At 64.3% G+C, this 172,609-nt stretch carries 167 protein-coding genes, 3 tRNA genes and 1 other RNA gene (1 of these 171 only partly in view); 64 read left to right on the top strand and 107 right to left on the bottom strand.

The genetic code is table 11. The annotated features are described in order from the left end of the window. The 5 genes in view from lepB to recO are tightly spaced (at most 15 nt apart) and all read left to right on the top strand, a layout consistent with a single transcriptional unit that may run on beyond the window. Positions 1 to 414, top strand: the 3' end of a protein-coding gene (lepB, locus tag BM125_RS03280; protein ID WP_092404850.1) for a signal peptidase I. The gene continues 483 nt to the left of window position 1, outside the view; 414 of the gene's 897 nt are visible here — the last part of the coding sequence; the start codon falls outside the window, past its left edge; its stop codon occupies positions 412 to 414. Positions 415 to 429: 15 nt separating this feature from the next. After that, positions 430 to 816: a DUF4845 domain-containing protein gene (locus BM125_RS03285; protein ID WP_092404852.1), complete on the top strand. Its 387-nt coding sequence runs from the start codon at positions 430 to 432 to the stop codon at positions 814 to 816. Further along, positions 809 to 1,501, top strand: coding sequence for a ribonuclease III (rnc, locus tag BM125_RS03290; protein ID WP_092405174.1), 693 nt, complete (start codon positions 809 to 811; stop codon positions 1,499 to 1,501). Before BM125_RS03285 ends, rnc begins: the two co-directional genes overlap by 8 nt. A gap of 2 nt (positions 1,502 to 1,503) precedes the next feature. Further along, positions 1,504 to 2,403: a GTPase Era gene (gene era / locus BM125_RS03295; protein WP_092404854.1), complete on the top strand. Its 900-nt coding sequence runs from the start codon at positions 1,504 to 1,506 to the stop codon at positions 2,401 to 2,403. Between the two features lie 12 nt (positions 2,404 to 2,415). After that, a complete protein-coding gene (recO, locus tag BM125_RS03300) occupies positions 2,416 to 3,135 on the top strand; it encodes a DNA repair protein RecO (protein ID WP_092404856.1) in 720 nt (239 codons plus the stop codon). A gap of 140 nt (positions 3,136 to 3,275) precedes the next feature. Here recO and BM125_RS03305 read toward each other — a convergent pair whose 3' ends face one another. Further along, positions 3,276 to 3,974 carry a response regulator gene (locus tag BM125_RS03305; RefSeq protein WP_092404858.1) on the bottom strand — a complete coding sequence of 233 codons (699 nt, stop codon included), beginning with the start codon at positions 3,972 to 3,974 and terminating at the stop codon, positions 3,276 to 3,278. A 161-nt stretch (positions 3,975 to 4,135) separates the two neighbouring features. Between BM125_RS03305 and rlmD the strand changes: the two genes are divergently transcribed. The 4 genes from rlmD to BM125_RS03325 all read left to right on the top strand — a co-directional run bounded on the left by rlmD (position 4,136) and on the right by BM125_RS03325 (position 7,843). Continuing rightward, entirely contained in the window at positions 4,136 to 5,431 is a 1,296-nt protein-coding gene (gene rlmD, locus BM125_RS03310) for a 23S rRNA (uracil(1939)-C(5))-methyltransferase RlmD (protein WP_092404860.1), read from the top strand. A gap of 105 nt (positions 5,432 to 5,536) precedes the next feature. Then, positions 5,537 to 6,556 carry a beta-N-acetylhexosaminidase gene (gene nagZ / locus BM125_RS03315; protein ID WP_092404862.1) on the top strand — a complete coding sequence of 340 codons (1,020 nt, stop codon included), beginning with the start codon at positions 5,537 to 5,539 and terminating at the stop codon, positions 6,554 to 6,556. Further along, positions 6,553 to 7,092: a hypoxanthine-guanine phosphoribosyltransferase gene (locus BM125_RS03320; protein ID WP_092404864.1), complete on the top strand. Its 540-nt coding sequence runs from the start codon at positions 6,553 to 6,555 to the stop codon at positions 7,090 to 7,092. Before nagZ ends, BM125_RS03320 begins: the two co-directional genes overlap by 4 nt. A gap of 7 nt (positions 7,093 to 7,099) precedes the next feature. Beyond that, positions 7,100 to 7,843 (top strand): S-methyl-5'-thioinosine phosphorylase, encoded by a 744-nt coding sequence (locus BM125_RS03325; protein WP_092404866.1) that lies wholly within the window; start codon positions 7,100 to 7,102, stop codon positions 7,841 to 7,843. 51 nt (positions 7,844 to 7,894) lie between these two features. Here the strand turns inward: BM125_RS03325 and BM125_RS03330 are convergent, their stop codons facing one another. From BM125_RS03330 to BM125_RS03350, 5 genes are all read right to left on the bottom strand, one after another. Further along, on the bottom strand, positions 7,895 to 9,658 hold the full coding sequence (locus BM125_RS03330) for an ABC transporter transmembrane domain-containing protein (protein WP_092404868.1): 1,764 nt from the start codon (positions 9,656 to 9,658) through the stop codon (positions 7,895 to 7,897). A gap of 133 nt (positions 9,659 to 9,791) precedes the next feature. After that, complete coding sequence (locus tag BM125_RS03335; protein WP_092404870.1) at positions 9,792 to 10,376, bottom strand: IMPACT family protein; 585 nt, start codon at positions 10,374 to 10,376, stop codon at positions 9,792 to 9,794. 2 nt (positions 10,377 to 10,378) lie between these two features. After that, positions 10,379 to 11,284, bottom strand: a complete 906-nt coding sequence (locus tag BM125_RS03340) for a hypothetical protein (protein ID WP_092404872.1) — start codon at positions 11,282 to 11,284, stop codon at positions 10,379 to 10,381. Further along, complete coding sequence (locus tag BM125_RS03345; protein ID WP_175497901.1) at positions 11,281 to 11,832, bottom strand: RNA polymerase sigma factor; 552 nt, start codon at positions 11,830 to 11,832, stop codon at positions 11,281 to 11,283. The genes BM125_RS03340 and BM125_RS03345 overlap by 4 nt, the downstream gene beginning before the upstream one ends. 239 nt (positions 11,833 to 12,071) lie before the next feature. Beyond that, a complete protein-coding gene (locus tag BM125_RS03350) occupies positions 12,072 to 12,914 on the bottom strand; it encodes a tetratricopeptide repeat protein (protein WP_092404876.1) in 843 nt (280 codons plus the stop codon). A gap of 128 nt (positions 12,915 to 13,042) precedes the next feature. On the opposite strand from BM125_RS03350, the gene ligA reads away from it, so the two are divergent. Continuing rightward, a complete protein-coding gene (gene ligA, locus BM125_RS03355; protein WP_175497887.1) occupies positions 13,043 to 15,409 on the top strand; it encodes an NAD-dependent DNA ligase LigA in 2,367 nt (788 codons plus the stop codon). A 20-nt stretch (positions 15,410 to 15,429) separates the two neighbouring features. After that, positions 15,430 to 16,368: an EF-P lysine aminoacylase EpmA gene (gene epmA / locus BM125_RS03360; RefSeq protein WP_175497888.1), complete on the top strand. Its 939-nt coding sequence runs from the start codon at positions 15,430 to 15,432 to the stop codon at positions 16,366 to 16,368. A gap of 11 nt (positions 16,369 to 16,379) precedes the next feature. On the opposite strand, the gene BM125_RS03365 is transcribed toward epmA, so the two are convergent. The 3 genes from BM125_RS03365 to sbcB are packed head-to-tail and all read right to left on the bottom strand — an operon-like array spanning position 16,380 to position 19,735. Continuing rightward, entirely contained in the window at positions 16,380 to 17,564 is a 1,185-nt protein-coding gene (locus BM125_RS03365; RefSeq protein ID WP_245778777.1) for an MFS transporter, read from the bottom strand. Between the two features lies 1 nt (position 17,565). Continuing rightward, complete coding sequence (locus BM125_RS03370; protein ID WP_092404880.1) at positions 17,566 to 18,252, bottom strand: DUF2461 domain-containing protein; 687 nt, start codon at positions 18,250 to 18,252, stop codon at positions 17,566 to 17,568. 43 nt (positions 18,253 to 18,295) lie between these two features. Further along, positions 18,296 to 19,735 (bottom strand): exodeoxyribonuclease I, encoded by a 1,440-nt coding sequence (gene sbcB / locus BM125_RS03375; RefSeq protein WP_092404882.1) that lies wholly within the window; start codon positions 19,733 to 19,735, stop codon positions 18,296 to 18,298. Positions 19,736 to 19,857: 122 nt separating this feature from the next. Here sbcB and orn point away from each other — a divergent pair, with 122 nt between their 5' ends. The 3 genes from orn to BM125_RS03390 all read left to right on the top strand — a co-directional run bounded on the left by orn (position 19,858) and on the right by BM125_RS03390 (position 24,060). Next, complete coding sequence (gene orn / locus BM125_RS03380; protein WP_092404884.1) at positions 19,858 to 20,433, top strand: oligoribonuclease; 576 nt, start codon at positions 19,858 to 19,860, stop codon at positions 20,431 to 20,433. A gap of 66 nt (positions 20,434 to 20,499) precedes the next feature. Beyond that, positions 20,500 to 22,071 (top strand): SDR family NAD(P)-dependent oxidoreductase, encoded by a 1,572-nt coding sequence (locus tag BM125_RS03385; RefSeq protein WP_092404886.1) that lies wholly within the window; start codon positions 20,500 to 20,502, stop codon positions 22,069 to 22,071. Between the two features lie 141 nt (positions 22,072 to 22,212). Beyond that, positions 22,213 to 24,060 carry a putative bifunctional diguanylate cyclase/phosphodiesterase gene (locus tag BM125_RS03390; protein WP_175497889.1) on the top strand — a complete coding sequence of 616 codons (1,848 nt, stop codon included), beginning with the start codon at positions 22,213 to 22,215 and terminating at the stop codon, positions 24,058 to 24,060. A gap of 255 nt (positions 24,061 to 24,315) precedes the next feature. On the opposite strand, the gene BM125_RS03395 is transcribed toward BM125_RS03390, so the two are convergent. The 6 genes from BM125_RS03395 to BM125_RS19675 all read right to left on the bottom strand — a co-directional run bounded on the left by BM125_RS03395 (position 24,316) and on the right by BM125_RS19675 (position 31,102). After that, positions 24,316 to 24,744: a helix-turn-helix domain-containing protein gene (locus BM125_RS03395; protein ID WP_092404890.1), complete on the bottom strand. Its 429-nt coding sequence runs from the start codon at positions 24,742 to 24,744 to the stop codon at positions 24,316 to 24,318. Positions 24,745 to 25,006: 262 nt separating this feature from the next. Further along, a complete protein-coding gene (locus BM125_RS03400) occupies positions 25,007 to 25,444 on the bottom strand; it encodes a universal stress protein (RefSeq protein WP_092405180.1) in 438 nt (145 codons plus the stop codon). A gap of 1,068 nt (positions 25,445 to 26,512) precedes the next feature. Further along, entirely contained in the window at positions 26,513 to 27,499 is a 987-nt protein-coding gene (locus BM125_RS03405) for a c-type cytochrome (RefSeq protein WP_092404892.1), read from the bottom strand. Between the two features lie 3 nt (positions 27,500 to 27,502). Continuing rightward, positions 27,503 to 28,924: a multicopper oxidase family protein gene (locus BM125_RS03410; protein ID WP_217647794.1), complete on the bottom strand. Its 1,422-nt coding sequence runs from the start codon at positions 28,922 to 28,924 to the stop codon at positions 27,503 to 27,505. Continuing rightward, positions 28,921 to 30,600, bottom strand: a complete 1,680-nt coding sequence (locus BM125_RS03415) for a TolC family protein (protein ID WP_175497890.1) — start codon at positions 30,598 to 30,600, stop codon at positions 28,921 to 28,923. Before BM125_RS03415 ends, BM125_RS03410 begins: the two co-directional genes overlap by 4 nt. A 121-nt stretch (positions 30,601 to 30,721) precedes the next feature. Next, a complete protein-coding gene (locus BM125_RS19675; RefSeq protein ID WP_139224840.1) occupies positions 30,722 to 31,102 on the bottom strand; it encodes a CopL family metal-binding regulatory protein in 381 nt (126 codons plus the stop codon). A 166-nt stretch (positions 31,103 to 31,268) separates the two neighbouring features. On the opposite strand from BM125_RS19675, the gene BM125_RS03420 reads away from it, so the two are divergent. The 3 genes from BM125_RS03420 to BM125_RS03430 are packed head-to-tail and all read left to right on the top strand — an operon-like array spanning position 31,269 to position 34,662. Then, a complete protein-coding gene (locus BM125_RS03420) occupies positions 31,269 to 31,826 on the top strand; it encodes a YaeQ family protein (protein WP_092404896.1) in 558 nt (185 codons plus the stop codon). A 55-nt stretch (positions 31,827 to 31,881) separates the two neighbouring features. Beyond that, entirely contained in the window at positions 31,882 to 33,012 is a 1,131-nt protein-coding gene (locus BM125_RS03425; protein WP_425429593.1) for a BaiN/RdsA family NAD(P)/FAD-dependent oxidoreductase, read from the top strand. Between the two features lie 24 nt (positions 33,013 to 33,036). Continuing rightward, positions 33,037 to 34,662, top strand: a complete 1,626-nt coding sequence (locus BM125_RS03430) for an NAD(P)/FAD-dependent oxidoreductase (protein WP_092404900.1) — start codon at positions 33,037 to 33,039, stop codon at positions 34,660 to 34,662. A gap of 60 nt (positions 34,663 to 34,722) precedes the next feature. Here the strand turns inward: BM125_RS03430 and BM125_RS03435 are convergent, their stop codons facing one another. Then, on the bottom strand, positions 34,723 to 35,169 hold the full coding sequence (locus tag BM125_RS03435; protein ID WP_092404902.1) for a hypothetical protein: 447 nt from the start codon (positions 35,167 to 35,169) through the stop codon (positions 34,723 to 34,725). A 214-nt stretch (positions 35,170 to 35,383) separates the two neighbouring features. Between BM125_RS03435 and BM125_RS03440 the strand changes: the two genes are divergently transcribed. The 5 genes from BM125_RS03440 (at position 35,384) to BM125_RS03460 (ending at position 42,615) form a co-directional block, all read left to right on the top strand. Beyond that, a complete protein-coding gene (locus tag BM125_RS03440; protein ID WP_092404904.1) occupies positions 35,384 to 36,586 on the top strand; it encodes an AI-2E family transporter in 1,203 nt (400 codons plus the stop codon). Between the two features lie 175 nt (positions 36,587 to 36,761). Further along, positions 36,762 to 37,235: a hypothetical protein gene (locus BM125_RS03445; RefSeq protein ID WP_092404906.1), complete on the top strand. Its 474-nt coding sequence runs from the start codon at positions 36,762 to 36,764 to the stop codon at positions 37,233 to 37,235. A 94-nt stretch (positions 37,236 to 37,329) separates the two neighbouring features. Beyond that, entirely contained in the window at positions 37,330 to 38,790 is a 1,461-nt protein-coding gene (locus BM125_RS03450; RefSeq protein WP_092404908.1) for a Y-family DNA polymerase, read from the top strand. After that, positions 38,778 to 42,164, top strand: coding sequence for an error-prone DNA polymerase (locus tag BM125_RS03455; protein ID WP_092404910.1), 3,387 nt, complete (start codon positions 38,778 to 38,780; stop codon positions 42,162 to 42,164). Before BM125_RS03450 ends, BM125_RS03455 begins: the two co-directional genes overlap by 13 nt. Positions 42,165 to 42,336: 172 nt before the next feature. Further along, complete coding sequence (locus BM125_RS03460) at positions 42,337 to 42,615, top strand: DUF1161 domain-containing protein (RefSeq protein ID WP_092404912.1); 279 nt, start codon at positions 42,337 to 42,339, stop codon at positions 42,613 to 42,615. A 55-nt stretch (positions 42,616 to 42,670) separates the two neighbouring features. Here BM125_RS03460 and BM125_RS03465 read toward each other — a convergent pair whose 3' ends face one another. The 16 genes from BM125_RS03465 to serC form a co-directional block, all read right to left on the bottom strand. Next, positions 42,671 to 43,795 (bottom strand): pyridoxal-phosphate-dependent aminotransferase family protein, encoded by a 1,125-nt coding sequence (locus tag BM125_RS03465; RefSeq protein WP_092404914.1) that lies wholly within the window; start codon positions 43,793 to 43,795, stop codon positions 42,671 to 42,673. Next, positions 43,773 to 45,095: an FAD-dependent oxidoreductase gene (locus BM125_RS03470; RefSeq protein ID WP_092404916.1), complete on the bottom strand. Its 1,323-nt coding sequence runs from the start codon at positions 45,093 to 45,095 to the stop codon at positions 43,773 to 43,775. Before BM125_RS03470 ends, BM125_RS03465 begins: the two co-directional genes overlap by 23 nt. A 30-nt stretch (positions 45,096 to 45,125) precedes the next feature. Beyond that, a complete protein-coding gene (locus BM125_RS03475; protein WP_092404918.1) occupies positions 45,126 to 46,292 on the bottom strand; it encodes a trans-sulfuration enzyme family protein in 1,167 nt (388 codons plus the stop codon). Next, entirely contained in the window at positions 46,282 to 46,797 is a 516-nt protein-coding gene (locus BM125_RS03480; RefSeq protein WP_092404920.1) for a hypothetical protein, read from the bottom strand. The genes BM125_RS03475 and BM125_RS03480 overlap by 11 nt, the downstream gene beginning before the upstream one ends. After that, positions 46,794 to 47,687, bottom strand: a complete 894-nt coding sequence (gene galU, locus BM125_RS03485) for a UTP--glucose-1-phosphate uridylyltransferase GalU (RefSeq protein WP_092404922.1) — start codon at positions 47,685 to 47,687, stop codon at positions 46,794 to 46,796. The genes BM125_RS03480 and galU overlap by 4 nt, the downstream gene beginning before the upstream one ends. A 21-nt stretch (positions 47,688 to 47,708) precedes the next feature. Continuing rightward, complete coding sequence (locus tag BM125_RS03490; protein WP_092404924.1) at positions 47,709 to 49,595, bottom strand: nucleoside-diphosphate sugar epimerase/dehydratase; 1,887 nt, start codon at positions 49,593 to 49,595, stop codon at positions 47,709 to 47,711. Beyond that, positions 49,592 to 50,701 (bottom strand): MraY family glycosyltransferase, encoded by a 1,110-nt coding sequence (locus tag BM125_RS03495; RefSeq protein ID WP_092404926.1) that lies wholly within the window; start codon positions 50,699 to 50,701, stop codon positions 49,592 to 49,594. The genes BM125_RS03490 and BM125_RS03495 overlap by 4 nt, the downstream gene beginning before the upstream one ends. Positions 50,702 to 50,708: 7 nt before the next feature. Then, positions 50,709 to 51,881: a lipopolysaccharide assembly protein LapB gene (lapB, locus tag BM125_RS03500; RefSeq protein WP_092404928.1), complete on the bottom strand. Its 1,173-nt coding sequence runs from the start codon at positions 51,879 to 51,881 to the stop codon at positions 50,709 to 50,711. Further along, a complete protein-coding gene (locus tag BM125_RS03505; RefSeq protein WP_092404930.1) occupies positions 51,878 to 52,174 on the bottom strand; it encodes a lipopolysaccharide assembly protein LapA domain-containing protein in 297 nt (98 codons plus the stop codon). Before BM125_RS03505 ends, lapB begins: the two co-directional genes overlap by 4 nt. Positions 52,175 to 52,221: 47 nt before the next feature. Next, positions 52,222 to 52,533: an integration host factor subunit beta gene (locus tag BM125_RS03510; RefSeq protein WP_092404932.1), complete on the bottom strand. Its 312-nt coding sequence runs from the start codon at positions 52,531 to 52,533 to the stop codon at positions 52,222 to 52,224. A 100-nt stretch (positions 52,534 to 52,633) separates the two neighbouring features. Next, the gene (gene rpsA / locus BM125_RS03515; protein ID WP_281243922.1) at positions 52,634 to 54,328 is read right to left on the bottom strand and encodes a 30S ribosomal protein S1; all 1,695 of its coding nucleotides are present in this window, start codon (positions 54,326 to 54,328) and stop codon (positions 52,634 to 52,636) included. Between the two features lie 151 nt (positions 54,329 to 54,479). Continuing rightward, complete coding sequence (gene cmk, locus BM125_RS03520) at positions 54,480 to 55,157, bottom strand: (d)CMP kinase (protein ID WP_092404934.1); 678 nt, start codon at positions 55,155 to 55,157, stop codon at positions 54,480 to 54,482. 64 nt (positions 55,158 to 55,221) lie between these two features. Further along, positions 55,222 to 56,544: a 3-phosphoshikimate 1-carboxyvinyltransferase gene (gene aroA, locus BM125_RS03525; protein ID WP_092404936.1), complete on the bottom strand. Its 1,323-nt coding sequence runs from the start codon at positions 56,542 to 56,544 to the stop codon at positions 55,222 to 55,224. Continuing rightward, positions 56,541 to 57,647 carry a histidinol-phosphate transaminase gene (gene hisC, locus BM125_RS03530; protein WP_092404938.1) on the bottom strand — a complete coding sequence of 369 codons (1,107 nt, stop codon included), beginning with the start codon at positions 57,645 to 57,647 and terminating at the stop codon, positions 56,541 to 56,543. The genes aroA and hisC overlap by 4 nt, the downstream gene beginning before the upstream one ends. Then, positions 57,644 to 58,753 (bottom strand): prephenate dehydratase, encoded by a 1,110-nt coding sequence (gene pheA / locus BM125_RS03535; protein WP_092404940.1) that lies wholly within the window; start codon positions 58,751 to 58,753, stop codon positions 57,644 to 57,646. Before pheA ends, hisC begins: the two co-directional genes overlap by 4 nt. Before the next feature lie 87 nt (positions 58,754 to 58,840). Continuing rightward, complete coding sequence (gene serC / locus BM125_RS03540; RefSeq protein ID WP_092404942.1) at positions 58,841 to 59,923, bottom strand: 3-phosphoserine/phosphohydroxythreonine transaminase; 1,083 nt, start codon at positions 59,921 to 59,923, stop codon at positions 58,841 to 58,843. Between the two features lie 206 nt (positions 59,924 to 60,129). On the opposite strand from serC, the gene msrP reads away from it, so the two are divergent. Together msrP and BM125_RS03550 are read left to right on the top strand one after the other, a co-directional pair. Continuing rightward, the gene (msrP, locus tag BM125_RS03545) at positions 60,130 to 61,116 is read left to right on the top strand and encodes a protein-methionine-sulfoxide reductase catalytic subunit MsrP (RefSeq protein WP_092404944.1); all 987 of its coding nucleotides are present in this window, start codon (positions 60,130 to 60,132) and stop codon (positions 61,114 to 61,116) included. Then, the gene (locus BM125_RS03550) at positions 61,116 to 61,778 is read left to right on the top strand and encodes a protein-methionine-sulfoxide reductase heme-binding subunit MsrQ (protein ID WP_092404946.1); all 663 of its coding nucleotides are present in this window, start codon (positions 61,116 to 61,118) and stop codon (positions 61,776 to 61,778) included. The genes msrP and BM125_RS03550 overlap by 1 nt, the downstream gene beginning before the upstream one ends. Here the strand turns inward: BM125_RS03550 and BM125_RS03555 are convergent. Continuing rightward, complete coding sequence (locus BM125_RS03555) at positions 61,772 to 62,599, bottom strand: FHA domain-containing protein (RefSeq protein WP_092404948.1); 828 nt, start codon at positions 62,597 to 62,599, stop codon at positions 61,772 to 61,774. The genes BM125_RS03550 and BM125_RS03555 overlap by 7 nt on opposite strands. A gap of 201 nt (positions 62,600 to 62,800) precedes the next feature. Between BM125_RS03555 and BM125_RS03560 the strand changes: the two genes are divergently transcribed. The 3 genes from BM125_RS03560 (at position 62,801) to BM125_RS03570 (ending at position 65,124) form a co-directional block, all read left to right on the top strand. Next, entirely contained in the window at positions 62,801 to 63,076 is a 276-nt protein-coding gene (locus tag BM125_RS03560) for a polyhydroxyalkanoic acid system family protein (RefSeq protein WP_092404950.1), read from the top strand. After that, on the top strand, positions 63,076 to 64,383 hold the full coding sequence (locus tag BM125_RS03565; protein WP_092404952.1) for a patatin-like phospholipase family protein: 1,308 nt from the start codon (positions 63,076 to 63,078) through the stop codon (positions 64,381 to 64,383). The genes BM125_RS03560 and BM125_RS03565 overlap by 1 nt, the downstream gene beginning before the upstream one ends. Before the next feature lie 102 nt (positions 64,384 to 64,485). Continuing rightward, entirely contained in the window at positions 64,486 to 65,124 is a 639-nt protein-coding gene (locus BM125_RS03570; protein WP_092404954.1) for a phasin family protein, read from the top strand. An 86-nt stretch (positions 65,125 to 65,210) separates the two neighbouring features. On the opposite strand, the gene BM125_RS03575 is transcribed toward BM125_RS03570, so the two are convergent. After that, positions 65,211 to 67,205 carry an SDR family oxidoreductase gene (locus tag BM125_RS03575; RefSeq protein ID WP_092404956.1) on the bottom strand — a complete coding sequence of 665 codons (1,995 nt, stop codon included), beginning with the start codon at positions 67,203 to 67,205 and terminating at the stop codon, positions 65,211 to 65,213. A gap of 188 nt (positions 67,206 to 67,393) precedes the next feature. Here BM125_RS03575 and BM125_RS03580 point away from each other — a divergent pair, with 188 nt between their 5' ends. Further along, positions 67,394 to 67,651, top strand: a complete 258-nt coding sequence (locus tag BM125_RS03580; protein WP_092404958.1) for an acyl-CoA-binding protein — start codon at positions 67,394 to 67,396, stop codon at positions 67,649 to 67,651. A gap of 28 nt (positions 67,652 to 67,679) precedes the next feature. Next, complete coding sequence (locus BM125_RS03585) at positions 67,680 to 68,312, top strand: TetR/AcrR family transcriptional regulator (RefSeq protein ID WP_092404960.1); 633 nt, start codon at positions 67,680 to 67,682, stop codon at positions 68,310 to 68,312. A 74-nt stretch (positions 68,313 to 68,386) separates the two neighbouring features. Here the strand turns inward: BM125_RS03585 and BM125_RS03590 are convergent, their stop codons facing one another. From BM125_RS03590 to BM125_RS03615, 6 genes are all read right to left on the bottom strand, one after another. Then, positions 68,387 to 68,785 carry a phasin family protein gene (locus BM125_RS03590; RefSeq protein WP_175497891.1) on the bottom strand — a complete coding sequence of 133 codons (399 nt, stop codon included), beginning with the start codon at positions 68,783 to 68,785 and terminating at the stop codon, positions 68,387 to 68,389. 168 nt (positions 68,786 to 68,953) lie between these two features. Further along, positions 68,954 to 69,730: a cell division protein ZipA gene (zipA, locus tag BM125_RS03595; protein ID WP_092404964.1), complete on the bottom strand. Its 777-nt coding sequence runs from the start codon at positions 69,728 to 69,730 to the stop codon at positions 68,954 to 68,956. Between the two features lie 16 nt (positions 69,731 to 69,746). Next, positions 69,747 to 73,250 carry a chromosome segregation protein SMC gene (smc, locus tag BM125_RS03600; protein ID WP_092404966.1) on the bottom strand — a complete coding sequence of 1,168 codons (3,504 nt, stop codon included), beginning with the start codon at positions 73,248 to 73,250 and terminating at the stop codon, positions 69,747 to 69,749. 24 nt (positions 73,251 to 73,274) lie between these two features. Then, positions 73,275 to 74,147, bottom strand: a complete 873-nt coding sequence (locus BM125_RS03605) for a peptidylprolyl isomerase (protein ID WP_092404968.1) — start codon at positions 74,145 to 74,147, stop codon at positions 73,275 to 73,277. Beyond that, the gene (locus BM125_RS03610) at positions 74,144 to 74,413 is read right to left on the bottom strand and encodes a BolA family protein (RefSeq protein ID WP_092405186.1); all 270 of its coding nucleotides are present in this window, start codon (positions 74,411 to 74,413) and stop codon (positions 74,144 to 74,146) included. Before BM125_RS03610 ends, BM125_RS03605 begins: the two co-directional genes overlap by 4 nt. Continuing rightward, on the bottom strand, positions 74,413 to 74,712 hold the full coding sequence (locus BM125_RS03615) for a YciI family protein (protein WP_092404970.1): 300 nt from the start codon (positions 74,710 to 74,712) through the stop codon (positions 74,413 to 74,415). Before BM125_RS03615 ends, BM125_RS03610 begins: the two co-directional genes overlap by 1 nt. Before the next feature lie 624 nt (positions 74,713 to 75,336). On the opposite strand from BM125_RS03615, the gene BM125_RS03620 reads away from it, so the two are divergent. From BM125_RS03620 to rluB, 3 genes are read left to right on the top strand one after another with little or no spacing between them, the layout of a single operon-like run. Further along, the gene (locus BM125_RS03620) at positions 75,337 to 76,194 is read left to right on the top strand and encodes a segregation and condensation protein A (RefSeq protein WP_092404972.1); all 858 of its coding nucleotides are present in this window, start codon (positions 75,337 to 75,339) and stop codon (positions 76,192 to 76,194) included. Positions 76,195 to 76,204: 10 nt separating this feature from the next. Further along, complete coding sequence (scpB, locus tag BM125_RS03625) at positions 76,205 to 76,978, top strand: SMC-Scp complex subunit ScpB (protein ID WP_425429590.1); 774 nt, start codon at positions 76,205 to 76,207, stop codon at positions 76,976 to 76,978. Then, positions 76,975 to 78,546 carry a 23S rRNA pseudouridine(2605) synthase RluB gene (gene rluB / locus BM125_RS03630; RefSeq protein WP_092404974.1) on the top strand — a complete coding sequence of 524 codons (1,572 nt, stop codon included), beginning with the start codon at positions 76,975 to 76,977 and terminating at the stop codon, positions 78,544 to 78,546. The genes scpB and rluB overlap by 4 nt, the downstream gene beginning before the upstream one ends. Before the next feature lie 172 nt (positions 78,547 to 78,718). On the opposite strand, the gene BM125_RS03635 is transcribed toward rluB, so the two are convergent. Next, on the bottom strand, positions 78,719 to 79,435 hold the full coding sequence (locus tag BM125_RS03635; RefSeq protein WP_092404976.1) for a CsgG/HfaB family protein: 717 nt from the start codon (positions 79,433 to 79,435) through the stop codon (positions 78,719 to 78,721). A 342-nt stretch (positions 79,436 to 79,777) separates the two neighbouring features. Here BM125_RS03635 and BM125_RS03640 point away from each other — a divergent pair, with 342 nt between their 5' ends. From BM125_RS03640 to BM125_RS03650, 3 genes are all read left to right on the top strand, one after another. Further along, positions 79,778 to 79,990 carry a hypothetical protein gene (locus tag BM125_RS03640; RefSeq protein WP_092404978.1) on the top strand — a complete coding sequence of 71 codons (213 nt, stop codon included), beginning with the start codon at positions 79,778 to 79,780 and terminating at the stop codon, positions 79,988 to 79,990. Between the two features lie 109 nt (positions 79,991 to 80,099). Next, positions 80,100 to 80,450 (top strand): arsenate reductase (glutaredoxin), encoded by a 351-nt coding sequence (gene arsC, locus BM125_RS03645; protein WP_092404980.1) that lies wholly within the window; start codon positions 80,100 to 80,102, stop codon positions 80,448 to 80,450. Next, complete coding sequence (locus BM125_RS03650; RefSeq protein ID WP_092404982.1) at positions 80,450 to 81,388, top strand: LysR family transcriptional regulator; 939 nt, start codon at positions 80,450 to 80,452, stop codon at positions 81,386 to 81,388. The genes arsC and BM125_RS03650 overlap by 1 nt, the downstream gene beginning before the upstream one ends. Here the strand turns inward: BM125_RS03650 and BM125_RS03655 are convergent. The 9 genes from BM125_RS03655 to ffh all read right to left on the bottom strand — a co-directional run bounded on the left by BM125_RS03655 (position 81,372) and on the right by ffh (position 90,212). After that, the gene (locus BM125_RS03655; RefSeq protein WP_092404984.1) at positions 81,372 to 82,184 is read right to left on the bottom strand and encodes an amidohydrolase; all 813 of its coding nucleotides are present in this window, start codon (positions 82,182 to 82,184) and stop codon (positions 81,372 to 81,374) included. The genes BM125_RS03650 and BM125_RS03655 overlap by 17 nt on opposite strands. 2 nt (positions 82,185 to 82,186) lie before the next feature. Further along, positions 82,187 to 83,335: a pyridoxal phosphate-dependent aminotransferase gene (locus BM125_RS03660; protein WP_092404986.1), complete on the bottom strand. Its 1,149-nt coding sequence runs from the start codon at positions 83,333 to 83,335 to the stop codon at positions 82,187 to 82,189. A 129-nt stretch (positions 83,336 to 83,464) separates the two neighbouring features. After that, positions 83,465 to 85,345 (bottom strand): molecular chaperone HtpG, encoded by a 1,881-nt coding sequence (htpG, locus tag BM125_RS03665; protein WP_092404988.1) that lies wholly within the window; start codon positions 85,343 to 85,345, stop codon positions 83,465 to 83,467. A gap of 189 nt (positions 85,346 to 85,534) precedes the next feature. After that, the gene (rplS, locus tag BM125_RS03670) at positions 85,535 to 85,900 is read right to left on the bottom strand and encodes a 50S ribosomal protein L19 (protein WP_092404990.1); all 366 of its coding nucleotides are present in this window, start codon (positions 85,898 to 85,900) and stop codon (positions 85,535 to 85,537) included. 54 nt (positions 85,901 to 85,954) lie between these two features. Continuing rightward, entirely contained in the window at positions 85,955 to 86,704 is a 750-nt protein-coding gene (trmD, locus tag BM125_RS03675) for a tRNA (guanosine(37)-N1)-methyltransferase TrmD (RefSeq protein ID WP_092404992.1), read from the bottom strand. 26 nt (positions 86,705 to 86,730) lie between these two features. Next, positions 86,731 to 87,246, bottom strand: a complete 516-nt coding sequence (gene rimM, locus BM125_RS03680) for a ribosome maturation factor RimM (protein ID WP_092404994.1) — start codon at positions 87,244 to 87,246, stop codon at positions 86,731 to 86,733. After that, positions 87,243 to 87,503 (bottom strand): 30S ribosomal protein S16, encoded by a 261-nt coding sequence (gene rpsP, locus BM125_RS03685; protein WP_092404996.1) that lies wholly within the window; start codon positions 87,501 to 87,503, stop codon positions 87,243 to 87,245. The genes rimM and rpsP overlap by 4 nt, the downstream gene beginning before the upstream one ends. Positions 87,504 to 87,797: 294 nt before the next feature. Further along, positions 87,798 to 88,400, bottom strand: a complete 603-nt coding sequence (locus BM125_RS03690) for a hypothetical protein (protein ID WP_139224841.1) — start codon at positions 88,398 to 88,400, stop codon at positions 87,798 to 87,800. A gap of 438 nt (positions 88,401 to 88,838) precedes the next feature. Next, on the bottom strand, positions 88,839 to 90,212 hold the full coding sequence (ffh, locus tag BM125_RS03695) for a signal recognition particle protein (RefSeq protein ID WP_092405000.1): 1,374 nt from the start codon (positions 90,210 to 90,212) through the stop codon (positions 88,839 to 88,841). 141 nt (positions 90,213 to 90,353) lie between these two features. On the opposite strand from ffh, the gene BM125_RS03700 reads away from it, so the two are divergent. Then, a complete protein-coding gene (locus tag BM125_RS03700; RefSeq protein WP_092405002.1) occupies positions 90,354 to 91,154 on the top strand; it encodes a cytochrome C assembly family protein in 801 nt (266 codons plus the stop codon). A 17-nt stretch (positions 91,155 to 91,171) separates the two neighbouring features. Here the strand turns inward: BM125_RS03700 and radA are convergent, their stop codons facing one another. The 7 genes from radA to BM125_RS03735 form a co-directional block, all read right to left on the bottom strand. Then, positions 91,172 to 92,557: a DNA repair protein RadA gene (radA, locus tag BM125_RS03705; RefSeq protein ID WP_092405004.1), complete on the bottom strand. Its 1,386-nt coding sequence runs from the start codon at positions 92,555 to 92,557 to the stop codon at positions 91,172 to 91,174. 1 nt (position 92,558) lies between these two features. Continuing rightward, entirely contained in the window at positions 92,559 to 93,641 is a 1,083-nt protein-coding gene (gene alr, locus BM125_RS03710; RefSeq protein WP_092405006.1) for an alanine racemase, read from the bottom strand. Next, on the bottom strand, positions 93,638 to 95,026 hold the full coding sequence (locus tag BM125_RS03715; RefSeq protein ID WP_092405008.1) for a replicative DNA helicase: 1,389 nt from the start codon (positions 95,024 to 95,026) through the stop codon (positions 93,638 to 93,640). The genes alr and BM125_RS03715 overlap by 4 nt, the downstream gene beginning before the upstream one ends. A gap of 159 nt (positions 95,027 to 95,185) precedes the next feature. Continuing rightward, positions 95,186 to 95,638, bottom strand: a complete 453-nt coding sequence (rplI, locus tag BM125_RS03720; RefSeq protein ID WP_092405010.1) for a 50S ribosomal protein L9 — start codon at positions 95,636 to 95,638, stop codon at positions 95,186 to 95,188. A gap of 85 nt (positions 95,639 to 95,723) precedes the next feature. Continuing rightward, on the bottom strand, positions 95,724 to 95,948 hold the full coding sequence (gene rpsR / locus BM125_RS03725) for a 30S ribosomal protein S18 (protein WP_092405012.1): 225 nt from the start codon (positions 95,946 to 95,948) through the stop codon (positions 95,724 to 95,726). 26 nt (positions 95,949 to 95,974) lie between these two features. Next, positions 95,975 to 96,439 carry a 30S ribosomal protein S6 gene (gene rpsF / locus BM125_RS03730; protein ID WP_092405014.1) on the bottom strand — a complete coding sequence of 155 codons (465 nt, stop codon included), beginning with the start codon at positions 96,437 to 96,439 and terminating at the stop codon, positions 95,975 to 95,977. 142 nt (positions 96,440 to 96,581) lie between these two features. Next, the gene (locus BM125_RS03735) at positions 96,582 to 97,754 is read right to left on the bottom strand and encodes a DUF4124 domain-containing protein (protein ID WP_092405016.1); all 1,173 of its coding nucleotides are present in this window, start codon (positions 97,752 to 97,754) and stop codon (positions 96,582 to 96,584) included. Between the two features lie 291 nt (positions 97,755 to 98,045). Between BM125_RS03735 and BM125_RS03740 the strand changes: the two genes are divergently transcribed. After that, complete coding sequence (locus BM125_RS03740; RefSeq protein ID WP_092405018.1) at positions 98,046 to 98,906, top strand: mechanosensitive ion channel family protein; 861 nt, start codon at positions 98,046 to 98,048, stop codon at positions 98,904 to 98,906. 84 nt (positions 98,907 to 98,990) lie between these two features. On the opposite strand, the gene BM125_RS03745 is transcribed toward BM125_RS03740, so the two are convergent. The 9 genes from BM125_RS03745 to fur all read right to left on the bottom strand — a co-directional run bounded on the left by BM125_RS03745 (position 98,991) and on the right by fur (position 109,042). Further along, entirely contained in the window at positions 98,991 to 99,356 is a 366-nt protein-coding gene (locus tag BM125_RS03745) for a hypothetical protein (RefSeq protein ID WP_092405020.1), read from the bottom strand. Positions 99,357 to 99,525: 169 nt separating this feature from the next. Further along, positions 99,526 to 100,722: a DesA family fatty acid desaturase gene (locus BM125_RS03750; protein ID WP_092405022.1), complete on the bottom strand. Its 1,197-nt coding sequence runs from the start codon at positions 100,720 to 100,722 to the stop codon at positions 99,526 to 99,528. A 193-nt stretch (positions 100,723 to 100,915) separates the two neighbouring features. Next, complete coding sequence (locus BM125_RS03755) at positions 100,916 to 102,232, bottom strand: metal-dependent hydrolase family protein (RefSeq protein WP_217647796.1); 1,317 nt, start codon at positions 102,230 to 102,232, stop codon at positions 100,916 to 100,918. A 236-nt stretch (positions 102,233 to 102,468) separates the two neighbouring features. Further along, positions 102,469 to 104,007, bottom strand: a complete 1,539-nt coding sequence (locus BM125_RS03760; protein ID WP_092405024.1) for a right-handed parallel beta-helix repeat-containing protein — start codon at positions 104,005 to 104,007, stop codon at positions 102,469 to 102,471. Between the two features lie 283 nt (positions 104,008 to 104,290). Beyond that, entirely contained in the window at positions 104,291 to 105,268 is a 978-nt protein-coding gene (locus BM125_RS03765) for a universal stress protein (RefSeq protein WP_092405026.1), read from the bottom strand. A 68-nt stretch (positions 105,269 to 105,336) separates the two neighbouring features. Continuing rightward, entirely contained in the window at positions 105,337 to 107,040 is a 1,704-nt protein-coding gene (locus BM125_RS03770; protein ID WP_092405028.1) for a cation:proton antiporter, read from the bottom strand. Between the two features lie 222 nt (positions 107,041 to 107,262). Beyond that, positions 107,263 to 107,877 (bottom strand): nucleoside diphosphate kinase regulator, encoded by a 615-nt coding sequence (rnk, locus tag BM125_RS03775; protein ID WP_245778778.1) that lies wholly within the window; start codon positions 107,875 to 107,877, stop codon positions 107,263 to 107,265. A gap of 504 nt (positions 107,878 to 108,381) precedes the next feature. After that, positions 108,382 to 108,458, bottom strand: a tRNA-Arg gene (locus BM125_RS03780). Positions 108,459 to 108,634: 176 nt separating this feature from the next. After that, on the bottom strand, positions 108,635 to 109,042 hold the full coding sequence (gene fur, locus BM125_RS03785) for a ferric iron uptake transcriptional regulator (protein WP_092405032.1): 408 nt from the start codon (positions 109,040 to 109,042) through the stop codon (positions 108,635 to 108,637). 95 nt (positions 109,043 to 109,137) lie between these two features. Between fur and BM125_RS03790 the strand changes: the two genes are divergently transcribed. Further along, positions 109,138 to 109,554: an outer membrane protein assembly factor BamE gene (locus BM125_RS03790; protein ID WP_092405192.1), complete on the top strand. Its 417-nt coding sequence runs from the start codon at positions 109,138 to 109,140 to the stop codon at positions 109,552 to 109,554. A 6-nt stretch (positions 109,555 to 109,560) separates the two neighbouring features. Here the strand turns inward: BM125_RS03790 and BM125_RS03795 are convergent, their stop codons facing one another. Together BM125_RS03795 and BM125_RS03800 are read right to left on the bottom strand one after the other, a co-directional pair. Further along, complete coding sequence (locus tag BM125_RS03795) at positions 109,561 to 109,848, bottom strand: RnfH family protein (RefSeq protein WP_092405034.1); 288 nt, start codon at positions 109,846 to 109,848, stop codon at positions 109,561 to 109,563. Further along, entirely contained in the window at positions 109,841 to 110,272 is a 432-nt protein-coding gene (locus BM125_RS03800) for a type II toxin-antitoxin system RatA family toxin (protein ID WP_092405036.1), read from the bottom strand. The genes BM125_RS03795 and BM125_RS03800 overlap by 8 nt, the downstream gene beginning before the upstream one ends. A gap of 107 nt (positions 110,273 to 110,379) precedes the next feature. Between BM125_RS03800 and smpB the strand changes: the two genes are divergently transcribed. The 4 genes from smpB to BM125_RS03820 all read left to right on the top strand — a co-directional run bounded on the left by smpB (position 110,380) and on the right by BM125_RS03820 (position 113,476). Continuing rightward, positions 110,380 to 110,871 (top strand): SsrA-binding protein SmpB, encoded by a 492-nt coding sequence (smpB, locus tag BM125_RS03805; protein WP_092405038.1) that lies wholly within the window; start codon positions 110,380 to 110,382, stop codon positions 110,869 to 110,871. Positions 110,872 to 111,156: 285 nt separating this feature from the next. Beyond that, positions 111,157 to 111,510, top strand: a transfer-messenger RNA (tmRNA) gene (gene ssrA, locus BM125_RS03810). Between the two features lie 348 nt (positions 111,511 to 111,858). Next, entirely contained in the window at positions 111,859 to 112,479 is a 621-nt protein-coding gene (locus BM125_RS03815) for a DUF6088 family protein (RefSeq protein ID WP_092405040.1), read from the top strand. Then, positions 112,472 to 113,476 (top strand): nucleotidyl transferase AbiEii/AbiGii toxin family protein, encoded by a 1,005-nt coding sequence (locus BM125_RS03820; protein ID WP_092405042.1) that lies wholly within the window; start codon positions 112,472 to 112,474, stop codon positions 113,474 to 113,476. Before BM125_RS03815 ends, BM125_RS03820 begins: the two co-directional genes overlap by 8 nt. Here BM125_RS03820 and BM125_RS03825 read toward each other — a convergent pair. After that, positions 113,470 to 113,682, bottom strand: coding sequence for a hypothetical protein (locus tag BM125_RS03825; protein WP_217647797.1), 213 nt, complete (start codon positions 113,680 to 113,682; stop codon positions 113,470 to 113,472). The two genes, BM125_RS03820 and BM125_RS03825, sit on opposite strands and share 7 nt — an antisense overlap. A 344-nt stretch (positions 113,683 to 114,026) precedes the next feature. Then, positions 114,027 to 114,347 carry a hypothetical protein gene (locus BM125_RS03830; protein WP_139224842.1) on the bottom strand — a complete coding sequence of 107 codons (321 nt, stop codon included), beginning with the start codon at positions 114,345 to 114,347 and terminating at the stop codon, positions 114,027 to 114,029. 864 nt (positions 114,348 to 115,211) lie between these two features. Between BM125_RS03830 and hsdR the strand changes: the two genes are divergently transcribed. The 4 genes from hsdR to dsr1 are packed head-to-tail and all read left to right on the top strand — an operon-like array spanning position 115,212 to position 124,356. Next, entirely contained in the window at positions 115,212 to 117,617 is a 2,406-nt protein-coding gene (gene hsdR / locus BM125_RS03835) for an EcoAI/FtnUII family type I restriction enzme subunit R (RefSeq protein ID WP_092405046.1), read from the top strand. Between the two features lie 14 nt (positions 117,618 to 117,631). Continuing rightward, on the top strand, positions 117,632 to 119,428 hold the full coding sequence (locus BM125_RS03840; RefSeq protein ID WP_092405048.1) for a type I restriction-modification system subunit M: 1,797 nt from the start codon (positions 117,632 to 117,634) through the stop codon (positions 119,426 to 119,428). Beyond that, the gene (locus BM125_RS03845; protein WP_092405050.1) at positions 119,425 to 120,573 is read left to right on the top strand and encodes a restriction endonuclease subunit S; all 1,149 of its coding nucleotides are present in this window, start codon (positions 119,425 to 119,427) and stop codon (positions 120,571 to 120,573) included. The genes BM125_RS03840 and BM125_RS03845 overlap by 4 nt, the downstream gene beginning before the upstream one ends. Then, positions 120,574 to 124,356 (top strand): anti-phage defense-associated sirtuin Dsr1, encoded by a 3,783-nt coding sequence (dsr1, locus tag BM125_RS03850; protein ID WP_092405052.1) that lies wholly within the window; start codon positions 120,574 to 120,576, stop codon positions 124,354 to 124,356. Positions 124,357 to 124,583: 227 nt separating this feature from the next. Here dsr1 and BM125_RS03855 read toward each other — a convergent pair whose 3' ends face one another. Then, positions 124,584 to 125,474: a DMT family transporter gene (locus BM125_RS03855; protein ID WP_245778779.1), complete on the bottom strand. Its 891-nt coding sequence runs from the start codon at positions 125,472 to 125,474 to the stop codon at positions 124,584 to 124,586. Positions 125,475 to 125,567: 93 nt separating this feature from the next. Here BM125_RS03855 and BM125_RS03860 point away from each other — a divergent pair, with 93 nt between their 5' ends. Further along, positions 125,568 to 126,311 carry a PDZ domain-containing protein gene (locus BM125_RS03860; RefSeq protein WP_092405054.1) on the top strand — a complete coding sequence of 248 codons (744 nt, stop codon included), beginning with the start codon at positions 125,568 to 125,570 and terminating at the stop codon, positions 126,309 to 126,311. Positions 126,312 to 126,319: 8 nt separating this feature from the next. Here the strand turns inward: BM125_RS03860 and ilvN are convergent, their stop codons facing one another. From ilvN to BM125_RS03980, 24 genes are all read right to left on the bottom strand, one after another. Beyond that, complete coding sequence (gene ilvN / locus BM125_RS03865) at positions 126,320 to 126,835, bottom strand: acetolactate synthase small subunit (protein ID WP_092405056.1); 516 nt, start codon at positions 126,833 to 126,835, stop codon at positions 126,320 to 126,322. After that, positions 126,835 to 128,712 carry a biosynthetic-type acetolactate synthase large subunit gene (gene ilvB, locus BM125_RS03870; RefSeq protein WP_092405058.1) on the bottom strand — a complete coding sequence of 626 codons (1,878 nt, stop codon included), beginning with the start codon at positions 128,710 to 128,712 and terminating at the stop codon, positions 126,835 to 126,837. The genes ilvN and ilvB overlap by 1 nt, the downstream gene beginning before the upstream one ends. A gap of 64 nt (positions 128,713 to 128,776) precedes the next feature. Further along, positions 128,777 to 129,760, bottom strand: a complete 984-nt coding sequence (gene ilvC / locus BM125_RS03875; RefSeq protein WP_092405060.1) for a ketol-acid reductoisomerase — start codon at positions 129,758 to 129,760, stop codon at positions 128,777 to 128,779. 41 nt (positions 129,761 to 129,801) lie between these two features. Then, positions 129,802 to 131,451, bottom strand: a complete 1,650-nt coding sequence (gene ilvD / locus BM125_RS03880) for a dihydroxy-acid dehydratase (protein ID WP_092405196.1) — start codon at positions 131,449 to 131,451, stop codon at positions 129,802 to 129,804. 32 nt (positions 131,452 to 131,483) lie between these two features. Beyond that, positions 131,484 to 132,551 carry a 3-isopropylmalate dehydrogenase gene (leuB, locus tag BM125_RS03885; RefSeq protein WP_092405062.1) on the bottom strand — a complete coding sequence of 356 codons (1,068 nt, stop codon included), beginning with the start codon at positions 132,549 to 132,551 and terminating at the stop codon, positions 131,484 to 131,486. After that, positions 132,548 to 133,153, bottom strand: a complete 606-nt coding sequence (leuD, locus tag BM125_RS03890) for a 3-isopropylmalate dehydratase small subunit (protein WP_092405064.1) — start codon at positions 133,151 to 133,153, stop codon at positions 132,548 to 132,550. The genes leuB and leuD overlap by 4 nt, the downstream gene beginning before the upstream one ends. After that, a complete protein-coding gene (gene leuC / locus BM125_RS03895) occupies positions 133,150 to 134,559 on the bottom strand; it encodes a 3-isopropylmalate dehydratase large subunit (RefSeq protein WP_092405066.1) in 1,410 nt (469 codons plus the stop codon). Before leuC ends, leuD begins: the two co-directional genes overlap by 4 nt. Further along, positions 134,556 to 135,572 carry a branched-chain amino acid transaminase gene (locus tag BM125_RS03900; protein WP_092405068.1) on the bottom strand — a complete coding sequence of 339 codons (1,017 nt, stop codon included), beginning with the start codon at positions 135,570 to 135,572 and terminating at the stop codon, positions 134,556 to 134,558. The genes leuC and BM125_RS03900 overlap by 4 nt, the downstream gene beginning before the upstream one ends. Positions 135,573 to 135,582: 10 nt before the next feature. Continuing rightward, positions 135,583 to 137,184, bottom strand: coding sequence for a 2-isopropylmalate synthase (locus BM125_RS03905; RefSeq protein ID WP_092405070.1), 1,602 nt, complete (start codon positions 137,182 to 137,184; stop codon positions 135,583 to 135,585). 344 nt (positions 137,185 to 137,528) lie between these two features. Beyond that, positions 137,529 to 138,530: a tetraacyldisaccharide 4'-kinase gene (lpxK, locus tag BM125_RS03910; RefSeq protein ID WP_092405072.1), complete on the bottom strand. Its 1,002-nt coding sequence runs from the start codon at positions 138,528 to 138,530 to the stop codon at positions 137,529 to 137,531. After that, positions 138,527 to 140,290, bottom strand: coding sequence for a lipid A export permease/ATP-binding protein MsbA (gene msbA / locus BM125_RS03915; RefSeq protein ID WP_245778780.1), 1,764 nt, complete (start codon positions 140,288 to 140,290; stop codon positions 138,527 to 138,529). Before msbA ends, lpxK begins: the two co-directional genes overlap by 4 nt. Before the next feature lie 37 nt (positions 140,291 to 140,327). After that, positions 140,328 to 140,759, bottom strand: coding sequence for an ExbD/TolR family protein (locus BM125_RS03920; RefSeq protein WP_092405076.1), 432 nt, complete (start codon positions 140,757 to 140,759; stop codon positions 140,328 to 140,330). A 6-nt stretch (positions 140,760 to 140,765) separates the two neighbouring features. Then, a complete protein-coding gene (locus BM125_RS03925) occupies positions 140,766 to 141,398 on the bottom strand; it encodes a MotA/TolQ/ExbB proton channel family protein (protein WP_175497893.1) in 633 nt (210 codons plus the stop codon). 82 nt (positions 141,399 to 141,480) lie between these two features. After that, positions 141,481 to 143,829: a DNA internalization-related competence protein ComEC/Rec2 gene (locus BM125_RS03930; RefSeq protein ID WP_175497894.1), complete on the bottom strand. Its 2,349-nt coding sequence runs from the start codon at positions 143,827 to 143,829 to the stop codon at positions 141,481 to 141,483. Between the two features lie 91 nt (positions 143,830 to 143,920). Beyond that, complete coding sequence (gene lolD / locus BM125_RS03935; RefSeq protein ID WP_245778781.1) at positions 143,921 to 144,640, bottom strand: lipoprotein-releasing ABC transporter ATP-binding protein LolD; 720 nt, start codon at positions 144,638 to 144,640, stop codon at positions 143,921 to 143,923. 7 nt (positions 144,641 to 144,647) lie between these two features. Further along, positions 144,648 to 145,889 (bottom strand): lipoprotein-releasing ABC transporter permease subunit, encoded by a 1,242-nt coding sequence (locus BM125_RS03940; protein WP_092405082.1) that lies wholly within the window; start codon positions 145,887 to 145,889, stop codon positions 144,648 to 144,650. A gap of 1,212 nt (positions 145,890 to 147,101) precedes the next feature. Beyond that, positions 147,102 to 147,509 (bottom strand): hypothetical protein, encoded by a 408-nt coding sequence (locus tag BM125_RS03945; RefSeq protein ID WP_092405084.1) that lies wholly within the window; start codon positions 147,507 to 147,509, stop codon positions 147,102 to 147,104. Next, positions 147,481 to 147,726 (bottom strand): FAD assembly factor SdhE, encoded by a 246-nt coding sequence (locus BM125_RS03950; RefSeq protein WP_092405086.1) that lies wholly within the window; start codon positions 147,724 to 147,726, stop codon positions 147,481 to 147,483. Before BM125_RS03950 ends, BM125_RS03945 begins: the two co-directional genes overlap by 29 nt. Positions 147,727 to 147,746: 20 nt before the next feature. Then, positions 147,747 to 148,529 (bottom strand): succinate dehydrogenase iron-sulfur subunit, encoded by a 783-nt coding sequence (locus BM125_RS03955; RefSeq protein ID WP_092405088.1) that lies wholly within the window; start codon positions 148,527 to 148,529, stop codon positions 147,747 to 147,749. Next, a complete protein-coding gene (locus BM125_RS19680; RefSeq protein WP_139224843.1) occupies positions 148,522 to 148,746 on the bottom strand; it encodes a hypothetical protein in 225 nt (74 codons plus the stop codon). The genes BM125_RS03955 and BM125_RS19680 overlap by 8 nt, the downstream gene beginning before the upstream one ends. Positions 148,747 to 148,937: 191 nt before the next feature. Further along, a complete protein-coding gene (sdhA, locus tag BM125_RS03965) occupies positions 148,938 to 150,728 on the bottom strand; it encodes a succinate dehydrogenase flavoprotein subunit (protein WP_092405092.1) in 1,791 nt (596 codons plus the stop codon). Positions 150,729 to 150,731: 3 nt separating this feature from the next. Then, positions 150,732 to 151,124: a succinate dehydrogenase, hydrophobic membrane anchor protein gene (sdhD, locus tag BM125_RS03970; RefSeq protein WP_092405094.1), complete on the bottom strand. Its 393-nt coding sequence runs from the start codon at positions 151,122 to 151,124 to the stop codon at positions 150,732 to 150,734. Beyond that, entirely contained in the window at positions 151,121 to 151,516 is a 396-nt protein-coding gene (sdhC, locus tag BM125_RS03975; protein ID WP_092405096.1) for a succinate dehydrogenase, cytochrome b556 subunit, read from the bottom strand. The genes sdhD and sdhC overlap by 4 nt, the downstream gene beginning before the upstream one ends. Before the next feature lie 58 nt (positions 151,517 to 151,574). Next, a complete protein-coding gene (locus BM125_RS03980) occupies positions 151,575 to 151,745 on the bottom strand; it encodes a DUF1674 domain-containing protein (RefSeq protein ID WP_092405200.1) in 171 nt (56 codons plus the stop codon). A gap of 88 nt (positions 151,746 to 151,833) precedes the next feature. Here BM125_RS03980 and ygfZ point away from each other — a divergent pair, with 88 nt between their 5' ends. From ygfZ to BM125_RS03995, 3 genes are all read left to right on the top strand, one after another. Continuing rightward, on the top strand, positions 151,834 to 152,727 hold the full coding sequence (ygfZ, locus tag BM125_RS03985) for a CAF17-like 4Fe-4S cluster assembly/insertion protein YgfZ (protein WP_175497895.1): 894 nt from the start codon (positions 151,834 to 151,836) through the stop codon (positions 152,725 to 152,727). Positions 152,728 to 152,789: 62 nt separating this feature from the next. Next, positions 152,790 to 153,623 carry a phosphate/phosphite/phosphonate ABC transporter substrate-binding protein gene (locus BM125_RS03990; protein WP_175497896.1) on the top strand — a complete coding sequence of 278 codons (834 nt, stop codon included), beginning with the start codon at positions 152,790 to 152,792 and terminating at the stop codon, positions 153,621 to 153,623. A 533-nt stretch (positions 153,624 to 154,156) separates the two neighbouring features. Further along, positions 154,157 to 154,594 (top strand): cell wall hydrolase, encoded by a 438-nt coding sequence (locus BM125_RS03995; protein ID WP_092405102.1) that lies wholly within the window; start codon positions 154,157 to 154,159, stop codon positions 154,592 to 154,594. A 100-nt stretch (positions 154,595 to 154,694) separates the two neighbouring features. Here BM125_RS03995 and BM125_RS04000 read toward each other — a convergent pair whose 3' ends face one another. After that, the gene (locus BM125_RS04000) at positions 154,695 to 155,135 is read right to left on the bottom strand and encodes an outer membrane lipoprotein (RefSeq protein ID WP_175497897.1); all 441 of its coding nucleotides are present in this window, start codon (positions 155,133 to 155,135) and stop codon (positions 154,695 to 154,697) included. A gap of 220 nt (positions 155,136 to 155,355) precedes the next feature. Between BM125_RS04000 and BM125_RS04005 the strand changes: the two genes are divergently transcribed. After that, complete coding sequence (locus tag BM125_RS04005) at positions 155,356 to 156,558, top strand: magnesium transporter (RefSeq protein ID WP_092405106.1); 1,203 nt, start codon at positions 155,356 to 155,358, stop codon at positions 156,556 to 156,558. Between the two features lie 16 nt (positions 156,559 to 156,574). Then, entirely contained in the window at positions 156,575 to 157,378 is an 804-nt protein-coding gene (locus BM125_RS04010; RefSeq protein WP_092405108.1) for a TatD family hydrolase, read from the top strand. A 508-nt stretch (positions 157,379 to 157,886) separates the two neighbouring features. Here the strand turns inward: BM125_RS04010 and BM125_RS04015 are convergent. Continuing rightward, positions 157,887 to 158,705: a tRNA threonylcarbamoyladenosine dehydratase gene (locus BM125_RS04015; protein WP_092405110.1), complete on the bottom strand. Its 819-nt coding sequence runs from the start codon at positions 158,703 to 158,705 to the stop codon at positions 157,887 to 157,889. Between the two features lie 120 nt (positions 158,706 to 158,825). On the opposite strand from BM125_RS04015, the gene BM125_RS04020 reads away from it, so the two are divergent. The 5 genes from BM125_RS04020 (at position 158,826) to BM125_RS04040 (ending at position 161,525) form a co-directional block, all read left to right on the top strand. After that, positions 158,826 to 159,212, top strand: coding sequence for a hypothetical protein (locus tag BM125_RS04020; protein ID WP_092405112.1), 387 nt, complete (start codon positions 158,826 to 158,828; stop codon positions 159,210 to 159,212). Positions 159,213 to 159,344: 132 nt separating this feature from the next. After that, complete coding sequence (locus BM125_RS04025; RefSeq protein WP_092405114.1) at positions 159,345 to 159,788, top strand: SRPBCC family protein; 444 nt, start codon at positions 159,345 to 159,347, stop codon at positions 159,786 to 159,788. Further along, positions 159,778 to 160,125, top strand: coding sequence for an ArsR/SmtB family transcription factor (locus BM125_RS04030; protein WP_092405116.1), 348 nt, complete (start codon positions 159,778 to 159,780; stop codon positions 160,123 to 160,125). Before BM125_RS04025 ends, BM125_RS04030 begins: the two co-directional genes overlap by 11 nt. A 183-nt stretch (positions 160,126 to 160,308) precedes the next feature. Then, positions 160,309 to 160,638, top strand: coding sequence for a hypothetical protein (locus BM125_RS04035; protein ID WP_092405118.1), 330 nt, complete (start codon positions 160,309 to 160,311; stop codon positions 160,636 to 160,638). Next, positions 160,638 to 161,525 (top strand): hypothetical protein, encoded by an 888-nt coding sequence (locus BM125_RS04040; RefSeq protein ID WP_092405120.1) that lies wholly within the window; start codon positions 160,638 to 160,640, stop codon positions 161,523 to 161,525. Before BM125_RS04035 ends, BM125_RS04040 begins: the two co-directional genes overlap by 1 nt. 97 nt (positions 161,526 to 161,622) lie before the next feature. Here BM125_RS04040 and BM125_RS04045 read toward each other — a convergent pair whose 3' ends face one another. The 4 genes from BM125_RS04045 to BM125_RS04060 all read right to left on the bottom strand — a co-directional run bounded on the left by BM125_RS04045 (position 161,623) and on the right by BM125_RS04060 (position 164,046). After that, the gene (locus tag BM125_RS04045) at positions 161,623 to 162,252 is read right to left on the bottom strand and encodes an OmpW/AlkL family protein (protein WP_092405122.1); all 630 of its coding nucleotides are present in this window, start codon (positions 162,250 to 162,252) and stop codon (positions 161,623 to 161,625) included. A gap of 159 nt (positions 162,253 to 162,411) precedes the next feature. Beyond that, positions 162,412 to 163,020 carry a GNAT family N-acetyltransferase gene (locus BM125_RS04050; RefSeq protein ID WP_092405124.1) on the bottom strand — a complete coding sequence of 203 codons (609 nt, stop codon included), beginning with the start codon at positions 163,018 to 163,020 and terminating at the stop codon, positions 162,412 to 162,414. Between the two features lies 1 nt (position 163,021). Further along, a complete protein-coding gene (locus BM125_RS04055) occupies positions 163,022 to 163,435 on the bottom strand; it encodes a ketosteroid isomerase-related protein (RefSeq protein WP_425429594.1) in 414 nt (137 codons plus the stop codon). 95 nt (positions 163,436 to 163,530) lie between these two features. Next, positions 163,531 to 164,046 (bottom strand): STM3941 family protein, encoded by a 516-nt coding sequence (locus BM125_RS04060; protein ID WP_092405128.1) that lies wholly within the window; start codon positions 164,044 to 164,046, stop codon positions 163,531 to 163,533. A gap of 104 nt (positions 164,047 to 164,150) precedes the next feature. Between BM125_RS04060 and BM125_RS04065 the strand changes: the two genes are divergently transcribed. From BM125_RS04065 to BM125_RS04080, 4 genes are all read left to right on the top strand, one after another. Next, the gene (locus BM125_RS04065) at positions 164,151 to 164,651 is read left to right on the top strand and encodes a DUF3592 domain-containing protein (protein ID WP_092405130.1); all 501 of its coding nucleotides are present in this window, start codon (positions 164,151 to 164,153) and stop codon (positions 164,649 to 164,651) included. Positions 164,652 to 164,758: 107 nt separating this feature from the next. Then, entirely contained in the window at positions 164,759 to 165,721 is a 963-nt protein-coding gene (locus tag BM125_RS04070) for a DUF4238 domain-containing protein (RefSeq protein WP_092405132.1), read from the top strand. A gap of 473 nt (positions 165,722 to 166,194) precedes the next feature. After that, positions 166,195 to 166,536 (top strand): hypothetical protein, encoded by a 342-nt coding sequence (locus tag BM125_RS04075; RefSeq protein WP_092405134.1) that lies wholly within the window; start codon positions 166,195 to 166,197, stop codon positions 166,534 to 166,536. 156 nt (positions 166,537 to 166,692) lie between these two features. Beyond that, positions 166,693 to 167,355 carry a hypothetical protein gene (locus BM125_RS04080; RefSeq protein WP_092405136.1) on the top strand — a complete coding sequence of 221 codons (663 nt, stop codon included), beginning with the start codon at positions 166,693 to 166,695 and terminating at the stop codon, positions 167,353 to 167,355. Between the two features lie 726 nt (positions 167,356 to 168,081). On the opposite strand, the gene BM125_RS04090 is transcribed toward BM125_RS04080, so the two are convergent. After that, a tRNA-Leu gene (locus BM125_RS04090) sits at positions 168,082 to 168,168 on the bottom strand. 100 nt (positions 168,169 to 168,268) lie between these two features. On the opposite strand from BM125_RS04090, the gene BM125_RS20130 reads away from it, so the two are divergent. The 3 genes from BM125_RS20130 to BM125_RS04100 all read left to right on the top strand — a co-directional run bounded on the left by BM125_RS20130 (position 168,269) and on the right by BM125_RS04100 (position 169,318). Further along, a complete protein-coding gene (locus BM125_RS20130) occupies positions 168,269 to 168,418 on the top strand; it encodes a hypothetical protein (protein ID WP_175497898.1) in 150 nt (49 codons plus the stop codon). A 230-nt stretch (positions 168,419 to 168,648) separates the two neighbouring features. Beyond that, the gene (locus BM125_RS04095; protein ID WP_092405202.1) at positions 168,649 to 169,032 is read left to right on the top strand and encodes a type II toxin-antitoxin system RelE/ParE family toxin; all 384 of its coding nucleotides are present in this window, start codon (positions 168,649 to 168,651) and stop codon (positions 169,030 to 169,032) included. Then, positions 169,016 to 169,318 (top strand): helix-turn-helix domain-containing protein, encoded by a 303-nt coding sequence (locus BM125_RS04100; protein WP_092405140.1) that lies wholly within the window; start codon positions 169,016 to 169,018, stop codon positions 169,316 to 169,318. Before BM125_RS04095 ends, BM125_RS04100 begins: the two co-directional genes overlap by 17 nt. A 176-nt stretch (positions 169,319 to 169,494) precedes the next feature. Here the strand turns inward: BM125_RS04100 and BM125_RS04105 are convergent. The 5 genes from BM125_RS04105 to BM125_RS04130 form a co-directional block, all read right to left on the bottom strand. Then, a tRNA-Leu gene (locus BM125_RS04105) sits at positions 169,495 to 169,581 on the bottom strand. A 129-nt stretch (positions 169,582 to 169,710) separates the two neighbouring features. Continuing rightward, positions 169,711 to 169,983 (bottom strand): hypothetical protein, encoded by a 273-nt coding sequence (locus BM125_RS04110; protein WP_092405142.1) that lies wholly within the window; start codon positions 169,981 to 169,983, stop codon positions 169,711 to 169,713. Positions 169,984 to 170,427: 444 nt separating this feature from the next. Beyond that, the gene (locus BM125_RS04120) at positions 170,428 to 171,228 is read right to left on the bottom strand and encodes a DUF2971 domain-containing protein (protein ID WP_092405144.1); all 801 of its coding nucleotides are present in this window, start codon (positions 171,226 to 171,228) and stop codon (positions 170,428 to 170,430) included. Between the two features lie 170 nt (positions 171,229 to 171,398). Next, the gene (locus BM125_RS04125) at positions 171,399 to 172,157 is read right to left on the bottom strand and encodes a DUF2971 domain-containing protein (RefSeq protein WP_175497899.1); all 759 of its coding nucleotides are present in this window, start codon (positions 172,155 to 172,157) and stop codon (positions 171,399 to 171,401) included. Positions 172,158 to 172,306: 149 nt separating this feature from the next. Further along, a partial coding sequence (locus tag BM125_RS04130; RefSeq protein ID WP_175497900.1) for an IS3 family transposase occupies positions 172,307 to 172,609 on the bottom strand: 303 nt, incomplete at its 5' end.

Consider the following 172,609-nt stretch of genomic DNA (forward strand, 5'->3'; position numbering starts at 1 on the left):
CCGGTACCGAAACAGGACTACATCAAGCGCGTCGTCGGCCTTCCCGGCGACGAAATCACCTATCGCGACAAGCTCATCTACGTCAACGGCGTGCAAGTTCCGCAGACCTACGTCGGCCCCTATGTTGGCCCGGCCGAATCGGGACGAAGCCTGGCCGAGGCGCAGGTCAAGGACGAGGACCTTTCGGGGACCACGCACAGGATGATGGTGCTTCCGCAGAATTCGGGTCGGGAAGGGACCTGGCGCGTTCCGCCGGCCAGCTATTTCGTCATGGGTGACAATCGCGACAGTAGCGCGGATAGTCGCTATTGGGGTTTTGTGCCGGAGGACAACCTTGTCGGTCGGGCAATCGTGATATGGATGAACTGGGACGACAGCATCGACTACCGGCGCATCGGCACCGTCATCAAATAGAAGGGGAGTAGCAGCATGTCCATTCGTAACCGTTCTCGTGGCATCACCTTCATCGGATTTCTGGTCGTACTCGTGGTCGTCGGCTTTTTTGTCTACCTCGGCATGCGCCTCGTGCCGATGTATATCGAGTACATGGGGGTGGTCAAATCCATGGAGCAGGTCCGCTCCGAGCCCGGTGCGGGCAACATGTCCCCCGAGCAGGTGCGCCGCTCGCTGCAGTTCAAGTTCGATGCCCAGTACGTCGAAAGTGGCGCCATTCCGCCGGAGGCCATCCAGGTGATCCGCCAGGGCAATGCGCAGACGCTGCGCATCCGCTACGAGCGTCGCGTGCCGTTCATCCACAATCTCGAGATCCTTGGCACCTTCGACAAGTCGGTCAACCTGTCCGGTGCCGATGACTAGCCGCACAACTGCCCTCGGGCATTCGTTCTCGGATGCCTCGTTGCTTGAACAGGCGCTGACGCATCGCAGCGCCGGTCGACGCAACAACGAACGGCTGGAGTTCCTCGGTGACGCGCTGCTCAACCTGATCGTCGCCGAATTCGTCTACGAGCAATATCCGCGCGCAAGCGAAGGCGACATGACCCGCCTGCGCGCGGCCCTGGTCAATGGAGCCGCGCTGGCCGAACTGGCTCGGGAGGAGGAGCTTGGCGAGAGCCTGGTGCTCGGCCCGGGCGAGTTGAAGACCGGAGGTTTTCGCCGTGAATCCATCCTTGCGGACACCTTCGAGGCGTTGATTGCGGCGGTTTACCTGGATTCCGACTGGTTCACCTGCCGGACGCTGGTGCGGCGGCTGTTTGCCAGCCGGGTACTCGAGGCGGAAGGCAAGGTGGCCAAGGATCCAAAGACGACCCTGCAGGAGCTGATGCAGGCGAACGCCCTGGCTTTGCCGGTCTATGACCTGGTCGCGACACAGGGTGACGATCATGAGAAGGTATTCGATGTGCTTTGTTGCATCGAAGCATTGGGTTTGAAGATGCAGGGGCGCGGCGGCAGCCGGCGCGCCGCGGAACAGTCGGCTGCCGAGGGCATACTCGGCGAAGCGCGCGCGGCACTTGCCGAGCGCAGGAAGAAGCGCAAGGCCTGAACATGCCAACCCAAGTCAGTCACCGATTCGGCCAGGTCGCCCTGATGGGCCGGCCGAATGTCGGCAAGTCGACCCTGCTCAATGCCCTGATCGGCACCGAGCTGAGCATCGTTTCGCCGAAGCCGCAGACGACCCGCCACCGGATCCTCGGCATTGCCACCCACGAGAATGCCCAGATCGCCTTTCTCGACACGCCCGGCCTGCACCTAGGCGGCAAGCGCGCGATCAACCGCCAGTTGAACCGGGTCGCGCGCCAGGTGCCCGAGGAGGCGGATCTCATCGTGCACGTGATCGCCGCGCCGCGCTGGACCGAGGAAGACCAGCAGGTCTGGGAACTGATCTCGCGACACGACGTGCCGCGCCTGCTTGCCGTCAACAAGATCGACCGTGTAACCGAGAAGGCGCAGTTGCTGCCGTTCGTCGCGGCGATCAGCGAAACGAGGCGCTACGATGCGGTGCATTACATCCAGGCGACCCACGGCAAGGGCCTCAAGGCGCTGCTGGCCGACCTCGTGCGCCTGCTGCCCGAGGCGCCGGCGAATTATGCGGAGGACGAACTGACCGATCGCAGCGAGCGCTTCCTCGCCGCCGAAATGATTCGAGAGCAGCTGATGCTGCGCTTGTCCGAGGAGCTTCCCTACGCCACCACGGTGGAAATCGAACATTTCGAGCAGGTCGGTGGCCTGTCGCGCATCGCGGCGGCGATCTGGGTCGAGCGGGAAGGGCAGAAGGGTATCGTCATAGGCGCCTCTGGCGCGCAGCTCAAAGCGATCGGCAGCCAGGCTCGCCGGCGCATGGAAAAACTGTTCGGCGGCAAGGTCTTCCTCGAACTCTGGGTCAAGGTTCGCGAAAACTGGTCCGACGACGATGCATCTCTGAAGCAGTTCGGGTACACCGGCTGATCGATCGCCGGCATGCGCGTTGAAGCCCAGCCCGCGCTGGTTCTGCACGCTCGCTCCTATCGCGAGACTTCGCTGTTGCTCGAATGCCTGAGCCGGGACCATGGCCGCATCGGTCTGGTCGCACGTGGCGTACGCAGGGAAAAATCGCGCCTGCCACGTGGATTGCTGCAACCGCTGCAGCCCCTGAATCTGGGCTGGGTGGGCAATGGCGAATTGGTTACCCTGACCAGCGCAGAGGCGAGCGCAGGGCCGTTGCCCCTGCGCGGCGAGCGCCTGTATTCGGCGATGTATCTCAACGAGCTTGTGCTGCGCCTGTGCGCGCGCGGCGACCCGCATGGCGACCTCTTCGGCCATTACCTGTTGTGCCTGCAACGACTGGCGGATGGCGAGCCGGAAGGATGGACCTTGCGGCGCTTCGAGCGTGACCTGATGGACTTGCTGGGCTACGGCATTGTCCTGGATCGCGAGTGCCGGTCAGGAGCAGACCTCGATGCGGATGCCGAGTACGTCTACGTGCCGGATGCGGGTCCGCAGGTCTGGCGCGGTGAGAACGGCGTCTTCCGAATCAGCGGCGCAGCCTTGCGGGCCCTGCACGCGGACGTCATGCCGAGTGCCGCGCATTGCGCCGAATTGCGTCGTCTGATGCGCATGCTGCTGCAGCATCAACTGGGCGGCGCTTACCTGAATGCGTGGGCGTTGAGCACACCGTCGATGGCGCGGTCCGAGCGCTAGGGAGGGTTCCCTGACTCCCGCGCCGCGTCGTTCCGGCCCCGATCGCTCGGCCGGTCGATGCCCGGATTGCTGCAGGCCCGATGGCGATTGTCGGGAGCATGCGAAATCCGCACGGCTTCATCATCGGTCCATCGTGGCCCTCAGTCGAGGGCGCTGCGGGTCCTTGCGCTGACCTTCATCAGCTCCGAAACGGCCGAATCGGGCCAGCCGGAATGCTGATCGAGTCGCGCGCGAAGCTTGCCGACGGCCAGGGCCAGGGCCGATGCCCCGCAGAATCCCGCGGACGCCTCGAGGCGATGCAGTCGATCACGAAGCGCCCCGGTATCGGCATGGCGTTCGAACCGCCGCACTTCTGCAGGCAACGCATCGAGTTCACCGGCCAGCAATTTTCGCAATGCGCTCACGATGGCCACGTCACCGCCGGTTTTCTGCGCGGCCATGGCGTCGTCGAGCACGGCATCGGGCGCTGGCGTTGTCGACCCGAGATAGTGCTCGAGCATCGCGTGCAGGGCGTCCAATGCAATCGGCTTGACCAGCACATCGTCGAAGCCGGCGTCGGACAGCATGGCGCGGCTGATGCCGGCGTCGGCGCTGGTTGCCAGCGCCGGCGCCCGGTGCGACGGCCCCGCCGCCGCGCGAATCCTGCGCAGGGCCTCCGGTCCATCGACGATCGGCATGCGCGTGTCGAGAAGGATCAGTTCGAATCGTTGCGTCGTGGCAAGCGCGACGGCTTCGGCGCCATCCGCGGCCGGGGCGACCTCATGCCCGGCCAGGGCGATCGCTTCGCGAAAGAAACCGAGACTCAATGGATTGTCGTCTGCGACCAACACGCGGCTCACTCATGGAACTCCGTCTCCAGCGATAGGTTCAGCATCAACGCATTGCCTGCCCAGGTCAACGCGAATTGCGCAGCGAGGGCGCGGTTGGCCCCGGCATTCGCTCAATCGCTGCTACCATTCGCGGCCCTTGTCGACACCTTGATACCGGTCCGGATGCGGTCATGCAGAGCTTCGAAGTCGAGATAGACAGCCTCACCCACGATGGACGCGGCGTGGCGCGCGTCGAGGGCAAGGCCCTGTTTGTCGCCGGCGCATTGCCGGGCGAGCGTGCGCTCGTGCGCTACGCGGGACGTCATCGGCACTATGACGAAGCGCGCGTGGTCGAGTTGCTGTCGCAGTCCCCCGATCGTGTCGATCCGCACTGTCCGCACTTCGGCCAATGCGGCGGTTGCGCCCTGCAGCATTTGTCCGCGCCCCGGCAGATCGAGGCCAAGCAACGAGTCCTCGCCGAGAACTTCGAGCGCATCGGCAAGGTTTCGCCCGCGCAATGGCTGCCGCCACTGACCGACCAGTCGTGGGGTTACCGCCGCAAGGGCAGGCTGTCGGTCAAATGGGTCGACAAGAAGGGCAAGGCGCTGGTCGGCTTTCGCGAGGACAACCCGAGGTTCGTCGCCGATCTTTCGGTCTGCCACACCCTGTTGCCGGAAGTCGGGCAACGCATCGAGGCTCTGTCGGCCCTGATCGGGTCGCTCGATGCCCGTCGCGAGATCGCGCAGATCGAGATTGCCGCCGGCGACGATACCGTGGCCCTGGTCTTTCGCCATCTGTCGCCGCTGAACGAGGCTGATCTCGGCAAGCTCGCAGCATTCGGCCGGGCCCATGGGCTTGCGATCCTGCTGCAACCGAAGGGGCCCGACAGTGTCCAAGCGCTGTGGCCGGACCGCATCGAGCTGCATTTCCGGATCCATGATGCCGACGTGGACCTCGCGTTCGAACCTCTCGATTTCATCCAGGTCAACGCGGGAATGAACCAGCGCATGGTGGCCAGAACGCTCGACCTGCTCGACGCTCGGGACGGGGACACGGTGCTCGATCTGTATTGCGGACTCGGCAACTTCACGCTTCCCATCGCGCGCCGGGTGCGCTTGATCGTCGGCGTCGAGGGCGACGTCCGCCTGGTCGAACGTGCAGCGGCCAACGCGGTGCGAAATGGCATTGCCAATGCGGACTTCCATGCCGCTGACCTTTCGATCAGCCATGCGCAGAGCAACTGGGCCAGGGCGGGATACGACAAACTCCTGCTCGATCCACCGCGTTCAGGTGCGGCCGAGGTTCTCGAATACCTGCCGCGCAAGGGCACCGATCGCGTGGTATACGTTTCGTGCCACCCCGGATCCCTGGCCCGCGATGCGGGCACGCTGGTCACGCGGCATGGCTTCACGTTGACACGGGCCGGCGTTATGGACATGTTTCCGCATACCGCCCATGTCGAATCAATAGCGTTGTTCGAGCGCTGAGCGACCGGTACGATGTAGTGGCTCTATCGTCGGGACTTCCTGCAATCCGAATCCGTTGAAGCAGATACGGCACATGACGACACACACTCGCGAGGCAGATGACGCATGTTGATCATCGGCATCCCCGGCAAGACCCTGAGCGACGAGGATCGAGTCTGGCTATCGGCGCCGCAGGTCAGCGGCGTGATCCTGTTCACGCGCAATTTTTCCAACCGGGACCAGGTGACGTCGCTGATCGACGATATCCGCATGGAGCGGCCCGACGATCCCTTCCTGATCTGCGTCGATCAGGAGGGAGGGCCGGTCCAGCGCTTCCGCGAGGGCTTCACGAGGCTGCCGGCCCTGTCCCGGCTCGGCGAGCTCTACGCTCGCGATGCAAAGCGTGCCTTGGCCCTGGCCGAGGACCATGGCTGGCTCATGGCCAGCGAAATGCGGGCCATCGACATCGACCTGAGTTTCGCGCCGGTGGCCGATCTCGCTTGCGGAAACCTGGCGATCGGTGACCGTGCATTCCATGCCGATCCCGCCATTGCTTCCGATCTCGTGCAGGCCTATGCACGCGGCATGCATCTGGCCGGCATGGCCGTGACCCTCAAGCACTTCCCCGGACACGGCTCGGTCGTTGCCGATACGCATTTCGACGTGGCCGCCGATGCGCGCATCCTGGACGATCTTCGCAGCAGGGATCTGGTCCCGTTCATCGATGGCATCGCCGCAGGTGCCGAAGCGGTGATGATGGCGCATGTCACCTACCCCGAGATCGACACCTTCGCGGCCGGCTATTCGAGAATCTGGATCGGCGAGATCCTGCGCAAGGAAATCGGCTTTGCGGGCATCGTCATCGGCGATGACATCGGCATGGCCGCAGCCGAGTCCATTGGTGGCATTCCAGAGCGCATCGAAGCGCATCTGGCCGCCGGCTGCGATCTCGTGCTTGCGTGCAGCCCCTCGATCGTCGATGAGGCGGTCACCGCAAGCACCCATCTGCCGGTTTGCGACCCGGCCCGCGTGGAAAGCCTGAGAGGCGCCGTGGCGCCGACCTGGGAGGCGCTCGTCGACAACCCCAAGCGCGACAAGGTCATGGCCCGCCTGGCCGAACTGTGTCCTGAGCCGAGCAGCAAATGAGCCGACCCGAACTGGCCACCGCCTTGCGCGATGGCGATGTGATCCACGACCATGCAACGCTGCAGGCGGCCATCTCGACGATCGGTGCCGACATCGGTCGTGCACTCGAGGGCAAGTCCGCGGTCTTTCTCACCATCATGCAGGGCGGTCTGGTCTTCGCCGGCCAGCTGGCCACGGAGATCGACGCCGCGCTGGAGTTCGACTATGTACACGCCACGCGCTTCCGCGGCGGCACCGAGGGAGGCGCCCTGCAGTGGTTGCGGCGCCCGGCGACGCCATTGGCCGGGCGAATCGTCCTGCTGGTCGACGATATTCTCGATGAAGGCCACACGCTGAAGGCCATTCGGGATTGGTGTCTGCAGCAGGGGGCCGAGCGGGTCCTGCTTGCGGTGCTCTGCGAGAAGCGTCATGGGCGCACCGTGCCCGGACTGAGCGCCGACTTCGTGGGAGTCGAGGTTCCCGATCGTTACGTCTTCGGTTACGGCATGGATTTCCATGAGCAGGGCCGCAACCTGCCCGCCATCCATGCCCTCTAAGTCGTCCATGGACATCGATCTTGCCGTGATTGGCGGAACGGGCCTGTACCGGTTTCCCGGTCTCGAGAGGGTCGAGGAGTGCGCCGTTGAAACGCGCTGGGGCGCGCCTTCCGACGGCATCGTCGTCGGCTGGCTCGGCACGAAGCGGGTCGCGTTCCTGGCTCGGCATGGACGGCAGCACGATATCGCCCCGCACGAGGTGAATTACCGGGCCAACCTGCAGGCACTGCACTCGCTCGGCGCCAAGCGCGTCATCGGCATCAATGCCGTCGGTGGCATTCGCGAAGACATGGGTCCGCGCGTTCTGGTCGTTCCGGACCAGCTCATCGACTATACGCACGGGCGCGTCACCAGTTTCGGCGAGGGGCGCGGCGAGCCGGTCCGGCATATCGATTTCAGCGAGCCGTACACCGCCAGTTTGCGCGCCGACCTGCTTGCGGCAGCAGCGGCTGCCGGGATCGGTGTGGTCGACGGGGGTTGCTACGGCGCTACCCAGGGGCCGCGTCTGGAAACGCGCGCCGAGATCGCCCGCATGCGTCGCGATGGCTGCGACCTGGTCGGCATGACCGGCATGCCCGAAGCCGCCCTGGCGCGCGAGCTGGAACTCGAATACGCCTGCCTGGCCCTGGTCGCCAACTGGGCTGCCGGCTGCGGCGACGAGGCGGAAATCAGCCTCGAGGAAATCTTCGCCCATCTCGAACATGCCACGGCCAGGGTTCCCGCGCTGATCGCCGCCTTGCTCAAGCCCTGAGCCGGTACAAAGCCCGCGGGCCAGGCCATCGAATCGGCGGATCCAGCCCTGTCAGGCGGCGAACTGGAGACGCGCCAGTTCCGCATAGAGCCCGCCCTCGCGCATCAGCTCGGCATGCGAACCCTGGGCGACGATGCGCCCGGCATCGAGGACGACGATCCGATCCGCTTTTTGCACGGTGGCCAGACGGTGGGCGATGACCAGGGTGGTCCGGTTGGCCATCAACCGGTCGAGGGCCTGCTGGACGAGGCGTTCGGACTGCGCGTCGAGACTCGACGTGGCCTCGTCGAGCAGCAGGATCGGCGCATCGCGCAGCAGCGCCCGGGCGATCGCGACACGTTGTTGCTGGCCGCCCGAGAGGCGCACGCCGCGCTCGCCGAGGTAGGTTTCATAGCGCTCGGGCAGGGCACTCAGGAACTCGTGACACTCAGCTGCCCGGGCTGCGGCTTCGACCATCGCATCATCGGCTTCGAGGCGCCCGAAGCGGATGTTGTCCGCTGCACTCGCGCCGAACAGCACCGGATCCTGGGGCACCAGGGCGTAGCAGCCACGCAATTCGGGCAGTTGCACGTTGCGCAGGTCGCGACCGTCGAGGGTAATGCGACCCGCCTGCGGATCGTGGAAGCGCTGCAGCAGCTGGAACAGCGTGGTCTTGCCCGCTCCCGACGGTCCGACCAGGGCCACCGTTTCACCGGGCTCGATGGTCAGCGAGAGATCGTGGATAGCGGCGTGGTCGGGACGTGATGGATAGCGGAACTCGACATGCTCGAAGCGCAGTGCGCCCCTGACCGGGCGGCTCAGCGGTTGCGCACCATCCACGCTCCTGATTTCCGAATCGGTGTCGAGCAGTTCCGCGATCCGGCCCAACGCGCCGGCGCAGCGCAGCAACTCGCCCCAGACTTCGGTCAGTCCGCCGACCGAGCCGGCCGCCACCACGGCGTAGAGGACGAACTGGGCCAGCACGCCGGCATTCATCTGGCCGGCAATGACCTGGTGGGCACCGGCCCAGAGGACCAGGGTGATGGCACCGAAGCTGAGCAGGATGACCAGGGCGGTCAGCAGTGCGGTCGTGCCGATGCGCTTGCGCGCCGTGGCCAGGGCGAGCTGGACGGCCTGTGTGTAACGATCGCGCTCGCGCGGCTCGCGCGTGTAGGCCTGCACGGTGTGGATGGCATTGAGCGACTCCGAGGCGATCGCCGCGGAATCGGCGATGCGGTCCTGGCTTTGCCGCGACAATCGCTCGACCCGGCGGCCCAGGATCACGATCGGCAGGATGACGGCCGGAATGACCAGCGCGGTCAGGCCAGCCAGGCGCGGACTGGTGATGACGAGCATGGTCGTCGAGCCGACCAGCATGACTACGCTGCGCAGCGACAGCGACAGCGTCGAGCCGACCACGGTCTGCACGAGTTCCGTGTCGGCGGCGAGTCGCGAGACCAGTTCGCCGGAGCGCGTGCGTTCGAAAAAGGCCTGATCCAGGGTCAGCAGGTGCGCGTACAGGCGGCTGCGCAGGTTCGCCGCCACGCGTTCGCCGAGCAGGGTCACGCAGAAATACCGGGAAGCACCGGCAATCGCCATGATCACGGCGACGCCGAACAGGCCGATGAAGCCCGCATTGAGCTGGGCAGGGTCGGTCTGGCCAAAGCCGCGGTCGATCATGAAGCGGGCCGCGGCCGGCAGGGCCAGGGTGGCCGTCGAGGAGATGGCCAGGAAGACCAGCCAACCGGCAATCAGGGCACGTTGTTCGCGCAGGTAGGGGACAAGGCGTCGGTAGGCACCGAGTCGCCGCGTTGTGCCTTGATCGGGAGTGGCCATGGATTCGAATCGCCGGGAATATCCGACGAATGGGTGCCTGCCGGAGTCTTTTCAAGCACGCGCTTGCTCCAGCTCCAGCGCAACGGGACGAATTCCGGATCGATCGCGCAGAGTACGGTCGAGGCTGTGCGCCTCAATCCGAACGCAGCCGCGATTGGCCACGGCTCAGGTCACGTACGAGGTCGGCAAGCGCGGACACGCATTCGCGCGGCAGGCGCAGGCGCAAATCGGCGCCGAACGCATCGAATCGTTCGGCAATCTGTATGGCGGAATATTCGCCCAGGCGCGTGCGCAGGACTTCGAGCCAGGCAAAGTCGCAGAAGACCTGGACATCGACCTGATCGACCACCGCCACGCGATCCGCCAGGCGAAGGCATTCCGCAGCGCTGCCGCCATAGGCGCGGGCCAGACCACCTGCGCCGAGCTTGATGCCGCCGTACCAGCGCGTGACGAGAACCGCGACACGATCGAATCCCTGTCCATCGATGGCCTGCAGGATCGGCCGGCCGGCCGTGCCACCCGGTTCGCCGTCGTCGGAAAAGCGGTATTGCTGGCCGATCCGGTAGGCCCAGCAATTGTGCGTCGCCTGGGCATCGCTCGCCTCGGCAATAAAGGCAAGGGCCTGCTCCGGGTCGCCGATGGGCGAGGCCAGAGCGATGAAGCGGCTCCTGCGGATTTCCTGCTGCAACCGGGCTGGACCCTGCAGCGTGTGCAGCATGCTCACCGGGACAGGCGCAGCAACTCGTCGGAGAGCTTCCAGTCCGGATGCATGCGCCGGAACAGACGCAGGTTCTCGATGGCCTGCTGACGGTGGCCCTCGCGCTTCAGACGCACGATTTCAGCCAGCCATTCTTCGGGCGGCAGGCGCATGTTCTGGCGAAGCTGGACCGAACTGGTCGGCGCCGGTGCCCGCGACTGCATGGGCTCCGGTGAAGCGAGCGACTTGGCCTGGGCCGCACCCGCCGCCTCGTCGGCCTGCTCCCTTCGGTCGCTCTTGCCGAGCTCGTCCATCGCACCGGGCGTACCCTGAGCTTGGGGCAAATCCTTGGCGGGCGGGAACGGTTCAGCCTCCGCATCGGCAGCCATGGTGTTGGCGCGCTCGGCCTGCGACTGAATCTGCGTCACTTCGGGTGGTGCGACGGCGGGCCGGGGGGCAGGCGCAGGTGGTGGTGGACGGGCGGCTTTCTGGCGGCTTGCGCCCACCGGCTTGCGCTCCTCGACCGATGTTGCCGCGGCCGGTCCCGACTGATCGCTCATGGCACTGTCGCTTTCGGCTTTTGGCGGTGCGGCCGGCTCGTTGATCGGCTGCACCGCGATCACCGACGGATGGCTGCGCTCGAGGCTCCCGCCCGACGCCGCGTCACGGGATTCGAGCTGCTTGCCGACCTGCCAGGCGATGCCCGCGGCCAGCACGACTCCGGCGGCCGAGCCGATTCCGAGCATCCAGCGCTGGGCGGGCGGGGCGCGGTCGGCGTGCACGGCACGCGCGGCGTTGGCGAGGACAACACGATCGAGACGTCGCGGAGGCTCGGGGCGGCTCAGGCGTCGATAAATGGCGCCATACTCGCCGCCATCCTCATCGAGCAGGCGCTGCAGCTCGCGATCGGGGTCGCGGCTTGGGCTCATGTCTCGAACCTCGCCCTGATCCGGGCCAATGCGTAGCGCAGGCGCGACTTCACGGTCTCGCGGCCTGCGCCAGTGACCTCGGCGATCTCTTCGAGGCCAAGGCCATTTTCCATACGTAACAGGAACGTTACACGCTGTTCTTCAGGTAAATCCTCAAGGGCGATCTGCAGCCGCCGGCGTTGCTCGAATTCACTCAGGACGCGGTCGGGCTGCTCGCCCTCGGGCGCGTCGAGCTGGGTGAAGACGAGTTCGGCTTCCTCGGCCGAAGCCTGAGGTCGGGCCCGACGGAAGCGGTCGATGACCAGGTTGTGGGCGATCTGCAGCAACCAGGTCGTGAACTTGGCCTCGACCCGATAACGTTCGCGCGCAGCCACGGCACGGCTCCAGGTTTCCTGGAACAGTTCATCGGCATCGGCGCGCTGGCGCAGGGATCGCAGGAGAAAGCGGTACAGGGTGCCGCGGTGGCGCCGATAGAGCATCTCGAAGGCGAGCATGTCGCCTCCGGCATACGCAAGCATCAGTTCTTCGTCCGTTCGTTCCGACCCCATGGGTGCGAGGTTAAGGCAATCCATGGGGTCCGTCATCAACATGGTTGCGTCGTTCAACGCATCAAGGGCCGAGACGGGGTCGAACGGCCTGGAAGCGGGATTCAGGACTCAGGACCGGGGGTCCCGGACAGCCCTCCAAGGCCGGGTTTGAGGGTCGCCGGCCTGCACGCGCGGCATCGGCCGGGCGGGTCCGGGATCTACCCCTGCGAATCTCCAATCCAAATGCCGCGCAGCAGAACCTATTCGATCTGTGCCTTGGCCCAGGCCATGTCGAGCGCTTCCATGGCGTCTTTCGGCTTTATCCTGGCGGCCTTGTCGTAAGCCTCGGCGACCTCGTCTTCACATTTGTCGCCGTGCAGGAGCAGCAGGCCGTTGCCGTATTCTATCCAGGCGATCGGCGAATCGGGGGTCAGCTTGAGCGCGGCCTTGAGGTGCTTCTCGGCATCGGCCGCGTTGGCGCCATAGGTCAACTTGGCCAGCATGCCGCCGACCTTGTCGACGATTTCGGCGTGATAGAGGCCCAACGCGGTCATGGCCTCGGCATGTTTCGGAGCCATCTTCAGGGTCGTCACCAGCGATTCGCGGACCTTGCCGGCCAGGCCCTGGGCCAGTGCCTTGGCGATGGAAATCGACTGGCTCAGTCGCCCCATCGCATAGGCGCGCCGGTAGTGGCTATTGACCTCGCCTGGCAGCGCAACCAGCGCTTCATCGGCGAGCCGCACAAGGTCTTCATAGCGCGCGGTCCGTGCCGCCTCGTCGTCCAGCAGATGGGTGGCATGGATGCCTGCGGCCTTGATCGCCACCGATGCACCCAGGGCCTTCAGGGCGACTCCGCTTTCATAGGCCTGCTGGAAATCGCCGCGGTGGAAGCAACGCCATGCTTCCTGCAACTGCGCGGCGATGGCCGCCGCATCCTTGCCGAGCTTCGGGTGGGTTTCGAGCAGGGCGGTGATGTGGGCCTGGTCGGGAAACGGTTCCTGGTCGCCCGCGTGCAGTTTCGGCCAGGCCTTGGCCAGCTTGTCGCCCGCAAGGTCGAAAGCCTTGTCCTTGTGCGGGAAAACCGCCCAGTTCTTCTTCGCCATGGCTGGATCCTCGAGTCGTCGGACTGCATCGTGCCTTGCCGGCATGGGCGCGGGCAAGCCGCTAAACTTGGATGGCCTCGACAGCGTCCAGGTCCGAGGCAGCCCCGACCCTGAAAACCGTCCGTTCGATGAAAACGACCGAATCCACCGCCAACGATCCAGCCCGGCGTGCCGCCGCCCTGCGCGAGCGCATCCAGGACGCCAACTACCGCTATCACGTGCTCGACGACGCGCCGATGCCCGATGCCGACTACGACCGCCTGATGCGTGAACTCGAGACGCTCGAAAGCGAGCATCCGGAACTGGCGACCGAGGATTCGCCGACCCGCCGCGTCGGCGCTGCACCCTCGCGCGAATTCGCCGAGGTTCGCCACGCCTTGCCGATGCTCTCGCTGGCCAACGCGTTCAGTGACGAAGAGGTGGAGGAATTCGTGAGACGCATCGAAGCACGCCTCGACCTCGCCGACCCGCTGTTCTCGGTCGAACCCAAATTCGACGGCCTTGCCATCAGCCTTCGCTACGAGAACGGCCGGTTCGTCCAGGGCGCCACGCGCGGCGATGGTGAGACCGGCGAGGACGTGACTGCCAACCTGCGCACGGTGAAATCGATTCCGCTGCGCCTGCGCGGCACGGGCTGGCCGTCCGTGCTCGAGGTCCGGGGCGAGGTCTATATGCCTCGGCAGGCGTTCGAGGCCTACAACGCCCACGCCCGCGAACACGGTGGCAAGGTGCTGGCCAATCCGCGCAACGGCGCAGCCGGCTCCCTGCGCCAGCTCGACCCTTCGGTCACCGCCTCGCGGCCGCTGGCATTCTTCGCCTACGCGCCGGGAGCCGTGGAGCACGGCAGCCTGCCGACCACGCACTCGGCCATGATGGAACGCTTCCGCGAATGGGGCTTTCCGGTCAGCCATCTGGTCGAACAGGCGCGCGGCGCTGCCGGCTGCCTCGACTATTTCCGGCGCATCGGCGAACAGCGCGACAGCCTGCCGTTCGACATCGACGGTGTCGTCTACAAGCTCGACGATCTCGCCGCGCAGCGCGAACTGGGCTTCGTCGGACGTACACCGCGCTGGGCCATCGCGCACAAGTTCCCGGCCCAGGAGCAGAGCACGCGCGTGCTGGCGATCGACATCAACATCGGCCGCACCGGCGCGGCCACGCCGATCGCCCGGCTCGAGCCGGTCCAGGTAGCCGGCGTCGTGGTCACCAACGCGACCCTGCACAATGCCGATCAGATCGAACGGCTCGACGTGCGCGTCGGTGACACGGTGATCGTGCGTCGCGCCGGCGACGTGATTCCGGAGGTGGTCCGGGTCATGCCCGACCTGCGTCCGGCCGATGCGCAGGCATGGCGAATGCCGCTGCACTGTCCGATCTGCGGCTCCGATCTGGTCCGCGAGGAAGGCCAGGTGGTCTGGCGCTGCTCGGGCGAACTGATCTGTCCGGCCCAGCGCAAGGAAGCCATCATCCATTTCGCGTCGCGCCGTGCGATGGACATCGATGGACTCGGTTCGCGCCTGATCGAGGACTTGTGCGATCTCGGCTTCGTGACGTCCGTGGCGGATCTCTACAAGCTGACGCTCGAGGATTTCGTCGAGATGAAACGTCGCGCCGACGAGCGCGACGGGACCGTGCCGGAGACGGTCAAGGCAGGCAAGATCGCGACCCGATGGGCCGAGAATCTGATCGAGGCGATCGACAACAGCAAGCGGGCGACGCTCGAGCGCTTCCTGTTCGCACTCGGCATCGAGCATGTCGGCGAGAGCACGGCCAAGACGCTGTCGACCTGGTTCGGCCGCCTCGAACTGATCCGGCACCTGCCTTGGCCGCTGCTCAAGTTCGTGCCCGACATCGGCGGCGAGGTGGCGCGCTCGATCGACCGGTTCTTCGAGCAGGACGGAAACCAGACCGCGATCGATGCTCTGCTGGCCCGCGGCGTGCAGCTGTCCGACGAGCACGATGTCTCGCCGAAACTGCGACCCGCGCTTGCCCCCGCGTCGGTGCTCGCCTCGCTCGAAATCCCCAGAATGACCGACAAGCGCGCGACCCAGCTCGAGTCGACGTTCGAGGATCCGGCGGAGTTGCTCAAGGTACCCGAACACCATCTCGTCAGCGCCGGACTGCCGGCCGAAACCGCGGCGGCCTTCATGCTCTGGCGTGAGGTGGAAGCGAATGCGCAGCTGTTTGCGCGCACGATTTCATGCTGGAGACGACTCAGGGCAGCCGTCGAGACCAGTGCCGAGTCGATCGAGTCGTTGCCGCTGGATGGCCAGACCGTCGTCTTGACCGGCTCGCTGTCGTCGATGACGCGCGACGAGGCGGGCGCCCGGCTCGAAGCGCTCGGGGCCAAGGTCGCAGGCAGCGTGTCGAAGAAGACCAGCTTTGTCGTCGCGGGCGAGGCGGCTGGCTCCAAGCTCGACAAAGCGCAGGCGCTAGGGGTCGCGATCTGGGACGAGGAGGCGCTGCTGAAGTTTCTCGCCGGACAACCATCTTGAGGCGGCCCGGGCTCGCACGAATGCTTGAACTGCGCGCGCAGGTCTATGCACTGATCCGGCAGTTCTTCGCCGAACGCGGCGTTCTCGAGGTCGAAACGCCGATGCTTTCGGTGGCGGCCAACACCGAACCGAATATCGAGAGCTTCAGTACCCGCTTCAGCGGTCGCTCCGATGCCGGCGCGAGCGAACGCTGGCTGCGGACTTCGGCCGAATTTCCACTCAAGCGCCTGCTCGCCGAAGGCGTCGGTGACTGCTACGAACTGGGTCGGGTCTTCCGCAATGGCGAAGCCGGGCGTCGGCACAATCCCGAGTTCAGCATGCTCGAGTGGTACCGGATCGGCTGGGATCACCGACAGCTGATTGGCGAGACCATCGAACTCGTGAAAGCGGCGGCAGCATCGGTCGGTCGAACCCTCGACGCAGTCTCGATGACTTATCGAGAATGGTTTCTTGATGGTCTGCAGATCGATCCATTCAGCGCGACGATGGATGCCCTGCGCGATCCGCTGCGGGATTTCCGTATCGACGGCACCAATCTTCAGCGCGACGACTGGCTCGACCTCCTGATCACCCATCTCCTGCAGCCGCAGCTGCCGACGGACCGGATCACGGTGGTCAGCGACTGGCCGGCCAGCCAGTGCGCCCTGGCCCGGATCCGACCCGGCGATCCTCCCGTCGCCGAGCGCTTCGAGCTCTACCTCGGACCGTATGAACTGGCCAATGGCTATCACGAACTTTGCGACGCTGCGGAACAGCGCGCGCGATTCGAAAACGACAATCGGCGCCGCCAGGCACGCGGACAGCGCGAACTGCCGATCGACGTGCAGCTCCTCGACGCGCTGGAGCGCGGGGTGCCGGATTGCGCGGGTGTCGCGCTCGGCATCGAACGCCTGCTGATGTGCCTCGGCGACTGCGACGACATCCGCGATGTGCTTGCTTTCGCCTTCGACGAAGCCTGACCGGTATCGACTCAGGCTACGCGCCGGGCGTGGCGTGGACGGATCCAGACCCAGGCGATGACGGTCGCCGCGAGCGAGAAGACGGATGCCAGCAGGAAGGCCGATTCGCCCCCGGCGAGCTTCCAGGCCTGGCCCGAGAGCAGGGCGCCGAGCACGCCACCGACGCCGGATGAAAACCCGTAGAAGATGCCCTGCGCATGGCCGTTCTGGCGACCCGGAAAGTACGCGACCAGGAACTGCATGCTGGCGGCGAAGAAGGCGGCGAAGCTCAGCGCGTGCAGGGACTGGGCGGCGGCCATCAGCAGGGCATTGTCCGGCCACAGGGCGATCATGGCCCAGCGCACGCTGGCCGCCACGAGCGAAACGATCAGCACGGTCGCCGCGCTCCACTGGCGGAATATCCAGCTCGAAAACGTGAACACGGCAATTTCGAGGACCACGCCGATCGACCAGTAGATGCCGAGCGCCGAGGTGCTGTAGCCGTGCTCGTCGAGGAAGATCGAATAGAACGTGTAGTACGGCCCGAACGAGACCTGCATGAGCAGGGCGACGGCGAAGAAGGCGATCACTTCGGGGCGCCGCAGCCGGGCGCCGAAAGGAGTGCCTTCGGCGTGTACAGCGGCGGCGACCGGCTTGCCGTACTCGTTGACGAAGGCGGAGGCGACCATCCCGGCAAACAGCGGCAGCATCAGCCACGGCAATAGGTCGACAGCCAGGTGATCGAGCACGACGCCATACAGGGCGACGATGGCGACGAAGCCGATCGAGCCCCAGACCCGGATGCGTCCGTAGCGTTCGCTGCGGCCAACCAGATGCGACAGCGTGATCGACTCGAACTGCGGCATCACCGCGTTGTACATGAAACAGAACACGCACATCGCGGCGAACAGGGCAGGGAAGCCCAGCGGCACGGTGAACACCGCGAAGCTGGCCAGGGTCAACAGGGAACCGGCGCGCAGCCAGCGGACCGGATGGCTCGAGCGCCCTGCCAGGGTGCTCCAGGTGCTCGGCGCGATGATGCGGGTGGCGTACCAGAGGCTCATCAGGATGCTGATCGCGGCGACGTCCTGGCCACGTGCCTTCAGGTACAGGCTCCAGTACGGATTGAACGCGCCAAGCGCCGCGTAGTAGGCAAAGTAGAAGCTCGATAGCCGGAACGTGGGAATCCTGGCGCATGCGGGATCCGTTCCGGTCACGTCAGAATTCCAGGTCGAGGCCGGCGCACAGGTAGTCGACCATCGGTGCGACGCGCTTGAAGCGGTCGACCAGCAGGGCCTTGAGTTCGCTCGACGTGGCGATCGCGTCGCTGAACGGAGCCGAAGCAACGAAATCCTTGCGCTTGATGTCCTCGATCAACTCATGTCCGGCATCGAACCCTCGCGGTGGCCGGGTCAGACAGGCGCCGCCCAGCGCGAAATGCGCGGCGAACGCCTTCGAGCGTGTGGCCTTCTTCCAGGCGGCCGGATTGTCGGCGAGGAATTCACGGATGCGCCTGAGCGTTTCCGACTGCGGATGCCAGATGCCGCCGCCGCAGAAGCAATCGCCCTGCTGGAAATGCATGTAGAACACCGGCGCCTCGAGCTGGCGCGAGCGTTCGTGGAAAAGACGTGCACCCGACCAGGTCTTGTAGGGGGTCTTGTCGTTGGCGAAGCGCGTGTCGCGGTGGATTCGGAACATCGAGCCGCCCTGGCTGCGCGGATCGGCGACGAAATGCGGCGAAATCTTCGCCAGTGGCGCCTGCAGGTCGGCGATCAGCTGCAGGAAGGGCTGGCGCAAGTTCTCTTCGTAGCGGGTCTTGTTGGCACTGAACCAGGGACGGCTGTTGTTGGCCTTGAGATCGCGAAGAAACTTGAAGGTCGCCGGGGTGAAGTAGCGGGTTGCCATAGGGCAGGGGATTCCATTGGATGCGGTGGGTATTCGCTTGCAGTCAGGCGAGTTCGAGGGCCCGCTCCCGGCCCCAGGCTTCGAGCGCGTCGAGCAGGGGCCATCGATCGGCGTCGACTTCTGCACGCTTGTCGGCGATCGTGGCGAAGTACTGGTCGAAAGTCAGTGTGGTGAACGGCGTTTCGCTACCCAATGTGCGCCGACGCCACTCCTGCCAGCGCACGGACTCGCCCTCGTCCAGCGACTGCGGCCAGTTGCGCGCCCGATAGCGGAACAGCAGTTCCGCCAGGCGCGGATCGCGAAACGGGAAGTTCCGTTCGCCGAGGCCTTCGCCTGCGCAGCGGCGAACCTCGCGCAGCAGGGGTTTGTCGGCATCGGGCAGGAAACCCGAATACAGGGCCAGTTCGGGGTCCGGCGATACGTCCGGCGACGTTGGCGTGGAAAAGACCGCCTGCACCCTGGCGCCAAGATCGGGATCGCGGTTGAGTCGATCGAGATGGCGCAGCGCGCGCTCGCTGTCGAGCCCGATCCGGTGGGTATCGACACCCTTGAGCACGCTCATTGGAGCGAGCGCCGGCGAACGGTTGGCGTGGACGAGCTTGAGTGGAATGCGCTCGATCTCGTCGGGCAGGTCCTCGCGCGAAACAAAGACACGATCGGCGATTTCGTCGGCGGCCAGAGCGAGCAGCGGTGCCGGGTCGACGTCGAGGTCATAGACGATGACCCCGTTCGGCTGCTGCGGATGCATGGCCAACGGCGCCACGATGGCCAGGCAGCCGCGACTGGCCGGATAGCGGGAGGAAACGTGGACCACGGGCGTGCGGTGGGCGACGTCGAGGTACTGGAATGCGCGCTGCTTCTTACGCAGTTCAAGGTGGAAGTCGAACAGGCGAGGTTGCCGGCCCCTGATCAGGCGGGCCAGTCCGATCAGCGCCTCGACGTCGGAAAGCGCGTCGTGGGCCCGATCTTGTTGAAGCCGGTTGGCCGTGGCCAGATCCTCGAGCCGGAAGCTCGGCGTGCCATCCTCGCGCAACGGCCATTCGATGCCTTGCGGTCGCAGCGCGTAGCACATGCGCGCCAGGTCGATCAGGTCCCAGCGTGAATTGCCATTCCGCCACTCGCGCTCATAGGGGTCGTAAAAATTCCGGTAGAGCAGGTGCCGGGTGAATTCGTCATCGAAACGAAGCGAGTTGTAGCCGACTCCGCAGGTACCCGGGGCGGCCAGCTCGTCGTGCACGATCGCGGCGAATTCGGCCTCGATGCGACCCTCGCGGTCGGCTCGCTGCGGCGTGATGCCGGTGACCAGGCAAGCTTCGGGGTGTGGCAGGACATCCGCTGCCGGCTTGCAGTAGAGCATGACCGGATCGCCGACCACCTCGAGCTCGAGGTTGGTCCGGATGCCGGCGAACTGGGCCGGTCGATCGCGGCGCGGGTCGGTTCCGGTCGTCTCGTAGTCGTGCCAGAAGAAGGTGGTCTGCGGCATCTCGCGAAATGCGTTCGGGGGCCGCTACATGCTAACCCGTCGCCGGCACTTCGACGCCGGAATCTGGCCTTGCGCGTGCAAGCCGGCAATAATCGGGGCCAGCCCTTGAAGCGGAGATCCGCATGTCGCCATCGCTAGCCCACGAGGACAACCTGATCTGGATCGACCTGGAGATGACCGGGCTCGATACCGACAACGATTCGATCCTCGAGATCGCGACGGTGGTGACCGACCGCAACCTCAACCTGCTCGCCGAAGGCCCGGAATTCGCCATCCACCACGATGAGGCACGCCTGCTCGGCATGGACGACTGGAATCGCAACCAGCACCGCAAGTCCGGTCTCTGGCAACGCGTGCTCGATTCCACGGTGACCATGGCCCTGGCCGAGATCCGCACGGTCGAATTCCTCGTCCAGTGGGTGCCACCCGGAAAATCCCCGATGTGCGGCAATTCGATCTGCCAGGACCGGCGTTTCCTGCATCGCCTGATGCCACGCCTCGAGCAGTTCTTCCACTATCGAAACCTCGACGTGTCGACCCTCAAGGAACTGGCACGGCGCTGGGCGCCGGAGGTGGCGCGCGGCTTCAGCAAGGAAGCCGCGCATACCGCGCTCAGCGATGTCCGCGATTCGATCGCCGAACTGGCCTACTACCGGCCCCTGCTTGGACGACTGGCCGAGCCACCCGCCACGCCCTAGCCAGGGCCTGCTGGTCGACCCGTCACGTGCGATCATGTGCGGCCCGCTACCTGCAATGCGCCCGACGTGAACTGCCGATCATCCGAATCCGCCGATGTCGCTGAAGCGACCGATCTGGTCGAGCGCCTGCGTGCCGCCACCGCGGTATTGCAAGCGGTCGCCGAAGACTGGAGCCTGCTCGACCGCCTGCCTGCGGAGGACCGCCGGCGTCTGCATCAGGCCGTCGCCGGCGTCTACCACCCGGATCCAGTGTCGCGGCGCCAGCGCATGAAGGCGGCCGAGCGCGAGCGAGTCCAGTCGCATATCGATCGTGACGAAGCCCTGCTCAATTCGACCGGCATCCGGCAGTTGCGAGCAAAGCCGGTATTTACGACCCCGAACGTCTTTCCGCCCGAGGGTTTCGTGGCCCGCGACAGCGACGAGACCGACCCGCCACGTGAATCGATCGCGGCGCAGCATTGCTATGTCTGCAAGCAGAAGTATTCGCTGATCCATCACTTCTACGATCAGCTTTGTCCAGACTGCGCCGCTTTCAACCATGCCAAGCGCAGCGAACTCGCCGATCTGCGAGGGCGGGTCGCCCTGCTCACGGGCGGGCGCGTCAAGATCGGCTACCAGGCCGGCCTGAAACTGCTTCGCGCGGGAGCCGAACTGATCGTCACGACGCGCTTTCCGCGTGATTCGGCTGCGCGCTACGCGAACGAACCCGATTTCGCCGACTGGGGCCACCGTCTCGAGATCTTCGGCCTCGATCTGCGCCACACGCCGAGCGTCGAGGCATTCTGCAACGAGCTGCTGAAAACGCGGCCGCGACTCGATTTCATCATCAACAACGCCTGCCAGACCGTGCGCCGCCCGCCCGAATTCTATGCCCACATGATGGAAGGGGAGAACGCCGTGCCGGGCGACCTGCCGGAGCCGGTGCGCAGGCTGATTGGCAGATATGAAGGTCTGCGCAGCGCCGGAATGCTCGAAGCCGATGCGGGGCAGGGCTTGCGGGTTGCCTCGCGGTCCGGCGATGCGGCACCGGGACTGACGCGCGCTGCCGAACTCTCGCAACTGAAGCTGCTGCCCGAAGAGCTGCTTGCCCAGCAGCACCTCTTCCCCGAGGGCCGCCTCGACCAGGATCTGCAGCAGGTCGATCTTCGCGGGCGCAATTCCTGGCGCCTGCAGATGGCCGAAGTACCGTCCATCGAACTGCTCGAGGTGCAACTGGTCAATGCGATCGCACCGTTCATCATCAATGCGCGGCTGAAGCCGCTGATGCTGCGAACGCCCGGGCGCGACAAGCACATCGTCAACGTGTCGGCCGTGGAGGGGCAGTTCTACCGGAATTTCAAGACCACCAAGCACCCGCATACGAACATGGCCAAGGCCGCGCTGAACATGATGACGCGCACGGCGGCCGCCGATTACCACAACGACGGCATCCACATGAACAGCGTGGATACGGGCTGGGTCACCGACGAGGACCCGGTCGAGATCGCTGCGCGCAAGGTGGTCGAGGAGCGCTTCCATCCGCCACTCGACATCGTCGATGGCGCCGCCCGCATCGTCGATCCGATCATCCACGGCATCAACACCGGTGAACACATCTGGGGCAAATTCCTCAAGGACTACAAGCCGACCGACTGGTAGGGATCGAGGGCACGCCGGCGGGTGGCAACAGGCTTGCCGGATCGCCTCTCGTCGTAAACAGCCAGCTCCTGTCCGGGCGCAGCCATTCGCAGGATGTCGGCGTACACTTCAGCTTCCCGGAACATCCGACAACGACCGACAATGAGTCAGGGAAACGTGGTCCAGATCAGTGCCGATGTCGTCTCAATGGATACCGATCCGCATTGGATGCGCCTGCGCGACGCCCTGCTTACCCTGGCTTGCACGCCATTCCACGATGCCGAAGCGGTCCGCAAACGCCTGTTGATCACTGCCGCGGAGGCGCTTGAGGTCGATCGCGTCAGTCTCTGGCTGTTCGAGCCCGGCCTGTCCACAATCGTTTGCGTCGCGATCTATGAAAGCGGGAAGGGGGTCAGCCATCCCGGGACACGCCTGTCCGCCGTAGCCGCACCGGACTATTTCCAGTCATTGCAGGGTCTGCTGACCCTGGCTGCAGCGGATGCTCTGGTGGATCCGCGGACCCGACAGCTTTCGGATGACTATCTGAAACCGCTCGGCATCGGCGCCATGCTCGATGTGCCCGTGCGCCAGTTCGGCGAGTTGATAGGGATTCTGTGCCACGAGCACACCGGCTCGCCGCGGGAGTGGCTCGTGACCGAGCGCGTCTTCGCCGCCGCAATCGGTGCGTTGTGCTCCCAGGTCATGGAGTTCGAGAAGCTGCGCAGGTCGGAGCGCGAGCGCCAGCATGCGCTCTTCCACGATCAGCTCACGGGTTTGGCCAATCGCGCGCTTTTCCTCGAACGCCTGGATTCGGCCCGCAAGGATGGGGATGCCGCGCTTCTGGTCCTCGACGTCGACGGATTCGGTGAATTCGCCAAGGCGTTCGGCCCGGCATTCGGCGATCAATTGCTGCGCGAAACGGCGCTGCGCCTCGAACAGGGCGTCCGGCGAGGAGAACTGGCTGGGCGCATGGGCAACGACGAGTTTGCCTTGCTGCTGGTCGGTGAAAGAGGCGTGATGGACGCCGTGCAGCGCGCGACCGACCTGCGGGCAAAGATGCAGGCCGGCATGATCATCGACGGGCAGGATGTCCGCGTTCGATTCAGCATCGGCCTGGTGCCTTCCATTCGCCACTATGAGTCGGCGCAGGACATCCTGCGCGACGCTGAAATCGCGCAGAACTCGGCGGCGCGGGCAGGGCGCGATTTCGTGCAGATCTTCGAGTCCGGAATGGAAGAGCCGATCCGTCGGCGGCTTGAGCTCGAAGCGGACATTCGACGCGCCATCGAAGCATCCGAATTCGTCTTCCACCTGCAACCGATCTTTTCCCGTGACGGCAAGCTGGACGGAGCCGAGGCCCTGATTCGCTGGGAGCACCCCCGGCGTGGCCTGCTGTTGCCATCGGATTTTCTCCAGGTCGCCGAAGATTCCGGTCTACTTTCCCTCGTGCAGTGGCCCTTGCTCGGCGACTTGTTCGGGCAGGTCGCCAGGTGGCGGTCGGCGAAGTGTCCGCGTTTCGCAATTGCCATCAACTTCTCTTCGGTCCAGTTCACCCTTGCCGGATTTCCCGATCAGCTTCTCGCGGTCGCATTGCGGGCAGGTTTGCCTGCCGATGCAATTTCGGTGGAGGTTACGGAAAACTCCCTGCTGACCAACCAGGAGCGCGATCTGTCGGTGATCCATCGTCTCGCGTCCGCCGGCATAGGCCTGTCCCTCGATGACTTCGGGACGGGCTATGCATCGATCACCCACCTGGCCCAACTGCCGCTATCCACCGTCAAGATCGATCGTTCGTTCGTGAGTCGGGCCGTCGACGATCCGCGCTATGGCGCCATCATCGAGACCTTGATCAGACTGGCGCACAACCTGTCGCTCGGGGTGGTGGCCGAAGGAATCGAGACTCCCGCGCAATTGCGGATGTTGAGCGATGGGGAATGCGACCAGATGCAAGGTTTCCATCTCGGTCGTCCGGTTTCGATCGCCGAATTCGAGTCTTGTTGGCTGCGCTAGATCGCGACGCGGATCGAATGATCGGTAGAGCGGGCTTCGCTGAATCGCCGGGGCATGCAAACCTTGACGCCAAAGACGGGCTCAAGGGGTCAAAACGTATTTGACATAATATGCATTGTGCATACAAACAGCAGCCGCCATGGACACTCCGGGTCGACCCAATCCCTGTAGATCCAACGCGCCTCCAACGATTGCTTCGCGCAGCCGCAACCGCCCCGCGCCGCGCTGCGGCACGGCCAACTGCCAGGAACAGGCCTACTCGCTCGATTCGAGCATCTGGCGCGCCTCACGCTTGCCGATCGAACGAACCGCAGCGAGCTTCTCAAGCTGGGCCCGCCGTGGCACGGTCTTTCCTGCCTGCCAGTTGTAGATGCTCTGCGGGCTTACGCCCAGCAGCGTTGCGAATTCCTCGATCGAGACGCCCAGGCGCTTGCGTAGCGAACCCAGTCCCTTGGCGACGAACCGCAGCTTCGGCCCATTGTCCATGGGCTCCTCTTCGCTCGGAGCTGTTCCCTTGCGCAACCGGGCATTTTCCCGCTCCAGTTGGGCAAGCCGACGCTTCAGGTCGGCGATGTCACGGCGGTGGGTGGCCGAAGCGCTCCGGATCGGCTCAAGTTGAACGCGCAATTCCTTGCGGCAAAGGCGCGTGATCTCGTCTTTCAGAACTGAGGCAATGTTTGGCAAGCATTCGCTCCTTGGCAGGGTTCGAGCCGAGTTTAGCAACGATGCGGGTCAGTTCCACCCAGCAAGTCCCGAACTGGAACGTCCTGTATGGGACGCGGCATGGCGGCGCACCCGAATTATCGACCGCGGAACACGTCGCCTTTGACGTTCGGAGGCCTTCACTTGGACCTTCGCCCGCCACCCAGGGTCATGGCAAATGCTAACGCTGCAATTGCCGCAAGTGTTTGATATCCAGTTGATTCCGGCGGACACCGGACGCTTCCTAGCGATACACGAGCACCGGAATCTTGCTGTGGGTAAGAACTTTCTGGGTTTCGCTGCCGAGCAGCAGCCCCTGAATGCCCTTGCGGCCATGGGAAGCCATGAGGATGAGATCACAGCCATTTCGTTCGGCTGCGTCGATGATTCCGCGGTACGGATGCTCATTGGCGCTGGATTCAACATGGCACTCGACACCCGCAAGTTTCGCCCGGTGGCGCACTTCGTCGAGCGCCTTGGTGGTGCGAAGTCTCGCCTGGGCCGCGTAGTGCTCACGAGTCACTTCGAGCATTTCGGCGCGATGGGCGATCGCGGCGAAATCCTGTGTCGCGTGGTAGCCGGTGATCCTGGCTCCAATCTCGCCGGCCAGCTTGATCCCGTTTTCGATGGCCTGGAGGGAACGCTCCGATCCGTCGGTAGGCAAGAGGATGTGTCTGAACATGTGCACAGACTCCAGGAAAACGGCGGATTCCGTCGAGACCAGTCTATTGATCGGAGCATCGCGCGCCTTGATGGAGATCAATCGTTTCGTCAGACCCTCCCCGGCATGGCAACTGGAATCTGCTGCCAGAATCGAAAGACTGGGCGGGCTGTTCGGAATTCCAACGGGCATTCCGCGGACGAATTCTCATCGCCGCGAAGCGGGATTGCGATTCTGTGACGCAGTTGGCATGGATCTGGCATTATCCGCATGCGAGGCCCACGGCCAATCTCGTCTGCAGGAAGGTCACTGGGGACTTCCTGAGGAAAGAGACGCCCCGCCATGGGCTCACCGATTCGAAACGACTGTCTGGCGATGGATTCGCTGCACGGGGGACCAAGATGACGGCCGGAGTGCCGGCGTCTTGGGTGTCTTCCAGCGATATGTATGCGCCGAGTGTCGGAATTGCGCATGAAGCGTCAGTCCATTTCGTCAACGCAGAGAGAAACCACGTCACGCGTAGCTTTTTGCCGTTCGCGGCACGCGCCTCGGTGCCTCGCTTGTCATTGCCGCCGGCGGCTTGCTCGGCGCAAATTTCGCCAGGGAGGGTCTGAACAACGGGCACAACCTTCACGACACCTGCCTGCTTGCAGATCGCGGCGCGCCGACGCAGACAGGCCGGCCGTCTTTCAAGGCGGCGCAACAAGGAACTGCGCGCAGGCCGGCGCCGCCCAAGCAATTGATTCAATCGACCAAGGGTGGCGTTCAGAAGGCTCGCCACACGCACCGCACGGCTCGTCAAGGCAACCAGCCTTCACGTCGCCACGCAGCACCTGTGGCGAGCCTTCTGAACGCCATGACGATTGCGCCAGTTGGTCAGTCTCTCCCTAGCACCCAGAATACGATGGTCGACCTCGATGTCGGTCCCAGTCCGATTGCCCTGCCCTACCATTTTCTGGTAACTGCGCGGCGCGGTGGCGTGGGGCTCAACTTCGATCTGCGCAATGCAACTGCGGCCGGCCTCTGTTCATCCAGCGCGGCCGGGCGTCCGCCCCGGCAGGCGCTGGCCGGATCAGTCCACCTGACCGCTCATTCGTTGCCTGCGGACTGGCCGATTGGCTGGGATGACCAGTGGATGTGCACGATGCGCCAACCGGATTCGCCCTTCCTGAGCACCATGGTTTCGGTGCTGGCCAACTCGATCGGCTTCGCTGCGTCCATGGCACTGATCCGGGACTCGCTGCCGACCCAGGCGAGATCACCCACGGCGTCGCCCGACCGCGACAACAACTTGATGCTGGCCTGGCCAAGGAACTCCGCATCGGCGCCAAGATGATGTGCGGCATATTGCTCGCGTGAACGTTCCACGCCGCCGCTCTCGAAGATCTTCACGTCCGGATCGAGCAGGGCCACCGCCTCGTCCGTCTGGCCACTCGTCAAGGCCTTCTGGAACTGTTCGACGATCGCGGCCGGCTCGGTTCCGGCCATGTCATCCGCACCGGAATCCGGTTGCGCGGCGCTCGTCGACGCGCCATGTTCGTGCTCGTGGTGGTGACTGCTTTCGCCCGATGTCATCGCGGCATACTCGGCCGGATCGATGTTCGGCAGCTTCCCCAGGAAAGCCACGATCGACCAGATGACCTCATCGTCGTGGCTCAGCCCCCAGGCCGGCATCGCCGAAGCCTTGATGCCGTGCTTGATGACCCAGAAGCGTTCTGCCGCCGCGGCCACAGGATCCGCGTGTCCCCCGCGGGCCAGGGACAGGTTCGGTGGCTGCGGGTACAGGCCCTTGCGCAGCTCGGTATCGTCCAGACCGGGCTTCAGGTGGCAGCCCGAACACATCTCCTCGTACTCGGCACCGCCACGCGCAATCATCGCCGGATCATCGAGCGGCGGCACCGCAATGCGCGCACTGGCCTGCTCGATGGATCGCTCGCGCAGCGTCTCGAGCAACAGGGCGGTAATCCGGGCATGCGGAACATCGGCACCGATCGGGTAGATTCCCGAATAGATGAACCCGAGCAGCGCGAGGGCCGCGATGATGGCCAGGGCGAACAGGATCCTGATGGTTTTCATCGGCTACTTTCCCGGTTTCATTCCGTGCTGCGAATGGTCCATCGGATCCGCCGGCCGGGTATCGTCAGCCCCCGGCAAATCCAGGCTGAAACCCGGATTGCGCCGATGCGGCTGGCCGAAGCCAGGATCCGTGCTGACTCGACGGGCCCGCTTGTCTTCCGGGTAACGGTACCAGCCCGGGTCGCGATAGTCGCCGGGGGCGAGATCGTCGCGGACCTTCAGCACCGTGAACATGCCGCCCATCTCGATGTTTCCGAACGGCCCCTGGCCGCTCATCATCGGCAAGGTATTGGCCGGGCCGGACATGCCCATGGCGACATGGTCGGCGTGCTCCGACATGCCGTTCCTGCCCATCGCCATATAGCCCGGCAGCAGCTTTCTGATCTCCGCTTCGACGCCGGACTGGTCGACGCCGGTGGGATTCGGAACGCCGTGCCCCATCGGGCCCATCGTGTGATGCGCCATGTGGCAATGCAGGGCCCAGTCGCCCGGTTCCGAGGCGACGAACTCGAAGTCGCGCATCTGGCCGACCCCGACGATCTCGGTGACTTCGCGTCGCCACTGCGAACGCGGCCAGCGTCCGCCATCCGAACCGGTCACCCAGAACGGATTGCTGTGCAGGTGGATCGGATGGTTCCACATCGACAGGTTGCCGATGCGAATGCGCAGGCGCTCACCGGTGCGCATGACGAGGTGCTCGATGGCCGGAAAGGTCTTCGAATTGAAGGTCCACAGGTCGAAGTCAACCATGATGCTCGGATCGGGCCGGTAGGTGCCCGGGTGCAGTGCCCAGTTGTGCAGCAGGAAGCAGTAGTCGCGATCGATCGGCACCTCCTCGCCGTCTTTCGGATGGATGATGAACATGCCCATCATGCCGAAAGCCATCTGCGTCATCTCGTCGGCATGCGGGTGGTACATGTGCGTGCCGTGCTGCTTCAGGGTGAATTCGTAGACATAGGTCTCGCCCGGTTCGATCGCCGGCTGGTTCAGTCCGCTGATGCCATCGAAACCGTTCGGCAGGTCGATGCCGTGCCAGTGCACCGAGGTGGCCTCGGGGAGGTGATTGGTCACGAAGATCCGCACGCGGTCGCCTTCGACGGCTTCCAGCGTCGGGCCCGGCGTGGTGCCGTTGTAGCCCCAGCACTTCGCCCGCGAACCAGGCGCGAACTCATGGACGATTTCTTCGGCCACCAGATGGAACTCCTTGACCCCGCCGTTCATGTGGTGCGGAAGGGTCCACCCATTGAGCGTGCGTACCGGACGATAGCCCTGCCCGGCGGTCCGTGCGGAGTGCGATCCGGTCGAGGGGCCGGTATCGATGGCCTGGTTCGGAAGCCGGGCGAGTGCGGGCCGGGCCGCGCCGGCGGCGAGCAGGCCGGCACCGCCGATGCCCATGAGCTGCAGGAGATTTCGTCGCGTCGTCATTTCGAGCCCTCATATCCATCGTGCATTGCGTCGCTGGTGTCCTGTGCTTTTTCGTGACGCTCCTTTGCGCCATGCGTGCCGGTCGGCGCAGGTCCGATCGGCGGCGAGCCATGGCCGGAATGATCCATGGTCCTGCCCTCGCCGCCTGCCGGTGCCTGATCGTCCGCGGGCCCGGCTTCCATCGCCGGCACGCCATGTCCCGAGTGATCCATGCCCGGCATGGCGTCCGCCGAACCGCCATGGTGCATGTGCTCCGGGGCGGAAACTTCGGTCGGCGCGAGCAGCGCCTCGACGTCTATCACGCGGGTACTGATCGAGGCGTCACTCGGCAGGACCGTGCCGACCGCACGGCCGAGCTCGGTGCGGGCCACCCAGTAGTCACGCACGGCATCGAGGTAGGCTGCATAGGCATCGAATTCCTGCTGCCGGGACAGCAACAGGTCGAATGCGCCAGAGAGCATGAAGTCGGTTCGTTCCTGCTGTCGCGCGACGATGGCTTCGCGCTGCGGGACCAGGGCGGACCGGTAGTCCTCGACAATGCTGCGCATGGCCGCCACGCGATCGCGTCCGAGCACCACGTCGTTGTCGATCTGCAATTCGAGCCGGGCCAGGTTGGCCCGGCCGATCTCGAGCTGCGCTTGGGCGCGCGCAATCGCCGCCTGTCCCTGGTTGAACAGCGGAATGGCCAGGGCCAGGCTGGGTCCGCTCAACTTGCCGCCATCTGGCTCGCGCTCGCGTTCGACGCCGAGGTCGATGTTGCCGATCAGGCGCCAGCGTCGGACCACGCCGAGGGCCTCGCCAAGCTGGTCCACTTCGCGGCGCGCGGCAAGCAGGTCGAGACGATTCTCGCGAGCCAGCGCACGCAGCGTTTCGAGCTCATCTTCAGTCTCGGCGGGCGCCGCCAGCGGGACATCGAGCTGCCAGCGGCCAGCCATGTCCCCGTTGAGGCCCATTCGGGCATTCAGTGCCAGCCGCGCACGCGTGGACTCCGCTCTGGCCATGCTTGCTGCGATACGCGCCTGGCTAGCCGAGGCCTGTTCCAGCTTCAGGGCCAGCGCACTGATGTTGCCCGCTTCGTAGTAGCGCTGGGCCAGATCGGAAGAGGCCGCGGCCGCTCTCGAAACCGCATCGCGCATGGCCGCCACCTGTCGTGCCCCCGCCGCCTCGTACCAGGCCCGCGCGACATCGGCGCAGAGCGTGACGATTTCCGCGGCGATCAACTGCTGGGCCCGCTCATACTCGCCTTCGGCGAAGCGGCGCTTCGACGACAGCAAGAGCAGGTCGGACAATGGCAGGCTCAGGCCCATCGTGATCTTCGAAGGCCCGCCGTCGCGCAAGGCCGAAGCCGAAAAGCCGGGATTGCCGATCCTGCTTGCCTCGACGACGTCGGCCTGGGCGATTCCCAGCTTGGCGAAGCTGGCGGCGAGGTCAGGGTTCTTGAGCAACGCGACCTTTTGCGCGGAGACCGGCGTCAGAGGGGCCGCGAGCAGCTCGTTCACGCGTGATTCGATGGCCGCGGGGACTTGCGGCGCTTGCGACCAGAAACCGGCATCCGGCACGCGTTGTCCGACCAGGGCCTGGACCCGATCGGCGCCTTCGCGCCGCGACACCGAAGCGCAAGCCGCCAGCATGGTCATGAGGACCACCCCAAGCAGCCTCAGAAGGACTCGTTTCATTTCATTTTCCGCTGACAGGCACGACTCGCGGACACGCGGATGTCGGCGTTCGAGATCGCGCAGTTGGAAGATGCGAGCCGCCAGGCTCGCGACACGGACGACAGCCGTCGTCGGACGGGAATCAGCGGATGGGAGGGCGCTGCAGCACGCTGGAACGGGCAAGTGGGAAGCCCGGCTCATCGGCAGCCAGTCTGCGCACGGACAGCGTGTGCATGGCCGGTGCCAGCAGCGGCACGTCGAATACCGCCGAGACGATGCAGCCACAAAAGCACTGACCCTTTGCACAGCAAGCGCTGCGCTCGTCGTGGGTTCCAGCCGGCCGGCCAGCCTCCGGCTCGTCGGCCACGGAGCGCTCCGACATGTCTTCGTGGCAAGGTGAAACGGCGCCGGCCGCTGCTGCTGCACCGCCCGGCACGCCGGCGTGCGCCATCGCCGAACGCATGCCGGAGCCATTCAGGCAAAGCATCAGGGCCAGAAGGCAATTGAGGGCGGTACGTGGCAAGGTCAATCCGGACGGTCTCTGCGCTGAAATAGACTGCTCGTTGAAGCAAAAGTTTTCAAGGGAGGGTCTGATCTGGCAGCCCGCTATCGACGCCAGGCCCGGCCGCGCTCCGCTATTCTTGATGGCCAGCGCCTACAATGGCGGCTTTGTCCGACCAGGCCGAGCCATGGCGCCCAATGCCACCATCTACAAGATCGAGCTGCAGCTCAGCGACATGGACCGCCATTACTATGCGACCCATGCATTGACCCTGGCCCGGCACCCCTCCGAGACCGATGAACGCATGATGGTGCGTCTGCTTGCCTTCGCCCTGTATGCCGACGAGCGCCTCGAGTTCGGCAAGGGCCTCAGCAACGACGAGGAGCCGGACCTCTGGCGCAAGGAGCTCGACGGCGACATTGCGCTATGGATCGACCTCGGCCAGCCCGACCCGGTCCGGGTCCGCAAGGCCTGCGCCCGGGCGCGCAAGGTCATCGTGGTCAACTACGGCGGTCGCAGCGCCGACATCTGGTGGGAGAAATCGGCCGAGTCCCTGCAGCGCCTGAAGAACCTCGACGTGATCGACATCGCCAGCGAATCGGTCGACGCGCTGGCCGCGCTGTCGGAACGCGGGTTGCGCGTGCAATGCCTGATCCAGGACGGCCACGTGCAGATCCTGTCTGTCGATTCGGTGATCGGAATCGATCCGCGGCCGCGCATGACCTCGAATCCGCCGGGTCGCTGATTTGGCGAGCGCGGCCGAGGACGTGGTGATCATCGGTGGCGGTGCCGCCGGGCTCATGTGCGCGCTCACCGCTGGCCGACGCGGCAAACGCGTGCGCGTGATCGAACACGCCAACCGGGTCGGCAAGAAGATCCTGATGTCGGGTGGCGGTCGCTGCAACTTCACCAATACCGGGACGTCGCCGACCAACTTCCTGTCGGCCAATCCGCATTTCTGCAAGTCGGCGCTGGCGCGCTACACGCCTGCAGACTTCATCGACATGGTCGACAGCCACCGCATCGCTTGGCACGAGAAGGAACTCGGCCAACTGTTCTGCGACGTGTCGTCAAAACAGATCGTGGGCATGCTGCTCGAGGAGTGCGCGCAGGCCGGCGTGCGCATCGACGTCGGCTGCAAGGTCGACGCGGTTCACCGCGTGGGCGGCGGCTTTCGCATCGAAACCGGCCCTGGAGAAATCGAGTGCCCTGCCCTCGTGGTCGCCACGGGTGGCCTGTCGATCCCGAGCATGGGCGCGACCGGCTTCGGCTACGACCTGGCCCGGCAATTCGGCCACGATGTCCTGCCGGTGCGAGCCGGGCTGGTGCCGCTGACCCTGAGCGGCAAGCACCACGAGCGCCTGCAGGATCTCAGCGGCGTCGCCCTGCCGGTCGAAAGCCGCTGCAACGGGGCAAGTTTCCGTGCCGATCTGTTGATCACCCATCGGGGTCTCAGCGGCCCGGCCGTCCTGCAGATCTCTTCCTATTGGCAACCGGGCGACGACCTGCGCCTGGATCTGCTGCCGGATTCGGAGGCATTCGAGTTTCTCCGCTCGCAACAGCGCGAGCGACCGGCCGCCGAATTGAGAACCGTGCTCGGCGAGGTGCTGCCGCGACGATTCGCGCAGCGCCTGTGCGAGGTCTGGTTCGGCAACAAGCCGATGAAGCAATGGCGCGAGACCGAACTGCGTGAGATCGCAGACCAACTGAAGGCCTGGCCCGTCGTCGCCAGCGGCACCGAGGGTTATCGGACCGCCGAAGTCACCCTCGGTGGCGTCGACACGACCCAGCTGTCCTCGAGCACGATGCAGTCGAAGCAGGTCGACGGCCTGTACTTCATCGGCGAGGTGGTCGACGTGACCGGGCACCTGGGCGGCTACAATTTCCAGTGGGCCTGGGCCTCCGGGCATGCGGCCGGCATGGCCCTCTGAGCGTATTCCGACCGTGGACTCCTGATGCTGCGACTGACCGAAATCAAGCTGCCGCTCGATCATGACGACCAGGCGTTGGCGCAGGCGATCAGGACGCGTCTTGTCCTGGCGGCTGACGAACCACTCGAATTCGCGATCTTCCGGCGCGGCGTCGACGCGCGCAAGAAGACGGCCATCGCCTTCATCTACACCGTCGATGTGCGCACCAGCCGCGATACGGAGCTGCTGGCGGCGCATGCCGCGGACCCGCATGTCATGGCGACTCCGGACACGCGCTACCGCTTCGTCGACAGCGGCGAGACGGTTCCGGCCCGCCGCGCCCAGCCCGCCCCAGGGCGTCCGATCGTCATCGGCACCGGGCCGTGCGGCATCCTCGCCGCACTGATTCTCGCCCAGATGGGCCTGCGTCCCCTCATCCTCGAACGCGGCAAGGCCGTGCGTGAACGCACGAAGGATACCTGGGGCTTCTGGCGTCAGAGCCGCCTCGATCCCGAATCGAACGTGCAGTTCGGCGAGGGCGGCGCCGGTACGTTTTCCGATGGCAAGCTCTACAGCCAGATCAAGGACCCACGCCACTACGGGCGCAAGGTGCTGACCGAATTCGTCAAGGCCGGCGCGCCGGAGGAAATCCTGTTCGTCAGCAAGCCGCACATCGGCACGTTTCGCCTGGTCAAGATGGTCGAGCACATGCGCGCCGGCATCGAGGCGCTCGGCGGCGAATTCCGCTTTTCGAGCAAGGTGACGGACCTGCGCGTCGAGGGCGGCCAGATGCGGGGCGTCGTGCTGGCCAACGGCGAGGAACTCGAGGCCGAGCACGTCATCCTCGCCATCGGCCACAGTGCGCGCGACACCTTCGAGATGCTGCACGCGCGCGGCATCTACGTCGAAGCCAAGCCGTTCTCGATCGGTTGCCGCATCGAGCATCCACAGGGGCTGATCGATCGCGCCCGCTATGGCCCGAGTGCCGGACATCCGCTGCTCGGCGCCGCCGACTACAAGCTCGTGCACCACGCCGGCAACGGGCGTTCGGTGTACAGCTTCTGCATGTGCCCTGGCGGCACCGTGGTTGCCGCGGCGTCCGAACCCGGGCGCGTGGTCACCAATGGCATGAGCCAGTACTCGCGCGATGAGCGCAACGCCAACAGCGCGATCGTGGTCGGCATCACTCCGGCCGACTACCCGGGCGGCCCGCTCGCCGGCATTGCCTTCCAGCGCCACTGGGAAGAGCGCGCTTTTGGCCTGGGCGGATCGAACTACGATGCACCGGGGCAGTTGGTCGGGGATTTCATTGCCGGTCGCGCATCGACCGGACTCGGCACGGTCCTGCCTTCGTACAGGCCGGGTGTGCAACTGGGCGACCTGGCCGGAGCCCTGCCCGACTTTGCCCTGCATGCCATGCGCGAGGCGCTGCCGGCGTTCGCCCGGCAGATTCGCGGTTTCGACCAGCATGACGCGGTCCTCACGGCGATCGAGACCCGCACCTCATCGCCGATTCGCATCAAGCGCAACGACGATGACCTGCAGAGCCTGAACACGCGCGGCCTGTACCCGGCCGGCGAAGGCGCCGGCTATGCCGGCGGCATCCTGTCGGCGGCCGTGGACGGGATCAGGGTTGCCGAATCGGTGGCCAGCAGCCTGCTGCGACTGTAGGCGCCTCGGCGCGAATGACGCCGAGGCGCATGCACCCTCGCAGCGAACGGGATACCGAATCTACAGCACGGATTGTTTGGGATAGCTGATCCGGTGAATGCCGGCCCGGTGGTAGCGGCGCGCATAGATCGGATGGGCGTACTTGAGCAACTCGACGGCCTTGTCGGTCGTCTCCCGGTCAGGCGCGTAGGCAAACAGGAAAGCGCCACCGCGCCGGGCAGTCTTGAGGTCGTCATCGACATAGCCGAGTTCGGTGCCAACCGCCCGGACCAGTTCCTGGCCCATCTTTTCGAGCATGTTGGAGTCTTCCATCGACTCGAGCCGCTCCGCGACGAATGGTCCGTCGACGGCGGCGACGTCATCTTCCCTGAAACCCGCCTCGAGGAACCGGTCACGGACTTCTTCGGCGCGCGCCTCGTTGTCGAACGCCGCCATCACATAGTGCAGCGGGTAGAAAACACCCATCGATGTGTCCGATTCCTTGAAGAAATCCCAATGCATTTTCATGGTCTGAACTCCTCTGACGCTGGACTCCCTTGGGTCAACCCTACGCGCGTCGCCTGCGACATGTGCTGAACGGGGGGGGCGCCGTCGCCAAACCAGTCTTTCGTCGTCCAGCCCTGCAGCGGTTCGGGAACGCCGGCTAAACGCAGGTTCGCGGTTCACCGCATCCGCCCGGGAACGCGTGCAGAATGGCCAGAGTGCTCCTGGGGGTAATTCCATGACAGCAGACGAAAAGCTCGTCGATCCGACTGACCGGACCGAACAGCCCGCGCAGTCGGTCGACAAGCCTGCAGCGACCATCGAGACCCCGGTCGAGGATGCGCAGAGCGAAGCAACACCCGTGAATCGCGTGCTCAATCGGGCCGTTCGCGAGTCCCTGCTCGAGGTCAACGCCGGCATTCATCGACTGCTCGCCGTCCTGGTCGTCGCCGGTGGTCTCTACACCTGTTATTTCGCCGCCGAATTGATCCTGCCCATCCTGCTTGCGGCGTTCTTTGCGCTATTGCTGAGCCCCATGATGAAGCGCCTGGCCAGTGGTTGGCTGCCGCGCTGGATCGCCGCCCTGCTGCTCATTTCACTGACCATGGCGACCCTGGTAGGCATCGGCAACGCGCTCTATGCTCCAGCTGCCGAATGGGTCGGGCGTGCGCCCCAGGTCCTGCGCAGTGCCACACCGAAGCTCAGGTCGCTGATGCGACCGATTGCCGAGGCCAACAAGATGGGCGAGTCGCTGAGCGAGATTGCCGGCGAGGGCAAACCCGGCAAGCAGCAGGTCGTGGTCCAGGCGCAGCCCCGTCCGAGTCTGCTGACGACGACACCACGGGTACTCGCAAGCGTGCTGGCCGTCGTCCTGCTGACCTATTTTTTCCTGCTCTACGGCGACAGCTTGCTGCGCCGTACCCTGATGATGCGCTCGACCTGGGAGAAGAAACGCATCACGGTCGACATCGTGCGTTCGATCCAGAACGACCTGTCGCGCTATTTCCTGACCGTCTGTTCGACCAGCATCGCGCTGGGCTGCGCGACCAGCGGCTTACTCTGGGGGCTCGGCGTCGATTCACCGCTGCTGTGGGGTGCGTTGGCCGCCCTGCTCAACCTGACCCCCTACGTCGGACCGCTGATCATGGCCGCCCTGCTCGCCCTGGTCGGTCTTTCGCAGTTTCCCAGCCTCGGCGCGGCGGCCTTGCCGGCCGCCGGCTACCTTGGCCTGCACCTGCTCGAAAGCCAGCTGGCCACGCCGCTCGCGCTGGGCCGCACGATCAATCTCAATCCACTGGCGATCATCCTCTGGCTGATGATCTGGGGCTGGATGTGGGGCATCCTCGGCCTGCTGCTGGCGGTGCCGATGCTGGTCTGCGTGAAGATCGTCTGCAGTCGTGTCGAGGGTCTGCAGGGTTGGGCGGTAATGCTTGAGAAGTGACCTTCAAGAATCTGATTTCATAACTGTTTTGCCCGGAAATCATGGATGTTCCGGAGTTCTCCGAGGGCACCCTGGCGGCTGTCATATCATTGCAATCCCGCTGACACAGACTCCGCTGCGTACCGGCGCCGTCATCGCATGCGCGCCGCCAGATGCGAGGACTGCCCCCTTGAACATGCGCCTGGGACTTCCGCTTGCCGGCTTGCTCCTGCTCTCGTCCACCGTGCTGGCCGAGCAGGCCTACGTGGATATCGAGCAGAGGCTCGATGCCGAGCAGCTCCATGCCACCGGACTCGATACCCTTTCCGCGCAGCAACTGGAATTGCTCAACCGACTGTTGCGCGAGGAGTCGGTGAAGGCGGTCGAGGCCGCGGTTGCCGAGTCGGCGCACGAGCAGTCGCCGAAATTCCTCGCCGGCCTCGATGAAGGCCCGATCAGCAGCCACCTGAAGGGATCGCTGGATGGCTGGCAACCCGGCACCGTCTTCGAACTCGAGAATGGCCAGCAATGGAAAGTGCTCAAGGGCAGCGTGAAACTGCGCGAGACCCTGCATGAGCCGGGGATCAAGCTCGTTCCGGGCATCGCCGGACGCTGGTTCCTGCAGGTCGTCGAGGACATGCCGAAGGCGCGCGTTTACCGGATCGATTGATCCGGCGTCGCCGAGCGGCCCGTGGGCGAAACCCCCACGACGGTTTCTGGAATACGTACTAAGATACGTACATCGATTTTCGCCGGACCGTTCCATGCGCTGGGCCTGCCTGTATTTCCCCGAACTGCCGCTCGATGCCGTGCGCCCGCCGGACTGCCCGCGCGAGGTGCCGGCCGCCCTGGTCGATGGCCCGCTGCGCAGTCCGCGCATCGTCTTGAGCAATGCGGCCGCGCGCGCCGCCGGGGTGCATCCCGGCCAGTCGCTGGCGGCCGCGCGCGCCCTGCAGCCCGGCCTGCCGGGCTGGCGGCGGGATGGCGAAGCCGAACAGCATCTGCTGACCCTGCTGGCCGATACGGCCTATCGCTACAGTGGCGAACTGAGCCTGGCCAGGCCGCGCGCGCTGCTGGTCGAGATCGGTGCCAGCCTCGACCTGTTCGGTGGTTGGCCGGCTCTGGAACGTCGCCTGCGCGAGGATTTCGATGGCTGGAACCTGGCCTATCGCCTGGTCGCTGCGCCGGTGGCGGCCGGCGCGCGTGTTCTGGCCGGCTTGCACGATGGCATCGCGCTCACCACGCACGCGCAGCTGATCAATATTCTTGGCAATATTCCTGTTGAAAATTGCGGACTTGAGAGAAAAACATCAAGTAATTTGATAGCAATGGGCCTGACCCGTCTCGGCCCGCTTTTTGCCTTGCCGCGCATCGAGCTGACCCGGCGTATCGGTCCGCAGGCCCTCGACCATCTCGACCGTATGCGTGGCCTCGTGCCCGAGGCCTTGGTCAGCTACCAGCCGCCGACCCGCTATGCGCGCCGGCTCGAATTCGACTACTGCATCGACAGCGTGCAGGCGCTGCTGTTTCCGCTGCAACGCATGCTGCGCGACCTCGGCCGCTTCCTCGTCGCACGCGATGGTGGCGTGCAGTCGTTCGAGCTGATCCTCGAACACGAGCATCAGGCGACCACGCGGATCACGGTCGGCCTGCTCGAAGCCCAACGCGACCCGGCCATGCTGCTCGAACTGGCCCACGCCCGTCTCGAACGCGTCGCCCTGGTCGCACCGGTGCAGGCCCTCAACGTGATGGCCGACGACCTGCCCGCCCTGCGCCCGCTGCACGAGGATCTGTTCGATACGAATCCGCGCGAGACCCTGGAATGGCCGGTGCTGATCGAGCGCCTGCGCGCGCGCCTGGGCGACCAGGCGGTCGGCTGCTTTCTCGAAGTGGCCGACCATCGGCCTGAGCGGGCCTGGCGCTGGCAGGCGCTCGGCAAGGCGGCGCTGCGTGAGACGATGAGCCGGAAAGCATTCCGCACGGCGATGAGCGGCTTGCGTGGCGTGCCTCCACGTCCGCTGTGGCTGTTGCGCAAGGCCATTCCGCTGCGTCCGGATCCGCTGCGCATCCTCGCCGGACCCGAACGCATCGAGAGCGGCTGGTGGGATGGCGAGGACCGCCGCCATGACTATTACGTCGTGCAGACGCGTGCTGGCCAGCGTGCCTGGGCCTATGTCGCGCGGGATGAGACCGCCCACTGGATGCTGCAGGGATGGTTTGCCTGAACCCGCCCCGCTACGCCGAACTGCACGCGCTGAGCAACTTCAGTTTCCAGCGTGGCGCCTCGAGTGCCGACGAATTGTTCGAACGCGCGGCAGATCTCGGCTACGACGCGCTCGCGATCACCGACGAGTGTTCGCTGGCCGGCATCGTGCGTGCTCTGGAAGCCTCCGAAGCGAGTGGCGTGCCACTGATCGTCGGCACCGAGATAAACCTCGACGACGGGCCGAAGCTGGTCCTGCTGGCGAGCACGCAGGCGGCCTATGCGGAACTCTGCCGGATCATCACGCTGGGACGCCGGCGCAGTGCCAAGGGCGAGTATCAGCTGGGTCGGGCCGATCTCGAGTCCTTGCATGAGGATGTACTGGTGCTGTGGGCGCCGGCGGGCCTTGCTGTCGGCGCGAGCAGCCAGAAGGCGTGTGTCGTGGATAGGCCTGCGCAGGATGCGCGCAAGATCCATGCACTGCGCTCTGCCTGGACTCCCTCATCCGCCTGTCGGCACCTTCTCCCGCAAGCGGGAGAAGGGAAAATGAAGTGTGTGCTCCCGCAAGCGGGAGAAGGGAAAGGGAAGTGTGTGCTCCCGCAAGCGGGGGAAGAAGGGACTGGGCGTGTGCTGGCGCCTGCACGAGATGACCATGACCCTGCGGACGCGACCGCCGCATGGATCGCCGGGCACTTCGGCGGCCGCAGTTGGATCGCGGTCGAACTGCATCGCGGATCCGACGATGCCGGCGCCCTCGCCCGCCTGCAGGCACTCGGCCAGCGCCACGGGCTACCCCTGGTCGCCAGCGGCGACGTGCACATGCACGTGCGTGGCCGGCGCGCCCTGCAGGATGCGCTGACCGCGATCCGACTCGGCTGCACGGTCGCCGAAGCCGGCCATGCGCTGTTCCCGAACGGCGAGCGCCATCTGCGCCGGATCGAGGACCTGGTCTCGATCTATCCGCCCGCGCTGATCGAGGAAACCGCCCATGTCGCCGCGCGTTGCCGCTTCAACCTGCGCAGGATCCACTACGTCTACCCGCACGAGCTCGTGCCGCAGGGCATGCGCGCCATCGATCATCTGCGCGCGCTGACCCTGGCCGGCGCATGCCGGCGCTGGCCGCAGGGCATTCCCGCGAGCGTCAGCCGCCAGCTCGAGCACGAGTTCGTACTGATCGAACGGCTCGGCTACGAGCATTTCTTCCTGACCGTCGAGGACATCGTGCGCTGGGCGCGTGCGCAGCGTCCGCCGATCCTCTGCCAGGGCCGCGGCTCGTCGGCCAACTCGGCGGTCTGCTACTGCCTCGGCATCACCGCGGTCGATCCCGAACACGGCAACCTGCTGTTCGAGCGCTTCCTCTCGATCGAGCGCGACGAGCCGCCCGACATCGACGTCGATTTCGAGCACGAACGGCGCGAGGAAGTGATCCAGTACGTGTTCAACAAGTACGGCCGCACGCGCGCGGCGCTGGCAGCCACGGTGATCCGCTACCGCGGCAAGAGCGCGGCGCGCGACATCGGTCGCGTGCTCGGCCTGGCCGAAGACCAGCTCGACCAGCTCAGCCAGGCCTATGCGCATACCAGCGAGGACCTGCCGATCGCCGAGTCCCTGCGCGAACGCGGCTTCGATCCACAGGCGCCGGTCATGCGCCGCGTGGTCGGCCTGGTCGCCCAGTTGCGCGGTTTTCCGCGCCATTTGTCCCAGCATGTCGGCGGCTTCGTCATTTCCGAGCATCCGCTGCACACCCTGGTCCCGGTCGAGAACGCGGCGATGGCCGATCGAACGATCATCCAGTGGGACAAGGACGACCTCGAATCGCTCAAGCTGCTCAAGGTCGATTGCCTCGCGCTCGGCATGCTGACCTGCCTGCGCAAATGCTTCGATCTCGTGCGCCGGCACGAAGGGAGGGATCTGGAGCTGGCCACGGTGCCGCAGGACGACGCGGACACCTACGCGATGATCCGCGCGGCGGATACCGTCGGCGTGTTCCAGATCGAATCGCGGGCGCAGATGTCGATGCTGCCGCGCCTGCGTCCGGCGGTGTTCTACGACCTCGTCGTCCAGGTCGCGATCGTGCGCCCCGGTCCGATCCAGGGCGGCATGGTGCATCCCTACCTGCGCCGGCGGCAGAACCTCGAGGCGATCGACTATCCGCAATCGGCCAGCGAACGCGCGACCGGCAAGGGCGAGTCGCGGGTCAGGGTCGTGCTCGAACGCACGCTCGGCGTGCCGATCTTCCAGGAGCAGGTCATGAAGCTGGTCGAAGTCGTGGCCGGCTTCACCCCCGGCCAGGCCGACGAACTGCGCCGCGCCATGGCGGCCTGGAAGCGCAAGGGCGGCCTCGAACCGTTCCGCGAGCGCATTCGCGACGGCATGCTCGGGCTCGGTTACGAGGAGAGCTATTTCGAACGCATCTTCGAGCAGATCAAGGGCTTCGGCGATTACGGTTTCCCCGAATCACATTCGGCCAGTTTCGCCCTGCTCGCCTATGCCTCGTCCTGGCTCAAGTGCCATTACCCGGCCGCCTTCACCTGCGCCCTGCTCAATTCGCTGCCGATGGGTTTCTACGGCCCCGCGCAACTGATCCGCGATGCGCAGCGCCATGGCGTGCGCGTGCTGCCGGTCGACGTGACCATCAGCATGTGGGATTGCACGCTCGAAGACTCGACCGAAACCCGATCCGGGCGGGCGCATGCCCTGCGTCTCGGCTTCTCGCGCATCTCGGGCCTTTCCGAAGCGACCGCACGACGCATCGTCGAAGCACGCAATACGCAGGCATTCCGCGACATCGCCGATCTCGTCCATCGCGCCGGCCTGAATGCGGGCGAACGCGCGCGCCTGGCCGATGCCGACGCGCTGCGCAGCCTCAGCGGTCATCGCCACCAGGCGCGCTGGGACAGTGCCGGCGTCGAGCCGCCGATCGCCGTGATCGCCGATGCGCCCTTGAACGAGGAGTCCATCCAGTTGACTGCACCATCCTTGCGTGCGGACGTGATGAGCGACTATGCAAGCCAGGGCTTCACCCTGCGCCGGCATCCGCTGGCCCTGGTCCGCGACGCCCTCGACGCGCGACGCATGCTGCGCGCCCGCGATGTGCTCGGCAGCCGCAACGGCCGCCGCGTGCGTTGTGCCGGCCTGGTCACCGTACGCCAGCGTCCCGGCACGGCCAAGGGTGTCACCTTCGTCACCCTCGAGGACGAGACCGGCATCCTCAACATCATCGTCTGGGCGGCCCTGGCCAGCAGCCAGCGCCGCGTGCTGATCGAAAGCGCCGTACTCGGGGTCGAAGGCGAACTGCAATCGAGCGAAGGCGTGCAGCACGTGATCGCCCACCGCCTGCTCAATCTCGATGCCCTGCTGCCCGAACTCGGCGCGCAGTCGCGTGATTTCCATTGATCATACGGCGATGCGCGGAGCGCATCGCACACATCGGCGTGCCGCTACCCCGTGCCCGCATAAAGCCAGAAACGGAACCGGACCAGGCCACCCGGCAAGCCGATTCTCTGCATCAACCGGCAAGCAGGACAACGAGCCGGCCCCCTTCCCCGGAAACCCACGAGTACCCGCGATGAAATTCCTGTTGACGCTTGCCCTGATCATCCCCTGCCTGGCCAACGCCGAAGGCACCTCGTTGCGCAAGCCCTGCGACGAACTGAAATCCGAAATCGCCGCCAGGATCGAACACAACGGCGTGCGCGCCTATTCGCTCGAAGTCATCGCCGCCGACACGGAGTCCGACGCGAAGATCGTCGGCAGCTGCAACGGCGGCACACAGCGCATCGCCTACCGCCGCGGCGAATCTTCAGCTTCGGCGCCGACCCGGCAGGTTGCCACCGCCCTTCACTGACCCCACGAGGAGGTGATCGATCGTCCCGGCCCGATCCTGGCCGGGACTTCCCCTGTCAGGCCGCCTTGCGGGCCAGGCAGACGGCGAGCGCTTCGACCACGCGGTCGACACTCTGCGGGTTGCTTCCGGCTCCCATCAGGCCGATCCGCCAGATCTTGCCGGCCAGCTCACCGAGGCCGGCGCCGATCTCGATGCCGAATTCGCTGAGCAGGCGCTTGCGGATCGCGGCCTCGTCGACCCCGTCCGGTACCTTGACCGCGTTAAGCTGCGGCAGTCGCGATTTCTCTGCGACCAGCAGCTCGAGCCCAATCGACTCGAGTCCGGCCTTGAGGCGCAGATGATTCTCGCGATGCCGCGCAAAGGCCGCATCGAGACCTTCTTCCTGCAGGATCAACAAGGCTTCGTGCAGCGCATAGAGCATGTTGATCGGCGCGGTATGGTGATAGGCACGCGCGCCGCTGCCCTGCCAGTAACCCATGACCAGGCTGAGGTCGAGGAACCAGCTCTGCACCGGCGTCTTTCGCGCCTTCAGGGCGACCACGGCTTTTTCGCTGAAGCTCAGTGGCGACAATCCGGGCGGTGCCGACAGGCATTTCTGCGATCCCGAATAGACCGCATCGGCGCCCCAGGCGTCGGTACGTAGAGGTATGCCGCCGAGGCTGGTCACCGCATCGACGATGCTGAGCGCGCCGTGGTCGCGAGCCAGCCGGCACAGCGCCTGCGCATCCGATTCGACACCGGTCGAGGTTTCGGCGTGGACGAAGGCCAGGGCCTTGGTGCCCGGATGTGCCTTCAATGCCGCATCGACCTTTTCGAGGTCGACCGGGGTACCGAAGGCATCATTGACCATGACCGGAGTGGCCCCGATGCGCACGACGTTTTCGCGCATGCGGCCGCCGAAGACACCGTTCTGGCAGACCACGACCGTGTCGCCCGGTTCGACGAGATTGACGAAGGCCGCTTCCATGCCGGCCGAGCCCGGTGCCGAAATCGGCACGGTCAGCGCGTTGCGCGTCTGCATGGCAAAACGCAACAGCTCCTTCAGTTCGTCCATCATGCCGACGAAGCGCGGGTCGAGATGGCCGATGGTCGGTCGCGCCATGGCATTGAGCACGCGCCGCGAGACCGGCGATGGACCGGGGCCAAGCAGGAGGACGTCAGGGGGTTGGAAACTGGCCATCGCCTTCTCTTCGATTCGGGACAGCCGATGAGTCTAACCGAGAGCCTGCCCGACCGGGTCTGCCGGCTTGCGTCAGGACGCCCAGGAACGGCTCGGGCAAGGCGACCTTGCCAAGCCAGCCCAACTGGGTTCCGGAGAGCACGCGCAACATCAGGCCGCGCATGCCCCAGAGTCGACCGAGGCGATGAAACGCGAGATCGCGCAGCGCCCCGAGCGCATCGAGGTCGGACTGGAACAGCGGGGTCAGCCAGCGACTCCAGAACTGGTAGGCGCGCACATGGCGCAGGCGCACCTGCTCGTAGCCGGCGAGTGCAAGCTCGACCGAAGGAGCTTCACGCAGGGCGTCGCGCAGCGCGAGCGCGTCAAGCAGGGCCATGTTCACGCCCTGCCCCAGCTGCGGACTCATGGCGTGCGCGGCATCGCCGATCAGGGCCAGGCGATTGCGCTGCCAGCGGCGCGGAATGGCGTCGCGGTAACTGGCACGACTGAGCTGCACGGCATCGCCGATGCCGTCGAGCAAGCCACGCAGCTCGGGCCAGAGCGCCCGGATTTCATCGAGCCAAGGGGAAACACCGGCCGCCGACCATGCCTCGAAACGGCCCGTCGGAAGGCTCCAGAAGAAGCTCAGTCGCGGCGTCGGATCACCCGGGCGCGTGCCGACCGGAAGCAGTCCGACCATCTTGCGTGCCATGACATAGCGCTGTCGAAGCTCACACGGGAACGCCCAGTCGCCCTCTTCCAGCAGACACCACAAGGCGCCCCAAGGATAGGGTCTGTCCAGCTTCGGCGGACCCGCCCCGGCTCGCAGCAGCGAGGCCGATCCGTCAGCGCCGAGAACCAGATCGAACGGCCCATGGTTGCGACCTGTATCGTCCACGATGCGCCGGCCATCATCGCTGCACGAGACAATGCGGCGGGCGCAGTGGACCTGTACCTCGGCATCCAGTGCGGCGGCCAGGATCGAGAACAGCGCGCCACGCTGCATGCCGAGTCCGCACATGCGCGGATCGAGATTCGCATAATGCATGTCCATGACCGATCGACCCGACGGCGTTTCGCCATACAGGCGATCGACGCGGCGGCCGTGCACGAGCGCCGTTCCGAGCAGATCCATTTCCCAGAGCACGCGAAGACCGACCGGTTGCAGGAGCACCCCGGCACCGACCGGACCGAGCGAAGGCGAACGTTCGAAGACTTCGACACGGTGCCCGTCACGCGACAACAGGATCGCCGCGGCCTGCCCTGCCGTTCCGTAGCCGACGATGGCGACGTGCAGCCGGTCCGCCTGTCGCCTATGCATGCGCCGATTCGGCCGGGCGCATCGCTGCCCTCACAGCTTGTCCAGGGCCTGGGCAAGGTCCCCGATCAGCACATCGGCGTCTTCAAGTCCGATCGAGAGGCGAACCAGGCTCAGTGGCAATCCCGCCGTCGCGCGCAGCGGAGCATCGGGGGGAAAGACGGCGCAGACCGGAAATGCGAGGGATTCGTAGCCACCCCACGACACCGTCATCAGGAACCGCCGAAGCGCATCGCAAAAGCGCTCGACCGCGGCGACCTCATCGGTGGCAAGATCGATCGTGATCATGCCGCTGGCCCCGGATATCTGGCGTCGGGTCAGGCCGAGTTGTGGATTGTCGGTCGCGTGCGGGTGGTGGACGCGACGTATCTTCGGGTGCGCTTCGAGAAATCCGAGGACCCGCATCGTCGTCGCCGCGACCCGTTCCATGCGCACGGCCAGGGTGCGCAACCCGCGGATCAGCAACCACGCGTCGTGCGGCGAGAGGATCGCTCCAAAGGTCATGTAGGGCCCCTTGAAGACCTCCCGCAACAGCGCTTCGCTGCCGCACAGCAGGCCGGCGACGACATCGGAATGGCCATTCAGGTACTTGGTCGCCGAATGCGCGACGAGGTCGATACCGAGCGCAATCGGAGACTGATTGAGTGGCGTGGCGAAACTGTTGTCGCAGAGCGTACGGATACCGCGCCCACGGGCGAGCCTGGCGACCGCGGCCAGATCCTGTTGCTCGTAGGTCATCGAGTTCGGACTCTCGAGCACGACCAGGCGCGTCCCGTCCGTGATCGCCTCTTCGAAGTTGCCGATATCGGTGCCATCGACGAATGTCGTGGCGACGCCGAACTTCGGCAGCAGGTCCCGCAACAGGCTTCGCGTCCAGCTGTAGGGTCGCGCCACGCAGACCACATGATCGCCGGCACGGATGCTGGCGAACACGGCTGCGGAAATGGCCGCCGCGCCGCTGCCGAAAGCCAGGCAGTCTTCGGCCCCCTCCAGCGCCGCCATCTTCTTGCGCAGGATGGCCACGGTCGGATTGTTGCCGCGCGTGTACAGATGCTCTGCGAACTCATCGGCGAAGCCCGTGCGCATCCTTGCTACGGTCGGATAGGCGAAGATCGACGACTGCATGAGCGGCGGCGAGACCGCGCCGTGATAGCCCTCGCGCTCTTCGCCGAGATGATTGAGGATGTAGCTAAGGTCCATGGCCGCTGGCTGGCCCCTGGTCATCGACGCGCTGCAGGTGTAGACGACTGCTCTGCTCCGAGCCCGCATGCCGATAGGTCTCGATCCGGTCGAGACTGCCGTCGTCGTGGATCACGAAGCGAAGCCGGACCAGATGCGAGGCATCGGCGTCGGCGAGATTGGTCGCATCAAGGTATTCGAATACCAGATCATCGTCGCTGCCGGCCTTCAGCACGAGTCGCGGCTGGTTGCCCTGCCCGCAATAGTGGGTGGCCATGATGCGGTCGCGGTCGCGATGAAAGACCGACATCGTTTCGCCGGGCGTGCCTTCCTGCCAGGTCTCGACGAGCACCGAGCCGCGTGCGGTCGGCGCGTAGCCCAGGCGCATGGCCTGTCCGCTGTCACCGGTTGCCTGCCAATGTCCGCTCAGACTCATGAGTGTGGCGAAGGGATCCGCAGCCATAGCGGCTCCGGCCTTGGCGCAAAGGAACACGCACCCGGCCAGGGCCAGCAGGCGCAAAATCACTGCGCCGCCCCGAGCAGGTGCCGGCGGGTTTCGGCGGCGATCTGCGGATCGTTCAGGGCCATGTGCACCGTCGCCTTGACCAACCCGAGCTTGTTGCCGCAATCGAAGCGCGTACCCTCGAAGCGATAGGCGAGGACGGGCTTCTCGTGCAGCAGGTCCTCGATCGCGTCGGTCAGCTGGATTTCACCACCGGCTCCGGGCCGGGTCTTTTCGAGCAGGCCGAAGATGCTTCCCGGCAGGACATAGCGGCCGACGATCGCCAGATTCGACGGCGCAACCTCCGGCTTGGGCTTCTCGACGACCAGGCGGATCCGTGCCGCCCGCTCCGAGATCGGCTCGGCATCGACGATTCCGTATTTCCCGGTATCGGCCTGCGGCACCTCTTCGACGGCCAGAACGCCCGCGTCTTCGCGCATCGCCACTTCATTCATCTGGCGCAGTGCGCCGGGGCGGCCGGAACCCGGATTGCCGTTCCAGATCAGGTCGTCGGCGAGGACCACACCGAACGGCTCGTCGCCGACCACGGGTCTCGCACAGAGCACGGCATGGCCGAGTCCAAGCGCTTCGGGCTGGGTTACGAACACGCAGCGCACGTGCTTGGGTAGGGTTCCCTGGACCAGCGCCAGCAGTTCGTCCTTGCCCGATCTGGCCAACTTGCTCTCGAGTTCGTAGGCCTTGTCGAAATAGTCGGCGATCGCGTGCTTGTAGCGATTGGTGACGAAAATCAGGGTATCCGCGCCGGCATCCACGGCCTCATCGACGGCGTACTGGATCAAGGGCCGATCGAGGACCGGCAACATCTCCTTGGCCACGACCTTGGTCGCAGGCAGGAACCGCGTGCCGAGGCCCGCGACCGGAAAGACCACCTTGCGCAATCGTCCGTTGCTCATCGAATCACTCTCCAGCAGGGTTCAGGAAGGCCGCGCCGAGAATGGAATCACGGTGGCCGTGGTATCGCTGCCGCGCGCCTCGAACTCCGGCAGCAGCTGATCGAGAATACGGCGCAACAGGACCTCGTCGAATTCCCGCACGGCCTGCTCGGCCTGCTGCATGAGCATCGTCAGCAGGCTCCAGGCCATGCTGCGCGGCTGCGCCAGGAAAATCTTCGCGTGTGTCGTCGCCTGGTAGTTCTCGAGCGGGTGAAACAGCTCCTCGAACAGCTTTTCGCCGGCCCGCAGTCCGGTAAAGGCGATCTCCACGTCGCGCCCCGGCTGCTTGCCGGCGAGCAGGATCATCTGTTCGGCCAGATAGGCGATCTTGACCGGCTCGCCCATGTCGAGGGCAAAGATCTCGCCGCCCTTGCCGAGTACGGCGGCCTGCAGGATCAACTGGCAGGCCTCGGGGATGGTCATGAAGTAGCGCGTTATTTCCGGATGGGTGACCGTGACCGGCCCACCGGCCCTGATCTGTTCGCGGAACAGCGGAACCACCGAGCCAGCGGAATCGAGCACGTTGCCGAATCGAACCGTGATGAAGCGGGTCCTCGATTGCGCGGCGAAATTCTGGCAATAGATTTCCGCAGCGCGCTTGCAGGCACCCATGATGCTGCTCGGATTGACCGCCTTGTCGGTCGAGATCAGGACGAAGCACTCCACCCCGTGCCTGTCCGCTGCCTCGGCCACCGCGTGGGTCCCGAGCACGTTGTTGCGGAATGCCTCGCGCAATTGCTCCTGCAACAGGGGCACGTGCTTGTAGGCCGCGGCGTGGAAGACGACCTGTGGCCTGGCAAGGGAAAAGACGCGCTCGCATCCCACGGTATCCCCGCAATCGCCGATGCGCGCATCGAGCAGCAGCTCCGGAAACTCGCGACGCAATTCCTGTTCGATGCGGTAAAGGTTGTATTCGGAGAGTTCGAGGATCGTCAGCGAGGCCGCTCCGAGACGGGCGACCTGGCGGCAAAGCTCCGATCCGATCGAACCACCGCCGCCGGTAACGAGAACGCGCTTGCCGGATATGCCGGTGCGGATCGATGTCCAGTCGAGCTGGACCTGTTCGCGCCCGAGCAGGTCCTCGATGGCGACCTCCTTGAGTTCGCCGAAGCTGGAACGCCCGGCCACCACATCGGCAAGCCGCGGCATGGTGCGGAACGGCAGACCGGTCTGTTCGCAAAAGCCGACCACGCGCTGCATCTGGACGCTGGTTGCCGACGGCATCGCGATCAGCAGCATCTGGGCAGCAGTCTCGCGTGCCAGGTCCGGCAGCTGCTCGAGCGTTCCGAGAACCGGTACGCCATGGATGCGGGCGCCGCGAATCTGCGGATTGTCGTCGAGCATGCCGACCAGCCTGTAGCGGTTTTCACGGACCAGGCCACGGACCAGCGTGTCGCCGGCGCGGCCAGCGCCGAGCACGAGCACGCGCATGGCCGGCGAGCGTGACAGGAAATCGAGGCGATTGTCCTTCCAGTAGCGGTAGGCAAGGCGCGGAAAACCCAGCAGCAAGGCCAGGGTCGGCGTATAGACGAGCAGGACCGTGCGTGGCACGGTCGCCAGCCGGTTGTAGAGGAACAAGGTGACGGTGATGGCCAGCGCGCCGAGCGTGGCCGCACGCAGGATGTTCCACAGATCCGGAAGGCTGGCGAAACGCCATAGCCCCTTGTAGAGGCCGGTAATCCAGAAAATCAGGCCTTGCGATGCCAGTACGAGCAGCACTTCGGGCCCGAACAGACCAAGTTCCGGGCGCGCGCTTTCGAAGGACCATCGAATCGACGTGATCGCGGTCCAGGCAAGCCAGACCATCGTCAGGTCGTGGACCACGACGGCGAGCCTGGGATGGATCTTTGCGATGATGCGATTGATCATGTCGACCTGGACCCGACGGTCCGGATTGTCCGCAGGCAGTAGCGCTTGCCGGCCGCCCAGCATGCCACGGCCAGGAGATAGGTGAGCGCAAGCGCCCAGCTCCCGGAGCTCGAACGGACATCCACCGATGCCAGACCGGCGGGCAGCGGATCGCGCGTCCGCAGGCTCCAGTAGATCATCGGCAAGGCGACTGCAAGATTCCAGCTCATGTACATGCCTACGACCTGGGGATGGCTGTAGCCGCAGCGGACCAGCCACTGGTACAGGTGTTCGCGGTGCGCACTATACCAACGCCGGCCGCTCAGCACCCTCGAAAGCAAAGTCGCCGTACTGTCGACGACGAAGGCCGAACAGGCAATGAATCCGGCCCAGAACGCCGTGGGTACCGCGGCCATCTGGCGAAACACCGCGACCGCGATCAACAGGCCGAGCACGCCGCTGCCGACGTCACCCATGAAGATGCGTGCACGCGGAAAATTGAACGGAAGAAAACCGAGCGTGGCCGCGGCGAACAGACCGATCTGCTGGGCTTCGCCGAGACGGCCGGCCTGGTGGCAGATCCAGGCCAGCACGCAGAACACGAACAGGGCCTGGGCGCCGAGCAATCCGTCGATGCCGTCCATGAAATTGTGCAGGTTGATCGACCCGACCAGGGCGAGCCCGCAGCACAGCGCGGCCGCGATGATCCAGGGCAGCGCCGGGTTCGAGCCGGGATCGCGAAACAACAACAAGAGCGCCGGCACGCCGAGGATGAAGGCCGCAAGGCAATGGGCGAGCAGGCGCCAGCCCGGGGCCAGGCCGCGGTGATCATCGATCCAGCCAACCACTGCGACCAGGATGATGGCTCCGAGCAGAGGCATCGAAGCGATCATGCCGGCGGCTCCATTCCGAATCTCCACCAGCGCCAGCATCGACAACACGACCGCAATCACGATCGCGATTCCGCCACCCCGCGGCGTCGGCAGTGAATGCGATCGCCTATGCCCGGGCTGGTCGATCAGTCGGCGCTTGAGCGCATAGCGAATGCTTGCGCGGGTCCCGAACAGCGCGACCACTGCTGTTGCCAGGGCCAACAGCAACCAGACGGCATCGGAAACACCCGGCATGCGTGCCCTACTCGCCGACGACGCTGTGGATGGGCCGGATCGTGCTCCAGTTCTTGCAGCTCGGACATTGCCAGTGATGAGCCTTGGCACCGAATCCACAACGGGTGCACCGGTACATCGCCTGCCCCTCGAGCAGCTTGCGGGTCAGGTCGCGCTGGATCAGCAGGCTTTCCCGCGCCTCGCCTTGCGCAGTATGCAGATTGGCGTCGATCAAGGCCATGAGGGCACGCACCGACGGGCGCTGATGCAACTGGCGTGTCAGGAATTCAACCGCCGCCTTTTCGCCCTTCGTGCGTGCGTACAACCTGGCCAGGGCCAGCACGGGCGAGACGCCCTGGTGGCGTTCGGTCATGCGCAGCAGGAATTCCTCTGCGCGCTGCATCTGGTGGGCCCGGGCATAACAGTCAAGCAGGGGCGAAAGTATCTCGGGTACGTAGTCGACATCGCGTTCGGCCACATGCTCGAACGCATCGATGGCCGCGTCGAGATTGTCGTTCGCAGCCTCGATATGACCGAGGATCATGCTCGCACGCACACAATCGTCTTCCGCGGCCAACGCCGCATCGAGGCATCGCCGCGCTTCATCCCAGTCGCGGCGGGCCCGTGCCTGCTCGGCCAGTTCGCAGTGGAACTGGGCGATCAGCGATCCGCATGACTCTCCGGTCGCCGTCTCGAGCCGCGTCGCATTGTCGATGGCCTTGTTCCAGTCGCGCTCGTGCTGATAGATCGATACCAGGTGGGTCAGCGCCGACGATGCCAGCGCATCCATCGTGACGAGGTCGGTGAACAGTGTTTCAGCCCGATCGAGCAAGCCGGCGCGCATGTAGTCTTCGCCGAGTTCGAGCAAGGCAACGGTCTTTTCCTCGTCGGTCAGACTGGGCCGCGCGATCAGGCTCTGGTGGACTCGAATCGCGCGATCGACCTCGCCACGGCGCCGGAACAGGTTGCCGAGGGCGAGGTGTGTCTCGACCGTATCGCGGTTGTATTCCGCCAGCTTGAGGAAGACCTCGATGGCCTTGTCCTGCTGTTCGTTCAGCAGATAGTTCAGGCCACGGAAATAGTTGCTCGACAACTCGCTGACGCGAGCGCCGGAAGTCCGTTCGCTGCCACGTCGGGCGACGTACCAGCCGGAAAAGGCCGCTACCGGAAGCAGCAGGAAAAGCAGGGAAAGTTCGCTCATGCGTCGCCGGCAGCGTTGTCGCGGTTCACCATTGCGGTCAGTTCGGCCCTCGACTCCCTCAACAGGCGATTGCAGTTGCGCAATTCCGTGCGCAAGCGCCGGACGCGCAGGACCCAGACCAGCAGACCGCCAAGGATCCAGCCAGCCAGCAAGGCCGCCAGCAGCGCGGCACCCTTCGGCAGCAGGAATTCGGTGACATAGAGATCGAACGCGATGCGTTCGGCGTTCAGTGCGCCGAACGTGGCGCCAAAAACGATGGACAGCAGAATCAACACCACCACGCCAAGTCGCATGGCCAATCTCTCCAGGAGACGATCGCCGTGCGGCGATCCTAAGGCAATCAGTGGCTGCTGTCGGAGGGAGTGGAGCGAATGCCCCCATTCACCCGTTCGCGCAATTCCTTGCCGGGCTTGAAGTGTGGCACATGTTTGCCGGGCAAGGCGACCGCGTCGCCGGTCTTCGGATTGCGGCCCATGCGCGGTGGGCGAAAGTGCAGCGAAAAGCTCCCGAATCCGCGAATCTCGATGCGTTCGCCGTGCGCGAGCGAATGCGTCATCTGTTCGAGCATGCTCTTCACGGCCAGCTCGACATCATTGCCGGCGAGATGTTGCTGACGGATGGACAGCGCTTCGATCAATTCGGATTTGGTCATCGCTGAAAGCACTTTGGTCGGGATAAAAAAGTGCCCACCACCCCGGTGGTGGGCACCATCAGATCAATGGCCGCTTCGCGCGCGAAACGGCCACTCCGCATCACTCGCGGTTGAACTTCTCTTTCAGCAAGGCACCGAGCTGGGTGGTAGCCCCGGTAGTGCCCTGGTAGTCGTCGAGCACCGATTGCAGTTCTTCTTCGTCCTTGGCCCGGATCGAAAGCTGCAACACGCGGCCCTTGCGATCCATGCCGATGAACTTGGCCTCAACGGAATCGCCCACCTTGAAGTGCTGGGTGGCGTCGTCGACGCGCTCCTTGGCGATGTCGTTGGCGCGCAGGTAGCCCTCGATGCCCTCGCCGATATCGACGGTGACGCCACGCGCATCGACTTCCTTGACCGTGCCGGTCAGGATGCTGCCGCGCGGATGGTTGGCCATGAACTGGCCGAACGGATCCTGCTCGAGCTGCTTGATGCCGAGCGAAATGCGCTCGCGTTCCGGATCGACCGCGAGGACCACGGCTTCGATGTCGTCGCCCTTCTTGAAGTTGCGCACGAGATCTTCGCCGGCAGCCGCCCACGAAATGTCGGACAGGTGGACGAGGCCGTCGATGCCGCCTTCGAGACCGATGAAGATGCCGAAATCGGTGATCGACTTGATCTGGCCGGAGACCTTGTCGTTCTTCTTGTAGATCGCGGCAAAGGCTTCCCACGGATTGGCGCGGGTCTGCTTGATGCCGAGCGAAATGCGGCGGCGCTCTTCATCGACGTCCAGGACCATGACTTCGACGTCATCGCCGACCTGCACGACCTTGGCCGGATTGACGTTCTTGTTGGTCCAGTCCATTTCGGAAACATGGACGAGGCCTTCGACGCCGGCTTCGAGTTCGACAAAGCAACCGTAGTCGGTGACGTTGGAGACCTTGCCGACCGCCTTGGTTCCGCTCGGGTAACGGCGGCTGATGGCGACCCAGGGATCCTCGCCGAGCTGCTTGAGGCCGAGGCTGACGCGATTGCGCTCGCGATCGAACTTGAGCACGCGGACATCGAGCTCGTCGCCGACGTTGACCACTTCGCTCGGATGACGCACGCGCTTCCAGGCCATGTCGGTGATGTGCAGCAGGCCATCGATACCGCCGAGGTCGACGAACGCGCCGTAATCGGTGAGGTTCTTGACCACGCCCTTGACCACGGCGTTTTCCTGCAGGCGATCGAGCAGCTGTTCGCGCTCGACGCTGAATTCGCTTTCAACCACGGCGCGGCGCGAAACCACGACGTTATTGCGCTTGCGGTCGAGCTTGATGATCTTGAACTCGAGTTCCTTGCCTTCCAGGTAGGAAGGATCGCGCACCGGGCGCACGTCGACCAGCGAACCAGGCAGGAACGCGCGGACATCCTTGATGTCGACCGTGAAGCCGCCCTTGACCTTGCCCGAGATGCGTCCAACGACGCTTTCGTTCTTCGAATGGATCTCTTCGAGTTCGTCCCAGACCAGCGAGCGCTTGGCCTTTTCGCGCGAGAGCATGGTCTCGCCGAATCCGTTTTCGATGGAGTCGAGGGCAACCTTGACCTCGTCACCGACGTCAATTTCCAGTTCACCCTCTTCGTTGCGGAACTGCTCGATCGGCACAATGCCCTCGGACTTGAGTCCGGCATTGATGACGACGACATCGGAGCGGATTTCGACAACGGTGCCGAGGACGATCGAGCCCGGCTTGAGGTTGGCGATCGACTGGCTCTGCTCGAACATCTCGGCAAAGCTTTCGGTCATCGCGGTTTCGGCAACACTTGCATTCATGTGATTATCCAGAGAAGACAACAGACCGTAATCCGAACGTGGCACCGTGGCGCACGGGAAAGGATTCGGCCCACCTGTCGGGGGCATGCAGGACATGCCGTTGCTGTTACCGGCGCCATCGGCACCGGACCGTTTTCCCTCTTGCACGCAATCAGGCGGGACGAACCACCGAAAGCACGGCAGCGACCACGCTGTCGACCGAAATACCCGTGGTATCGATCGTCAGCGCGTCTTCCGCCGGCCTGAGTGGAGCCACCGTTCGAGCGGCGTCACGCTCGTCGCGCGCCTGGATCTCGCGCAAAAGGGCGGCAAGGGTAACATTCAACCCCTTATTCTTCAACTGCTTATAGCGCCTTTTCGCCCGCTCATCGGCACTCGCGGTGAGGAACACCTTGTAGCGGGCATCCGGGAAGATCACGGTGCCCATGTCGCGGCCGTCGGCGACCAGTCCGGGATTCCTGCGGAAATCGCGCTGTTTCTCGAAAAGGGCGCTGCGAACGCCCGGAATGGCGGCAATCGCCGAGGCGGCGGCACCGGCCGTTTCGGTGCGCAGTTCGTCGGTGGCGTCGTGGCCGTTGACGATGACCCGGGTCTCGCCGCCGTCGCCGGGGTCGCGGAAGCGGATCTTCGTGGTCTGCGCGCAGCGCGTGACCGCCTCGGTGTCGGAGAGATCGAGCCCCTCGGCCCCAGCCGCGTAGCCCACTGCCCGGTACAGCGCGCCCGAGTCAAGCAGATGCCACCCCAGGCGTTCGGCCACCAGGCGGCTGATCGTGCCCTTGCCGGAGCCGGAAGGGCCATCGATGGTCAGGACCGGCGCGGAGTTCGACATGGGGACCTGCGGCTGGGAACGAATCGCGATTGTAGCCTCGGATGGCCCCGGTTCGCCGAAGCGATCATGCCGGGTCCGCCGCGACGCGGACGTTCATGCCGCAGCCGCGGGCGAGTTCGGCGAAGCCCGGGAACGAGGTCGCGACGTTGGCGCAATCGGCGATCCGGACCGGCCCCGAGGCGATCTGGCCGGCGACGGCGAAACTCATGGCGATGCGATGGTCGCCCGAACTTTCGATGCGGCCGGGGCCCGGCACGCCACCCTCGATGACCGCGCCGTCGGGCTTCTCGACCACGGCAATGCCAAGCGCCTGCAGGCCCTGCGTCATCGCTGCGATGCGGTCGGACTCCTTGACCCGCAACTCGGACGCGCCGGCAATCCGGGTTGTCCCGCGCGCCGCCGCCGCGGCGACGAAAAGGATCGGAAACTCGTCGATCATGTCGGCGACAAACGATTCCGGCACGTCGATTCCGCGCAGCACCGCATGGCGCACGCGCAGATCGGCCACCGCGTCATCGCCCTGCCCCCGGCGATCGGTTTCGACAATATCGGCGCCCATCAGGCGCAGTATCGAAAGCAACCCGGTCCGCCGCGGATTGATGCCGACCGAACGCAGCAGGAGTTCGGAACCGGGAACGATGCTGGCCGCGACCAGGAAGAACGCGGCCGAGGAAAAATCGGCGGGCACCACGATGTCGGTGGCCGCGAGCCGATGACCGCCAGCCAGTCGCGCCCAGCCGGGACCGAATTCGATCGGCCATCCGAACGCCTGCAGCATGCGTTCGGTGTAGTCGCGGGTCGGATGGGCCTCGCGCACTTCGGTGATGCCCTCGGCATGCAGTCCCGCCAGCAGGATTGCCGACTTGACCTGGGCGCTGGCGATCGACGGCGCGTGCAGCATTCCTTGCAGGCGGCACCCCCCGCGGATTCGCAGCGGCGGCAGATCGCCCGCTTCGGCACGGATCTCGGCCCCCATCCGAACCAGGGGTTCGATGATGCGGCGCATCGGCCGACGCGACAGCGACTCGTCGCCGACCAGGACCGAGTCAAAAGGCTGCCCGGCCAGCAGGCCGGCCAGCAGGCGCATGCCGGTACCGGCATTGCCGCAATCGATGGCCGTGCGTGGCGCGGCCAGTCCGTGCATGCCGACGCCGTGAACGATGCGCTGCGAAGGCGACGGCGTGTCGATGCGCACGCCCATGCCGGCAAATGCAGCAGCCGTGGCCCGGGTGTCTTCGCCCTCGAGGAAGCCCTCGATGCGCGAAACCCCATCGGCCATCGCGGCCAGCATGATGGCCCGGTGCGAAACCGACTTGTCGCCAGGCACGAGCACCTCCCCGCGCACGGGTCCGCCGCTGGAGGCGAGCCAGGCGATCGGGCCGGTCACGGCAGGGCGGCGAGCAGGCGCTCGTTCTCGGCGCGCGTGCCGAGGCTGATGCGCAGCGTGTGGGCCAGGCCATAGCCGGCCATCGGGCGGACGATCACACCGCGTTCGAACAGGCGATCCTGCAGGCCGGCGGCATCCTCGCCGAGATCGACGAGCAGGAAATTCGTTTGCGATGGCAGCACCCGGTAACCGCGCCCTGCCAGTTCGGCGGCCAGCCAGGCGCGCTCTTCGCGCGTCCAGCGACAGACCCGCTCGAGATGCGCCGTGTCGCCGAGCGCCGCAGCGGCGGCGGCCAGGGCGAGGCTGTTGACGTTGAACGACTCGCGCAGGCGTTCGAGAACAGCGACGACGCTGGGGTCGGCCAGCAGATAACCGATACGCAATCCGGCCAGGGCGTAAGCCTTGGAAAAGGTCCGCGTCACGACGAGGTTGGGGAAATGCTTGCGCAGGCCCAGCGCGCCACCCGCGCCTGCCGCATCGACGAATTCCTGGTAGGCCTCATCGACCACGACCAGGGTCGACTCAGGCACGTTACCGAGAAACGCGGCCAGTTCGGCATCGGAAAACCAGGTCCCGGTCGGGTTGTTCGGGTTGGCCAGGTAGACCAGACGGGTATCCACCCGGACCGCCGCGGCCAGCGCATCCAGATCATGTCCGTACGGGGCCGAAGGATGATCGGGCGCGAGCGCCTTCACGCAGATCGCGGTGGCGCCCGCTGCCGCGGTGGCGATCGGGAACACGGCGAAACCGAATTGCGAGAACACCACCGAGCTCTGCTCGTCGGCAAAGCATTGCGCGAGCAGCATCAGCAACTCATGCGAGCCGTTGCCGAGTGCAATGCCCGCGCGTTCGACTCCGAGCCGCTCTGCGAGAGCCTGCTTCAACGCGCCGCCCTGGGGATCCGGATACCGGAATACCTCGGGCAGCGCCGATTCGATCGCCGCAATCGCCTGCGGACTCGGGCCGAGCACGGTTTCGTTCGAGCCGAGTTCGGCGAGGACCGGGCCGAAGCGCTTGCGCAGGGCCGGCAGATCATGGCCCGGATCGTAGGCGCGCAGCGGACGCGTGACCCGGTTGGCCAGTGCGGCAGCGTCGAAGCTCACGGGACGGCGACCGGATAGGAGCCGAGGATCTTGACCTGCGCCGCGTGCGCGTCGAGTTCGCCGAGCGCCTTCTGCATCGGCTCGTCCTCGACGTGCCCGGCCAGATCGATGAAGAACGCGTATTCCCACTTGGCCTGGTGCGACGGCCGCGACTCGATCCGGTTCATCGTGATGCCGTGCTTGGCGAACGGACTGAGCACGTTGAACAGCGCGCCGGGTTGATCCTTGATGAAGACCAGCACCGAGGTCCGGTCATGCCCCGATGGCGGGAAAATCTGACGACCGAGCACGAGGAAGCGCGTGGTGTTGTCGGCGTGGTCCTCGATCGGCCCCATGATGACCTTCTTGAGGCCATAGACGAGGCCGGCCGATTCGCCGGCAATCGCCGCCGCATCGTCGGCATTGCGCGCCCGACGCGCCCCTTCCGCATTGCTCGACACCGGCAGCTTTTCGACGTCGGGCAGGTTGCCACGCAACCAGGCCTGGGTCTGGGCGAACGACTGCGGATGCGAATAGATGCGCTCGATATCCTCGATGCGGCCGCTGCGCGAAAGCAGGTACTGGTGCACGCGCAACTCGACCTCACCGCAGATCTTCAACTGCGAAGTCAGGAACATGTCGAGGGTGACCTGGATCGTGCCCTGCCCGGAGTTCTCGACCGGGACCACGCCGAAATCGGCGCCGCCATTCTCGACCTCCTGGAAGACCTCCTCGATGCTGGCCATCGGCAGGCCATGCGCCGAGCGTCCGAAATGCTTGAGCACGGCCTGCTGGCTGAACGTACCTTCGGGGCCGAGGAAGCCGATCTTCAAGGGTTCCTGCTGGGCCAGGCACGCCGACATGATCTCGCGGAATACGTGCACGAGGACCTCGTCGCTGAGCGGCCCCTCGTTGCGGTCAACGACCATGCGCAGGACCTGCGCCTCACGCTCGGGACGATAGTAGTCGACGGCGGCGGCCAACGGCCCCTTGGCCAGGCCGACCTGGTGCGCCCAGCGCGCACGCTCGGCGATCAGTTCCTGGATGGCGCGGTCGATGCCGTCGATGCGGGTGCGCACCGTGGAAAGATCCGGCGTCGGCTGATCCGATTCGATATCGTTGCTCATGGCTGTTGTTTCCGTGCGGTACCTGCCTGCATCGGCGGCGAGTCGCCCCGGCACATGGCCGATGGCTGCTGGGATGGCGTGGCGCAATTACCCATGGCGCCGGGCGAAGTCGGTCATGAAATCGACCAGTGTTTCGACACTTTCCATCGTCACGGCGTTGTAGAGCGAGGCGCGCATGCCACCGAGGGCGCGATGGCCCTTGAGTCCGATCAGGCCGGCCGCGCCCGCTTCGGCCAGGAACGGCGCTTCGAGTTCGACGCGCGGCAGGAAAAACGGCACATTCATCCAAGAGCGTGCCGACGGTTCGACCGGATTGGAATAGAAGCCGGAACCGTCGATGACCCCGTACAGCCGATTGGCCTTGGCCCGATTGCGTTCGCCGATGACCGCCAGCCCGCCCTCGCGCTTGAGCCACTTGAACACCAGCGAAGCGAGATACCAACCGAACGTGTTTGGCGTGTTGAACAGGGAATGCCCGGCCGCGTGTTCGGCATAACTGAAGATGCGGGCGATCGAGTCGGGGCAGCGCTCGAGCAGGTCGTCGCGCACGATCACGACGACCAGGCCCGAGGCGCCGATGTTCTTCTGGGCACCCGCGTAGATCATGCCGAACTTCGAGACGTCCAGCGGACGCGAGAGGATGTCCGAGGACATGTCGGCGATCAGCGGCACGTCGCCAACCTCGGGTACTTCCTGGAACTCGACGCCATGAATGGTCTCATTCGGTGTGTAGTGGACATAGCGTGCCCTTGGATCGAGCGACCAGGCATCGCGCGGCGGGATCCGCGTGAAGTGCTTGTCCACTGACGTTGCCGCAATTCGCGCCTGCACGTAGGGCATGGCCTCGCGAACGGCCTTTTCGCCCCAGGCGCCGGTGACGATGTAGTCGGCCACCTGGTCAGGGGCGGCGAAATTCATCGGGATCTGGGCAAAATGCTGGGTCGCGCCCCCCTGCAGGAACAGCACGCGATAATGGTCCGGGATGCCCATCAGATCCCGCAGGTCCTGCTCGGACTCGGCGGCCAGGGCCATGAAGTCGCGGCCGCGATGACTGAGTTCCATGACCGAGGCACCAGTGTGGCCCCAGTCGAGCAGCTCGGACTGGGCCTGAACCAGTACCTCTTCCGGCAGCGCGGCAGGGCCGGCGCTGAAATTGCACGCACGCGTCACCAGGGTCTTCCTCGTCGAGTGGCTCGGCCCGGTCGTGCAACCCCGCGTTGACGATGCCGGTTATCTCGCGGCAACAGTATGTCGCAATGCAACATCTCCGCAAGAGTGGCATGTAAGCTTTCGCCGGCCAACTGGGTCTGTTGGGAGTCTTCCCCGGATCGGGGCCCAGCCAGCGTCCGTTGCAGCAAGCCACAGGAGTCCGAATCGTGAGACGACGAACCGACCCGCGCATCAAGCCATCCGAGATCACCCCGGAATCGGTCTACCTGCGCCGGCGCGAGTTGCTGAAGGGACTGGCTTTTGCTCCAGCCCTGCTGGCCGGCTGTGGAGATACACAGGACCCGCAGCCGGCAGCCGCGGTCGAACCGGAGCTACCGGGAAAACGCCTCGCCGCTCGTCCGGGCAGTGCGTTCAGCACGACCGAAACCCTGACCCGGGCGACCGACGCGACCCGCTACAACAACTACTACGAATTCGGCACCGACAAGGCCGATCCGGCGCGCAACTCGTCGCGGTTCCGGCCGCAACCCTGGAGCGTGACGGTCGGCGGCAAGGCCGCCGTCACCGGTACCTTCGACCTCGAGGACATCCTCAAGGGCCACGCCCTCGAAGAGCGCATCTACCGGCTGCGCTGCGTCGAAGCCTGGTCGATGGTGATTCCGTGGATCGGCATTCCGCTGGCCGCCGTGCTCAAGCGTTTCGAACCCGCGGCGGACGCACGCTATGTCGCCTTTACGACTGTGGCGCGGCCGGCGGAAATGCCGGGGCTCGGCTATCCGGTACTCGACTGGCCTTATCGCGAAGGCTTGCGCATCGATGAAGCGATGCATCCCCTGACCCTGCTGGCAGTCGGCCTTTACGGGCACGAGCTGCCTGCACAGAACGGTGCGCCCCTGCGCCTGGTCGTGCCGTGGAAATACGGCTACAAGAGCATCAAGTCGATCGTCCGCATCGACTTCACGGAAGAACAACCCCCGACCTCATGGAACCAGTCCGCGCCGGACGAATACGGCTTCTACTCGAACGTCAATCCGGCGGTCAGTCACCCCCGCTGGAGCCAGGCCACCGAGCGACGCATCGCCGGCGGCGGTTTCAGCCTGACTGGAAATCGCTTGCAGACCCTACCCTTCAACGGCTATGCCGAGCAGGTGGCTTCGCTGTACGCCGGCATGGATCTGGTCAGGAATCATTGATGGCCCATCGCATCGACCGGGTCGCCGCCGGCAAACCGCTGGTTTTTGCCGCTGCCCTGGTTCCGCTTGGCATCCTCGCGTGGCGAATCCATGGCAATACCCTGGGCCCGGACCCGGTCGCCCAGCTCGAGCACGATACCGGCCTCTGGGCGCTGCGGTTTCTGCTCGTGACCCTGGCCATCACGCCGTTGCGCAGGCTGACCGGGTGGAGCGCGGCGCTGCGCTTCCGGCGCATGCTCGGCCTGTTCGCGTTCTTCTACGCGAGCGTCCACCTGGCGGTCTATCTGGTCGTCGACCTCGGCGGGTTCTGGTCGCAGGTCCTGACCGAGATCGCGAAAAAGCCGTTCGTCACGGTGGGATTCCTCGCCTGGTTGCTGATGATTCCGCTCGCCGCGACCTCGACCCGGAGCATGATGCGTCGGCTCGGCGGCCTATGGCAGCGCCTGCACCGCCTCGTCTACGTCAGCGGTGCCCTGGCGGCCCTGCATTTCCTCTGGCAGGTCAAGTACGGCAAGACCATCGCGGCCATCGAACCGGTGGTCTATGCGGGCATCTTCGCAATGCTCATGGTGGCGCGCCTGCCGGACTGGATACGCCGCAGCCGGCAACGCCGCGCTGCCGCGTCAGGACGCGTGGCTCCGGGCCGCCCGCTGGTTCAATAGTTTCCGAACCAGAGCAGGCCGGCGATCCCGACCCCGATCAGGGCCGCCGCTGCGATCAGCCACCAGACGCTGGACCCGCCATCATCCTGGACCGGTGCCCGGATCGGCTCGGCAATCTGGATCGCATCGAGGGTCTGGGTGATGGCCGGCGCCAGGTGGGCCGGGGTTGGCATGCTCTGGCCGCGCGCCGGGTAGCCCGGCGCCTCGAGAACGAAACGGTTACGCCCGAAGGAAATCTGGTCGCCCGGGTGCAGCACGGCGCTGCGGACCTTGACCCCGTTGACCTCGGTGCCGTATGCCGAGCCCAGATCGCGCAGGTGGATGGCTTCGTCGGTCGCATCGATCGACGCGTGCCGGGCGGACATGCCCGGCTCGTCGAGGTCCAGCCCACCGCCGCCGCTGCCAATCAGCAGGCGTTCTCCGACGCTGACGGTCTTGCCGAAATGCGCGCCCGAGACGCCACGCAGGACGACCCGGGATACCTCGGAGGAACTGCCGGGAGCCGCCTCGGCGGGAACGCGCGTGTCGATGATGCGGTCATCGTCCGGCTTGATGAGGACCGTCACGTCTTCGATATTGATGACGTCACCGAGCCGAAGCAGGGCCTTCTCGAGGACCGGGCGCGCGTTGACGTGGGTCCTGGCCTGGGTGTCGAGTACTTCGAGGATCATGCCACGCTGGTCGACGACCAACCGCGCATGCCACGGCTTGACCCCGCCCATTTCGAGCCTGATCGTGTTGCCCTGCGCTGCCCCAATGCCGGTGACGCCGCCTTCGACGATCACATCGGCATGTTCTCCATTTGAAAAAGTCAGGCGCATCGGTGCACGGACTGTGGAGGTGCGGGCACTTTAGCAGGATGCGGCAAGGCTGACACCTGCCTGCAACCCGGAGCATTCGCACCGGCTCAACCGCAGCCAGGGGCGGTGACGAATCCGATCCGACGCTTCTGCCATGCTGCCGGCTAGGGCATCATAGCGCCCGTCGCGCGGCCAGCATTCCCGCGCAACCGGAGAGAATGAATGGCGAAAATCGACATCCGTCGCAAGCACCACCTGTCATTGGCCGAGGCGCGCAAGGCGGTCAACAAGCTGGCCAAATCGATCGCCAGCGAATTCGACCTCGACTGTGGCTGGGAAGGCAACACCCTGGCCTTTTCCCGCAGCGGCGTCGACGGTCACATCGCCCTCGAAAAAGGCGAGGTCCATGTCTATGCGGAACTCGGATTCCTGATGGGCGTCATGAAACCGATGATCGAACGCGAAATCCATCGCCACCTCGACGAGCAGATCGGCTGATGCTGGTCGTCAAGTCCGCGCGCAGGCCCGGCCGCAAGAAGGCCCATCCGCGCATTGCCCTGGCCGTCGCTGGCGGCGGACCGATCGGCGGAATCTACGAAATCGGCGCCGTGCGCGCCCTCGACGAGGCCATCGAGGGCCTCGACATGAATGCGCTCGATGTCTACGTCGGCATCAGTTCGGGCGCATTCGTCGCCGCCAGCCTGGCCAACCGGCTCAGCACGGCCGAGCTCTGCAGGATCTTCATTACCGGCGATTCCGACCAGTTCCGCTTCCAGCCCGAGAATTTCGTGCGTCCGGCCCTCTATGAATACCTGCGTCGCCTGGCCGGCGTGCCGCGCATGCTCCTGGCAGGATTGGCCGAAATCGCCCGCCATCCGCTGAGCCTGCGTATTTCCGACAGCATCCTGCACATGGGCAGCATCCTGCCGACCGGATTGTTCGACAACGAAGCCATCGAAAAATTTCTACGCAGCGCGTTCACCGCCCACGGACGCAGCAATGACTTCCGCGCGCTCGACCGCAAGCTGGTGATCGTCGCGGTGGAACTCGACAGCGGCCAGGCGGTCCGTTTCGGAACCGAAGGCCATGACGCCGTTCCCATCTCTCGCGCCATCGAAGCAAGTGCCGCCTTGCCCGGCCTCTACCCACCGGTCAGGATCGACGGCAAGTACTTCGTCGACGGCGCGCTCAGGCATACCGTGCACGCGTCGGTCGCGCTCGATGCGGGGGCGGACCTCGTATTGGCCATCAATCCGCTGGTCCCGATCGACACGACCAGCGCCAACGCGCTCGGCAAGTCTTCTCCGGCCAGCCTGATCGAAGGGGGCCTTCCAACCGTCCTCTCACAGATGTTCCGCACATTGCTGCAATCGCGCATGCAGGCGAGCATGCCCAAGTACGAGCGCAAGTACCCCGCTTCGGACCTGATCCTGCTCGAGCCGGAAAGCGACGACACCGACATGTTCTTCACCAACGTCTTCAGTTTCGCGCACCGCAAGCGACTCGCCGAGCATGCGTATCAGGCGACCATGAATGACCTGCGCCGGCATCGCCGCGCACTTGCCCATCTGCTCGGCCGGCACGGCCTGGTCCTGCGCGACGATGTCCTCGATGACCCGACGAGAACCGTACTGAGCGGGCTCGAAGGCAAGCCGCCGAGGCGCTCCCAGGCCACCTCCAGGTTGCATCGCGCGCTCGACGATCTGGATGTCGCACTCGAGCGCACCCGCCCAGGCCGCAAGCGCGAAAAGCCCGGCAAGAGACCGGGCTCCGGGGCAGGATCGACACCATCCGCACACTCCTGAGAGCCCACCCAACCTGCCCCATCGACTAGATGCTCTAGGAGTTCCGGCTATCCTTTTCAACATTCGGGCGCATTCGCGACCGACTCATCGAAGGAAAACGCTATGTCCAAGCCCAAGCCCAAGCTGAAATCCAAAGCCGCGCCCGCGGCAAGCAAGCCGGCGGCCCGCGCCAGCGGCAAGAGCATCGTCGAATCCGCGCAGCATATCTGGCTGGCCGGCCTCGGTGCGTTCGCCAAGGCCCAGGACGAGGGAACCCGCCTGTTCGAGGCGCTGGTCCGCGAAGGCGTATCGCTCGAGCAGAAGACCCGCAAGCTGACCGCGGGCAAGGCCGAGGAAGCACGCGGCGCGGTCGAAGCCGCGGTCGGGCAGGTCAAGGAGCGCAGCCAGGAAACCTGGGACAAGCTCGAGAAGGTATTCGAGTCGCGCGTGTCGCGCGCTCTCAACCATCTCGGCGTCCCGGGTGCAAAGGAACTGAAGGGCCTTTCTGCGCGCGTCGAGGAACTCGCGCGTGAAGTCCACAAGCTCAATGCCAAGTCGGGCAGCAAGCCGGCGGCGAAATCCACCGGATCCCGAAGCGGCGCCACCCGCTCGGTGTCGCGGGTCAAGGATGAGCTGGCTGACGTCGCTCGCGAGCTGGAGTCCGCCCAGCTCAATCAGGCCAGCAGCAAACGCAAGACCGCCGCTGCGCGCAAGACTCCGGCCAAGAAAGCCCCGGCCGGCAAGAAGTCTTCGCGGAAGTAGCCCGCTGAATCAATCGCCGATGGCAGGAAAAACCCGTGCCGGGTCCGGCGCGGGTTTTTTATTGGGCCGCCGCCCCGCGCGACCGCTTACCAGTGGACGCCTCGCATCAGCGCCGCGAAGGCGACCTGCTCCGAGGAGGGGCCGTGCTGGGCTTCCTGGCGCACGCCCTTGATGCCCTTGGCTGCCGGCGAATCGGGGAACAGCCGGAATGCCGTGTTCATGACGATTTCGTAGGCGCGCGGCGAGACCGAATAGAACAGCTGGGCGAAGATGCCGGTGCGCGTCGCCACCCGGACCGGGCGCTCGATGATGGCGCCGACGACGAGGTCGGCCGCTTCCTCGGGACTCAGGGTCGGCACCGATTCGTACATCTTCGTCGGCGCGATCATCGGCGTCTTTACCAGCGGCATGTTGATCGTCGTGAAATTGATGCCCTGGTCGGAAAACTCCGCCTGCGCGCAGCGCGAAAAGGCATCGAGCGCGGCCTTGGAGGACACATAGGCCGAAAAGCGGGGCGCGTTGGTCAGCACGCCGATCGAAGAGATATTGATGATGTGACCGCGGTGCCGTTCGGTCATCTTCGGCAGGAAACCGAGAATCAGACGCAGCGAGCCGAAATAGTTGAGCTGCATCGTGCGCTCGAAATCGTGGAAGCGGTCGTAGCTCGATGCGATGGCGCGCCGGATCGAACGTCCGGCGTTGTTGATGAGGACCTCCACCCCGCCATGGTCGGCGGTCACCTGCTCGATGAATGCATCGCACGAGGCCAGGTCGGCAAGATCGACCTTGTAGGTATGGCAGCTGCCCCCAGCCGCCTCGATCTCGACCTTTGCCGCAGCCAGCTCTTCCTCGCCACGTGCGCAGATCACCACCTTGGCCCCGGCCGCGGCCACCTTGAGAGCCACGGCCTTGCCGATGCCCGACGATCCGCCGGTGATCACGACCACCTTGCGGCGCACCTTGCCGGACAGCGAGTGATCGACGAACAGGGCCGGATCGAGATGACGCTCCCAGTAGTCCCAGAGTCGCCAGGCGTAGCTCTGCAGCTTCGGAAGCTTGATCTTCGAACCACGCAGGGCGCGCTCGGTCTCGCGCATGTCGAAACGCGTCGGATAATTGATGAAGCGCATGATTTCGGCTGGAATCCCGAAATCGGTCAGGAAGGACCGGATCATGCGGCGCACCGGCGGCAGGCTCGACAAGGCCTGGCGGATCGCGCCCGGGATGAAGGCGAACATGCGGGCATCGATGCGCATCGACATCTTCGGGGCATGACCGGCATGCGCGAAGATGTTGAGGACCTCGCCGATGCGCCGCGGCGCCGGATCGGTGAGGTGGAAGCACTGGCTGTCGAGCTTCGGCAAGTGCGCAATGTGATCCATCGCGGCCGCCACCCAGTCGACCGGGACCAGGTTCAGTCGCCCGCCCTCGAGCCCGATCGCCGGCATCCACGGTGGCAGCAATTCGCGCATGCGCTTGATCAGCGGGAACAGGTAGTACGGTCCATCGATCTTGTCCATCTCGCCATTCTGCGAATTGCCTATGACGATACCGGGCCGATAGATGCGGAACGGACGCTTGCATTCCTTGCGCACGATGCCTTCCGAGTCATGCTTGGTCCGAAAATACGGATTGTCCAGTCCTTCGGCCTCATCGAACATGTCCTCACGGAAGACGCCCGGGTACAGTCCGGCCGCCGCGATCGAACTGGTGTGGTGGAAGCAGCCGACCTTGAGTGCTTCGGCAAGCTGGATGGCATGGCGCGTGCCATCGATATTCGCCGTGACCTGGCTGGCTTCGTCGGCGGACAGATCGTAGACGGCGGCGAGATGGAAGAAATGGGTGATCTTGCCACCGAGGCTCCTGAGCGTCGCCGGAGTGACTCCGAGACGGGGCTTGCCGAGGTCGCCGGTGACCGCGACGAGGCGATCCTTGTCGGCACCGAGGCGTTCGCGCAGGGCCTCGAACTTTGACATCGATTCCTTGCGCACCAGGCAATGGATCCTGCCCTTGCGCAGCAGCAGCCGCTCCAGAAGATGACGACCGATGAAGCCCGTCGCGCCGGTCACGAAATATGTCATTTCCCCACTCCCTTCCAGATTCAGGATGCCGGATACAAAGAACGGCGCCGATCCCGACCGGCGCCATCGGCGAACAGCATAGACGTCCGTCGTGCGCGTTTCCATGAGCAGCCGATCGCGTTGACCGCTTACAGGGTGCATGATAGAAAGTTCGAGCGCAGGGGACGCGACCAGACAGGCCGAATGACATGTCCAAACTCCAAGCCAGTTTCGAAAAAGCCGCGGACGACATCAAGAAGCTGCCGGAGCGCCCGGACAACGACACCCTGCTTAAACTCTATGCTCTCTACAAGCAGGGCGCGGATGGAGACGTGTCGGGCCCCAAGCCCGGCTTCTTTGATTTCGTCGGCACGGCCAAGTACGAAGCCTGGGCCAAATTGAAGGGTACGGCCCAGGAAGAGGCCATGCAGAAATACATCGACCTGGTCGCCAAACTGCGCGCCTGAGCGCCGCGCCACTCGCAGGGGGTACCCGATGGCGCGTCAGACCCGCGAGCTCATCCTGGAAACGGCACTGGCCATGTTCAACGAACAGGGCGAGCCCAATGTCACGACCAACCACATCGCCGATGAACTTGGCATCAGTCCCGGCAACCTGTACTACCACTACCGGAACAAGGACGACATCATCGGGCAGCTGTTCGCACGCTACGAACAGCGCATCGATGAAGCGCTGGTCGCGCCGGACGATCGCCTGCCCAACCTCGAGGACGTCTGGCTGCAGTTGCATCTGATCTTCGAGTGCATGTGGGACTACCGCTTCGTCTACCGCGACCTGGTCGACATCCTCTCGCGCAACCGCAAGTTGCGCCTGCATTTTGCCCGTATTCTCAAACGCGCCTCGGAAAACGCGGCTGCGGTCATGCGCGGGCTGGCCGCGGCCGGCATCTTCCGGGCCAGCGCCGACGAGATACGCGCCACCGCCGAAAACATCGTCCTGGTCGCTACGTTCTGGCTCAATTTCGATGCGGTCAGGCACGGCAAGAACGAGTCCGGCCAGCTCGACATCGGTCGCGGCATCCACCAGGTCATGATGCTGATCGCGCCGTTCCTGCGCGACTCCGAACGCCTGCATCTGAATACCCTGGCCGGCGCCTACCTGCGCTAGAACCTGTTTGCCAAAACGAAACGGCCGCACAAGGCGGCCGTTTCGGTCGGGTCACGCTGGAGAGAAGCGTGGGCTTACCTGGCTGCGCGCAGCTGCCTTGACAACGCATCGACGCGCGAAATCAGTGCATCGACATCGGCCTTGGACGGGATGCCGGCATACGAGAGCACGCGGCCAACGCCCTGCTCCACCCTGGCCTCGGCCTCGCGACGCACGGCCTGCAGGCGAGCCTCGACCGGCTTCATGCGCTTGCTGACCACGGTCTGGATTTCGCCGGATACCTTGCGCGCGAGTTTCTCGCTGCGGGTCTGGAAGGACTTGCCTTCGTTGACCATGTTCTCGAACAGCTCGGCGCCCTGCTTCTGCACGATGGAAAATGCGCCGAGGCCGGCCAGCCAGACCTTGCGGGCATTGTCGACGTTGACCTTGGCAGCCGGCTTGGCCTGCTTCGTCACCTTGATCTGCTTGCTCACGATGCGTCTCCTGATGGGGAATTTTCGCCACACCGTGGCGATGTCGACATCATCATCGCTCGCTGTCGAGCATTCACACTACAGGCGAAGTGCTGCATGGGGCGGTGCAGGTCGGGGCTGCGGAATTGCGCCGTGGCGCGGAAGCTCTCGCGCCCGCCCTTCGGCGATTCACCAGTTCGCCCGGATCTGGCCGCTTTCCTTTTGCCGGTCCCAGGCCCGCAGTTCGTCCCGCACATGGGCGACACCCTGGCGACCGAGCGCGCTGCGGTTTTCGTCCAGGACGCTGGCATCGAGCAGCTCGGCGAGTCGCTGCGCGGTTGGCAGCATGGCCTCCCAGGCGTCGAGCGCAGGCAAGGGCCCGGGCAGGGTCATGAACAGGGAAATGCCGGTTGTCTCGAGCGTCTCGATCCGCGACATGTCGAAATTGCCGGGCTTGAGCATGTTGGCCATGCTGAAGATCGGCCCCGACTCCGGCTTGCCGACCAGCATGCGATGGAAGATGCCGCGATCCCCGAACTCGAGTCCGGCCTTTTCCGCCGCGACCACGAGGTCGCTGCCCGAGAAGGTCGTTCCGTCTCGCGCGCAGACATACAGCGTGACGATGCGCTCGATCGGGCCGTCGGGCCGGGCGCCGACAGGTGCCTTGGCGGAGCGTCGCGACTTCGGTCCTGATCCACCCTTGGTCTTTCGCGCGGTCGCATCGCCATCTACCGGATCGAGCAGACTGAACTGCTCGCCCAACTCTGCCGACTCGTCGCTGCCGGCATCCATTTCGCCGCCAAGCGTCGGTTCGACCCGCTCCGCAGGCAGCTTACGGAACAGCGTGCGTTTGCCCTGCCCCGGTTTCTTCGGGCGCCCGAAAAAGTAGATCGCGGCCAGGACGATCAAGCCCAGAAAGAAGATGATGACCCGCATTTCGGTGGCGCCCAATGCTTGCTGTTCCATGCTGACTCCGAGGCTCTCAGGCTGCTCCGGCCAGTTTAGCCGCTTCGGCGAGATCAACCTGAACCAGCCTCGAAACGCCGGGCTCACGCATGGTCACGCCGCAAAGCTGGGTTGCCGCTTCCATGGTCGCCTTGTTGTGGGTGACGAAGATGAACTGCACGTTCTGGCTCATTTCGGTGACCATCGCCGAGAATCGCCCGACATTGGCCTCGTCGAGCGGCGCGTCGACTTCGTCGAGCAGGCAGAATGGTGCCGGATTGAGACGGAAGATCGAGAACACCAGGGCAACCGCGGTCATCGCCTTTTCGCCACCCGACAACAGTGAAATCGAGGTCACGCGCTTGCCGGGCGGACGGGCCATGATCGACACGCCGGTCGAGAGGAGGTCATCCCCGGTCAGTTCGAGGTAGGCCTGGCCGCCGCCAAACAGGCGCGGAAACAATTCCTGCACGCCGGCATTGACGCGATCGAAGGTATCCTTGAATCGCTGTCGCGTTTCGCGGTCGATCTTGCGGATGGCGCCTTCGAGGGTCTCCAGCGCAGTGCCCAAATCGGCCAGCTGGGAGTCAAGATAGACCTTGCGCTGCGATTGCTCCTCGTATTCCTGGATGGCGGCCAGGTTGACCGGCTCGAGACGCCGGATCTTCTGTTCGAGGTCCTCGAGATCCTTCTGCCATTGCCCGGCTTCGATCTCCTCGGGCAATTCAGCAAACAGCGCATCGACCTCGAAACCGGCCTCGACGATGGCCGTGGCCAGGCTCTGCGCCTGCAGGCGCCGCTCCTGTTCGCCGAGCCGCAGTTCGGCCAGCGCTTCGCGGCGTGCAGTCAGGGCTTCGGCGATGGCGTTGCGCTCGACCTCGTGCTTGCGCATCTCGGCATCGCGTTCCTCGAGCAGCTTGCGCGCCTCGACCAGTTGCCGATCGACCAGCAGACGCTGATTCAGGCAGGACTGTCGCTCGGCTTCGAGTTCGGCCATCGGGTCCCCGCTCGATTCGAGCTGGGCAGCGATCTCCGCCCGCCGGGTCTCGAGTTGCGCGAGCTGGGCCTGCATGCGCTGCAGGGATTGTTCGAGGGAAGTCAGCGCCGAGCGCTTGGATTCCATCGAAAGCGCCGCCTGGTGTTCGATGTCGCGCGCCTCGCGCGCATTCATGCGAGCCTCCTCGCGCGATTCGAGCAGCTGGCGCCGCCCCGCGTCGAGTTGCTGGCGCTGCTGTTCGAGCTCGCCCATGCGCTCGACCGCCTTGTCGAGACGACCACGCGCTTCGCGGATCTGGGCATGGTCCTCGTCGAGCTTGCTGATCAACTCGCCCAGTTCGGTGTCGACCCGCTGCAGGCGTTCCTGGGCACTGTCCATGCGACCACGCTGGCTTTGCAGCTGGCCGGAGATCTCGGCCAGGCGGCGGTGACCCGCGTGAGCCTCGCGCTGGGCGTCATCGCGACTGCGTTCGGCGTCGACGCGTGCCTGTCGCGAAGCATCGAGCTGCTCCGCCAGTTCGGCGATCTGTGCATCGAGGTCAACGATCCGGTTGCCAAGCTCGACGATTTCGCGTTCGCGCGCGAGCACCCCGACCTGGGATCCCTGGGCCCTGGCCACGCGCACGAATCCGCGTCCCAGCCATTCTCCCGAGGAGGTGATGATCGAGTGTCCATCGGCAAGACCGCCAACGCGGTCGCGGGCCCGGTCGAGCGACTCCGCCGTGTGCACACGCGCCAGCATGGCGCGGATGGCCCGCGGCCCTCGAACATGAGCGGCCAGGGTCGACTCCGCATGCGTATCCTCGCCGGCCGCTTCGGCCAGCAGGGTCAGGTCGGCCTCCTGCAGGCTCGAGAGACCGGCCTCGAGCGCCTCCGGCGATTCGACCAGGACCGCATCGAGCCAGCCCTGCAGGACGGTTTCGACGGCTTGTTCCCAGCCAGCGTCGACGTCGAGCACTTCGCCGAGCCGGCGCGAGTCCGCGATACCGAGCCGCTCGAGCCAGTCATGGACGGCGCCGCCATCCTCACCGAGGGCTGCATGTTGCAGGGCCTCGAGCGAAGCCAGCCGACCCCGGCATTTCTCGACTTCGCTGCGCTTGGCGCTCAACATCACTTGTTGCTGGCGCTCGGCCTCGACGATCTGCTCGAAGGCCTCGCGCCGCGATTCGAGGGCGGCGCCCAGGGTCTCGACCATTTCCCGCAGCTTGTCCTGCTCGCCGACCAGGGTTTCGAGGACACGGGCCAGTTCGCCGAGGTCGGCCGCCTTCTTTTCCGCCTCCAGGGTCTCGCGCCGACGATCGGCCTCCACGCACTGCCTGTCCAGGTAGTCGAGACGGGTTCGCTCGATCTCGGCGGCTTGTCCCGCCTCCGAGCTCGCCTTCGAATAGACGTCCCATTGTTCCTGCCACTCGGCCAGGCTGGCTTCGGCGACGCGCAAGACCTCGGCGGCGTTTTCGACCGCCTCGTGCAGCGCTTCGCGTTGCGGCGCGGAATCGCTCAGCGTGGCCTGCAGGGACTCGGCCTGGGCCAGGTCCGCGGCGATATGCTCGGCCAGTTCCGCATGCGCGCGCTCGGTCTCGAGTCGCCCACGCTCCAGCTGCTCGGCCAGGACCCGGCTGTGCTGGATCTGCTGCTCGACGCGGGCAATCTCCGCACCGACCTTGTAGACCTCGCCCTGCACCGCATTCAGGTGCTCGGAAGCAGCAACGTGGGCCTCGCGCCCGGCCTCGATCTGTGCTTCCCGCTGGCGTTGCTCGGCGAGTTGCTGCTCGATCGCGATTTCCGCCTGGCGCAAGGCGCCGGACTGCGCATCGAGTGCGGCGCGGGCCTCGCGCAGGGTCAGCGCCTTGAGCTCGGCCTCCTTGCGCTTGTGCTCGGCCTGGTAGCCTTGCCAGCGCTCGGCGGCCCGCGCCTGGCGCTTGAGGTGTTCGAGCTGCTTGTCGACTTCGTCGCGGACATCCTTGACCCGATCGAGGTTTTCGCGGGTCGACTTGATCCGGCTCTCGGTTTCCTTGCGCCTTTCCTTGTAACGGGAAATCCCGGCGGCCTCCTCCAGATGGACCCGCAGTTGCTCGGGGTCCGACTCGATGATCTGGCTGATCATGCCCTGTTCGATGATCGAGTAGCTGCGCGGACCGAGACCGGTACCGAGGAACAGGTCGGTGATGTCCCGGCGGCGGCAACGCGTGCCGTTGAGGAAATACTGCGACTGACCGTCGCGACTGACCAGGCGCTTGACCGAGATCTCGTTGTAGTGGGCGTATTCGCCGGTCACGGTACCGTCGGAATTGTCGAAGATCAGCTCGACGACGGCCTGGCCGACCGGTTTGCGCGCGCTCGAACCCGAAAAGATCACGTCGGTCAGCGAATCGCCGCGCAGACGGCTGGCGGCGCTCTCGCCCATGACCCAGCGAATCGCGTCGATGATGTTGGATTTGCCGCAACCATTCGGACCGACGACGGCCGACATGTTGGTGGGCAGGTGCAGCGTGGTCGGATCGACGAAGGACTTGAAGCCCGACAGCTTGATCGTGGTCAGTCGCATGGAGTCTGGTTCATCCCCGGTGGATCAATCGGCTTTCTTTTCGGCAGGCTTGGCTTCACCCGAGGCCGGTGCGACCGCAGCCGTCGGCGAATTCGTGACCACCTTTGCGTCGCCGCGCAGCTTGGCCAGGCGCTGGTCGGCCAGTTGCCCCAGCAGGGTCTCGCGGATGCTGTCCTTGAGTTGCTCGAACGTCGGCGGAACGAAAGGCGAGATGGCGCCCACGTGGATTACGTGCCAGCCAAACTCGGTGCGCACCGGTATCTTGGTGGTTTCCCCCGACTTCAGTGCGGCCAGGGCCGTGCCGAGTGCCGGCGGCAGCTGACCCGGCCGGATCCGCTGGTACGAGCGCGCCTGCTTGGCCTTTGCGTTCCAACTGTCGAATACTTCGGCGAACGGTTTCGACATTGCCTCGCCGGCAGCCTTCAGCGCATCGTCCTCGTTGTCGAAGAGCAACTGGCTGAAGTCGTACTCGGACTTGCCGGCGCGCGCGATCTGCTGATCGTATTCCGTGCGCAGCACACTGTCGTCGACCTGTGCGCTGCTGCGGAACTTCGCCAGGGTGGCATTCGCGGTACCGCGCAGCCGATTGATCTCGACTTCGGCCGCGAACGCCGGGTCCCTGGCATAGTCTTCACTGCTGGCGGCCTGGCTGAGCAGGATATAGTCGGTCAGCTCGGTCAGCGCCCGCGCACGTTGCTCCGGCACGGAAAGATCCAGGTTGCGCTCGCGCGCCAGCACGTCGAGCAGGATCTGCGGAACATCCTGCCCATTCACCGTCTCCACCACCGGCAGGTCGGCCGGCAATGCAGTGCCATCGCGCTGGCCCGAGCACGCCGCAGCAACACAGGTTGCGATCAAGGCTGCCAGGGCGGCTGGCAAGGGGTGTCGACGGATCATGGGTTCTCCTCTGGAGCTCTGGCGTCGATGGACAACGCGTGGATATCGGTTTGCATCAGCGTTCCAAGCGCGGCATAGACCGCACGGTGCCGGGCCAGCGGCGCCATGCCTTCGAACACGGGGCTGACGATGCGCACGTGGTAATGGCCGCGGCCATCTCGCGCGCCGGCATGCCCGGCGTGCAGGTGGCTGTCGTCCCGGACCTGCAACTCGAGCGCTGCCAACTGCTGCTGAAGGCACGCACGAATGGCTTCCTGCCTCTCGATCACGGCAAGACCCTGCGGAAGGGGCGCACATCGACGCTGGCATAGACACCGGCCTCGACGTAGGGATCTTCCGCCGCCCACGTCTTCGCTGCGGCCAGATCGTCGAACTCGGCCACGATCAGGCTGCCGCTGAAGCCCGCTGGGCCCGGATCTTCCGCATCGATCGCGGGGAAGGGTCCGGCAAGCAGCAGGCGCCCCTGCTCCTTCAACGCTTCGAGGCGTTGCAGGTGGGCAGGCCGCGCGCTCTTGCGTCGATCGAGTGCCGCTGGCTTGTCGGTTCCAACGATGGCGTACCACATTCGGCAGGCTTCCGGGGAGGGGCGCGTATGGTAGCCGATGAGCGCGCGCGAGGGCGGGATGCGGGCGCAGCACGCTGCCTGCGCCGGAATCCACCGGCCTGATGGCAACCAGGGTTGGATCGGAGCGCATCCGGCAGCGGGGGATGGAACCCCCGCGCAGGCTGGACTTCCGGTACCCATTGGGCTTACGCTTGGCGTGTACCAGCGATCGGCGGGCAATCCAGGGCCGCCGTGATGGCAATTTCGGCAACAACGGAAATTGCACCGCTGGTTTCCGTGCAAGGCGTCGGGCATCCGGATTCGCGCGGGAATACCGGTCTTGTCCCCGTATCCGGTTTGCCAGCACGCAACCATCGACCATGCATCGCTTCGGATCTCCCGGGCCACCGCTGGCCGTGGATGGCTGCAGCGATACGGATCAGCCGGTACCAGTTTTTCGTTGCTTGTGATCCTCGGACGTCGGGCCTTCGGGTTTGGCCCACGCCAACAGTAAACCGCATGGTTCCGGCGCAGAGTCGCCCACCACGCAAACGGTCCAGGCGGGAGGTGCCCGCGGACTGAAACCTCAGCACGCTAGATCTGCGCGTAACCCACGCCGTGAGGCGCCGGGCAACCGGATCGGATATGAACACCCCGATAGCCGAAAACCTCAATCAGCTCGACGAATCCGCCCCGGCCTTTCCGCCGGTACCGCAGCAGCAGGAAATGCCGCTGGCGCTGGTGCGTGGCGAACCGGTCCTGCAGATGCCGCAGGACCTGTACATCCCGCCGGATGCGCTCGAGGTCATTCTCGACGCCTTCGAGGGCCCGCTCGACCTGTTGCTCTACCTCATTCGGCGACAGAACCTCGACATCCTCGACATCCCGGTTGCAGAGATCACGCGCCAGTATGTCGACTACATCGATCTGATGCAGGAAATGAGGCTCGAACTGGCCGCCGAATACCTGGTCATGGCCGCCATCCTGGCCGAGATCAAGTCCCGCCTGCTGTTGCCGCGCCCCCCCGATGCCGAGGGGTTCGAGGAGGATCCGCGCGCCGAGCTGGTGCGTCGCCTGCAGGAATACGAACGATTCAAGAAAGCGGCTGCCGATATCGACGAATTGCCGCGCATGGAGCGCGACACCAGCACCGTTTCAGCCTATGTCCCCGACCGCAACATCATCCGCATGCCGCCGCCTGTCGACCTGCGTGAGCTGTTGCTGGCGCTCAAGGATGTGCTCAACCGGGCCGAGCTGTTCAGCCACCATGCGATCCAGCGTGAAGCGCTGTCCGTGCGCAACCGCATGAGCGACGTGTTGCGCGCGCTGGACAACGGCGAGTTCCATCGCTTCGAGAATCTGTTCGATCTCAGCGAGGGGCGCCACGGCATCATCGTCACCTTCCTTGCCATTCTCGAGCTGGCCAAGGAGCAGCTGGTGGAAATCTCGCAGGGAGAGCCGCTCGCGCCGATCTACCTGAAGTCGCTCGCCTCATCCGATTGAACTCCGACCCATGATCGAATTCGAACTGCTCAAGCGCATCATCGAGGCCGCCCTGCTGGCCTCCGGCAATCCGCTCACGCCAACCCAGCTGCTCGCTCTGTTTGGAGAGAACGAGGCGACGAGCCACGACGAAATCGCCAGGGCGATCGCCTCGTTGCAGGCCGATTGCGATTCGCGCGGCATCGAACTGGTCGAAGTCGCATCCGGTTTCCGCTATCAGGTGCGCCAGGACGTGCACCCCTGGGTGGCGCGCCTCTGGACCGAACGGCCGAGCCGCTATTCGCGCGCCTTGCTCGAGACCCTCGCCCTGATCGCCTATCGCCAGCCCATCACCCGTGCGGAAATCGAGCAGATCCGCGGAGTCGCGGTGTCCACGCATATCGTCAAGACGCTCGAGGAACGCGAGTGGATCCGCGTCGTCGGTCACCGTGACGTGCCGGGAAAGCCGGCCTTGTTCGGAACCACCCGGGGCTTTCTCGACTATTTCGGCCTGAAGTCGCTCGATGAGTTGCCATCGCTCGGCGAAATCCGTGACATCGACGAGTTCGATCCTCAGTTGTCGCTCGGTCCGCCAACCCAGGATGAATCCGTCGCTGCCGTCAGTGACGATCCGGCCACGCTCGCCGCCGCGGCCCACCAGGCGGGCGCCGTCAACGATGAACTGGCCAGCGAAGCTGACGCCGACGAGCGCCGGCCAACCAATGCCTCGACCGAGGCCGAATCCCCTTCCCCGACCCTGTCCGCGTCCGCAACCGACGCCGAGACCACGGAGCAAGATGCATGACTTCCCCCGTACGCAACGTACTTTCCCTGAAACGATCGGCACCCGAAGAGGTCGCAGCCACGCTCGAAGAGCGCCTGCACAAGGTTCTGGCCACCGCCGGTCTCGGCTCGCGACGCATGCTCGAGAGCCGCATCGAGGCCGGTGAAGTCCAGGTCAACGGCAGCACCGCCAGCCTCGGGGTCAGCGTGCGCGCCGGCGACCGCATCGAGATCGACGGCAAGCGCTTCGTCGTCATCAGCGACAACACCGAGCACGCCCAGGTACTGGTCTACAACAAACCCGAGGGGGTCGTGACCACGCGCGAGGATCCCGATGGCCGGCCTACGGTCTTCGAGCACTTGCCACGCCTGAAGGGTGCGCGCTGGATCGCCGTCGGGCGCCTCGACATCAACACGACCGGACTGCTCCTGCTGACCACCGACGGTGCCCTGGCCAATGCGCTCATGCACCCGAGTTCGGAACTCGAGCGCGAATACATCTGCCGGGTTCACGGCGAAGTGCCCGACGAGGTGATCGAGCGCCTGCGCAGCGGCGTCGACCTCGAGGATGGCCCGGCCCATTTCGACGAGATTGCCGTGATCAGCCGCGGCGGAAGCCATTCCTGGTTCCGCGTCGTCATCCGCGAGGGTCGCAACCGCGAGGTCAGGCGCATGTGGGAGGCGGTCGGCCTGATGGTCAGCCGCCTCAAGCGCGTTCGCTACGCCAACGTTGAACTGCCGCGGCTGCTCAAGCGCGAACAGAGCAGTCAGCTGGAACCGGACCAGGTCAAGGCCCTGCGTGAACTGTGTGGCGCCGCCGAACCGGAACCCTGCCTGACCCTGGCCCCAGTCATCGGCCAACGCCGCAGCATGCCGACCGAGTTCCGTCCCGATCCCAAGGCCCAGCAGGCCTGGACCAGCACGCGCACCGAAGAGGCGCGGGAGTTCGGCCAGTTCGACCGCATTCGGGACGACGGCTGGAAGTCGCCCTCGGCGAACAAGGGCAAGCGTTCGCGCGGCGGCGGCGGACCGCGTCCCTCGCGACCACGTGGCAAGCCAGGGCCGGTCGCCGGTTCGCAGTACGTCGATCCCGGCCTCAATCCTGCCGTGTTGCGCGCGTGGTTCCCCGATTCGCCGCAGCCGGGTTCGCGCAAGCGCAAGCCGGGACAGCGCGGCCCGGGAGGCCATCCGTCGAATCCGAATGCCAATGGCAATGTCGAGCACGGCAATCGCGCGCCACGCGGAAATCCGCAGCGAAGCGGACCGGTCCAGGGCAATCGGCCGCCGCGCGACCATGTCCGCGGCGATGATTCGGTCGGCAACCGTGCGCCCCGTGGAAACTCGATCCAAGACGATGCCCGCGGCAATCGCGCCCAACCGCATGCCGGGCAACGCGATCAGGGTGGGGTCTGGGGCAACCGCGGACGAACGACGGGTGCCGAGGGCCGCGGAAACCAGGCTCGCGGCAAGGGTCCACGCGGGAACAATCCGCAGCGCAGCGGCAATGGCGGGAACGCCGGACGTCGCGGAAACACGACAAACAACGGTAACGGCAACCGTCGTGGTCCCGGCGGCGGCAAACGCGACTGACCTCGGCCAGGAGAGGAGCCGGAAATATTCCAACCTCCGTCTCCCGCACCACTGCACGTGCGGTTCCGCATACGGCGATTCGCGAGCGAGGCTTCCGCCCTGCCGAACGCATCAAAGAAAAACGGCGGAGCTCTCGCTCCGCCGCGCATGTCTGGCTCAAGCAGGCAGCAGGCTAGTCGAGCTTCAGACCCTTCTTGTTGCTGTCACGCCGCTTGCGTTCCTTGGCCGCGTACTCGTCTTCGCACCCATTGTGCTCGACCATGACGCAGCTCAGGTAGTCGGTTACCTCGACCAGAACGGCGCGAATGGCCTTGCCGGCGGGGGTATTCTTCTCCTGCGACAGCGATCCACCGAAGCCGCCACGGAAAACGCCGACGCTCACGCCTCCGCCTGAAGTCCGGCCCTCGACCGTGCGCGAGAAATCGATTTCGCCGGTCGTTGCATTGACCACGCGAACGTCGACCGCAATGTAGGCCTCGCTCTTCTTGCCGCCCAGCGAAATACCCTTGAAGCTGATGCCACCGCCGGTGCTGGCCGTGTTCTCCTCATAGGACGTCACCGTGCCCATGACCAGATAGTCGGCGCCCGTCAGCTTGCCGATCTGGGCACCGCTGCCCGAGCGAACCCGACCTGATGCCGCCAGGTTCTGCTCCTCGAGCACTTTTTCCAGCTTGGCGCGCTCGACGACGCGGAAGCTGCCGGTGCTCGAAAGTTCGTTGGAGAGCATGCCGGACAGCTCCCAACCCACGCCGCCACGCCACCAGCCAGCACCCGATTCGTTCTTGAATTCGGCAACGCCGACCGATGGCTTGTCACCGCTCGCCAGCACCGTGCCGGCAAAACCGATTCCTGCGATGGCCAGCGCGGCCACTATTGCAAGCTTCTTCATCTTACCTCTCCCGTTTGATTCGGACCCATGACTATCGCCCGTCCGCCCGGCTAGCCAGGTCGACATGGCGATTGTATGCCAACGTCTCCTGCCTGGTAGTGGCCGGACAACCTCCAGGCAACTCGATTTGCGAGCATTCTAGCAGGCGATTTCGTGACCAATGGCGCACCGGTCGTCCTGGCAAACCCCAACTGGTGCGCATGCATTGTGTGTGCTGATTAACGCTTTTCGGCGCCAAAAGCGGACGCCGTGCTTCGATAACGGGACCGAAACGCATGGTTAACCGACGCGACACATGAAATCGATAGAGTCGGCATCCTCGCAAAAAGGCCGACCAGGACCATGCAGGACAACCGCCGAACCGAAGCCAATATCCTCGGCTACCAGCTTGATCGCGTCGAGGGCGCCAGCCAGTGGGCTACCCGATACGAGGTTCTCGGACCCGAGGACAACAACGTCATTGCGAGCTTTCCCGATCGTCCGTCGGCGGAACGCTTCATCCTGCTGCGCGAATTGCGCGGCTGCGCCCCGGGAATTCGAAATCCGGCCTATTGACTCCAGGTCCTGAGGGCGCCGGTCAGGACAGATCCGGGAAGCCGGCGATCGTCTTGCCAGCCGGGCGCGATCCGGTCAAAGTGCCCGCTCCGGCCAATGGAGCGGCGCCTTGACCGACGTCACCATCCTGCACAATGCCCGCTGTTCCAAATCCCGGGCCACGCTTGCCCTGCTCGCTGATCGCGGCATCCAGCCGCGTATCGTCGACTACCTGGCGACACCGCCGGACCAGGACGAGCTCGAACGGATCCTGCGCATGCTCGGCATCGGCCCGCGCGAACTGATGCGCAAGGATGAACCCGCCTATCGCGATCTCGGCCTGGACGACCCGCAGCTCGATCGCGGCCAGTTGCTGGCGGCTCTCGTTACGCATCCGATGCTGATCCAGCGGCCGATCGTCATCGGCAATGGCAAGGCGGCGATCGGACGGCCACCCGAGGCGGTCCTGGACATCCTCTGATGGACAAGCTGCAGGGCATGCAATTGTTCACGCGGGTCGTCGAGGCCGGAAGCTTCACTGCCGGTGCCGAGCAGATGGGCATTTCGCGGGCCCTGGCCAGCAAGCTGATCCAGAATCTGGAGGATTCGCTCGGCGTGCGCCTGCTCAACCGGACCACGCGCCGGATCAGCCTCACCGATCCCGGCAAGAACTATTACCAGCGGGTCAGCGATCTGCTCGCCCAACTGGCCGAGGCCGAAGCCGAGGCGGCCGAATTGCAGATCGAACCGCGCGGTCGCATGCGGGTCAGTGCACCGATCTCGTTTTCCGTGCTGCATCTGGCACCGGCCCTTTCCGAGTTCCAGCGCCGCTATCCGCGCCTGGAACTGGAGCTGGACCTCAACGACCGCGTGGTCGACTTGGTCGACGAAGGCTTCGATCTCGCCATCCGTATCGGCCGGCTGGCGGACTCATCCTTGGTTGCACGCCGGATCGCGCCTGCCTGCCTGGTCCTGCTGGCCTCGCCTGCGTACCTGGAGAGGGCCGGAACGCCAACCCGCCCGGAGGAATTGTCGGACCACGAATTCCTCATCTACACGCTGGCCAGCCGGCGCGACGAGCTGGTCTTCGAGCGTGGCGAAGAGAAGGCCGCCGTACGCATCCATGGTAACCTGCTGGTCAACAACGGCGACTACATCGCCGCTGCGACCATCGATGGCAATGGCATCAGCCTGCTGCCGACCTTCATCGCCGCACCGCACATCAAGGCCGGAACCCTGGTCCCTATCCTGCGCGAATGGAGCGTGCCGCCGATCGCCATCCATGCCGTGTATGCGCAGACCCGCGCCCTGCCGGCGAAGACGCGCGTGCTTATCGACTACCTGGTCGAACGCTTCGGACCCGAGCCGTATTGGGAGGCAAATTGCGCGGCCAGCAGGCCGGTCAAACGCCCAGGCTGAACGTATCGGCATCCATCCAGGCCGGAAAGCGGGCCCGGAAGGCGCTTAGCGCAACGGGATCCAGCGTCGCCGTAACGACCTGCTCCTGGCTGCCAAGCTCGAGCAGCGGCTGGCCGAGAAAATCGAGAACCGCACTGTCGCCGGCATAGGCAATGTCGTTGCCGTCGACACCCACGCGATTCAATCCGACGCAATAGCTCAGGTTCTCGATGGCCCTTGCCCTGAGCAGGGTCGACCAGGCATGCCGGCGCGGCGCCGGCCAGTTCGCCACGAAGACCAGCAGGTCGTATTCGAAGCGCTGTTCGTCCCTGGCGTAACGGTTGCGGCACCAGACCGGGAATCGCAGGTCGTAGCAGACCAGCGGGCAAATGCGCCAGCCCTTGAGCTCGACGATCAGGCGTTCGCTGCCGGCCGAATAACGCTCGTGCTCGTTGGCCATGCGGAAGAGATGGCGCTTGTCGTAAATGGCATGGCTGCCATCCGGACTCGCCCAGACCAGGCGGTTGACACATTTCTCGCCGTCGCGGATGACCAGGCTGCCGGTGACGACACAACCCGTTTCGACGGCCAGCGCATCGAGCCAGCGCATGCCTTCGCCATCCATGTTCTCGGCATTACCGAGGGTCTCGTTGGTGAAACCGCTGAGAAAGGTCTCCGGCAGCACGACGAGGTCGCTCTGCCCGCGCAGGTTGCGAACCAGGGCGCCGTAATAATCGCGGTTGGCGGCGGCATCGTGCCACCGCGTGGCGCCTTGCACGAGGGATACACGCAGGGACGAGGGAACCGCGGAGGTCATGGTCAGAGCGCGCTCATTCGTTGCGCAGCAGTGCGCAGGATTTCATCGGATTTCGCAAAACAGAAGCGGATCAGGCGCATGTCCGGCGGCGGCGATTCGTAGAAGGCCGAAACAGGAATCGCGGCAACGCCGGCATTCGCAACCAGCCACTCGCAGAAGCCGAAATCATCCTTGTCGCTGATTTCGGAGTAGTCGACGAGCTGGAAATACGCACCGGAAACCGGCAGCAGGCGGAAACGGGTACTCGCGAGAAGCTCACGGAAGTACTCGCGACGGGCCTGGTAGAACGCGGGCAACTGCAGGTAGTGCTCGGGCTGCTTCTCGAGAATCTCGGCCAGCGCCACCTGGGCCGGCGTGAACGTACAGAAGGTCAGGTACTGGTGGACCTTGCGCAATTCGGCGCTGAGCGCCCTCGGCGCGATGCAGTAGCCGATCTTCCAGCCGGTGCAGTGATAGGTCTTGCCGAACGAACTGACCACGAAGCTGCGCGCGGCGAGCTCCTCATGCCGGAGCACGCTCTGGTGCTCGCGCCCGTCGAACACGATGTGCTCGTAGACCTCATCGGAGAGCACGAGGATGTCGGTGTCGCGCGTGATCGCGGCCAACGCATCGAGGTCGCCTGGGTCAAAGACCGCACCGGACGGGTTATGCGGCGAATTGACGATGATCAGGCGGGTGCGCGGCGAGATCGCATCGCGGACACGCTGCCAGTCGACGGAGAAATCATCCGGATTCAATCCCACGTGCACGGCGATGCCGCCGTTGAGCTCGACGGCAGGCTCGTAGCAGTCGTAGCACGGGTCGAGCATGATCACCTCGTCACCACGGCGAACGACCGCCGCGATGGCCGCGAACAGTGCCTCGGTGGCGCCGGAGGTCACCGTGACGTCGGTATCGGCGTCGACCCTGCATCGATACAGCGATTCGCACTTGCGTGCGATCTGCTGGCGCAGCGCCGGCCAGCCGGTCGCTGGCGCGTACTGGTTCTTGCCGGAATTCATGGCAGCGGTCAGCGCGTCACGCAGCGCCTGCGGACCGTCGAAATCGGGAAATCCCTGGCCCAGGTTGACCGCATCATGACTCGCGGCCAACTGGCTCATGACCGTGAAGATGGTCGTTCCGACTTTTGGCAATTTGGTTTCAATCTTCATCGCAACTCATTGGTTGTCCGAAAGAAACGGCGCGGGGTGCGACCCGCGCCGACTCCAACAATAACCCAGATTTCGCGATGCCGGGGGCGTTCCGCTCGACCCCCGTATCAATCCCGGCGCCGGCCCGGATCAGCTTCCGGCTGGCGCCTCGAGGATGACGCGGTTCAGCCGCTGCACGAAGGCCGCCGGATCCTCGAGCTGGGCGCCCTCGGCCACCTGGGCCTGCTCGAGCAGGAGCAAGGCCAGATCGCTGGCTCGGGCGTTGTCGGCCTCCACCTCGAGCCGCTTGACCAGCGCGTGCCCGGGATTGATTTCAAGCACCGGCGCGGAATCCGGCATGTCGTGGCCAGACTGCTTGAGCACCCGGCGCAGGTGCAGGGCCATGTCGTACTCGTCGAGGACCAGGCACGAGGGCGATTCGGTCAGGCGCCGGCTGACCTTGACGTCACGCACACGCTCGCCAAGCAGCTCCTTGAGTCGGGCGACCACGGCCGATGCCGCCTCCTCGCTGGCCTTGTGGGCCTCGCTGGCCGCCGCATCGAGCTCGATCTCGCCCTTGCCGACGTGACGCAGCTTCTTGCCGGCGTATTCGGTCAGGTAGCCCGCCATCCACTCGTCGATGCGATCGGACATCAGCAGTACCTCGACGCCCTGGGCCTTGAGCGCTTCAAGTTGCGGGCTGCCCTTGGCGGCGGCATAGGAGTCGGCCGTGATGTACCAGATGATCTCCTGCCCGGCCTTCATGCGCCCGATGTAGTCATCCAGCGAAACGCTGGGCGCCGCACCTTCCGAGTGGGTCGAGGCGAAGCGCAGCAGCTTGGCAATGCGCTCGCGATTGCCGGCGTCCTCGGCGATACCTTCCTTGAGCACGCTGCCGAAAGCGGACCAGAAGGTCGCATATTTTTCCGCCTCATCGACGGCCAGCTTGTCGAGCAGATCGAGAACACGCTTCGTGCAGGCGCCACGGATGCGCTCGACCTGGCGATTCTGCTGGAGGATCTCCCGGCTGACATTGAGCGGCAGGTCGTCGGAGTCGACCACGCCGCGGACAAAGCGCAGGTAGGCCGGCAACAACTGTTCGCTGGCATCCATGATGAAAACCCGGCGGATGTAGAGCTTGAGACCCTTGCGTTCCTCGCGGCCGTTCATGAAGTCGAACGGTGCCTTGGCCGGGATGTAGAGCAGCGACGTGAAGTTCTGGTTGCCTTCGACGCGGTTGTGGGTCCACGTCAGGGCGTCGCTGAAATCGTGGCTCAGCGACTTGTAGAAGTTCTGATAGTCCTCGTCCTTGAGCTCGCTCTTCGGTCGCGTCCACAGGGCCGAGGCCGAGTTTACGGTTTCCCATTCCGCCGTGGCCTCGCCATCGACGGCCTTCGGCATGCGGATCGGAAATCCGATGTGATCGGAATAGCGCGAGACCAGGCTGCGCAGCTTCCAGGTTTCGAGGAACTCGCTCTCGTCTGCCTTCAGGTGCAGCGTCACGGTGGTACCGCGCTTCGGCACTTCGACGGATTCAAGGCTGTATTCACCCTGCCCGTCGCTCTCCCAGCGCACGCCGTCGCTCGCCGAGGTGCCGGCGCGGCGGCTGGTTACGGTGACGCGATCGGCGACCACGAAGGCCGAGTAGAAGCCGACGCCGAATTGACCGATCAGGCGACTGTCGGCCTTCTTGTCAGCGGCGAGGGATTCCAGGTAACGGCGCGTGCCGGAACTCGCGATGGTGCCGAGATTGGCGACCAGTTCGTCGCGATCCATGCCGATGCCGTTGTCGTGGACGCTGAGCGTCCGTGCCGCGGCATCAAAGGACACGTCGATGCGCAGTTCCGCATCGTCCGCCAACCACTCAGGATGGGCCAACGCCTCGAAGCGCAGCTTGTCGCAGGCGTCGGAGGCGTTGGAGATCAGCTCGCGAAGGAAGATTTCCTTGTGCGAATACAGCGAATGCGTGACCAGGTGCAGGACCTGGGCGACTTCAGCTTCGAACTTTCGGGTTTCAGCAGTCGTACTCATGGGCAGGAATCTCGGGGAGTCTCATCTGCCCTGCTCGGTGGGGGTGGGCAGCCCGAATTTCAACTGCATCCGGGGCATTTGGCGCTTGCCCCAAAAAACAATACGGCCGCCTTGCGGCGGCCGTATTGCGACGAGGAGCACAGACGCGACTCAATGCTCCAAGACGGAAATACGCTGGCGCGGTGAACCTCAGTCCTGGGCCGCGATCGGCGTGCCCAGATCTTCCTTGATGCGCGCCGCCTTGCCCTGCAATCCGCGCAGGTAGTACAGCTTGGCGCCACGCACCGAACCGCGACGCTTGACGACGACCGATTCGATGATCGGGCTGTGCGCCTGGAACACACGTTCGACGCCGGTTCCGTGGGAGATCTTGCGCACCGTGAAAGCAGAGCTGAGGCCGGCGTTCTTCTTGGCGATGACCACGCCTTCATAGGCCTGGACACGCTCGCGATTGCCTTCCTTGACCTTGACGTTGACCACGACCGTGTCGCCGGGGCTGAACTTCGGCAAGGCGCGGGTGATCTGTTCTGCTTCGAATTGTTGGAGGAGGTTCATGGCATTCACCAGTATCGTTGGATTCGTCGTGCAGGTTCGGACAGTTCCGCCCTGCTAGCTGTTCGCCGCCCGATGCTCGCGGCGGAATTCATCGAGCAAGGCGCGCGCTTCGTCGTCCAGACTCACGCGCGCCAGCAAATCAGGGCGCCGCAGCCAGGACCGGCCCAGGGCCTGCTTGCGTCGCCAACGCCGGATCATCGCGTGATCACCCGACATCAATATTTCCGGCACGTCACCCAGCGCATCGCTGACCGGGCGTGTGTAGTGCGGGCAATCGAGCAGGCCATCCGTGAAGGAATCCTGTTCGGCGGACTGCGCATCGTTCAACGCGCCATCCTGTAATCGCCCAACCGCATCGATCACGACCGCCGCCGCCAACTCGCCACCCGAGAGGACGTAGTCGCCGATGGAAACTTCCTCGTCGACCAGTTTTTCCAGGACACGCTCATCGACGCCTTCGTAGCGACCGCACAGCAGGATCAATCGATCCATGCGTGCGAATTCCAATACCTTTTCCTGCGTGAGCCGCGCTCCCTGCGGACTCAGATAAACCACTCGTGCCGACTGCGCGGTTGCCGATTTGACGCTTTCGATGGCGTCGCGCAAAGGCCCGATCGTCATCAGCATGCCGGGACCGCCGCCAAACGGGCGCCCATCGACCGTGCGATGGTTGTCGGTCGCAAAATCGCGCGGGTTGCAGGTCGTTACCTGCAGCAAACCACGCTCCTGCGCCCTTCCCACCACGCCGATTCCGGCACAGGAATCGATGAACTCCGGGAACAGCGTGATGACGTCGATGCGCATCGCGCGGATTTCCGAAAGCCTTTGTCCTAGAACTCCGGATCCCAGTCGACCGTTACCCGGCCCGCCTCGAAATCCACCGTCTTCACATAATCGTCGAGCACGAACGGCAGCAGCCGCTCGCGTTCTCCGTCGCGGACCACCATGACGTCGTTTGCGCCGGTTGCGAGCAGGTGCGAAATCCTGCCCAGAGCAACGCCGTCGATGGTGACGACTTCGAGTCCTTCGAGGTCGGTCCAGTAATATTCGCCGGGCTTCGGTTCGGGAAGAACTGAACGCCTGACCTTGATCTCGCTGCCGACCAGGCTCGCAGCGCGATCCCGGTCGGTTATTTCAGGCAGCGTCGCAACGATGCCCTTACCTTGTTCCCTGCCGCGACAACCGGAAATCTCGCTATTCCCGGTCGTCGTGCTCAGCAGCCAGGGCTGGTAGCGGAATATTCGCGTGCGAGGTTCGGTGTAGGACTCGAGTTTGACCTCGCCCGAAACACCGTGGAGCCCGACGATCCTGCCTACCAGGATCCACCGGTCACCCGCCGCGGTCACGCCGCCGCTGCAGCCTGCTTGGATGCCGCCTTGTACAGCGCCTTGACCTTTTCGGTCAGCTGCGCGCCCTTCTCGACCCAGTGCTTGACGCGCTCGGTGTCGAGCTGGAGCTTGACGTCCTGGCCGGCGGCGATCGGGTTGTAGAACCCGACGCGCTCGATGTTGCGACCATCGCGCGCATCGCGCTGGTCGGCCACGACGATGTGGTAAAACGGGCGCTTCTTCGCGCCGCCACGTGAAAGGCGAATCTTGACCATGGTATCTCTCTGATATTGCTGAAGTTTCCGGCGCGCACGCCGGGTAACTACCGGGTCGGGCCAAGGGAGCCGCGCATTCTAGCGGATTTGCAGGAAAATGAAAGCCCTGCAAGCATTTACACGGGGGCCACAGAGACGGTGGTTCAGCGGCTGCGCAATCCGATGCCGCTCAAGGATCCTGCGCGGGTAGCAGCCCAGGCATGATCCGGGTTCCTTCCATCCAAAAGGAAAGGGGCTGAAGAATCAGCCCCTTTCCCAAGCGCAAAGCACTGTTTTGCGACGGAAATCGCCAGCTTAGTCGACGGAGAAACTCTGCAGGGAGACTGGCGTGGTTCCAGCCGTGATCCCGGCGCCCGAATCCTCATAGCAATAGGAGACGATCGTTGCCGGAAATCCGGTAGGCGCGGTCGTATCGAGCTGAATCCACCCGTAGTTGACCGCTGCTGCCGTTTCGTTGAAGAAGCGGACGCCAAGATAATTGCCAGTCGAGCCCGCGAGCCAGTTCACGTAGGGCCCAGCGCCGCCGCCACCCGAACTAACCAGGAACGTCGACGAACCGTCGATCAGGGCGCCGGAGTTAAGAACCGCATAGTTGGTGCCGGTTCCGTCAGCGACGCCACCAAAGCTACTGGCGGGTGACGACGGCCAGAAGAAGAACAGCGTTCCACCAGTCGAGTACATGTTGACGTCCCAACCTGCGTTGGCGCCGCCGGAGGTTGCACCCACGCCCGTCACGAGGTTGTAGTAGACACCATCGATGTTCTCGGGAACCGACACGTTGCTTCCCGGGCCGCAAACGACTGCCGCGAGGGCGCTGGTGGACGCCGTGGTTGCCGAGGCCAGCAAGATGGCCGCGATCACCGCAGATTTTTCGAATCGAGATTTTTTCATGCTCATCGGCTTTCAAACCCTCCAGAAATTGGACACTTACAGGAAATATTTGAACTCAAATTGACTGAACGACGGCGATCAAGATGAAGCCGCGACTCGATTCGCGCCAGTTTTCAGGTCCCCTCGTGGAAGACAATACCATCTTGAGCCCTGCAAGCAACAGGCACCCGCCTGGATGCTTTTCAGTGCCCAATCTCTCCACGCCGGCGAAGCCTTCCCCATAGACAGGCCGCACCTCTCTTGATCATACCATCGGAACAGGGCAAGTGACACTCGATGAGCCGGCTCCCGTCGATCTCGAACCATCGATCGACAGAAGTGCGCCATCATCATCGGAACGGAATGACGACGGGGCCGAGCGCATCGCGAACATCGCCCGCCATAGGCAGGATGGCGTGTTGAAAACGGTCGCTGCCCGGTGCCGGGATCCTGCAGGCGGCGTGGCTAGCGCGTAAAGCCACCCGGACCGCCCATTCCCTTCATCGCGCCCTTCATCTGGCGCATCATGCCCTTGAGGCCGCCGCTGCCGAGCTTGGACATCATCTTTTCCATCTGCTGATACTGCTTGAGCAGCCGATTGACGTCAGCGGGTTGCTGGCCGGAGCCGCGCGCCACGCGCGCGCGCCGCGAGCCCTTGAGCAGGTCGGGGTGGCGACGCTCCTTCTTGGTCATCGAATTGATGATCGCGATCATGTGGTGGACCTGCTTGTCGTTGACCTTCGACTTGACCTGCTCGGACATGCCACCCATGCCCGGCAACTTGTCGATCAGCGACGCCATTCCGCCCATGTTGACCATCTGCTCGAGCTGGGTCTTCATGTCATTGAGATCGAAGCGCTTGCCCTTGATGACCTTTTCGGCGAGCTTCTGGACCTGCTCCTGGTCGACCTTGCGTTCGACCTCCTCGACCAGCGAGAGCACGTCGCCCATGCCGAGGATGCGCTGGGCCAGGCGATCCGGATGGAACGGCTCCAGGGCATCGGTCTTTTCACCGGCACCGACAAACTTGATCGGCCGGCCGGTGATGTAACGCACCGAAAGCGCGGCGCCGCCGCGCGCATCGCCATCGGTCTTGGTCAGCACGACCCCGGTCAGCGGCAGCGCGTCGGCGAACGCCTTGGCGGTGTTGGCCGCGTCCTGGCCGGTCATCGCGTCGACCACGAACAGGGTTTCGACCGGATCGAGCGAGGCGTGCAGCGCCTTGATCTCGTCCATCATCTCGCTATCGACGTGCAGGCGGCCTGCGGTATCGACGATCAGCACATCGGCGAAATTCTTTTTCGCCGCGTCCAGTGCCGCGGCGGCGATGTCAATCGGTGCCTGCCCGGCGGACGATGGATGGAAAAGCACCTCGACCTGTCCTGCCAGGGTGCGCAGCTGCTCGATCGCGGCCGGGCGGTAGACGTCGCAACTGACCACCATGACCTTCTTTTTCTTGCGCTCGCGCAGGAAGCGGGCCAGCTTGGCCACGGTCGTGGTCTTGCCGGCGCCCTGCAGTCCCGCGACCAGCACGATCGCCGGCGGCGCGGCGGCCAGGTTCAGGTCAGTGTTGACCGCGCCCATGACCACGGTCAGTTCGTCGCGGACCACCTTGATCAGGGCCTGGCCCGGCGTCAGGCTCTTCATGACCTCCTGGCCGATCGCGCGCACCTGCACGCGCTGGATCAGCGCCTGCACCACGGGCAGGGCCACGTCGGCCTCGAGCAGGGCGATGCGAACCTCGCGCATCGACTCGCGGATATTGGCTTCGGTCAGGCGACCGCGACCGCGGAGTCGCTCGACGGTGGATGAAAGACGCTGGCTGAGGGATTCGAACATGGGCGGGGAATGTCGGCGGAAACGTAGCCTTCAAGTATATCAGCGCGCCCGCATCCGGAAGGCTCGCGTTTCAGGCGAAGCACAGATCCTGCACCGGGGCACACGTTTCCGCCAGTCGACGGCTGTGCCAAACTTGAACGCATGCCTACCGCACTGCTGAGCCTGTTCGCGATCGCAGACTACCTGATCGCGGCCGTCGTCCTTGCCTTGCCGATCGCCCGCCTGCCGGCGCCGGCCCGCGGCATCGGCCTCGCCCTGGCGACACTCGCCGTGCTCGTGCATGGCACGCTGATGTTCGGAATGCATCGTGGCGGACTTGACCTGCACTTTTTCGCTTCGCTGTCGCTGGCGGCTTTCGGCATTGCCGCGCTGACCCTGATCGTCAACCTGGTCCGGCCAGTCGCAGCGCTTGGCGTGCTGGTCTTTCCGGTCGCCGCGCTGCTGCTCTGCCTCGACGTCTTCTACGCCCCGGCCACGGTCGCCCAGCCGATGGAGTGGCAGATCAAGCTGCATGTGAGTTTCGCCCTGCTCGCCTACAGCCTGCTCAGCATTGCCGCCCTGCTGGCGATCCTGCTGGCCCTTCAGGAGCGCGCGTTGCGGCGGCGCCGGATCGACTCGGGCCTGATCCGCGCCCTGCCCCCGCTGACCATGACCGAATCGCTGCTGTTCCGCCTGATCGGGGTCGGCTTCGTCTTCCTGACCCTGACCCTGGTCAGCGGCGTGCTCTTCGTCGACGACCTGTTTGCCCAGCATCTGGCCCACAAGACGATCCTCTCGATCGCGTCCTGGCTGGTGTTCGGCATCCTGTTGTTCGGTCGCTGGCGCTGGGGCTGGCGCGGCAATCGCGCGGTGCGCCTGACCCTGATCGGCATGAGCGTCCTGCTACTGGCGTTCTTCGGCAGCAAGTTCGTGCTCGAGATGATCCTGCATCGCCCGCTCTGAGCGGCGCTGACCGGAAACTAGAGTTCGGAAGTCGCCGAGAGCGCGTCGCCGAGACGATCAACCGCGATGATCGCGAGTTTTCCGATATGCGATTTCTTCGGCGCATTGGCCTTCGGCACGATCGCATGCAGGAAGCCATGCGTGGCAGCCTCGCGCAGCCGTTCCTCGCCATTCGGCACCGGCCGGATCTCCCCGGACAGTCCCACTTCGCCGAAGGCCACGAGCTTTTCCGGCAGGGCGCGATCGCGAAAGCTCGACAGCACGGCCAGCAGCACCGGCAGGTCGGCCGCGGTCTCCTGCACGCGAATGCCGCCGACCACGTTGACGAAGACGTCCTGGTCGTAGACCGCCGCGCCGCCATGACGGTGCAGGACCGCAAGCAGCATGGCCAGCCGGTTCTGCTCGAGCCCGAGGGCGACACGTCGCGGATTGGCAAGGGGCGAGGCATCGACCAGCGCCTGCACCTCGACCAGCAGTGGTCGCGTGCCCTCGCGTGTCACCATGACCGCGCTGCCTGGAGTCGGTTGCGCGTGCGAGGACAGGAAGATTGCCGAAGGATTCGGAACCTCCTTGAGTCCGCCTTCGGACATGGCGAACACGCCGAGTTCATTGACCGCGCCGAAGCGGTTCTTGAACGCCCTCAGGATGCGGAAGCGGCTGCCTGATTCGCCTTCGAAGTAGAGCACTGCATCGACCATGTGTTCGAGCACGCGCGGACCGGCGATGCCGCCTTCCTTGGTCACGTGGCCGACCAGGAACACGCTGGTGCCGGTCTCCTTGGCGAAGCGGACCAGTCGCGCCGCCGATTCGCGCACCTGGCTGACCGAGCCCGGCGCCGCAGTCAGTTGTTCGGTCCAGATGGTCTGGATCGAGTCGATGATGAGGACTTCCGGCTTGCTGTTCGCCGCCTCGGCGAGGATGCGCTCGATCGAGGTTTCGGCCAGTGCTGCGAGGCCGTCGAGAGACAGGCCCAGCCGACGGCCACGAGCGGCGACCTGGGCCAGGCTCTCTTCGCCGGTCACGTACAGCCCGCGCATGCGTTGACCGATCGTCCCGAGCATCTGCAGCAGCAGGGTCGACTTGCCGATCCCGGGGTCGCCGCCGATCAGGACCACCGAACCGCCGACCAGGCCACCGCCGAGCACGCGGTCGAGTTCGCCGATACCGGTGGCGTTGCGCTGGTCCGCCTCGGCAGCGATAGATGCGAGTTGGGTCACCCGGGCAGTGTCGACGGACCCGGCATAGCCGCCTCGACGACCCGCCGGCGCATTCGACCGTGTCGCCGGCTCCAGCACGATTTCAGACAGACTGTTCCATACCCCGCATTCGGTGCACTGTCCCTGCCACTTCGAATGCTCGGCGCCGCATTCGGCGCAGACATAGGCGGTCCTGGCCTTGGCCATCTCAGTTCGGGTCCTCGAGGAAGCGGACCCGGCGGGTCATGCCGCAGACCAGTTCATAACCGATCGAGCCAGCCCGCGACGCGATCTCCTCGACCGGCAGATCCTTGCCCCAGAGGATGACCGCATCGCCGACCCTCGCATCGCCGTGCTTGCGCAGGTCGATCGTTATCAGGTCCATCGAGACGCGACCGATCAGCGGAGCGCGCCGCCCGTTCAGCAGTACTGGCGTGCCGGCGCTGGCCGAGCGCGGATAGCCGTCGCCGTAGCCGATCTGGACCACGCCGACGTCCATGTCCTCGGGACAGGTCCAGCTCGCCGCATAGCCGATCGACTCGCCCCGGCCAATGCGGTTGATCGCGATCAGCTTGCTCGACAGGGTCATCGCCGGGCGGAAGCCGAAGTCCTCGCCGGTGCGGCCTTCGACGACGGAAATGCCGTACAGCAAGCCGCCCGGACGCACCCAATGGCCGCGCGCTTGCGGCCAGCCCAGCAGTCCTGCCGAGTTGGACAGGGAAAGAGGCCCCGGAAACTCCGACGCGATGCGCTCGAAGCATTCGATCTGGGCCGTGGTCTGCGTGTCGCCGAAGACATCGGAGTTGGCGAAGTGGGTCATCAGGCCGATGTCCGCGTCGACATTCGGCAGGGCCAGCAATCGTGCATGCGCGGCGGCGACCTGTTCGGGCGGAAACCCGAGTCGGTGCATGCCGGTGTCGATCTTCAGCCAGACCTTGAGCGGGCGCGGATCGGGGTCGGCTTCGAGCCAATCGATCTGGCTGCGATGGTGGATCGCCGACTCGAGACCGAGGCGATGCATCTCGGCGATATCGGCCGCTTCGTCGATACCCGACAAGACCACGATGCGACGGGCGACGCCGGCCGCACGCAGGCGCTGTCCGTCGGCGATGCAGGCGACACCGAACGCATCGGCTTCGTCGAAGGCACGGGCCACGCGTTCGAGCCCGTGACCGTAGCCGTCGGCCTTGACCACGGCCATGACCCGGGCCGGTCGGGCCAGGTCGCGCGAGCGCCGGAGATTGTCGCGTAGCGCACCGAGATGGATGGTCGCGCTGGTCGCCCGGCTCACTCGAAGTGTTCCGTGTAGCGGTCCACCGCCAAGTTTTCGAAACGTGTGAACTGGCCGAGGAAGGCGAGCTTGACCGACCCGGTCGGGCCGTTGCGCTGCTTGCCGATGATGATCTCGGCGACGCCCTTCTCGGGAGAATCCGCGTTGTAGTACTCATCGCGGTAGATGAACATGATCACGTCCGCATCCTGCTCGATGGCGCCCGACTCGCGCAGGTCTGACATCATCGGTTTCTTGTCGGTACGCTGTTCGAGCGAGCGGTTGAGCTGGGACAGTGCGATCACGGGGACATTGAGTTCCTTGGCCAGGGCCTTCAGTCCACGCGAAATTTCTGAAATTTCCGTGGCGCGATTCTCCTTGTTTCCGGGCACCTGCATCAGCTGCAGGTAGTCGATCACGATCAGGCCGAGATCATGTTCGCGTTTCAGGCGCCGCGCGCGCGCGCGCAGTTCGCCCGGCGACAGGGCCGGCGTGTCGTCGATGAAGATCCTGGCCTCGCTGAGCATCGTGATCGCACTGGTCACCCGCGGCCATTCCTCTTCGGCCAGGTCGCCGGTGCGCAGGTGCTGCTGGTTGATCCGCCCCATCGAGGAGATCAGGCGGAAGGCCAGCTGCGAGGACGACATTTCCATAGAGAAGACCGCCACGGCCTTCTTGGTTCGCATGGCCGCGTTCTCGGCCATGTTCAGAGCCAGTGCGGTCTTGCCCATCGATGGACGTGCGGCGACGATGATCAGGTCGGACGGTTGCAGACCGGTGGTCATGTCGTCGAGATCGGTGTAGCCGGTCGGCAGGCCGGTGATCGAGCCGCGGTTCTCGTAGCGGTGATGCAGGATCTGGAAGGCATCCTTGACCGCGGCGCGCATCGAGACGAAGCCCTTGCGTCCGCGCGAACCGGCCTCGGCGATGCGGAATACCTTCTGTTCCGCCGTCTCGAGCAATTCCTGGCTGCTCCGGCCCTCGGGCTGGAAGGCATCGCCGGTGATCTCGGTACCGGTATCGATCAGTTGCCGCAGCACCGATTTCTCGCGAACGATGTCGGCGTAGGCAACGATGTTGGCCGCGCTCGGCGTCGAATTGGCCAGCTCGATGACATAGGCGATGCCACCGACCTGTTCGGCCATGCCCTGCGCATCGAACCACTCACCCAGGGTCACCGCGTCGCAGGGCTGGTCCTTTTCGCTGAGCTGGTTGATCGCCCTAAAGATCAGGCGATGGTCGCGACGGTAGAAATCCTCTTCGCTGATGCGATCGGCGACGCGTTCCCAGGATTCGGGCGCCAGCATCAGGCCGCCGAGCACGGCCTGCTCGGCCTCGATCGAGTGCGGCGGCACGCGCAAGGTCTCGACGTTGACGGCGGGCTTGCGTTCTGCGGAGGGAATCATGGGGGGGCTCGGTTCGATGAAGCGGCGTGTCTCGATCATACCCAGCGCGGCGTCTCATCAATAGAGAACAACCCTGTGCATAAGCTGTGCAGTTGCGTGCGCAGAAATGAAAACGGGCGCCCAGGGGCGCCCGTTTTCATCACACGATAGATCGCGCGATCAGTTGTCGGGAACGACAACGACCTTGACCGTCGAGTCGACGTCGGCATGCAGATGGATGCGCACCTCGAACTCGCCGATGTGGCGAATCGGGCCTTCGCCCTGCACTACTTCGTTCTTGTCCAGGGCCAGGCCCATCGCGGTGAAGGCTTCGGCGATGTCGCGCGGACCGACCGAACCGAACAGCTTGCCTTCGGTACTGGCATTGGCCTTGATCGTCACCGCCTCGGCGCCATCGAACTGGGCCTTGCGAGCGGCGGCGGCACCGAGCAACTGGTTGGCCTTGGCCTCGTACTCGGCGCGACGGGTTTCGAAGTTGGCGAGGTTGTCGGCCGTGGCCGGCACCGCCTTGCCCTGCGGCACGAGGTAGTTGCGGCCATAGCCCGGCTTGACGTTGACCTTGTCGCCGAGGTTGCCGAGGTTCTTTACTTTCTGCAGAAGAATCAGTTGCATGGAAAACTCCAATTCGTTAGCGCCGGATCATTCCGGCGCAGCTTGCGCTGTCCGAATCGGCCCGCTGCCGGGCCGGGTATTCAGATCAATGGCTGTCGCTGTAGGGCAGCAGGGCGAGGAAGCGTGCGTGCTGCACGGCCACGGCGAGCTGGCGCTGGTAGCGCGCCTTGGTGCCGGTGATCCGGCTCGGCACGATCTTGCCGGTCTCGGTGATGTACTGGCGCAGCAGGTTGAGATCCTTGTAGTCGATCTCGACGACGTCTTCGGCGGTGAACCGGCAGAACTTCTTGCGACGGAAGAATTTGGACATGGTGGCAACTCCTGGATTCGGGGGCGTCAGTCGGCGCTGGCGGATGAGGATTCGGCGCTGTCCGCATTGCGGTCGCCACGATCACCACGGTCGGAACGACCGCCGCGATCGTCGGAATCATCGCTGCCAAAACCGCCGTCGTCGTCGCGACGGCGACGGTCGCCTTTGTCGTCCTTGTTCTTCATGATCGCCGACATCTCGGTGACCGGCGCGTCGCGCTTGATCACCAGATGGCGCAGCACCGCGTCGTTGAAGCGGAAGCCCGAGAGCAGTTCGTCGAGAACCGTCTGGCTGACTTCGATGTTCAACAGCACGTAATGCGCTTTGGCCAGATGCTGCATCGGGAACGCCAGCTGGCGCCGGCCCCAGTCTTCCAGACGATGGATCTTGCCGCCATCGGACTCGATCATCGTCTTGTAACGATCGATCATGGCGGGTACTTGTTCGCTCTGGTCCGGATGGACCAGGAACACGACTTCATAATGACGCATGGCATTTCCTTTTGGGTGTCCGCACACAGTGCGGGGGCAGCCTCCCGACCAGCGGTGAGGCAAGAATCTTCGCCATGGACCAGCGAAGGGGCGCGGATAGTAAGGGATTCGGGCCTGCAGGGCAAGGCATCGGGGACCCTGCCTAGAACGCCTGCACCGTCCTCGGTGGATCGCGCAGCCAGCGGGCCCAGTCCGCAGCCAATTTCGCCAGGCCGCCCGGATAGCTTTCGTCCAGCAGCCGTTCGGCGGCAACCGGACGACAGGGCGCGCTTCGCTGCGTGGCCAGCACGGCGCCGAGGGCCTGCCTGCCATCGGGGCTGCCCATCAGCACGGCGACCAGGGCGTAGGCTCGCAGATAGCGCTGCTCACGCCCTTCAGCATAGAAAAGGAAGCCGTCCCGGGCCAACAGCTCGACCAGTTCGTTGCGACCATCGCCCTCGAGTGCCGCGCTGCGCAGGCTGGCCGTCGACTCCTCCAGGTCCACGCGCGCACCGAGCCCGGACACTTCGAGCTGCTCGAAGTACCCGGCCATGCCTTCGTTGATCGCGGTCGGCAGGCTGCCGATCCGCTCGTGGATCAGGGCATGGGTGATTTCGTGGCGCAGGATCTGGAAATTGGCTTCGTTCCGATCCTGCAGCCGCACATGGATCGTGCGATCCGCCATCGAATAGGTGCCCTCCGAACCGATCATGAGCGGATTGCCGACCCGCTGCGCGTAGGACTGCGCCGAGGCGATGAACTCGACGTTGAGGACGAGGCCCGGATCCCCGTCCACGCCGAGCGAACCGCGCAGGATGCGTTCGATGGCCTGGGCATCGGCCATCGCGCGCTGGGCCAGGAAGTCGGGCAGATTGACATCGTAACCGCTGGCGTTGACGACGATCGGTGGCAGCCCATCGACCTCGATCCGGCGATGGCCTTCGGCCTTGCCGACCGGTGCCTGGTCGGAAAAGTGCTGGATCCCGGACTCGTCCACCCAACGATGGATGGCGACCTTCTTCGCCCTGGCCTTGCTGGCCGTTCCGGCCAGGCACGCCTGCTCCGGCAGGGCGGCATGCATGGCGGCCAAGGCTGCATCCATCAGCGAGGGTTGGCCGGGACTCGACGAGTCCCGGACGTCCCGAACCTGCGCTTCCCGATCCTTCGGGGCTACCGATGAGGCCTCCGCCATCCCGGGCGGAACCGGACCTTCCAGGTGCCCGGGCCTGGTTCGATGCACGTCGGAGCGTTCGGCCAGAAGGTGGTCCGCGGTCTGCCGCTGCCAGAGAAACACGCCGCAGACGAACAGCAGGATCAGCAGAAGCCAAGGGCGCATCAGCGCCCCGCCCCGGTTTGCAACAGCCACCTGTCGAAGCATCCGCTTCCTCGCCGCAGAAGCGCGGCGGTCCATCGGCGTTCGTGCGCGGGGTTCTCGGCCGATGGGTGGTCCTGGAAGGCGGTATTCATGCTTGAAGCATACCGCTGTCGAGCACGACCGCCGCACGACCCGGGCCCTGCGCAGCAGATGCGCACCCTCGCAGTCAGCCGGGGGTCAACGCCCCTGTGTTTAAACTGAACGGCCGTGCGTCTGCTGGCACATAGTCCCTTGACCAGAGAGGAGATCACCATGATGGATTGGCTCACCGCCCCCGAACACGCCCACTGGGTGGATCTCGGTATATCGGTCGGAGGGCGCCTGCTCGGTGCCCTGGTTTTGCTGCTGGTCGGCCTCAAGCTCGCACACATGCTGGCGAACTGGATCGGCGGCAAGCTGCAAAAGAGCAGGATCGAGTCGACTGCGGCCCTGTTCCTCGGCCGTATCATCCTCGTTGTGTTGCAGGTGGTCCTGCTGCTCGCCGTCGTGCAGGTGCTGGGCGTGCCGATGACCTCGATGTTCGCGGTCCTCGGCGCGGCCGGGCTGGCCATCGGTCTTGCCCTCAAGGACTCCCTCTCGAATATCGCGTCCGGCGTTATGCTGGTCACCTTGCGGCCGTTCCATGTCGATGACATCGTCACCATCAACGGCGTCACCGGCAAGGTCGAGATGGTCAACATCTTCCAGACCCGGCTCCGCGGCGCCGACAATCAGGTCATCACCCTGCCCAATTCGCTGATCACCAACGACTCGATCATCAATCTGACGCCGGATACGATGCGTCGCATCGAACTGGTTATCGGGATCGGCTACTCTGACGACATCGACAAGGCCCGTGCCATCGCCATGGACGCCATGCAATCCGATCCGCGGGTACTGGCCGAACCAGAGCCGTCGGTGTTCGTCTACGAACTGGCCGAAAGCAGCGTCAATCTGGGCATCCGCTGCCACGTCGCCAATGCCGACTGGTTTGCCACGCGCTGCGAGTTGACCGAGCAGGTCAAGAAGCGCTTCGACAAGGACGGCATCAGCATCCCGTTCCCGCAACGCGACCTGCATCTGGTCAGTGGCGTCCCCAGCCTGGGAGGCAAGGCCGAGCCAAAGGCGGCCTGACGAGGCGGCGGCGGAAATCCGAACGGCAGGAATCCGGTTGTGACGGATTCCTGCCGGCGACCGGGTCTATGCAATCCCGGACTACTATTCGCTTGCGGCCTGGCAGGCCAGCAGGTCGCTGTCCTTGATCACCCACTTGTCATTGTCGGCACACAAGGCGACATCCGACACCACGCACTCGTCGCCATCCTCGTCGACGACCTTGACGTCCCAGCTGTCGCAGGGCACGCCGGTCAGGGTGAACTGATCACCGGTTTCGATGGTGTGATCGCCGAGCTGGTCTTCGCCCCATTCATCATCGTCGGTCGGCGAAAAGTACATCTCATGGATCGCCCAGTTCGACTTGTTGACGATGATGACCTTGGAATCGCCTTTGCCGGCGAAAGCCGGTGGAGCCAGCACAACTGCAAACAGCAAACCGCAAAGTGCGATCTGGTTGATCTTCGACATGGAGAGTCACCTTTTGTCTGGGGAAGCTGCTGGTTTCGTTGCGCAACCGCTGGATCGAGCGGCGCGTCATCGCTCTGCAAGGAGCGGGCCATGCATTGGCCCGGGCTCGCAATGAAAAATGCCCGCGCCAGGCGGGCATTTCCAGGTCATCGCGATGGCCGGGGACGCATCAGGCGGCGTGGGCCAGGCGGTAGCCCTTGATCCGGCTGGCGAACTCCTGAAGCGCGCGAATGCCGCTGGCCTCGGCTTCGCGACACCATTGCTTCAATCCTTCAAGCATGGCTTCACCGTTGCGCTGCTCCATGAGTTCGTGCAAGCGCCGGCGATAGTCCATCACGGTGGCCATGGCCGGGCGCTGGCTGACCCAGGTTCCGAGCCGCTCGCGAGCATCGTGGTCGAGCCAGCGCCCGCCGCTCGAGAGCGCCTTGCGCAGGCGACGCGGCAGTTCCTTGAGGCTGGCACCCGCTTGGGCCACTTCCTCGTGCAAGGTTGGCGCGGTGACGCCACGGAAGTAGTCGGTCATGACCTGGAACTTGTGGGTCAACAGGGCCTTGATCGTGTCGTTGTCCGGCGCGTGGATGTCGTTGCGGATATCCAGCGACGGCGCCACGCGAAGGACCTTGGCCATGCCGATCGCCTCGAACATGCGGATCGCGGCCCAACCGATGTCGAACTCGAAGCTGCGCAGCGCGAACTTGGCCGAGCTCGGGAATGCGTGATGGTTGTTGTGCAGTTCCTCACCACCGATGACGAAGCCCCACGGTGTCAGGTTGGTCGAGGTATCGTCGCTTTCGACGTTGCGGTAGCCCCACCAGTGGCCGAGACCGTTGACCACGCCAGCGGCCATGAACGGGATCCAGATCATCTGGCAGGCCCAGATGACCACGCCCCAGAGACCGAACAGGGCAAATCCGAGGAACAGCATCAGGGTCGGACCGAATTCCGGATAGCGACCGTAGACATTGCGCTCGAGCCAGTCGTCCGGCGTACCGCGACCGTACTTCTCGGTAATCGACGGATCCTTGCGCGCCGTCCGATACAGGTCGACGCCATCCAGCAGCACCTTCTTGATGCCATAGATCTGCGGGCTGTGCGGATCCTCCGCGGTTTCGCACTTGGCGTGGTGCTTGCGATGGATCGCCACCCACTCCTTAGTCACCATGGCCGTCGAGAACCAGGCCCAGAAACGGAAGAAATGCGCGAGTACCGGGTGGAAGTCGACACCCCGATGGGCCTGGCTGCGATGCAGGTACAGGGTCACCGAGAAGATCGTGAACTGGGAGACGACGATGAAATAGACAACCAGCATCGGCCATGACGCATGGGTCAGGCCGTTGGTGAGGAACGTGACAATCGAATCAAACATGGAATTCCACCGGGAAAAGCCGAACCATGACTATACGCGACGCCTGTCGGGTGAACCAGATACCTGGGTCCCGACAATCGCGTACGCGCGCGGATGGCCGATCCGGGAATGGATCCGGGCCCGTCATGGCCTCCTACCATATGGCGCTGCAGGCGCGGCATTCAAGCAAGTGCCGCGCAGCCGCCTTTGGTTGCTATTCGGATCGAGCCACGATCCGGCCCTGTTTCATCACCATCGTGGGCCGCTCGGTGGCGCGGATGTCGGCCAGTACATTGCCAGGCACGGCAACGATGTCGGCGAATTTCCCGGCCTCCAGGGTACCGGTCTCGGACTCGATGCCGAGCAGGCGAGCGGAACCCTGGCTACTGGTCATCAAGGCCGCTGCAGGGCTCATGCCGAGCTTCACGTAGTCGCCGAACTCGCGGGCATTGAGACCGTGCGGAAAGACCGCTGCGTCGGTTCCGAACGCGATCGGAACGCCGATCTTCAGCGCGTTGGCGAACATCTCGCCATGCGCCTTGCCGGCCGCCCTCGCCTTGCCGGCAATCTTGGGTGGGTAGGTATCGGCCTTTTCCACCACCCACTCCTGGGTCATGCGCGTCGGCACCAGGTAGACGCCACGCTCCTTCATCAGGCGCAGCGTGGCCGGCTTGAGGAAGCTGCCATGTTCGATCGAGTCGATGCCGGCCTCGACCGCCTGCTGCGCGGCCAGATCGCCGTGACTGTGCGCCGCCACCTTGCGCCCCCAGGTGTGCGCCTCGCCGATGATGGCCTTGAGCTCGGCCGGCGTCAGTTGGGGCACGTCGACCGGATCGGACTCCGAGAGCACGCCACCCGATGCACAGATCTTGATCAGGTCGGCGCCGAACTTCATCTGCTCGCGCACCGCCAGCCTGCATTCCTCGGCACCGTTGCAAACGCCTTCGAGCGGGCCCGCCGGCTTGACCCGGTCCGGCGGAAACGGCGAACTGTCGCAGTGGCCGCCGGTTGAACCGAGGGCGTGCCCCGCCACCAGCATGCGCGGCCCTTCGACCAGGCCGTCGTTGATCGCGTTGCGCAGACCCACATCGATGAAGTCGGCGGCGCCGACCTCGCGTACGGTGGTTACCCCCGCTTCGAGCGTAACGCGCGCATTGCGGGCCGCGTGAAAGGACTGCTCGACCGGAAAGCGCAGCATGCCCTCGTAGAAGCCCTGGGCCCAGTTCTCGCTGTAGTCAGAGGCGATGTGGGTGTGCGCGTCGATATAGCCGGGCACCAGGGTGGCGTCACCGAGGTCCATCACCCGGGCATCGGCTGGAATCGTCGCATTCGCGCCGACGGCCCGGATCGTCTTGCCCTGGATCACGATTACCCCGGGGCTGTCGAGCTTGCCGCTGCGCCCATCGAAAAGGTGCGCAGCCTTGAGGACGATCGTCTGCGTCTCGCTTTCGTTGGCGAGCGCCGAATCCGGGTTCGTGGCCGAGCCCGCCACCATGGCCGCAACCAGCAACGCAAGCGCATTGACCCTCATCGCAATTCCCCCTTCGCCAGTGATGGCCGAAGTCTAACCCCTGGGAGCCTGTCGGACTTCAATCGATCGGGCTGCAAATCCGTCTGCGCGGCCCATGTTTCCGCGGCTTCCTGGCCCATGGAACCACCATGGGCCTGCGAATCGTCGAAAATCCGTCCTCACGCAGCCGAATATTCGCCTCGACCGCTCAAGTCCGACAGACTCCTCGCGGCGTTCGGGCGATCGGGTTGGTCCGGTCAGTCGAATCCGCTGGCGAAGATCTGGTCCGCCTGCAGCTCATAGGCGCCGATGTCCACGGCCGCCCAGCGTGGCTGTCCGCGCTGGTCGGTGGGCAACGCACCGGTTGCAGTACCCGCATTGAATGCCGGCGAGGCGGCGGTCAGTGCCATGGTCTCGGTCAACCCGCCATTGCCGGCGATGGCGCCGAGGTTCGCATTGGCGAACAGCGCACCCGGCGTGACCGCCGTTTCCGCCTGATTCGAGACCGGCCGGATCTGCGGCCACTGCATGTTGTTGCTGCCACTGACCGGATACAGCATGGCCCAGGGGTTGTAGGCGTTGCCGCCGGTGTTGTTGAGGAAAACGGTATTGCGCATGGTGATGGCCAGACCGTTGCCGTTGCTGATGCCACCGGCAAAGCAGACATCGCATTGGGCCACATTGTTGGCGATGGTCAGGTTCTGCAGGATCAGCCCACCGCTGCCTTGCAGGTTGATCGCCCCGCCGAGCCCGGTCCGCGCAATGTTGCCGACGAAGGTGCTGTTGCTGATGTCGCCCGATGCGCGGATCAGGGTCGCGGTCTGGTGGTCGAAGATCGACAAACCGCCGTAGCCAGCGGCCTGGTTGTCGCGGAAGGTCGAGCCGCGGATCGAGAACGGCCCGCCCTGCAGGTAGACGCCACCGGTATGCGCATTGCTGGTGCCGACACTGTTGTTGCCCTGGATGGTCGAATCGAGGATCCGGGTGAAGCTGGTGGTGTCGTAGACCGTAGTGAAAAGACCGGCTCCGTAGGCATTGGACTGGTTGTCGAGCAGACGCACGCGGCACAGGTTGACGGTGCGGTCGGCACCGTCGATGCCGATCGCGCCGGCATTGCCGCCATTGCCCGGATTGCCGCCCGTGCCGGTCGCGGTATTGGCCGAGAGCTCGCTGTCGAACAGGTTGACCCGTTTGGAGCCCAGCGAGTAGATCGCGCCGCCGTTCGAGCCGCTGTTGCCGCTCATCATCACGTCAACGAGGCTCAGTTCGCTGGCACCGACCACATAGATGCCGCCACCGCCGTCGTCCTGGGCGGTGGCTATGGCGTGGTTGCTGGCGAAATTCGAATGGAAAATTCGAATCGTCACGGCCTGCCACGGCCCGCCGGTTGGCTTCCACAGGCCGGCGCCCGAGCCTGTTGGCGTCGAGCCGTTGGCGATCGTCGCGTTGAGCAAATCGAAGGCATAGGTCTGGTTGTTCGGATTGTCGATCCGGATCACCCGCCGCGCATTGCCACCGGACAGGGTCGCGCCGCCGGCATCGAGTTGGGTCGCCCGGGTGATGCGCAGTTCGGCGCTGAGCGTGAGTGTCGATGTACCGATATCGAGCCGTATTGGCCCGCCTGCATCGAGTGCCGCTTGCAGGGCGGCAGTCGTGACACTGCCCGGCGAGCCATTGCCGATCACGACCGGATTGACCAGTTGCGGGGTTGCCGGCGCCACGCAGTCGAACCCGGGCTGGGCCAGCGCCGGGATGATCCAGCCCAGGAGTATCGCCAGGCAGAGGAATCTGGTCATGGGTATCCGCACCGATTGCAAGGCAACAGGATGAGGCACAGGCCCATTCATTTCCGTGAAGCCTGCTTCAGACCGGCATCACGGGCAACCCTCTCCCGCTGGCGCTCCGATCCGGGCCTCGAGCAAGGAAGAAGGAACAGGATGCGCAGACTTCCGGATCCTTGATGCTTCCCTGTGTTGCACCTGTTGCGCCTGTATCGAGAGACCCCCTCGACCGCCCGCACCGGCACCCTGCGATGGTGGTACGCAGCCCGACTTCAGCAGCCCTGCCTTCCTTTCGCCGCTACGTCCCGGCCTGTTCGAGTTTTACCGGCGAGACAAAGCCGGCAGGTTTGGCGGCAAGCACCGAACACTGCAACTGTTCGAAGACCCCTTCGGCCGTATTCCCGATCAGCAAGCCCGCTATGCCTGTTCTGGCGACCGTTCCCATGACTACGAGATCAGCCTGCACATGTTTCGCCAATTCAGGTATGACAGAGGCGGCCACCCCGCGACGCAGATGAAATTCAGGAGAAAGGAAGGCGCTGGCATCCTCGCCGATCCGTGCCTTCAATTCCTGCCGAAGGAGGTTGAATGCACTTGCATGACTCGAACGCACGCCCTCGACATAGTCGCTGCTCGCGACAGCCGGGTCGTTGGCCCAAAGTCGCACCATCGATTCGCCGGGCGCATCCCAGACATGGACAACATGCAGCGTCGCGAAATCCGAAAAAGCGAGCGAACCCGCCAATCCAAGGATCTGCCGATTGAGGCTCTCCTCCACTGGATCCGGCCTGTCCGGGTCCAGATCAACGGCGGCAAGGATGTTCCGGCATTTCGGAGCTTCATCCGCTCTCGTCAACCACACCGGACACGGACAATTACGCAGCAACTGCATGTCCTGACTTCCGAAGATCCTTTCGATATAGCCTGGATTTTCGGCCGGTTTGATCAACAGATCGTGGCCATTTTCCAATACGACCCGAATGGCTTCGAGATACGTCCTGCCCACGAGCACGTCCACGCGAATTTTCAGGCGTTCTGCGTAAGGCTCGATCAGTGCCTCGATCCTTTTCCGGCTGGCGTCCACCATGGACGCCACGGGATCGTTTGATGTCCGGCCGCCGAACCGCATGCGGAAACCTTCCGAAACAGCCGGCACGACATCGATTACGGTCAATTCTGCCTGGTTGTTCTCCGCCAACGACACGGCGCGCAGGATCGACGCGTCCTGGGATGCAGCCTCTTCACACACGTAAAGAATCTTCTTGAATTCATTCATCCCGACCACCCTGCAATTTCCCGCAAGCAATCCTGTATTCGACAATGAAAACGGGTGACCAAGGCACCCTACGAGCTGCCGGTCTGGTTGTCCATCACGGGCTGGTAGCCCCGATCCCGCACATCCTGGACGATCGTATCGATCTCTTCGGTGCCCACCTGCAGCAAAGCCAATGCGGTTGCTCCGAGGCGCAGACTCGATTCGATCAGTTCAGGATTGGCATGGGTAGCACCCGCTGCAAGCAAGCGGGAACTGGATTCGAGATCCCGCGCACGCGCAATCACCGGCACCTGGGGACAAACCCGATTCAGGTAGGAAATCGCCGCATGGGCCATATCCGGGTTATCGACGGCGACGACTACCAGAGCAGCCCGGTCCACATGAATGGCCGCAAGCAATGCAGGATCGGCGATGTCGCCCAGCCAGACAGAATGACCATCTGCCCTCCCCTGCATCACCCGCTTCGGATCCGTATCAAAAACGGCAAACGGAACACCGCTTGCATGCAACAGCACGGCGACGGTATGTCCCACACGGCCATAGCCACCGATCACGACCTGCTGCCCGGATACATGCGGCAATTCCGCAGGGTCTTCAATCGCTTCTTGAGGCTTCTTGATCAGAAGGTCAGCGATCTTGCCGTTGAAGCGGATCAGCATGGCGCCGACAACCATCGAGAGCAGTACGGAGCTGATGGCGATCTGTCCGAGCTGGATGTCCAGCACGCTCGAATCGATCGCGATAGCGATGAGCGCCAGCCCGAACTCGCCCCCTACGCTCAGCATCAGACCGGTACGCCACCTCATTCGGGCGTCGCCGCCGACCTTGCTTACCAGCCCGGCAACGATCAGCGTCTTGCTCGTGACGATGAGCAACGCGCCCAGTGCTACCCAGTGCCAGATGGGCGGGATCGCCGCAGGGTTGAATCGCATGCCGATACCGACAAAGAACAGGCCCAGCAGCACGTCGCGAAATGGACTAACGCTGGACTCCACCTGGTGGCGGAACTCCGTTTCGCCCAGCATCATGCCGGCGAGAAATCCTCCGAATGCCAGCGACAAGCCCAGGCTATTGGTAACCCAGGCGGCCAGCAGGGCGACCAGAAGCACGGCCAGGGTGAACATCTCGAGCGATCCACTCTTGCTGACCAGATAGAACAGCGGCCGCAGCAACCAACGCCCGGCGAAGTAGACCAGCGCGAAGGCGAGTACGGCCTTGGCAAGAGCGAGGCCAAGGCTTCCCGCAAGTACGCTCGCCGAGACGGAAACACCCAGCACCGGGATCACGACCAGGAACGGAACGGCGGTGACATCCTGGAAAACCGACATGGCCAGCCCGAGACGGCCGTGCTGGGTGTTTTCCTCACCCTGCTCCTTGAGCAAACTGGAAATGATCGTCGTGGACGATTGAGCGAAGACCGCACCGAACACAAAGGCGGCGGCAGTCGGAAGCCCGACGAGCCACACCACCAATCCGACCCCCATAGTGGTGAACGCTACTTGCCCGGTTCCCAGACCGAGGACCTGATGCCGCAACGCATGCAGCTTGGGCAGCGAGAAATTGAGGCCTATGGTGAACAGCAGAAAGACGACACCGAACTCCGCCAGCGCTGCCAGCTCAGGCATCGATACCACAGGCCCGATTGTGTGCGGCCCGAGCACCACCCCGACCAGCAGGTATCCCAGGCTGGTCGGTATATGCAGGCGCTGAAAAACGACCACGACACCGATCGCGGCGGCCAGAAGCAGCATGATCTGTACGAGATTTTCCATCGGACCTCGGATCAATCGCGATAGCGTTGGGTTGGGCGTGGCAAAACGATTCCTGGCCGCTCAATAAGCCCTGCTCTGACTGCCGGAAGATGCAAGCTGCAGATTCATCTGTCCCTCCCTTGGTCTGATGAATCAATTGCCCGGGCGACGCCTGCCTGCGCGCAACGCATCGTTGCGCGAAGGCAGGTATCGTGACGGTTGCGCCACTTGCTCAGACTCTCGCTAGGCTGCGAAGTCGCCGCTTCGCTCCGGCTGGTAGGTCACCTCGACAATCTCGACATTCAACATGCCTCCGCCGGGCGCGGGCCAGGCGATCTCGTCGCCTTCGCTGAGTCCGAGCAGGGCGCTTCCGACGGGCGCCAGGATCGAAATCGTATCGCTTGAACGACCCGCGTCGCGCGGATAGACCAGGGTCAGGGAGAACGTCGAGCCGCTGGATGCGATCCTGAAGCGCACCGAAGAATTCATGGTCACCACACTGGCTGGAACTTGCGTTGGCTCAACGATACGGGCGCGCGCAATCTCCTCCTCCAACTCCCGGCGACCCGGAAAGGATTTGTAGTCGGGAGATTCAAGCATCCGCTCCAACCGCTCCGCGTCAACCCGGGACAACGTGATTTCTGGCTTCTTCTTCATGACCTTCCAAAGTAGTTGTATGTTCGAAATCCAACGACGAGCTGAAGCATCTCCGATGGCGAACGAATTTGGCAACGCACATGAACTGCGTCGCGCACCAGACTTGCCCAAGGTTATGCCGATATCGGGGTTCTTGGGATACGTCCGCTTTTCAAACCGCCTGTCGACATCTGTTTGTGGCACCTGGCCAGAGAGATTCAAGCAGGTTCTTCGAGAGACTTGCCTGAAGTGCTTCGAAATGTCGCCCCAAGGGGCTGTTTTCAGCCTGCGAGGGTGACATCGGGGGGAGATTGACCCGAAAAGCCGGGCAGCCATGACAATCGCGACAAGCAGTGGGTCGGATTGCGTTCCGGGTCCTCGGGCGCCGCGCAAACAGCTGATTCCTCGAATTTGGTCGGGGACTGACCGGCCCGCGTCGCGGCGTGGCGGATCGCGCCAGGACTCCTTCCTGCCCTGGAAGGTGTCCACGACCTTCACCTGCCTGCACGAGGGGCCATGTGCGAACCGGCGCGCATGGTCTTGACGCGCCGGGTGTGATCCTTTCGCCCAGGGATCGCGATCAACCCCCAGGCCCGTGGCCACCCTTCGCTGGCGCGCTTGCACGGGTTTCGCGAGGTTTCGTCATGGAAGGCTTCCGGGCGCCGAAAAGGGGCCACAGAAAAAAGGACCAGTGAGGACAACTCACTGATCCTTAATTCCTTTTAATGGCGCGCCCGGAGAGATTCGAACTCCCGACCACCAAGTTCGTAGCCTGGTACTCTATCCAGCTGAGCTACGGGCGCTTTGATCGTCGTCTTGGCGGAAAAAGCTGCGTTGCGCAGCCGGCCCGGTCCAACGAGGGGCGGGATTATTCTGTGCCGGGCGGGTTTCGTCAACTCCCCCGTGAAACTATTTTCAACGACCAGCGCCCGGGGCACCCCGATTTCCGCTCGCTGACGGTGTTGCTGCCGACTGCGCCTCAGTTCTTCTTGCGCGGCCGAACATACAGGACGAGGCTGTGATCCTCGATCTGGTAACCGTGCCTTTCCGCGACTTCGCGCTGCAGGCGCTCGATCTCCTCGCTGGTGAACTCGATCACCTTGCCCGACTCGACATCGATCATGTGATCGTGGTGCTTGCCGCGGTCGAGTTCGTAGACGGCCTGGCCGCCCTCGAAATTGTGCTTGAGCACGAGACCGGCGGCCTCGAACTGGGTCAGCACCCGATAAACCGTAGCCAGGCCGATGTCATCCTGGTGCTCGAGCAGTTCGCGGTAGATATCCTCGGCGGTGACGTGCTTGCCATCCAGGTTTTCGAGGATCTCCAGGATCCGCATCCGCGGGTGGGTGACCTTCAACCCCGCCTTGCGTAGATCGGTTGATTCCATGGCTGTCCTCCGCATGCCGATTCGGCGTTCCATAACGATCAGGAAAGGATGGCTAGTGTATCATCCGGGGTTTGGTCATCGCCGAGCCCGAACGCATGCTGCTACGCCTGATAGCCCTGATCGCACTGGCTGCCCTCTCCGGTTGCGGAGTGCTCTACAAACTGGACGTTCAGCAGGGCAACCTGTTCAACAAGACCCAGGTCGAAACCCTCAAGCCGGGTATGAGCAAGCGTCAGGTCCTGCTGGTCATGGGCTCGCCGTCGATCATCAGTCCGTTCAACCAGAACCGCTGGGACTATGTGTCCAGCATCAAGCGCGGCCGCGGCAAGATGGAGAGCAAGGATCTCGTGCTCTACTTCGAGAACGAGGCCCTGGCCCGCATCGAGGGCGACTACTTCCCGGAGGATCCGGAACAGCTCATTCGCGATGCGCGCAAGTACAAGCGCCAGTACCCGGACGAGAAGCGCGAAGACGACAAGAAGAAGCGCCGCGGCGGCGAGGGTCAGGGCTGATCGAATTCAGCGCGCGGACGAGGATTTCGCCCGCTTGCGCCTGGCTTCCTTCGGGTCGATCGCGAGCGGCCGATAGAGCTCGACCCGATCGCCCTGCCTGAGCAGGGCCGTGCGGGCCGCGGGCCTGGACCAGATGCCGACGTCCAGCCGCATTGCATCGATGCCGCATTCGGCCTCGACCCGGGATTCCCGGATCGCGTCGGCCACGCTGGCCGGAACGCCCAGCTTCAGCGCGCGCAGGAACTGGATGCCCGGCGCGACATAGGCGACCTCGACGTCGATCCGCTCAGCCATCGTTGCGGCGCGCAATCCGGCAGAAATCATCGACCATGCGATCGGCCAGGTTCTGGAAACCCAGTCTGAGGGCCGGCGCGGTGTACCGGCCGGCATAGTCGAAATCCAGCGCGAACAGGACCTTGCAGCCCGACTCGCCGAGGGCGACAAAGGTCCATTCGCCCTCGAGGGTGCGGAACGGGCCGTCGACCAGGTGCATGTGGATGCGCTCGGGACGCGACACCGTGTTGCGCGTGGTGAAGCTCTGGTTCATGCCGGCCAGACGAAGATCCAGCCGGGCCGTCAGCTCGGACTCCGCGCGCGCCATGACCTCCGAGCCGGCGCACCAGGGAAACAGGCTCGGGTATGCTTCCACGTGGTTGACCAGGTCGAACATCACCTCGGGCGGACGGGCCACGAGGGCATTGCGGCGAATCTGGATCAAGCGAACCTCTCAAACGAATGTGATGGTGCTTCGGACTGCCCGCCGACTCACCCGGCCGAAATTCCAGGTCAATCAGGGCCGATGCCCGAGGAAACACCCTTAACAGCATGACCAAGCAGAAAGACAAGGACAAGAAGAGCGGCGGGACGATCGCCCTGAACAAGCGCGCCCGGCATGAATATCATATCGACGAGCGCTACGAGGCGGGCGTCGCCCTGCAGGGCTGGGAGGTCAAGAGCCTCCGGGCCGGCCGGACCAACCTGACCGATGCCTACGCAATCGTCCGCAACGGCGAAATCTACCTGTTCGGCGCCTCGATCGTGCCGCTGATCTCGGCCTCCTCGCACGTCGTCGCCGACGACCGGCGCACGCGCAAGCTGCTCCTGCACCGCGCGGAAATCGACAAGCTGGTCGGTGCGGTCGAACGCAAGGGCTACACGATGGTGCCGATGGCCATGTACTGGAAAGGCAACAAGGTCAAGATCGAACTCGGCCTGGCCCGCGGCAAGCAGGACCACGACAAGCGCAACGCGATCAAGGAAAAAGACTGGCAGCGCGACAAGCAGCGCGCGATGCGCGCCCACAACAAGGGCGCCTGAGGCCACTGGAACCGGAGCCACCCCTACGCCAGCTCTCCGCTCCGCCGTAGGAGCGCCTTCAGGCGCGATGCTTTGAATGCGTCCGACGGCGATCCGGAGACAGGCCCGGCCTACACCGGAATCCGTCGTCCCTGCGCAGGCAGGAACCCAGCGACTTTCCCGTAACCGCGCATGCGCAATCGCCGCCCCGCTGCAAATAGACCCGCCGCACCACCCACTTGAATCGCGAACATTCATCCCGATCTCGTCAGCACATGCCGGCCACGTGCTAGCATGCCCTTCCCCGGGGGTGTCATGGCTTCGACGGGGGTAGTGAGATAGCTTGGTGCATGCCGAGGGGGCGACTTTCCTCGTTAATCCAGTAGCAAACTTTTAGTTGCCAACGACGACAACTACGCTCTCGCCGCTTAAGGCGTAAGCCGGGAACCCACTTGTGCTCATGCTCGTGGATGTACCGTCACTATCATGGGATAGCCCGAATCCGCGGTCTGACGGAGCACGGCGAAATCTTCCAGACTGGTCAACCGGTGCGTTTCGCACATCGTACTGCCGGAAGACGAGATCGAACGATGAGCTAAGCATGTAGGACTGGGCGTCAATCGCCTTCGGACGCGGGTTCAACTCCCGCCACCTCCACCAATAATGAAACCCCAACCGTTCTCGGTTGGGGTTTTTTTCTTGCCTGATCGGGCCGGTTCCCGCGTGTTCCTGGGGGTTCCTGCGCAAGCCTGCGGACCGTACCGGTCAGCCTCTCGGTACGTTTCGGTCAACATTCCACTCTCTCCTGGCCAATACTCGCTCCGACGTCGCTCCCGAAAATGGCCCGAAGTCCGCAAAGGCCGCAACGCAGACCCATATGGATCAAATAGTTACGCGTGAACCAGTCAAGCGGTTGGATTGTAGCATTGGCTATCGGAGGGGACACACGCTTGCCCCAGCGAGCTATCGCACTTGCAGTTTGTCAGAAACTCGCATATCTTTTCTTACATGAACGCGACGACCAAGACTGCCGAGCTGATTCGCGAGCGCATCGAGGCGATGCCGACCGGGGAGCCTTTCACCCCGACAGCATTCCTGGAGTGCGGCACGCGTGCTTCCGTCGATCAGACCCTCTCCCGCCTCGTCAAGGCTGGGTCGATCGAGCGCATGACGCGCGGTGTCTTTGTGCGTCCCGAGGTCAGCCGTTTCGTCGGCAAGGTTAGCCCCTCGCCGCTGAAGGTGGTCGAGACTGTCGCTAAGACCACGGGCGCCGTCGTCCAGGTTCACGGTGCCGAAGCGGCACGTCGGCTCGAACTAACCACGCAGGTTCCAACCCAGTCGGTATTCGTGACATCCGGCCCGTCGAAGCGCATCCGCGTGGGGAAGATGGAGATCCGTCTGCAGCACGTCTGTCAGCGCAAGTTGGCCCTGGCGGGTCGACCCGCCGGGCTCGCGCTTGCGGCGATGTGGTATCTCGGCAAGAAGGAAGTGACGCCGGCCCTCGTCGAGAAGATTCGGCGCAAGCTGGGATCGAGCGAGTTCGAGGTGTTGAAGTCAGCCACCAGCTCGATGCCTGCGTGGATGAGCGACGCCATCTTCCGAAACGAGCGGATGGCCATTCATGCTTGAGTCCTTCCTGCACCTGAAGTCTCAAGAGCAGTCCCAGATCTATCGGGCACTGGCTCCGCAGCTTAACCGCACGCCCGTCGTACTGGAAAAAGATGTCTGGGTCTGCTGGGTGCTGCAGACCCTGTTCACCATGCCCGACCGACTTCCGATGGCCTTCAAGGGCGGCACATCACTATCCAAGGTGTTCGGAGCCATCGCACGCTTCTCCGAGGACGTGGACATCACCCTCGACTATCGAGGACTGGACGGAACCTTCGACCCATTTGCCGGAGGGGTCTCGCGCAATCGACTGAAGAAATTCAGCGAGGATCTCAAGTCCTTTGTGCGCGGCCATGCACACGATGTCGTGGCGCCGCACTTTCAGAAGATGCTGGCGGACGAGTTCGATGCCGATGCATTCCAGCTTGACGTCAGCGATGACGGCGAGCAGATGCGGGTGCACTACCCGAGCGTACTGGAGGCACCAGGAGACTACGTCGGTAACAGCGTCCTGATCGAGTTCGGTGGCCGCAACATCACCGAGCCGAATGAGGAGCATGTGGTGCGGCCCGAGATTGCGGAACATGTAGCTGAACTCGAATTCCCTCGCTCGACGGTCAGTGTGCTGTCTCCGACACGCACCTTCTGGGAAAAGGCGACGCTGATACACGTCGAGTGTCAGCGCGACGAGTTCCGCACAGGCGCCGAACGTCTGTCACGCCACTGGTACGACCTGGCCATGCTGGCCGATCTTGCCCATGGGCAAGCCGCTGTGGCCGATCACGCTATGCTCGCGGACGTCGTCAAGCACAAGAAGGTCTTCTACAACGCGAGCTACGCCAACTACGACGCATGCCTGGCCGGGCAGCTCAGACTCATTCCGGACGATGCCGCACTGGCCGCGCTGCGCGATGACTTCCAGCGCATGATCGGTGCCGGCATGTTTATCGGCGAGCCTCCCGTATTCGATGCCATCGTCGATCGCCTGCGCGCGCTGGAAACGACAATCAATCAGTGACCTCCCGCTGGCGTTGAGCCGTCAATCCTCGCCTGCTGCTCATGCCACAGCGCTTGCGGATCGACCGCCAGATCGAACATTGTGATGTGGTTCGGCAGCGTGTCGTCCAGGATGGCGGCAACGATGTCGGGTGCCAGCGTGGTGAGGTAGTCCGTCCGGCTGACGTAGCTGTTGTCGATGCCTGCCCGTGTGGCGATCTCCTTCAAAGACTTCACCTGCCTCGATTCCGGCACTCGTGGATGTACCGTCGTTATCATGGGATAGCCCGAATCCGCGGCCTTGACGAACCACGGCGAAATCTTCCAGACGAGTCCACAGATGCGTTTCGCACAACGTACTGTCGGAAGGCGAGATCGAACGATGAGCAAAGCATGCAATACCGGGCGTCAACTGTCTTCGGACGCAGGTTCAACTTCCGCCACCTCCACCAAACAAGGACGTCCTTTGATTACAGGTACTTAGAGAGCACCTGGGTCCAAGGTTGGGATGCAGGTCCTACTACCTTGACCCCCGAGCCATTCTTGGCAAAGTCCTTAGCCCCGACTCCGGCCTACATGATCTCGATGCCGCCCTCTGGGGTCGCTTTGCCAATCATGTTGGAGTCCGGGTCTAGCACATAGATGCTGCGCGGCTTGTCCGCCAGACAGGCATCCGTGTTCACAATCGCCTCTATCATTTTCCGGCGCATCTCATCGTTGCTGCGCAGAACCACCCACGTATCCCTGCGCGCATGAACGAAAACCGGTTCGGTCGAATTCCGATCGTAGACGAAAGACTGCTGGAGCATTGCATAGGTTTTTTCCGGATCGCCACGCGAGCAAGCCTCGTTGACCTTCTTGTCGCTCACAATTGTGATGGGGGTAACCGGCATGGCCCTAGGCGGACGCTTGACTGGAGCTGGCCTAGGAATTGTCGCGATACTTCCAATCAGGCCAACTAGCACTAACGCCGCGAGAACCAACGCCCAACGAGTATTTGACTTGGCAGGTTTGCGAGCACCGCACTTCGGACAGACAGCGGCGCTTGAGCTAACTGGATCTCCACAGTCCTTACACGGCGTTATGGCCACAACGCGCTCCCCAACGGTTTTGGTCTTATTCACATGATACGCATGTCGTGCTGTCGAGCTCTAGCTCGCGCCCGCACTCGTCCGATGGCTGCGACGACCGCCGTCATCGAAGTCCATTCCAGACTGCCTGCCATCTGCCTAACCACAACTCATATCTCCCAAACTCCAAGCTCTAGTCCGAGCGACTTGGATAAGAAGCGGGAGAAGCCTGCACGTTATGAATAGCCGGGGCCTCCCAATCTCCGCAATGCCCTACATCGCGCGACACAGCACCCCACAGCCTATGCTGAGGGTGAAGCCTACAAATACTTCGCCCCCTCCTTTGCCCATCTGGTCGGAATTATGGTGCGCATGCCGGAACTCCCGGCTACTTAGCACTTCGCTTTCTCGCAATCCAGCACCGGCGTCAAGGCGTGCCTGCCCTCTCTTGTCCGAGCCAATGGGCCATCAAGCTGCTTGCAGCGCTTTGACGCGACCGCGTCCAATGCCTGCCTGCAATAGTAGCCATAGGGCGACTGGAATTTGCGCCTAGCAACTAGATCATTGGGGTCGAAAGGCAACAATTGGGGCTGAAAGCATGAGTACCTGCGATGACACAACTTGTTGCACGAGAGAATCGTGTCAATATTCTTCTAGTTTCGTCCAGGAGGGTGGGAGCAATCCAATATGGAAGATCACGCTCCAAAAATTCAGACCGAAGCCGACACCTGCCGGGAACTGGTCACGCCCAAGCTTGTCGAGGCCGGATGGGGCCATGCGCCGCACGTGATCGGCGAGCAGCGCACTTTCACGAATGGCCGCATCATCGTGACTGGCGGCCGTGTGCGCCGTGGCAAGCAGAAACGTGCTGACTACCTGCTGTACTACCGGCGCGACTATCCGTTAGCCGTCGTGGAAGCGAAGGAACTGGGGCTGCGGGCGGAAACCGGGGTGCAGCAGGCCAAAGAGTACGCCGAGATTCTCGGCCTGAAGTTCGCTTATGCCACCAACGGCCATCGCATCATCGAGATCGACTACACCACCGGCATCGAGCGTGAGGCGGATCGCTTCGCCACGCCCGCCGAACTCTGGCAGCGACTAACCGCCGCTACCGCTCTACCCGATCCGACCACACCCCACCTACTCGAACCCTTCAACCTGGTTTCGGGCAAGGTGCCGCGCTATTACCAGCAGATTGCGATCAATCGAGTCATCGAAGCTATCCTGCTTGGTCAAAAACGCATCCTTGCCACATTGGCCACCGGCACCGGCAAGACCTGCGTGGCGTTTCAGCTGTGCTGGAAGTTGTGGAGCAGCCGCTGGAACCGTACCGGCGAATACCGCCGGCCGAAGATCCTGTTCTTGGCCGATCGCAACATCCTGGTCGATGACCCGATGGCCAAGATGTTCGCGTCGTTTGGCGACGCCCGCCACAAGATCGCCGGTGGCGACGTAAGCCAGAGCCGTGACATGTACTTCGGCATCTATCAGGCGCTGTCCACCGCCAACGAAGACGTGTTCCGTCAGTACCGGCCGGACTTCTTCGATCTGATCATCATCGACGAATGCCATCGCGGCTCCAGCCGCAACGATAGCAACTGGCGTGCGGTGCTCGACTACTTCGCGCCCGCCGTGCAGTTCGGCATGACGGCCACGCCGCTGCGCGAGGAATCGCGCGACAGCTACGAATACTTCGGCAACCCGGTTTACACCTACAGCCTGCGCCAAGGCATCGAGGATGGTTTCCTCGCCCCCTATCGGGTGCATCGTGTGATCACAACGGTGGATGCCGCAGGCTGGCGACCGTCCAAGGATGAGCTCGACCGCTTCGGCCGGCCGGTGCCGGACGATGAGTACCAGACCAAGGATTTCGAGCGCGTCATCGCGCTGCGGGCGCGCACCAAGGCCATTGCCAAGCACCTCGCCGACTTCCTCAAGGGCACCGACCGCTTCGCCAAGACCATCGTGTTCTGCGTCGACCAGGAGCACGCAGCCGAAATGCGCCAGGAGCTGGTCAACCTCAACAGCGATCTGGTCAAGCAATACCCGGACTACGTCTGCCGCGTCACTGCAGACGAAGGCGCCATTGGCCTCACCCACCTCGCACACTTTCAGGACGTCGACAAACCCACACCGGTGATCCTGACCACCTCGCAATTGCTGACCACCGGCGTCGACGCCGAGATGGTCAAGAATGTGGTGCTGGCCCGCGTGGTCGGCTCCCGCTCCGAGTTCAAGCAAATCATCGGCCGCGGCACCCGACTCAAGGTCGACTACGGCAAGGAATACTTCAACATCATCGACTTCACCGGCACCGCCACCCGGCATTTCGCCGATCCGGATTTCGATGGCGATCCCGCGCGCATCGAGGAAGTGACCATCGACGATGCCGGTGAAACCGTCGATACCGTCGTCGAAACGCCGCCCGGTATCGAAGACGAGCAGGCCGACTACACCGTCGACACCACGGAAACCGACGCAGGCCAGGGCGAAATCCTCACCGAACCGCCTGAGGAGCCGCGCAAGTTCTACGTGGACGGGGGCGACGTCGAAGTGATCGGTCATCTGGTCTACGACCTCGACACTGACGGCAAGAAGCTTCAGGTGGTCAAGTACACCGAGTACTCGGGCCGCACCGTCCGCACCCTGTACCCGACCCGCGATGCGCTGCAATCGGCCTGGGCCAATCCCGACACCCGCGCGGAGGTGCTGCGCGAACTGACCGAGCGCGGCATCAGTTTCGAGGAGCTGGCGGCAAGCGCCGACCAGCCCGACGCCGACCCCTTCGATCTGCTGTGTCATCTGGCCTGGAACGCGCCGCTGCTCACTCGCCGCCAGCGTGCCGAGCAGGCCAGGAAGGCGGCGCAGGATCTGTTCGGTCAATACGGCGATTCAGCCCGCGAAATCCTCACGCTGCTGCTCGACAAGTACATTGAGCGCGGCATCGTCCAGTTCAACGCCCTTTCCGAGCTGATGAAGGTGCAACCCTTCGACCGCTTCGGCAGCCCCTCCGAAATCGCCACCCGGCATTTCGGCGGCATCAAACCCTTCAAGGAAGCCGTCTCGCGCTTGCAGACGGCCCTTTACCAATGACGAGAAGTTCCTGAATGGCCGCACCGGAAAAGAAAACCAGAACCAAACGTGCCAAGGCACCGCTGACCACACGGGACAATCTGTCGGCGCTGATCGGCAGCGCCCGCAAGATCCTGCGCAAGGACAAGGGCCTCAATGGAGACGTCGACCGCCTGCCGCTCCTCACCTGGGTGATGTTCCTCAAGTTCCTCGACGACCTCGAAGTCGTGCATGAGGAAGAAGCGGAGCTCGACGGCAAGCCCTACCACCCCATCATCGAATCGCCCTACCGCTGGCGCGACTGGGCTGCGCGCGAGGATGGCCTCACCGGCGACGAACTGCTGGCCTTCATCAACCAGGACGAATGCCACCGCGCCGACGGCTCACGCGGCGCCGGCCTGTTCGCCTATCTGCGAGGTCTGGCCGGCAGCGGCGAAAAAGGCAGCCAGCGTGAGGTCATCGCCAACGTGTTTCGCGGCGTGCAGAACCGCATGGTCAGCGGCTACCTGCTGCGCGACATCATCAACAAGATCAACGGCATTCATTTCAGCTCAAGCGAGGAGATCCACACCCTCTCGCACCTGTACGAATCCATGCTGCGCGAGATGCGCGACGCCGCCGGTGACTCCGGCGAGTTCTACACCCCACGCCCGGTCGTGCGCTTCATGGTGCAGGTCACCGACCCGCGCCTGGGCGAGACCATGCTCGACCCGGCCTGCGGCACCGGCGGGTTTCTGGTGGAGGCCTACGACCACATTGCTCAGCAGGTGACCAACCCGGATCAGCGTCGCACCTTGCAGCGCGACACCCTGTTCGGCCAGGAGGCCAAGCCGCTGCCCTACATGCTGGCGCAGATGAACCTGCTGCTGCACGGGCTGGAAGCGCCGCAGATCGCCTACGGCAACACGCTGGAACGGCGCATTACCGAAATTGGCCACGATGAACGAGTCGATGTGATCCTCACCAACCCGCCCTTCGGCGGCGAGGAGGAAGCCGGCATCAAGGCCAACTTCCCGGCCAACATGCAGACGGCCGAAACCGCACTGCTGTTCCTGCAGTACATCATGCGCAAGCTGCGCTACGCCGGGCATGGCGCAGAGCAGGGAGGCCGTGCCGCCGTGGTGGTGCCCAACGGCACCCTGTTTGGCGATGGCGTATGCGCCGTCATCAAGGGGGAGATGCTCAAGGAATTCAACCTCCACACCATCGTGCGCCTGCCGCAAGGCGTGTTCGCGCCCTACACCGACATCCCGGCCAACCTGCTGTTCTTCCAGCGCGGCGGCCCCACCGACACCATCTGGTACTACGAACTGCCCCAGCCCGAAGGCCGCAAGAAATACAGCAAGACCGCACCGTTGCCCTTCGAAGCCTTCCAGCCCGTGCTCGAGTGGTGGAACGCCCGCCAGGAAGGCCCGCAAGCCTGGCGCGTGGGCTTCGCCGCCAAACGTGCCGCCGCCATCGACGCCGCCACGCCGCACTGGCAGCGAGCCGAAACCGAACGCGCCAGCGCACTCGCTCTAGGCAAGCCAATCCGCGAACTGGATCAGACCATCAGCCATGCCGCCAATGGCGACAAGGCCGCGCTGCAAGCGCAGTTGCGAGAGCTGAAAATCCGCCAGCAGGCCCATGAGGCCGCCGCCAAGGCCGCGCAGGCGGAGGGTGATGCGCTCTACTGGCCGATCTACAACCTGGACCTGAAGAACCCGCATGCCGCCGAAGGGCTGGAGCACGCCGATCCGAAGGACCTGGTCGCTGCCATGCGTGCCGGAGAAGAGGACGTGCTGCGCCTGCTCAGCGAGATTGAGGCACTGGTGACCGAGGTGCAGGGATGAGCCTGTGGCCGACAGTCGAGCTCGGCGACGTGATGTGCGTCCACATCGATGCCGTTCCGAGCGCCACGCTGACCTCGGTGAATCTCGCCGGTGTTTACGGATTTGGACGCGGGCTATTTCAACGCGGCCCGATCTCGCCACAGGAGACGTCCTACAAGAACTTTCATCGGCTGAATGCGGGTGATTTTGTAATAAGTAGCCCGAAAGCCTGGGAAGGCGCATTGGCTCGCATTCCGGAAGAAATGGACGGGTGGTTCTTGTCTCCAGTGTTCCCAACCTTTCGGCCCACTGACGCTCTCGACACTCGGTACCTTGACTGGTACTGCAAGCGAGAAGCCGTCTGGAGACAACTGCAAGGCAAGGCGAAAGGTATGGGGGCACGGCGCGAGTCGGTATCACCAGCTCAGTTCTTGAGCCTGGAGATTCCCCTGCCGCCGCTCACCGAACAACAAGCCATTGTCAGCCGTCTCGACACTTTGGCCGACAAGGTTCGGCAGGTGAACGAACACCTCGACGCCATCGAGCGCGACGCCGATCGTCTGCTCGCCGTGCGCTTTCGTGACGCTATTGCCGATGCGCCCATGCGACCGATGGCGGAGGTGGCGCCGCTGGTGCGGCGTGAGATCATCATCAACCCAGACAAAGACTACACGGAGCTTGGTGTTCGCAGCTTCTACAAAGGGACATTTCAGCGTCGCACGATCCCAGGCTCGGACTTTTCATGGCAGGCCTTGTACCGTGTCCAAGCCAGCGACCTAGTTTTCAGCAACATCATGGCTTGGGAACAGGCCATTGCGATTGCCCAGCGCTGTGACGACGGCTGCGTCGGCAACCACCGGATGCTAACTTGCCAAGCAAATGCGGAAGTCGCGGTTCCTTGCTTCCTCTGGTACTACTTCACCACGGAGGAAGGCTTCTCAAAGATTTACGCTGCCTCACCCGGAACCGCCGCCCGCAACCGGACGATGACGGCACCGGCACTGATGGCGATCGATGTCCCTATGCCACCATTGTCTGCGCAGCGAACTTTCAACGCCCTGCAATCCAAGGTGGCAGAACTCAAAGCCCGCCACGCCACCATCCGCCAGGCCAACGACGCACTGATCCCGGCAACGCTGGAACGCGTGTTTTCCGGGGCTGACTGAATGCAATTCGTTCGCCACGGTCCCGATATCCCCGAACGCCTGTTGCAGGCGCATGAGGACGGGCGTGTGGTGTTCTTCTGCGGTGCGGGCATTTCCTACCCGGCCCGCCTGCCGGGGTTTTCAGGGCTGGTCGACAAGCTCTATACGGCCCTCGCAGCCACACCCAACGCCGTGCAACTGGCGGCGATCAAGGCGGGGCAGTTCGATACCGCCATCGGCTTGCTGGAGGCGGACATCGTCGGCGGCCGCGAGACGGTGCGCCGCGCGCTGGCCGCCATCCTCACGCCGGATCTCAGTGCCCCGAACGCGACGGCGACCCACGAGGCCTTGCTGACGCTGGGCAAGTGCCGTAACGGCAATACCCGCCTCATCACCACCAACTTCGATCGGCTATTCGAGGAAGTGATTACCGCGAAGTCGCTATCGATCGAGCGTTTCCAGGCGCCGCTGTTGCCGGTGCCGAAGAACCGCTGGGATGGCTTGGTGTATCTGCATGGCCTTCTCACCGCTGCGCCGACAGCGAGCGATCTGGATCGGCTGGTCGTCTCCAGCGGCGATTTTGGCCTGGCCTATCTCACCGAGCGCTGGGCGGCGCGTTTCGTCAGCGAGCTGTTCCGCAACTACACCGTGTGCTTCGTTGGTTACAGCATCAACGACCCGGTGCTGCGCTACATGATGGACGCACTGGCCGCCGACCGCCTGCTCGGCGAGGCGCCGCCCGAGATGTTCGCGTTCGGCAGTTACTCCAAGGGCAAGGACGAAGAACGCGCCAACGAGTGGCGGGCCAAGAACGTCACGCCCATCCTCTACCGCGAGCACAATCGGCACGACTACCTGCACAAGACCCTGCGTGCCTGGGCCGAAACCTACCGCGACGGCGTACGCGGCAAGGAGCGCATCGTCGTCGAGTGCGCCATGGCGCGGCCCATGGCAAACACCCGGCAGGACGACTTCGTCGGGCGCCTGCTGTGGGCGCTGAGCGATCCGGGCGGCCTGCCCGCCAGGCGCTTTGCCGACCTAGACCCGGTGCCGTCACTGGATTGGCTGGAGCCGCTGAGCGAGGAACGCTACCGGCAGGCCGACTTGGACCGCTTCGGCGTCCCGCCCAGAACGACCGTGGATGACAAGCTCACCTTCAGCCTGACTCGCCGACCCTCGCCGTATCCGCTCGCACCGTCGATGTGTATCGTCGATGCCGGTGCGCGCGGCAGCCGCTGGGACGAGGTGATGCGGCAACTGGCGCGTTGGCTGATCCGTCATCTGGACGACCCGGCGCTGCTGCTATGGTTGGTCAAACGCGGCGGGCAGCTGCATGACGATCTGGTCTGGTGGATCGAACACTGTCTGGACAAACTGGCCAAACTTGAGCGTGACGGCAAAACCGCCGAGTTGACGCGCATTCGTGAGGGTGCGCCCAACGCGATCCCCGGCCCGCTGATGCGCACCCTGTGGCGGCTGCTGTTGACCGGGCGCGTAAAATCGTGGCGGCATGACTTCGACCTGTACCGCTGGCGCGACCGCTTCAAGCGCGATGGGCTCACCACCACCTTGCGCCTGGAACTGCGCGAAACACTGACGCCACGCGTATCGCTGCGCGAGCCGTTCCGTTCGCCCGCCGAGGAAAGTGACGGTCGCGTGCCCGAGCGCATCAAGGAGCTGGTGGAATGGGAGATCGTGCTGTCGACGGATCACGTCCATTCCAGCCTGCGTGATCTGCCATGGGATGAGCGCTGGACCGCCGCACTGCCGGAACTGCTGTCTGATTTCAGCGCCCTGTTGCGCGACGCACTGGATCTGATGCGTGAACTCGGCAGCGCCGAGGACAGAAGCGATCGGTCCTACATGCATCAACCATCGATCAGCGAGCACCCGCAGAACCGGGACTTCCACGACTGGACGGCACTGATCGACCTGACCCGGGATGCGTGGCTCGCCACTGTTGCGCAATCACCGGCGCGGGCAGCCGTGGTGGCGCAGTCCTGGAGGCACACGCCCTATCCGCTGCTCCGGCGCCTCGCCTTCTTTGCCGCTGCACAGGACAACGTGATACCCCTCCGCCGTGCCCTCGACTGGCTGCTAGCCGATGACCACTGGTGGCTTTGGTGCGTGGAAACCGAGCGGGAAGCCATGCGCCTGCTGGTGACCCTGGCGCCGCAACTCGATGAGGTAATGCTGCGGGAACTGGAACAAGCCGTGCTCGCTGGCCCACCCCGCGACATGTTCAAGGATGACATAAAGCCCGAGCGTTGGAGGCAGATCGTGGACCGGGAGATCTGGCTGCGTCTGGCAAAAATCGCTGATACCGGCACGGCCTTGGATGTTACCGGCAACGAACGGTTGGCGGCGCTTTCGGCCCAGTATCCGGAATGGCAACTGGCGGTAGATCAGCGCGATGAGTTCCCTTACTGGATGGGCGATGGCGATGAGTGGCGTAGGTTCGTTGCCACGCCGCGCCGCCGCCGAGAGTTGATCGAATGGCTCAAGCAGCAGCCCAGCACCGACCACTGGCAGGAAGACGACTGGCGGCAGCGCTGTCGTGACAACTTTGCTACGACTGCCTGTGCCTTGTTTGCGTTGGCCAAGGAAGGTGTCTGGCCGACAGATCGCTGGCGAGAAGCGCTGCAGGCTTGGTCAGAGGAAAAACTCCTGAAGCGCGCTTGGCGACACATGGCACCAGTGTTCGCGGATGCACCCGATGATCTACTGAAAACGCTTGCCCATGGTGTGAGCTGGTGGTTGCAAGCCATCGCCAAGACCTTCGAAGGCCACCAAGTGCATTTCTTCGAGCTGGCTCGCCGACTCCTTGCGCTGGATCATCAGGACGGCGTCGATACAGACGAACCCGTCATGCATGCCATCAATCACCCAGTGGGCCACGTGACGGAGGCGCTGCTGCGCTGGTGGTATCGACACACGCTGGAGGATGGGCAAGTCTTACCGGAGGAAATCAGGCCCACATTCATCGAACTCTGCGACACCCGGATCCACAAGTTCCGGCACGGCCGTGTCTTGCTCGCAGCCCATGTCATCGCGCTGTTCCGTGTCGACCGGGAATGGGCGACGCACCATCTGTTACCGCTATTCGACTGGCAGCGCTCAGAATTAGAAGCGCGCGCCGCGTGGGAGGGCTTCCTGTGGTCCCCCCGCCTGTACCGACCCTTGATGGAACTGCTCAAGCCGGCCTTTCTCGAAACCGCGCGCCACTATGGGGCACTCGGCAAGCACGACGGCCAATACGCTTCTCTGCTGACATTCGCCGCCCTCGACCCGGGTGACACTTTCACCACCGCCGAGCTGGCGGCCGCCACCCGCGCACTGCCACCGGACGGTTTGCACGATGCCGCACACGCATTGGTGAGAGCGCTGGAGGGCGCAGGCGATCAGCGTGCCGACTACTGGACCAACCGGGTAACGCCGTACCTCCACGCCATTTGGCCCAAGACCCGGGACAACATTTCCCCGGCCATCGCCGAGAGCCTCGGCCGCCTCTGCGTCGCGGCACAGGATGCATTCCCACAGGCATTGGCCCTACTCCGCGCCTGGCTGCAACCGCCGGCCCACCCTGACTATCTGGTACATCGGTTACACGAGGCAGGTCTCTGCGGCAAGTTTCCGGAACAGGCACTGGACTTCCTGAGTCTGGTGATTGGGGATCAAACCCAATGGCCACCCAGTGACCTCGGCGCCTGCCTTGACGCGATACGAATAGCCACGCCGGAACTTGAGGCTGATCCGCGCTTTGAACGGTTGATGGCGTACCTTCGCCAGCGTGGGCGAGGCTGAGGTCGTGTCTTTGTGGCATGCGTCAGTTATCCGAAAATCCCGGATTACTGGACCCCACCCCCGCAACCATCCGGAGATTCCGGACAGTTACCGATTCGCAAGCGCGGGAATTTGCACTTGTCTGCAACAGTCCGAAACGGCTGACCGAGGAACCAGTTTTGCTGTTAACCGTCCGCCACTAAATCGGAAGCCCGGACCTTGTCCGAGCTTTCTTGTAGGCGGGTTCGTCAGACGCCGTTGGCGTCGGCCGGGACCACGGCCTTCTCGCGCCGGATCAGGTAGATGCCGCTGGCGATGATGATGGCGGCGCCAATGAGCATCAGGCGATCGGGCAGCGTCTTCCAGATCAGCCAGTCGAGGCCGACGCCCCAGGCCAGGGCGGTGTATTCGAACGGGGCGATGATCGAGGCCTCGGTGTGCTTGAAGGCCTCGGTCACGGCGTACTGGCCGAAGGCGCCAGTGACCGCGAGGCCGGCCAGTACCCACCAGTGTTCGTCATGGATCGGCATCCAGTCCTTCCAGGCCGCGAGGCCGGCAAACAGGCTCAGCAGCACGATCATCCAGAAGACCATGCCCTGGGTCGAATCGGTGCGGCCGAGGACGCGAACGGTGATCGCCGACAACGAGTAGGCGGTCGACGCGAACAACACGGCCGCGCTACCCAGGTTGACCATGCGCGTCGCGTCGGGCCGCAATACGACCAGCACGCCGACCAAGCCGACCCCGATCGCGCACCAGCGCCGCCAGCCGACGCGTTCGCCGAGCAGGGGCACGGCCAGCGCGGTGACCAGCAGCGGCGCGATGAAGAACAGCGAATAGGCTTCGGCCAGGGGCAGATCGCGCAGCGCGAACGCGAATGCGGCGAGCATCAGCACGGCCAGCACGCCGCGCAGCAGGTGCAGGAACCAGCGCGCGCTCAAGACGTGATGGAAGCCGCCGGTCAGGGCGATCCAGATCAGCACGAGGGGCAGCGAGGTGAGACCGCGCAGGGCAGCGACCTGCATCGGCGGGTAGTGCAGCGAGAGTACCTTGAGGCTCGTATCCATCAGCGAAAACGCAGCCACCGCTGCAAGCATGAACAGGATACCGCGCAGGTTGGGCGACATCGGAGGCTTCATGGCCGGATAGTCGACAAGCGCGGGGGTTCGCGCAAGCGATTTGTTCAGGCGCGATGGGCGAAACTGTGGCGTTGATGGCAGACTGGTTGCCGCATGAAGAACATTGCCCTGAAATTCGGCCTTTGTGGCCTCCTCGTCCTGCTCGCCGGCGGATGTGCCTCAAACCTGCCGCACTCCACGACGACCGAACTGGCAGTCGAGGTACCCGCCGAACCGGCGATCGATCCGCACTACGAAGCCGTCATCCAGCGCGGGCCCGAATACATCGACGCGCTGCGCGCCGAACCGGCGCCGGCGCAACCCGAGGTCGTCGAAGGCAAGAGCGAGCTCGGCGACCAGCGCGAACTGGCCTCGAAGGGTTACGTGCGCATCGGCAATGGCCGCTACCCGCTGGTCGATGCCGGGACGATGCGCGCTGCAATCGAACTGGGCCAGGAAGTCGGCGCGGACCGCATGCTGCTGTATCCGCATCATCCCGAGTCGAGCGACGATGCGGCCACGGACCAGTTCCTGGTCGCCTATTACGTCCGCTTCAAGCTGCTGTTCGGCGCAACCTTCCGCAATCTGACCCCCGGAGAACGCAGCCAGCTTGGCGTCGATCACGGCGTGCAGATCGGCTCGGTGGTCGGCGGTACTCCGGCCTCACAGGCGAACCTGATGGCGGGCGACTACGTCATCGCGCTCGATGGCCAGCCGGTTACGGATCGCGGCGGCTTCCAGAAACTTCTGCTGAAGGCGGCCGGCCGGGCGGTCAGCCTGAAGGTCCGCCGCGGCCAGCAGACGGTCGACAGGATCGTCCGCCTCGGCGCTGCGCCCGAGCCTAACCCGGTTCCCTGAGCATCCACTCAGGCCGGAACGGTCGACTCGGCCGGCGCGAGTATCGACTGCCCGCGCTCCAGAGCCGCAGTGCCGCTGCGCGCCAGTTCGAGGATCGAGGCCATGCCGCCCAGTTCGGCCAGCACGGCACTGATGTGCGAACCGCGCCCGGTGAATTGCAGGGTTCGCGTCGATTCGGTTTCCTCGAGGACCACGCCAAAGCTCAGCTCGGTGAAGCGCGCGATCGCCGCGGCATTCGACGCACTCGAGGCAACCTTGACCACCAGCAATTCCGATTCGATATGGTCGCGACTGGTCAGGTCGGCGATCTCGAGAACGTCGATCAGCTTGCGCGACTGGTTGATGATCTGGGCGATCACACCATCGTCGCCGAAGGTGACCATGGTCAGGCGGGAAACCTGCGGATCATGGGTCGCGGCCACGGTCAGCGAATCGATGTTGTAGCCGCGCGCGGCAAACATGCCGGCGACGCGGGCCAGCGCGCCGGCCTCGTTCTGCAGCAGCATCGAGATGATATGGCGCATCAGAACATCTCCACGGGGCCGGATTCGCTGGCCACCACGCTGTCGCGCGAAGCGATATGCTCGCCGGTGATCATCTGCGAATAGCTCATGCCCGGGCCGACCATCGGATAGACGCAGGCATCGGGGTCGATCATGACCTCGAGGAAGGCCGGGCCATCGAATTCGATGAACTCCCGGATCACGCGCGGCAGGTCCTCGGGGCGCTCGAGACGCATCGCATACGGGAAGCCGTCTGCCTCGGCGGCCTTGATGAAATCCTTCTTGTGCAGGCTCTTGTCGGTCGCCGAGAAGCGCCCCTTGAAAAACAGCTTCTGCCACTGCCGGACCATGCCGTCGCCGCAGTTGTTGAGAACGACGACCTTGACCGGCAGGTTGTAGGTGGTCACCGTTTCGAGCTCGCCGAGATTCATGCGGATGCTGGCATCGCCATCGATGTCGATCACGGTCAGGTCGCGGCGGGCGAACTGGGCACCGATCGCCGCCGGCAGGCCGAAACCCATCGTGCCCATCGAGCCCGAGGTCAGCCAGCGCCGCGGTTCGGTGAAATCGAAATACTGCGCGGCCCACATCTGGTGCTGGCCGACGCCGGTGCAGACGATTGCGTTGCCGCGCGTGATCCGGTTGATCTCCTCGATCACCGCGTACGGCTGGATCAATGCGCTGTCGCGATCGAAGTTCATCGCGTGGGACTTCTTCAGCGCGGCCACGTGCGCATGCCAGGCGGCGTAGCGGCCCTGCCCGTTCGGATCGAAGCCGGTTTGCCGGGCCCGCTCGCAGAGCGCGCGCAGCGCGCACGAGATGTCGCCAAGGTGGTGCCAGTCGACCCGCTTGACCTTGTCGATCTCAGCCGGATCCACATCGAACTGGGCGATGAAGCGCGCCTTGCTCGCGAACTGGTCAGGCACGCCGGCGACGCGATCGTCGAAGCGCGCGCCGACCGCGATCAGCAAATCGCAGTCGACCGCCGCGTAGTTGGCGAAGGCGGTGCCATGCATGCCGAGCATGTGCAGCGACAGCGGCGCGGTCGTGTCGCTGGCACCGAGTCCCATCAGCGTGGTCGTCACCGGAATGCCGAACGTGGCCGCGAATTCTCGCAGCGCTGCGGTCGCATCGGCCGAGATCACGCCACCACCGACATACAGCAAGGGTCGTTCGGCCTGGCCCAGCGCGGCCAGCAGGCGGTCGCCGTGGTCATCATCGAGCCGGGATTCGGAGATCGCGCGCAGGCGTGCGCGGTAGCCCGGAATCGGCAGACGCCCCTGTCCCCGAAACGGCACCATCGCATTCTGGACGTCCTTCGGGATGTCGACCACAACCGGACCGGGCCGTCCGGTCCGGGCGATCTCGAAGGCCGTGCGCATGGTCGCCTCGAGCAGGCTGGCATCGGTGACCAGCAGCACGTGCTTGGCGCAGGAGCCCATGATGCTGCTGACCGGCGCCTCCTGGAACGCGTCGGTGCCGATCGCGCCGGTCGGCACCTGGCCGCAGATGACGACGATCGGGATCGAATCGGCCATGGCGTCGCGAACCGGCGTGACCGTGTTGGTCGCACCGGGCCCCGAGGTGACCAGGGCCACGCCGACCTTGCCCGATGCCCGCGCATAGCCTTGGGCCATGAAGCCGGCGCCCTGCTCGTTGGCCGGCACGATCAGGGGCAGCGGCTCGCTGCCGTCGCTGCGCAGATGCTCGTGGTTGTAGCGGAACACGGCATCGTAGACCGGCAGGATGGCGCCGCCCGAATAGCCGAACAGCACGCCCACGCCTTCGTCGGCGAGCACCTGCACGACGATGTCCGCGCCGGACAGCGTGCAGCCGGCCAACGCATGGGCGGTGCCGCATGCCTGGGCTTCGTTGTCTTCCTTCATCACGGCGTTCATCGTTTCCACTCCGCTGTTCGTGTTCCTATCGCGACTGGCCATGGGCTCGGGAAACGGCCCTTAATCAGGCCGGCTCGTTCAGCCAGACCATCTTCTTGCGCAGTTCGGCGCCCACTTTTTCGATCGGGTGCTCCATGTCGGCCTTCTTCCAGCGCGTGTAGTTCGGCAGGCCGGCCTTGTATTCCGCGGTCCAGTTCCTGGCGAAGGTGCCGTCCTGGATCTCGGTGAGCACGGCCTTCATGCGTTCCTTGGTCGCCGCGTCGATGATGCGCGGGCCGCTGACGTAGTCGCCGTACTGCGCGGTCTCGGAAACGTAGGCCAGCATCTTGGTGATGCCGCCCTGGTAGAGCAGGTCGACGATCAGCTTCAGTTCGTGCAGCACTTCGTAGTAGGCGATCTCGGGCCGGTAGCCGGCCTCGACCAGGGTCTCGAAGCCCTTCATGACGAGCTCGCTGGCGCCGCCGCAGAGCACCGCCTGTTCGCCGAACAGGTCGGTTTCGGTCTCTTCCTTGAAATCGGTTTCGATGAGCAGGGCGCGCGCGCCACCGAGGCCGGCCGCATACGCCTTGGCCAAGTCCTTCGCCTTGCCGCTGGTGTCCTGGTAGACCGCGTACAGGCACGGCACGCCGCGGCCGATCTCGAACTCGGTGCGGACCAGGTGGCCGGGCCCCTTGGGCGCGACCAGGATCACGTCGATGTCCTTGCGCGGCTCGATCGTCTTGAAGTGGATGTTGAAGCCATGCGCGAACAGCAATGCGGCGCCGGCCTTCATGTTCGGCGCGATGACCTCGCTGTACAGCTTCGGCTGGACCATGTCGGGGGTCAGCACGGCGACCAGGTCGGCACCCTTGACCGCCTCTTCGGGCGACAGCACGGTGACGCCATCGGCTTCGGCCTTCAGTGAGGTCGGGCCGCCCGGGCGCAGGCCGACGACGACGTCGAGGCCGGAATCGCGAAGGTTGAGCACGTGCGAACGGCCCTGGCTGCCGTAGCCGAGGACGGCGATCCGGGCGTTCTTGAGTGCCTCTGTGGTGACGGTGGCGGACATGCGTTTGCTCCAGAAGAAGTGAGTCGGATAAGGGAAGAAATTCAGGGACTGGTGACGGCGCCCTTGGCCGCGGAACCGACCAGACGGGCGTACTTGGCCAGGACGCCGTGGCTGACCTTGGGATCGGGTGCGCTCCAGCCGGCACGCCGCGCATCGAGGTCGGCATCGGTCTCGATGACGCGTCGCGCTGCGTCGATGCGGATGCGGTCGCCATCGCGCAGCAGGCCGATCGCGCCGCCGCGAACCGCCTCCGGCGCGACGTGGCCGACCACGAAGCCGTAGCTCGCGCCACTGAAGCGACCGTCGGTCATCAGGGCGACCTGATCGCCGAGCCCGCGCCCGACCAGGGCCGCGGTGACGGCGAGCATCTCGCGCATGCCGGGACCACCGGCCGGACCTTCGTTGCGAATCACGATGACGTCGCCGGACTGGATCACGCCGGACTGGACTGCGGCAAAGCAGGCTTCCTCGCTTTCGAAGACGCGGGCCGGCCCTTCGAACAACACCGGCCCGGTGCCGGACAGCTTGAGGATGCAGCCTTCCGGCGACAGGTTGCCGTACAGGATCGTGTAGCCGCCGCGCGGCTTGAACGCACGCGCGACCGGATGCACGACCTGCTGTCCGGCCGGCGATTCCGGCGCGACGTCGATTTCCTCGAACAGGCTGCGCCCGCTGACGGTCGGCGCATCCTCGAGCAGACCGGCCACGCGCAGTTCGCGTGCGACCGCGGCCATGCCGCCGGCCGCGGTCATTTCGATCGCGGTGTAGCGTCCGCCCGGCATCAGGTCGGTGATCACCGGCGTCGCCGCGGCCGCCGTCTCGAAATCCTCGATGCCCAGCGCCACGCCGGCCTCATGCGCGATCGCGAGCAGGTGCAGCACCGCATTGGTCGAGCCGGCCGTGGCCGCGACCACGCGCATCGCATTGCGGAACGCCTGCGGGCCGAGGATGTCGCGCGGCTTGCGTTCGTTCCTGAGGCAATCGAGCACCAGCTCACCGCAATGCCGTGCCGCCTCGCGCTTGGCCGGGTCGGTCGCGGCGATATCGTTGAGGCCGAGCGGCGACAGGCCGAGCGCGCTGAGTACCATGGCCATGGTGTTGGCCGTGTACTGGCCACCGCAGGCGCCGGCGCCGGGACAGGCTGCACGTTCGATCGTGCACAGGCGCTCGTCGGAAATCTTGCCGGCGCCGTGGCTGCCGACCGCTTCGAACACCTGCTGCACGGTGATCGGCTTTCCGTCCAGCGTGCCGTGCGCGATGCTGCCGCCGTACAGGGCGACGCCCGGAATGTTGAGCCGGGCCAGGGCCATGGCCGCGGCCGGAATGGTCTTGTCGCAGCCGCACAGCACGACCATCGCATCGAGACAGTGGCCATCGACGGCCAGCTCGATCGAATCGGTGATGACTTCGCGGCTGACCAGCGAGGCGCGCATGCCCGAGGTGCCCATGGCGATGCCGTCGGTCACGGCGATCGTGTTGAACTCGATCGGCGTGCCGCCGGCGGCGCGGATGCCGGCACTGGCGGCTTCGGCGAGCTCGCGCAGGTTCAGGTTGCACGGCGAGATGTTCGACCAGGTATGCACGACCGCGACCAGCGGTCGCGCGATCGCCTCGGCATCGAGTCCGGTGGCGTGCAGCATGGCCCGCGCCGGGGCGCGGTCCGGACCGGTCTTAATCGCGTCGCTGCGCATCGGCGCTCGCAACGGGATGCGCTCGTCGGCGCTCATGCCGCGGCCTGCTGCTTCGAGCGCAGTTGCTCGATCACGCAGCGGGTCACCTGTTCGGTGCCCGCCGTGCCGCCGAGATCACGGGTCAGCTCGGCCGTTGCGAGTACCGCATCGACCGCCGCTTCGACGGCGCACGCCTCGAGCTCGAGTCCGAGCGAATGACGCAGCAGCAAGGCCGCGCTGAGGATCGCGCCGATCGGGTTGGCCACGCCCTGCCCGGCAATATCGGGCGCCGAGCCGTGGATAGGTTCGTACAGGCCGAGCCGCCCTGCTCCCAGCGAGGCCGAGGGCGAGACGCCGAGCGAGCCGGCCAGCGCGGCGGCCTCATCGGTGAGGATGTCGCCGAACAGGTTCTCGGTGACGATCACGTCATAGGCCGAAGGCCGGGTCAGCAGCAACATCGCCATCGAATCGACCAGTTGGTGTTCGAGCGTGATGCCCTCGTATTCGCCGACCACGCGATCGGTCGTGGCTCGCCACAGCCGCGAGGTCTCGAGCACGTTGGCCTTGTCGACCGAGGTCAGCCTGCCCTTGCGCGACAGGGCCAGTTCGCAGGCGCGGCGCACGACCCGCTCGACTTCGCCGACGCTGTAGCGGCACTCGTCTGTGGCGACGTCGCCCTCGCGTGTCTTGCGGCCGAAGTAGGCGCCGCCGGTCAGTTCGCGCACGAACAGCAGATCGACGCCGGCCAGGTTCTCGGCCTTCAGCGGCGACAGCCCGGCCAGGCGCGGGTGCACGCGCAATGGACGCAGGTTGGCGAACACACCGAGCCGGGCGCGCAAGGCCAGCAAGCCCTGTTCGGGGCGCACGCGGGCTTGCGGATCGGACCAGCGCGGGCCTCCGACTGCACCGAGCAGGACCGCATCCGATGCCAGGCAGGCGTCGATGGTGGCCTTGGGCAGCGGCTCCCCGCATTCGTCGATCGCGATGCCGCCGATGCGGTTTTCCGAGTAGGTGAAAACGTGACCGTGGCGATCGGCGATCTCGCGCAGCACGGCGACGGCGGCCGCGGTGACCTCGGGTCCGATGCCATCGCCGGGAAGGACGGCGATCTCTGCTCTCATGTTGCGCTCTCCATGGATGTCGAATGCGTTGCGTGCTGCTGTTCCCAAGTGCTGATCTCGGGCTCGGCCTCGAGCAGGAAGCCGAGCTGGTCGACCCCGTTGAGCAGGCAGTGCCGGGCAAAGCGGTCGAGATCGAAGTGGATGACCGCGCCGTCGGGCCGGCTGATCGTTCCGGCGCCGATGTCGATGACGAGCTCGATGCCCGGATCGGCCAGCAGTTGGCGATGCTCGTCCTCGGCGACGACGATCGTGAGCAGGCCGTTCTTCAGCGCATTGCTGCGGAAGATGTCGGCGATCTCGGATGAGATGACCGCTTCGATCCCAAAGTCGAGCAAGGCCCAGGGCGCGTGCTCGCGCGACGAGCCGCAGCCGAAGTTGCGGCCGGCGACGAGGATCCGGCAACCTGCGGCTTCAGGCCGGTTGAGCGGGAAATCCGGGTTGTCGCTGCCGTCCTCGCGATAGCGCCAGTCGTTGAAGGCGTGGCGACCGAGACCGGCCCGACTCGTCGTGGTCAGGAAACGCGCCGGGATGATGCGGTCGGTGTCGATGTTCTCGAACGGCAGGCAGGCCGTGCGCGAGTGGATCACGGTCAGGGGTTTCATGCGGCGCGCTCCTCGATCGTATCCGGGTCGACGATGGTCCCGGCCACCGCGGCGGCCGCGGCGACGCGAGGGCTGGCCAGCACCGTACGCACGCCGGGGCCCTGGCGTCCCTCGAAATTGCGGTTGCTGGTCGAGACCACGAGCTGGCCGGGCCGGGCGATATCACCATTCATGCCGATGCACATCGAACAACCCGCTTCGCGCCATTCGGCGCCGGCATCGCGGAACACGCGGTCGAGACCCTCGGCCTCGGCCTCGCGCTTGATCAGCACCGAGCCCGGCACGATCAACATGCGCACGCTGGCGGCGACCTGGCGACCGCGCAGGACCGCGGCGGCTTCGCGCAGGTCCGACAGGCGCGAGTTCGTGCAACTGCCGACGAAGACCACGTCGACCTTCTGCCCGGTCAGGGCCTGGCCGCCGTCGAACTGCATGTAGGCCAGGGCCTTGCTCTCCTGCGCATTGCGCGGCGCCGGAATCTGCGCCGCGATCGGCGTGACCATGCCGGGGTGCGTGCCGTAGCTGATGGTCGGACCGATCGAGCCCGCGTCGAAGTGGAACTCGGCGTCGTAGACGGCATCGCGGTCGCTGCGCAGTTGCCTCCAGGCCTCGACCGCAGAATCCCAGGCCGCGCCGCGCGGCGCCCGTGGACGTCCCTTGAGCCAGTCGAAGGTGGTCTGGTCTGGCGCGATCAGTCCGGCCCGCGCGCCGGCTTCGATCGACATGTTGCAAACCGTCATGCGCTGCTCCATCGACAGCGCCTCGATCGCACTGCCGCGGTATTCGATGACATGGCCGGTGCCGCCACCGACGCCGATGCGGCCAATGATGTGCAGGATCAGGTCCTTGGCGCCGACGCCCGGACGCAGCCTGCCCTCGACGTGGATCGCCATGGTCTTCGGCTTGCGCTGGAGCAGGCACTGGGTGGCCAGCACATGGCCGACCTCGGTCGTGCCGATGCCGAAGGCGAGCGCGCCGAAGGCGCCATGGGTGGCGGTATGGCTGTCGCCGCAGACGATCGTCATGCCGGGCTGGGTGGCGCCGAGTTCGGGGCCGATCACGTGCACGATGCCGCGATGGTCGCTGTCCCAACCGTTCAGCGCGATGCCGAATTCGCGGCAGTTCTGCTCGAGCCGGGCGACCTGGCTTTCGGCTTCAGCGCTGACGTAGTGACGCTTGCCGTCCGCGTCCGGCGGCGATGTCGGGGTCGAGTGATCGAGGGTCGCCAGCACGCGTTGCGGACAGCGCACCTTGAGCCCCCGCGCATGCAGTTCGCTGAAGGCCTGCGGTGTGGTGACTTCATGGATCAGGTGCAGGTCGACATAGAGGATGCCCGGCGTGTCGGCCGTCTCGGCGCGGACCACGTGCGCGTCCCAGATCTTGTCGATGATCGTACGTGCGCTCATGCCGCGGCCTCGACGTCGGCGCGTGGTTCGGCCTGCGGCGTGCGTCCCTGGCCCGGATCGACAGCGAGGGACGGCCGTCCGTGGCCGCCCAGTCCGCTGGAGACCGGTTCGAGCCAGCCGCGCGTGTCGGTCGTGCTGCCGTCGAACAGACCGAAGAAGGCCTTTTGCAGGGCCCGCGTGAGCGGACCGGGCCTGCCGCTGCCGACCGGCTTGCGGTCGACCGAACGCACCGGCGTGATTTCGGCCGCCGTGCCGGTCATGAAGACTTCGTCCGAGGTGTACAGCGCCTCGCGCGGCAGGTCGCGTTCCTCGACTTCGAGGCCAAGGTCGCCGGCCAGCGTGATCACCGTGTCGCGCGTGATCCCGGCGAGGATGCCGGCGCTCGTGGTCGGCGTATACAGCTTCCCCTTGCGCACCAGGAACAGGTTTTCCCCGGCACCTTCGCTGAGCAGGCCGTTGGTGCCGAGTGCGATGCCCTCGGCATAGCCGCCGCGCTGGGCCTCGAATCCGATCAGCTGGCTCGACAGATAGTTGCCGCCGGCCTTGGCCCAGCTCGGGATCGTGTTCGGCGCCGGTCGGTTCCACGAAGATACGCAGACATCGGCGCCGTCGTTGATCGCGTCACCGAGATAGGCGCCCCACTCCAGCGCCATGATCGAAACCTCGACCGGGGAGCCCTTCGACGGAATCACGCCGAGCCCGCCGGCCCCACGAAACACGATTGGCCGCACGTAGGCCGACTGCATGCGATTGGCCGCGATCAGTTCCATGCAGGCGGCGTTGATCTCGGCTTCGCTGTAGCCGATGTCGATTTCGTAGAGCCGCGCCGACTCGAACAGGCGACGCGTGTGGTCGGCGAGGCGAAAATAGGCAGGCCCCTCCGGCGTCGCGTAGACCCGCTCGCCCTCGAATACCGAGGACCCGTAATGCAGCGCATGCGCGCTGACGTGGACGGTCGCCTCGGCCCAGGGTTTGAGCTGGCCGTTGTGCCATATCAGGCTGGATTGGGACATGCGGGAATCCTCAGTGGGCGATGGCGGTGGGTTCGGTCGGCCGGGCAACGGCGACATGTTCGATGCGGTTGGCGATTTCGAGGATGGCCTTGGCGGCAGCCTCGACGATGTCGGTGGACACGGCCTGGCCGCGCAATTCACGACCTTCGTGGATGACGCTGATCGCGGCCTGGCCCTGGGCGTCGCCCCCTTCGCTGAGGGCGCGGATATGGAACTCCTCGACCGCGAACTCATGCCCGACCGCACGCGAAACCGCGCGCAGGACGGCGTCGACCGGGCCGTCGCCGATCGCCGCCTCGCTGACCACGCGACCATCGTCATGGGTCAGGCGAACCGAGGCCGACGCGCTCGAATCGACATGGCTGGTGGCATGCAGGTGGCTCAGATGCCAGGGGCCTGCCGCTTCCGGATCACGACCGACCGCGAGCGCCTCGATATCGGCATCGAAGACCTCGCGCTTGCGGTCGGCCAGGGTCTTGAACTGCACGAAGACCTCATCGAGGGCCGCCTCGTCGAGCTCATGGCCGAGCATCGACAGGCGCTCGCGCAGGGCGTGGCGGCCGCTGTGCTTGCCCAGGACCAATTGCGAGCGGGCGAAGCCGACATCTTCGGCATGCATGATTTCGTAGGTGCCGCGGTGCTTGAGCATGCCGTGCTGGTGGATGCCCGATTCATGGGCAAAGGCGTTTTCACCGATGATCGCCTTGTTGCGCGCGATCGGCTGTCCGGTGATCTGCGCGAGCAGGCGTGCGGTCGCATGCAGGCGTTTCGCGCGAATTCCCGTGGTCAGGCCGGCAAAGCGGTCGCTGCGCACGCGCAGGGCCATGACGATCTCCTCGAGCGCGGCATTGCCGGCGCGCTCGCCGATGCCGTTGATCGTGCATTCGACCTGGCGCGCTCCGGCCGAGATCGCGGCCAGGCTGTTGGCGACCGCCATGCCGAGATCGTCATGGCAGTGCGCGCTGAAGACGACCGACTCGGCGCCGCGCACGTTGGCGCGCAGCCAGGCGAAGCGTTCGGCAATCTCGATCGGCGTCGTATAGCCGACCGTGTCGGGCACGTTGACCGTGGTCGCCCCGGCCGCGATCACGGCCGAGAACACCTCGGCGAGAAAATCCGGCTCGGTGCGGATTGCATCCTCGGCCGAGAATTCGACATCGCCGCAGTAGCCGAGGGCGCGCTCGACCCCGGCGACCGCCGTGTCGATGACTTGCTGCCGGCTCATCTGCAGCTTGAACTCGCGATGCAGCGGGCTGGTCGCGAGGAAGATGTGGATACGCCCCTTCGTCGCCGGTTCGATGGCCCGGGCGACGCTTTCGATGTCGCCCTGCTGGCAACGCGCCAGGCCGCAGATGCGCGGGCCGCGCACACTGGTCGCGATCGCCCGCACCGACGAAAAATCATCGTCCGAGGCGTGCGGAAACCCGGCTTCGAGGATATCGACGCCGAGGTCGGCGAGGGCCGAAGCCATGCGCAGTTTCTGCGCCCGGCTCATCGAAAAACCGGGTGCCTGTTCGCCATCGCGCAGGGTCGTGTCGAAGATCAGGACGCGATCCTGTCCCAGCTCGGGCTTGCCCTCGCTGCTGTTCTCTACCGCGGCCTCGCTGGTCATCGGTGGCTCCGCTGTCGATCAAATTCCGAAAAGGTCTTGGCAACAAAAAACCCCGCCTTCGTTGCCGAGTGCGGGGTTTTGGGGGTCCAAATGGTGGACGTGTACCCTAGCCCGCACCTCCGCAGCTAATAAGTACGAGTCCAAGGACGACGACCAGGCCTGGCGACGCGCGCAAGCGCGCGGAAACCGCTGGAAGCCGGCTTGTCCGGGGGGTGTTGAACCTTGTGTTGCGCTGCGACATGAACCGACCGTAACCGATGCGCGAACGGCGTGTCAAGCGTTTCTCGATGGTTGCGAATGCAACTTCCTGACTGGCGGTATGGACGTCCAAATGCGCAGCGCCATCAGGCGCCGTCGACCTGCCCGCTGTGCAATGCTGCAAGCCGTCGCGCAACGGCATCGAAGAAGGACGCGGGAAGTTCGGCATCGACCGGCACCTGCCAGAATCGCGCATCGGCAAGCTCCAGACACTTGACCGCGTCCTTTTCGGTCATCAGCACCGGCAGTGCATCGGCGAATGCGAAGTCGCTGGCGCTGAACGCATGATGGTCGGCAAAGGGATGTTCGATGATGTCGAGTCCGCACGCGCGCAGGCTGGCGAAGAAGCGCTGCGGATTGCCGATGCCGGCGACCGCGTGGACCTTGCCATCGGCAAACGAGGCCAGACTTCGCGGCGCCGCGCCATGCCCGACCGGAATGGCCTGGCCCGGTTGCAGCTGCATCTGGATTTCGCCCGGCTGCGCGCTACCTCCGTTACAGACCACGAAATCGAAATGCCCGAGGCGCGAAGCCGGTTCGCGCAGCGGACCGGCCGGCAGCAGCCGGCCATTGCCGAATCGGCGCTGGCCGTCGACCACGCAGATCTCGATATCGCGGCACAGGGCCGGGTTCTGCAAACCATCGTCGGCGATGATCACGTCGATCCCGCTGCCCTGCAGCAATCCGGCGGCAGCGACACGATCGCGCCCGACCGCGACCGCTGCCCCGGTCCGGCGCCGGATCAGGGCCGGTTCGTCGCCGACGACGCGCGGGTCCGGCGCCTCATCGAGCAGGGTCGGCGCGGTCGCCGAGCCACCATAGCCGCGACTGACCACGCCGGGAGTGAGGCCGCGTGAGCGCAGCGCGTCGATCAGGGCCATCACCAGCGGAGTCTTGCCGGCGCCGCCGGCGGTCAGGTTGCCGACCATGATCAGCGGCAGCGGCAGTCGCGCAGGCCGGCGCCAGCCGAACGCGTACGGCCAGCGCACGAGCCGATAGAGCCAGCCGTAGAGAGGAACCAGGGCGCACATCCACCACGGCGCCGGACGGGCGCCATACCAGATGCGGTCGATGTCGGCCTGCTTCATGTCGCTGCGTCGGCAAGCGGCTCGTGTTCGCGAAACTGGACGCGGTGCAGGGCCGCATAGTGGCCGTCGCGGGCGAGCAGTTCGCGGTGCGTGCCTTGTTCGACGATACGCCCCTCGTCGAGCACGACGATCTGGTCCGCGTGCTCGATCGTCGACAGGCGGTGGGCGATGACCAGCACGGTGCGATCCTTCATGAGCCGCTTCAGGGCGTCCTGGATCAGGCGCTCCGACTCGGTGTCGAGCGCACTGGTGGCCTCGTCCAGAATCAGCAGCGGGGCGTTCTTGAGCAGGGCGCGGGCAATCGCGATGCGCTGCCGTTGTCCGCCCGACAGCAGCGCGCCGCCCTCGCCGGCCTGGCTGTCGAGACCCTGCGGCAGGCGCTGGATGAACTCGCTGGCATTGGCGGCATCGGCGGCCGCTTCGATTTCATTGCGCGGCGCGCCGCCGAGGGCGCCATAGGCGATGTTGCGACCGATGCTGTCATTGAACAGGACGATCTGCTGGCCGACCCAGGCAATCTGGCTGCGCAGGTTGTCGAGCTGCCAGGCGTCGAGTGCCTGGCCATCGAGCAGCACGCTGCCCGAATCGGGCTCGTAGAAGCGCGGGATCAGGCTGGCCAGGCTCGACTTGCCGCTGCCCGAGCGACCGACCAGGGCGGTCACCGTGCCCGGTGGGCAATGCAGGGAAACCCCGTCGAGGGCCGGCGTCGTCTGTCCCGGATAGCGCAGGACCACGTCGCGCAGTTCGATCTCGCCGCGGCAGCGCTCGACGCTGACGCTGCCGGTGTCGCGCTCGCCAGGCGAGTCGATCACCGAGAACAGGTCGGCGGCGGCGGCCACGCCCCGCTGCATCATCGCCTGCACCGTGGTCAGGCGCTTCAGCGAAGGCAACATCATCAGCATCGCCGTGATCAGCGACATGAAGGTGCCCGGGCTCATGGTCTGCAGCATCGCCGGCCGCGTCGCGAAATAGATGACCAGGGCCAGCGCACAGGCGGCAACGATCTGCACGATCGAGGTCGACAATGCATTGGTTGACGCGATCTTGAGGTTCAGGCGCCGGTTTTGCTCGTTGATGTCGGCGAAGCGCGCGCGCTCGGCAGCCTGGCCGAGATAGACCTTGACCTCGCGCTGGCCGCTGACCGCCTCGTCGACGATGCCGGTGACCGAGCCGACCGAATGCTGGATCTTGCCGCTGATGCGGCGATAGCGGCGACCGACGATCCAGGCCACCGCGGCGATCAAGGGCGCCATCACGAACAGCATCAGGGTCAGGCGCGCGCTCTGGTAGAGCATCACGCCAAGCAGTCCGAGCACGGTCAGGCTGTCGAGGATGACCACCTTGACCGCATTGGTGCTGGCCTGGGCCACCTGTTCGACCGTGTAGGTCAGGCGCGAGATCATCTGCCCCGAAGGTTCGCGATCAAAATGCGTGGCCGGCAGCACGAGGTAGCGCGCAAAGACATCGCCACGCAGGGTTTCGACCACGTCGCGACCGATCCTGGCCAGGCCGTAGTCGGCGACGTAGGTCGCCACCCCGCGCACGACGAACAGGCCGACGATGACCACCGGCATCCACAGGATCGCGGTTTCGTTGCGGCTGATGAACAGGTCGTCGAGCATCGGCCGGATCATCGCCGTGAACACGGCCGCCACCGCGGCATCGAAGACCATGCCGGCGATGCCGGCGAGCGCGAACGGCCAGTCGCGCGCGGCGTAGCCGAGCAGGCGCCGGTAGGTCGCGAATGCGCTTACCGCCACGCCTGGCCCCTGCCCGTTTCGCGCTGGGCAGGCCCGCTCACTTGGAGTCGGCCGGCTTGGACGGAGTCGTCGCCAGGCTGAGCCGCTCGAAGCCGAGCTGGCCCAGTGCATCCATGGCCGTGATCACGGCCTGGTGCTGGGTGCGCGCATCGGCACGAAGGACCACCGGGCGAGTGCGATCGTCGCCGGCAACGCGGAGCAGCGCTTCCTTGAGGGTGTCGATCCCGGGGTTGAGCACTTCGTTGTTGTCGATGTAGAAGCGGCCATCGGCGTCGATCATCACGGTCAGCGCCTGGTCGTCGCGCGACTGCTCGCTGGTCGATGCCTCGGGCAGCGTCACCTTCATGCTCGAATGCTGGACGAACGTCGTCGTCATGACGAAGAACATGAGCAGGGTCAGCATCACGTCGATCAGCGAGATCACGTTGATCTCGAAATCCTCTTCGCGCCGGCTGGAAGAAATGCGCATGGCTGCTCAGCCCGCGACGCGCGCGGGCGCGGCTTCGGAGGCCATGCTGAGCTCGTCGGTCAGCGCGATGACCTGCTTTTCCATGTCGATGACGAGGTCGTTGACGCGACCGCGGAAATAACGATGGAAGAAATAGGCCGGAATCGCCACGCACAGGCCGCTGGCCGTACAGACCAGGGCTTCGCCGATGCCGCCGGCCATCTTCAACGGATCACCGACGCCGCTGACCATGACCGCGAAGAACATGCTGATCATGCCGAACACCGTGCCAAGCAGGCCGAGCAGCGGCGAGATCAGGGCGATCGTGCCGAGCGTGTTGAGGAATCGCTCGAGCTGGTGGACGACGTGGCGACCGGTGTCCTCGACGCGTTCCTTGATGATGTCGCGCGAGCGGTGGCGGACCAGGAGGGCGGCTGCCAGCAGTTCGCCGAGCGGCGAAGTCTGGCGCAGGGCCTCGATGTGCTTGGGATCGAGTTTGCGGGTACGGGCCCAGGTCATGACCTGTTCGCCGAGTTCAGGCGGAATCACGGCCTTGCGCCGCAAGGTCCAGAAGCGTTCCAGGATGATCGCCAGGGCAACCGCCGAGCAAATCAGGATGGGCACCATGGCCCAACCACCAGCAATAAGAATTTCAAGCACTTGGAGCAACTCCCTGAGAGTTTGGATGACGCGATCGTGCCGCGCCAGTCGGCGATGATACCAGCGTGCGCAAGCGCCCTCCCTAGCGCATTCGCCACCAGGCGCTGCGCAACAGGCGGCCCTGTTCGGTCTGCAGGCCGTCGCGACCAAAACGCAGGTGCAGATACCCGCTGCTCCCCGTGTTCATCAGCGGGACCGCCCGTTGCGCATAACGCTCGAGGACATCGGCATGCGGATGCCCGAACTGGTTCCTGTAGCCGGCCGATATCAGTCCGAGCTGCGGCGATAGCGCGTCGAGAAAGGCCGACGAGGACGCCGTCTTGCTGCCATGGTGCGGCACGCTCATGACCAGGGGACGCGGCCCCTCGCCGAGTGCGGCGGCGATGGCCGGCTCGACGCGCGATGTCGCGTCACCGGTCAGCAGCAGGCTGCCATAGCGGCCTGCGACGAGGATCACGCAGGAACGATCATTGCTCTTCGTCGCTTCGTCGCGAGATGCGGAAACGCCTCGCATCTGCACGTCGTCCGTGGCCTCGCCGAACGCACTCGGGCAGTCGCCGGCTGGCAGGTCGAGACGGTCCGGCTCACCGCTTTCGATCGGCGCATCCGGAAAGGCCAGGTGCAGCGCACGGGCACCTCCGGCATGGTCGCTGTCGCCATGGCTGATGACGATGCGATCGAGGGCGCCGATGCCGAGCGCGTGCAGCGACGGGATCACCACGGCCTCGCCGACGTCGAAGCCGCTCGGGTAGCGCGGGCCGGCATCGTAGAGCCAGGCGCCGTCCCGACTGTGCACGAGCACCGCGAGACCCTGCCCGACGTCGAACATCCAGGCCTCGAACTCGCCTTCGGCCAGATCCTGCTGCGGCGGCACCAGCAATGGCAGCAGCAGGAGCACGCCGAGCCAGCGCACCGGCACGCCGCGCGGCAACAGCATCCAGGCCGTGCCGACCAAGGCGAGGAGCAAGGCCCACAGCGGCGCCGCCGCGAAATAGACCTGGGCCGAGGGAAGCGCAGCCAGCCACTCCATGATCCGCCACAGCCCCGTGAGCAGATGGTCAGCCGCGTGCAGCAGTGGACCACCCAGGGCCGGCCAGTCGACGACCAGCAGGCTGCCGGCCACGGTCAGCGGGACGACGAGGAAGCTGACCCACGGCACGGCGATCAGGTTGGCGATCGGCCCGATCAGCGAACCCTGGCCGAAGAACCAGACGCTGAGCGGCAGCAGGGCCAGGCTCAGGCCGAGCTGGACGCGCGGCAGTTCGCGCCAGGCCGGCACTTCGATGCCACCCGCGCGCGTCATCGAAAGCAGGATCGCGACGCCGACGAAGGACAACCAGAAGCCTGCCGACAGGACCGCCAGCGGATCCCAGGCCACGATCGCCAGCGCGGCCAGCGCCAGGGCCTGCGCAACCGATGTTGCGCGTCGCGCAAACCGCGCGAGCAGCGCGATCGCGATCATCAGCAGGGTGCGTACGGTTGGCACGCCCATGCCGGCGAGCATCCCGTAGCCGAACGCGCAGGCCATCGCGACCGGCGCTTCGATCAGGGGCCCGGGGATGCGCAGGGTGAGCCGTGGAAAGAGCTTCCACAGCAGGCGGCCGAGCAAGGCGCCGAATGCGGCGAACATGCCGACATGCAAGCCCGAGATGGCGATCAGGTGACCGATCCCGGTTGCGCGCAGGACCTGCCATTCGGGCTCGCCGATCGCACTCTGGTCGCCCACGGCCAGTGCGCGCAGCAGACCGCTCGATGGACTGGAACCCAGCTCACGGCCGACCGCCTGTGCAATCGACTGGCGCCAGAGGTCGATGCAGGGTCCCGCCGCGCTGCCCGTACTGCGGTTGTCACGATCCTCGCGCACGTAGCCGACCGCCACGACGCCGCGCTGCGCGGCACCGCGCTCGCTGTCATGGCCACCCGGATTGACCAATCCGCGCGGCGGGCGCAAGCGCAGGCGCAGCTGCCAGTTCGTGCATGGCGAAAGCTCGGGCGCCTTGTCATACCAGTTCAGGCGCACGCGTCCGCGCAGCGAAAGCGGTTTGCCATCCAGCATCGCCGAGGCGATGTCGAAATCGAAACGCGTGCTGTCGGGACCGACGTTCGGCAAGCCACGGACAGTGCCGACCACATCGAAATCGCGACCATGCAGCGCATCCGGCAGACGCGCCCCGAGCACGCCCTGGGCGTGCCATGCCGTCCAGAAGAAGCCAAGCAGGAACCAGACCGGCAGTCGATCAAGACGACGCACGAACAGCAGCCCCAGCGCCACGACCGCGGCCGTGCCAGCCAGCGCCGGGGACGGCAGCCCGGTCAGCGCCTGGACGGCGACAGCACCGAGGACAGTCGCGATGCCGCGCGCCACCGTGATCGTCGGCAGCGCAAATGCCGATGATCGTGGCTGGTTTGCCTGGCGCAGTGGCGTGTCCATGTCGCCGATCCTTCCCTGCTCGGGCACAGGCGCCTGCCGCTGCCCCGTTCGTCCCGTGCCGACCGTTGGGTCAGGTCGGCCACCTGTTGACTCAAGCGCGCGCGGCGATCTCCAACTCGTGCAGTTTCCCGCCGCGCAATTCGAGGGTGCGATCCATGCGAGCCGCCAGGCCACGGTCATGGGTGACCAGCACCAGGGCGGTGCCGATCTCGCGGTTCAGTTCGAGCATCAGTTCGTAGACCTGCGCGGCGTTGTCCTCGTCGAGGTTTCCGGTGGGTTCGTCACCGAGCACGCAGGCCGGCCGCGTCACCAGTGCGCGCGCCACGGCGGCGCGCTGGCGCTCGCCACCGCTCAGTTCGCCGGGCTTGTGGCCAAGGCGCATGCCGAGCCCGACCCGTCCGAGCAGTTCGCTGGCGCGCTCGCGGGCCTGGCCGATCGGCGTGCCGCGGATCAGCAGCGGCATGCAGACGTTTTCCAGGGCGGTGAATTCCGGCAGCAGGTGATGGAACTGGTAGATGAAACCGAGCGAGCGGTTGCGCAGTTCGCCGCGGGCGCGATCGGACAGCCGCGACATGGTCTGGCCCTCGACCTCGACTTCGCCGCCGGTCGCCTTGTCGAGCCCGCCGAGGATGTGCAGCAGGGTGCTCTTGCCGGTGCCCGAGGCGCCGACGATCGAGACCGTCTCGTTGCGACGCACATGGAAACTGACGTCGTGCAGCACGTCGGTGCGCAGATTGCCTTCTTCGTAGATCTTGGCGACGCCGACCGCGCGCAGGACGACATCGGCATTCGGGGCTGATGGGTTTTTCAATCGGGAATCACTCATAGCGCAGCGCCGCCGCCGGATCGATCCGGGCCGCCCGCCAGGCCGGATACAGGGTGGCGAGAATGCAGAACAGGAAGGCCGTAAGCGTGATCCAGCTGACATCGCTCCACTGCAGGTCGGACGGCAACTCGCTGATGTAGTAGACATCCGCGGATAGGAAGGCGACACCGAAGGTGTGTTCGATCCAGCGCACGATCGCGGTCAGGTTGAGCGAGAGCAGCACGCCGAAGCCAACGCCGAGGAAGATGCCGAGCGTGCCGACCAGCACGCCCTGGACCATGAATACGCCCATGATGCTGCGCGGACTCTGGCCGAGCGTGCGCAGGATCGCGATATCGGCCTGCTTGTCGGTGACCAGCATGACCAGGGTGGAAACGAGATTGAACGCGGCCACGGCGACGATCAGGGACAGGATAAGGAACATCACCTTTTTCTCCATGGCAATGGCCTTGAAGAAGTTGCTGTGCCCCTGCATCCAGTCGGACACCATGTAGGACTGGCCGAGCTGCCCGGACAGGTCGCGCGCCACCGAGTAGGCCAGGAACATGTCGTCGAGGCGCAACCGGATGCCGCTCGGACCATCCAGGCGATACAGGGTCTCGGCATCCTGCATGTGCACGACCGCCATCGCGCCGTCGTATTCCTGCATGCCGACTTCGAAGATGCCGCTGACCTTGAAACGCTTGAAGCGCGGCTGCACGCCGACCGGCGAGGTGCTGACCTCCGGCGTAATCACGGTGACGAAATCGCCGACGCCGACACCGAGCTTCATTGCCAGTTCGCTGCCGAGCACGATGCGGAAGCCGCCCGCGACCAGGTCGTCGAGCTTGCCCTCCTTCATCTTGCGGTCGATCTCGGAAACCTTCGGCTCGTAGTCCGGCAGCACGCCGCGGATGATCGCTCCCGATACGCGCCCGCCCTGCAGCATCGCCTCGCGCTCGACATAGGGCGCGGCACCGAGCACGTGCGGGTTGGTCTCGACCCGCTCGATCGCCTGCTGCCAGCCGTGCACGCTTTCGTCGATGCCTTCCACGGTCGCGTGCGCGACCATGCCAAGGATGCGGCTCTTGAGTTCCTGGTCGAACCCGTTCATGACCGAGATGACCGTGATCAGTGCGGTCACGCCGACCGCGATGCCGAGGATCGACACCAGTGAGATGAACGAGATGAAATGGTTGCGGCGCTTGGCCCGCGTATAGCGCAGGCCGATGAAGAACTCGAGCGGTCGGAACATGCTGTGGGTCAGTCCTTGGTTCAAACCGCCGGGGCGCTAGCGTGCCGTGCGGTCCACTCCAGACAGCGGAATCCGGCCAGAGTGCCGCAATCGACCGGCTGTGGGCAAGCCTCATGGCGGCGAAGGGCGACAATTCTTCGGTACGCCCCCGCTTCATGGCGGGAGCGGGTGCGAGGGCGTTGCCGCTTCGTCCTGGGATTCGGCCTCAGCCGCGATGTTCTCTGCGCAAGCGTGCCGAAAGGCATCGAGCCTGAAGGCTCTTCCTACAGAGAGCGGGTGATGAATGGTGCGGACTTCGGTGACCATTCCCGCGTTGCCGCTTCGTTGTAGGAAGCGGCTTCAGCCGCGATGCTCCTGGTGCAATGTGGTGAACGGCATCGTGACGGAAGGCATCGCGCCTGAAGGCGCTCCTACGAAGAGCAAGCGAAGGGATGCGCGGATTTCGCTGACCATTCCCGCGTTGCCGCTTCGTTGTAGGAAGCGGCTTCAGCCGCGATGCTCTTGGTGAATCGTGGTGAACGGGATCGTGACGGAAGGCATCGCGCCTGAAGGCGCTCCTACAAAAAGCACGCTAACGGATGCGCGGGTTTCGCTGACCGTTCCCGCGTTGCCGCTTCGTTGTAGGAAGCGGCTTCAGCCGCGATGCTCCTGGTGCAATGTGATGAACGGGATCGTGACGGAAGGCATCGCGCCTGAAGGCGCTCCTACGAAGAGCAAACGAAGGGAGGCGCGGGTTTCGCTGACCGTTCCCGCGTTGCCGCTTCGTTGTAGGAGCGGCTTCAGCCGCGATGCTCTTGGTGAATCGTGCTGAACGGCATCGTGACGGAAGGCATCGCGCCTGAAGGCGCTCCTACGAAGAGCAAGCGAAGGGATGCGCGGATTTCGCTGACCGTTCCCGCGTTGCCGCTTCGTTGTAGGAGCGGCTTCAGCCGCGATGCTCTTGGTGAATCGTGCTGAACGGCATCGTGACGGAAGGCATCGCGCCTGAAGGCGCTCCTACGAAGAGCAAGCGAAGGGATGCGCGGATTTCGCTGACCGTTCCCGCGTTGCCGCTTCGTTGTAGGAGCGGCTTTAGCCGCGATGCTCCTGGTGCAATGTGGTGAACGGGATCGTGACGGAAGGCATCGCGACTGAAGGCGCTCCTACGAAAAGCAAGCGAAGGGATGCGCGGGTTTCGCCTATCGCTCCCGCGTTGCCGCTTCGTTGTTACCTTCAGCTTGCGGCCAGGACCAGCAACAAGCGCCGGCGCGTCTCCGCGTCGAGGTTGTCCGGAGCGAGTACGAAGCGCCGCGGGCGACGCGTCCCCGCAGCGAATGCGAGCACCAGCAGGACGCCGCGCCTGATGTGGTGAGCGAGCTCGACCGCTTCCTCGTTTCCGCTGCGGTCGACGAGAATCCAGCCCGCTTCGCCGTGTGCCATGCGTACAACCGGGCAGTCAGCGAACCGCCACGCGGCGTGCCCCGCATAGCCAAGCGCCAACAGCACAAGAGGGATTTTCAGAAAGCCCCCCAGACCGCTCAGCACGACGGCCAACGCGGCCAGCGCCCCGCACGCCAACACGCCGGCCAGGATCAGGCGCGACGGCGTGTAGTCAAACGCGATGGCGGGTGCGGATTTCATCGATCACGCGGGCCTGGAGCGGATCGGGGGGCGCACTGCGGCCCATGATCCAGTCCCACAGGTCGGGGTCCTGCTGCTCGAGCAGGTCGGCGAATCCCTGGCGCAAATCGGCGGCGGCGTCGGGGTAGCGCTGCTCGAGCCACCAGCCGACCAGCTGGTCGAGTTCGCGTGTGCCGCGTCGACAACGCCAGCGCAGGCGCTTGATCTCATCGTCCATGAGCGAGCCGGTCGACAGCCTCAGGCGCGGCGTTCGACCATCAGCTTCTTGATCTCTGCGATCGCCTTGGCCGGGTTGAGGCCCTTCGGGCAGGTCCGCGTGCAGTTCATGATCGTGTGGCAGCGGTACAGCCGGAAAGGATCCTCGAGCTCGTCGAGCCGCGTGCCGGTGTCCTCGTCGCGGCTGTCGACGATCCAGCGATAGGCCTGCAGCAGGATGGCCGGCCCCAGGTAGCGATCGCCATTCCACCAGTAGCTCGGGCAACTGGTCGAGCAGCAGGCGCAGAGGATGCACTCGTACAGGCCGTCGAGCCTGGCCCGGTCTTCCTTGGACTGCAGGCGCTCCTTCGGCGGTGCCGCGCTCTGCGTGCGCAGCCACGGCTTGATCGACGCGTACTGGGCGTAGAAGTGGGTCATGTCCGGCACCAGGTCCTTGACCACGGACATGTGCGGCAGCGGATAGATCGGCACGTCGCCCTTCGAGCAATCCTCGATCGCCTTGGTGCAGGCCAGCGTGTTGGTGCCGTCGATGTTCATCGCGCAGGAGCCGCAGATGCCCTCGCGGCAGGAGCGGCGGAACGTCAGGGTCGGATCGATCTCGTTCTTGATCTTGATCAGCGCGTCGAGAACCATCGGTCCGCAGGTGGCCAGGTCGACCTCGTAGGTGTCGATGCGCGGGTTCGCGCCATCCTCGGGATTCCAGCGATAGACGCGGAACTCGCGGACGGTCTTCGCCCCAGGCTTGGCCGGATACCGCTTGCCCTGCTGGATCTTCGAATTTTTGGGAAGTGCAAACTCAGCCATGACTTGAATTCTCCGTGCGAACCGTGATCGTGATCCGCAACATCTTGAGTATCAAATAGACAACGATTGCGAGAGGCGGACAAAGCAGAAAAAACATGACCCAGAAAACCAGCTGACTGCGTTCCGGGCTACGCACGTACCAGCGACGCAAAACAATCCCTGCAACGCCAATCAACGCAATCCAGATCAGATACCAGAGTCCGTTCATCGCAGTCATCAGAACGCTCCTCTCGATTCTGTATCCGGGCTCCACGATGCGAGTTCGTGTATCCGGCCAACCGCATCGCGCCTGAAGGCGCTCCTACGATTCCCGATTCCCGATTCCCGATTCCCGATTCCCGATTCCCGATTCCCGATTCCCGATTCCCGATTCCCGATTCCCGAATCTCCAATCCCGATTCCCGGCTCCTAATACACCCGCTTCTTCGGCGGAACGACCTCGACATCGTCGCTCAGCGTGTACATGTGCACGGGGCGGAAATCGAAGCCGGCCTTGCCCTTTTCGTCGACCTTGACCAGGGTGTGCTTCTGCCAGTTGGCATCGTCGCGATCCGGGAAGTCCTCGTGCGCATGCGCGCCGCGGCTTTCCTTGCGCTGTTCCGCCGACGTGATCGTCGCCACCGCGTTGTAGAGCAGGTTCTGCAGTTCGTAAGTCTCGATCAGGTCCGAATTCCAGACCAGCGAACGGTCGCTGACCTTGACGTCCTCGAAGCTCGAGAAGATGGTCGCCATCTTGTCGCAGCCCTCCTTGAGCGTCTTCGAGGTGCGGAACACGGCGGCGTCGCTCTGCATCGTGCGCTGCATGTTGAGGCGGATCTCGGCGGTCGGCGACGAGCCCTTGGCATTGCGCAGCTTGTCGAGGTTGGCCAGCGCCTTGTCGCAGGCCGATGGCGGCAAAACCTTGTGCGCGGATCCGGATTTGATCGTCTCGGCGCAGCGGTTGGCCACGGCACGGCCGAACACGACCAGGTCGAGCAGCGAATTCGAACCGAGCCGGTTGGCGCCATGCACCGACACGCAGGCCGCCTCGCCGATCGCATACAGACCGTGGACCACCTGGTCGGGATTCTCGCCGACCTTCTGCACGACTTCGCCGTGGTAGTTGGTCGGGATACCGCCCATGTTGTAGTGCACGGTCGGCAGCACCGGGATCGGCTGCTTCGTCACGTCGACATTGGCGAAGATGCGCGCGCTTTCGGCGATGCCGGGCAGCTTCTCGTGAATCACTTCGGGCCCGAGGTGGGTCAGGTCGAGCAGGATGTGGTCCTTGTCCTCGCCGACACCGCGGCCCTCGCGGATCTCGATCGTCATCGAGCGGCTGACCACGTCGCGCGAGGCCAGGTCCTTGTAGTGCGGCGCGTAGCGCTCCATGAAGCGCTCGCCCTTCGCGTTGCGCAGGATGCCGCCTTCGCCGCGTACGCCTTCGGTGATCAGGCAGCCGGCGCCGTAGATGCCGGTCGGATGGAACTGCACGAACTCCATGTCCTGCAGGGCCAGGCCCGACCGCAGGACCAGGCCGCCGCCGTCACCGGTGCAGGTATGCGCCGAGGTCGCGCTGAAATAGGCGCGACCGTAACCGCCGGTGGCGAGCACCACGCCGTGGCCGCGGAACAGGTGCAGGGTGCCCTCGGCCATGTCGAGCGCGAGCACGCCACGGCAGACGCCTTCCTCGTCCCAGATCAGGTCGAGAGCGAAGTACTCGATCATGAAGCGCGCATCGTGCGCGAGCGACTGCTGGTAAAGCGTATGCAGCATGGCGTGACCGGTGCGGTCGGCGGCTGCGCAGGTGCGCTGCGCCGCCGGGCCTTCGCCGTACTTGGTGGTCATGCCGCCGAATGGGCGCTGGTAGATCCTGCCGTCCTCGGTGCGCGAAAACGGCACGCCGTAGTGCTCGAGCTCGATGATCGCGGCCGGCGCTTCCTTGCACATGTACTCGATCGCATCCTGGTCGCCGAGCCAGTCGGAGCCCTTGATCGTGTCGAAATAGTGATAGCGCCAGTCATCGTCGCCCATGTTGCCGAGTGCAGCCGAGATGCCGCCCTGGGCGGCGACCGTGTGCGAGCGGGTCGGGAACACCTTGGTGATGCAAACCGTCTTCAGGCCCTTGGCGGCGAGCCCGAAGGTGGCGCGCAGCCCCGAGCCGCCGGCGCCGACGACGACCATGTCGTATTCGTGTTCCTGGATCTTGTATGCGGACATGCTTCAGGCCCCCAGTGCGATTCGAACGACGGCCAGGATGCTGGCCAGGGCAACGAGGACACAGACGAACTTGATGACCAGGCGCGAGGTCAGCGCCAGCCCCGGTGTATGCACATAGTCTTCGATGATCACCTGCAGGCCGAGTTCGCCATGCCAGATCGAGGCGATCAGGAACGCGATCAGCAGGACCGCATTGCAGGGATGCGCGACCGCGGCTCGTGCCGAAGCGTAGTCGACACCGATCAGGCCGACCACGAACACGAGGAAATAGACGGACAGGAACAGCAGGGCCACGGCAGTGACGCGCTGGACGATGAAATGATGGACGCCGTCCTTGGCCGAGCCGAGCCCGCGGGCATTCTTGAGCGGCTGGCGGTAGCGGTCGAAGTGGCTCATGCGAGGCCTCCGTGGGCGTAGATCACGAACCAGACGATCGCCGTGAGCACCAGGCTGCCGATCACCGAAATCCACGAATTGGCGACGAAACGTTCAATCGAGTAGCCGAGGCCGGCATCCTGCAGCAGATGGCGGATGCCGTTCAGCCAGTGATAGGCCAGGCACCAGGTCCAGCCGACCAGCACGATCAGGCCGTACCAACTGGTGGCCAGGGCCACGACCTTGGCCCAGGCTTCGGGGCCACTGGCCAGGGCGACCAAGGCGGCGGCCACGAGCAGGCTGCCCAGGGCCAGGACGATACCGGTCGCGCGGTGCAGGATCGAAGTGACCATCTGGATCTGCCAGCGGTAGACCTGCAGGTGCGGAGAAAGCGGTCGAACGGTTGAGGACATGAGGCGGGCCTTTGGCTTCTATCTGGCGACCTCGAGGGTCGGGACCAAAACAGACGAATCAGAAATCGATGCAACGACCGTTCTTCTCCCAATCGCCGTAGCGGGTGGGATCGGGACCACCCCGACCGCCGATCTCGACGGGTCGATCCTCGCCGCGCGAGGACTCGACCTGCTCGTCGGGAGCAGGCGGATTCGCGATGGATTCGGGGTCTGGTTTGGGGTTCGACATGGAGAGTGTCAACTACAAAATCTTAATGCCCGGGGCCGATTCTGACAACCTTTGCCTGCACTTGCACTGGCCGATCGAAGCCTGCATCGTGCTCTTCGCAACTTCATGGATCTTCGCCACGACCGTGCCCATCCCGCTCGCTACTGCCGAGATCGTCGAACTCTCCGGCAACGACGCCATCGTCTTTGCCCAATCGCAATTCAGCAGCGACGTCGGCCTGCTCACGCCCGGCCACTACCAGTGGAGCGCCTGGCTTTCCGCCCAGGGACGCGTTCGACAGCTGTTCGCCCTGCTGCGACCGGATCCGGACCGGCTTCTCGCCTGGCTGCCACGCGGATCGGCCAACGACATGGTAACGGCGCTGACGCGGTACGTGATGCGGGCAAAGGTCGCGCTGCGGGTCGTGCCGGACCTTGTCCTGCACGATGGCGAAGCCGAACCGAGCGCGAGCGGCGTGCTGACTCCCGCCGACAGCGGCTGGTTGCTCGCCCTGCCCGGTTCGACGCCACGCAGCGCCGTGCTGGCCAGCGCGCCGGCATCGCCCGCTCCCGATCCACGGCGACTCGTCGAATGGCAGCTGGCCGATGTCGACGCTGGCCTGCCCTGGATCGGGCCGGAAGTCGCGGATATGTTCACGCCGCAGGCACTCGGAATCGAGCGGCTCGGTGCGATCAGTCACGCCAAGGGCTGTTACCCGGGCCAGGAGATCGTGGCGCGACTGCACTATCGCGGCGGCAACAAGCGCGGCTGCTTTCGCGTCTCGATCGAGCAGCCCGCTCCGCCACGGCCGGGCACCTCGATCGTTTCCGCCACCGGCAGCGCGCTCGGCACCCTTCTCTACGCAGCGCCGAGTGACGCCATGCGCAGCCGCGGCCTCGCCGTGCTCCCGCAACAGGAGGCCGAGCACCTCGCGCCGACTCTCGAGAGCGGAGCATGCGTTGAAATCCTCGGACCGGCAGGCAAATCCCCCAGCACCGATTGAGTGGTATGGTCCTTGCTAGTCTAGTTCGTGGTGTACCATCGAAAAGACGGGGGAACAAACGCATGAGCAGCCAGAGCAGATTTGGAAATCGCATCCGGCTCACCGCCTGCGCCATGGGCGTTGGTCTGGTCCTTTCGGCGGCCTCGGTCGAGGCAGCCGAGTATCGATTCACGCCCGAGCCGACCTACGCGCCGGACGTGGCCAAGGACGTCTACAAACCCCTCCTCGACTATCTGAGCAAGGCGACCGGGGATACCTTCGTCCTCGTCGCGCCGGCCAACTACTCGAGCTACTGGCGCGACATCCTCAAGCCGGACGTAACCGATTTCTCCTACGACGAAGCCCACTTCGCCGACTATCGGATCCAGCATTCGAATTTCATCCCGCTGGTACGAAAGGCCGAGCCGACGACCTATACCCTGCTTGCCAACGTCGAGTTCGAAGGCAAGGAGCCCAACGCCCTGCTCGGCTCGAAGATTGCGACGATGCCAGCGCCGAGCCTGGGCTATGCCCTGCTCGCGCAGTTCTTTCCCGATCCGGTCCAGCAGCCGCAGATCCTCTCCACCGCGACATCCTGGCGCGACACGGTGCAAATCGTGTTCGGCGGCGAGGCCGACGCGGCGATCATTCCGAGCTGGATCGCCAGCGCCGACGGATATCCCAACCTGGTCACCATCAAGACCTCGCGGGAGTTTCCCGGTACGGCCATCCTCGCCTCGCCTTCGGTACCCGAGGAAGTCCGCACCAAGGTGCGCGACGCGTTGCTGAACGTCGAAGGCGCGCCGGAACTGGTCGAGGTGCTGCTCGAACTGGGCATCACGCGCTTCGTGCCCGCCAGCCCGAAGGACTTCGCCGGCGACCAGCAGATGCTCAGCGGCTTCTATGGCTACAAGTAAGGGATCGCCCGGTAGCGCACTGCGAACTTTGCGCTTTCGCATCAAAGGCTTTTTCTAAAACGTTACATTCCATCGTTTGATGGATATGCCGAAATTCGCAAGCTGAATGGCTTGTTCATGTTTTGGCTGTTTTTGAGTGACAACTTCATTGCAAGGAAGTACTCTCCGCGCCGAGTCGTACGAATGGTGTGTCCACGCCACCAGCAACCTTCAAATCCTGATGAGTTCGTTTGTTGATTCATCATTGAGAGGACTACGAGACAACGGGCCATAACGACCGCCGCGAATGGCAGACGAAACGGCCCAATGCACAAGGCGCAAACCTTTTCGCGCCTGACAATCATCAGATCGTGCATGTATTCGGACGCGTGGCCCGATGGGGCCGCGGGTCCGGCTTCATGCGCACCGCGGCACCAAACTTTCGGGTAGGTGCCTGACGGCCAGGTCGAGCGGCTTCCTGGAATGCAGCGCGCTTTGCGCACTGCATGAATCGAGCCCATGCGCCCGGCTGAGGATTCAGGAGAATTCGAGCAATGAAATTGGCATGGTTACTCTGGCTGGCATCGATACTGCCGGCCCATGAAGCCGATCGAACGTGTCTTGCCGCGATGGTCTATCTCGAGGCCCGCAGCGAAACCCAACTCGGCCAGGCCGCCGTCGCTGAAGTCGCCATGCGGCGGCGCGATGATGGCCGCTGGGGCGACAACATCTGCGACGTCGTCAACGCCCGCCTGCAGTTCGCGATTTCCACGACCAACAAGAATTACATGCTGCGCAATCCGGTGGCCTGGCAGACTGCATGGACGGTCGCCGACCATGCCCTGCAAATGTGGGATCTGCCGGTCGAGAAGCGCAAGTTCGTCGTTCCCGATGCCGATCACTTCGTCGCCGAGGAACACGCATCACCGGCATGGATGAAAGGCCAGCCGCTGGCGGTGATCGGCGCACACAGCTTCTACCGGGTGAATTGACGCACCGCTTATTGGGCGCTCCCGGCTATTGAACGAAAAAAGAAAAGCCGGCGACATTGTCGCCGGCTTTCTTGTTTTTTCAGCAGGTCGGCTGTTCCGATCAGCGTGCTGGCACCACGTAACCATTGTCGATATAGACGCGGTCACCGCGGCGCAGATGGTAGTCCTCGGACTGCTCATAGGCGTAGGTGCGTCCACGATCCATGCGCACGGTGATTCGATAGTAGCTTCGGCCGCGTCGATTGTTCTTCTCGACGTTGTGGCCAATCACACCGCCAGCCACTGCGCCAGCGATCGTGGCTGCCTTGCGTCCGTCGCCCTTGCCGACCTGGTTGCCGAGCGCCCCACCGACGATCGCACCAAGCACGGTGCCGCCGCCGACGTGGCGATCTCGCTGGCCGATGGATTCGATACGGACCACTCGCCCGCAGTTGTCGCATCCACGCTCGTAGTAGTGGCCGCGGGCCTCGACCGACTGCATCGGCGCGCACGCGGCGATCAGGAATGACGCGACGCCTGCCAGTAGAATTCGATTGAGCATGTCTTGCACTCCTCTGTTTTCACTGTTCTGTCCGAAGGCTCGAACAGCTGTCTGGGAGGGTGACAATCGACGCATGAACCCAAACCCAATATTGATCCCGAACCTGAACGCACGCCTGACACCGCAACGAAACTGCAGCATCGCGGGTGGCAGGGGCTCCGCCTTCCTACCTTCGCAACGGCGCATCGGTTAGCATCCTCGCTCCCTGGAACGGCTCGCCATGCACGATCAAGCCCCGTTGCTCGACGAATTGCGCAACATGGATGCCGAAGCCGCCGCACGGCGATTGGCTTCGCAGCCCGACAACTCAATCGCTGCCCATCTGCATGCCATGGGCCCGGGACGCGGACTGGCCGTGCTCGATCGCTTCGGGCCCGAGCGACGCACCCGAATCGCATTCGCCGCCGGTCACGGCACGGGCGAGCAGTGGCTTTCGAGCCGCAATTGGCCGGAGGGATCGGTCGGACGCCTGATGGAACAGGCACCCGCCGCATTCTCGGGCGAGGCGCGGGTTGCAACGGTACTGGAGGAACTGCGCCCGGTCGCCTCGCGAAGCCTGGTCACCTATGTCTTCGTCGTCGACGACTCGCATCATCTGACCGGCGTAGTCACCTTTCGGGAAATGGTGTTCGCGGATCCCGACCAGCGCCTCGAGGAAATCATGGTTCCGCATCCGTTCTCCCTGCAACCGGAGACGGATGTCGTGGTCGCCATGCGCGAGGTCGTGCGCCGCCACTATCCGGTCTACCCGGTCTGCGACGCCGACGGACGCCTGATCGGCGTGGTCCGCGGTTCGGTCCTGTTCGAGGAACAGGCCTTCGAGATCAGCGCGCAGGCCGGCTCGATGGTCGGCGTCGAGAAGGAGGAGCGCCTGAGCACGTCCTGGGGTCGCAGCCTGCGCTTCCGTCACCCCTGGTTGCAGCTCAACCTGCTGGCGACCTTCATCACAGCCGCCGTGGTCAGCGCGTTCCAGGGCACGATCAACCAGGTGGTCCTGCTCGCCGTGTTCCTGCCCGTGCTATCCGACCAGTGCAACAACACCGGCTGCCAGGCCCTGGCCGTGACCCTGCGCGGGATGACCTTTGGCGACCTCAAACCCGGACAGGGTTGGCGCCTGATCGCCAAGGAAGCCTGGCTCGGCATGCTCAACGGATCCATGACCGGCGTTCTTGGCGGCCTTGCCATGTATGCGCTGGCCGCGCACCAGGGCAACCCGGACGCCTTGACGCTCGCCTTCATCACCTGGCTGGCCATGGCCGCCAGTTGCGGCATCGCCGGCATCGTCGGCGCCGGCGTGCCTCAGGTCCTGCGTCAGATCGGCGCGGATCCGGCCACCGCATCGAGCATCTTCCTGACCAAGGCGACCGACATCGTCAGCCTCGCCATGTTCCTGGGCCTGGCGGCCTGGCTCGTCGTGCGCTGATAGCGGGCACGCCATCGTGCTGCTGATCGACAGCCACTCGCATATCGACACGTCAGCATTCGATGCGGACCGCGCGGACGCAGTGGCCCGCGCCCGCGCGCTCGGCGTCACGCAACAGATCGTTCCCGCCATCTCGCAATCCGGCTGGTCCAACTTGCGCGAGGTTTGCGCCCGTCATGCGGGGCTGCATCCAGCGTACGGCCTGCACCCGATGTACCTGGACGACCATGAGCCGGCGCACCTCGATGAACTTGCCGCCGTCATCGAAACGGAAAGGCCCGTCGCGGTCGGCGAATGCGGCCTCGACTTCTACGTCGAAGGCCTCGATCGCGATGAGCAGTACCGGTATTTCCGACGCCAGCTCGAACTCGCCCGCGAGCTCGACCTTCCCGTGATCATCCATGCCCGACGTGCCTTCGATGAAGTGACCGCCTGCATCCGCCGCCTCGACGGACTGCGCGGCGTCGTGCACAGCTTTTCCGGCAGCGCCCAGCAGGCCGAAAATCTGTGCAGTCTCGGCTTCCTCCTCGGCATCGGTGGACCGGTCACCTACCCGCGAGCGAACCGCCTGCGCGACATCGTCGCCACGCTGCCGGCCGACCATCTGCTGCTCGAAACCGACTCGCCCGATCAACCCCTGCACGGACACCAGGGCGAACGCAATGAACCGGCGCGGCTGGTCGAGGTGCTGCAGACCGTCGCCCACCTGCGCAGCGAAAGCGAAGCCGAGGTCGCAGCGACCACGAGTCGCAACGCCTGCCGGTTGTTCGGGCTTGATGCGCGGGCGGGTAGCCTGGGTGTTACGGGCGCACCGGATTAGAGCGCACTCGCGTCGGGCGGCGCGGGCTTGGATGACCGTTCCCGCGTTGCCGCTTCGTTGTTGCTTCGGCCCGAATGCTCTTCTGCGAATTGTGGGGTGTGGCATCGTGGCGAAAGGCATCGCGCCTTAAGGCGCTCCTACGTCAAGCGGGCGAACGCGTGCGCGGGCCTCGATGGCCCTTCCCGCGTCTCCGCTTCGTTGTTGGTGGTGAGCGCATGCGAACCCCAACGTCGCCATGTGGGCTCATCGCGAAGGTAAGGGTCGTTGGGATGCGCTGACCCTAACCTCCCGCGCTACGAAAAGCATGCGATGCGTGGCCGCGGGCGTCGGTGGCCGATTCCGCGTTGCCGCTTCGTTGTAGGAAGCGGCTTTAGCCGCGATGCTCTTTTGCGAATTTTGGAGCGCGGCATCGTGGCGAAATGCTTCGAGCCTGAAGGCTCTTCCTACGAAGAGCGGGCGAATGAAAGTCCGCGCGCAACCTGGGTCAAACCGGATTTGAGGTTTGGCTTTAGGCCGGAGCCTCGTCCTTTGCCGCAAGCAGCTTCTCGATCGCCGCCGCGACCGCCGCGAACGCGAAGGTCGCGGTCACATGCGTCACCGCTCCGAGACCGCCGCCGCAATCGAGCTTGAGGCCGGCTTCGCCTGCCGGCGGACGCTGGCCGCAGACGCTGCCATCGGCCTGCGGATAGCGCACGTTCTCCAGCGAATAGACAGCCTGCACGCCAAAGTACCGTTTCGGCCCGCGTGGAAAGCGGAACTCCTCGCGCAACTTCTTGCGGATCAGGGCCAGCATCGCATCGTGCTCGGTGCGCGAGAGGTCGCGAATGCGCACCAGGGTCGGATCCACGCGTCCACCGGCCGAGCCACTGACGATCAGGGGCAACTTGCGGCGACGGCACCAGGCGATCGTCTCGACCTTGACCCGGAAGGCGTCGCAGCAATCGAGGACGAGGTCGTAGCCGCGACCGAGCAGGCGTTCCAGGTTCGCAGGGGTCAGGAATTCGGCGAAGGTCTCCACCTGCAAGGCGGGATTGATCGCCCGCGCGCGCTCGGCCATCACGTCGACTTTGGCGCGCCCATACTGCCCGTCCAGCGCATGCAGCTGGCGATTCGTATTGCTCAGACAAACGTCGTCGGCGTCGATCAGGGTCAGTCGCCCGATCGCACTGCGGGCGAGCGCCTCGACCGCCCAGGAGCCGACGCCGCCGATGCCGATCACGCAGACGTGCTTGCCGGCCAGGCGCGCACTGCTGCCGCTGCCGTAGAGCCGGTCGAGACCTCGAAAGCGTTCGTCGGTGACCGGGCTGGTGGAGACGGGGCTGTTCATTGGGCGCGGGAGGGTATCACGCGACAGCTGATCCGCTGTTGCCCAGGTGCGACGCGGCGCCGCAACCGGAATTTTCGCATCCCGCTACCATGAGGGTTTCTTCATCCGGATTTTCCCGCCATGCGTTATCTGGTCTGCCTTCTGCTCGGCCTGATCATCGGGGCGCTCTGCGCTGTCACTGCGGCCAATATCCTAGGCCGCAGGAACGCCTATCCCAAGGCCCTGATGACGGTCATGAACCACGAACTCAAGGTTGCCCGTGACGCGGGCGCAAAACCGGCTTGTGACGATTCGGGTCCTGCCCTCGCCAAGCTGGCGCTGCTCTCGGCGGATATCGAGGTGGCCATGCCCGATGAAGGACCCACCCCCGACCGGGTTTTCCATCAATACGCCAGCGAGCTCACGACCGTCATCCAGAAAGCCAGGAATACAGGCTGCGAGGGGCGCGCCCAGGCCGTGACCGAGGTTGGCAATGCGTGCGATGCGTGCCACCGCGACTATCGCTGAATTCAACACCAAGAGTTCCGGAAACAGACGTCGCGCCATGGGCGCGCTGCTGGCCGCGGCCCCATAACGCAACTCAAAGGTTGCATATTGCCCGCAACTGCGGCAGACTCATTCGCAACCAGGAGGTTGCCAATGACTGACCGCATCGAAAAGCAGATCGACATCAACGCCCCCGTCTCGCGCGTCTGGCGCGCCCTGACCGATCACGTGGAGTTCGGCGAATGGTTCCGGGTCAAGCTCGACGGCCCGTTCGTGGTCGGCGAGGAATCGACCGGCCACATGACCTACCCCGGCTATGAGCATGTGCAGTGGCACGCCGTGACCCGGGCGATCGAGCCCGAGCATCGCCTGGCCTTCAGCTGGCACCCGTACGCGATCGAACCCGGAGTCGACTACTCGGATGAAGAGCCGACCCTGGTCGAATTCTTCCTCGAACCGATCGAGTCCGGCACGCGCTTGCGGGTCATCGAATCCGGATTCGACCGTATCCCGGCCGGGCGGCGACCCGAGGCATTGCGCATGAATACGGGCGGATGGGAAGCCCAGGTCAAGAACATCAAGCAACATGTCGAGTAGCGCATCGGCACGCCGTGCGGACACCGACGAAGCGACCGCGGCCATCTTCGCCGCACTCGGCGATGGGACACGGCTCGCCCTTGTTGCGCGCCTGAGCCAAGGATCTGCGTGTTCGATCAGCCAATTGGCCGAGCACTCCGCCTTGACCCGACAGGCCATCACCAAACATCTGCAGGTACTCGAAAAGGCCGGTCTGGTCAGCCGACGAAAGTCCGGCCGCGAGACGCTCTATGCCTGCCAGCCCCGGCCGTTGCACGATGCCCGGCGCTATCTCGATGTCGTTGAACGCCAGTGGGACCAGGCCCTGGGCAGACTGAAGACTTTCATCGAACGCTGAACCCCGGTCGCATCGTGCCGACGGTGCTCTGTATAGCCTGGCTGATTTTTCCTCGCCCGATCTGGCCCTTGTTGCCGCGACATTCCGTTGATCAGGAAAGCAGGGCCGACGGCGCCTCACGGCACGATCACGGCTCGAACGAGATGTCGTGCCCAAAACGACGCCAACAACGGGAGTGGCTCGATGAACCTGGACGAGGGAACCCGAAAGCGATCGGCAGATCCGGCCGGAGCCGATAGAGGCACGATTTGCCGCTGGCTTCTTCCCGCACTGCTGCTGTGTTCCGCCATTCCGGCCTCGGCCCAGTTCGAACTGGGCGGCAGCGTGTTCGCGGGCGGCGGTGGCCACAGTGAATCGGCCGGCCACTGCCTGCGTCTCGACGCCACGCTCGGCGAGGCTTCCGTCGGTACGGCATCCGGCGGCGCGTTCACCATCAGCGCCGGATACGCCGCCCGTTTCGATCCCGCCACCCGCGACGCCCTTTTCGATACCGGATTCGAGGACTGCCTGTGATGATTGTTCGTAACCCGCTTCGCGCCCGCCTAGCCGCCATCGTGTTCGCCTTCGGCCTCGGCGGCGCCTGCACATTCGCGCTGGCCGCGCCCCAGCTTCCCGATTTCACTTACCAGGGGCGCCTGAGCCAGAACGGTGTTCCGGCCAACGGCAGTTTCAACCTGAGCTTCGCCCTCTACGACAACGCCACCAATGGCTCCCAGGTCGGCTCGACCATCTCGGAACCGGCGTTTCCGGTCACGGACGGCCTGTTCACCGTATCGCTCGCGTTTCCCGGTGCATTCGACGGCACCCAACTGTGGCTGCAGGTCAGCGTAAACGGCGTACCGCTGCTGCCACGCACGGCGGTGACGGCGACGCCGGTCGCCCAGTTTTCGCTGAGTGGCTCGATCGGTGGCGCGGCCGGTGGCGACCTGACCGGAACCTACCCGAATCCCTCGCTGGCCACCGCGTCGGTGACCAATTCGAAGATCGCGGCAGGTGCGATCTCCTCGTCGAAGCTCGGTTCGAGTTCGGTGACCTCGACTGCAATTGCCGCGAGCGCCGTGGACACGAGTGAGCTGGCATCCGGGGCGGTCACCGAGGCGAAGATCGCCAGCAACAGCGTCACGCGCGCGAAGATCTCTGGCGGCGACGTCACCGGTACGCTCGGCGGGGTCTCGCTTGGCGGAGGAGGCTGTGCCGATGTCAATGCTGGCGCCAGTGGAACGGCACCCGGTGACATCGTCCTCGTCAATCTTCAGGCCGGGGTGACCCTGCCCTCGAAATTCATCATGCTGCCCGCCCGCGTCGACAGCGCCGGCACGGTCACCCTGCGCTTCTGCAACATCGGCACCACAACCCAGTCCTTCAAGAGCCTGCCGATCGAGATCCTGACGATCCACTGAGCAGCGCCAGGCCGGCGCGTCGCGACCCAGATGCGGCCCGGTTGCGGGAGAGCGTTCGCGCAACCGGGCCGCACTCCGCCGTCGGCGGATTTCCCCCTCAGAAGCGGTAGCCGACCGCCAGGCCGTAGACCAGCGGATCGATATCCACCGTGCCGACCTTCGTACCATCCACCTTTACGTCGGTCGAAATGCTGACCCAGCGCACATCCGCGGTCAGCGACCAGCGCTCGTTGAACATGTAGTCGAAACCGGCGTGCAGGGCCGGCCCCCACGAATCCCCCAGGGTGACGCGGGTACCTGCGAGCGGCCCCTTCTCGTCGACCGAGAAGAACCGCGTGTAGTTGATGCCGATGCCGACGAACGGATCGAAGGCCGAATCGGTCGGGAAATGCCACTGTGCCGACAGGGTCGGCGGCAGCTGCTTTGCCGACAGCGCCTTGGTGCCATTGAGCTTGACGTCGTGCGAGAACGGCAATGCCGCGAGCAGTTCGATGCCGAAGGTCGGGGTGACGCGGTACTCGGCGGTGATCGTCGGGCTCAGGCCGCTGCCGACATCGGTCTTCAAGGCACCGTCGGCGAGGCTGCCGTTGCCCGACTTCGGATCAACCACGTGCAAACCGAATTTGACCTGCCAGTCGCCGGCCTGCCAGTCCGCGGCCTGTTGGGCATGGGCGAGCGGCAGGCCACCGGCCACCAGGGCAATGACGAGCGCAGTAAGACGTTTCATGTTCGACTCCAGTTGAAAACTGAAGTCATTCTTGCCGCGCCCTGCCCGCCGCGCTTGATCGACGTCAATACGGTTGGGGGGTGCGTCGCAATGCCACAGCGTGCGCCACCCAGGCGGCGAACCGTGCCGTCGCATCACCCCCGCTGCTGAGACCGAACGCTACTTCGCGCAATCCAGCCGCCGCAGCCAGAAGGTTAGCGCCTGCTCGGTCTCGGTTTCACAATCGACCTGCTTCCAGGCAAGAGCCATCGTCATGTCGGGCTGCCGGACATAGCCACGGCGCGCCCAGAACGGGGCGTTGCTTCGGTAGTCGGCCGGGCAGCGCGGATCGTCCTCGGCGCGATCCACGGCCGCGAATGCGGTCCAGGCGAACGCACCGAGCGCGCGCGCGTGCGCTTCGCGTTCATCGAAGAAACGATGCCCGAGTCCCCGGCCGCGATACTCGCGAAGCAGCACGGATTCGGCGCAATAGAAGACCGTTTCAATCGGCATGCGGCGTTCGAGGAAAGGTGCCTGGAATTCGGCTTCGGTCCCGGCCAGCGGCATTCCGGTGGAGGCACCGACCACCTCTTCGCCATCCAGCACGACGACCAGCACGCCGCCGGGGGAGCGCGCATAGGTCGCCAGATAGCGCGCCTCGTAGGCCTCGTCGCCGTCGTAGAGGTAGGGATACTCGCGGAACACCGCGATACGCAGGCGCGCGACCGCCGGCAACCACCCGGCGATCTCAGCGCCACGCAAACTCAGCACGCGCAGGGTGCCCGCCACCTCAGGCACCCGCGGAGACCTGGCTGATCCAGTCGGAAAGGTTGTAGTAGTTGGTCACACGCGCGATGCGTCCGTCACGAACCTCGAAGAAGGCGCCTCCCGGCAACACGTAACGCTGACCCTTCGCCTCGGGCAGGCCTTCATCGGTGGACAGGTAGGCACCGTGCACGACGTATTCGGCAGCAGCACGCTGACCGTCGCCGCTCGCCATCACCGTGACATCGCGCAGCGTCTCCTCGTAGCAGCGATCCATGCGCGCCAGGAACAGCCGAAACGCCTCATGGCCGGTTTCGCGAAGGCCCTGGTTGAGATCGTGCACGACATCGTCGCTCATCAAGGCCAGCATGGCCTCGCGGTCGCGACGGTTGAAGGCGTCGTAGTAGGCCTTGATCAGGTCCAGCGTGTTCACTCGGATCTCCACACGGTTCGATAGGGTCCGGCAGACGATACGACATAAGAACGCTGGAGCGGAGCCACCCCGCAATGGCGGGCGCAGATTTCCGACGCTGCTCAGTAGCGACCAGGGCGCTTGCGCCTGGCCATGGCCTCATTGAGGTTCTGCAGCAAGGACCGCGGCTCGGCATCCATCGCCCGCAACGAAATCACGCAGGGCGTGCCAAATTTCTCCTCGAAGGTCTCCAGGATTGGAGCGAGCGTGCGTGGCGCCTTCGCCCTGAAGGCAGCCGGGTCGGCGAGCTGGACGGCCAGGAAGCGCGGCGACCTGCCCTGCGACGGCACAAGACCGAAGCCCTTGATGTCGTTCCAGGCGATCCGGCGCGAAGGGAACGACGTGCGATCGAGCAGCCCTTCGGCATCGGTGATCAGCACCGGGCGCTTGTCGAGTGCCTTCCAGATGCCCATGCCGACGACGATTACGCCGGTAATCATCAGGCTGATAGCGATGATCTCCCAGAGCTTGCCGAGATCCTCCACCCAGTCCAGCGACCACAAGCCGAACAGCGAAACCGCCGCGCCGACGCCGACCCAGTAGAACACCATGCTCGCCCGTCCATTGACCTCAATCATCCCTGCCCCGCTCCCCATTCAAATATCGCTTTGCAGTTTGCTACAGAAAATGGTTAAGGTACAAGGACAACAGCGCAACCCCTGCGCAGACCAAGGAGCGGCAAATGGCGACAGCATGGAAGGACTTGAGCACCGGCGCAAAGATCCGTCGCACGCATACGCTGTTCTGGTGGGCCTTTGCCTTCCCCCTCATGCTCCTCATTCTTGCCTGGACGGCCGCCAGCACCTGCCTGCATGCCCGCGCCATCCTCGCCGACCACTCGATCGCGCAAGCCACCATCGCCTACGACGAGGACGCGCGACCCTCGAAGCATCTGGCCCGCTTCAAATACACCTACACCGTCGACGGCCAGGACTACACCGGCACCTTCTCGACCCTGAACTCGCGCGCCGACGAAGTGCAAATCGGCGGAACCATGCCCATCGCCTACGCGAACTTCGATCCCAGCCAGTCACAGCGACCGGCCCTGCTCGAATCAAACGCAGACTGGCAGTCGAATGCGATGTCGGTCCTCACCATGGGTGCACTCGGCGCCCTGCTGATCGGCGTGTTCTACATGGTGCTGGCCTGGCTGCTGCGAAGGGCTACTGCACATCTGACCTGAGGGGCTGTCCCGTCCCATATGGGCATGACCTCTCATGCGACGTTCAAATACGTTCGTCACATACTAGCTATTTGTAGAGGGCAAACCTCACTGCAGGGAACCAAGACTTGGCAGCATATGACAATCAGCACTATGTTCCGGTTCGCTACTTTGCGCTCTTCAAACCGCAAAGCCGGACAATCTGCTTAGTCTTGAGAAAGAATGGCAAGTTCATCCCGAACGCATCAATATCGGGACAATCGAGCAGTCATCGCTTCTACGGGAGCGATGCACTCGAGGCGGCGATAACAGGATTCGAGAGCGCTTGCGGCGACTTACTCGAGGAATTCGCCGCAATGGATGACCTGGGCTCAATGAATAGCAAGCAGTTCTATTCTCTGCTCAGATGGATTGGTTTCCAACGAGCTCGAACCGAGGCGGCTCGGTCTATGGACAGACCTATGTGGGAAACAATGTATCGCGTCCTTGGAGAGCATGCGATCGTCGAAGGTCGACCAGCGCTTGAACGCCCGCCCGACCGCGATAGTCAGCTGGCTGGCATGATGGACTCCCTAGAGCATTCTCGATTCCTATCGCGCCTCACTCCGTATCTACTGTCAAATCGCACAAACAGACCACTTATATTCGGAGACGCACCCGTAGTCTACTTCAACTCTGCATTCAGGCATGTCGTCGATCGTGGGGTTCTCGGCACACAAAGTCCCGGCCTGCAAATCTTCGCGCCAATTGGAAACAACAAGGCAATTGCGTTGTTCGATCCCGATTACTATCGGGTGAGGTCAAGTTCCGACGGAGAAGTCAGGATTCGGGATCTTCACGACGTGGCCGCCCTAAATGCGCTTCAGATCCATTCCGCGGCGCATGCAGTTTATTTTTCCGACACTGAATTCGCACCGTATGTGCGAGACCTATGGGAGCAGCAACGCGGAAGATTGCGAACCCATTCCGCTACGATTTTGTCGTACATGGAATCCGTCGGCGAAGATCAAGAGCGCGAGGTCAATGTCTTCTTCGAGCCAGTCGTGCCCTATGATTTAAATCTCTCGTTTGTAAGTAGACAACGCAGGTAGCACCAAGTTATCGAATGCACAACGAGCCTTCCTCGCCCCGACTTTCTTCCAACTGCATCTTGATAGCGCCGCGATGGGCAATTCACTAGTTCGCGAAGATCCGGGGTGGTCCAAGCCTTGACTCTTGAATTTGTCTGCTTCACGCACGGTTGCGGTAGAAGCTAGATTCTCGCAGCGTGAATCGCTGCGCCCAGCCAAAGCTCATAGCACACGAAAGCGAGGCACTGCTGATTTTCGATAGAACTGGTGCCCGGAGCGGGGGTCGAACCCGCATGGCCTTGCGGCCGAGGGATTTTAAGTCGGATCCAGACATGATCGCCACTTGTTGAACTCTATTGACTTCAATGGGTTGCGTATTGAGCATGCCGGCAGATTGTTGGCGATTCTGGGCGCTGGTGTCCCACCGGTGTCCCAAGCGATGTGCCGCGATTCGTCGCATCGTCTTTGCGCTACTCGTAGGAGGTCGCACGAAAATGTCGATTTTCATTTCCAAGGAGTCTAGGGACCAATTCGAGCGAATGGGAACGGATGAGGTTCGCAAGATCGCAGGCGGCGTCGACAGAAACGCGTTCGTCCGCCAGGCGAAGGCGTGGTTGGTTGAGCAGGAAAAGCGCATAACAGAAGAGAGTCGAGATCTAAGCATTCGAGCAGTGAGAGCCGAAGAAAGCCAAGCTGAGTCCGCGAAAAGTTCAGCTCAATCGGCCGCAGAATCCGCTCGGCACTCAAGAGCCGCGGCAGCAGCGGCGTGGTGGGCAGTCGGATTTGCCTTCGTTACCTTTCTCATGACCTTGATCAGCCTGGCACTCAAAAACTAGGAGCAGGCGCGCGGAAGCAACGGCAGTATGTGACTCGGGTATCGGGGTGTGGCTGGCGGGACCGCCACCCAATTTTGTCGCTTTACCAAAATTCCCTTGCCCGGTATTCGTGGCGCAGTATAGCTCTCTCAACTAAGACCTGCTTCGGAGTCGACCATGGAAAAGATCAGTCGCGCGAACATTACTTCGAGCGAGTTGCGCTGGTCGTTCGGCGCTTTCTTCGTGATGGGTTTCTTTCTAGGCGGAATCTTCTTTGCCGATGACGGCTGGATTGTCGCCTTGGCCAAGAACCCGGATGCGCCGGAGTGGGCGCAGGGGATCGGTTCTCTCGTCGCTATCGCAATAGCAATTTATGTTCCTTGGAAGCAGCGGCAGAATGAGGCGGCAGATCGCGCTGCCCAAGACCGGCGGCAGGCAAGAGCCATAGCCGCCATGCTTAGAGCGCCTCTTGATGAATGGATAGATTCATTTCATAGCTTTGAGCAGAACATTGATCGATCAGATGTCAACTTTTCAAACGGTCAATTGATACGCTGCGGCAGCGTCGGAAGTTACTTTTTTGGTACTTCGAAAACGATCGAAAGGCACATCGAACAGCTTTATCTGCTCGGTACTGCCGGAGACCGTATATTTGATGCATTGCGGAAGGCGCACGAAGCCAGGGCACTTTGCGAATCTCTGCTTGGCGAGATTGGTTATTCTCAAGAACGCGACAATGAAGTGTATCGCAGTGACCAGTTTCGAATGATTTGGGACCGGTACTCATCAATTCAAAATGACATAGGTGAAGCGATCGACATCGTGGTCGAATTGCTCTGACGAGCAAAACCGCATCATCGGGATGCTGCCACTCTCTTAAGCTCTCCGCTGAATCCGTTCCTGCCTATCCCGAAACCGATACAATGCCCCTGCCAGCGCCTCTTCGCGGTCCCTGGGCAATTGCATACGCTTGCGGGCTAGCAACACCGAATGGATCAATTTCGCTCGCTGCAGCCGTTGCTCGTCTGTCATAGGCTGATCCAGCGGGATCAGGTCATTGCAGACCACGCTGACCGCATGAAGAGAGTTCACCGCGGTACGGGCGGCAATGGACGCTTGGCGCATGGACGACATAGGGCAATCTCCGAATAGGGTGCTCGCGGTGTCGGCTTCTCGGGCTTCCCTTACGGGTGCATGCGCCAGGACATCGCGAGCAGGGATAGGGTCCACCAAGGGTCAGGTCTGGGTCCACCAAAGGTCAGGTCTTGAATTTTGAATTTGCCCACTTCCCGCGCGATTGCGGCAGACGCGTGTCGGTCGCAATGGGAATCGCTCCGCTTGGCCACATCTCATAACGCGCGAGAGCGAGGCGCAGTCGATTTTCAAAAGAACTGGTGCCCGGAGCGGGGGTCGAACCAGCATGGAAGGTCTGGGGTCAAGTCTTGAATCTTGAATTTGTCTGCTTCACGTACGATTTCGGCAGACGCCTGTCTTTCGCAACGGGAATCGCTCCGCCTGGCTGCTGCTCATAACGCGCGAAAGCGAGGCTGTGATTATTGATAGAACTGGTGCCCGGAGCGGGGGTCGAACCCGCATGGCCTTGCGGCCGAGGGATTTTAAGTCCCTTGCGTATACCAGTTTCGCCATCCGGGCCAGCTCACGAACCAGGACATCCAAAATTCCAGCAATGCCTTACACAGCCTGTCGGACATTTCCTACAGACGAGGCAAAGGTCCGAGGGCATGCTGGCCACATGACTACTGCCCGCAGCTTGCTCATCGATCCGGAGTCGCCTGGCTTCTATCACTACATCTCCCGATGCGTGGGACGGACCTGGCTTTGCGGCGTCGATTCGTTCGACGGCAAGTCCAATGAACATCGCCGCGACTGGGCCGAGCAGTGACGAAATCGTTTGCATGCATGATTTGAGTGGAGCGGTTCCTGCGTGTGTTTCAATGAACTCGATGGCGCTGCCTGATGATCGTAGGACGCCGGCCCAGCCGGTGGGACGATTGAGACCTTCGTCGCGGCACCGGCCCACGAGGAACCTGCCATCAAGGAAACGACAGCGGCGTTACGTCATGCCGAGGTCTGGAAAAGTGTGCCCGCTACGGGTATAGTTTGGAGGTCGAGATGGCGCGCATCCTCAAGCGCAAGGACTTTGCGCGGTGGCAGGCAAGCGAGAAGCTGCCCGATACGACCTTATGCAAAGCGGTCAAGGAAATGGAAAGAGGCCTGATCGACGCGGATCTCGGGGGCCATCTCTACAAGAAGCGGGTGGCGCGTCCCGGCGCCGGCAAGAGTGGAGGTTACCGCACCCTGCTGTCGGCCCGAATCGGAAACCGCTACGTCTTCCTGCATGGGTTTCCCAAGAGCGACAAGGCGAACATCACGCAGGACGAGAAGAAGGCGCTTCAATTTGCTGGCAGGATATTCCTGGAACTATCTGCCGAGAACCTGTCGAAGGCGTTGCAGTCGGGGGTGTTAATGGAGGTGCAATGTGAGCAAGATCATTGAATCCCTGCGCAGCGATCTGGCTGCGCTTCACGAAGTGGGGGCGATCGGCAAGGTGACGATGCGCAAGCTCGACGCAATCTGCCCACCACCGGTGCGGGAGTTCGGCGCCGAGGACATCAGGCGACTACGGCAGAAGCTGAAATTCAGCCAGCCGGTGTTTGCGCATCATTTGCACACCTCGGCATCTACCGTGCGCAAGTGGGAGCAAGGCGAAACTCGACCCGCTGGCCCGGCGCTCAAACTACTCAACGTCATCGCCGACAAGGGTTTGCAGGCCATCATCTGATGTCTGACGGCGGAGACAGGTATTCGGAAAATCGAAGGTAGTTCAAGCCTCGAATCTTGAATTTGCATGCTTCCCGCAAGATTGCGGCAGACGTCTTCACTTGACAGCGGGGATCGCTACTTTTGGTCTCAGCTCAAGGCGCGCGGAAGCCAGGCGCTGCTGATTTTCGATAGAACTGGTGCCCGGAGCGGGGGTCGAACCCGCATGGCCTTGCGGCCGAGGGATTTTAAGTCCCTTGCGTATACCAGTTTCGCCATCCGGGCCAGCGCGAAGGATGCCCGATGCCAGCGCGCACGACCAGCGTGCGGCCGTGAATCGGCTCAAGAGGCGGATTCGGATCAGGCCCGGTGGCTGCTACAGCGACGTCGCGGCTGCAGTCGTTACAGGATGGACTATCCGACCGACGCCAATGGCAGTTCGGCCAGGGTCGAGACGGTCAACGGATCCCGCGCCACCGGTGCGAACTCCTCGTCGCTGCGAAGGTGGCGGAAGCACTGGCCGGCGGTCCATTGCAGGGGTCGGCCGTCGTCGAGGTGGACGCGGTGTGGGAAATCGGAAAGCGATTGAGGCGCCGTCGTGCGGGCTCGATCGATAGGCTGATAGACCAGAACATGATGCTTGCGATGGGTCTTGCGGCTGCAGACCTCGATATAGCGCGTTGGCATGTCAGCCCTCCCCTGTCATGTTTCAACCGTGGCCATTTCATTCCTGGCCCGCTGAACCGAAAGGCAATATCCCGATGGTGGAGTCAAATCCACGATCGCGATTGGGCATTCGTTCATCCAGGCCACGCCCTGCACTTGCCCGGATGGCCCATGCCGCGGCGCGCCGCTGGCTCGCAGAAAGCCGCGCAAAAGAAAACCCGCCAGGGCGGGTCGACTATGGAGGCCTGGGTCGGAATCGAACCGGCGTACGCGGCTTTGCAGGCCGCTGCATGACCTATCGCCCCAGTGCCTTACTTCTTCTGCCGCGTTCGCCAGCCAAAACCGGCCCAATTATCGACCGGAAGAATACCGCATCAGGGCGCCATTTTGGCGCTCACGTACACGGCCAACTTCTGAACTGGGCTTGCTATCCATTGGGGAACGCAGCAATGACCGAGAAATGCTTCACCCAATCTGTTCGACTTCAAACGAGAATGCCTGCCGATGAACGTCAACCAGATAGACCGGGATCGCTGGCTTTCGCTCCGCGGCGGCTTTGAGAATCCGCGCTCGCTCGTCGGCCCCTGACCTCATGCCCAAGTAGACGTGCTGGAGTGCCTCCGGCGGAAAGTCCATAAAGCCAGCGGGTGTTTCCCACCGAACGACTCTCCATTCGCCCTCGGGCTCCCAATGGTCCGATTTTGTCGCGAGCATCTCCTTGGCGAACTTCAGTCGCGCTTCGCTGCCCTTCGGCGTATCCACAGATAGATCGATGGCGGGACGATCGCCAGCGTAGTCGACATCTACAATGGGTGCCGGCCATTCCGATTTGAGGCGGAATGCCAAACAGTAGCCTTTGTGGCTGTCGGCATAGTGCGCCCACATGCATGGGTCGTCCCAAGAACTCGTGAAGCAACAGACACTAGACCGGCGGATGCTTTCGCGCATGCCATGCGGCAAAAGAACCTTGACCTCTGGGGAGTTCAGCCCGCCATTGCGCGCGATGTCCAACAACCGGATTGCCTGAGGGTGATTGCGCGCCCAGCCGTTCCCCTCAATCATTCTTTCGGCCTGTCGTAGTTGATCGTCTATCGACTTGTCCGGCATGACAAAATTTGGATTGCAATCGAAAGGGTCGTTGAACGCTTCCGGGCTGCTACACCACATTTTCGACTCGGCGATGATCTCTTCGGGCTCGCGCGCCTTTGTCGAGTCCGCAGCGTGAAATTGGCGGAAGCGATAGATGAGAGTGTCAGAATCGATCATGGGACCTACCCGCAGATTGGAAACGACTGCTAGCAGACGCGGAAAATTCTGTTTGTGCTGGCCCGGTAATTGCCGCGTCCGACACACCGCTGATTGCGAGCGATACTTGAGCCGCTCTCCAAATGTTCACACTCATTCTACTCTTCCGACCTGACCGGGAAACTTGCCCATCAAGGCACTCTAAGCAACCTAAGCCGTGTTCCGACATCAGGCTTAACGACTTGATAAATCTCCGGCATCGGAAATTTCTTCGATTGCCGCATGCCAAGGATTTTCGCGAGAATGTCCAATATCGCAGCATCGCGGCAACGCAACCCAAGGATAATTCCCGTAAGGGCATCCGGACGGAAGCCTCGTTGGATGTTTGCGTTCCCTATCTCAACTGCTCGCCACTCTCGCTCGTCCTTCCACTGCTCCTCCTTTTCCATTAGAAGGCGCAAATTCGTATCATGATCAAGTTGATCTAACGACTCGATTACCCGCTTCGGCTCCTTGGAGTAAGTCATCCTGTGCAGTACGAAGCATCTCGGATCTCGGCTCGGATCGAACTGGATGCAGATACCGCTATGATCGTTACTATAGTGGCTCCAAAGCCTTGAGACGCGAGGGTCTGCGCTGAATGAGCAGACGCCCAACTGCCGCAAAAATCTCTCATGTGCATTACGAAGAAGCCGCTCCAGCAATTTCGGATTGGCTATCAAATCGGACCTAACAAGAGTTCGAGCCCTGGCGCTACCAATATTGTTCTCGCGGCGAAAATAGTGTTCAACCGATCGTCTCAGGGCAGCTCCTTTTTCGGACATTTTGTAATGAATAGAAAAATCGAAAGGATCATTGAGGCTATCCGCGCTTGCCATCCAAAGCTGATTTCTGACAACGATATCTTCGAGTCTCTGCCAACCGGCACTGTCATCGACTTTCGGCAGCACCCGATACTTGTAAACGAAACGGGGTTGCCCACTTTTCGCGAAGATTCTCCGCCTCTCCAAGAGCGGCGTCATCTCATTGCGACGAATGTTTTGCTCTAATCTTTCTCTGGTTTGGGACAGATTGGACTACCCCCGATTTCTCGGACGGGTTAATTAGGCGACACCGCCATCTTCTCGAACTGCTCCGGTGATTGGTAGCCGAGAGCGCTGTGTAGCCTCTGTCGGTTGTAGAACACCTCGATATAGTCGAATACTTTGCTGCGCGCCTGGTCGCGGTCGACGAAGCGCTCGTGGTGCGTGAGCTCCTGTTTCAGCGAACTGAAGAAGCTCTCCATCACGGCATTGTCGTAGGGCATACCCTTGCGACTCATGCTGGCGATCATCCCGGCATCGGACAATTGTTGCTGGTAGGCCTTGCTGGTGTATTGCACGCCTTGATCGCTGTGGTGGAT

It is taken from the genome of Dokdonella immobilis, from assembly GCF_900115085.1.
Classification (GTDB): Bacteria; Pseudomonadota; Gammaproteobacteria; order Xanthomonadales; family Rhodanobacteraceae; genus Dokdonella; species Dokdonella immobilis.

What these genes read in the sequence shown, in the direction of transcription:
- lapB (WP_092404928.1), bottom strand. Translation starts at nt 51,881, where the DNA reads ATGAGCGAACTTTCCCTGCTTTTCCTGCTGCTTCCGGTAGCGGCCTTT.
- sbcB (WP_092404882.1), bottom strand. Translation starts at nt 19,735, where the DNA reads ATGCCGCAGACCACCTTCTTCTGGCACGACTACGAGACGACCGGAACC.
- BM125_RS03410 (WP_217647794.1), bottom strand. Translation starts at nt 28,924, where the DNA reads ATGACGACGCGACGAAATCTCCTGCAGCTCATGGGCATCGGCGGTGCC.
- BM125_RS03475 (WP_092404918.1), bottom strand. Translation starts at nt 46,292, where the DNA reads ATGGACCTTAGCTACATCCTCAATCATCTCGGCGAAGAGCGCGAGGGC.
- rluB (WP_092404974.1), top strand. Translation starts at nt 76,975, where the DNA reads ATGACTTCCCCCGTACGCAACGTACTTTCCCTGAAACGATCGGCACCC.
- BM125_RS03760 (WP_092405024.1), bottom strand. Translation starts at nt 104,007, where the DNA reads ATGACCAGATTCCTCTGCCTGGCGATACTCCTGGGCTGGATCATCCCG.
- BM125_RS03945 (WP_092405084.1), bottom strand. Translation starts at nt 147,509, where the DNA reads ATGAAATCCGCACCCGCCATCGCGTTTGACTACACGCCGTCGCGCCTG.
- BM125_RS04060 (WP_092405128.1), bottom strand. Translation starts at nt 164,046, where the DNA reads ATGATTGAGGTCAATGGACGGGCGAGCATGGTGTTCTACTGGGTCGGC.
- BM125_RS04005 (WP_092405106.1), top strand. Translation starts at nt 155,356, where the DNA reads ATGCACGATCAAGCCCCGTTGCTCGACGAATTGCGCAACATGGATGCC.
- BM125_RS03980 (WP_092405200.1), bottom strand. Translation starts at nt 151,745, where the DNA reads ATGTCGAACCCCAAACCAGACCCCGAATCCATCGCGAATCCGCCTGCT.
- sdhA (WP_092405092.1), bottom strand. Translation starts at nt 150,728, where the DNA reads ATGTCCGCATACAAGATCCAGGAACACGAATACGACATGGTCGTCGTC.
- BM125_RS03650 (WP_092404982.1), top strand. Translation starts at nt 80,450, where the DNA reads ATGGACAAGCTGCAGGGCATGCAATTGTTCACGCGGGTCGTCGAGGCC.
- BM125_RS03585 (WP_092404960.1), top strand. Translation starts at nt 67,680, where the DNA reads ATGGCGCGTCAGACCCGCGAGCTCATCCTGGAAACGGCACTGGCCATG.
- BM125_RS03505 (WP_092404930.1), bottom strand. Translation starts at nt 52,174, where the DNA reads ATGCGACTTGGCGTGGTGGTGTTGATTCTGCTGTCCATCGTTTTTGGC.
- BM125_RS03580 (WP_092404958.1), top strand. Translation starts at nt 67,394, where the DNA reads ATGTCCAAACTCCAAGCCAGTTTCGAAAAAGCCGCGGACGACATCAAG.
- BM125_RS03460 (WP_092404912.1), top strand. Translation starts at nt 42,337, where the DNA reads ATGAAATTCCTGTTGACGCTTGCCCTGATCATCCCCTGCCTGGCCAAC.
- cmk (WP_092404934.1), bottom strand. Translation starts at nt 55,157, where the DNA reads ATGTCGAACTCCGCGCCGGTCCTGACCATCGATGGCCCTTCCGGCTCC.
- BM125_RS03605 (WP_092404968.1), bottom strand. Translation starts at nt 74,147, where the DNA reads ATGATCCGTCGACACCCCTTGCCAGCCGCCCTGGCAGCCTTGATCGCA.
- BM125_RS03560 (WP_092404950.1), top strand. Translation starts at nt 62,801, where the DNA reads ATGGCGAAAATCGACATCCGTCGCAAGCACCACCTGTCATTGGCCGAG.
- BM125_RS03930 (WP_175497894.1), bottom strand. Translation starts at nt 143,829, where the DNA reads ATGGACACGCCACTGCGCCAGGCAAACCAGCCACGATCATCGGCATTT.
- BM125_RS03330 (WP_092404868.1), bottom strand. Translation starts at nt 9,658, where the DNA reads ATGGCCACTCCCGATCAAGGCACAACGCGGCGACTCGGTGCCTACCGA.
- BM125_RS03790 (WP_092405192.1), top strand. Translation starts at nt 109,138, where the DNA reads ATGCTGCTACGCCTGATAGCCCTGATCGCACTGGCTGCCCTCTCCGGT.
- BM125_RS03990 (WP_175497896.1), top strand. Translation starts at nt 152,790, where the DNA reads ATGAGCAGCCAGAGCAGATTTGGAAATCGCATCCGGCTCACCGCCTGC.
- nagZ (WP_092404862.1), top strand. Translation starts at nt 5,537, where the DNA reads ATGTTGATCATCGGCATCCCCGGCAAGACCCTGAGCGACGAGGATCGA.
- trmD (WP_092404992.1), bottom strand. Translation starts at nt 86,704, where the DNA reads ATGCGCATCGACGTCATCACGCTGTTCCCGGAGTTCATCGATTCCTGT.
- rpsA (WP_281243922.1), bottom strand. Translation starts at nt 54,328, where the DNA reads ATGAATGCAAGTGTTGCCGAAACCGCGATGACCGAAAGCTTTGCCGAG.
- BM125_RS03740 (WP_092405018.1), top strand. Translation starts at nt 98,046, where the DNA reads ATGATGGATTGGCTCACCGCCCCCGAACACGCCCACTGGGTGGATCTC.
- BM125_RS04080 (WP_092405136.1), top strand. Translation starts at nt 166,693, where the DNA reads ATGGAAAAGATCAGTCGCGCGAACATTACTTCGAGCGAGTTGCGCTGG.
- BM125_RS04030 (WP_092405116.1), top strand. Translation starts at nt 159,778, where the DNA reads ATGTCGAGTAGCGCATCGGCACGCCGTGCGGACACCGACGAAGCGACC.
- orn (WP_092404884.1), top strand. Translation starts at nt 19,858, where the DNA reads ATGTCGCCATCGCTAGCCCACGAGGACAACCTGATCTGGATCGACCTG.
- BM125_RS03615 (WP_092404970.1), bottom strand. Translation starts at nt 74,712, where the DNA reads ATGTGGTACGCCATCGTTGGAACCGACAAGCCAGCGGCACTCGATCGA.
- BM125_RS03795 (WP_092405034.1), bottom strand. Translation starts at nt 109,848, where the DNA reads ATGGCTGAGCGGATCGACGTCGAGGTCGCCTATGTCGCGCCGGGCATC.
- rpsF (WP_092405014.1), bottom strand. Translation starts at nt 96,439, where the DNA reads ATGCGTCATTATGAAGTCGTGTTCCTGGTCCATCCGGACCAGAGCGAA.
- BM125_RS03770 (WP_092405028.1), bottom strand. Translation starts at nt 107,040, where the DNA reads ATGGAAAATCTCGTACAGATCATGCTGCTTCTGGCCGCCGCGATCGGT.
- ilvB (WP_092405058.1), bottom strand. Translation starts at nt 128,712, where the DNA reads ATGAACGCCGTGATGAAGGAAGACAACGAAGCCCAGGCATGCGGCACC.
- BM125_RS04075 (WP_092405134.1), top strand. Translation starts at nt 166,195, where the DNA reads ATGTCGATTTTCATTTCCAAGGAGTCTAGGGACCAATTCGAGCGAATG.
- BM125_RS03440 (WP_092404904.1), top strand. Translation starts at nt 35,384, where the DNA reads ATGACAGCAGACGAAAAGCTCGTCGATCCGACTGACCGGACCGAACAG.
- BM125_RS04000 (WP_175497897.1), bottom strand. Translation starts at nt 155,135, where the DNA reads ATGCTCAATCGAATTCTACTGGCAGGCGTCGCGTCATTCCTGATCGCC.
- smpB (WP_092405038.1), top strand. Translation starts at nt 110,380, where the DNA reads ATGACCAAGCAGAAAGACAAGGACAAGAAGAGCGGCGGGACGATCGCC.
- BM125_RS03655 (WP_092404984.1), bottom strand. Translation starts at nt 82,184, where the DNA reads ATGACCTCCGCGGTTCCCTCGTCCCTGCGTGTATCCCTCGTGCAAGGC.
- BM125_RS03735 (WP_092405016.1), bottom strand. Translation starts at nt 97,754, where the DNA reads ATGCGCCCTTGGCTTCTGCTGATCCTGCTGTTCGTCTGCGGCGTGTTT.
- hsdR (WP_092405046.1), top strand. Translation starts at nt 115,212, where the DNA reads ATGGAAGATCACGCTCCAAAAATTCAGACCGAAGCCGACACCTGCCGG.
- BM125_RS03455 (WP_092404910.1), top strand. Translation starts at nt 38,778, where the DNA reads ATGGTTTGCCTGAACCCGCCCCGCTACGCCGAACTGCACGCGCTGAGC.
- BM125_RS03995 (WP_092405102.1), top strand. Translation starts at nt 154,157, where the DNA reads ATGAAATTGGCATGGTTACTCTGGCTGGCATCGATACTGCCGGCCCAT.
- BM125_RS04120 (WP_092405144.1), bottom strand. Translation starts at nt 171,228, where the DNA reads ATGATCGATTCTGACACTCTCATCTATCGCTTCCGCCAATTTCACGCT.
- BM125_RS04045 (WP_092405122.1), bottom strand. Translation starts at nt 162,252, where the DNA reads ATGAAACGTCTTACTGCGCTCGTCATTGCCCTGGTGGCCGGTGGCCTG.
- BM125_RS04020 (WP_092405112.1), top strand. Translation starts at nt 158,826, where the DNA reads ATGCGTTATCTGGTCTGCCTTCTGCTCGGCCTGATCATCGGGGCGCTC.
- BM125_RS03450 (WP_092404908.1), top strand. Translation starts at nt 37,330, where the DNA reads ATGCGCTGGGCCTGCCTGTATTTCCCCGAACTGCCGCTCGATGCCGTG.
- BM125_RS03340 (WP_092404872.1), bottom strand. Translation starts at nt 11,284, where the DNA reads ATGAGCCCAAGCCGCGACCCCGATCGCGAGCTGCAGCGCCTGCTCGAT.
- BM125_RS03750 (WP_092405022.1), bottom strand. Translation starts at nt 100,722, where the DNA reads ATGTTTGATTCGATTGTCACGTTCCTCACCAACGGCCTGACCCATGCG.
- BM125_RS03405 (WP_092404892.1), bottom strand. Translation starts at nt 27,499, where the DNA reads ATGAAAACCATCAGGATCCTGTTCGCCCTGGCCATCATCGCGGCCCTC.
- BM125_RS03635 (WP_092404976.1), bottom strand. Translation starts at nt 79,435, where the DNA reads ATGAAGAAGCTTGCAATAGTGGCCGCGCTGGCCATCGCAGGAATCGGT.
- BM125_RS03690 (WP_139224841.1), bottom strand. Translation starts at nt 88,400, where the DNA reads ATGAGCATGAAAAAATCTCGATTCGAAAAATCTGCGGTGATCGCGGCC.
- BM125_RS03950 (WP_092405086.1), bottom strand. Translation starts at nt 147,726, where the DNA reads ATGGACGATGAGATCAAGCGCCTGCGCTGGCGTTGTCGACGCGGCACA.
- BM125_RS03470 (WP_092404916.1), bottom strand. Translation starts at nt 45,095, where the DNA reads ATGCATAGGCGACAGGCGGACCGGCTGCACGTCGCCATCGTCGGCTAC.
- fur (WP_092405032.1), bottom strand. Translation starts at nt 109,042, where the DNA reads ATGGAATCAACCGATCTACGCAAGGCGGGGTTGAAGGTCACCCACCCG.
- ilvD (WP_092405196.1), bottom strand. Translation starts at nt 131,451, where the DNA reads ATGCGCAGCGACGCGATTAAGACCGGTCCGGACCGCGCCCCGGCGCGG.
- BM125_RS04035 (WP_092405118.1), top strand. Translation starts at nt 160,309, where the DNA reads ATGAACCTGGACGAGGGAACCCGAAAGCGATCGGCAGATCCGGCCGGA.
- BM125_RS03490 (WP_092404924.1), bottom strand. Translation starts at nt 49,595, where the DNA reads ATGATCAATCGCATCATCGCAAAGATCCATCCCAGGCTCGCCGTCGTG.
- leuD (WP_092405064.1), bottom strand. Translation starts at nt 133,153, where the DNA reads ATGAAACCCCTGACCGTGATCCACTCGCGCACGGCCTGCCTGCCGTTC.
- BM125_RS03860 (WP_092405054.1), top strand. Translation starts at nt 125,568, where the DNA reads ATGAAGAACATTGCCCTGAAATTCGGCCTTTGTGGCCTCCTCGTCCTG.
- BM125_RS03920 (WP_092405076.1), bottom strand. Translation starts at nt 140,759, where the DNA reads ATGCGCATTTCTTCCAGCCGGCGCGAAGAGGATTTCGAGATCAACGTG.
- ffh (WP_092405000.1), bottom strand. Translation starts at nt 90,212, where the DNA reads ATGTTCGAATCCCTCAGCCAGCGTCTTTCATCCACCGTCGAGCGACTC.
- zipA (WP_092404964.1), bottom strand. Translation starts at nt 69,730, where the DNA reads ATGGAACAGCAAGCATTGGGCGCCACCGAAATGCGGGTCATCATCTTC.
- ilvC (WP_092405060.1), bottom strand. Translation starts at nt 129,760, where the DNA reads ATGTCCGCCACCGTCACCACAGAGGCACTCAAGAACGCCCGGATCGCC.
- BM125_RS03840 (WP_092405048.1), top strand. Translation starts at nt 117,632, where the DNA reads ATGGCCGCACCGGAAAAGAAAACCAGAACCAAACGTGCCAAGGCACCG.
- BM125_RS03370 (WP_092404880.1), bottom strand. Translation starts at nt 18,252, where the DNA reads ATGGCAACCCGCTACTTCACCCCGGCGACCTTCAAGTTTCTTCGCGAT.
- BM125_RS03765 (WP_092405026.1), bottom strand. Translation starts at nt 105,268, where the DNA reads ATGAATGAATTCAAGAAGATTCTTTACGTGTGTGAAGAGGCTGCATCC.
- BM125_RS03570 (WP_092404954.1), top strand. Translation starts at nt 64,486, where the DNA reads ATGTCCAAGCCCAAGCCCAAGCTGAAATCCAAAGCCGCGCCCGCGGCA.
- BM125_RS03555 (WP_092404948.1), bottom strand. Translation starts at nt 62,599, where the DNA reads ATGCGCCTGACTTTTTCAAATGGAGAACATGCCGATGTGATCGTCGAA.
- smc (WP_092404966.1), bottom strand. Translation starts at nt 73,250, where the DNA reads ATGCGACTGACCACGATCAAGCTGTCGGGCTTCAAGTCCTTCGTCGAT.
- ilvN (WP_092405056.1), bottom strand. Translation starts at nt 126,835, where the DNA reads ATGCGCCATATCATCTCGATGCTGCTGCAGAACGAGGCCGGCGCGCTG.
- BM125_RS03715 (WP_092405008.1), bottom strand. Translation starts at nt 95,026, where the DNA reads ATGATTCCCTCCGCAGAACGCAAGCCCGCCGTCAACGTCGAGACCTTG.
- BM125_RS03400 (WP_092405180.1), bottom strand. Translation starts at nt 25,444, where the DNA reads ATGTTCAGACACATCCTCTTGCCTACCGACGGATCGGAGCGTTCCCTC.
- BM125_RS03955 (WP_092405088.1), bottom strand. Translation starts at nt 148,529, where the DNA reads ATGGCTGAGTTTGCACTTCCCAAAAATTCGAAGATCCAGCAGGGCAAG.
- epmA (WP_175497888.1), top strand. Translation starts at nt 15,430, where the DNA reads ATGCTTGAACTGCGCGCGCAGGTCTATGCACTGATCCGGCAGTTCTTC.
- BM125_RS20130 (WP_175497898.1), top strand. Translation starts at nt 168,269, where the DNA reads ATGACTACTGCCCGCAGCTTGCTCATCGATCCGGAGTCGCCTGGCTTC.
- BM125_RS03940 (WP_092405082.1), bottom strand. Translation starts at nt 145,889, where the DNA reads ATGTTCCGACCGCTCGAGTTCTTCATCGGCCTGCGCTATACGCGGGCC.
- BM125_RS04095 (WP_092405202.1), top strand. Translation starts at nt 168,649, where the DNA reads ATGGCGCGCATCCTCAAGCGCAAGGACTTTGCGCGGTGGCAGGCAAGC.
- BM125_RS03700 (WP_092405002.1), top strand. Translation starts at nt 90,354, where the DNA reads ATGCCTACCGCACTGCTGAGCCTGTTCGCGATCGCAGACTACCTGATC.
- BM125_RS03350 (WP_092404876.1), bottom strand. Translation starts at nt 12,914, where the DNA reads ATGGCGAAGAAGAACTGGGCGGTTTTCCCGCACAAGGACAAGGCTTTC.
- BM125_RS03815 (WP_092405040.1), top strand. Translation starts at nt 111,859, where the DNA reads ATGAACGCGACGACCAAGACTGCCGAGCTGATTCGCGAGCGCATCGAG.
- BM125_RS03435 (WP_092404902.1), bottom strand. Translation starts at nt 35,169, where the DNA reads ATGAAAATGCATTGGGATTTCTTCAAGGAATCGGACACATCGATGGGT.
- BM125_RS03285 (WP_092404852.1), top strand. Translation starts at nt 430, where the DNA reads ATGTCCATTCGTAACCGTTCTCGTGGCATCACCTTCATCGGATTTCTG.
- BM125_RS03465 (WP_092404914.1), bottom strand. Translation starts at nt 43,795, where the DNA reads ATGGCCAGTTTCCAACCCCCTGACGTCCTCCTGCTTGGCCCCGGTCCA.
- BM125_RS03430 (WP_092404900.1), top strand. Translation starts at nt 33,037, where the DNA reads ATGCTGCGACTGACCGAAATCAAGCTGCCGCTCGATCATGACGACCAG.
- rplI (WP_092405010.1), bottom strand. Translation starts at nt 95,638, where the DNA reads ATGCAACTGATTCTTCTGCAGAAAGTAAAGAACCTCGGCAACCTCGGC.
- htpG (WP_092404988.1), bottom strand. Translation starts at nt 85,345, where the DNA reads ATGAGTACGACTGCTGAAACCCGAAAGTTCGAAGCTGAAGTCGCCCAG.
- radA (WP_092405004.1), bottom strand. Translation starts at nt 92,557, where the DNA reads ATGGCCAAGGCCAGGACCGCCTATGTCTGCGCCGAATGCGGCGCCGAG.
- rpsR (WP_092405012.1), bottom strand. Translation starts at nt 95,948, where the DNA reads ATGTCCAAATTCTTCCGTCGCAAGAAGTTCTGCCGGTTCACCGCCGAA.
- recO (WP_092404856.1), top strand. Translation starts at nt 2,416, where the DNA reads ATGCGCGTTGAAGCCCAGCCCGCGCTGGTTCTGCACGCTCGCTCCTAT.
- BM125_RS03425 (WP_425429593.1), top strand. Translation starts at nt 31,882, where the DNA reads ATGTGCGCGCTCACCGCTGGCCGACGCGGCAAACGCGTGCGCGTGATC.
- pheA (WP_092404940.1), bottom strand. Translation starts at nt 58,753, where the DNA reads ATGAGCAACGATATCGAATCGGATCAGCCGACGCCGGATCTTTCCACG.
- BM125_RS03905 (WP_092405070.1), bottom strand. Translation starts at nt 137,184, where the DNA reads ATGACCAGCGAGGCCGCGGTAGAGAACAGCAGCGAGGGCAAGCCCGAG.
- BM125_RS19680 (WP_139224843.1), bottom strand. Translation starts at nt 148,746, where the DNA reads ATGACTGCGATGAACGGACTCTGGTATCTGATCTGGATTGCGTTGATT.
- ligA (WP_175497887.1), top strand. Translation starts at nt 13,043, where the DNA reads ATGAAAACGACCGAATCCACCGCCAACGATCCAGCCCGGCGTGCCGCC.
- BM125_RS04040 (WP_092405120.1), top strand. Translation starts at nt 160,638, where the DNA reads ATGATTGTTCGTAACCCGCTTCGCGCCCGCCTAGCCGCCATCGTGTTC.
- BM125_RS04025 (WP_092405114.1), top strand. Translation starts at nt 159,345, where the DNA reads ATGACTGACCGCATCGAAAAGCAGATCGACATCAACGCCCCCGTCTCG.
- lpxK (WP_092405072.1), bottom strand. Translation starts at nt 138,530, where the DNA reads ATGAAGCAGGCCGACATCGACCGCATCTGGTATGGCGCCCGTCCGGCG.
- BM125_RS03335 (WP_092404870.1), bottom strand. Translation starts at nt 10,376, where the DNA reads ATGCTGCACACGCTGCAGGGTCCAGCCCGGTTGCAGCAGGAAATCCGC.
- BM125_RS03660 (WP_092404986.1), bottom strand. Translation starts at nt 83,335, where the DNA reads ATGAAGATTGAAACCAAATTGCCAAAAGTCGGAACGACCATCTTCACG.
- leuC (WP_092405066.1), bottom strand. Translation starts at nt 134,559, where the DNA reads ATGAGCGCACGTACGATCATCGACAAGATCTGGGACGCGCACGTGGTC.
- BM125_RS03495 (WP_092404926.1), bottom strand. Translation starts at nt 50,701, where the DNA reads ATGCCGGGTGTTTCCGATGCCGTCTGGTTGCTGTTGGCCCTGGCAACA.
- BM125_RS03755 (WP_217647796.1), bottom strand. Translation starts at nt 102,232, where the DNA reads ATGAGGGTCAATGCGCTTGCGTTGCTGGTTGCGGCCATGGTGGCGGGC.
- galU (WP_092404922.1), bottom strand. Translation starts at nt 47,687, where the DNA reads ATGAGCAACGGACGATTGCGCAAGGTGGTCTTTCCGGTCGCGGGCCTC.
- BM125_RS04110 (WP_092405142.1), bottom strand. Translation starts at nt 169,983, where the DNA reads ATGCCAACGCGCTATATCGAGGTCTGCAGCCGCAAGACCCATCGCAAG.
- rplS (WP_092404990.1), bottom strand. Translation starts at nt 85,900, where the DNA reads ATGAACCTCCTCCAACAATTCGAAGCAGAACAGATCACCCGCGCCTTG.
- leuB (WP_092405062.1), bottom strand. Translation starts at nt 132,551, where the DNA reads ATGAGAGCAGAGATCGCCGTCCTTCCCGGCGATGGCATCGGACCCGAG.
- BM125_RS03510 (WP_092404932.1), bottom strand. Translation starts at nt 52,533, where the DNA reads ATGACCAAATCCGAATTGATCGAAGCGCTGTCCATCCGTCAGCAACAT.
- BM125_RS03745 (WP_092405020.1), bottom strand. Translation starts at nt 99,356, where the DNA reads ATGTCGAAGATCAACCAGATCGCACTTTGCGGTTTGCTGTTTGCAGTT.
- BM125_RS03900 (WP_092405068.1), bottom strand. Translation starts at nt 135,572, where the DNA reads ATGTCCCAATCCAGCCTGATATGGCACAACGGCCAGCTCAAACCCTGG.
- sdhD (WP_092405094.1), bottom strand. Translation starts at nt 151,124, where the DNA reads ATGAGCCACTTCGACCGCTACCGCCAGCCGCTCAAGAATGCCCGCGGG.
- era (WP_092404854.1), top strand. Translation starts at nt 1,504, where the DNA reads ATGCCAACCCAAGTCAGTCACCGATTCGGCCAGGTCGCCCTGATGGGC.
- BM125_RS03325 (WP_092404866.1), top strand. Translation starts at nt 7,100, where the DNA reads ATGGACATCGATCTTGCCGTGATTGGCGGAACGGGCCTGTACCGGTTT.
- BM125_RS03820 (WP_092405042.1), top strand. Translation starts at nt 112,472, where the DNA reads ATGCTTGAGTCCTTCCTGCACCTGAAGTCTCAAGAGCAGTCCCAGATC.
- BM125_RS03640 (WP_092404978.1), top strand. Translation starts at nt 79,778, where the DNA reads ATGCAGGACAACCGCCGAACCGAAGCCAATATCCTCGGCTACCAGCTT.
- BM125_RS03830 (WP_139224842.1), bottom strand. Translation starts at nt 114,347, where the DNA reads ATGCCGGTTACCCCCATCACAATTGTGAGCGACAAGAAGGTCAACGAG.
- BM125_RS03420 (WP_092404896.1), top strand. Translation starts at nt 31,269, where the DNA reads ATGGCGCCCAATGCCACCATCTACAAGATCGAGCTGCAGCTCAGCGAC.
- rnc (WP_092405174.1), top strand. Translation starts at nt 809, where the DNA reads ATGACTAGCCGCACAACTGCCCTCGGGCATTCGTTCTCGGATGCCTCG.
- BM125_RS03345 (WP_175497901.1), bottom strand. Translation starts at nt 11,832, where the DNA reads ATGGGGTCGGAACGAACGGACGAAGAACTGATGCTTGCGTATGCCGGA.
- rpsP (WP_092404996.1), bottom strand. Translation starts at nt 87,503, where the DNA reads ATGGTCAAGATTCGCCTTTCACGTGGCGGCGCGAAGAAGCGCCCGTTT.
- BM125_RS03445 (WP_092404906.1), top strand. Translation starts at nt 36,762, where the DNA reads ATGCGCCTGGGACTTCCGCTTGCCGGCTTGCTCCTGCTCTCGTCCACC.
- BM125_RS04065 (WP_092405130.1), top strand. Translation starts at nt 164,151, where the DNA reads ATGGCGACAGCATGGAAGGACTTGAGCACCGGCGCAAAGATCCGTCGC.
- BM125_RS03575 (WP_092404956.1), bottom strand. Translation starts at nt 67,205, where the DNA reads ATGACATATTTCGTGACCGGCGCGACGGGCTTCATCGGTCGTCATCTT.
- scpB (WP_425429590.1), top strand. Translation starts at nt 76,205, where the DNA reads ATGATCGAATTCGAACTGCTCAAGCGCATCATCGAGGCCGCCCTGCTG.
- BM125_RS03320 (WP_092404864.1), top strand. Translation starts at nt 6,553, where the DNA reads ATGAGCCGACCCGAACTGGCCACCGCCTTGCGCGATGGCGATGTGATC.
- BM125_RS03390 (WP_175497889.1), top strand. Translation starts at nt 22,213, where the DNA reads ATGAGTCAGGGAAACGTGGTCCAGATCAGTGCCGATGTCGTCTCAATG.
- BM125_RS03415 (WP_175497890.1), bottom strand. Translation starts at nt 30,600, where the DNA reads ATGAAACGAGTCCTTCTGAGGCTGCTTGGGGTGGTCCTCATGACCATG.
- BM125_RS03565 (WP_092404952.1), top strand. Translation starts at nt 63,076, where the DNA reads ATGCTGGTCGTCAAGTCCGCGCGCAGGCCCGGCCGCAAGAAGGCCCAT.
- BM125_RS03845 (WP_092405050.1), top strand. Translation starts at nt 119,425, where the DNA reads ATGAGCCTGTGGCCGACAGTCGAGCTCGGCGACGTGATGTGCGTCCAC.
- BM125_RS03855 (WP_245778779.1), bottom strand. Translation starts at nt 125,474, where the DNA reads ATGAAGCCTCCGATGTCGCCCAACCTGCGCGGTATCCTGTTCATGCTT.
- BM125_RS03620 (WP_092404972.1), top strand. Translation starts at nt 75,337, where the DNA reads ATGAACACCCCGATAGCCGAAAACCTCAATCAGCTCGACGAATCCGCC.
- BM125_RS04015 (WP_092405110.1), bottom strand. Translation starts at nt 158,705, where the DNA reads ATGAACAGCCCCGTCTCCACCAGCCCGGTCACCGACGAACGCTTTCGA.
- rlmD (WP_092404860.1), top strand. Translation starts at nt 4,136, where the DNA reads ATGCAGAGCTTCGAAGTCGAGATAGACAGCCTCACCCACGATGGACGC.
- BM125_RS03550 (WP_092404946.1), top strand. Translation starts at nt 61,116, where the DNA reads ATGGCCCATCGCATCGACCGGGTCGCCGCCGGCAAACCGCTGGTTTTT.
- sdhC (WP_092405096.1), bottom strand. Translation starts at nt 151,516, where the DNA reads ATGTCCTCAACCGTTCGACCGCTTTCTCCGCACCTGCAGGTCTACCGC.
- dsr1 (WP_092405052.1), top strand. Translation starts at nt 120,574, where the DNA reads ATGCAATTCGTTCGCCACGGTCCCGATATCCCCGAACGCCTGTTGCAG.